Source organism: Streptomyces sp. NPDC026206 (genome assembly GCF_040638465.1).
In the GTDB taxonomy this organism is placed as follows: Bacteria; Actinomycetota; Actinomycetes; order Streptomycetales; family Streptomycetaceae; genus Streptomyces.
Genome location: NZ_JBEZYL010000003.1, coordinates 227,838 through 443,251 on the forward strand (window position 1 = coordinate 227,838; position 215,414 = coordinate 443,251).

Here is a 215,414-nt window from a genome sequence, read left to right on the forward strand (position 1 = left end):
CGATGTCGCCCTGGTTGGTCTTCAGGGTGGCGTAAAGCTGCTCAGCCACGGTCTACCTTCCATAGTGTTCACTGACGGCTACCGATCCTCGCACGACAGGTTCGCGGCGAGTAGCCGACAAAGCCCCGCGCGCGGCGGCGAACCGTGGCATTGTCGACCGAAGCTCCCCTTTGACCCGGATGCCCGCTCGCACATGCCGGACCGCCCATCGGCAGGCATGATTTTCCACTGGGTGGAAAGGCGACAAACCATACGCCACCGAGGAGGAGGTTCTCGTGACCCGCAAGGACAGCGTGCGCGCCGCGACCAGCACCGCCAAGGACAGCGTGCGCCACGCCGCGGAAGTGGTGGCGCCCTATGCCGGCACGGCCAAGGACGCCGCCGTGCACTACGCGCACGAAACCCGGGTACGACTCGCGCCCAAGGTCTCGTCCGCCGCCCGGCAGGCCCGTGCGACCGCCGGTGATCAGTACCACGCCCACCTCGCGCCGCGCCTCGAACACGCCCGCGACGCTCTGCCTCCGAAGGTCGACCAGGCGACCGCCCGCGCCCGTGCGGTCGCCGAACCCGTGCGGGACGAGGCGCTCTCCCGGGGCACGGCCGCTCTCGCCGCACTGCGCGGCCAGGTGTCGGCCGAGGATGTCGAGAAGATCACACGCCGCCGCGGGCGGCGCTGCCGGGCGGGCCGGATGGCCAAGCGGTTCCTGGTGCTGGGCGTGCTCGCGGGCGGCGCGGTCGCCGTCTGGAAGTGGTGGGACAAGCAGGCCAACCCGGACTGGCTCGTCGAGCCCCCGGAGGCCACCGAACCCGGCGACCGCGGGACGCTCAGCTCCGTCGACGGCAGCGGCGCGACGACCGGCCTGGACCCCGACGTCCAGGCCAAGCAGGACCGCGCGGACGCCGACGTGTACGACGAAGGCGACAACGACCGGCCCTGACCGGGACACGCGACATTCCCCTCCGCCCGCGTTCCGGCAGGCGGAGGGGATTTGCGTGGGTGCCGGCGCCGGCACCGGCCCACCGCTCGTCCAACGCGTCCAGGCCCGGCACGCGCGGAGTTCCCCTGCTGCGCCCGCGCCGCCGACCGCACACAGAAAAGACCCCCCTGACCGGGATTCTCCAGGTCAGGGGGGTCTTCGGGATGTGGAGCCTAGGGGAGTCGAACCCCTGACATCTGCCATGCAAAGACAGCGCTCTACCAACTGAGCTAAGGCCCCGTCGGGGACCAGACTACCCGGTACCAGGAGTGTTTCCCTACCGGGTATCGCCGGGACCCACCACTCTCCGTAGGATGCACCGCAAGATTCGCTGCAGCGAAGCGAAGGGGAGAGCGAGATGGACGCAGCACAGCAGGAAGCCACCGCCCGCGCACGGGAGCTGCAGCGGAGCTGGTACGGGGAGCCGTTGGGGGCGCTCTTCCGCCGTCTCATCGACGATCTCGGCCTGAACCAGGCCCGGCTCGCCTCCGTTCTGGGCCTTTCGGCGCCCATGCTCTCGCAGCTGATGAGCGGTCAGCGGGCGAAGATCGGCAACCCCGCGGTGGTGCAGCGGGTCCAGGCGCTGCAGGAACTCTCCAGCCAGGTCGCCGACGGCAGCGTGAGCGCCGCCGAGGCGGCCGAGCGCATGGAGGAGGTCAAGAAGAGCTCGGGGGGTTCCGTCCTCAACTCCACCCAGACGACGGCCAGCAGCGGGGCGCCGACCGTGCGCCGGGTGGTCCGCGAGATCCAGTCGCTGCTGCGGTCGGTGGCGGGCGCCGGGGACATCATCGAGGCGGCCGGAACCCTCGCCCCCAGCCATCCCGAACTGGCCGAGTTCCTGCGCGTGTACGGCGCCGGCAGGACGGCCGAGGCAGTCGCGCACTACGAGGCGCACCAGAGCTGACCGTGCCGGCGAGGCCGGCGGAGCAGGAGGCGGGGGCGACGCGAACGACATGGGTGAGGTCTTCGCTGGGCGGTACGAGCTGGTGGACCCGATCGGGCGCGGTGGGGCGGGGGCGGTCTGGCGGGCCTGGGACCAGCGGCGGCGGCGCTATGTGGCGGCGAAGGTGCTGCAGCAGAGCGACGCCCATACGCTGCTGAGATTCGTCCGCGAACAGGCGCTTCGCATCGATCATCCCCATGTGCTGGCCCCGATGAGCTGGGCGGCGGACGACGACAAGGTGCTGTTCACCATGGAGATGGTGGGCGGCGGATCCCTGGCGCATCTCATCGGCGACTACGGCCCGTTGCCGCCGCATTTCGTCTGCGTCCTGCTGGACCAGCTGCTGTCCGGGCTCGCCGCGGTGCATGCGGAAGGCGTCGTGCACCGGGACATCAAACCGGCCAACCTCCTTTTGGAGGCGACCGGTACGGGGCGGCCGCATTTACGGCTCTCCGATTTCGGGATCGCCATGCGCAAGGGCGAGCCGCGACTGACGGACACCAACTTCGTCATGGGTACGCCCGGTTACTTCGCTCCGGAACAAATGCTGGGCGAGGAGCCAGACTTCCCCGCGGATCTCTTCGCCGTGGGCCTGGTGGCGCTGTATCTGCTCACGGGCCGGAAGCCGGACGCCGAGGCGCTCGTGGAGCGTTTCCGGGAGCAGGGCGTGCCGAACGCCCCGCAGGAGGTGCCCGAGCCGCTCTGGGAGGTGATCGGGAATCTGCTGCACCCTGATCCGTACACCCGCTTCCGTACGGCAACGGGCGCGCGCAAGGCCCTTGCGGCGGCCGTGGAGCTGCTGGGCGAGCCGCCGGAGGACGAGGAGCGGATCGAGGTCTTCGACCAGCTGGGGCCGCTGCCCCCGGGATTCGGCCCGGCGGGCCCCGAACCGGAACCCCGGCCGCAGCCGGCGCCGCTGCCGGAGTCCGGGACCAGCGGCGTACCGCTCGCGCCGCCCAGGCCGAACTATCCGCCCACGCGCCCCTACACCGCCCCGCAGGCCTTCTCCCGGCCCTTGCCGCACCCGCCCGCCCAAGAGCCCTTCCCTGGGGCCTCCCAGGCCTCTCGCGGGCCTTCCGGGCCGCCCGCCAAGATCGTGGTGCCGTTGCTGGTCGTCGCGCTGCTGTGCCTCGCGGTGGGGGTGTGGGCGCTCACCGCCCGCTGAGCGGCGGGGCGGCGGAAGGCCCTCCGGGACATCCCATGCGAAACTTCACTTTCGCAATCATTTTATTTGCAAAGGCAACCAAACGGACAGGGCCCCGACCGCCTCGCGGTCAGGGCCCTGCGTCAGCTCTTTTTGTGGCTTCCTTGTGGACTCACACACCCGAACCTGCGGGCACGGAGTCGGTCGCCTCCGTCCACAGATCCTGCTCGGCGCGATCCGCCTGGATCTGCCGGTACACGAGGAGCCCGCCGATGGCGGCCAGTGCGACCAGGAGCAGCTTCTTCACCGCGCGACCTCGTCTTTCCTTGACGTAAGGGGACCTCTGGGGGCCGATGATACACACCGGCCGATACCGATCGGTGACCTGCGTCCGCTCAGCCGTCAGGTCCGAACTCCCCAAAAGCGATCGGCCCGGACGGAGAATTCCGTCCGGGCCGATCGTGCGGTGGGGCTAACAGGACTTGAACCTGTGGCCTCTTCCTTATCAGGGAAGCGCTCTAACCGTCTGAGCTATAGCCCCGCGCGACACCGAAAGATTAGCGCACTTGGGGCCCAGTCCCAAAATCGCCCGGGCCCCGGACCGGCACGCGCGTTATTCGTCCTCGGCGAGCGTCAGCTCGATGCCGCCCACGAAGCCGGCGGAGAGGTTGTAGACGAAGGCCCCCAGCGTCGCCAGGGCCGTCGCCAGCACCACGTCGATCACCGCGATGACCGAGGTGAACAGCAGGACGTGCGGCAGCGACAGGAACGACTCCAGGTCGAAGCCGCCACCGCTCTCACCCGATGCCGTCGTCGCGTCGCTGATGGTGCCACCGACCGCGGAGAGGACGCCCATGGCGTCCATGACCCCCCACAGCACGACCGCGGCCACGATCGTGCACACGCCCAGCGCGACCGACAGCAGGAAGCTGACCTTCATCACCGACCACGGGTCGGCCCTGGCCACCCGCAGCCTTGCCTTGCGCGTACGAGGCGCCGTACGGGCCGCGGGGCGCGGGGCGCGGTCCCGGTCGTCCGCGGCGGGCCGCTCGGCCGCCGCAGCGGCCTTGGCGGTCCTGACCGGCTTGCTCTCCTCGGCACCCTTGCCGTCCTTGGTGCCGTGCACGGTGCCGGAAGCGGAGCTGCCGGCACCCTCGGTGCCTGCCGCCCCGGAAGCGGAAGCGGAATCGGATGCGGAACGTGCGGCCGGAGGCTCATAGGCCTTCGGCGGGTGGTACGGCTGCGGATCTCGGGTCTCCGTCATGGTCCTCCCCCTGCCTGCGGTCCCGGTGTCATCGACCCGGGAGCCCGCGCCGTCCGCGCTGCCGGAGGCCGGGCCACGGGCGCCCGCCTTATCCGATGCGGGCCGGGCGGGACTCCGCCGCTTGGCACCCGCACCGCCGCCGGCGGTGCCCGTGGCTCGACTCACGACTTACTCCTCGGTGTCCTCGGCCGTGGGCGCCGCGCCCTCGGCCGCCTCGAGCCCGTCGCCCTCGGCTGCGTCGCCCAACTCCTCGACGCTCTCAGCCTCGCGACCGGCCTCGGCGTTCCGGGCGATGCCCACGACGGCATCGCGCTTGCCCAAGTTGATCAGTTGGACGCCCATGGTGTCACGGCCCGTCTCCCTGACTTCGTTGACCCGGGTACGGATGACGCCGCCGCCGAGGGTGATGGCGAGGATCTCGTCCGTCTCCTCGACCACCAGAGCGCCGACCAGCGAGCCCCGGTCCTCGACGATCTTGGCGGCCTTGATGCCGAGGCCGCCGCGACCCTGGACGCGGTATTCGTCGACGTTCGTCCGCTTCGCATAACCACCGTCGGTGGCGGTGAAGACGAACGTACCGGGACGGACGACATTCATCGAGAGCAGCTCGTCACCCTCGCGGAAGCTCATGCCCTTGACACCGGAGGTGGCCCGGCCCATGGGGCGCAGCGCGTCGTCCGTGGCGGTGAACCGGATGGACTGCGCCTTCTTGCTGATCAGCAGCAGGTCGTCAGCGGCGGAGACCAGCTCGGCGCCGATCAGCTCGTCCTCGACGCCACCCTCGGTCTCGCGGAGGTTGATGGCGATGACACCGCCGGAGCGCGGTGAGTCGTAGTCCTTGAGGGAGGTCTTCTTCACCAGGCCCGACTTGGTCGCCAGCACCAGGTAGGGCGCCACGGCGTAGTCGCGGACGGCGAGGATCTGGGCGATCTTCTCGTCCGGCTGGAAGGCCAGCAGGTTGGCCACGTGCTGACCGCGCGCGTCCCGCCCGGCGTCCGGGAGCTCGTACGCCTTGGCGCGGTAGACCCGGCCCTTGTTGGTGAAGAACAGCAGCCAGTGGTGGGTGGTGGAGACGAAGAAGTGGTCGACGATGTCGTCCTGCTTGAGCTTCGTGCCCCGCACGCCCTTGCCGCCGCGCTTCTGCGAGCGGTAGTCCTCGGTCTTGGTGCGCTTGACGTAGCCACCGTTGGTGATGGTGACGACGATGTCCTCTTCGGCGATGAGGTCCTCGATGGACATGTCACCGTCGAAGGGGATGAGCTGGGAGCGCCGGTCGTCGCCGAACTTGTCGACGATCGCCGCGAGCTCCTCGCTGATGATCATTCGCTGCCGCTCGGGCGAGGCGAGGATCGCGTTGTACTCGTTGATCTTCGCCTGGAGCTCGTCGTGCTCCGCGGTGATCTTCCGGTGCTCCAGGGCCGCCAGGCGGCGCAGCTGCATCTCCAGGATCGCGTTGGCCTGGATCTCGTCGATCTGCAGCAGGCCCATCAGGCCCTCGCGGGCGACGTCGACGGTGTCGCTGCGCCGGATCAGCGCGATGACCTCGTCGATGGCGTCGAGCGCCTTGAGCAGACCGCGCAGGATGTGGGCGCGCTCCTCGGCCTTGCGCAGCCGGAAGCGGGTGCGCCGGACGATGACCTCGACCTGGTGGGTCACCCAGTTGCGGATGAAGGCGTCCAGGGAGAGCGTGCGCGGCACGCCGTCCACCAGCGCCAGCATGTTGGCACCGAAGTTGGTCTGCAGGTCGGTGTGCTTGTAGAGGTTGTTGAGGACGACCTTGGCGACCGCGTCCCGCTTGAGGACGACGACCAGGCGCTGGCCGGTGCGGGAGGAGGTCTCGTCGCGGACGTCGGCGATGCCGCCGATCTTGCCGTCCTTCACCAGGTCGGCGATCTTCTGCGCGAGGTTGTCCGGGTTGACCTGGTAGGGCAGCTCGGTGACCACCAGGCACTGGCGGTTCTGGATCTCCTCGACCTCGACCACCGCGCGCATGGTGATCGAGCCACGGCCGGTGCGGTAGGCCTCCTCGATGCCCTTGCGGCCCACGACCAGCGCGCCGGTCGGGAAGTCGGGGCCCTTGATGCGCTCCATGAGCGCGTCGAGGAGCTCCTCGGGCGTCGCCTGGGGGTTGGCCAGGTACCACTGGGCACCCTCGGCCACCTCGCGCAGGTTGTGCGGCGGGATGTTGGTGGCCATGCCGACCGCGATGCCCGCCGAACCGTTGATCAGCAGGTTCGGGAAGCGGGCCGGCAGGACCGTCGGCTCCTGGTTGCGGCCGTCGTAGTTGTCCTGGAAGTCGACGGTCTCCTCGTCGATGTCCCGGAGCATCTCCATGGACAGCGGCATCATCTTGCACTCGGTGTACCGCATGGCGGCGGCCGGGTCGTTGCCCGGCGAACCGAAGTTGCCGTTGGAGTCCACCAGCGGCATGCGCATCGACCAGTGCTGGGCGAGGCGCACCAGCGCGTCGTAGATCGAGGCGTCACCGTGCGGGTGGTACGTACCCATGACGTCGCCGACGACGCGGGCGCACTTGTAGAAGCCCTTCTCCGGGCGGTAGCCCCCGTCGTACATCGCGTAGAGCACGCGGCGGTGCACCGGCTTGAGACCGTCCCGCACATCGGGGAGCGCACGCGAGACGATGACGCTCATCGCGTAGTCGAGATACGAGCGCTGCATCTCGGTCTCAAGCCCGACGGGCTCGACGCGCATCCCCACGCCCTCCAGGGGCGCGGGCGTACCGTCGGGAGTCACTTCGGGGACCGGGGCGGTGGGGGTCTCAGGAGTCTCGTCGGCCATTGCTGTTCAAAGTCCTTTCGCGCTGCGGCTGTATCTCGTGGGCCGACAGGCTCAGATGTCGAGGAAGCGGACGTCCTTGGCGTTGCGCTGGATGAAGGAGCGCCGCGCCTCGACGTCCTCACCCATGAGCACCGAGAACAGGTCGTCCGCCTGGGCCGCGTCGTCCAGGGTGACCTGGCCGAGCACGCGGTGGTCGACGTCCATGGTGGTGATGCGCAGCTCCTCGGCGTTCATCTCGCCGAGACCCTTGAAGCGCTGGACCGAGTCGTCCCGGGTCCGCTTGCCGTTCGCCCGGCCGAGCTGGATGAGCGCGTCGCGCTCACGGTCGGAGTAGGCGTACTCGAAGTCGTCCCGGCCCCACTTGATCTTGTACAGCGGGGGGCGGGAGAGATAGACGTGCCCGGCCTCGACCAGCGGCCGCATGAAGCGGAAGAGGAAGGTGAGCAGCAGGGTGTTGATGTGCTGGCCGTCGACGTCGGCGTCCGCCATCAGGATGATCTTGTGATAGCGGAGCTTCGAGATGTCGAAGTCCTCGTGCACACCGGTGCCGAAGGCCGAGATCAGCGCCTGGACCTCGGTGTTCTGCAGGATCTTGTCGATCCGCGCCTTCTCGACGTTGAGGATCTTGCCTCGGATCGGGAGGATCGCCTGGTACTGCGGGTTACGGCCGGACTTGGCCGAGCCACCGGCGGAGTCACCCTCGACGATGAAGATCTCGCACTTGGCCGGCTCGTTGGACTGGCAGTCGCTGAGCTTGCCCGGCAGCGACGCCGACTCCAGCAGCCCCTTGCGGCGCGTCAGGTCACGGGCCTTGCGTGCCGCCACACGGGCGGTCGCGGCCTGGATCGACTTGCGGATGATGTCCGAGGCCTCGTTGGGGTTGCGGTCCAGCCAGTCCGTGAGGTGCTCGTGGACGACCTTCTGGACGAAGGTCTTGGCCTCGGTGTTGCCGAGCTTGGTCTTCGTCTGACCCTCGAACTGCGGCTCGCCGAGCTTGACGGAGATGATCGCGGTCAGACCCTCGCGGATGTCCTCACCCGTGAGGTTGTCGTCCTTCTCGCGGAGCAGCTTCTTGTCGCGGGCGTAACGGTTGATCAGACCGGTCAGCGCGGCGCGGAAGCCCTCTTCGTGAGTACCGCCCTCATGGGTGTGGATGGTGTTCGCGAAGCTGTAGACGCCCTCGGTGTACTGGCTGTTCCACTGCATCGCGATCTCGACCGAGAGCAGACGCTCCTTGTCCTCGGCCTCGATGTCGATCACGGTCGGGTGGATCAGCTCGCCCTTGCGCGAGTTGAGGTACGTCACGAAGTCGACGATGCCGCCCTCGTAGTGGTACTCCACCGTGAGCGCCTTGCCCTCCTCGTCGACGTGGTCGACGCGGAGGTCCGTCAGCGAGATGCGCAGGCCCTTGTTGAGGAAGGCCATCTCCTGGAAGCGCCGCGAGAGCGTCTCGAAGGAGTACTCGGTGGTCTCGAAGATGTCGCCGTCGGCCCAGAAGGTGACGGAGGTGCCGGACTCGTCGGTCGGCTCGTTCTTCTGCAGCGGGGCGGTGGGGACGCCCAGCTTGTAGTCCTGCGTCCAGCGGTAGCCGTCGGTCCTGACCTCGACGGCGACGCGCGTCGACAGGGCGTTGACGACGGAGACGCCGACGCCGTGCAGACCACCGGAGACCGCGTAGCCGCCGCCGCCGAACTTGCCGCCCGCGTGCAGCACCGTCAGCACGACCTCGACGGCCGGCTTCCCCTCGGAGGGGACGATGCCCACCGGGATGCCGCGGCCGTTGTCCACGACGCGCACACCGCCGTCCGGCAGGATCGTCACGTCAATGGTGTCGGCGTGACCGGCCAGGGCCTCGTCGACCGAGTTGTCGACGACCTCTTGCACCAAGTGGTGCAGACCACGCTCGCCGGTGGAGCCGATGTACATACCGGGCCGCTTGCGGACCGCGTCCAGGCCCTCCAGAACGGTGATCGCACTGGCGTCGTACGACGTCTCACTGGCGGGGGAGCCGGTCGCGGCTTCCTCTGCCTGGGAGGGGGTGGTGTTCTCGTTGGGGTTGCCGGAATCGGCCACGAAGCGCCCTTTCTGGCACAGCACAGGCCTTCCCTGCTGCGGCGGGGGTTTCCGGGGCAGGCAGGATGCGGCTGCGACGTTCAGCGTTTGTCCACGAGTCCCGCGATCCGGCGGGATTACTACCAGTGTACCGGTGGCGCTGACATGAATGGGGGTTTGCCGGTGCCTGAGTCCTCACGTGCCGCCCTGAACCGGCATCAGCCGACTCCCTATATGCGGCCCGGGGCTCCAAGAGGCTCACGGAGGCACTCAGCGCTTCGGGCTGTCAACGGCCCGCAACCGTGAGCGCAGTCTCAGCCGTCGGCAGCCGCCACTCCGGTCACCCGTGGGCGACTTGGGGGGGCAGCCCGGCCGCCGGATCACCCGTAGGTGTCGCCCGGTCCCGTACTCCCGGGGGCGCGCAGCGGCCCGTAGCGGCGCCCGGGACCACCGGGCCCCAGCACCTTGATCATTTTTACGGTGCCCTGGCCGAGGTCGGCGTTCAGCCGGGCCACCAGCTGGGGCGCCAGCAGCCGCAGCTGGGTCGCCCACGCCGTCGAGTCGCACTGCACCGTCAGCACCCGGGCGTCCTCGTCGTACGCCTGCGGCTCGCAGTGCAGCGCCACCTCCGGGCCCACCATCTGCGGCCAGCGGCCCATCACGCCGCCCACCGCCGCGGGCTTCTCCCAGCCGCGCTCGGTGATCAGCCGGTTGATCGCGGCGCCCAGCGGCAGCGGGTCGCGCCCGTCGGCACGCGCGCCGGAGCGCAGTCCCCCACGCCGCGCCTGCTTCTTCTGCTGGGCGGCGTTGCCGCGCGCACGGGCCTGCTCCTTCGCGGCCCGCAGCGCCACGCGCGCCAGATCCACGCCGGACGGCTCGGGCGTCTTCGCCGGCCCGGGGGGCGGCTGCGTCCCGAAGCCCTCGGGCTGCTCGGGGTGGGTACTCATACGCGCTCGACCCTGCCTTCCGCGACCGCGTACCGCACGCCTGCCAGCACCGTCGGCACGTCGTCGTCCACAGCCGCCGTCACCAGCACCTGCTCGCCCGGGGCGACCAGCTCCGCCAGCCGCTCCCGGCGGCGGGCGTCCAGCTCCGCGAAGACGTCGTCCAGCACGAGTACGGGCTCGTTGCCCTCCGAGCGCAGCAGCTCGTACGAGGCCAGGCGCAGCGCCAGGGCGTACGACCAGGACTCGCCGTGGCTGGCGTAACCCTTGGCCGGGAGCTGGCCGAGCTTGAGCAGCAGCTCGTCGCGGTGCGGGCCGATAAGGGTCACCCCGCGCTCGATCTCCTGCTTACGGGCCTCGGCGAGCGCCGCGAGCAGCACTTCGTAGAGCTCCTCGCGCGTGTGGACGCCCTCGATGCCGGCCGGGCCGCGGTAGTCGAAGGAGACCGGGCCGCCGCCCGGGGCCAGCTGCTCGTAGGCCTTGTCGGCCAGCGGCCGCAGTGTGGCTATCAGGTCCAGCCGGCGCGCGAGCAGCTCGGAGCCCGCCCCGGCCAGGTGCTGGTCCCAGATGTCGAGCGTGGACAGGTCCATGCCCCGCCCGCCGTGGCGGCGGGCCATCGCGGCGGACTTCAGGAGGGTGTTGCGCTGCTTGAGGACGCGCTCGTAGTCGGAGCGCACGCCCGCCATGCGGGGGGAACGGGCGGTGATCAGCTCGTCCAGGAAGCGGCGGCGCTCCCCGGGGTCGCCCTTGACCAGCGCCAGGTCCTCGGGGGCGAACAGGACCGTGCGGACGATGCCGAGCACGTCGCGCGGTCTGACCTGGGAGGAACGATTGATCCGGGCGCGGTTGGCCCGGCCGGGGTTGAGCTCCAGCTCGATCAGCTGCTGCCGCTCGCCCTGGACGACGGAGGCGCGGATGACCGCGCGGTCGGCGCCCATGCGGACCAGCGGCGCGTCGGAGGAGACCCGGTGGCTGCCGAGGGTCGCCAGATAGCCGACCGCCTCGACGAGATTGGTCTTGCCCTGGCCGTTGGGGCCCACGAAAGCCGTGACGCCCGGGTCGAGGGAGACCTCGGCCCGGGCGTACGAGCGGAAGTCGGCCAGCGACAGATGCGAGACATGCATGGGTGTGCGCCGACCTCCCCCGGCTACTGCTGTGCTTGTGGGGTTACTTGTTCTCGACCGCGTGGCCACCGAACTGGTTGCGCAGCGCGGCGATCATCTTCATCTGGGGCGAGTCCTCCTGGCGGGAGGAGAAGCGGGCGAACAGGGACGCCGTGATCGCGGGCAGCGGCACGGCGTTGTCGATGGCGGCCTCGACGGTCCAGCGGCCCTCGCCGGAGTCGGCGGCGAAGCCGCGCAGACGGTCCAGGTGCTCGTCCTCGTCGAGGGCGTTGACGGCCAGGTCGAGCAGCCAGGAACGGATGACCGTGCCCTCCTGCCAGCTGCGGAAGACCTCGCGCACGTCGGTGACGGAGTCGACCTTCTCCAGGAGCTCCCAGCCCTCGGCGTAGGCCTGCATCATGGCGTACTCGATGCCGTTGTGGACCATCTTGGCGAAGTGGCCCGCACCGACCTTGCCGGCGTGGACGGAGCCGAAGTCGCCCTCGGGCTTGAGCGCGTCGAAGACCGGCTGGACCTTCGCGACGTTCTCGGCGTCGCCGCCGTACATCAGGGCGTAGCCGTTCTCCAGGCCCCAGACGCCGCCGGAGACACCGCAGTCGACGAAGCCGATGCCCTTGGCCGCGAGCTCCTCGGCGTGCTTCTCGTCATCCGTCCAGCGGGAGTTTCCGCCGTCGACGACGACATCGCCGGGGGACAGCAGCTCACCGAGCTCGTCGATGGTCGACTGGGTCGCCTCGCCCGCCGGGACCATGACCCAGATGACGCGCGGACCCTGCAGGGAATCCACAAGCTCCTTCAGGGTGTGGACATCCGCAAGGTCGCGGTTGCGGTCGTATCCGATGACGGTGTGGCCTGCGCGGCGGATGCGCTCACGCATGTTGCCGCCCATCTTGCCGAGACCGACGAGACCGAGCTCCATCAGTGATCCTTTGCGCCGTAGTCGTGCGATGTGTACCGGAGGTACCTGCTCCGAGCCTACGCCCGAGGGTCTGTGCACACCTGTGGGCCGGGGGCGCTCATCGGGTGAGCTGTCCCCGGACGCCAGAGGTGGCTGTGGACCGGCGTCAGCCCGACAGGCGCACCGGCATGATCAAGTACTTGTAGGCCTCGTCCGCCTCGGCGTCCAGCGCCGGCTTGCCGCTGAGCAGCGCGGGCTTGGTGGACGTGGTGAAGGACAGCTGGGCGACCGGGGAGTCGATCGCGGACAGGCCCTCCAGCAGGAAGCCGGGGTTGAACGCGATCGAGATGTCGTCGCCCTCGAGCCGGGCGTCGACCCTTTCCACAGCCTGTGCGTCGTCGCTGGAACCGGCCTCGAGGATGAGGACGCCCTGCTCGAAGCTGAGGCGGACCGGGGTGTTGCGCTCGGCGACGAGCGCGACGCGCTTGACGGCCTCGACGAACGGGGCGGTCTCGATCACGGCGACGGAGTTGAACTCGGTCGGGAAGAGCGTGCGGTACTTCGGCAGGTCGCCCTCGAGCAGGCGGGTGGTCGTACGACGCCCGGCGCCCTCGAAGCCGATCAGGCCCTCGCCGGCACCGGAGCCGGACAGGGCGATCGAGACGGTGTCGCCGCCGCTGAGCGACTTGGCGGTCTCCAGCAGCGTCTTGGCGGGCACCAGGGCGACGGCGGAGATGTCCGGGGTCTCCGGCTTCCACATGAACTCGCGGACCGCGAAGCGGTAGCGGTCGGTGGAGGCCAGGGTGACGGTGTCGCCCTCGATCTCGATCCGGACACCGGTGAGCACCGGCAGCGTGTCGTCGCGGCCGGCGGCGATGGCGACCTGGGCGGCGGCCGAGGCGAAGACCTCACCCGGGACGGTGCCGGTGGCGGTCGGCATCTGGGGCAGCGCCGGATATTCCTCCACAGGCAGGGTGTGGAGTGTGAATCGCGAGGAGCCGCAGACCACGGTGACGCGGACGCCGTCGGTGGAGATCTCCACAGGCCTGTTGGGAAGTGCGCGGCAGATGTCGGCGAGGAGCCGGCCGGAGACGAGGACGGTGCCGTCCTCCTCCACATCCGCCTCGACCGAGACACGGGCGGAGACCTCGTAGTCGAAGCCGGAGAGGCTCAGGGAGCCCTCCTCCGCCTTCAGGAGCAGGCCCGCGAGGACCGGCACCGGCGGACGGGCCGGGAGGCTGCGGGCCGCCCAGGCCACTGCCTCCGCGAGTACATCGCGCTCCACCCGGATCTTCACCGGAACCGCCTCCTGCTTGTTGCTGGCTCGCCCTGCTGGCTTCTTCGTCGGCTGAGTTGCCGGAGACCAGTCTGACGCACGCCGCTGACAGTCGGTGCGGCTGGCGGTCAAGTCGGGGTCCGGGGCGTGGCGCGGCCCGCGGCCGAGTTGTGCACAGGACCCACTTCGAAACGAGTTCCCCGCTAGATCTCAGTGGTCGTAGTAGTAGGGCCTGTGGAAACGGTGGAAAACTGCCTTTGCCCAGGTCAGGCCAGATTTTTTGTCCACCGGCCCTGTGGGTGGAGGCAGTGGAAAACCGGGGTGTTCTGTGGACCGCGAAAAGTTCTGCACACCCGGTGCACAGGCAGGGCCCACTTCTCCCCAGGCCTGTCCCCAGCTTTACCCACGTTGCCCACAGCCCAACCCGGCACCTTGGTGTGACGCCTTTCACTCGGTGCGGTGACCTTGGGCGTTTCGTTGCCGAACAGTGGACAGGGATGTGGAAAGGCTGTGTATAACACCGGTCCTCCTGTGGGCGGCCGGTGGACAACCTCCGGGGCCGTGGTGGACGGACTGTCTGTCCACAGGCTGTGGAACGCCGTTTGCCACAAATCCACACGCTGCTGACCTCGCCTGATGGCATATCAACAGCCTGGCCTGTGGACATCATCTGGATAACTTCCCGGTCCCCAGGGTGTGGACGGTGCGCAGAGCCCGAATCTGTGGAGAACCGGCAGGTCAGAGCCCCTATTCGAACAGGCTGGGGAGTGCGGGGACCGGCCCGGCGGCCCCCGGGAACGGCGAAGGGCGCCCCGGGAAGCGTCCCGAAGCGCCCTCAGAGGGTCCTCGCCAGGCCCTGTCAGCCGTTCTTGATGCGGTTCGTCAGCTCGGTCACCTGGTTGTAGATGGAGCGCCGCTCGGCCATCAGGGCGCGGATCTTGCGGTCCGCGTGCATCACGGTCGTGTGGTCCCGGCCGCCGAACTGTGCACCGATCTTCGGCAGCGAGAGGTCGGTCAGCTCACGGCACAGGTACATCGCGATCTGCCGGGCGGTCACCAGCACCCGGCTGCGCGAGGCTCCGCACAGGTCCTCGACGGTGTGCCCGAAGTAGTCGGCGGTCGCCGCCATGATGGCGGGCGCGGTGATCTCCGGCGAGGCGTCCTCGCCGCCCGGGATCAGGTCCTTCAGGACGATCTCGGTGAGGCCCAGGTCCACCGGCTGCCGGTTGAGGCTCGCGAAGGCGGTCACCCGGATGAGGGCGCCCTCCAGCTCCCGGATGTTGCGCGAGATGCGGGACGCGATGAACTCCAGCACCTCCGGCGGGGCGTTGAGCTGCTCCTGCACCGCCTTCTTCCGCAGGATCGCGATACGCGTCTCCAGCTCCGGCGGCTGCACGTCTGTGATCAGGCCCCACTCGAAGCGGTTGCGGAGCCGGTCCTCGAGGGTCACCAGCTGCTTGGGCGGCCGGTCCGAGGAGAGCACGATCTGCTTGTTCGCGTTGTGCAGCGTGTTGAAGGTGTGGAAGAACTCCTCCTGCGTCGACTCCTTGCTCGCGAGGAACTGGATGTCGTCGACCAGCAGGATGTCCATGTCGCGGTAGCGCTTGCGGAACGCGTCCGCCTTGCCGTCGCGGATGGAGTTGATGAACTCGTTGGTGAACTCCTCGGAGCTCACATAGCGCACCCGCGTGCCGGGATAGAGGCTGCGCGCGTAGTGCCCGATGGCATGCAGCAGGTGCGTCTTGCCGAGGCCCGACTCCCCGTAGATGAACAGGGGGTTGTACGCCTTGGCCGGCGCCTCGGCCACGGCCACCGCCGCGGCGTGCGCGAAGCGGTTGGACGCGCCGATGACGAAGGTGTCGAAGAGGTACTTCGGGTTCAGCCGCGCCGTCGGCTCGGCCGAGCCCGTCGAGGACGAGGACGATCCGGTGGACCGGCCGGCGGGCGACCCGGACGGGCCACCACCCCGGGAGGGGCCGTCCGGCAGCTCGCGGCGCTGCTCGTACGCCGGCCGCTCGGGCCGGTCCGGGGAGCGGTAGTCCTGCTGCTGCTCGTACTGCGAGGCGTAGGGGTCGCGGTCGCGGTCGGACTCGGCGTAGCCGCCGAGGCGCGGCTGCTGCCAGCCGTAGTCGCCGCGGTCGGACGCGGACGGCCCGGGGGGCGCCGAGTGGCGCGGCCAGGCGCCCGGGTCGGTGCGGGACTGCTGGTAGTCCGGGTAGGCCGGTCGTACGGACGGCAGCTCCTCGGAGCCGGGCCGTCCGCCGTAGTTCTCACGGCCGTCGTAGCCGCCGCCGTGGCCGTCGTAGCCCTCGTAGGTGTCGCGGCCCGGCCCGGGCGCCTGGCGCTGGCCGGGCTGCGGCTGGGGGCGCTCCTGGGGCTGGGGCGGTCCCTGGGAGGCCGGAGGCTCGCCCGCGGATTCGTCGACGGTGATCGCGATCCGGATGGGACGCCCGCACTCGCGGCTGAGGGTCTCGCTGACGATCGGGGCGAGCCGGCCCTCCAGGACGCCCTTGGCGAATTCGTTGGGCACGGCCAGCAGGGCGGTGTCGGCCACGAGAGCGAGGGGCTGGCACCGCTTGATCCAGTGCTCGTCCTTGCTCTCCACACCCTGGCCGCGCCCCTCACCGAGGAGCTGTTCGAGCACGCGCGGCCACACTGCGGCAAGATCGGCGGGCAGGTCAGCCACAGGGCACGCTCTCTCAGTCACGGGTCACGGGGGGCGCCCTGGAGTCCCACGAATGTGTGGTTCTCGGGACGGGCGGGAAGGATTCAGAGTTCAGCCACGGTAGTCAGGCCGAGGTGTACGGTTCAAGTCGTTGTCCACAGGGTGTGTACAAATGTGCCATGCGGCGGCACCTGGTGTCGCTCGCCCCATGTGGAAGCTACGGTGTATGCCTGGTGCCCTGCCGGTTTGACCGGATGGCGTAACCGCGCGTACCGTGACCAGGTCGAGTTGTCGATGGCTGCTGCCGCCTGCCTCCGATGGGCAAAGATTGCGATCGTATCGGATCGTGATCGTGAAGCGGTGCACTCGGGCGTATTGCGAGCTTCTCGTGGGCGCACGGTGACAGCCAGGCGATGTCCCGCCATCAATATTTCTGGAGCCCCCGAGTGAGCAAGCGCACCTTCCAGCCGAACAACCGCCGCCGCGCCAAGACCCACGGCTTCCGCCTGCGCATGCGCACCCGTGCCGGCCGCGCGATCCTCGCGTCCCGCCGTGGCAAGGGTCGCGCCAGCCTGTCGGCCTGACCGGCCTGACGGCAAGGTCCAGGTCGTGCTGCCTTCCGAGTCTCGGCTGAGGCGGCGCGAGGACTTCGCGACCGCGGTTCGCCGAGGACGCAGGGCCGGGCGCCCGCTCCTCGTCGTCCACCTAAGCAGCGGTACAACGGACCCGCACACGCCGGGGGGGCTCGCCCCCTCGGCGCGTGCGGGTTTCGTCGTGAGCAAGGCCGTCGGCGGTGCCGTCGTCCGCAATCTGGTCAAGCGGCGCCTGCGCCACCTCATGCGTGACCGGCTGGATCTGCTGCCCGCCGGTAGCCTGGTGGTGGTGCGAGCCCTGCCCGGCGCGGGCGAGGCGGACCACGAGCAGCTGGCCCGCGACCTCGATACCGCGCTGCAGCGGCTGCTGGGAGGGGCGCCGCGAAGCAATCCCCCGGGGGGTGACCCCCGGAGCCCCGGTCAACCGGGAGGGAGCGCACAGTGAAGTACCCGCTGCTGTGGTTGATCAAGCTCTATCAGTGGACCATCAGCCCTCTGCTGGGCCCGGTCTGCAAGTACTACCCGTCGTGCTCGCACTACGGCTACACAGCCATTGATGTGCATGGCGCGGTCAAAGGAACGGTGCTGACGGCCTGGCGCATCCTGCGCTGCAACCCGTGGTCGCTCGGTGGCGTCGACCACGTCCCTCCCCGGAAGCGTCCGGTCTGGCACCAGCGGCTGAGGAGCCGACTGGGTGGGGGCTCCGCCAGGGGTCCTGCCGCACAGCCCGAGACTCAGCCCAATGCCCAAGGAGCCTGATTCGTGGACACGATCCTGAATCCCCTCTATTACGCCGTTTCCTGGATCATCGTCCAGTTTCACTCGTTCTTCAGTCTGATCTTCAACAAGGACAGTGGCGCGGCGTGGGGTCTGTCCATCGTCTCGCTGGTGGTGCTGATCCGCATCTGCCTGATCCCGCTCTTCGTGAAGCAGATCAAGGCCACGCGGAACATGCAGGCGCTCCAGCCGAAGATGAAGGCGATCCAGGAGCGCTACAAGAGCGACAAGCAGCGCCAGTCCGAAGAGATGATGAAGCTCTACAAGGAGACGGGCACCAACCCGCTCTCGAGCTGCCTCCCGATTCTGGCCCAGTCGCCGTTCTTCATCTCGCTGTACCAGGTACTGAACAAGATCGCCGGCGGTCACACGGTCGGCGTGCTGGACGACCAGGCCCTGGTCGACAGCGCCCGTAAGGCGCACATCTTCGGTGCTCCGATCGCGTCGAAGTTCATGGACAACGCGAGCAAGGTCGAATCGCTCGGCGCCACGCTGACCGACGTCCGCGTCGTCACGGTCATCATGATCGTCCTGATGTCGCTGTCGCAGTTCTACACGCAGCGCCAGCTGATGACGAAGAACGTCGACCTCACGGTGAAGACGCCGTTCATGCAGCAGCAGAAGATGCTGATGTACGTCTTCCCGATCATGTTCGCCGTGTTCGGCATCAACTTCCCGGTCGGTGTCCTCGTCTACTGGCTGACCACCAACGTGTGGACCCTGGGCCAGCAGATGTTCGTCATCCGCCGCAACCCCACCCCGGGCAGCCTTGCCTTCCAGCAGCGCCAGGAGCGCCTGCGCGCCAAGGGCAAGCTGAAGGAGGACCCGGCGGAGGTCGAGGCCCGCAAGGCCGTCGAGGCCGCCCGTGCGGCCCGTCAGCAGCCCAAGCGCCAGACGAAGGCCAAGCGCCAGGTCGCCGGAACCGCGCCCCAGGCCACCACGGGCTCGGAGAAGAAGACCACGCTGGAGAAGCAGCAGGGCGAGCAGCCCGGTGACGCCGGGTCCAAGCAGGCCGGCTCTTCCCGCAGCGCCAAGTCCGGACAGCGCAAGGGCGGCCCGCAGCGGCCCAAGCACCCGTCGAAGAAGTAATGAAGGAGTCCACCGTGACGGAGACGCAGCCCCAGACCGCCGCCGAGGGCACCGACACGCTGTCCCGCCTGGAGCAGGAGGGCGAGATCGCGGCCGACTACCTCGAGGGGCTGCTGGACATCGCCGACCTCGACGGCGACATCGACATGGATGTCGAGGCGGACCGCGCCTCGGTGTCGATCATCAGCGACTCCACCAGCCGTGATCTGCAGAAGCTGGTGGGCCGTGATGGCGAGGTCCTGGAGGCCCTCCAGGAGCTGACCCGGCTGGCGGTGAACCGGGAGACCGGTGACCGCAGCCGTCTGATGCTCGACATCGCGGGCTTCCGCGCGCGCAAGCGTGAGGAGCTGGCCGGCCTGGGTGCCCAGGCCGCCCAGGAGGCCAAGAGCAGCGGTCAGCCCGTCAAGCTGGACCCGATGACCCCCTTCGAGCGCAAGGTCGTCCACGACGCGGTGGCCGCCGCCGGCCTGCGCAGCGAGTCCGAGGGCGAGGAGCCGCAGCGCCGAGTGGTCATCCTCCCGGCCTGACCCTGTCGCATTTCCAGGTGTACACGGCCCCGTCTGCTCGCAGGCGGGGCCGATCCTTGTCAGCCTGATATTCAGACTCCGGCGCTCACAGACGACGCCGGAGATCCATCAACGTTGTACGGAAGGACGGTTCCCCGTGGAAGAGGCAGCGGAGCTCCCCCCGGCGCCCGCGGCGGCGCGGGCGGTATTCGGTGACCGCTTTCCGGAGGCCGTCCGCTACGCGGAACTGCTCGCTGACGCGGGAGTGAAGCGCGGTCTGATCGGTCCCCGTGAGGTTCCCCGGCTGTGGGAGCGCCACCTGCTGAACTGTGCGGTGCTCTCCGAGGCCGTGTCGGACGGCGTCTCGGTGTGCGACGTCGGCTCGGGCGCCGGGCTGCCCGGTATCCCGCTGGCCCTCGTCCGTCCCGACCTGCAGATCACCCTGCTGGAACCGCTGCTGCGCCGCACGACCTTCCTCCAGGAAGTCGTGGAGCTGCTGGGCCTGGACCACGTCACCGTGGTCCGTGGCCGGGCCGAGGAGATGCTGGGCAAGGTCGAGCCTGTGCACGTGGTCACCGCTCGGGCCGTCGCGCCGCTGGACCGGCTGGCCAGTTGGGGCGTGCCGCTGCTGCGTCCCTACGGCGAGATGCTGGCCCTCAAGGGGGACACGGCGGAGGCGGAGCTCCAGGGTGCCCGTGCCGCCCTGAGCAAGCTCGGGGCCGTGCGGACCTCGGTGCTCCAGGTCGGCGAGGGCGTGGTGGACCCGCTGTCCACCGTGGTCCGCGTCGAGGTGGGGGAGAGCCCCGGCGGAGTGCGGTTCGCGGCCAAGCGTGCCAAGGCGGCCAGGACGGGCAGGACGCGGCGTAGGCGCTGACGCCCTTCCGCGCTGATGTGTGGAGCATTACCTCGCGCACTTTTTCTGAGGTCTGCCCTGGAGGTAATGCTCCATACAAGCTGGCAAAACTACCCATAACGGAGTGTCGCGACGCAGTGACGCGGCGCGCCATGCATCGTGTTTCACGTGAAACATCGCTCCCTGCTGCATGGAATCATCGGCCGCAGTCGTGCGGCCGCCGCGCCGCGCGACCGGCAACCGGTCGAGGGTGTGGGTTCATCCACAGGCCCACGGGATTCATCCACAGGAGAACGGGCCTCGCTGGTTCACGACCCCGAAAGCATGGCAGGCTCTGTCCATTGCGAGCCTGATGTCGAGGAGAGTGAATCCTTGCGGTCCGACGCCAACATCGCGGGGCCGATGACCGACCCGGTCCCCGGCCCCCGCCCCGCCGACTCCGAACCAGTGGCTGCTGCTGGCCCCGTCCCCGAGGTCGTGGCTGTTTCACGTGAAACGCCGCCGCCCCCGATGCCGAGGCCGGACCAGACCCGGGTGATGGTGGTCGCCAACCAGAAGGGCGGGGTCGGGAAGACCACGACCACTGTCAACGTGGCGGCTTCCCTGGCGCTGCACGGCAATCGGGTGCTGGTCATCGACCTCGACCCGCAGGGCAACGCCTCGACGGCTCTGGGAATCGATCACCACGCCGACGTGCCGTCGATCTACGACGTCCTCGTGGACAACAAGAAGCTCTCCGATGTCGTGCAGCCGGTGATGGATGTGGAGGGGCTCTTCTGCGCCCCTGCCACGATCGACCTGGCGGGCGCCGAGATCGAGCTGGTCTCGCTCGTGGCCCGGGAGAGCAGGCTCGACCGGGCGATCAAGGCCTATGAGCAGCCGCTGGACTACATCCTCATCGACTGTCCGCCGTCGCTCGGCCTGCTGACGGTCAATGCTCTGGTCGCCGGCGCCGAGGTGCTGATCCCTATCCAGTGCGAGTACTACGCGCTCGAAGGCCTGGGGCAGCTCCTGCGCAATGTCGAGCTGGTGCGGGGGCATCTCAACCCCGAGCTCCATGTGTCGACCATCCTGCTGACGATGTACGACGGCCGGACCCGGCTCGCTTCGCAAGTGGCCGATGAGGTGCGCACTCACTTCGGCCGTGAGGTTCTCCGCACCAGCATCCCGCGGTCGGTCAGGATCTCCGAGGCGCCCAGCTATGGGCAGACAGTTCTTACCTATGACCCGGGTTCCAGCGGCGCTCTGTCCTACCTGGAGGCGGCCCGGGAGATCGCGCTACGGGGGGTCGGCGTGCAGTACGACGGCAGTAGGGCTCACACGGTGGGCCATCAGCAACAGCAAGACCAGCACAGCATGTCGGAGGGGCTTCAGTGAGTGAGCGACGTAGAGGACTGGGCCGGGGGCTCGGTGCGCTGATCCCGCCGGCACCGAAGAGTGCGGAGAAGAGCGGCCCGGCGGTAGGGGCCGGCACGACGTCCCCGACCGCGGTGCCGGTTCTGACGGCAGAGCGGGGGGTATCCGCCGCGACGGTGACCACGCTGCCGGTGGATGGCGTCAGCATTTCTCGTGAATCGCACGCGGGTGGCTCCGCGCCGCACGACTCGGTTTCACGTGAAACGGACGCCGTGCGGCGGGTCGAGGCTGAAACATCGGCCATGGAGGAGGTGGCAGGGGCCCATTTCGCCGAGCTCCCGCTGGACTTCATCACGCCCAACCCGCGGCAGCCGCGTGAGGTATTCGACGAGGATGCCCTCGCCGAACTGGTCACCTCCATTCGCGAGGTCGGCCTGCTCCAGCCCGTCGTGGTGCGTCAGCTGGCGCCGGAGCGCTACGAGCTGATCATGGGCGAGCGTCGCTGGCGCGCCTGCCGCGATGCCGGGCTGGAGAAGATTCCTTCCATCGTCCGGGCGACCGATGACGAGAAGCTTCTGCTGGACGCGCTGCTGGAGAACCTGCACCGGGCCCAGCTGAACCCCCTGGAAGAGGCGGCCGCCTACGACCAGCTGCTTAAGGACTTCAACTGCACCCACGATCAGCTGGCGGACCGCATCGGGCGGTCACGCCCTCAGGTCTCGAACACCCTGCGGCTGCTGAGGCTTTCGCCCGCCGTGCAGCGACGGGTGGCGGCCGGAGTGCTCTCCGCCGGGCATGCCCGAGCCCTGCTCTCCGTCGACGACTCGGAGGAGCAGGACCGGCTCGCCCACCGCATCGTGGCCGAGGGGCTGTCGGTGCGTGCGGTGGAGGAGATCGTGACGCTGATGGGGTCGAGGCCCAAGAGCGCGGGGAAGGGCAAGGGTCCCCGCGCCGGGGCACGGGTCTCCCCCGCGCTCACGGACCTGGCCTCGCGACTGTCGGACCGCTTCGAGACCCGGGTGAAGGTGGATCTCGGGCAGAAGAAGGGGAAGATCGTCGTCGAATTCGCCTCGATGGACGATCTGGAGCGGATCCTGGGCACGCTGGCTCCCGGTGAGGGACGCGTGCTGGAGCAGAAGCTCTCCGGTGACGACGAGGACGGCACGGAGTAGGGCCCGTCAGGACGGTCACTCCGGGCGGGTTGTGTTTCACGTGGAACCTCGTGTGGACACAACTCGCCCTTTGCCTTGTCGAGCTATCCGCTCAATGGACCTCCGGATACGATGCGTTGAGGTATGGCACATCCACGTTGGACATAGTTCACGGAGGGGCGGGGCCATGCGAACGGTGAGCCGGACCGGACTGGTGGCAGCGGGGCTGAGCCTGGGGGCAGTCGGCGGATTCGTCGGCAGCCTTCTCAAGGAGTTCAGCGCGCTGACCGCCGCCCGGAGCGTGGCACGCGACGGAAGTGAGGAACTGGCTGCATGGGGCGTCGGCTCGTACCGCTCACGCTGGACAACCTCCCAGTTCTTCCCCAGCGCTGCCGGGCGTGTGTCTTCTGGGAGCTGGACCCCGTCAGCGGCGAAGCCGCGCTGAGAGCCGGACGTCCGGAGCTGGAGAAGGAGGCGTGGATCTCAGCTGTGCTGCTGGAGTGGGGCTCCTGCGGCCGGGTGGTCTACGTCGACGATGCGCCGGTGGGGTTCGTTCTCTACGCGCCCCCGGCTTATGTGCCACGGTCCACCGCGTTTCCCACCAGCCCGGTCGCGGCCGATGCCGTGCAGCTGATGACTGCCTGGCTGGCGCCCGCCTACCAGGGGCAGGGGCTGGGCCGTGTGATGGTGCAGACCGTCGCCAAGGATGCGCTCCGGCGCGGCTTCAAGGCGGTCGAGGCGTTCGGTGACGCCCGCTGGAAGGAGTCGGCGTGTGTGCTGCCCGCTGACCATCTCCTGGCCGTGGGCTTCAAGACGGTGCGGCCGCATCCGCGCTACCCGCGCCTCCGGCTGGAACTGCGGACGGCCCTGTCCTGGAAAGAAGACGTCGAGCTGGCATTGGACCGGTTGCTCGGCGCCGTGCAGAAGGAACCCGCGCTGCGGCCGCTGTAGGGCCGGGCGCTCGATCTGCTGAAGACGCAACGGGCCCGCCCCTTCCCAGGGGCGGGCCCGTTGGCCGTGCGGCCCGCTGTTTCACGTGAAACAGCGACGACTTACTTGGCGCTGAGGAACGGGTCCAGCTCGCGCTCGAGAGCGACCTTCGGCTTGGCACCGACGATCGTCTGGACGACCTCGCCGCCCTGGTAGACGTTCAGCGTCGGGATCGACATGACGCCGTACTTCGCAGCCGTCGTGGGATTCTGATCGATGTTGAGCTTGACGATCTCGATCTTGTCGCCGTGCTCGGCGGCGATCGCCTCAAGGGACGGGGCGATCTGGCGGCACGGTCCGCACCACTCGGCCCAGAAGTCCACGAGGACGGGCTTGTCGCTCTTGAGGACGTCCTCGTCGAAGGACGCGTCGGTCACGGTCTTGAGAGCCACTGAGGTCTCCTTGAATCTGTTCCGCGGGGGGAGGGGGTGGGGGTGTGGGTCAGGGGGTCTTCTCGGGCTCGCGGACGCTGTCGCTGTCGGAGAGGGCAGCGAGGTAGCGCTCGGCGTCGAGGGCGGCGGAGCAACCCGTGCCGGCGGCGGTGATGGCCTGGCGGTAGGTGTGGTCCACGACGTCACCGGCGGCGAACACGCCGGTGAGGTTGGTACGGGTCGAGGGCGCCTCGACCTTCAGGTAGCCCTCGTCATCCAGTTCCAGCTGGCCCTTGAACAGCTCGGTGCGCGGGTCGTGGCCGATGGCGATGAACAGCCCGGTCACCGGCAGCTGCGAAGACTCGCCGGTCTTGAGGTTGCGCAAGGTCAGACCGGAGAGCTTGTTCTCGCCGTGGATCTCGGCGATCTCGCTGTCCCACACGAAGGAGATCTTCGGGTCCGCGAAGGCACGCTCCTGCATCGCCTTGCTGGCGCGCAGCGTGTCGCGGCGGTGGACCACGGTGACCGACTTGGCGAAGCGCGAGAGGAAGGTGGCCTCCTCCATCGCGGTGTCACCACCACCGATGACGGCGATGTCCTGGTCCTTGAAGAAGAACCCGTCACAGGTGGCACACCAGGAGACGCCACGGCCGGAGAGCTCGTCCTCACGGGGCAGGCCCAGCTTGCGGTGCTGCGAGCCGGTGGTGACGATCACAGCCTTGGCGCGGTGAACGGTGCCGGCGGAGTCCGTGACGGTCTTGATCTCGTCACTCAGGTCGACGGCGACGACGTCGTCCGGGATCAGCTCGGCGCCGAAGCGCTCGGCCTGGGCGCGCATGTTGTCCATCAGGTCGGGGCCCATGATGCCCTCACGGAACCCGGGGAAGTTCTCCACGTCGGTGGTGTTCATCAGTGCACCACCGGCGGTGACGGCGCCCTCGAAGACCAGCGGCTTCAGGGAGGCACGGGCGGTGTAGAGCGCGGCCGTATAGCCCGCGGGCCCGGAGCCGATGATGATCACGTTGCGGACGTCGCTCACGGGTGTCTTCCTTGTCTCTGCCGACAGCTGTCTGGGTCCTTGCTGGGTCTCACCCCACCCAACGGATCCTACGGGGCGAGCATTCCCGAGCGGGACGACAGCGCGTGTCCGAGACCGATCAGTCGCGCGGAAACGTCTCGTTGAGCAGTACTTTCCCCGCCGTCGGAGACGAGGCGGTGTCGCAGGCGGACGAGACCATATAGGCGTCGACGAGTGTGACGTCGGACGGGTGTGGCAGGACGACGAGGAAGGCGTCCTCGCCCTTGTACGTCTCCTGGTGCGTGGCGAGGACCGGCTCCGCGCGGCCGATGCCGTCCCGGACACAGGCGGGGGTGGTGGCCCCGGAATCACGCAGCGTCGTATCCGGTGAGCTCTGGGCGCTCATGCCCCGTGACTCGGCGGTCTTTGATGTCCGCAGGAGATCGTGCACCCGGGCCTTGATGTCGTCATAGGCGAGGACGGAAGGCGCGGACTGGTTCTCGCTCGGTGCCGGGGATCCCGCACGCGGAGCGTCGTCACCGTCGGACTGCAGGAAGAAGCTGCCCACGCCGATGACGGCGGCGGCGCAGGCGGTGCCGAGCAGCACCTTGGGCCAGCGACGGGAGCGACGGGCACGCGGCCCGGAGGCCGTGGAGGTCTTCCTGCCGGGGCCGGTCGCGGTGCGCGGACGGCCGGTGGGGCGATCGGCGGTCTCCCGTGGAGGGGCCGTTTCACGACCGGTGGTTTCACGTGAAACACGCGCGGGAGTGCTTCCGGCCGTGGTCTTCTCCGCTGTCTGCGCCTTCCGCGCCGGGGTGTCCCACGGCACCGTCTCCCGGAGCGCCGTTTCACGTGAAACATCGGTGATCGCTTCGGGCGCGGTCGCGTCGAGCAGAGCCTCGGCTGCCAGCGCGGCGTCGATGCGGCCGGCGACATCCGCAGGCATCCGCAGTGGCCCGGGAAGGGTACCGAGCAAGCCCCGGATCTCGTCCAGCGAGCTCCGTACGTCCTCACACAGCTCACAGTCCGCGAGATGCTCGCGGACGTCAGCGGTCCGTGCAGGGGAGAGAACACCTTCGGTGAGTGCGGAGATCTCCGCGACCTCCGGGTGCCCATCCGTGCCGGTCATCGAAGTCACGCTCGCCCACCTCCGCCCTTCACTGGATCTGCGTCGCTCTGTCCTGCCGGTGATGGGACGGACGTCCCCTGCGACCGGTTCCTTTCCCTGTCAAGAGGGGCGCTACCCCTGCGATCCGGGCGCAGATGGGTGAGCATCGGCAGCAGCCGTGCCCGGCCCCGAGCACATCTGCTCTTCACTGTGCCGGTCGGCACATCGAGAACCTCGGCCGCCTCCGCGACCGGATAGCCCTGCATGTCGACGAGCACCAGGGCGGCTCGCTGGTCCGGCGGCAGCGTCGCCAGGGCGTTGATGAGCTCACGGTGCAGATCGCCGCGTTCGGCGGGGGCATCGGCCGCTTCGTGGGGCTCGAGCAGTTGCTCCAGCCGCTCGGTCTCGGCGAGCGGCGCGGTGCGCCGCGAAGCTGCCTTGCGGGCCCGGTCCAGGCAGGCGTTGACGGTGATGCGGTGCAGCCAAGTGGTGACGGCCGACTGGCCGCGGAAGGTGTGGGCGGCCCGGTACGCGGAGACCAGTGCGTCCTGGACGGCGTCCGCGGCCTCTTCCCGGTCCCCGAGGGTACGCAGCGCCACCGCCCAGAGCCGGTCGCGGTGGCGCCGCACTATCTCGCTGAAGGCGTCGGGGTCGCCCTTGACGTGCAGCACGAGGAGCTCGGCGTCGCTCGCGCCGCCATACGTGATGTCGTCCAACGTCGACCCCTCCCCCTGAGCGACGCGACCTCGCGGCTAGCTGGTCACCTTGATCTCGGAGATCCTGCCGCGGAACTCGCCATTCTCGGTCACCGTCAGCTTTGTCAGCCAGACCAGAACGTACCGTGCCTGGACCGGCTTGTCCGGCTTGAGCGAGACGCCCTTACCCGTACCCTCGGCGACCTTGCTGTAGGAGGCGAGGTCCATGGGCATGGACGAGGCGTCGGCCGGAGCCGTCATGAGCTGGACGGACGCGTCGTTGAGGAAGCTGACCTGCACCTTGCCGACCTGTTGCTTCTTGCCCAGGTCGAGGATGAGTCCGACGCCGCTCTTGAGGCCTCCGAACTTGGCGGTGGTGTAGAAGTTCGTCGACCAGTACGTCGCCGGGTTGCCGTCGTAGGCATAGCGAACGGCGTGAAAGCCGTCCGCTTTCTCCGAGCCGTCACCCGGGGGCGGGTCGAAGTCCTTGACCGTTTCGATCCCGATGGGCTTGCCGCCCACGATCTTCGGTACGTCGTCCCCCGATGACTGGGAGCGCGGCGTGTCCTTCTCGCCGTCCTTGAGCAGCGTGTCCGCGAGCTGCCAGCTGCCCAGGCCCAGCGCCGCGATGAGCAGGGCCGAGACGCTCCACTTGAGAGCCCGTCCGGTACGGCTCTGGAGCGGGAGCGGCGGGGCCACGGGCAAGGGGTGGGCCGGTCCGCCGTTGCGGGGCACCGAAGGGCGCTGGTACGGCGGCGGGGCGGTGTAGTCCGGCTCCGGGGGACGGATGCGCGGCATCGCCGCGACCGCCTTGGCCAGCTCCTCCGGGGTGGTGCAGGGCTTCTCCTGCCGCGAGGCGGTGGCTCCGTCGTTGACGAGGGCGCGCATGGCGAGCTCGGACAGGCCCCGGTGGACTCCGGCACGCACCTGGTCGGGTGCGATAAGGCCGACACCCTTGGGCAGGCCGGAGAGACCGTGGGCGTTGCTCTCGTACGGCCAGCGCTGGGTGAGCGCCGCGTACAGGAGTGCACCGATGGCCTCGGTGTCGGTCTGCTGGGGGTGTTCGGAGGTGATGCCCCGGAGCGCGGCCATGACGGCGAGTCCGCGGATGCGGTACTGGCCGGTCCCGGTGCGCAGAACGGAGCCGGGGTTCAGGCGCAGGTGTGCGAGGCCTTCGCGGTGGGCGGCGGCCATCGCCTGGGACACCTGGTTGACGAGCTGGTAGGCCTCGTGGGGCTCCATCGGGCCGGAGGCGAGGACGGGCGTCAGCTCGGTGGCGTCCGGCAGCCACTCGTGGACGACGTAGACGAGGTCGTTCTCCTCGACGGCGTCGAGGACCTGCACAAAGCGCGGATCGCCGAGAAGCGCGGCGGAACGGGCTGCGGCGAGGACCGGGCGGGCGCGGGGGTGATCGGCGGGAAGCAGGTGGACGCCGACGGCGCGGCGCAGCTTCTCGTCGACGGCGCGCCAGCTGCTGAATCCGTCCAGACGGGTGACGCACTCCTCCAGGCGGTACCTTCTGGCGAGCTTGTGGCCGCTGTGCAACTCCGGCGGTTGTGCGTCGCGCGCGGGGCTCTCGCTCTCCGCGCGCTCGGTGTTCTTGTGCGTGCTGACCTTTTTATCGGCCGCCACCCCGTCGGTCGTGGCCTTTCCCGCCTCGGCGGTCAGTGGCTGCTCGCCGCTGTTGTCGGCCACGTCGACGGCAGCCGTGCTCCGTTCCGCCACCGTCGTTCCTGCCTCCCCATCCGTTGCACGCCGTCCACAGCCAAGACAATTGTGCCCACAGTCCGGTGCTATGCACGACACGCGGCGGCGGGCGATGGTTGTGCTCCGGTCAGCGACCGAGCCGACCGCGCACCATACCGACCATGGCGGTCAGCTCCTCGATCCGCATCCGCTTCGCGGCGATGTAGAAGACGGCGATCAGGATCAGTCCACCACCGGCCAGGGCCGCGAGCGAACCGATGATGCTGTTGCCCAGAACCTGAACGATTCCGTAAGCGGCCACTCCGCTGACGAGGGCGGCGGGGATGCACGCACCGATCAGGCGGGCATAGGTGCGGATGACGTGAGAGCCGTCCAGGTCGCCGCCCAGTCGGGTACGCAGTCGTCGCCAGGCGACGCCGACACCGACGGCGTAGCCCAGGCCGTAGGAGGCGGCCATGCCTGCCACGGCCCAGCGGGCGGGCAGGATGACATAGCTCAGGGCGGCGGCCGCCGCGAAGACGGCTGCGACGATCAGGGTGTTGTAGAACGGAGTACGGGTGTCCTCGTACGCGTAGAAGCCGCGGAGGATGACGTACTGCGCGGAGTACGGGATCAGGCCGAGGCCGAAGGCCATCAGGATGAAACCGATGTTGGTGGCACCGTCCGCGCCCGAACCCTTCGAGAACATCAGTGTGGCCATGGGGACGCCGAGCGCCAGGAAGGCGAAGGCGCAGGGCACGATGGCGACGGCCGAGGTCCGCAGCCCGTGGGAAAGGTCGTCACGGACGGCCGAGACGTCTCCGTCGTGGGCGGCGCGCGAGATCCGGGGCAGGACGGCGGTCATCACGGAGACGGTGATGATGGCCTGCGGCATCTGCCAGAGCTGCAGCGCGTAGTTGTAGGCGGTGATGCCGGTGCCGGTGTGGCCGCCCTTCTCGGCCAGCGCGCCCGCCTTCGTGGCGAGCTGCGTGACCACGACCATGCTGAGCTGGTTGGCGAGCACGAAGAAGAACGTCCACTTGGCCAGTCCCGCGGCCTTGCCGAGGCCCTGGCCGCGCCAGTCGAAACGCGGCCGGATCCGGAATCCCGCGTCGCGCAGGTACGGAAGCATCGCCAGGGCCTGGACGGTGAGGCCCAGCAGCGTGCCGATGCCGAGCAACTGCACGCCCTCGGCCGTGATGCTGGTCGAGCTGACCTTGCTGTCCGTGAAGGGACCGAAGGCCCAGACGAAGGAGCCGAAGGTGGCGATGATGACGATGTTGTTGAGGACCGGGGTCCACATCATCGCGCCGAATTTGCCGCGTGCGTTGAGGATCTGGCCCAGGACCACATGCACGCCCATGAAGAACATCGTGGGCAGGCAGTAGCGGGCGAACGCCACCGCGACATCCATCCTGGCCGGGTCGGCAGCGATGGTCGGTGACATCACCTGGATGAAGAGCGGCGCCCCCAGCACACAGACGGTGGTGACGCCGGCCAGCAGCACGACGACGAGGGTCAGGAGCCGGTTGGCGTAGGCCTCGCCGCCGTCCTCGTCGTTCTTCATCGAGCGGACCAGCTGCGGGATGAAGACGGCGTTCAGAGCGCCGCCGCCGACCAGGATGTAGATCATCGTCGGGAGGACGTTGGCGACCTGGTAGTCGTCGTTGAGCGTGCCGACGCCGATCGCGGCCGCCATCACGAGGTTCCGGCCGAACCCCAGGATGCGGGAGATCATGGTGCCAGCGGCCATGAGCGCGCTCGACTTCAGCAGGCTCGCCGCCCGGCCGCCGCCCTTCGCCGTGGCGGCGGGGGCCACCGGCGGCTCCTGCTCCGGAGTGGGCTCGACCGCCGGCGGCTGCGCGGGCGGCGGGACGAACTGGCCGGGGGTCGGCGGCGGGAACTGCTGACCGGCCGGGCGCTGGGGCTCGTACGGACGCCCGTCGTCGTACGGGCGCTGGGGCTCGTACGGCTGCTGCTGGTCGCGGTACAGGTGCGCGAAGGCGTCCCGCTGGGGGTGCTCGCCCGCCGACGGGGCCGACGGGGTGCCCATGACATCGCTCACACCGAGCATCTGCGTGGCGTCGTCGTCACCGTACGGGCGGCCGAAAGCCTCCGCCTGCGGTGTCTGGGGGTACTGCGGTGCGTGAGGCTGCGGCGCCTGGGGCTGCGCCCACATCCGAGGATCGGACGCGACCGGAGGCGCGGGCGGCTGCTGGTAGCCGGCGGGCGGCGGCTGCGGGACGGTCCGGTCGTACAGCACGTCGCTCACCGCGTCCTGGGCGGACGGGTCGTGCGCCGGGTAGGGGTCCGACGCGTAGGCGTCCCTGAGGTAGGGGTCCCGGGCGTACGGGCCCTGGTGCGCCGGGTCGGGGGCAGGCGGGTTCGACGGGTACTGGCCCCGCTGTTCACCGCCCGTGCCCTGACCGCGGTCACCGTCGTACGGCGCGCTCATCGCTACCCCACCTCATCGTCCGCGGCCTGCCGGCCCCACAACACGTCAACGTTCCACTTTCTCACCTGAGCCGGACGGGTCACCGTCTCGCGCTCCGGATTCCGAGGCCGGATCACCCGGCTGCTCGGGTCGGCCGTCTCCCGGCCCACCGTCGTCGCCCGAATCTCCCCCGTCCTCGTCGTCGGGCCCGCCACCCGCGGCTCTACGGGCTGCTGCCCGCTTGCGCTGGATGTAGATACGGAGACCCGCGAGGACCAGGAGGAGGACACCACCGGCGATGACCAGGAGCACCATAGGGGTGATGGAGGTGACATGCACAGTGAAGGTCATCGGCTCGCCGTAGGGCTGGCCGTCATCGGCGTACAGCCGGGCCGTCACCTGCACGGGTCCGTTGGCGTTGGCACGCGTCTCGAACTTCACGGACTGCTGGCGCCCGCCCGCCACCTCCACCGGCTGTGAGGCATCGATCTTCAGGCGGTTCGGCTGGCTGGAGGTGAGGACGAGCCGCAGGCCCTGCACTCCCTGGAGCAGCCCGTTCTGCACCGTCACGGGGATCGTCGCGCTGCGGCCGGAGAGCGTCGCGTCGGACTTGTTGATCAGGTGCACCTGGCGGGTGAGCTGGTCCAGGTAGGACTGCACGGCGTCCCGGAATTCCGCGGCGCCCTTGGGATTGCCGCGCCACGAGGTCGACATCTCCCGCATGATCGCGCTGCCGAACGGGGTGACGACGCGGTCCTGGGCGGTCAGGATGACCTTGAAGCTGTCGAGAGTGCTCTGGGTCCGCTGGATCGCCTCGAACGCCTCGGTGGACAGCTCCTGCGCGCGCAGTGAGTCCGGGTACGAGCCGCCACCGGGCACCTGCTGATTCGCGGCCGGATCGGGCTGGGCCTTGGCCGCGTCCCCCAGGTCCAGCGGCTGGGTCCAGCGGCCGTCCGACAACCCCTTGAGTGCGGTTGCCATCGCCTGGGCCTGGCTCGAGGTGGGCATCCGCTGCGGAGCGACGACGATGCTGCGCTCGTTCTCCGGGGTCTGCTTGTTCACCATGAGGCTCTGGGCGAGGAACCGCTGGACGGCGAGCGAGGAGTCGTTGCCCCTGATCATCTCGCCCTGGAAGGCGGTGGAGAGGCGGGCGTCCGCCACGACCGCCGTGTTTCCCCCGCCGATCTGCCGGGCGGCGGTGGGGGCGTAGGGGGAGCCGCCGGATTCGCGGAGACTGTCGCTGCGGGCGATGACGTTGTGGGCACCGGCCGAGGTGGCGACATCCACGATCGAGGAGTCGACGGCGCCTTCCGCGGGCCAGGCGAAGTCCGTACGCGGCTTCACCCCGAGGATCGTGTCCACGGTGGTCGAGGCGAGCTCGGTGGCGGACTGGAGGTGGCTGAGGGCGCCGGAGACGTCCTTGCCCTTGTGGGCCAGCGAGGCGAGGTCCGGGTCACCGAAGGGCAGCGCCACCACCTGGCGGTTCGTGACGGCTTCCTGGAGCTGGTTGAGCCACTGCTTGGCGACGGCCTGTCCCCTGCCGGGAGTGTTCTGGTCGTCCGGCCCCGCGATCCGGTAGCTCTTCGTCATCGCCTCGACCGTGGCGAGCAGGTCCGGGTCGATCACCCAGGTGATCGGCAGTCCCTTGCCCAGCGCCACCAGCTGTTGCAGCCGGCCGCCCGGGGCCAGCTCCGCCGCCAGGTCGTCGTTGGGGAAGACCGGTGTCTGCTGCTGGTCGGACTCGGTGCGGGCGGTGAGGTGCGTGGCGGAGATCAGCGGCCACAGGAACGTCAGCTGTGTCTTCTTGCCGTCGGTGCCGGACGGCTGCCACGGGAGCAGCGTCCGCTGGATTCCCAGCACCCGCTCGTACGGCTGGCCGGAGGTCTGCCCGGAGAGCGTGATGCCGAGCTGGTAGACGCCGTCCTTGCCGAGGGCGAGGTCCTTGACCGGGAGGGTCAGGGTGAAGTCCCGGCTGACACCCGGGGCCAGTGCGTCGATCTTCTGGGAGTGGTTGCCGCCCACCTCGGAGCCGTCGGTGCCCGGCGAGAAGGGCGTCCGGTCGGCGAGGTCGTCGATGTCGCTGCGCGTGCTGATCTGCGAGCCCACCCGCAGCCCCACATGGGCGCCGGTGACTGTCGACTTTCCGCTGTTGGTGACCGTTCCCGAGACGGTGAGCGTGTCGTCCTGCTTCGGGGCGACGGGCGTGAGCGTGTCGACGGAGACGTCGACCGTGCGGGTGCCGGGGGAGTCGGCGTGCGCGGCGGGTGCCGCAGGCAGCTGCGTCAGACCCACGAAGAGCAGCACTCCGCTGAGCAGCACCGCGACGTGCCGGAACCACCGGCAGGCAGGAGCGGGCGCTGTCCCCTCGAAGGCCTCCTGGACCTCTGCCGCCTCGGCCACGCGCTCGCCCGTCCCTCGTCGTCGTCAGTGGTCGTCGGATGGTGCGTCCACGAATGGTAACGAGGCCCGCTGTGACGAAGTGCTGCGGACCGCACTACAAGATCGCCGTCAGGGTCCGTTGTCCGGGCTGCGCCTGCTTTGTGAGAGTCGTCGGGAAGCGCCCCATAACAAGGAGGCTCATGCGCGCGCGGGCACGTACCCTCTTCTGTTGTGCCGAACGCCAACAATGACAGCCACGCCCCCTCGTCGACGAACGAGCTCAGCCAGGCGCAGCGCCGGGCTGTGAGCGAGCTCCTGCGGGTCTCCCCCGTAGCCGACGACCTCGCCCGCCGCTTCAAGGAGGCCGGCTTCACGCTTGCCCTGGTCGGTGGGTCGGTGCGGGACGCGCTGCTCGGCCGTCTCGGTAACGATCTCGACTTCACCACGGACGCCCGCCCGGAGGACGTGCTGAAGATCGTGCGTCCGTGGGCGGACGCGGTCTGGGAGGTCGGCATCGCCTTCGGAACCGTGGGGTGCCGCAAATCGGACTTCGATATTGAGGTTACGACATATAGGTCGGAAGCGTACGACCGAACCTCGCGGAAGCCCGAGGTCTCCTACGGCGACTCCATCGAGGAAGACCTGGTCCGTCGTGACTTCACCGTCAACGCGATGGCTGTCGCGCTGCCGGAGAAGGAATTCATCGACCCGCACCACGGCCTGGAGGACCTGGCCGCCCGTGTGCTGCGCACCCCCGGCACCCCAGAGGAGTCCTTCTCCGACGACCCGCTGCGCATGATGCGGGCCGCGCGCTTCGCCGCGCAGCTGGACTTCGAGGTCGCCCCCGAGGTCGTCACCGCCATGACGGAGATGGCCGACCGGCTGGAGATCGTCTCCGCCGAGCGGATCCGCGACGAGCTGAACAAGCTGATCCTCTCCGACCACCCCCGTGAGGGACTCAAGCTCCTCGTCGACACCGGCCTCGCCGCCCTCGTCCTCCCCGAGCTGCCGGCGCTGCGCCTGGAGCGCGATGAGCACCACCGGCACAAGGACGTGTACGAGCACACACTGATCGTCCTGGAGCAGGCCATCGACCTGGAAGAGGACGGCCCCGACCTCGTGCTGCGCCTGGCGGCGCTGCTCCACGACATCGGCAAGCCGAAGACGCGCCGTTTCGAAAAGGACGGCCGGGTCTCCTTCCACCACCACGAGGTCGTGGGCGCGAAGATGACCAAGGCGCGGATGACCAAGCTCAAGTACTCCAACGACCTGATCAAGGACGTCTCGACGCTGGTCGAGCTGCACCTGCGCTTCCACGGCTACGGCACCGGCGAGTGGACCGACTCGGCCGTACGCCGGTACGTACGGGACGCCGGTCCGCTGCTGGACCGGCTGCACAAGCTGACGCGGTCCGACTGCACGACGCGGAACAAGCGGAAGGCCAGTGCGCTCTCCCGCGCCTACGACGGGCTTGAGGAGCGCATCGCACGGCTGCAGGAGCAGGAGGAGCTGGACTCGATCCGGCCCGACCTGGACGGCAACGAGATCATGGAGATCCTGGGCGTCGGTCCGGGGCCGCAGATCGGCAAGGCGTACAAGCACATGCTGGAACTGCGGCTGGAGAACGGGCCGATGGATCGGAACGCCGCCGCCGCCGCGCTGAAGGAGTGGTGGACGGCTCAGCAGGGCTGACGTCCTGGTGGTGATGTTTCACGTGAAACATCACTGACGGAGCGGATGTGGCGAGGGGCGGTGTTTCACGTGAAACACCGCCCCTCGCCACATGTTGTGAGGTGTGCGTGCGGCTACTTGTTCTTCGCCAGGCAGAGCACGAAGGAGTCGCTGCGCTCCTTCCACGTCACTGCGGCCACGGTGCCCTCCACGTTTTCGCACGCCGTGTGGGCGGAGGACGTGCCCTTGACCTTCTTCAGCACCTTGTGGGTGGCATTGGAGGCCGTGCAGTCGCGCTTCTCGATGTTCGGCTTGTAGGAGGAGCCTGTGTTCTCCAGGCACTGGCCGACCGCCAGCGTCTGCGTGTCGTCGCTCTTGCCGAAGATCCATGCGGCTCCCGCGACTATGAGTCCCAGGACCGGCAGCACAACGTTCCGGATGATCTTCTTGACCGAGCGGCGCGGAGCCGGCGGCGGCACCGGGGCGCCCGGGAAACCGCCGGGCTGGCCGTAAGGAGCGGTGGGCCGCTGGCCGTACGGGGCGGTCGGCGGCTGCTGACCGTACGGACCAGGCTGCTGACCGTACGGTGCGGGCGGCTGCTGGCCGTAAGGATTGCCGCCCTGCGGGGCGTACGGGTGCTGGTTGGGCGGCGGAGTGGTCACAGGAAAACCCTTCGGACTGAGCGAGATCCGGTCGGCGAGTGCAGCCCGTAACGTATCCGGTGTCCATGACATTTCTGCAGCTCAAGGCGGTCCTGTGGCCTTGATGTGACACTTATCGACGGCAAAAACCGGCCATAGCTAGAGCAATCGCTGCGTAGATCACGGCAACCGTTACGACCAGAACGGCCGACCGGCCGTCCGGCGGCAGCATCAGGACGGCCACCCCCGCGGCGCCGACGAAGGCGACGTTGAACAGGACGTCGTAGAGCGCGAAGACCCGCCCCCGGAAGGCGTCGTCGACCGACGCCTGGACCACCGTGTCCGTAGCGATTTTGGCGCCCTGGGTGGTGAGCCCCAGGACGAACGCCGCGATCAGCGTGGGGACGGGCTCGAAGGGGAGACCGAGACCGGGCTCGAGGACGGCCGCGGTCGCGGCGCAGGTGGCGATCCAGCCCAGCCGCCCCAGCCGGGCGGCTGCCCAGGGGGTGAGCACGGCCGCCGCGAAGAATCCCGCCCCCGAGACGGCCACGGCGTAGCCGAGCAGGGCCAGCCCGTCCGTTTCGGTGACGGACCAGGCGTACCGGCACAGCGTCAGCAGGGTGATTGTCAGCGCGCCGTAGGAGAAGCGCATCAGCGTCATCGCTGCCAGCGCCCGGGCGGCGATGCGGCGTTCCGCCAGATGACGCAGCCCCTCGGCCAAGCCCCGCAGGGTGATCGCCAGGCCCGTGCCGAGCTCCGGGCGTGGCGCCGAGGAGTCCGGCCCCAGCAGGCCGACGGGCATGCGCAGGGCGTAGAGGCCTGCGCACAGGTAGAGCGCAGCACCGAGGAGTACGACCCAGGCGTCGGAGAAGGTGCTCTCGGCGGAGGCGAGGCGCACGACGAAGGCGAGACCGCCACCCGCGGTCGCCGCGAGGGTACCGGCGGTCGGGGAGAGGGAGTTGGCCATCACCAGGCGCTCGTCCGAGTCGACGACGCGCGGCAGGGACGCGGAGAGCCCGGCGAGGACGAAGCGGTTGACGGCGGTGACCGAGAGCGCGGAGGCGTAGAAGAGCCAGTCGGGCACCTTGCCGACGATGAGCAGCGCGGTGACGGTGGCCAGTGCGGCCCGCAGCAGATTGCCGTGGAACAGCACCTGGCGGCGGTGCCAGCGGTCGAGCAGGACGCCGGCGAAGGGCCCCAGGAGCGAGTACGGCAGCAGCAGCACCGCCATGGCGGCGGCGATGGCCGCAGGCGACGCCTGCTTCTCAGGGGAGAAGACGACGTACGCGGCGAGTGCGACCTGGTAGACACCGTCGGCGGCCTGGGAGAGAAGCCTGACTGCCAGTAGACGGCGGAAATCGCGCAGCGTGAGCAGGACGCGAAGATCACGCACAACGGGCATGCACTACAGCCTCACACAACGCACAGGTCCCCGGGCGGATTACCCGGGGACCTGTGGTCAAGCGATGTCTCGGCCGGCGCTTAGCGCTCGACCTCGCCCGCGATGAACTTCTCGACGTTCTCCCGGGCCTCGTCGTCGAAGTACTGCACCGGCGGCGACTTCATGAAGTACGAGGAAGCGGAGAGGATCGGGCCACCGATGCCACGGTCCTGTGCGATCTTCGCGGCGCGCACGGCGTCGATGATGACACCGGCCGAGTTCGGGGAGTCCCAGACCTCGAGCTTGTACTCCAGGTTCAGCGGGACGTCGCCGAACGCGCGGCCCTCGAGGCGCACGTACGCCCACTTGCGGTCGTCCAGCCAGGCCACGTAGTCCGACGGACCGATGTGGACGTTCTTCTCGCCCATGTCGCGGTCGGGGATCTGGGAGGTGACGGCCTGCGTCTTGGAGATCTTCTTGGACTCCAGGCGCTCGCGCTCGAGCATGTTCTTGAAGTCCATGTTGCCGCCGACGTTCAGCTGCATCGTGCGGTCCAGGATGACGCCCCGGTCCTCGAACAGCTTGGCCATCACGCGGTGCGTGATGGTGGCGCCGACCTGCGACTTGATGTCGTCACCGACGATCGGGACGCCGGCCTCGGTGAACTTGTCCGCCCACTCCTTGGTGCCCGCGATGAAGACCGGGAGAGCGTTGACGAAGGCGACCTTGGCGTCGATGGCGCACTGCGCGTAGAACTTGGCGGCCGCCTCGGAGCCCACCGGCAGGTAGCAGACCAGGACGTCGACCTGCTTGTCCTTGAGGACCTGGACGACGTCGACGGGGGCCTCGGTGGACTCCTCGATGGTCTGGCGGTAGTACTTGCCCAGGCCGTCGAGGGTGTGGCCGCGCTGGACGGTGACGCCGGTCGACGGCACGTCGCAGATCTTGATGGTGTTGTTCTCGCTGGCGCCGATGGCGTCCGCGAGGTCGAGGCCGACCTTCTTCGCGTCAACGTCGAAAGCGGCCACGAACTCCACATCACGCACGTGGTACTCGCCGAACTGCACGTGCATCAGACCCGGCACGCGGCCGCTCGGGTCGGCGTCCTTGTAGTACTCGACGCCCTGCACCAGCGAGGCGGAGCAGTTGCCCACACCGACGATCGCTACGCGAACCGAACCCATTCCGGTTGCTCCCTGTTTGTACTCGACGAAGCCCTGCGGAGTGCAGAGCTCACTGTTCCGGACCGGTGCGCTTGTCACGCCCGGCCCGCTCGCTCTCGATCAGCTCGTTCAGCCAGCGGACCTCGCGCTCCACCGACTCCATGCCATGCCGCTGAAGCTCGAGGGTGTAGTCGTCCAGCCGCTCCCGGGTACGGGCCAAGGAGGCGCGCATCTTCTCGAGACGCTCCTCCAGGCGGCTGCGGCGGCCTTCCAGCACCCGCATCCGCACATCCCGGGACGTCTGCCCGAAGAACGCGAAGCGGGCGGCGAAATGCTCGTCCTCCCACGTGTCCGGGCCGGTGTGGGCGAGCAGCTCCTCGAAGTGCTCCTTGCCCTCCGCCGTCAGGCGGTAGACGATCTTCGCCCGTCGGCCGGCCAGGGACGCCGCACGGGCGTCCTCCGGAGCGCTTCCGGGCTCCTCGATCAGCCAGCCGTTCGTCACCAGGGACTTCAGGCAGGGATAGAGGGTGCCGTAGCTGAACGCACGGAAGACACCGAGCGAGGTGTTCAAGCGTTTCCGCAGCTCGTAGCCGTGCATCGGGGACTCGCGGAGCAGGCCGAGGACGGCGAACTCGAGGATGCCGGAGCGTCTGCTCATACTTCGCCTCCTTGTCCCGCACAGCCTAGTCCTTGTGATCCCTAATCCTTATTGGTCCCTTATGCGGAGCTGATGTGCCGAGCTGATGTATCGACTCGATACATCAAGACGATAGAACGGGCGTCCCGCTGCGACAAGAGGGGGCACGGTGAACGAGGTCACATCACCGATTCGTGGGACACAACAAGCCCGATTTGGAGTGAAGCTCCGCAGTGGGCGGGATTTGGCCGTGCGTAGTCTGTGGGCCATGCAGATCAACGGGAACCGAGTGACGTCCCCAAACGTCCTCGTCCCGTATGCAGTGCGGCCCGTCGCTCGGGGGGACAGCCGGATCGCACATCGGGGGGACCGCAAGCCACCTGCCGCTGTCAGGCGATAGCGCCTGCCCGAGGAGTAGTCGTTCGATGAGCGAGCACCGCCGCAAGCTGCCGCCGCCTCAGGGCGGCGGACGAGCCTCGGCCCGTCGTGCGGCCCAGCAGCCGACGTCCGGCCGACGCGCCGCACCACCAAGCAATCCGGCCGGCCCGGGGCACGGCCGGGGTGAGGAGTCCCCGTACGGAAGCCGCACCGATGCCCGGCGCGCTTCGCAGCGCGGCGTCGGCGCCGGTGGGCGCAGACGGTCCCCCGACGCCGGTCCCGGCGGACCGGGTCGTGGGCGCAGGGACAACGGTCGCCCGGCGGCCAAGCGGTTCATCGACTACCCGCGTGCGGGCAAGTCTGGAGCCCGTCGCTGGATGCCCTCCTGGAAGCTGGTGGCCGGCCTGGTCATCACGCTGGTGGGGTTGGTCGTGGGCATCGTGGGCGTCGCGCTGGCGTTGGTCCAGGTACCGAGCGCCCAGAAGGCCTCGGTGGTCCAGAAGAACGTCTATTACTGGGCCGACGGCAAGCAGATGGTCGTCGCCGGCGGCGGCAGCCTGAACCGGCAGATCGTGCCGATCAGTCAGATCCCCCTGGCCATGCGGAACGCGGTCATCTCCGCCGAGAACGCCAGCTTCGAGAAGGACTGGGGCGTCGACCCGATGGGCATCGCCCGGGCCGTCGTGAAGATGGCACAGGGCGGTGAGACGCAGAGCGGTTCGACCATCACGCAGCAGTTCGTGAAGAACACCTATCTGAGCCAGGAGCAGACGCTCAAGCGCAAGGCCACCGAGCTGCTGATTTCTGTGAAGGTGGGCGCCACCAAGGACAAGGACTTCATCCTTGCCGGGTATCTCAACACCGCCTACTACGGGCGCGGTGCCTATGGCATCCAGGCTGCGGCGCGGGCGTACTTCGACAAGGACTGCGCGGACCTGACGCCGAGCGAGGGCGCGTTCCTGGCGGCCACGCTGAACGGGCCCAACCTGTACGACCCCTACGGCGGTCAGGGACCCGCGGCGACGCCGGAGAAGAACACCAAGCGGGCCACGGAACGCTGGAAGTGGACCCTGGACCGCGAGGTCGAGGTGGGCCGTCTGCAGGCCGCCGAGCGCGACAAGTGGGTCCAGAAGGGCTTCCCGCAGCCGCAGAAGCCCAAGCCGGCGACCAACCGGGCCGGGCAGATCGGCTACCTCACCGACCTCGCCGACAACTACGTCGTCGCCCATTCCAGGATCAGCAAGGCCGAGCTGGACAAGGGCGGCTACCAGATCCACACGACGTTCGACCGGGACAAGGTGAACGAACTGTCGAAGTCGGTGGAGGAGGTACGCAAGGCGAACATCAAGCCGAAGGTGCGCGAGGTCGACCAGTTCGTGCAGTTCGGTGGTGCCTCGGTGGAGCCCAAGACCGGCAAGATCGTCGCCATTTACGGTGGCGAGAACGCACTGGAGCACTTCACCAACAACGCCGACTACACCGGTGTGCAGGTCGGTTCGACCTTCAAGCCGTTCGTTCTGGCCGCCGCGATGACCAACGGCAAGCGCAACCCCGGGCTCGGCCCGCAGCAGAGCCTCAGCCAGCGGACGCTGGTGTCGCCGGAGAGCATCTACAACGGCAACAACAAACTGACGCTGCGGGAGTACAACGGCAAGGTCTGGCACGACCAGGACGGCCAGGAGTGGCACCAGGCGAACGACGCCGACGAGGACAAGGGCCTGGTCACCCTCCGCACGGCCATGCAGTTCTCGGTGAACACCCCGTACATCCAGCTCGGCATGGACGTCGGGACCGACCTGGTGCAGCAGGCCGCGCTCAAGGCGGGCCTGGACAAGGACCAGCTGGCCTCGCTCACCCCCACCTTCTCCCTGGGCACCTCGGCGCCCAGCGCGATCCGGCTGGCGGGCGCGTACGCGACGTTCGCGGCCAGCGGCAAGCAGGTCGACCCGTACTCGGTGCAGAAGGTGGAGAAGGACGGCAGGATCGCCTTCGAGCACGAGGAGAAGAGCGCCCAGGCCTTCGACGCGAACGTCGCCAACAACGTGACCGACGTCCTGAAGACCGTCGTGGAGTCGGGCACGGGCACCGCGGCGCGGCTCGGCGACCGCCCGGCGGCGGGTAAGACGGGTACGACCGACGGCAACCGCTCGGCCTGGTTCGCCGGGTATACCCCGCAGCTGTCCACGGCGATCGGCATGTACCGCGTGGATCCCAACGCCAAGAAGCAGGAGTTTCTCTCGATGCGCGGTGTGGGCGGCAAGCCCACGATCCACGGTGCGTCGTTCCCCGCGGAGATCTGGGCCGACTACATGGGCAAGGCGCTCAAGGGCCAGCCCGTGCTGCAGTTCGACCCGGCGCAGCCGATCGGCGAGAAGGTCTACGGAGACGGCGCCAGCCCCTCGCCCAGCGCCGTGCCGTCCGCTTCGGCGTCCCCCTCGGCGTCGGCGTCGGCATCTCCCTCGCCGTCGAAGTCCCCGTCCAGCTCCCCGTCCCCGAGCGCGACCTGCGGCATCTTCGATCGCAAGTGCAAGCCCGGCGGCAACGGGGGCGGCAGTGGTGGGCCGGGTGGTGCGGGAGGCGATACCGGTGGCTCGCCGTCGCCTGAGCCGAGCCGGCACCAGTCGAGCGGCGGACTGTTCGGCGGGCCTCAAGGCTGATCATCCGATGAATCGGGCGAAGGTCGGCTGAGCAGGTCTTTTCGAGGGCCGTCCCGCGTGAACGCGGGGCGGCCCTCGGGGTTTTCCACAGGCTCCGCCGGGTCCGTGGCGGGGTACGGCAGGATGTGGGCATGAGGAGCGTGCGGGACGACCAGCTTGTACGGCCCACCGTCGAGGACGAGGTGGCCGCCGCCGGCAGCGAGCTCATCGGCGGGCCGGTGGGGCGGCGCGCGTTGCTCGGGACGAGCTGGTGGACGCCGGTGCGGGTGATCGCCCTCGTGGCCATCGGGATGTTCGCGCTCGGGATGGTGCAGAAGCTCCCGTGCTACGACCACGGCTGGTTCTTCGGAGCCACCACGCAGTACACCCACGCCTGCTATTCCGACATCCCCCATCTCTACAGCGGGCGCGGCTTCGACCAGGGCCTCATTCCGTATATCGACCGGATCCCGCAGTCCGTCTCCGGGGGCATGGAGTATCTGGAGTACCCGGTCCTGACGGGGCTGTTCATGGAGATCGCGGCCCTGCTCACGCCGGGTGGGGGGACCATCCAGCACCGCGAGCAGCTGTACTGGCTCATCAACGCCGGCATGCTGCTGGCCTGCACGGCCGTCATCGCGGTGTGCGTGGCCCGCACGCACCGACGCCGGCCCTGGGATGCGCTGCTGGTCGCCCTCGCGCCGGCCTTCGCGCTCACGGCCACCATCAACTGGGACCTGTTCGCGGTCGCCCTCACGGCCGCTGCGATGCTGATGTGGGCACGGGGGCGTGCGCTGGCTTCGGGCGCGCTGATCGGTCTGGCGGCCGCGGCGAAGCTGTATCCGGTGCTGTTGCTGGGGCCGTTGCTCATCCTGTGCTGGCGGGCCGGGCGCCTACGGGCGTTCCTCGGCGCCGCCCTCGCCGCCGCCGGGGCCTGGCTGGTGGTCAACGCGCCGGTCATGTTCACCCACGATGCCGGCGGGTTCCACATCCGCCCGGGCTGGGCGAAGTTCTACACGTTCAGTCAGGACCGGCCGGTCGACTTCGGCTCGGTCTGGCTCTTCATCTCACAGCGCACCGGCGACCCGCTGGACGACGCGAACACCTACGCGTCGCTGCTGATGATCCTGGGCTGTCTGGCCATAGGAGCGCTCGGTCTGTGCGCCCCCAGGCGTCCGCGCTTCGCGCAGTTGGCCTTCCTCGTGGTGGCGCTGTTCATCCTGGTCAACAAGGTCTACTCGCCGCAGTACGTGCTGTGGCTGGTGCCGCTCGCGGCCCTGGCCCGCCCGAAGTGGCGTGACTTCCTGATCTGGCAGGCCTGTGAGGTCCTGTACTACCTCGGCATCTGGTTCTACCTGGCCTACACGGGCAGCGGCGACAAGCACCAGGGCCTGCCGCCGGAGGGCTATCAACTGGCGATCGCCCTGCACCTGCTGGGCACGCTGTATCTGTGTGCGCTCGTCGTGCGGGACATCCTGCTGCCTGAGCGGGACGTCGTACGCCAAGACGGCTCGGACGACCCCTCCGGCGGTGTCCTGGATGGGGCGCCGGACATAGTCGTCCTCGGCTCCGCGCGCCGCCGTGAGCGGCACGCGAAGCTCGCCGACGTCGCACGCGTCCAATGGGGCACCGGGAGCCGCAACCCGTAGTCACGGCTCCCCGCCCCGTACCACGGGGGGTGGAATCAGTGATCGAGAAGACGGTCGAACTGCGTCGTGGTGTGCCGCAGGTGTGCCACCAGCTCGTCGCCGACCTGCGGGGCGGGGGCGTCGCCCGGCACGAAGAGGATCGAGACCTGCATGTGCGGGGGCTCGGCGAACCAGCGCTGCTTGCCCGCCCAGACGAAGGGCGAGAGGTTGCGGTTCATGGTGGCGAGCCCCGCACGGGCCACGCCCTTGGCGCGCGGCATCATGCCGTGCAGTGCCTTCGGTGCCTCCAGCCCGACACCGTGCGACGTGCCGCCGGCCACCACGACCAGGTAGCCGTCGCCGGTGGTCTTCTGCTGCCGGTAGCCGAAGCGGTCGCCCTTGGCGACGGGCGTGACGTCCAGGACGGCGCCCCGGTAGTGGGTGGCGTCATGGTCGCCCAGCCACAGCCGCGTGCCGATGCGGGCGCGGAAGCGGGTCTGCGGGAACTGCTGCTGCAGCTGAGCGAGCTCGTCGGCCTTGAGGTGGCTGACGAACATCGTGTGCAGCGGCAGATGGGCGTTGCGCAGCCGCTCCATCCAGCCCATGACCTCGGCGACCGCGCTGCTGCCGTCACCGCGGTCGAGGGGCAGGTGTATCGCGAAGCCCTCCAGGCGCACGTCCTCGATGGCCGCGTGCAGCTTGGGCAGGTCCTCCTCGCTGATGCCGTGCCGCTTCATGGTGCTCATGACCTCGATGACGACGCGGGCGCCGACCAGGCCGCGCACGCCCTCGACCGAGGAGACGGACCGGATCGCCCGGTCCGGCAGCGGTACGGGCTCCTCACCCAGCCGGAAGGGCGTCAGCACCAGCAGGTCACCGCTGAAGTAGTCCTTGATCCGGGCCGCTTCGTAGGTGGTGCCCACGGCCAGGATGTCCGCGCCCATGCGCGTCACCTCGTCGGCGAGCCGCTCATGGCCGAAGCCGTAGCCATTGCCCTTGCAGACCGGGACGATGCCCGGGAACTGCTGGATGACGGACTGCTGGTGTGCCCGCCAGCGCGCGGTGTCGACGTAGAGCGTGAGCGCCATGGCCGGTCCCGGGTCCTTTCCCTGTGTCTGCTGAGTGACGTGGTGTGCCTGACGGCATTGCTTCGTGGACGGACGGAACGGTCAGCGGCGCGACATGTACATGTCGAGGGCCTTGTGCAGCAGCTTGTTGAGCGGGAAGTCCCACTCGCCCAGGTATTCCGCGGCCTGGCCACCGGTGCCGACCTTGAACTGGATGAGGCCGAAGAGGTGGTCGTTCTCGTCGAGGGAGTCGCCGATGCCGCGCAGGTCGTAGACGCTGGCGCCCAGGGCGTAGGAGTCGCGCAGCATCCGCCACTGCATCGCGTTCGACGGACGCACCTCGCGCTTGTGGTTGGCGGAGGCGCCGTAGGAGTACCAGACGTGACCGCCCACGATCAGCATTGTCGCGGCAGCGACGGCCTCGCCCTCGTGCACCGCGAAGTACAGCCGCATGCGGTTGGGGTCCTCGGAGTTGAGGGCGGTCCACATGCGCTGGAAGTAGCTCAGCGGGCGCGGACGGAACTTGTCGCGCTCGGCGGTGATCTCGTACAGGTGCTGCCAGGTGGCCAGATCCTCGTAGCCGCCCTGGACGACCTCGACGCCGGCCTTCTCGGCCTTCTTGATGTTGCGCCGCCACAGCTGGTTGAAGCCCTTGTGGACGTCCTCCAGGGAACGGTTCTCCAGCGGCACCTGGAAGACGTAGCGCGGCTGGACGTCGCCGAAGCCGGCTCCGCCGTCCTCGCCCTGCTGCCAGCCCATGCGGCGCAGCTGGTCGGCGACCTCGAAGGCGCGCGGCTCGATGTGGGTGGCCTCGATGTCGCGCAGGCGCTTGACGTCGGGGTCGGCGATGCCGGTCTTGATCGCGCCGGAGTCCCAGCGCCGGATGACGACGGGCGGGCCCATCTTCACCGAGAAGGCGCCCTGCTGCTTCAGGTGGGCCAGCATGGGCTGCAGCCAGTCGCTGAGGTTCGGCGAGAACCAGTTGATGACCGGGCCCTCGGGCAGGTAGGCCAGGTAGCGCTTGATCTTGGGCAGCTGGCGGTAGAGCACCAGACCCGCGCCGACCATCTGGCCGGTCTTGTCGAACCAGCCCAGGCTCTCCGAGCGCCACTCGGCCTTGACGTCCGCCCACCCCGGCACCTGCATGTGACTGGCCGCGGGCAGGCTCTGGATATACGCCAGATGCTGCTCTCGGCTGATTGTCCTCAGGGTCAGGCTCATGTTCGGGGCGCTCCTCGGCAGGTGTGTCCCCAGGGTCGGGGCTCCGGCTCTCGCGCCGAAGCCTACTGCGACCGGGGAGCGCCCCGTTTGGGCGTACGGCCCGTTACCCGATCAACCCGCCGAAAAGCCCCCCATGAGCCATGCCCAGGAAGAAGCCGAAAGCGCAGGCGCCCAGCCCGATGATCAGCAAGAAGCGCTCACCGGTCGTGGCGGAGATGAACTGGCCCCAGGCCCCCGTGAGGATTCCGATGAGGCCGCTCCATGAGCTGAGCAGATGCAGGCCGGTCCACAGGGAGGAGACGGCGGCGATCACGCCCAGCAGGATCGTCGCGGCTGCGAGGGTGTTCTCGACGGGATGGGGCTTTCCGTCGCTGTTGAGGACCGCGCCGACCAGCGTGCGAGGTCCACGGGGCTGCCGAACCGCCTCGGTCATGGGGCCACCTCCTGAAGGCAGGCGCAATGTAGCGCCGGTCACACCGATGCATACAGATTGCGGGGCCCGGCGGCTCGATTTCAACCGGACGCCCGAGTGCAGGTACTCTGTACGGTCTGCACCGGTGTCTGCCCGGACCCAGCTTCGGTCCCAGGGGTAATCCCAGGGACTTCCGCTGATTGTCAGTGTCCGCCGATACCGTTGTTCACGCATCACGACCCTCCTGCCACGGATCGACCGTGGCCGCTGAGTCCAAAGGAGGTGGGTTCCACATGCGTCACTACGAGGTGATGGTCATCCTCGACCCCGATCTCGAGGAGCGCGCTGTCTCCCCGCTGATCGAGAACTTCCTCTCCGTTGTCCGTGAGGGCAACGGAAAGGTCGAGAAGGTCGACACCTGGGGCCGTCGTCGTCTGTCGTACGAGATCAAGAAGAAGCCCGAGGGCATCTACTCGGTCATCGACCTGCAGGCCGAGCCTGCGGTCGTCAAGGAGCTCGACCGCCAGATGAACCTGAACGAGTCGGTCCTCCGGACCAAGGTCCTCCGTCCCGAGACCCACTGAACCCCAGCGGTTCAGAGGTAATCGGGCTGCATCGCAACGAGTAGCAAGCAGCCAGCAGCACACCCGCCGAGAGGTTCATCCATGGCAGGCGAGACCGTCATCACGGTCGTCGGCAATCTCGTCGACGACCCCGAGCTGCGCTTCACCCCCTCCGGTGCGGCGGTCGCGAAGTTCCGTGTCGCGTCCACTCCCCGCACCTTCGACCGCCAGACCAACGAGTGGAAGGACGGCGAGAGCCTCTTCCTCACGTGCTCGGTGTGGCGGCAGGCGGCGGAGAACGTCGCCGAGTCGCTTCAGCGAGGCATGCGCGTGATCGTGCAGGGCCGGCTGAAGCAGCGGTCCTACGAGGACCGTGAGGGCGTCAAGCGCACGGTCTACGAGCTCGACGTCGAAGAGGTCGGCGCCAGCCTGAAGAACGCCACGGCGAAGATCACCAAGACCACGGGTCGCGGTGGCCAGGGTGGCTATGGCGGCGGCAGCGGTGGTGGCCAGGGCGGCGGCGGCTGGGGCTCCGGTCCCGGCGGCGGCCAGCAGAGCGGCGGCGGGGCTCCCGCCGACGACCCCTGGGCCACTGGCGCTCCGTCCGGCGGCCAGCAGGGCGGCGGCGGAGGCGGCTGGGGCGGCGGCTCCGGCAATTCCGGCGGCGGCTACTCGGACGAGCCGCCCTTCTAGGCCCTTCGCGGGCCCGGGCCCCACAAGGCCCGAGGGCGAAGCACCAAAAACTTCTTGATCAAACAGGAGAGAGACAATGGCGAAGCCGCCTCCGCGCAAGCCTAAGAAGAAGGTCTGCGCGTTCTGCAAGGACAAGACCGCTTACGTGGACTACAAGGACACGAACATGCTGCGGAAGTTCATTTCCGACCGCGGCAAGATCCGTGCCCGTCGCGTGACCGGCAACTGCACTCAGCACCAGCGTGACGTCGCCACGGCCGTGAAGAACAGCCGTGAGATGGCGCTGCTGCCCTACACCTCGTCCGCGCGATAAGGGAAGGGTGACCAACTAATGAAGATCATCCTCACCCACGAGGTCTCCGGCCTCGGCACCGCCGGTGACGTCGTCGACGTCAAGGACGGTTACGCCCGCAACTACCTGGTCCCGCGTGGTTTCGCGATCCGCTGGACCAAGGGTGGCGAGCAGGACGTGGCGCAGATCCGCCGCGGCCGCAAGATCCGCGAGATCGCCACGATCGAGCAGGCCAACGAGGTCAAGGGCAAGCTCGAGGGCACCAAGGTGCGCCTGAGCACCCGTGCCGGCGACGCCGGCCGCCTCTTCGGCTCCGTCACCCCCGCCGACATCGCTTCCGCGATCGAGGCTTCGGGTGGCCCGAAGGTCGACAAGCGCCGTGTCGAGGTGGGTTCGCCCATCAAGACCCTGGGCTCGCACCAGGTCTCCGTGCGTCTGCACGCCGACGTCGTTGCCAAGCTCGGCATCGAGGTCGTCGCCGCCTGACGGCAGCGACAGGCATAGCCTGACGAAGGGCCGCACCCTGCTGGGGTGCGGCCCTTTCGCCGTGTCCAGGCCGGTTCCCGAAGTGCCGGTGGGCGTGGTCCGGGGGCGCCGGCCCGTGGGGTCAGGCCTGTGGGTCAGGCCCGTACCGCGCCGGTGACGATCCAGCGGCCGGAGCGGGCCCGCATCCACAGGGTCGCCATCCGGACCGTCATCATCAGCGTCATCGCCCACCACAGTGCCGTCAGGCCGCCGCCGAGGCTGGGGACCAGCAGGGCGACGGGTGCGAAGACGGCCAGGACCAGCAGCATCGCCCAGGCGAGGTACGAGCCGTCCCCGGCGCCCATCAGCACGCCGTCCAGGATGAAGACGATCCCCGCGATCGGCTGCCCCACGGCCACCACCAGCAGCGCGGGCAGCAGCGCGTCCCGCACGGCCGGATCCGCGGTGAACAGCGGAATGAACAACGGCCGCGCCGCCACCACCAGTGCCCCCAGGACCACGCCCGAAGCGATGCCCCACTGCACCATGCGCCGGCAGGCGGCCCGCGCCCCCTCCGCGTCACCGGAGCCCAGGTAGCGCCCTATGATCGCCTGTCCGGCGATCGCTATGGCGTCCAGTGCGAAGGCCAGCAGGCTCCACAGGGTGAGCACGATCTGATGCGCGGCGACCTCCGTGTCGCCCAGGCGCGCCGCGACCGCGGTGGCGATCATCAGCACGGCGCGCAGCGAGAGCGTACGGACCAGCAGCGGCACTCCGGCCTGGGCGCAGGCACGTATCCCGGCGGTGTCGGGCCGTAGCGAGGCACCGTGGCGCCGTGCGCCGCGTACGACGACAGCCAGGTAGGCGGCGGCCATGGCGCACTGGGCGAGCACCGTCCCCCACGCGGACCCGGCGATGCCCAGTCCGGCGCCGTAGACGAGGACGAGGTTGAGCCCGGCGTTGGCGGCGAAGCCACCGATGGCGACGTACAGCGGGGTCTTCGTGTCCTGCAGGCCCCGCAGCACCCCGGTGGCGGCGAGTACGACGAGCATCGGCGGGATGCCGAGCGCGCTGATTCTCAGGTAGGTGGTGGCGTAGGGGGCCGCGGTGGGGGAGGCGCCGAAGAGGTCGACGAGGGCGGGGGCGGTGGCCAGTACGGCGATGGTGACCGCCGCGCCGAGTATGAGCGCGAGCCAGATGCCGTCCATGCCCTGGCGGATGGCGGCCGGAAGGTCCCCGGCGCCGACCCGGCGGGAGACGGCCGCGGTGGTGGCGTAAGCGAGGAAGACGAAGACGCTGACGGCGGTGGTGAGCAGGGCGGCGGCCACGCCGAGGCCCGCGAGCTGGGGGGTGCCGAGGTGGCCGACGATGGCGCTGTCCGCCATCAGGAAGAGGGGCTCCGCGACGAGTGCGCCGAAGGCCGGCACGGCCAGGGCGAGGATCTCGCGGTCGTGCCTGCGGGCGCTGTGCGGCTCGCGCGCGGGGGCGTGGGTCACGGTGCCCGTCCAATCTTCCACAGGTAATCTGTGCATCCAGCTTACGCCCCTTACCCGACCGGCTTGTGCGCGATCTTCTCTGCGCCGTTTGTCGCGATCTCGGTCAGAGCGGGAAAGTTTTTCTCCTCAACAGCCGGTGGACGATAAAGCTGCAGGTCAGGCGGGTGCGGCGGTGGGGACTGTGTGTTTGTCCACAGTGCTTTCCCCCGCGCCGTGCACAGGTTGAGGGGGGTTCTCCACAGCCTGCGGCCACTCATCCACATGCCCTGTGGATAACCAGATTGGCTGACGGTGCCCGCGGCCCTACCGTGGACCGGCGCCTGCCGTCTGTTTTCGCCCCGTCCCCGGGTGCCGCGGACCTTACGAGTTCGACACGAACTCGCCGCGAACTCGACGCGTTGTAACCGGAGTCGGGCGTCCTAATTGTCAGAGCCGTGCCGTAAGAAAGAGAAGCACGGCGAGGTCCGCGTCGCGGACGGGAGGAGGTGGCCCGGGTGAGCGTTCCCGAGCCCATGGACGACCCCTGGGGCGAGAGCGGTCCCAGCGACCGGCTCCCCTTCTCCCGTTCCCGCCGTGGCGACGGCAAGGGCCGTGGCGAGCAGCACGACCGTGGCGGCGACGACGGCGGCTCCTGGGACCGCGGCGCCGCCTTCGAGCGCGTACCGCCGCAGGACCTCGACGCCGAGCAGTCCGTCCTCGGCGGCATGCTGCTCTCCAAGGACGCCATCGCCGACGTCGTCGAGGTCCTCAAGGGCAACGACTTCTACCGTCCGGCGCACGAGACGATCTACCAGGCCATCCTCGACCTCTACGCCAAGGGCGAGCCGGCCGACCCCATCACCATCGCCGCCGAGCTCACCAAGCGCGGCGAGATCACCCGCGTCGGCGGCGCGGCGTATCTGCACACCCTGGTCCAGTCCGTCCCGACCGCCGCCAACGCCGAGTACTACGCCGAGATCGTCCACGAGCGCGCGGTGCTGCGCCGCCTGGTCGAGGCCGGTACGCGCATCACGCAGATGGGATACGCGGCCGACGGTGACGTGGACGACATCGTCAACAACGCCCAGGCCGAGATCTACGCCGTCACCGAGCAGCGCACCAGCGAGGACTATCTGCCGCTCGGCGACATCATGGAGGGCGCGCTCGACGAGATCGAGGCCATCGGTTCGCGCAGCGGTCAGATGTCCGGAGTCCCCACCGGCTTCACCGACCTCGACTCGCTGACGAACGGCCTCCACCCCGGCCAGATGATCGTCATCGCCGCCCGTCCCGCCATGGGTAAGTCGACCCTGGCGCTGGACTTCGCGCGCGCCTGCTCGATCAAGGCCGAACTGCCCAGCGTGATCTTCTCCCTCGAGATGGGCCGCAACGAGATCGCGATGCGCCTGCTGTCCGCGGAGGCGCGGGTGGCGTTGCACCACATGCGCTCGGGCTCCATGACCGACGACGACTGGACGCGCCTGGCCCGGCGCATGCCGGATGTGTCCAAGGCGCCGCTCTACATCGACGATTCCCCGAACCTGTCGATGATGGAGATCCGCGCCAAGTGCCGCCGTCTGAAGCAGCGCAGCGACCTCAAGCTCGTCGTGATCGACTACCTCCAGCTGATGCAGTCCGGCGGCGCCCGCCGGCCCGAGAGCCGTCAGCAGGAGGTCTCCGACATGTCCCGTAACCTCAAGCTTCTCGCCAAGGAGCTCGAGGTGCCGGTCATCGCCCTCTCCCAGCTGAACCGAGGCCCCGAGCAGCGCACGGACAAGAAGCCGATGGTCTCCGACCTGCGTGAGTCCGGATCGATCGAGCAGGACGCCGACATGGTCATCCTGCTGCACCGCGAGGACGCCTACGAGAAGGAGTCGCCCCGCGCGGGCGAGGCCGACCTGATCGTGGCCAAGCACCGTAACGGCCCCACGGCCACCATCACGGTCGCCTTCCAGGGCCACTACTCGCGCTTCGTGGACATGGCGCAGACCTGATCCGCGACCTTGTAGCGTCCAAAGAACACCCGGCTCCAGAGCGGGAGCACACAAAGGACGAGCTCAGGCCACCGGCGGAGTGCGCTACCGGCTTCGACAAGCCCTCCCTGCACCCGAGTTCGAAGCCCGCTACGACACGATCCCGCTAGAGGAGATCGCGAAACGCCACGGCGTCAGCAAAGGTGTCGCCGACGCACTCCGCGAGGAATACGGAATCCCCCGTCAAGAGCGCTTCCTGGTGGCGGCAGCTTCCGGACCGGGCCTCCTGCGAGTGGCTGACCGATCAGTACGTCCACCGGCGCCGAACGATCCATGACATCGCCGCCGAGACCGGCGCGAGCAAGACCACCCTCGCCCGGTGGGCGAGGGAGTACGGCATCCCTCTCCGCAGCCGCGGAGGGATGAGCCACGGCAGGGCCCTCAAGAGCATTCTGGACGATCAAGCCATCCCGCCCATCCTCAAGCCGGCTACCGGCACTCCGGGCGCCGGCCTTCGGCTCGCCCGCTTTGCCGCCGCCACCCGCTACCCCTCGATCAGATCAGCAGCACACGGCGTCGGCTTGCACTCGAACAACCTCGTCGAGCAGATCAATCGGCTTGAGCGCGACCTCGGGGCACAGCTCCTCCACCGAGCGCAGAGGAACCGCGCCATGAGGCTGACCGAGATCGGCGAACAGGTCCTCGAAGCAATCCAGGCTCTTGCCGACGTCCTGCCTGAGCTGCAGAGCGCGGAAGGCTAGGTGACGATTCCCCGCCTAGTCAGTGGCAACGAACGCTCCGTTGACGAGGACGGGGACGACATCGCAAGCGTCCAGCTCTGTCGCGATGGCGACATCGTCTGCATATCCGCTGTTGATGAGCTCTTGGCCCGATGCACAGGCCGCGACAGTGACGTCCACGTCTGTCACGCCGTCGAAAACCGCGGCCGCCATTGACGCCTCCGGCGAGAGGTGGCTCCGGCCGGATCGGCGCAATGCGGCGATCACGGCTCCGGCGCCGAGGAGATCTTCGAGCGCGGGCCTGAGGCTGCCGTCGGGCCAGCGCTCACCTGAGGCAATCACCAGTACAGGTTGCTCGGCCGTTCCATAGCCTCGATTTGCCAGCCATCGGGCGACAGCAGTTGCGTTCCTCAGTGCCCCAGCAACCACCGTCGCCTCCCCGGCCACGGCGGCGATGGTGGATCCATTAGGCGACGGGAGTACCAGTCGCGAAGCGAAGGGAGCACGTCGCAGTGCAGCTGGTGACAACGACCACGGTGACGTCTCGGTGGCCATGCTCCGCCCCACGGCCAGCTGAGCCCCCACCTTGTCAGCGAAAGCCTCAGCGGTCTCGTCACGCCAGCGATAAGGGAACACCTGAGTCCCCGCCTCGACCGCAACCGTCACCGACGTCGTGAACGACAACACGTCGACGACGACAAGACAGGCGGTGTCTTGCGCAAGAAGCTCCGCGCCGACTGGTCCCCACTCGAACCGCACCCCATGGTTTGCCTGCATGAACCAATCACTCATGAACGGAGATCATGTCAGAGCCTCCCGAGCGGATTCCCCGAGCGGATTCCCCGAGCGGGGACTGTCTCTATTGACGCTGGGGAACCCCGATGCGGCCACTGAATGGTCAAGCCACTCGGACGTTTTGCCGGTGACATCAACTTGGACGAGAGCCGGAACTTCAGGGCGTGGGATCGGGCGCTGGCGATCATCCTCTGGTACCAGACGTCGTTGTCGACGACGTAGCGCTCGCGGCGGCGTTCGTCCCGTTCCCGGCGGATGAGGCCCTGGCTTTCGAGGAACGTGATCGCTTTGGAGATGGACGCCGGGCTGACCTGGAGGCGCTGGACGAGTTCGGACGCGGTGAGGCTGCTCGCGTCGGTGGTGTAGAGGCAGGTCAGCACCCGGGACATCATCTTGGGCAGGCCCGATTGCATGAGGAGGGTGGTGAACATCTCCTCGTACTCGCGCACGGCCTCGGCGTCGCGTCCGTGGGCCTGCGGGGGCGCCTCCGGCCCTCGGGGCGCGGCCTGCCTGCGCCGGTGGGCGCGGCGTTCGGTGGCGCGGTGGGCCAGGTCGGCACGGTAGGTAGTGGGGCCGCCGTTGCGTATCACCTCACGCGTGATCGTCGAGGTGGGGCGGTCGAGGCGTCTGGCGATCTCCGCGTAGGCGAGACCGTCGGCCAGTCCCAGGCGCGATCTGCTGACGTTCCTGCTGGGTGAGTCTGCCTCCCGGCATCGCGCTCTCCTCTGGAGGTGGACGACGAAGGCACCGGCTGCCCGTGCCCGGGCTGCCAGGTCGCTGGTGTGCTCCAGGAGCCGTGCCGCGTCGGGTACCGCGCCCTCGCCGGAGACGAAGGCGGACTGGACGTCGACGACGAGCAGGGCGTGGACGGGCCGCGGTTCCTTGGTCATGCCCTCATCCTGGCCATGCGGCGAAGGCCCGGTCGATCATGGTGGTTAGGGTGCGGGCATGACTGCCTCGTACGAAGTTCCCGCCGGAGTTCCCGTGGAGGAAGCGGAGTTCGCCGGCCTGCTGCCTGCCACCCGCCGTGCCCTTCTGCACCGTCTCGCCACCGGACAAGCGGAGGGCCGTACGCCGTCTCTTGTCGGAGCGGTGATGCGGGACGGGCAGATGGTGTGGTCGGCCGGGCGGGGAGACGTCGGCGGAGAAGTGCCCGGGGCGGACACTCAGTACCGGATCGGTTCGATCACCAAGACCCTTGTCGCCGTCCTGGTCATGCGGCTGCGCGACGAAGGGCTGCTGGGCCTGGACGACCGGCTCGGTAAGCACCTCGACGCGCCCGAGGGCGGCGACGCGACCATCGCCCAGCTCCTGTCGCACACCTCGGGACTCGCGGCCGAGACGGGCGGACCCTGGTGGGAGCGCACGGACGGCGCGCTGCGCCCCGAGCTCGCCGACATCTTCGGCGAGCGCCCCCAGCGCCATGTGGCGGGGCGCCTGCACCACTACTCCAACCCCGGATTCGCGCTCCTCGGCGCGCTGGTCGAGCGCCTGCGCGGGGAGGGCTGGTACGAGGTGCTGCGGCGGGAGGTGCTGGAGCCGATCGGGATGGAACGCACGACGCTCGCGCCCCGGGCGCCGCACGCCGAGGGATGGGCCGTGCACCCGTGGGCGGACGTACTGCTTCCGGAACCCGCGGTGGACACCGGGCGCATGGCACCGGCCGGACAGCTGTGGTCCACGGCCGCCGACCTGTGCCGCTTCGCGGCGTTCCTGTCGAACGGTGACGACCGGGTGCTCACGGCGGCCACACTGGCGGAGATGCGGGCGCCGGAGACCGAGCCGCAGGGCCCGGACTGGTCCGGTGCCTATGGCCTGGGCCTGCAGCTGACGCGTCGGGACGGCCGGCTCCTCTTCGGTCACACGGGCTCCATGCCCGGCTTTGTGGGGACGCTGTGGGTGAGCCCCGAGGAGGAGGCTGCGGCCGTGGTGCTGAGCAACCTTCAGTCCCTGTTCAACACTCCGGCCATCACCGCGGACCTGCTCCGCACGGTCGCCGAACACGAACCCCGCATTCCGCAGCCGTGGCGCCCGCTCGCCGACGCGGACACGGCCTTGCTGGAGCTGACCGGGCCCTGGTACTGGGGCGCGGCCCCCTTCACGCTGCGGCTGGGCGCGGGCCGGGCGCTGCGGCTCGCGCCGCTCGGCGGGGCGGGTCGTGGGGCGGCCTTTCGTGCGGAGGACGACGGGACCTGGACGGGCCTCGACGGCTACTACGCGGGCGAGACGCTGACGGTCGTACGCGGCGCGGACGGGGCGGTGAGCCACCTGGACATCGGCACGTTCGTCTTCACGCGCGAGCCGTACGAGGCCGGGGGCGCCGTGCCGGGCGGCGTCGACACGAGCGGCTGGCGATAGTCCGATTGTCGGCATTAGCCGGAGGGTGGACGTAGAGTCGACGGAAGATCGGCGGGCGCCGGAACGCCGGCGCGATACCACCTGGAAGGCACCGTGACTGCGAACTCCGCACCGGCCCTGCTCGACCTCGCGCCCCTCGGCGCCTGTCACTTCGCGCGTATCGAGGACAAGGTCGCGGCGCTGATGCGCACCCGCGAGACGGTCGTCGCGATGCAGGGTGAGGCGCTGCTGCCGCTGGAGGCGTGCATCCGCTCGGCCGTACGGCCCGGCAGTACCGCACTCAACATCATCACCGGGCCGTACGGCGAGACGTTCGGCGGCTGGCTGCGTTCCTGCGGGGCCGAGGTGGTCTCGGTGACGGCGCCCTTCAGCGGCGCGGTCACCGCCGCGCAGGTGGCCGAAGCGCTGCGCGCGAACCCCGCCATCGACTTCGTCAGTCTCGTCCACGCCGAGGCCGCCACGGGCAACACGAACCCCGTCGCCGAGATCGGCGCGGTCGTGCGCGAACACGGCGCGCTGCTGATGCTGGACGCCGTCGCCTCCGTGGCCGCCGAGCCGCTGCTCACCGACGAGTGGGGCGTCGACCTGTGCGTCATCGGCGGCCAGAAGGCGATGGCGGGTCCGGCAGGCGTGTCGGCCGTGTCGGTCAGCGCCCGCGCGTGGGAGCGGATCGCCGCCAACGAGCAGGCGCCCCGCCGCTCGTACCTCTCCCTGCTGGACTGGAAGGAGCGCTGGATCGACGGTGGCCGTACGGTGCTGCCGCACGCTCCGGCGCAGCTGGAGATGCTCGCCCTGGAGCAGGCCCTCGACCGTATCGAGGACGACGGCCTGGACAACGTCATCGCCCGGCACCGCGCCGCCGCTGCCGCAACGCGCGCGGGTGTACGGGCGCTGGGCGCCCTCGCGCCCTATGTCGTCCGGGACGAGGACGCCGCTCCCGCCGCCACCACGCTGCGCGCGCCCGACGGTACCGACGCCCGCGACGTCGTGGCGGCCGCCCTGGCGGCCGATGCCTCGATCCCGGTGCAGGCGGCCGGTGGAGCGCTCGCCAAGGAGATGGTCCGCGTCAACCACTACGGTCTGGACGCGGACCGCGAGACCGTTCTGACCACGCTGTCGGCGCTCGCCGAAGGACTCCGGGCGATGGGCGTGCCGGTCGCGGACCGGGGCGAGGCCCTGCAGGCGGCGGGCGAGGCCTGGGACGCGGTGATCGCCGTCTGACGCGAACGGCGGGCTGCGAGCCGCCGTCGGTGCTTCTGGCGCCGACGGCGGCTTTTTTGCTCCCTATATGCGGTTGAGAGTTATTTGAGGCGGTATGGCGGTGCGGGCCCTCTCTCATACACACCAATAGAATCGGAACCCTCAGCCCGTTTCGTCATTCTGCTCCCTGGAGGCTCGCTCACATGGCACGGCGCCGGAGTCCCGCACCGCCGTCACCGGCTTCCTCGCAGCTGCGTGCCGACGCCCGGCGCAACCGGGTGCTCGTCCTGCAGGCCGCCCGATCTGCCTTCGAGGAGGCGGGGTTGGCGGTTCCGCTGGGCGAGATCGCGCGCCGGGCAGGGGTCGGCACGGGTACCGTCTACCGCCATTTCCCCACGAAAGAAGCCCTGTTCAGGGCGACGGTGGTGGACCGCGTGCGGCTCTTCACCGATGCGGCAAGGGAGTTGGCGTATGCGGACGACCCCGGTCCGGTGTTCTTCCGCTACCTGGCGGCGGTGGTGCGGCTGTCCGCGCGGAACAAGGGGCTGTGCGACGCGCTGGAAGGCAGTTTCGAGCCCTCCCCCGGAGTGGAGGACGACTTCCGCGCGGCCCTCTCCGCCCTGCTCGACCGGGCCCGACAGGCCGGCGCGGTAAGGAATGACGTTGCCATCGGCGATGTGATGAGCCTGCTCATGGGCTGTCTGTCGATGGAGCAGCGGCGGGGCCCGGGTACGGCGCCCGGCAGGCTGACCGCCCTGGCGTGCGACAGTCTCCGCCCGGGGCGGCATGTGACGAAACTGCCCCCGAATCCGGCCGTCGGCCGTAACGAAACGGCCTGCGCCGCATGCGGTGGACCGGTGCCGTCCGCTCGTACGGGCCGGCCCGCCCGGTACTGCCGCGCGGCCTGCCGGCAGAAGGCGCACCGGGAACGGGGCCGGGCCCGTACCGGATCAGAGGTGGTACTTGAAGCCGAGGTGTGAGGCCTCGAAGCCCAGCCGCTCATAGAAGCGGTGGGCGTCCACACGCGTGGCGTCGGACGTCAGCTGTACCAGCCGGCAGCCCTCGCGGCGCGAGGCGTCGACGGCCCATTGGATGAGCTGCGTGCCCAGGCCGCTGCCGCACTCGTCGGAGTGGACGCGTACGCCCTCGATCAGGGAACGCGTCGCCCCGCGCCGGGAGAGCCCGGGTATGACGGTGAGCTGCAGGGTGCCCACCGTGCGGCCGGCGCGGACGGCGACGGCCAGGTGCTGGTGGGGGTCGTCGGCGAGGCGGGCGAAGGCCGCCCGGTACGGAGTGAGGTCGTCCGGGCACTCGCGCTGGGCGCCGAGCTCGTCGTCGGCCAGCAGCGCCACGATGGCGGGAAGGTCGTCGGCGGTCGCGCGCCGGATCTCGATGTCGCTCATGTTCGGACCCTATGCGCGGCAGGGCGGTACGCCCAGGGGCCGCCGGTGAACGATCAGGAGACCGGTGCGAGGGACTCCACGGCGGCGACCAGGGGGGCCAGCTCGGCGCGGTTCGACGCTTCCCGGAGCGCTTCGCGCAGGGCGACGTCGTTGGTGGGCCGAGCGTCTGCCAGGAGGGCGCGGCCGGCGTCCGTGACGTCGGTGTAGATGCCCCGGCGGTCGGTGAGGCAGAGGTAGCGGGTGAGCAGTCCGCGGTCCTCCAGGCGGTTGACCAGGCGCGTCGTCGCGCTCTGGCTGAGGACGACCGCGTCCGCGACCTCGTTCATCCGCAGGTGGCCGCCCTGGCCGTCGTGCTGGCGGTTGAGGACGTCGAGTACGGAGAACTCGCGCACGCTCAGCTCGTGGTGGGCCTGCAGCGCGCGCTCTATGTGCACCTCGATCCGGCTGTGCAGGGCGGACAGGGCACACCAGCCCTGCGCCAGGCCGACCGGAGTGGAGTCCGGGGTGCGGGACATGGAGTGATCCCTCCTTCGAAGTCGTACGCGCGTGAGCCTTCGGTGCCGTCCGCAGAGCCGTCCGCAGAGCCGTCCGAAGCACCGTACGAACAGGATAGCTCTCCTCCGCAATAGCCCGCGCTTGCAAGTAGATGCGTCTGCAATTATTGTGGAGGCCGGTAAAGGTCTGCCGCAAAGACTTGCCCCCGACTGTCTTCCCCTGTCTGAAGGACCCCGTCATGCCTCTCGCCCTGCTGGCGCTCGCCATCGGCGCCTTCGGTATCGGCACCACCGAATTCGTCACCTCGGGCCTGCTCCCCGAGGTCGCGGACGAGTTCGGCGTGTCGATCCCCACCGCCGGCTACCTGACCACCGGATACGCCCTCGGCGTCGTCGTCGGGGCCCCGATCCTCGCCATCATCGGCAGCCGCGTCCCGCGCAAGCAGATGCTGATGGCCTTGATGGGCCTGTTCGTCGCGGGCAACGCCCTCTCGGCGGCCGCCCCCGTCTTCGGGGTGATGCTCGCCGGGCGCATCGTCGCCTCGCTCGCGCACGGCGCGTTCTTCGGCATCGGCGCGATCGTCGCCGCGGGGCTCGTCGCCCCGCAGAAGAAGGCCGGGGCGATAGCCATGATGTTCACCGGCCTGACGGTCGCCAACGTCGTGGGCGTGCCCCTGGGTACCCTCATCGGCCAGAACGTGGGCTGGCGCGTCACCTTCTTCATCATCGCCGGTCTCGGAGTGCTGGCCGTGCTCGGCATCGCCGCGCTCGTACCGAAGCAGCCGCGCCCCGAGCGGTCCCGTGTCTCCGGTGAGCTTGCCGCCTTCCGCAACCCCCAGGTCCTGCTGGCCATGGCGATGACGGTCCTCGGCTTCGGCGGCGTGTTCACCATGAGCACCTACATCACGCCGATGATGACCGACGTCGCGGGCTTCGCCCCGTCATCCGTCACCTGGCTGCTCGTTCTCTTCGGCCTCGGACTGGTCGGCGGCAACCTCATCGGCGGCAAGTACGCCGACCGCGCGCTGATGCCCATGCTCTACACGGCCCTCGGCGGCCTGGCGATCATGCTCGCCCTGCTGCCCCTCACCGCGCACGACAAGATCGCGGCCGCTGTGACCATCCCGCTCATCGGCGCCTTCGGCTTCGCGACCGTCCCGCCGCTGCAGAAGCGGGTCCTCGACCAGACGGCCGACGCCCCCACCCTCGCCTCCGCCGTCAACATCGGTGCCTTCAACCTCGGCAACGCCATAGCGGCCTGGCTCGGCGGCCTGGTGATATCGGCCGGCTTCAGCTACACGGCGCCCAACTGGATCGGCGCCCTGATGGCCGCCGCGGCGCTGCTCCTCGCCCTCGTGTCCGCGGCACTGGAGCGGCGCACGGCCCGGGGCGGACGGGTTGCCGTAATGGGCCCGGCGCCCGTGACCACCGGGGCGGAGGCCGTGCCGGCCGGCCGCTGAGACCCGCGCCGGTACCTCCCCCGGCTCCCTGTCCTCCCTTCCCTCTCCGCCCTTCCAGCGGAAACGCACGGAACGGGACCGCGGCCACGCAGCCAGCGACATCCACCGGCCGCGCAACCAGCGACATCCGCCGGGGCGACCAGCGACATCCACCGGGCACGCGATCCCGCAAGAACGCACCACAGCAAGGAGCCACCACCCCATGACCGACCTGACCGCCAACACCCCGGTTCTTCCGCTCACCACGGACGAGGCGGACGCACTCGTCGTCGCCGCCCGTCGCGCCGCCGAGGAGCAGGGCATACGCACCGCCGTCACCGTCCTGGACGCGGGTGGTCATCTGCTGGCCTTCCGCCGCGACGACCGGGCCCTGCTGATCGCGGGCGAGACCAGCACGCGCAAGGCGTTCACCGCGGTGCAGCTGGGAACGCCCACCGTGGACCTGGTGGATGCCGTCCAGCCGGGCGGGCTCTTCCACACCCTGCCGACCGCCCTCGACCGGCCGCTGCTCTTCATCGCCGGAGGTGTCCCGCTGCACCGGGACGGCCGGCTGATCGGAGCGGTCGGCGTCGGTGGCGGGGCGCCCGAGCAGGACCACCGCATCGCGACGGCGGCCATCGAGGAGGTGCTGGGCGGCTGACGACCGCCCGGGGGAGTGACCGCGGGGCGTACTCGTCCCGCGGGTACGCCTAGGCTCGGCGGTCATGAGCAGACTGCACTTGTTCGACCTCGACGGAACGCTGATCCACGGCTCGGCGGCAGCGGTCGAGATATCCCGGCAGCTGGGGCTGGAGCCGGAGATCGGCGAGCTGGAGAGGGCGTTCGCGGCGGGGACGCTGGCGCCACCGCGGTTCGCCGAGCTGGCGGTGGAGCTGTGGGGAGAGCTCACCGAGGCCGAGGTGGCCGCCGCCTTCGAGGGCGCGCCCTGGCTGGCCGGCATCCGGGACGTCTGGGCGGACATCCGGGCGCGGGGCGAGCGGTGCGCCGTGATCTCCCTGTCGCCCGGTTTCTTCGTGGAACGCCTGCTGGACTGGGGAGTCGACGCGGCCCATGGCTCGCTCTGGCCGTCCGTGCCGTTCCGGGATCCGGTGGATCCGACGGGAATCCTCGACGCGGCGGCGAAGGTGCGGATCGCGGACGAGCTCTGTGCCCGCTTCGGGCTGAGCCGTGCCGACTGCGTGGCGTACGGGGACTCGATGTCGGACGCGCTGCTGTTCGCGGCGGTGCCCGTGTCGGTGGCGGTGAACGCGGATCACCATGTGCGGGACATCGCCTCGCACCAGTACACGGGGCTCGACCTACGTGAGGCATACGAACGGATCAGCGGGCCAGCCTAGCCCCAACGAGGGCCGTATCGCACGGACTTCCGGTGAAAGGGTGGGTGGCGGCGCCAGGGGTGGCATGCTGCGCGTACCGGAACACAGCGACTCACAGCAGAGCGGGGAATCGCGGGTATTTCCGTCTCCTTCGGCGGAAGCGCGCGGTCCGACCGAGAGATGTTCGAGGCGAGGCAACCATGAACGCTCCGACCACCCCATCGGCCGACGGAGGTTCGTCCGGCGAGGACGTCGGGCGCCCCGCTGCCAGGCCCGTGGCTCCGGAGCCCCCGGTCTCCCCCGCAGCGCATCGGCCCCCCGAGGCGCAGGGGCCCCGGGCGTTACCGGGGTCGCGTTGGCAGCCCCTGGCCTACCAGGAGCGGGAGCAGCACTACCGCCCCGCCGAGGAACCGCCCGCCCGGCCCGCCCGGCACCGGGCGGAAGCGGACCCCGGCCATGCGGCGCCTGGCCTTGCGGACCCCGGCCAGCCGGGGCCTGGCCTTGCGGCGTCCGGCCATGCGGCGCCCGGCCGGAATCCTGGCCATGTGGCGCCTGGCCCAGGTGACCCCGGCCAAGCGGACCCCGGCCATGCGCTGCCCGGCCGGGTTCCCGCCCACGCGCTCGGTCGGCCGCCCGCGGCGCCTGCCGGCCGCCCCGCGTCGCCCTCCCCCGACGCCGTGCTGGTCCGCCGCACCATGGCCGAGATCGAGCCGGTCGCCGACAAGGCCACGTCGTACTTCTACGCGCTGCTGTTCATCCGCCACCCCGACCTGCGCGCCCTCTTTCCCGCTGCCATGGACGTCCAGCGCGACCGGCTCTTCAGGGCACTGCTGACCGCCGCGGAGTACGCCGACGATGCCACCACGCTCACCGCGTACCTCTCCCAACTCGGCCGCGGCCACCGTAAGTACGGCACGCTGCCCACCCACTACCCCGCCGTCGGGGAGTGCCTGATCGGCGCGCTCTCCCGCTACGCGGCCGAGACCTGGAGCGAAGAGACGGAGGCCGCGTGGGTGCGGGTGTACACCGCGGTCTCGCAGATCATGATCGATGCCGCCGCCGAGGACGAGCGGATGTCTCCCGCCTGGTGGCAGGCGGAGATCGTCGGCCATGAGCCGCGCACGCCGGACATCGCCGTCGTGACCTTACGGCCCGACCAGCCCTATCCCTTTCTCGCCGGCCAGTACACGAGCGTGGAAACGCCCTGGTGGCCACGTGTCTGGCGGAACTACTCCTTCTCCTGCGCCCCGCGCGAGGACGGCCTGCTCTCCTTTCACGTCAAGGCCGTACCGGCCGGCTGGGTGTCCCGCGCACTGGTCCACAAGGCCCGGCCCGGCGATGTGATCCGGCTCGGTCCCCCCACCGGTTCGATGACCGTCGACCACAGCACCGACAACGGAATGCTGTGCCTGGGCGGTGGTACTGGCATCGCCCCCATCAAGGCGCTCGTCGAGGACGTCGCGCGGCACGGCCGCAGCCGTCCCGTCGAGGTCTTCTACGGCGCCCGCCACAACGACGACCTCTACGACATCGACACCATGCTGCGATTACAGAAGACGCACCCCTGGCTGTCCGTCCGTCCGGTCGTCTCCGACGGTCCGACCCTCGGACTGAGCGGACAACTCCCGCAGGTCGTGCGGAAGTACGGCCCATGGAACGCCTACGACGCCTACCTCTCCGGACCCCCCGGAATGATCCGCAGCGGTGTGGACACCCTGGTCGGCATAGGCATACCGTCCCACCGCATACGACACGACTCGCTCGATGAGCTGGCGGCGTCGGCGTCAGCGATGGGCTGAGGTGCCGGACCGAGCCGGCTGACAAACGGCGACAGGCAAGACGACAGGCAGAAGCAACAGGCAGAAGCAACAGGCACCGGCAAAGGCACGCGCACGCGCACACGCACACAGAAGCGACGGTCCGATCCGGACGGGTGGTCTGATGACGGCGGCGACGAACCGAAGAGGTCCGGCAGCGGAGCCGGCGGAACCATCGGAGCCCCTGCCTCCCGGGCACCGTCCCGGCAGCGACGGTGAGCACCTGCTCCAGCAGCGGCTCGGCACGTCCGACCGTGCGGACCGCTTCTACGGCGACCAGGTGCTGCCCCATGTCAACGCCCGCATGCGCGAGTTCGTGGCCCGGCAGGAGATGTTCTTCCTGGCCACGGCCGACCGGCGCGGCGAGTGCGACAGCACCTTCCGGGCCGGCCCGCCCGGGTTCCTGCGGGTACTGGACGACCGGACGCTCGCCTATCCCGAGTACCGGGGCAACGGTGTCCTCGCGAGCCTCGGCAATATCGAGGAGAACCCCCACATCGGCATCCTGATGATCGACTTCTTCCGGGACCGGATCGGCCTCCACATCAACGGCCGTGCCCGCGTCGTCGACGACACCGCTCTGCGCGCGGGCCACCCCGGGCTGCCCGTCGACGACGTACCCGGCCGCCGGGCGGTGGTGTGGGTGGAGGTCACGGTCGAGGAGGCGTACATCCACTGCGCCAAGCACATCCCGCACCTGCGGAAGGTGACCCGCGACCCGGGCCGGGAGGACGACGGCCGCGCCTGGGGAACGGACGACACCAGGCGCAAGGGCGGCGACTTCTTCGGTGCCGCCGCCGGCACTCCCTGAGCGGCGCCGGCACGGTCCGCACGACGGTTGCGCTCAGCCGAGGTCGGGCGCGAGCAGGGCCTTGACGCCCTCGATGTTCTCGCGCAGGTACTCCCGCAGGGAGGGCGGTACGACCTCCACCGAGTCGATTCCGGCGCGGGTGAAGGGGATGCGCACCACTTCGTACGTACCGACCGGCTCGTCCACCTCCGGGCCGTGGCGCAGTGACAGGTCCATCGACGCCAGCCGGCAGACGAAGAAGTGCTGGACCTTCACGCCGTGGGCGGCATGGTGCAGCGAGTGCGAGACGGTGTCCACGAAGGCGGGCACCACGTCGATGACCTTGGCCCCGAGCTCTTCGTCGACCTCGCGGTGGAGGGCGGCGACGACGGTGGTGTCCTCCGGTTCGACGCCGCCGCCGGGGGTGATCCAGTACGGCTCCTCACCGGGCTTGGTGCGCTTGATCAGGAACATCTCGAGCGCATCGGAGCCGGGCTCGCCGTCGAGCAGGATGGCGCGTGCGGTGCGTTTGACCACTGGCCGTTCGGTCATAGGGGACATCTGCCGCGCGAGCCCCCTGGCGAAACCCCTTGTCACCAGGAATCGGCGGCGCGCAACAACCACTCGTGCGCCCGGGCGAGATGCGGATGGGCGAGCGTCCCGGCCCGTACGAGCAGGAAGTAGGTGCGCAGCGGCGGCACCGGCGGATCCAGGAGCGTGACGATCTCGCCGGAATCCAGGGCGTCACCGCACAGATAGCGGGGCAGGACGCCGACCCCGGCGCCCGCCGCCACGGAGGCGAGTACGGCGCGCAGGTCGGGGACGATGACGGAGCCGGCGGCCAGGGGTTTGGAGTCGAAGACGGCGGACCAGTAGCGGGAGACGAAGGGCAGGCTCTCGTGCACCTCGACCACGGGCAGGTGTTCCAGGGCCGCTATGCCCTTGTCGCGGATGACGGCCGCGCCGCCGAGGCGGGCCGCCCAGCGCGGGGCGGCGACCAGGACGTGTTCCTCGTCGCAGAGCGGGGTGGCGGTCAGCAGTCGTCCGCGTGGGCGTGAGGTGGCGATGCCGAGGTCGTGGTGGCCGGCGGCCAGGCCCTCGAAGAGCTCCTCGGCCATGCCGTGGGCCGCGCGCACGGTGAGGCCCTGAGCGATCAGCGGGGTGAGCGCGGGCAGGGCGCGCAGGGCGGTGAACTCGGGTGGGCCGGCCAGGTGCAGGGTGCGGTTGGCCCACTGCTCGTCGAGGTCGGCCTCGGTGATCTCCAGCAGGGCGTCGACGTGCGGGGCGATCTTGTGGGCGAGCTCGTCACCGATGGTGGTGGGGCGCACTCCACGTGCCAGGCGGAGGAAGAGGGGGCGGCCCAGTTGGCGTTCCAGGGTCCTTATCTGGCTGGTGACCGCGGGCTGGGAGAGACCCAGGAGCGTGGCGGCGCGGGTGAAGGAGCCGGCCCGGTGCACTGTGACGAATGTGCGTAAAAGGGCCAGATCCATGCCATCTCCCCGGGTTCGCCGCCACCCATCGTAGGGGGAACTATAAATAAGTCGATAGGGCGGTGCCGCCGGTGTGATTGGACACTGACGCAGAGTCAACTAGCCTTGGTCGCGCGGTGCTTCGCGCGGTTCTTACGCGCGTGGAGCCGTGGCGGCTCGAGCCAAGAGGGGGGAGGCTCGAGCCGTCCTTGTGCCACGCTCCGGTCAGTGCCCGTCGGCCGTGCCCACGTGCCCGTGGCGGCTGGGCCGGGTCAGTCGTTCTCGTCCGGCAGGATCACATGCATCGCCCATGCCACGATCGAGATGATCACGCCGCCCACCAGCGCCGACCAGAAGCCGTCCACATGGAAGGCCAGGTCCGCTCTGTCCGCCAGCCAGGAGGTCAGCAGCAGCATCAGGGCGTTGATCACCAACGTGATCAGGCCGAGCGTGAGAATGAAGAGCGGGAAGGACAGCAGCTTCACGACCGGCTTGACGATGAAGTTGACCGCGCCGAAGACGAGCGCGACGAGGAAAAGCGTGACCACCTTGCGGGCGGTGTTCTCGCCGGACAGTGTGATGCCCTTGAGCAACCAGATGGCTACAGCCAGGGCCGCCGCATTGGCGATCGTCTTGACTACGAAATTCTTCATGGTGAGATCGTTGCAGACGCGCGCGGCCGATGAAGATCGGTGCAATGGGCATCACGGGCACAGTGAGGGGTGAAGGGCGCATGAAGGCGTTCCGGCTGGATGAGCTGGAGGTGGAGCGAGCCGCTAACGACGGCGCGTATCTGCAGTTCCTGCGGGAGCGGAACATGTCCGTCGGCCTCTATGCGCTGAACGCCGGCGAAAGCGATCCGCAGGGACCGCATGCCCAGGACGAGGTGTACGTGGTGATGAGCGGCCGGGCGTCGATCACGGTCGGGCCGGAGACCACGCAGGTGGGCCGGGGCAGCGTGGTGTACGTGCCGGCGGGGGCGACGCACAGGTTCCATCACATCAGCGAGGATCTCCGGGTCCTGGTCGTCTTCTCTCCCCCCGAGAGCTGAGCCGGGCAGCCTCCGGCATCCCGTAGGGGGACGGTCAGGGAAGGACGAGGGCTGCGGAGTCCCCGCCGGCCCACCTGCCCGGCCTAGCATCGAGGGCAGGCCGGGGCATTCCGCCCCGGGCGGCCGGTGACTCATGGTGCTGCATTCGCACGCCGGGTCACGGTGGCCGTGACGTGACAAGGCCGTGTGAAAGCACGCGCGAAGCGGAGAGCAGGGGTCGAGATGGCTGAGAAGGGGATATTCGAAGGACTGCCGTGGTGGGTGAAGTGGATCGCCGTGCCGGTTCTCGCGCTGGTGGTCTTCGGCAGCCTGATCATGAGCGTGCTCGGCTTTGTCATCAGCCTGCTCTTCAAGGCGCTGCTGCTGGTGGCGCTCGTCGGTGGCCTGGTCTTCGTCGTCAAGAAGTTCACGTCGTCCTCGTCGTCGAGGGGCGACTGGTAGGAACCGGCCGACCCGGGCGAAAGGGGGAACGCCCGGGAACGTCCCACCGGCAGGCCGCGTCGCCCACGCCGTCGGCCGGTGTCCGCTCGGTCAACTCAACGAAGCGGAAGGCCGGGAGTTATCTCTCCCGTCAACATCTCTCCACCATCTCGCCGTCAACTTCGACGCCAGGCCCGCTGCCCAAACGGTAATCCGTGTGCCCTCGGCCTACTTTGGCCAGTTCTCGGCCGTTCCGTGCCATCAAATCCCACGTTACGACTCCATGGAGTAGTCGAGTCGCTACGCTCCAGAGTCGGCGAGCTCGTATGCTCACCCTCGGTCTCCATGAGTAACTGGAAAATCACTCCTTGTGATCCACTGGGCGTTCTTGTCAGACTATGGCGTCATTGGGGCCATCAGGCTTCAATCCCTGCCAAACCGACGAAGACGGGGCATTGGGCGATGCGCGACACAGTTCAGGCAGAAGTGGTCATGACCTTCCTCGTGTCCGAGGAGCTGTCCTTCCGGATCCCGGTGGAGCTGGGCTACGACAGCAGCGATCCCTACGCCGTGAAGTTCACCTTTCACCTCCCTGGCGATGCCCCGGTGACCTGGGCCTTCGCGAGGGAGTTGCTGCTCGACGGGCTGAGTCAGCCCTCCGGCGAGGGCGACGTGCACATCGCCCCCGCCTCCGCACAGCACCTGTCGGATGTCTTCATCCGGCTGCAAGTGGGCGGTGAAGGCGCCCTGTTCCGGGCGGGTGCCGCGCCGCTGGTGGCCTTCCTCGACCGGACCGACCGCGTCGCCCCGCTGGGCGAGGAGCGCTCGGTCGCCGACTTCGACTACGACCTCGCCGCGGCGCTCGACAGCATCCTCGCCGGCAACCCCGAGGGTCAGAACGCCGGTTAGCAGGCCGCGGTCAGCGGGCTCCCGGGCCCGGTGCGCCGCCGTCCTCCTCGATCGGTACGCGCTCGGTACGCGGTGCCGCACTCCGCGGCGCGGACGCCGGAGTGCTCACCGCCGGACCGCTGCCGCCCTTCTCGTCAGTGGCTTTGTCGACACTGTCACCCTTCCCGCCCATGCTCGACCGGGCGCCCGGCCCGTCGGCCGTGCCCATGGTCGCGAGCAGCTGCCGCGCGAGTCCCAGACCCGTTCCTCCCATCGTCAGCGCCTTCGCGAACAGGTCGGACATGCCGTCCGCCCCGTTCAGCAGCACCATGTGGTCCACGTTCCCGAACGCCTGAGCCCCGGCCCGTACGATCTCGGGCCACTGCTCGGCGAGTTGCTGGGCGACGACCGCGTCCTGGTTCTCGGCCAGCGCCGCCGCCCGGGCCTTGATGGCCTCGGCCGCGGCGAGGCCGTTCGCCCTGGCCGCCTCGGCGGCAGCCAGGCCCTTGGCCTGCGCCGCCGCGGCCTCGGCCTCCCCCGTGGCGCGGGTCGCCGCCGCCGAGGCGGCGGCGCGGGCCCTGGTGGCCTCCGCCTCGGCTGCGGCTGCCGTCTTCACCCGTGTCGCCTCGGCGGCCGCAGCCAGCTCCGTCTCCTTGGCCTTGGCCTGCGCCGCGGAGATGCGGGCGTCACGCTCGGCCTCGGCCAGCGTCCGCTTCTCGTACGCCGCGGCGTCGGCGGGCTTGCGCACATCGACCTGGAGCTGCTGCTCCCGGCGCTGGGCGGCCAGCTCGGCGACCCGCGTCTCCTGGACCACGACCTCCTGCTGGGCCGCCGCCTCGGCGAGCGGGCCGGCCTGGCGGGCCTTGGCGGCCGCGCTGTCCCGCTCGGCCTGGTAGCCGGCCTGCAGGATCTCGCTGTCACGGGTCGCCTGGGCCATCCGGCCGGCGGCCTGCTGCTCGGCCTCGGTGGCCAGCCGGTCCGCCTCCGCCTGTGCGATCCGGGCGTCCCGCTGGACCGCGGCCGCGTGCGGCGCGGACAGGTTCCGGATGTAGCCCGTGGGGTCCTGGATCTCGTGGATCTGAAGCGAGTCGATGATCAGGCCCAGCTTCTCCATCTCCGTGCCCGAAGCGGCCCGGGTCTCGCCCGTCAGCCGCTCCCGGTCGCGGATCATGTCCTCCACGGTCAACCCGCCCACGATCGAGCGCAGATGGCCGGCAAAGACGTTGTGCACGCGCTCCGGCATGAACTTCTGCTGGTCCAGGAAGCGGCGGGCGGCGTTGGCGATCGAGACGAAGTCGTCGCCGACCTTGAAGATGACCACGCCATGCACCTTGAGTGGAATGCCCTGTTTCGTCACGCAATCCACATTCAAGTCCGCCTCGTTGAGGTCGAGTGACAGCTTTCGCACCACCTGCACCCCCGGCAGCACGAGCGTCCCCCGCCCCGTGACGATCCGGAAGCCCATTCCCTCCTCCAGGCCCTCCGTGCGGTGTTTGGAGCCGGAGATGACCAGGGCTTCGTTGGGCTCGGCGACCCGCCACATGAGCTTGAACAGCCCGATCAGGACGCCGGCCGCGACGAGTACGACCCCCGCCACGATGCCGATGAACATGCGTTGCCCCCCTTTTCGGCTCGCGATGAGCCGTGCGATCAAGAAGCGTGCGCCCGGGCGCACCCGGGTGAAACGCCGGAACCCCCCCTTCTGGATCTTGAACACCCGGTATCGGCACCGGACATCACCTCAGCACGGGATCACATTCCCACCGGACATCACCGGTCCATTGCGGCTCAGCTGTAGGCCGGTGTGACATAGACCGTGCGCGGCGGCAGATATTCCACGACCAGGACGACCGTGCCCCGCTCGATGCGCGCGTCCCCCTCCGCCGCGTAGGCCAGGAACGCCTCGGCGCCGCCCCGCACGCGCACCATCACCTCGCCGACCAGGCCCGGGCCGACCGTCCCCGTCACTCTCCCCAGCTCACCGATCACGCCCGGCCCCCCCCCGGTTTCCTCACTTCGCGCGGCGGCGCCTGCCGCCACGCGCCCTGGCTCTCCCCGTGCTCGCATTGTGCCGGTCGGCACTGACAACGAGCGCTGCCAGCAAGGTCGTCACCGGAACCGAGGCCACCAGCCCGATGCTGCCCACCAGCGTGCGAACGATCTCCTCGGCGACGATCTCGCTCGTCGCCACCGTCCCCACCCCACTGTCCGCGATGGAGAACAGCAACAGCAATGGGAGCGACGCTCCGGCGTAGGCCAGAACCAGCGTATTGACCACCGAAGCGATGTGGTCCCGCCCGATCCGCATGGCCGAGCCGTACAGTTTGCGCCAATTCGCGGCCGGGTCGGCTTCCTTCAGCTCCCACACCGCCGAGGTCTGCGTCACCGTCACGTCGTCGAGCACACCCAGCGAGCCGATGATGATTCCGGCCAGCAGCAGGCCGCGGATCTCGATCTGCGGGTACAGGCCGTGCACCAGGCCGGTCTGGTCGTCCGTATTGCCCGTCAGGTGCGCCCACTCGATGAACAGCGACCCGAGCAGGCCGATGACCAGCAGGGACATCAGGGTGCCCAGAACCGCCACCGACGTCCGGGCCGTGACCCCGTGGCACATGTAGAGCGCGATCAACATGATCGCGCTGCCGCCGACCACGGCGACCAGCAGGGGATTGGAGCCCTGGAGGATCGCCGGCAGGATGAACAGCGTCAGTATCCCGAAGCTGATCACCAGGGCCACCAGCGCGAAGATCCCGCGGAGCCGTCCCACCACCACGACCGCGACCGCGAAGATGCCCGCGAGCAGCATCATCGGCATGGTCCGGTCCACGTCCGTGACCGAATAGCGCAGATTCTCCGGGGCCTTCGGCGCGTACGCCAGGATCACCTTCTGCCCGACGTCGTAGCGACGGGAAGCGTTCGGCTGCACGACCTCCGTGAAGGTTTTCCCCTTGTCCGGGCCCGAGGCGACCTCGATCGTGGCCTTTTCGCACGGTCCCTCCGCCGGGGGCGGCGCCCCGGGCGGTGCCTGCTGTTGCTGGGGTGGCCGGCCGCCCGGCTTGGGGCAGTCGAACTCCTCGATCTTCACCACCCGACCCGACTCCGTCTTCTGGTCGAGGCCCAGCCCGGTGGGCTGGTGCGGTGGCGCGCCACCCGGCCAGAGGACTATCAGGCCGGTCACCACCGCGACGGCGAAGGGGATGAGCACGGCCGCGATCACCTTGCGCAGATGTGCCGAAACGGGCTTCGCAGGGCCGTGGGAATGGCTGTGGGAGTGCCCGTGGCCATGGCCGTGGGAGTGGGGGGCGGGGGGAGTGCGGTCAGTGGGGGTCACCCCCCGATCATCGCAAGCCCCCCTGGCAGGCCCGCAGCGGAAGGCGCTAGCGTGGTGCCACCTTTTGCAATCGCGGGAGCTCGGAGCACCGGGCTGAGAGGGCGCTGACCTCCGTACGGAAGCACGTACGGACGCCGCTGCGTCGACCGCCGAACCTGTTACCGGGTAATGCCGGCGTAGGGAGACTGGTCTCATGACCTCGCAGGATGCACGCACGTCCGAAACCGGCCGGGACATCGGCTGGCACAAGGACTACGTGACCGGCTCGCGGCCGGACCTCAGGGTTCCGGTGCGGCGAGTACACCTCACCAACGGGCAGGACGTACAGCTGTACGACACCTCCGGCCCGTACACCGACCCGGCCGTCGAGACGGACGTCCGGCGCGGCCTCCTCCCGCTCCGGGAGAACTGGATCATCGGCCGGGGCGACACCGAGGAGTACGCCGGGCGGCCCATGCGCCCGGAGGACGACGGCATCAAGCACACGTCGCCGCGCGGTGGCCTGAAGAACCTCGACGCCGTCTTCCCCGGCCGCCCGCGCCAGCCCCGCCGGGGCCGCGGCGGCGCCGCGGTGACCCAGCTCGCGTACGCGCGCCGTGGCGAGATCACCGAGGAGATGGAGTACGTGGCCCTCCGGGAGAACGTTTCTCCCGAGACCGTCCGCGAGGAGATCGCGGCCGGGCGCGCGGTGCTTCCGGCGAACGTGAACCACCCGGAGATCGAGCCGATGATCATCGGCAAGAAGTTCCTGGTGAAGGTCAACGCCAACATCGGCAACTCCGCCGTGACCTCCTCCATCGAGGAGGAGGTGGAGAAGATGACCTGGGCGACCCGCTGGGGCGCCGACACGGTCATGGACCTCTCCACCGGCCGCAACATCCACACCACCCGCGAGTGGGTGCTGCGCAACTCCCCCGTGCCCATCGGCACCGTCCCGCTCTACCAGGCGCTGGAGAAGGTCGACGGCAAGGCCGAGGAACTGTCCTGGGAGATCTACAAGGACACGGTCATCGAGCAGGCCGAGCAGGGCGTCGACTACATGACCGTCCACGCGGGCGTGCTGCTGCGCTACGTGCCGCTGACCGCGCGCCGCAAGACGGGCATCGTCTCGCGCGGCGGCTCGATCATGGCGGCGTGGTGCCTGGCGCACCACAAGGAGTCGTTCCTCTACGAGAACTTCGAGGAGCTCTGCGAGATCCTCGCCGCGTACGACGTCACGTACTCCCTCGGCGACGGGCTGCGCCCCGGTTCGATCGCGGACGCCAACGACGAGGCCCAGTTCGCCGAGCTGAAGACGCTCGGCGAACTCAACACGATCGCCAAGCGGCACAACGTGCAGACGATGATCGAGGGCCCGGGCCACGTCCCGATGCACAAGATCAAGGAGAACATCGACCTCCAGCAGGAGATCTGCGAGGAGGCGCCGTTCTACACGCTCGGCCCCCTGACGACGGACGTCGCACCGGCGTACGACCACATCACCTCGGGGATCGGCGCGGCGATGATCGCCTGGTGGGGCACCGCGATGCTCTGCTACGTCACGCCGAAGGAGCACCTGGGCCTGCCGGACCGCGACGACGTGAAGACCGGCGTCATCACCTACAAGATCGCCGCGCATGCGGCGGATCTGGCCAAGGGGCACCCGGGCGCGCAGGAGTGGGACGACGCCCTCTCCGACGCGCGTTTCGAATTCCGCTGGGAGGACCAGTTCAATCTGGCTCTCGACCCGGACACGGCCCGTGCCTTCCACGACGAGACGCTGCCGGCCGAGCCGGCGAAGACGGCGCACTTCTGCTCGATGTGCGGTCCGAAGTTCTGTTCGATGAAAATCAGCAGAAGCATCACAGAGCAGTTCGCCCCCGACCTGGCGGGTCCGGCCAGTGACGCAGAGATCGAAGCGGGGATGCTGGAGAAGTCCAAGGAGTTCGCTGAGGCGGGCAACCGTGTCTACCTGCCCCTGGCTGATTGACCTGCCAGGGTCCCATCCCCGCGCTGAGGCCCTGGTCGTGCTCGGCGGCCAGGGCTCCGCGTTCCTGTCAGGGGCAGTATCCGCGCAGCTCATTCGCGGCTTGAGACCGGTAGGTCACGCCTGCTGACAGAGATCTTCGAAATTGGCTCTGCCCGCGGTTCCGTGAATGAGCCGGTTGCGGAACGGCGGCAGTTGGGACGCTCGATCCCAACGTGACAGGTTCACCCGGTGACCGCCACGAAATCGCGGTCAGAGTCACATCAGGGATTCCCAACACTGCGGATCTCGATCGTCTTCAGTTGTGCTGGTGACGCAGTGCAGCAGCACGGTGATCAGCTAGTCGTGATCACATCCAGATGGGCACGCGCCGATCGGGAGTTGGACCGATCCGCGATCCGGCCGGTTGGTCCACGGCCGTCGTCGTCGCCCTTCGCCTTCGCCGTCGACTCAGCTGAAGTCGAGGCCAGCTGTGCGGGTGCGCTTGAGCTCGAAGAACTTCGGGTAGCCGGCCAGCAGCCGTGCACCGTCGAAGAGTCGGGCGGCTTCCTCTCCACGAGGGATCGCGGTCAGGACGGGGCCGAAGAACGCGACACCGTCGATGTGCAGGGTAGGGGTGCCGACCTCTTCGCCGACCGGGTCCATGCCCTCGTGGTGGCTCTTGCGCAGGTCCTCGTCGTACTCCGCAGTGTGTGCCGCGTCAGCCAGTGCCTCCGGAAGGCCGGCCTCGGCCAGTGCTTCCCGGATAACGGCGTCGGATGCTTCGCGGTCGGCGACGTGGATGCGTGTGCCGAGGGCGGTGTACAACTCACGCAGCACGTGCTCACCGTGCTCCCGCGCCGCAGCCACGCACACCCGCACCGGTCCCCAGCCCACGTCGAGCAACCGCCGGTACCGCTCGGGCAGATCGGCCCGGCCCTCGTTGAGTACGGACAGGCTCATGACCCGGAAGCGCAGATCGAGGTCACGGTGGCGCTCCACCTCAAGGATCCAGCGCGAGGTGATCCAAGCGAACGGACAAATGGGATCGAAGTAGAAGTCGACTCTATGTGTCATGCCCCTGAGGCTATGGAGCAAGGTGCTCCAGCAGGCAGGTCCATTTCCCCGTGAAGATCACGGGCCAATTGAGCGGGCAGCACTCCGACGCCTGCTCACGGTTGACGGCGCCCACCTCGAACGCCACTGCATCACCAGGGCATGTCCTGTAGGCACGAACGGGACGACCCATCGGACACACCTCAGCCCTGGGCGGCGCCTCGGTGTATCTGCCGATCGCGGACTGAACCCCGCCTGCAGGTCGTGAAGTGAACGGCCCGGAGCGCCCGCCCTATTCGGGCCGGCGCTCCGGGCCGCCGAAGTCGGGGCCGGTGAAATCGGGGCTCGTGAAGCCCGTCCGGGTGGGTGAGGACGGATCGCTGTCGGGGCTGGAGAAACCGGGCCGGGAGTAGCCGAGGTGCGGGGTGCGGCTGGGACCGGAGGGTTGCCTGCGAACGTATGAGGAGCGTGGTGCTCCCGGCCCATTGGCCAGTGCCTCCCGGAGGAAGGGCAGGATGCCGCGGTCCAGCAGCGCCTGCCGCCACGCCTCCCGGGCGCGGTCGGTCTCCTCGGTGAGACGGTCGGCCCCCGGGGCGTCCTCCTCCGGCTGCCGGCCGTTGCGCAGGGCGGTGCGCAGCATGCCGGACATGGCGACCAGCACCCCGGCGGCGGTGAAGGCGCCGAACCACCAGCCGACGTTGATCATCTGACTCGCGACGGAGTCGCCCGACCCGACCGTCCGCATGACGTAGCCGATGAGCAGGAAGAGGAGCGCGGCGATCCCCGCCAGGGCCGGGGCCAGCACGGCGAGGACCGCGCCGGCGCCCGCTCCCTCGTCGCCGGGCACATCGGCGGATGCCTGGGAGGGCGAGGGCGCCGCGCCGGAGCCGGAGCCGGCGCCGTGGGCGAGGGCGCGGGCGACCGGCTGGGGCCGGGCGGCGGCCGACCGGGCGCGCAGTTCCTCGCGGGCGCTGACGAAGTTCTGGTATTCCGCCGTCGCGCAGGCCGCGATGGCGGTCATGGCGCTGAGCGCCATGGTGCGCAGTTGTTCGGTATTGAGCCGCTGTCCTATCGCGGCGGCGAGTGCGCTGATCTCCTGGTCCTGGTCCGCTGAACGCAACGCCTGGTCGAGAACCCGCTCGAATTCCGGGCGGTCCTCGGCCAGCAGGTGCGGAGCGCTGTTCATGTGCATCCCCCGATGCTCCGTAGGGCCTTGATGCCGGCTGGTACCACCGGGCAGTGGGCGGAAACGGAGGAGAGCCTGCTACGGATAAGCCGATGGTAGAGCCGCACCGGCGCGAGGTGACAGTGTGTTTGCCGAATTACCCCGCGGTGGTGGAACTCCTCACCTGCCCGTGGACCGCCCGGCTGAACCCTCAGCCGGCCAGCGGAAGTTGCACGACCAGCAGTTTTCCGGCCATGGTGACCCCGCCGTCCATGGCGAGCGCCAGCCCGTCGGCGTAAAGATGCGGACCGTCCACCATCGGCGTGCCGTCGTCGCCGTCCGCGTCCTCGGTGCCGACCTCGCCCAGGAGGTAGGGGATGGGGCTGTGCCCGTGGACGATTCGGCTGCCGCCGTAGGTGCCCAGCAGCTCCCGTACGGCCAAGGGGCCCGCGTCCTCGTCGCGGAAGGCGAACCGCTTGGTGAATTTGCGGAACAGGTCCCAGCACTCGTCGGGGTCGTTGCGCTGCAGCGCCTCGGTGATCGAGTCGTTGACGGCCTCGATGGAGTCGCCGAACTCCAGGTAGGCGGTGGTGTCGGAGTGCACGAGCAGGTGTCCGTCCTCGCGCGCCATCGCGTCGAGGCGCGACATCCACTGCAGGTGGTGGTCCTCCAGGCGCTCCATGTCGGTGCGCTGGCCGCCGTTGAGGAGCCAGGCGGCCTGGAAGGAGGCGGTCCCGGCGCCGGAGTTGACCGGCGTGTCGGCGAAGCGCTTGGCGCCGATCAGCAGCAGCTCGTGGTTGCCCATGAGCGCCTTGCAGTAGCCGCCGGCGGCCGCGGCCTCGGCCGACAGCCGCATGACCAGGTCGATCACGCCGACGCCGTCCGGGCCGCGGTCGGTGAAGTCGCCGAGGAACCACAGACGGGCGTTGCCCGCGGCCCAGTGGCCCTGGGCGTCGATGAGCCCCTGGGCGGCGAGCGCCTCGTGCAGCTCGTCCAGATAGCCGTGGACGTCGCCGACGACGTACAGCGGACCGGGGCCGGTGAGCATGGGCTCGTGCTGTGGAGCGGGCAGCGGGGTCAGCTCGACGGTGGGCACGTCCTGAGGGGTGCTCCGGCCGATGACCGGCAGATCACGCGCGGTGGGCGTGTACCCCTCCGGGTACTCCGGGTACTCGGGGGCCGCCTGCGGGGGCGGGACGGCCCGGTCGTAGCCGGGCAGCGGAGGAGGAGCGGCGTACCCGGGGAAGGGCGGCATCGCCGCCGCGGTCCGTGCCGCAGGTCCCTGACCGGCCCCCTGAGTCATCGACCCCTCCACCATCGCGCCGCCGTGCACCTTGTGGACCTGGCCTGGTCGACGGCGGTCCGTGGTGTCGTGCGCCCATCATAGGAATGACCGTCGCGGGTTGTGACGCACCAGGGGCTGTGAATCGGGGCGGGAGACCGGGATCGCCGGTCATTTCTCCCCAAATGATCCGTTAGATGAGCCGTTCGCGCCGGTCAGGCGGGCTCCGGGCGGCTCCTGTGAGCGGTGACGCGCCTCCTCGTGCGCCGGACACCGGGTCCACTCCGGGTTGACGCGGGTCGCCCCGCGCCGCCCCGGTCAGCTCGCGGCGGGTCCGCGCGGCGGGCTGACGGTGGTGCGTGGAGGGCGTCGTTCGGAGGAGGTCCGCACGATCAGTTCGGTGGGTATGACCTGCTCCACCGGGCGACCGGTGTCCAGTCCCTCGATCGCGTCGATGAGCAGTTGTACGACCGCGGTGCCGATGCGGCGCGGCTTGAGCGACAGCGTGGTGATGGGCGGCTCGGTGGTGGCGTAGACGGTGGACTCGCTGCAGCAGACGAGCAGCAGGTCGTCCGGTACGCGCAGGCCGTAGCGGCGGGCCGCTGCGAGCAGGTCGGTGCCGTTGGGGTCGAACAGCCCGTACACCGCGTCGGGCCGGTCCGGGCGGGCGAGCAGCCGGTCGGCGGCCACGGCGCCCGCGCACGGGTCGTGGGCGGGGTACTCCTCGTAGACCGGGTCCTGGCCCACGCGCTCGCACCACTGCAGATAGGCGGTGGTGGACAGACGGGTGTACGTGTCCGTGGTCGTGCCGGTGAGCAGGCCGATCCGGCGCGCGCCCGCGGCGGCGAGGTGGTCGAGGATGCCCAGCACCGCGGCCTCGTGGTCGTTGTCGACCCAGGCCGTCACGGGCAGGGAGCCCGCGGGGCGGCCGTCGGAGACCACGGGGATGCCCTGGCGCACCAGATCGGAGACGACGGGGTCGTGGTCGGAGGGGTCCACGACGACGGTGCCGTCGAGGGCGACGTTGGACCACACGTCGTGCCGGGAGGTGGCGGGGAGGATGACGAGGGCGTAGCCGCGCGCCAGGGCGGCGGAGGTGGCCGCTCTGGCCATCTCGGCGAAGTAGGCGAACTCGGTGAAGGTGAAAGGTTCATCCCCGTAGGTGGTCACGGTCAGGCCGATGAGGCCCGACTTTCCCGTACGGAGGGTGCGGGCCGCGGCGGACGGGCGGTAGCCCAGCCGGTCGGCGACCTCGCGGACATGGCGTCGGGTCGCGTCCGGGAGCCGGCCCTTGCCGTTGAGCGCGTCGGAGACGGTCGTGATCGAAACCCCGGCGGCGGCGGCCACGTCCCGGATACCCGCCCGGCCCTGCCGGCTGCCCCTGCGGGATGGTTCCGCCCGGCTCACCTGATGCTTCCCTGCTGCTGTCATGGCAGGCCGATAGTAGGGCTCGGGTGGTCCTTTGGCAGGGCGCCTCATTTGACTGTTGACAGGCACGTTTCTGCTCTGGCGATTCCCGTCAATGACCATGGAAGTGCAGGTGGTTGAGGCGTTACGCCCCTGACCATCGGGACTTGGCATATCCACCCCTGGTGAATGGTTCAGGTCTCGAAGAGGTCTCAACTCACCTTCACGAGGGATGCGCGCCACGGCGCCCGCCACGGCGTGCAACCGCAGGGGGAGCGCTCCTGAAGCCCTGGACGCCGCCCGGGGCAATCCTCATAAGGTGTGCGGTATTCATGTCGGTGGTGGTGGAGGAGGACCTGCGGTGGACGAGAAGACCCCCAAGCTGCGCGCGGCGCTGGACGCTGTGCCGACGTACAAGCCGGGCAGGCCGGCGGCGCCCGGTGGCCCGGTCGCGTACAAGCTGTCCTCCAACGAGAACCCCTATCCGCCGCTGCCCGGAGTGCTGGAGAGCGCCCTCACCGCCGCCGCCTCCCTCAACCGCTACCCCGACATGGCCTGTGCCGGCCTGATGGCCGAGCTGGCGGAGCGCTTCGACGTGCCGCTCTCGCACCTGGCCACCGGCACCGGCTCGGTCGGCGTGGCGCAGCAGCTGGTCCAGGCGACGGCGGGCCCCGGCGATGAGGTGATCTACGCCTGGCGCTCCTTCGAGGCGTACCCGATCATCACCCAGGTCTCGGGGGCCACCCCGGTGCCGGTGCCGCTGGCCGAGGGCGACGTGCACGACCTGGACGCCATGCTCGCCGCGATCACCGACCGGACCCGGCTGATCTTCGTCTGCAACCCCAACAACCCCACGGGCACGGTCGTGCGCCGGGCCGAGCTGGAGTCCTTCCTGGACCGGGTGCCCTCCGACGTGCTGGTCGTCCTTGACGAGGCGTACCTGGAGTTCATCCGCGACGAGACCGTCCCCGACGGCATCGACCTCTACCGCGACCGGCCGAACGTCTGTGTGCTGCGCACCTTCTCCAAGGCGTACGGGCTCGCCGGGCTCCGCATCGGCTTCGCCGTCGCGCATGAGCCGGTCGCGGCGGCGCTGCGCAAGACGGCTGTCCCCTTCGGGGTGAGCCAGGTGGCCCAGGACGCGGCGGTGGCGTCGCTGCGCAGCGAGGCGGCGCTGCGGGAGCGCGTGGACGCGCTGGTGGCGGAGCGCACCCGGGTGAGCGAGGCCCTGGCCGGCCAGGGCTGGACGCTGCCCGAGTCGCAGGCCAACTTCGTCTGGCTGCCGGTGGGGGAGCGCTCCGGAGAGTTCGCGGCCCTGTGCGAGCAGGCGGGTGTGGTCGTACGGCCCTTCCCCGAGGGCGTGCGGGTGACGATCGGTGAGACCGAGGCGAACGACATCTTCCTGCGGGCGGCGGAGGAGTTCCGCAAGAAGATGTGATGGCGGGCGGCGCAGCCGCCCACCCGCGCAACCGGACAGAACGCCGTGCGCCCCCACGAGGGGGCGCACGGCGTTCGGCGTCCGTAGCGCAAGAGCCGAAGGGGGTACCCCGCGTGGTTGTCCGAAAAAGGGGTGCGCCATAATGCTTGTGAATGTGAACGCGTTCACAAGCGCATCCTTTATGGCCCTCTTTATCTGGGTCATACGAGGGCAAAAACACTGGCGGCGGGTGTCGCCGGTGATGCACGAGGCAAGGAGAGACCCCGGTGAATCTGGCCCTGGCTCCCGAGACACTCGCCCGCTGGCAATTCGGCATCACGACCGTCTACCACTTCCTCTTCGTACCGCTCACGATCAGCCTCGCCGCGGTCACGGCCGGTTTCCAGACGGCCTGGGTCCGTACGGGCAAGGAGAAGTACTTCCACGCGACGAAGTTCTGGGGAAAGCTCTTCCTCATCAACATCGCGATGGGTGTGGTCACCGGCATTGTGCAGGAGTTCCAGTTCGGCATGAACTGGTCGGACTACTCGCGCTTCGTTGGTGACGTCTTCGGGGCGCCGCTCGCGATGGAGGCGCTGCTGGCCTTCTTCTTCGAGTCCACCTTCATCGGGCTGTGGATCTTCGGCTGGGACAAGCTGCCCAAGAAGATCCACTGCGCGTGCATCTGGATCGTGGCCGTCGGCACGGTCCTCTCCTCGTACTTCATCCTGGCCGCGAACTCCTGGATGCAGCACCCGGTCGGCTACACCGTCGACAAGGCGACCGGCAAGGCGCAGCTCACCGACATCTGGGCCGTACTGACGCAGAACACGACGCTGGTCGTCGTCTTCCACACACTCACCGCCGCCTTCCTCACCGGCGGCGCCTTCATCGTCGGCATCGCCTCCTTCCACCTGTGGCGCGCCAAGCGCAAGCAGATCCGGGGCGAGGAGCCGGCCGAGAAGCAGCGCAAGCAGATCCCGGCGATGCTGGCCTCGCTGCGGGTGGGCCTGGTCGTCGCGGTGATCGCCGGTCTCGGTACGGCCGTCAGCGGCGACCAGCTCGGCAAGGTGATGTTCGAGCAGCAGCCGATGAAGATGGCCGCCGCCGAGGCGCTGTGGGAGACCCAGTCGCCGGCGCCGTTCTCGCTCTTCGCGGTCGGCGACGTCGGCAAGGGCCACAACAGCGTCGAGATAGAGGTCCCCGGGCTGCTCTCCTTCCTGGCACACAACAACTTCTCCGACGCCGTCCCCGGCATCAAGGACACCGCCGCCCGGGAGGCGGCGGCCTACGGCGGCAAGCCGGAGGACTACATCCCCAGCATCTTCATGACCTTCTGGGGCTTCCGCCTCATGATCGGTTTTGGGATGACCTCCTTCGTCGCCGGGCTCATCGGGCTGTGGACCACGCGCAGGAAGCTCTGGCTGGCCCCGGAGCACCGCACCGCCGAGGGCGGCATCCCGCGCCTGATGCTGACCAGGACGCGTGAGATGAACCCGTTCCTGACCAAGTGGTCCTGGCGCATCGGCATCCTCACCATGGGTTTCCCGCTGATCGCCAACTCCTTCGGCTGGATCTTCACCGAGATGGGCCGTCAGCCCTGGGCCGTCTACGGGCTGATGAAGACCGGCGACGCGGTCTCCCCGGGGGTGAGCCGGGGCGAGGTCATCACGTCCATGACCGTCTTCACCCTGCTGTACGCGGTGCTCGCCGTGGTCGAGGTCAAGCTGCTGGTGAAGTACGCCAAGGCCGGGCCGGACACCGACGAGAAGCCGCCGGCGAAGGACCCCCGGCTGCGGATGCCGTCCGGCGGGACCCCGGGCGCCGGAGCGCCCGAGGACGCCGACAAGCCGATGACCTTCGCGTACTGACCCGGCGCGGAACGGAGAACCGACCATGCACCTCCACGACTTGTGGTTCCTGCTGATAGCCGTCCTGTGGACCGGCTACTTCTTCCTCGAAGGGTTCGACTTCGGCATCGGGGTCCTGACCAAGGCCCTCGCCAGGGACCGCGCCGAACGCCGGGTGTTGATCAACACGATCGGACCGGTCTGGGACGGCAACGAGGTCTGGCTGATCACCGCCGCGGGGGCCACCTTCGCCGCCTTCCCCGACTGGTACGCCACCCTCTTCAGCGCCTTCTACCTGCCGCTGCTGACCGTTCTCGGGTGCCTCATCGTGCGCGGCGTCGCCTTCGAGTACCGGCACAAGCGCACCGGGGAGCGCTGGCAGCGCAACTGGGAACACGCGATCTTCTGGTGCTCGATGCTGCCCGCCTTCCTGTGGGGCGCGGTCTTCGCCGACATCGTGCGCGGCGTGCCGATCGGGCGGGACAAGAACTTCGCCGGGAACGTGCTCGACCTGCTGACCCCGTACGCCCTGCTGGGCGGCGCCTTCACGCTCGTGCTCTTCACCTTCCACGGCGCGGTCTTCGCGACGCTCAAGACGGTCGGCGACATCCGGTACCGGGCACGGTCGTACGCGACCGTCCTCGGCATGACCTCGGCCGTCCTCGCCGTGACCTTCCTCGGCTGGACGCAGATCGAATCCGGCAACGGGCGCAGTCTCGTGGCGCTGATCACCGCCGGGGCCGCCCTGATCGCGGCGCTGGCCGTGAACCACTACCGGCGCGAGGGCTGGACCTTCGTCTTCTCCGGGGTGACGGTCGCGGCCGCCTTCGCGATGATCTTCCTCGCGCTGTTCCCGGACGTCATGCCCTCCTCCCTCGACCCGGCATGGAGCCTCACCGCGGCCAACGCGGCCTCCAGCCCGTACACGTTGAAGATCATCACGTGGGTCGCGGTCCCCATGACGCCCGTGATCATCGGCTACCAGGCCTGGACCTACTGGGTGTTCCGCAAGCGGATCGGCACCCAGCACATCCCGGCAGCGCACTGAGGCGCCGCCGTCATGAAGCCCGTCGACCCCCGCCTGCTGAGGTACGCCTCCGCGACCCGCCTCTTCCTCATGGCCTCCGTCGCCCTCGGACTGGCCGGGGCCGGCCTGGTCATCGCCCAGGCGATGCTGATCGCCGAGGTCGTCACCGGCGCCTTCCAGCACGGGCGTACGGCCGGTGACCTGACCGTCCCACTGGTGCTGCTGGCCGCCGTCGCCCTGGGCCGGGCAGCGGTGTCCTGGCTCACCGAGCTGGCTGCCCACCGCGCGAGCGCGGCGGTCAAGTCCCAGCTGCGGACGCGACTGCTGGAGCGCGCCGCGCGGCTCGGGCCGGCCGGCCGGAACACCGGCGAGCTGACCAACCTCGCCACCCGGGGAATCGACGCGCTGGACGACTACTTCGCCCGCTACCTGCCCCAGCTGGGTCTCGCGGCCGTGGTGCCCGTGGCCGTCCTCGCCCGTATCGTCACCGCCGACTGGCTCTCGGCGCTCGTCATCGTCCTCACGCTGCCCCTCATCCCCCTCTTCATGGCCCTCATCGGCTGGGCCACCCAGTCCCGGATGGACCGCCAGTGGCGGCTGCTGTCCCGGCTGTCCGGGCACTTCCTCGACGTCGTCGCGGGGCTGCCGACACTGAAGGTCTTCGGCCGCGCCAAGGCACAGGCCGAGTCGATCCGCGCCATCACCGACGACTACCGGCGTGCGACTCTGCGGACGCTGCGCCTGGCCTTCCTGTCCTCCTTCGCGCTGGAACTGCTGTCCACGCTGTCCGTGGCCCTGGTCGCCGTCGGCATCGGCATGCGGCTGGTGCACGGCGAACTCGACCTCCGCACCGGCCTGATGGTGCTCGTCCTGGCACCCGAGGCCTACCTGCCCCTGCGCCAGGTGGGGGCGCAGTACCACGCCGCGGCGGAGGGCCTGGCGGCCGCGGACGAGGTCTTCGCGGTGCTGGAGAGCGAGCCCGCCCCGGCCGGCACCCTCCCCGCCCCGGACGCCGGGACGGCCACGCTGACCGTGGACCGGCTCGTGGTGCGGCACGCGGGTCGCACCGAACCCTCGCTGGCCGAGGTCTCGTTCGAGGTGCGGCCCGGGGAGACGGTCGCGGTGACCGGCCCCAGCGGAATCGGCAAGTCGACGCTGCTGAACGCCCTGCTGGGCCTGGAACGGCCCACGAGCGGGCGCGTACTCCTGGGCGGTACGGACCTGGCATCGCTCTCCCCCGAAAGCTGGCGGAACCAGGTGGCCTGGGTTCCGCAACGACCTCACCTCTTCGCCGGGACAGTCGCCGAGAACGTACGACTGGCACGGCCCGATGCCACGGACACGCAGCTGCGGGACGCACTGCGCGCGGCCGGGGCGCTCGAGTTCGTCTCCATGCTGCCGCAGGGCACTGACACTCGCCTCGGCGAGGACGGCGGCGGGCTCTCGGCCGGGCAGCGGCAACGCCTCGCGCTGGCCCGGGCCTTCCTCGCCGACCGGCCGGTGCTGCTGCTCGACGAGCCGACCGCTGCGCTCGACGGCGAGACCGAGGCCGCCGTGGTGGCGGCCGTACGGCGGCTGGCCGAGGGCCGGACCGTGGTGCTGGTCGTGCACCGTCCCGCGTTGCTCGCCGTCGCCGACCGGACGGTCCGCCTCGTGGCCCGGCCCGCGCGGCCGGGGACCGCGGACGGCCCGTCCGTTCACCCGTCCGTTCACCCGGCAACGGACACGGCGCCGAAGGGGGCCGAGGCCCGGCGCGGTGAGGAGCCGGCGGAGAAGCGGCGCGGTGAGGAGCCGGCGGACGAGCGGGCCCTCGCGGGGGCCGCGTCGGCGGGGGCTCACCCCGCTCCCGGCGACGGGCAGGCGGGTGGGAGCAGTGCCGTGCGTGGAGCGGGGGCGCTTGCCCGGGTGCGGGCCGCCGGGCGGCCGTGGACGGGCCGGTTCGCCCTCGCCCTGCTGCTGGCCACCCTGGCGCTCGGCAGTGCCGTCGGCCTCATGGGCGTCTCCGGCCGGCTGATCTCGCGCGCCTCGCAGCAGCCCCCCGTGCTCTACCTGATGGTCGCCGTCACCGCCACGCGCGCCTTCGGCATCGGCCGTTCCGTCTTCCGCTACGCCGAACGCCTCGTCTCGCACGACGCCGTCCTGCGCGTCCTGGCCGGGCTGCGCGTCTCGGTCTACCGGCGCCTGGAGCGGCTTGCTCCGGCCGGGCTGCGCGAGACCCGCCGCGGTGACCTGCTCAGCCGCCTGGTCGCGGACGTCGACGCGCTGCAGGACTACTTCCTGCGCTGGCTGCTGCCCGTCGGCTCCGCAGTGGTCGTCGGTGCGGGCTCCATCGCCTTCACCACGTGGCTGCTGCCGGAAGCGGGCGCGGTGCTCGCCGCCGGGCTGCTGGCCGCCGGGCTGGCCGTACCCGCCCTGTCGGCGGCTGTCGCCCGGCGTGCGGAGCGGCAGTTGGCACCCGCGCGCGGCGAGCTGTCCACCCATGTGGTCGAGCTGCTGACGGGAACGGCCGAGCTGACGGTCGCGGGCGCCCTGCCGGACCGGTTCGAGCGGCTGCGCCGCGCCGACGGCACGCTGACCCGCATCGCACGCCGTGCCTCCGCCGCGGGTGCGCTGGGTGCCGGCCTCTCGGCCCTGGCCTGCGGTCTGACGGTGACGGGCACCGCCTGGGCGGGCGTGCGTGCCGTGCACGACGGCCGCCTGGGCGGAGTGTGGCTGGCGGTGGTCGTGCTGATCCCGCTGGCCGCGTTCGAGGCGGTCACGGCACTGCCGCTCGCCGTGCGCTACCGCCGGCGCGTCCAGCGCTCCGCGGAGCGCGTGTACGAGGTGCTGGACGCGCCTGAACCCGTACGGGACGGCTCGGAGCCGGCCCCCGCGTCGCCGTTCCCCCTGCGGATGGCCGGGCTGACGGCGCGGCATGCGGGGCAGGACGGGCCGGCGCTGGGCGGGTTCGGCCTGGAGCTGACGGCGGGCCGGAGGGTCGCCGTGGTGGGACCTTCGGGGTCAGGCAAGACCACGCTGGCCCAGGTGCTGCTGCGCTTCCTGGACGCGGAGGCGGGCTCGTACACCCTGGGCGGCCGGGACGCGGCCGGGATGGACGGCGACGCGCTGCGGCGGCTGGTGGGGCTGTGCGCGCAGGACGCCCACATCTTCGACAGCTCGGTGCGCGAGAACCTGCTGCTCGCCCGCAAGGACGCGAGTGACGCCGAGCTGTGCGAGGCGCTGCGGTCGGCGCGGCTCCTGGAGTGGGTGGAGGGCCTGCCGCAGGGCCTGGACACGCTGGCCGGCGAGCACGGGGCGCGGCTGTCCGGCGGCCAGCGGCAGCGGCTGGCGCTGGCCCGTGCGCTGCTCGCGGACTTCCCCGTCCTCGTACTGGACGAGCCCGCCGAGCATCTGGACCTGGCGACCGCCGACGCTCTGACGGCGGACCTGCTGACGGCGACGGAGGGCCGCGCGACCGTCCTGATCACGCACCGGCTGGCCGGGCTGGAGGCGGTCGACGAGGTGATCGTGCTGGAGCGGGGGCGCGTGGCGCAGCGGGGGGCGTACGAAGCGCTGGCGGTAGCACCGGGGCCGTTCCGGCGGATGCTGGAGCGGGAGGCACGGGAAGACGCACATGTTCCGCAAGACGCCACGGACACCAGCATCAAGGCGCTTTCCCTGGCAAATGGCACTTATTAGGCTCGGTGCATGGCAGCGACCGCATCGTCCTTCGGCCCCCCGGACCCACAGGACAGCACGGGCTCCCGGGCCCCAGGGGCCTCTCCGGACTCGGTGGACGTCGCCACGGAGGCGGCGCGCAGCCTGCAGGGACTGTCCGTCGAGCTGACCGGGCGCGTGCCGCAACTGCTGGAGGCCATGCGTGCCGTCGGCACCGGACTGGAGCTGCACACCACCCTCGACCGGATCGCCAGGACCGCCGCCGAACTGGCCGACGCGCGGTACGCCGCCATCGGCGTCATCGACGCCGGTGGCGAGGGGCTGTCCGACTTCGTCACCTACGGGGTCAGCGCGGAGCAGTACGAGCACATCGCCGCCTTCCCGGACGGCCAGCACGCCCTGGGCGTACCGATCCGCGTCGGGGGGGAGATCTTCGGCAACCTCTACCTGACGGAGAAGCGCGGCGGCGGCGAGTTCGGCGTCGCGGACCTGCACATGGTGAAGATCCTCGCGACGGAGGCGGGCATCGCGATCGGCAACGCGCGCGTGCACGACGAGGGCCGTCAGCGCATGCGCTGGATCGACGGTTCGGTCGCCGTCACCACGGCCCTGCTGTCGGGCAGCGACGCCGAGGACGCCCTGGCCGTCGTCGCCGAACAGGCCCGCAGGCTCGCCGATTCGGACGCCGGGATCGTGCTGCTGCCGGACGGCGAGGGCGGGCTGGAGATGGTGGCCGTCTCCGCCCAGGACCCCACCGGGCTGCTGGGCACGGTGATGCCGCCGCACAGCCCCGTCGTCTCGCAGCTCCTCGCCGGGGAGCCGGTGTTCATCGACGACTCGGCCACCGACCCACGCCTGATCACCGAGGTCGCGCCCCGCTTCGGGCCGAGCATGCTGCTGCCCCTCAAGAGCGGCGACCGCGTGCTCGGCACCCTGGCCACCCCGCGCAAGCGCGGTGCCCGTAAGTACACGGCCACCGAGCGCACTCTCGCGGCGCAGTTCGCCGCACAGGCCGCTCTCGCGCTCGTACTGGCCGAGGCGCAGCGCGACCGTGAGCGGCTCGCCGTCTTCGAGGACCGCGACCGGATCGCCCGCGATCTGCACGACCTGGTCATCCAGCGGCTGTTCGCCACCGGACTGCTGCTGGAGAGCGCACAGCGCCTCGCCGTCGTGCCCGAGGTCACCACGAAGGTCGGCCAGGCGGTCGACGAGCTGGACGTGACCATCCAGGAGATCCGCACCGCCATCTTCGCCCTGCAGCAGGGGCCCGCGGAGGCGCCCGCCGGGCTGCGCACGCGGGTCCTGCGCGAGCTGGGCACGGCCGCCGTGCCGCTCGGGTTCCAGCCCTCCGCGACCTTCGCCGGCCCGGTCGACGCCAAGGTCGGCGAACTCACCGGCAAGAACCTCATCGCCGCCCTGCGGGAAGCGCTCTCCAACGCCTTCCGGCACGCCCGGGCGTCCCGCATCGAGGTCCTCGTCGACGCCACCGCCACCTTGCCGGACGGCCGGGAGGCGGTCCGGCTGACCGTCGCCGACGACGGCGTCGGCATCCCTGAAGGCGGCAGGCGCAGCGGACTGCGCAACCTCGCCAAACGGGCGGAGTCACTGGGCGGCTCCAGCTCGTACGGGCCGGGGATCGGCGAGGACGGGGGCGGCACGAAGGTGGTGTGGGAAGCGCCCCTGTAGAGGCGCCTCGGTCCTATGCCTCATCAGGCGCCGCGGCCCAGCGCCTTGTCCGGGCGCCTCGGCGCTATGCCTTGTACAAGACGCCTCGTAGAAGACGCCTCGGCCCTATGCCTTGTACAAGAGGCCTCGTACAAGACGCCTCGTACCAAAGGCGCCTCCTGCAAGGCGCGTCTTAGCCCTAAAGGCGTAGGCGTAGCCCTATAGGTGCCCGCATTCCTCCGAACGCTCCTCTGTGGGCGCGGGCGGCCGGGCACCGAGCCAAGATCGCGGACATGCGGTGCTCGAATCGTTCGTATCGTTCGTATCGTTCGTACCGCCGGGTCCTGCGGGCCCTGCGGACCCGCCCTGTGCACCGGCACGGTGGCGCGGTGCTCTGTGCGCTGTGCGTGGCGATGGCCGCACCTCTGCCCTCCTCCGAGCCCTCCGCCGTCCTGCGGGCGCCGGAGCGCCTCGCCCGGGTCAGCTCCGAGGTGCTGCGGCTGGCGCGCGAGGCAGGGTGGGTGCGCCAGCGGTACGAGCGTGGGCTGCGCATGGCGAAGGGCCAGAAGACGCGGGCCGACCAGCTCGCGCGGCAGCTGCGGGGCCAGCGGGTCGTGTCGGCGGTGCTGCACGAGGACGCGGGAGCCGTCGCCCGCGCGCAGTACCGCACCGGTGGCTTCACCGCGCCCGGCAGCCTGGCGGCCGCCGAGGAGCCCTTGGACCTGCTGGAGCTGCAGGGGCACGACAGCGACCGACGGGAGCGGCTGGCCCGCATGGTGATCGAGGCCGACAGCAGGAACCGGACCCTCGCCGCGGACGAGATGTCGACATCGGCCTCCTGGCAGGTCCTCGACGCGGACGTCACCCAGATGCGGACGGAGAGGAAGGCCCTTGAGGAGCGCCTGGCCCAGGCGCGCGGCGACCTGAACAGCATGGCGGCCGCGGCCGTCCGCAACGGGCGCTGCACACCGGTCGACCTCGACGGCCTCCAGAGCGAACTCCAGGACGACAGGAACGGTGGGGACCGCGCGGCCGCGATCTCACCGAGCGGCTGGACGCGCCCGCTGCTCTCCTACGAGCTCACCGCGGGCTTCGGGGGCGTGGGTGCGCACTGGGCGAGCGGGCACTCCGGGCAGGACTTCGCCGTCCCCACCGGAACGCCCGTGCGGTCGGTGGGGCCCGGGACGGTCGTCTCGACCGGGTGCGGCGGCCCCTTCGGCATCAGCCTGGTGGTCCGGCACGAAGGGGGCTGGTACTCGCAGTACGCGCACCTGGCGGGGCCCCTGCTGGCGACGGGTCGGAACGTACGGGCGGGCGAGTGGATCGGGCTGTCCGGAACCACCGGGAACTCCACCGGGCCGCATCTGCACTTCGAGATCCGGAAGTCCGCGGAGTTCGGGTCCGCGGTCGAACCGGTGGGGTGGCTGCGTGCGCGCGGCGTGCTGCTGTAGACCGTACGCCGCCGCCTACGGCATGCCGTGCAGGATCTGCTCGATGACCGCCGCGACGCCGTCCTCGGTGTTCGCGGCGGTGCGGTACGTGGTGGCCGCCAGCACCTCGGGGTGGGCGTTGGCCATGGCGTACGAGGTGCCCGCCCAGCTGAGCATCTCCAGGTCGTTGGGCATGTCACCGAAGGCCACGACCTGCTCCGGCCCGATGCCGCGCTCGGCGCAGTACCGGGCCAGAGTGCTGGCCTTGCTGACACCGGGGCCGCTGATCTCCAGCAGTGCCGTAGGGCTGGAACGGGTGAACGAACCGTGCTCGCCGGCCGCGGTGCGGGCCAGGCCCAGGAACTCGTCCGGGGCCAGCTCGGGGTGGAAGGCGAGGAGCTTGACGATGGGGTTGCCCCGGCCGTCGCCCTCGTGGCCGTGGCCGCCGTCGCTGCCACCGCTGCCGCCCTCGTCGCCGTCGTTGTCGAGGAGCTCCTCGTCGTCGAGGAGTTCCTCGGCGGAGGCGATCCGCGCGCAGGGGTCCAGCTGGAAGGGCGGGTAGTGCGGCTCATAGTGGATGCCCGAGGTCCGCTCCACGGCGAAGGAGGCGCCGGGGGCCGCGGCGCGCACCGCGTGGACGATGGCGAGCGCGGCGGCGGACTCCAGCGGGCGGACGTCGACGAACCGCCCGCCGTCGTGCAGATCGACGACGACGGCGCCGTTGGCGCAGATCGCCAGGCCGTGCCCGTGCACGTGATCTCTGACGACATCCATCCAGCGGACCGGGCGGCCGGTGACGAAGAAGACCTCGATGCCCGCCGCCTCCGCGGCGGCCAGTGCCGCGACGGTGCGGTCGGAGACCGTCTTGTCGTCGCGCAGCAGGGTGCCGTCGAGGTCGGTGGCGATCAACCGGGGAGTGGCTGCTGTCCGGCCGGCTGCCGGTGTCTCGGGCTCGGTAGCTGAAGTCACGCCCTCATTCTCGTCCACCGCCGGGACCCGGGCGTACAAACGTGCGGCCGGGATATGCGCTTCAGCCGGGGAGCGCCGGACGGCTTCCCCCGGGCACCGGCTGTCGGACCCAGCGCCTAGGCTCGGTCCCATGCGACTGAGCACCGTGATTCTTCCCGACCGCCGCTGGTCCGAGGGCGGCCGTGAGTCCTGGCAGCGAGCCGAGGAACTGGGCTTCGACACCGCTTACACCTACGACCACCTGTCCTGGCGCACCTTCCGGGACGGCCCGTGGTTCGGCGCGATACCGACCCTGACGGCGGCGGCCGGCGTGACCTCCCGCCTGCGGCTGGGCACCCTGGTCACCTCCCCGAACTTCCGGCACCCGGTGACGCTCGCCAAGGAGCTGATCTCCCTGGACGACATCTCGGGCGGGCGCGTCACGCTCGGCATCGGCGCCGGGGGCTCCGGCTTCGACGCCACCGCCCTGCGCAGGGCCGACGAGGAGCCGTGGACGCCGCGCGAGCGGGCGGACCGCTTCGCCGAGTTCGTACCGCTCCTGGACCGGCTGCTCACCGAGGACGTCGTCTCGTACGAGGGCGAGCACTACTCCGCCTCCGAGGTGCGCAACATCCCCGGTTGCGTACAGCGCCCCCGGCTGCCCTTCGCGGTGGCCGCCACCGGCCCGCGCGGCATGCGGCTCGCCGCGCGCCACGGCCAGGCCTGGGTGACCACCGGCGACCCCAAGATCTACGAGACGGGCACCCCCGAGCAGTCCCGGGCGGCCGTCGCCGGGCAGATCGAGCGCCTCGGCGAGGTCTGCGGGAAGGCGGGACGCGAGGTGTCGGAGCTGCGCAAGGTGATGCTCACCGGCTTCACCCCGGACCGGCCGCTGGACTCCTTCGACGCCTTTGTCGACTTCGCGGGTTCGCATGCCGAGCTGGGCATCGACGAGATCGTGATCCATTGGCCGATCGCCGATTCCCTGTTCGCGGCCGATGCCGCCGTCTTCGAGAAGATCGCGACGGAGGGGCTGAACCAGCTCTCCTGAGGCCTGTGCGGCTTCTGGGCGCGGGCTGCGGTTCTTACCCGCCGCCGGCGGCGGTGGAGAGGGAGAATCGGGACAGAGGTACCCAGCGAGGGCACGGTCCGCCGGACCTTGGAGGTACGCCGTGCAACACACCCGATTCTCCGCCGACCGGGGGCTGACCACCCGCATGGTCAGCACGATGTTCTTCATCGGGCTGCTCTACGTGGTCTTCGTGGGTGTGCTGGTGGCCCTGTTGCGCGGGGCCTGGCCGATCATCCTGGTCCTGGTGGGCGGCGTGTTCATCGCCCAGTTCTGGTTCAGCGACCGCATCGCGGCGTTCGGCATGGGTGCCCGCGAGGTCACCCCGCAGCAGGCTCCCGAGCTGCACGGCGCCGTCGACCGGCTGTGCGCGCTCGCCGACATGCCCAAGCCCCGGGTGGCGATCGCCGACAGTGACGTCCCGAACGCCTTCGCCACCGGGCGCAACCGGCGCAACGCCCTGGTCTGCGCGACGACGGGCCTGCTGCGCAGGCTGGAGCCGGAGGAGCTCGAAGGCGTGCTGGCCCACGAGCTCTCCCATGTCGCGCACCGTGACGTGGCGGTGATGACCATCGCGTCCTTCCTCGGCGTACTGGCCGGGATCATCACCCGCGTGGGGCTGTGGGGCGGCTTCCGCCGGATCGGCGGCCGCGACAGCAACACAGCCGTGCTGGTGGTGCTCATTCCCCTGGTCAGCGCCGTGGTCTACGCGATCAGCTTCCTGCTCACCCGGATGCTGTCCCGCTACCGCGAGCTGTCCGCCGACCGCGCGGCCGCGCTGCTGACGGGACGGCCCTCCGCGCTGGCGTCCGCGCTGACCAAGGTCACCGGCCAGATGGCGCGGATACCGACCCGCGACCTGCGGCAGGCCGAGCCGTTCAACGCCTTCTACTTCGCGCCCGCCTTCTCCAACGACAGCCTGAGCCGGCTGCTGTCCTACCACCCGACGCTGGAGCAGCGGCTGGAGCAGCTGGGCCGGATCTCCGCCGGCCTCGGCCGCGCCTGACGGCCCGCACGCTGGCCCCCGTGGACCGCACGCCGGCCCCCCCGTGGACCGCACGCCGGCCCCCCTGGACCCGTACGCCGGCCTCCCGGAAAGGACCTTCCGCCCGTGGGCTTCCTGGACGTCATCCTCGGCCGCACCAAGCCGGTCCGGCCCGACCTCGACCAGCTGTTCGCCCTGCCGTCCGCGGCCGTCACACTGCAGGCAGGTGCCGGGTTCCGTCCGACCGGGCTGGGTTCGGTGTGCTTCGCGAGCGTCGAGGGCGGCGCGTTCGACCGGCTGCGGGAGGACGTACGGGCCCTGCTGGACGCCGACACGGGGCGGGGCGGGGTGCCCGTGGAGTTCAGCCGGGACGCCTATGGCTACACCTGGCTGCTGGCCCGGCAGCCCGCGGAGGGCACCGAGGGCGCCGCTGCCCTCGTCAACGACCTGCACGCGGTGAACACCCTGCTCCAGGACGGCGGCTTCGGACCGCAGCTGCTCTGCTCCCTGATGGGCTTCCGCGACGCCCGGCAGCGCTCCCTGGCGCTCGTCTACCTCTACAAGCGCGGCACCTTCTATCCGTTCGCACCGGTGGCGGACGGCGGTGACAAGCGGGACAACGGGCTGGAGCTGCAGGTGAGAGCGCTGCTGGAGAACGACCTGCGGGTCGAGAAGGACCTGAGCCGCTGGTTCCCGGTCTGGGGCGCGCCGGGGCTGTGAGCCGGGGGCGGCTGCCGACGAGGTGGCGGCACCGCCTGCACCGCCTGGTATTCACGGAATGCTTCCATCCGTCCTGGCGGGGAGGCAGAGCTCGTCCATCGTGCGGGCCTGGACTTCGCGCTCGGTGGCGGCGGTAATGAACGCCGCCACGTTCTGCGGCCCGACCAGTGCCCGTACCGCCCCGACGGTCCCGGCGGGCAGCAGCACCTCCTCGGTGCCGGCGCCCACCACCGCCTCCGTATCCGGTTCCGCCCCCGTATCCGTATCCGGTTCCGGTTCCTGTGCCGCCGGTGCGAGGTGCTGCTGGAGGTAGCGGGTGGCCAGGGTGCGCATGGCGCGGGCGAGTTCGGCGTCGACGGTCTGCTGGGCGAGGGGGCGCAGGCGGCGGACGAGGGAGGCGGCCTCGGTGGCCTCTTCGTCGGTGGGGGGATGGCCGAGGTAGGGGTGGAAGACGTGTTCGGTGGTGAAGTCGAGGAAGCGGGCGGCGATGTGCTCGACCTTGGTGCGGAGTTCCCGCAGGTGGCCGGAGATGGCGGCCAGGGGGACCCCGGCGGCGTGGAGCTCGGCGGCGACGGCCAGTTCCTGGGGGCTGGGCACGAGGTACTCGCCGGACGCGGACGGCAGCGGCACGAGGACGCCGAGCCGGACCGCGTCCTCGACGGCCGCGTCGTCCCGCTCGCCGCCGAACCGCTCGTCCAGCTCCGCGCGGGTGATCCGGCCGGGCTCCTCGTCCGTCCACGGCCCGTCGAGCTCGGCGGCCAGGCCCAGCACCCCGCCGAGACCGCGCCCGGCGTCCCAGGCGTCCAGCAGCTCCTTGATGCTGGCGAGGGTGTAGCCCCGGTCGAGGAGGCCGGCGATGCGGCGGAGCCGGGTCAGATGGGTGTCCCCGTAGACGTTGGCCCGGCCGCGCCGCTCGGGCTTCGGCAGCAGCCCGCGGTCCTGGTAGGCGCGGATCGTACGGACCGTGGTGCCGCTGCGGTGGGCCAGGTCCTCGATCCGGTACTCGGCCGGGGGCGGCTGCGGGGACGGCGGGCCGGAAATGGCGTCGGACAAGGGCGTCGCTCCTCAGGAAAGGGCCGCGCGGCCTATCGCGCCCGCCGCGGCCCGAGCCGCGGGCGAGGCCGCCAGGTAGTCGACGGCTCTGCGCAGCGACCCCTCCTGAGAGGGGTGGTACGAGCGCCGGAAGTAGCGGGGAACGGCTGATCCAAGCTCCCGCCAGCTGGGCAGCAGGCCCTTGGCGACGGCGCGGTTGTGCTCGCGCAGCGAGTAGCGCAGGCGGCCGACGAGCTTCGGGTCGTGCCGGATCAGGTAGGCCGCTCCCCATGCCCAGAGGTAGAACAGGACGGGGGCGGTGATGGCCATGCCCAGTACGCGGCGGGCGTAGCGGGCGGGATCCTCGCCGCCGCAGTGCTCGTACATGTCGAAGGCCACCGACCGGTGCTCGACCTCCTCCGCGCCGTGCCAGCGCAGCAGGTCAAGCATCACGGGATCGGGGCCGGCCCGGTCGAGCCCCTCCGCGTCGAGGACCCAGTCGCCCAGCACGGCGGTGAACTGCTCGACCGCCGCTATCACCGAGAGCCGGAAGCGGAGCCACTCCTGCTCGCGGACCGGCATGCCGAACGGGGGTTTCTCGCCGAGCAGGACGTCGAAGAGGAAGTCCACGTGCCGGGTGTAGGGGCCGGTGTCCAGACCCTGGGCAGCGAGGTGGCCGAGCACGTAGGAGTGCTGGACGCTGTGCGTGGCCTCCTGGCCCATGAAGCCCTTGACGTCCTTGAGCAGCGCCTCGTCCCGCACCAGCGGCAGGGCCTCCTTGAAGACCTTGACGAACCACCGTTCCCCGGCGGGCAGCAGGAGGTGCAGGACGTTGATGACGTGGGTGGCGGTCGGTTCGTCCGGTATCCAGTGCAGGGGTGTCTCGCGCCAGTCGAACGACACACGCCGCGGGGCTATCCGGTAGGGCTCTATTACCGGCTTTCTCCCCGGGTTTCTCAGCGGGTTTCTCACTGTGTTTCTCATCGGGTCTCTCATCGGGTCTCTCATGGGACTCCTCTACAGCGGGGGATCGATCCGGGCGACGGCACGTCGCAGCCGTGGGGTGAACCGGGAGATGAAGCGCAGGCCGTGCGCCTCGGGGGTCACCGGCACCACGGCCCGGTCGCGGACCACGGCGCCGAGGATCGCCCTCGCGACCTTCTCCGGTGGGTAGTTGCGCCGCCCGTACAGCCGGCTGACCTTGTCCCGACGGCGTTGCTGCTCCTCCTCCGGGACGCCCGCGAAGATCGCGGTGCCGGTGATCCCGGTGTTGACGATCCCGGGGCAGATCGCGCTGACCCCGATGCCCTTGCCCGCCAGCTCGGCGCGCAGGCACTCGCTCAGCATGAGCACCGCCGCCTTCGACGTGCTGTACGCGGTGAGCGACCTGGACGGCTGGAAGGCGGCCGCGGAGGCGGTGTTGACGATGTGACCGCCCTGGCCGCGCTCGGCCATCTGCCGGCCGAAGGTCCGGCAACCGTGGATGACACCCCACAGATTGACGTCGATGACCTTCCGCCAGTCCTCGGCGGTGGTGTCCAGGAAAGTGCCGCCCAGCCCGATGCCGGCGTTGTTGACCAGTACGTCCACCACCCCGTACTCGGCGGCGACCTTGGCGGCCAGCTTCTCCATCGCCTGTTCATCCGAGACGTCGCAGCACTCGCCCCAGGCCTCCTGCGCCCCGGTCAGCCGTGCCAGCTCCGCCGTACGGGCCGCGCCCTTCGCGTCCCGGTCGACCGCGACGACGCGCGCGCCGGCCTCGGCGAAAGCGAACGCGGTGGCCCGCCCGATGCCACTGGCCGCGCCCGTCACCAGCACCAGCCGTCCCGCGAAGTGCTCCGCGTACGGCCCGGCGCCCACCGGCATCCGGGCGGGCGCTCCGGTCTGCCGCGCGGCCTCCTGCGCGGTGACGAACCCGGTGATCCAGGAAGCCAGCTGGTCGGGGCGCGTCCGCGGCAACCAGTGCTTCGCGGCCAGGGTGCGCCGCACCAGCTGTGGCACCCACCGCCCCAGGTCGTCGTAGAGCCGCTCGGACAGGAAGGCGTCCCCGCTCGGCGTGACCAGCTGGACGGGGACGTGGGCGTAGGCGTCGGTGCGCGGCCGGAGCAGCCTGGCCCGGACGTTGTCCCGGTAGAGCCAGGCGCCGTGCGCGGCGTCGTCGGCCAGGGAGGCGGTGGGGTAACCGTCCGACGGCAGCCGCTCCACCCGCTCCAGCATCTTCGGCCACTGCTTGGCCAGCGGCCCGCGCCAAGCCGCCTCAGGGAGCGCGGGCATGTGCAGCGCGCCCACATACCAGGATCTGGCGCCCTGCCCGAGGAGCTGGCCGACGCGGCGCGGGGTGGGCCGGGACACCCGGTCCTTGATCCAGTGCCCGAAGTGGTCCAGGGACGGCCCCGAGACCGATGTGAAGGAGGCCACGCGGCCCTCGGTGCGTGCGACGGTGACGAACTCCCAGCCCTGCACCGACCCCCAGTCGTGCCCGACCAGGTGCACCGGCGCTCCGGGGCTCACCGCGTCGGCGACCGCGAGGAAGTCGTCCGTGAGCTTCTCCAGCGTGAACCCGCCGCGCAGCGGCTGCGGAGCCGTGGAGCGGCCGTGGCCGCGCACGTCGTAGAGCACGACGTGGAAGCGGTCCCGCAGCCGCAGGGCCACCTCGGACCAGACCTCCTTGCTGTCCGGGTAGCCGTGCAGCAGCACCACCGTGGGGTTCGCGGCGTCGCCCAGCTCCACGACGCACAGCTCGACCCCGCCCGTGGCCACCCGGCGCTCCCGCGCCCCCTCGGTCCCCGCGCCCTGCGTGCTCATGCGGCCGTCCTTTCTTCCTGCCAGCGCCGCACGTGCGGCAGATCGTCGTCCAGCCAGAACGCACTCTCCTGCGGGTCCCGCGAGTCGGTGACCACCAGGAGCTCCTCGAACTTCGCGCCCGTCCCCCGGAAGCCGAGGTGGGGCTCGACCGCCCACAGCCCGGGCCGCGGCGGGTGGTCGGAGAAGCGGTACGGGCTCCACAGCGGCGACCAGCCCTCGCGGTGGCCGTGCAGCGCGTCGGACGCCAGCCCCTTCAGGGACTGCGTACCGAACCCGAACAGGTGGGGTGACCAGCGGCGCTCCCGCACCCGGTGCACCTTGTGCGCTATCACCCCGAAGGGATAGGCGCGGTGCCGGTTGGCGTAGCCCTGGCGGACCATGAGGCGGTCCACGTTCTCGTAGATCTCCCGCAGCGGCCGGCGCTCGCGCACCTCGCGCAGGATCAGGGCGCGGTGGGCCTCGAGGTCGGCCAGCAGCCGGTCGTGCAGCGGATTGGGGCCCAGGCAGCCCGCGTAGCCGACGTCCGCGGTGAAGCCCCGGTGCACCGGGGCCATGTCGAGGATGAACGGCATCCCCGGCTCCAGTCTTCGCCCGGTGGGGAAGAACTGCAGCGGCACCCGGAAGCCCGTGAAGGCCGTGCGGTCACCGAACCAGGCGAAGGGCAGATGGAACCAGTCCCGCACCCCGCGCTCACGCAGCCACTCCCGCTGCATCCGGGCCGCCTCGCGCTCGGTCACCCCCGGCCGGAGCCGGCCGGCGACCGCCTCCGCGCACTCGTACGCGAGGCGCTGCACCGCCCGGAAGCCGTGCAGTTCCCCGTCGAACCGCCCTGCCATGCCGTCCTCCGACCAAGTCCGAAGCCGCACCCGCAAGTTGACATCAACGAATGTGACAATGTCCGGCGGCTGCGTCAAGGGCTCCGGCGCACCTGTGGAAAACCCCGCCGCCCGCTGCCCCACCTCTCACCCGGGGGTCACCCCTACGGGCGCGTCAGACCCGAGGACTACGGACATCCAGCCGTCTGGTCTGACGACTGCTGTGGCCCGCGCCACTACCGTCGGATACGTGACTGTGATCGCTACCGAAGGCCTCAGCAAGCGGTACCCCCGGGTGACCGCTCTCGACCGGCTCTCCGTCGACATCACCCCGGGAGTCACCGGTCTGGTGGGTGCGAACGGAGCCGGCAAGTCGACGCTGATCAAGATCCTCCTCGGGCTCTCCCCGGCCACCGAGGGCCGCGCCGAGGTACTCGGCCTCGACGTCGCCACCCAGGGGGCCGAGGTCCGGGAGCGGGTCGGCTATATGCCCGAGCACGACTGCCTGCCACCCGATGTGTCGGCGACCGAGTTCGTCGTCCACATGGCGCGGATGTCCGGCCTGCCGCCCACGGCCGCCCGTGAGCGGACCGCCGACACGCTGCGGCACGTGGGCCTGTACGAGGAGCGGTACCGCCCCATGGGCGGCTACTCCACCGGCATGAAGCAGCGGGTCAAGCTGGCCCAGGCCCTCGTCCACGACCCCCGGCTGGTGCTGCTGGACGAGCCGACCAACGGCCTCGACCCGGTCGGCCGCGACGAGATGCTGAGCCTCATCCGGCGCGTCCACACCGACTTCGGCATCTCGGTCCTGGTCACCTCACACCTGCTCGGCGAGCTGGAGCGCACGTGCGACCACGTCGTCGTCATCGACGGCGGCACGCTGCTGCGGTCCTCGTCCACGGACGAGTTCACCCAGGCGACGGGCTCCCTCGCCGTGGAGGTCACCGACACCGACGCCTGCCCGGACGGCACGGCCGCGCTGCTCGCGGCCCTCACCGGGGCGGGACTGACGACCGTGCCCGCGGGCCGGTCGGCCGACGGCTCGCCCGCCTCCGGGCGCGTCCTCCTGGTCGACGTGGCCGGCGAAGCGACCTACGACGTCGTCCGCGACGCGGTCGCCGGCCTCGGCCTCGGCCTGGTCCGCATGGAACAGCGCCGGCACCGCATCGCGGAGGTCTTCCGGGACGGCGACGACGAGCCGCGCGGGACGGAAGCCGGCCGGCCCGCCTGGGGTGCCGACTGGCAACGCGGGTCCGGGGACAAGCGCGAGAAGCAGAATGGAGGCACCGCAGATGCCGCCTGAGACCGAAGCCAGGGCGACCGGCCGGCGGCCGGTCACCCAGGACGTCATCCACAACATCGGCTACCGCAACTACTCCGGCCCCCGCCTGGGCCGCGGCTACGCCCGCCGCTCCCTGTTCTCGCAGAGCCTGCGCGGTGCCTACGGCCTCGGCCGTTCGGCGAAGTCGAAGGTGCTGCCGATGACGCTGTTCGCGGTGATGTGCCTGCCCGCCGCGATCGTCGTCGCGGTCGCCGTCACCACCAAGATGAACCGCCTGCCCATGGAGTACACGCGCTACGCGATCTACCTCCAGGCGGTCATCGGCCTCTACCTCGCCGCCCAGGCACCCCAGTCGGTCTCCCGCGACCTGCGGTTCAAGACGGTGCCCCTGTACTTCTCCCGCCCGATCGAACGCGCCGACTATGTGGTGGCCAAGTTCGCGGCGATGGCCTCGGCCCTGTTCATTCTCACCGGCGTGCCCCTGCTGATCCTCTACGCGGGCGCCCTGCTCGCCAAGCTGGACTTCGCCGAACAGACGAAGGGCTTCGGCCAGGGCCTGGTCTCCGTGACCCTGCTGTCGCTGCTGTTCGCGGGCATCGGCCTGGTGGTCGCCGCCCTCACCCCGCGCCGCGGCTTCGGCGTCGCCGCCGTCATCGCCGTACTGACCATCTCCTACGGAGCCGTCAGCACCGTCCAGGCCATCGCGCTCGACAGCGACAACACCACGGCCATCGGCTGGCTCGGCCTCTTCTCGCCGATCACCCTGATCGACGGCGTGCAGACGGCCTTCCTGTCCGCCACCACCGCCTTCCCCGGCGGCAACGGCCCCGGCACCGGCGCCGGAGCGGTCTACCTCCTCGTGCTCCTCGCCATGATCGCCGGCTCGTACGGCCTGCTGATGCGCCGCTACCGAAAGGCCGGCCTGTGACAACCGCCCTCCCGTCGCCCGTCCGCCACCCCTCAAGGAATGGGCTGCGCCCATGAGCAGCATTCGCATCGACAACGTCTCGCGCTGGTTCGGCAACGTGGTCGCCGTCAACGACGTATCCATGTCCGTGGGCCCCGGCGTGACCGGCCTCCTCGGCCCCAACGGCGCCGGGAAGTCCACCCTCATCAACATGATGGGCGGCTTCCTCGCCCCCTCCACCGGCACGGTCACCCTCGACGGCGAGACGATCTGGCGGAACGAGCGGATCTACCGCCACATCGGCATCGTCCCCGAGCGCGAGGCGATGTACGACTTCCTCACCGGCCAGGAGTTCGTACGGGCCAACGCCGAGCTGCACGGCCTGGGCGCCAAGGAGGCTCAACGGGCGCTCGCCACGGTAGAGATGGAGTACGCGCAGGACCGCAAAATCGCCACGTACAGCAAGGGCATGCGGCAGCGCGTCAAGATGGCCTCCGCGCTCGTCCACGAGCCGTCCGTGCTCCTGCTCGACGAACCGTTCAACGGCATGGACCCGCGCCAGCGCATGCAGTTGATGGACCTCCTGCGGGCCATGGGCGCCGAGGGCCGCACGGTGCTGTTCTCCTCCCACATCCTGGAGGAGGTCGAACAACTCGCCGCCCACATCGAGGTCGTCGTCGCCGGACGGCACGCCGCCTCGGGCGACTTCCGCAAGATCCGCCGCCTGATGACGGACCGGCCGCACCGTTACCTCGTACGCTCCAGCGACGACCGCGCCCTCGCCGCCGCGCTCATCGCCGACCCCTCGACCGCGGGCATCGAAGTGGACCTCGCCGAGAAGGCGCTGCGCGTCCAGGCCGTCGACTTCGGCCGCTTCACCGAACTCCTGCCGCGCGTCGCCCGGGCGCACGGCATCCGCCTCCTGACGGTCTCGCCCTCCGACGAGTCCCTGGAATCGGTCTTCTCCTACCTTGTCGCAGCCTGAAAGGAGGCCACCCATGTCGCTCTATCACCCGACCGTCGCCCGGCTCACCTACCGGGGCCTCCTCGGCCGCCGCCGCGCCCTGATCCTCTTCGTGCTGCCGGCCCTGCTGCTGGTCCTCTCGGCCGCCGTCCGCGTCCTGACGGGAGCCGACGACCAGACCGCCACCAACGTCCTGGGCGACTTCGCGCTCGCCACGATGGTCCCCCTGATCGGCGTCATCGCCGGTACGGGCGCGATCGGCCCCGAGATCGACGACGGTTCGGTCGTCTACCTCCTCGCCAAGCCCGTCAAGCGCCCCACCATCATCTTCACCAAGCTCGTCGTGGCGATCGGCGTCACCGTCGCCTTCTCGGCGCTGCCCACGCTCATCGCGGGCTTCCTGCTCAACGGCAACAGCCAGCAGATCGCCGTGGCCTACGCCCTGGCCGCCGCCGTCGCCTCCGTCGCCTACAGCGCGATCTTCCTGTTCCTGGGCACGGTCACCCGGCACGCGGTCGTCGCCGGCCTCGTCTACGCCCTCGTCTGGGAAGCGCTGTTCGGCAGCCTCATTCCGGGGGCCCGCACGCTGAGCGTGCAGCAGTGGGCGCTGGCTCTCGCCGAGAAGACCGGCGGTGCGGGCGCCATCACGGCGGACGTGGGCCTTCCGCTGGGGGTGACGCTGCTGGTCGGCGCCACGGTGGCCGCGACGTGGTGCGCGGGGCGCAGGCTTCGCTCGCTGACGCTCGCGGGGGAGGAGTAGGGGTCCAGCACGCCGCACGCCGCACGCCGCACGCCGCCGGTCCAGGCCTCACCGGGCCACCGTCTCAGATCTTGCGATTGCGCCCGGCGCCCAGCCCGAGGAAGAGCAGCGCCGCACAGGCGACGAGCAGCAGGGCGATGGGCAGCGTCCAGTCGTCCGTCGCCTGGTGCACGGCACCGATGGCGAACGGGCCGACGGAGGCGAGCAGATAGCCCCAGGTCTGCGCCATGCCGGACAGGCGGGCAGCCGTGTGGGCGTCGCGCGTGCGCAGCACCATCAGGGTCAGCGCGAGGCCGAGCAGACCGCCCTGAGCCGCGCCCATCAGCGTCGCCCAGACCCACGCGCCGGCCACCGGTGCGGTCAGCAGTCCCGTGATGCCCGCGGCCATGAGGGCGACGACGACGACCGCCAGTGGCCGCTGGTCGCGCATGCGCCCGGCGAGCATCGGTACGACGAACGAACCGGCCATCTGAACCAGCGTGTAGAACGCGTAGACGATGCCGGCCTGGCTCTTGCTCATGCCGTGATCAGTGAAGATCGTCGGCATCCAGGCGATGCACACATAAGCGATCAGCGACTGCGTGCCCATCATCAGCGTGACCTGCCAGGCGAGCGGCGAGCGCGTCAGGCCCGGCCCGGCGGGGGCCGCCTGCCGGGGCGTCGCGGCCGCGGCGGCGTGCCGGGTGGCGCGGCGCGCGAGAACCGCCTGCGGTACCCACACGACCGCCGCCACGGCCGCGAGGAGCGCCCAGGACGCCAGGGAGCCCTGCCAGCCGCCGAGGGCGTTCTCCAGCGGTACGGACGTGGCGGCCGCGCCGGTGGCGCCGAGGATCAGCGTGGTGGAGTAGAGCGCCGTCATGCTCGCGGCCCGGTCCGGGAAGTCCCGCTTGACCAGGCCGGGCATGAGCACGTTGAGCAGGGCTATCGCGGTTCCGACGAGCGCGCAGCCGACGAAGAGGGCCACGACCGGGGGAGCGACGCGCAGCAGGATGCCGCCGCCGAGCAGGACGAGCGCGCCGCACAGCACGGCCTCGGTGCCCCAGCGACGGGCGAGGCGGGGCGCGACGATCGAGCCCAGGCCCATGAAGACGAGCGGGATCGTGGTCACCAGGCTGCTCGCCGCCGGTGCGAGGTGGAAGTGGTCGCCGATCTCGCCCATCAGGGGCGAGACCCCGGCGAGCGCCGCCCGCATGTTGAGCGAGGCCAGGATGATGCCGAGCATCACGAGCGCGGGGTGAGCGCGTGCGACCCGGGGTGCGGTGGTGGCGCCGGTGGTCGCGGACGTCGCTGGTGCCAGGGCCTCTTCCGCGTCGATCAGTGGTGTCTGCGGCCTCGATCCGGACATGGGGGTGGTGCCTCTCCAGGGGGTGGTGCGGGGTGAATGCGCGCCGGTCGGCACGGTTCGGGCGCCGGGCGCACGGCGTTCGGGCCCGGGGCGCGTCAGCGCTCGGCGAGCAGTGACTCGACCGCCTGCTTGGGGTGCTCCAGCAGCGTCCGGGCGGCGTGTCCGGCCGCTTCGGGGTCACCGGAGGCGATGGCGTTCATGAGGGCGTGGTGGTCGCCGTGGATGATGCGCGGCATGTCGCGGTCGCCGAGCGCGGTGACCAGTGCCTCGCGCACCGAGCTGCTGAACCAGGCATAGGCCGCGGTCAGCGCGGTGTTGTGCGCGGCTTCCACGACGGCCCGGTGGAACTCGACGTCGTGATCGGCGTACAGCTCCAGGTTCACGGAGTCGGGCTGGCCCTCGCCGTCCTCGAACGCCTTCTGGGCGTCCAGCGCGGCCCGCATCCGTTCCAGGTCGGCGGGCTCGTGCCGCAGCGCGGCCAGCCGGGCCGCCTCGGCCTCCAGGGCGATCCGCAGCTCCAGCACGTCGCGCACCCCGGCACGCTGCAGACCGCGCATGATCTCGCCCGGGTCGGCCGTGGAGACCACGAAGGTGCCCTCGCCCTGCCTGGAGCGGAGCATGCCGGCGTGGACGAGCACGCGGACGGCCTCGCGGACCGTGTTGCGTCCCACCTGCAGCTGCTCGGCGAGGGCGTGCTCGGTCGGGATGCGTTCCCCCACCTGCCACTCGCCGACGGTGACCTGGGTGCGCAGCTGTTCCACGACGGTGTCCACGAGGGACCGACGTCCCGCCGCTCGCAGTGCCATTTCTCCTCCGGACAGGTGAGCCGATGCCGATCCAACCGGCCGATTCACCCGGTTGCCCAGTCATCCTACAACTCGGTCCCGGTTTTCCGGCGCCGTTCCCAGGCACCCCGGTCCCCGTCCGCCGTTTCCCGGGCTCCCGCCGCTTCCGCGGGCTACCGTCGAGGGGTGACAGTCGACGGGATCCGTTCCTGGGTCCGCTCCTCGCCCGGCACTCACATATGGCTGCTGATCATCGGGATCACCAGCCTCGTCATCACCGCGGCGAGCGAGGGCCTGGAGAGCTTTCTCCTGCACCGCACCAGCAGCAACATCCACGAACTCCACAAGCACCCGCTGCAATCGGTGCTCATCAGCGGCTTCTGGATCGCGGACCCGTCCTCGTTCCTGCTCTACGTGGTGCTCTTCGAGCTCGTGCACGCCAATGTCGAGCGGTGGACCGGCACCCTGCGCTGGCTGGTCACGGTGGCGGTCGCGCACATCGCGGCGACGCTGATCAGCCAGGAGGTCCTGCTGATGTCGATCCAGAGCCACTCGGCGCCGCGCTCGATGAAGCACGTGGTCGACATAGGCGTCTCGTACGGGCTCGCCGGGGCCGCCGGCATCCTCACCTACCGCGTGCCCCGCCCCTGGCGGTGGCTCTACCTCGCGGGGGCCGTGCTCTTCTTCGCCGTACCGCTGACGGCCGGCGGCACGTACACCGACATCGGCCACGCGATCGCGCTGGGGCTGGGCCTGGCGTGCTGGCCGCTGACGCGCGGACGGCCGACGTGGAACGCGGACGTCGCCCGGATCCCCGTCGCCGTGGCCGTGGCCGTTCCCGACGCCGTCAGGCAGCGGCCGGCGGGAAGAGCCGTTCCAGGACGACCGCGATGCCGTCGTCGTCGTTGGAGGCCGTGAGCTCGTCCGCCACGGCCTTGAGCTCCGTGTGCGCGTTGGCCATCGCGACGCCGTGCGCGGCCCAGCCGAACATCGGCACGTCGTTGGGCATGTCGCCGAAGGCGATCGTCTCTGCCGCCTTGATGCCCAACCGGCGTGCCGCCAGCGAGAGCCCGGTGGCCTTGCTCAGGCCCAGCGGCAGCAGCTCGACTATGCCGGAACCCGCCATGGTCACGCCCACCAGGCCGCCCGCCACCGTGCGCGCGACCTCCGCCAGGGCGTCGTCGTCGAGCTCCGGGTGCTGGAGGTAGAGCTTGTTCAGGGGCGCCGACCAGATCTCGCCCGGGTCCGTGATCGCGACCGCCGGGAGCGGCCCCTCCTGGACGCGGTAGCCGGGGCCGACCAGGACATCGCCGTCCATGCCGTCACGGCTGGCGGCCAGGAACAGCGGGCCGACCTCGGCCTCGATCTTGGCGAGGGCGAGCCCGGCGAGCTGCCGGTCGAGCGTCACGGACGTCAGCAGTCTGTGCTCGCCCGCGTGGTAAACCTGCGCGCCCTGCCCGCAGACCGCCAGGCCCCGGTAGTCCAGCGAGTCCAGGATGTGCTTCGTCCAGGCGACGGTCCGCCCGGTGACGACGATGTGCGCGGCACCCGCCGCCGTGGCCAGCTTGAGAGCGGCGCGCGTGCGCTCCGAGACGGTGTAGTCGGAGCGCAGCAGCGTGCCGTCGAGATCTGTGGCCACAAGCCGGTACGGCAGCGGGCCGGGGGTCACAGCGTCGCTCACTTGTTGACGGGCTCCAGCAGCTCACGACCGCCCAGGTACGGGCGGAGCACCTCGGGGACCCGCACCGAGCCGTCGGCCTGCTGGTGGTTCTCCAGCAGCGCCACGATCGTGCGCGGCACGGCGCACAGCGTGCCGTTGAGCGTCGCCACCGGCTTGACGTGCTTGCCGTCGCGCACCCGGATGGACAGGCGGCGGGACTGGAACTCGTTGCAGTTGGAGGTGGAGGTCAGCTCGCGGTACTTGCCCTGGGTGGGGATCCACGCCTCGCAGTCGAACTTGCGCGAGGCGGAGGAGCCCAGGTCACCCGTGGCGACGTCGATCACCTGGTAGGGCAGCTCAAGGCTGGTCAGCCACTGCTTCTCCCACTCCAGCAGGCGCGCGTGCTCCGCCTCGGCGTCCTCCGGCGCGATGTACGAGAACATCTCGACCTTGTCGAACTGGTGGACGCGGAAGATGCCGCGGGTGTCCTTGCCGTACGTACCGGCCTCGCGGCGGAAGCACGGGGAGAAGCCCGCGTAGCGCAGCGGCAGCTGGTCCGCGTCGATGATCTCGTCCATGTGGTACGCGGCGAGCGGCACCTCGGACGTGCCGACCAGGTAGAGGTCGTCGTTGTCCAGGTGGTAGACGTCCTGCGCGGCCTGGCCGAGGAAGCCGGTGCCCTCCATGGCGCGCGGCTTGACCAGCGCGGGCGTGAGGATCGGGGTGAAGCCGGCGGCGGTGGCCTGGGCGATGGCGGCGTTGACGAGGGCGAGCTCCAGCAGCGCGCCGACACCCGTCAGGTAGTAGAAGCGCGAGCCGGAGACCTTGGCGCCGCGCTCGACGTCGATCGCGCCGAGGGACTGGCCGAGCTCCAGGTGGTCCTTGGGCTCGAAGCCCTCGGCGGCGAAGTCGCGCGGGGTGCCGATGGTGTCCAGGACGACGAAGTCGTCCTCGCCGCCGCGCGGCACGTCCGGGTGGACGATGTTGCCGATCTGCAGCAGCAGGCGCTGGGCCTCGGCCGCGGCCTCGTCCTGCTCGGCGTCGGCGGCCTTGACGGCGGCGGACAGCTCGCCTGCCCGCTTCAGCAGGGCGGCCTTCTCGTCACCAGTGGCCTTGGGGATGAGCTTGCCGAGCGCCTTCTGCTCGGAGCGGAGCTCGTCGAAGCGGACGCTGGACGACCTGCGCCGCTCGTCGGCGGAGAGAAGTGCGTCGACGACGTCGACGTCCTCTCCACGGGCGCGCTGGGACGCGCGCACACGGTCGGGGTCCTCACGGAGCAGGCGAAGGTCAATCACCCCTCCAGGCTACCGTTGCGGACTGCCGTTGCTCGACGCGATATTCCTTTTCATGGTGATTTGCCCTGCTCTGAGGTGGGCGGAAAAGGCGATGCACCGTCAGTGCGGGCGCGCACCGGGATTTCCGGAAAAGGGGCGCAGTGGGGGCAAAGGGGCCGCACAGGCCATCGACGACCCTTGCGGCAGCGGGAGTTGAAGCCGCTCGTTGTCCACAGGAACCAAGCCTTCCGGTTCTTTGTCCACAGGGTGTGCGCGAAATCTGTGGATGTCGGAATCTCAGCTTCCGGCTCTTCTGTCATTCGTCAGAGTTTCTCCCGGCAAACATCATCCGGACACTCTTTGGGGTGGGATCCACTCCCCCTAATGGGTTGTTCGAGGCTTTTCGGTAGACGGAAGGGGCGGGAGGGTGCAGGCGAGGGGCTGTGGATGGCTGGAAGGGCGAGTGGGGGCGATTTGTCGACCTTGACCGTTTCGCCGCACTTCTCGATACCTCGCCGTGTCGACTTATCCCCAGCTCGACGGCTACCTGTGGATAACTCTGTGGGTAAATCCACACCGGTGGTCCGGTCCGTAGCCGGTCCGTAGCCGGTCCGTAGCCAGTCCGTACCCGGCCTGTACCCGGTCCGCCAGGCTTTTCTCCGGGCCCGTTCCTCAGCCCCGGCCGTCCTGGCAGCGGGCCAGCCAGTCCGCCGCCGCCATGAAATCACCGTCCGACGTCCCCGGCCGGAGCGCCTCCGAGGCAGCCGACCGGGCGTCCGGGTCAACACCCGCAAGCGGATACGAACCCAGGAACCGCACCTTCGGGCACGTCCGCTTCAGCCCCATCAGTGCCTCGGCGACCCGGCGGTCCGTGATGTGACCCTCACAGTCCACGGAGAAGCAGTAGCGGCCCATGCCCTCGCCCGTCGGCCGCGACTCGATCCGCATCAGGTTGACCCCCCGCGCGGCGAACTCCTGCAGCAACTCCAGCAGCGCGCCCGGGTGATCATCCCCGAGCCACACCACCAGCGAGGTCCGGTCCGCACCCGTCCGCGCCGCGGGCCGTGCCGGGCGCCCGGCCAGTACGAAGCGGGTCTGCGCGTTCTGCGCGTCGTGGATGTCGGTGACGAGCGGCTCCAGCCCGTACGTGGCAGCCGCGAACTCCCCGGCGAACGCCGCGTCGTAGCGCCCCTCCCGTACCAGCCGCGCACCGTCGGCGTTGGACGCCGACGACTCCCACACCGCGTCCGGCAGGTGCGCCGCAAGCCAGTTGCGCACCTGCGGCTGCGCGACCGGGTGCCCGGTGACCGTCTTGACGTCCTCCAGCCGCGTGCCGGGCCGCACCAGCAGCGCGAAGGCGATCTGCAGCAACACCTCGCGGTAGATCATCAACGGCTCGCCGGTGGCCAGTTCGTCGAGCGTCGCGGTGACGCCGCCCTCCACCGAGTTCTCGATCGGAACGAGCGCGGCGGCGGCTTCGCCGGTGCGCACGGCGTCGAGGGCGGCGGGTACGGAGACCATGGGGACCAGCTCGCGGGTGGCCGCCTCGGGGAGCGTGCGGAGGGCGGCCTCGGTGAACGTGCCCTCGGGGCCGAGGTAGGTGTAACGGCTGGCCGACGACATCACGCGCGTTCCTCCGGATCGATCACCTACGGCTTCGCCGGTCACCCTACCCATGGCGGTGCGGGCCCTGGTGGGGTCTGCGGGTTGTGGCCGGTCGCCGCGGTGGTGGGGGGGTGGGGGAGTGGGCCCCGGTCCCGCCCTTTCACCGTTTCTTGTCCTCAAACGCCGGACGGGCTGGTTGATGTCCTCAAACGCCGGACGGGCTGGTGGGTGTCCTCAGGCGGGGCTGGTGGGTGTCCTCAGGCGCCGGACGGGCTGGTGGGTGTCCTCAAGCGCCGGACGGCTGATGTGCTGCGCGGGTTTGAGGGGTGTCAGCCCTCCAACAGTCGCTGGCCCACGTATTCGCCCTCCGCGGAGCCGCCCGGGACGGCGAACAGGCCGCTCGCCTCGTGGCGCAGGAAGCGCGACAGGCCGTCTCCCCGGTCCAGCTTCCGCTGCACCGGGACGAAGCCGTTCATCGGGTCCGCCTGCCAGGCCACGAACAGCAGCCCCGCGTCCGGGGCGCCGTCGTCCCGGAAGCCGTCGTGGTAGGAGAAGGCGCGCCGCAGCATCGCCGCGCCCCGGTTGTTGATCGGCGATGCCACGCGGACGTGGGCGTCGCCGGCGATCGCCAGCACGCCGTCCGGGCCCATCTTGGTGAAGTCCGCGCGGCTGGTCTCCGTACCCCCGGACAGCGGTGAGCCGTCCGACTTCCGGCGGCCGATCACCTTCTCCTGCTGTTCGAGCGACAGGTTCTCCCAGCTGTCGAGCAGCATCCGGATGCGCCGTACGACCGCGTACGAGCCGCCCGCCATCCAGGCGTCGGCCCCGGCATGGTTGTCGGGGACGAAGACGCGCGCGGAGAAGTTCGCGTCCGAGGGCTTCGGGTTGTTCGTACCGTCGATCTGGCCCATCAGATTGCGGCCGGTCATCGGCTGCTCGGTGACGCCCGGCGTGCGGTTGAAGCCGGTCATCTGCCATCGCAGCCGGGCTGCTTCGCCGGCCTGCCTCTGGAGCAGCCGCAGCGCGTGGAAGGCGACGAGCGCGTCGTCGGCACCGATCTGCACCCACAGGTCGCCGTCGCTGCGCTTGGCGTCGAGCGCGTCGGCGCTGAAGGCGGGCAGCGGCTCCAGCGCGGCGGGCCGTCTGGCCACCAGGCCGGTCCGGTCGAAGAAGCTGTGGCCGAAGCCGAAGGTGATCGTCAGGGACGACGGTCCCGCGTCCAGGGCGATGCCCGAGCCGTCACCCTGCGGCGTCCTGCCCGCCATCATCTCCGCCGCCGTCGCCGACCAGCGGCGCAGCAGTGCCGCCGCCGCTTTGCGGTCGGCCCCGGGCGCGAGGTCGAAGGCGGTCAGATGGCCGTGCGCCTGTGAGGGCTGGACGATGCCCGCCTGGTGCGTGCCGTGGAAGGGCACGGCGGCCGCTCCGACGGAGGAGAGGGGCTCGGGCCTGCCGCGCACGGCTTCGGCCCCGGTCGCGCCGGCGACCCCGCCCACGATGAGCGCGGCCGTGCCGGCGGCTCCGGCGGTGCCCAGCAGCCGCCGCCGGGAGACGGCGGCCGGACAGTTCCCGGAGGCGTCGCCGGAGCCCGTGCCTGATGCGGTGCCGGATGCGGTGCCGGAGCTCTCGCCGGCTCTGGTGTCAGTGGTGTCAGCCATCAGTTGATCTTCACGTTCCCGGTCTCGGTGACCTGGTCGATGTCCGAGGTCCGTACGGTCAGGGACAGCTGCCAGTCGCCGGCCATGGGCAGCCGGAATCCGGTGGCCTGCCAATGCCCGGCGGACTGACGTTCGAGCGCAACCCGCAGGGGACCGATCCGTTTTTCCGTCTCGGTCAAGGACAGTGTCAGCTCCGGTACGTCCACAGGGCTGCCGGAGGCAGCCATGAGAGTGACGGCGACGGTGTTGCCGCCGGAACGCGCCGGGTCGACGGTGACCCGGGCCGTGCCGCGTCCGTTCGTCCCGCCCGTGTCGTAGGCGATGCTCACCTCGGCGGGGCCGGCCGTGGCCGGTGCCGCAGCGCCACCGCTCGCGGCCCGCTTCTGCCCGGCCTCCGCGCGGCCCGGCTGGGTGCCCGTGAGCAGGGTGGTGACGGCGAGCAGGACGACGGCGACGGCCGTCTCGGCGAGGACCGAGCGCCGCAGCCCGCTGCGGTTCCCGTCCGCGTCGCGCTCCCGCCTGCCCGCCGCCTTCTCCAGTGCGGCCTGCTGCCGCGCGAGCTGGGCGGCGCGTACGGGGTCGGCCGGGGCGGCGGCCCTGCCGACGGGCACCCTGCCCTTTTTCACGGCCGCCTTGCACTCGGCGGCGGCGGGCTCGGCGAGCCTGTCCGTCCACCGGCGCGAGAAGAACGCGACGGCCAGCATGACGGCCACCAGCCCCACCTTGAGCAGCAGCCAGCGCCCGTACTCCGTGCCCGTCAGCGTGCTCCACGAGAAGCCGACCTGCCGCCAGGCCTGGTAGAGCCCGGTCGCCACCAGCACGCACACCGAGACGAACGCCATCCGCGAGAAGCGCCGCACGGCCGTGCGCGGGACGGCGTCACCCGACCACAGCGTGGCCAGCAGCGCGGCCAGTCCGCCCAGCCAGACGGCCACGCCCAGCAGATGGGCCACGTCGACCGGCATGGCGAGCCAGGGCTGGATCCCCGCCGACGCGTGCTCGGCCATCGCCCACGTCGCCGCCAGCCCGGCCGCGACGACCGTGCCGCCGATCCCGAGCCCGTAGGCGACGTCACGGCGCCGCCCGGACGCCGCGTCGCCGTCCTCCCGCGCGCAGGAGTCGCCGTCCTCCCGCGCGTACGAACCGAACAGCACCGCCAGGAAGACGGCCGCCGCGCTCAGCAGCAGCAGCCGCGACAGCAGCGCCGCGCCCGGCTTCGTGGCCAGCGCGTCGCCGAGCAGCGTCAGGTCCAGGACGGACCCCATCCCCTTGCCGCTCGTGTACGCGCCCCGCAGCAGCAACAGCACCGCCGTCGAGACGAACAGCGCGACCCAGCCGGCCACCGCGATCCGCTGCACCGGCCGCGACGAGCGGCACACACCGGCGAAGACGCAGCCGCCGACGAGCAGGACGAAGCCCGCGTACGCCGCATAGCGGCCGATGCCGTAGAAGGCGTCGACGACGGGGTCGATCCCGGTGGCCGCCGATGTCACGGCCACCGTCGTCCTCGACGGAGCACCGACCGAGAAGGTGAAGGCCCCGGCCACCGGGTGACTGTCCGCCGAGACCGCCTGCCAGGCCACCGTGTAGGTGCCGTCGGCGATCCGGGCGCGCAGTGCGACGGCGGCCGTGTCGGACCTGCCGCCGACGTGCTCCGGCCTGCCCTCGTCGACGCGCTCGCCGCCCGGGTCCAGGACCCGCACCGAGTCGGCGCCGAGCAGCACGCCCTCGGAGAAGGTGAGCCGGATCTGCCGTGGTGCGGCCGGCACCACCGACCCCTCGGCGGGGTCGGTGGAGGTGAGCGCCGCGTGGGCCGACGCCGTGCCCGCCCCCAGGGTGAGCGTGCACAGCAGCGCGGCGAGCAGCGTCCCGAGGAGCGCCGCCATCCGCCGGGTGGTCCGCAGAGGCCCGGTGGTCCGCAGCGGCCCGGTGATCGGCGGCCCGGTGATCGGGGTCTTCATCGCCCGTCAGTCCTTGGGGCGGTAGGTCGCGCTCTCGACCGGCACCTTGATCTTGATGGGCGCCGAGGTGGCGAAGTGCAGCGTGAACTCGACCTTCTCGCCCGCCTTCGGCTTGTGGGCGAGCTTGCCGAGCATCAGGTGCGTGCCGCCGCGCGCGAGCGACAGCCTCCCCTTCGCGGGCACCTCCAGCTCCGGGGCGTGCTTCATCTGCGAGCCGTCGGTGGTGTGCAGGGTGACGTCCGGCGAGAGCGGACTGGTGACCTTGGTGAGCCGGTCGGCCTTGCCGCCGTCGTTGGTGACGGTGAAGTAGGCGGCCGCCATGTCGGCCATCGCCGGCTGCGGCAGGTACGCGCCGCTGACGGACAGCTCGGGCCTGCCGGGCGAGAGGGCGTTCTTCTCCGACTGGCATCCGGTCACCAGGAGCAGGCCCCCGGCGAGCGCGAGCGGCAGGACGGCGGCGGTGGCGGCGGTGGCCTTGTTCATGTTCTTCGGGCGCATCACGGGTTCTCCCCCTTGACGATCTTCGGGAGATCCTTGGCGTACTGCTCGGACGTGGTGGACGAGGTGTAGATCCAGTGGCCGCCGTCGTCCTTCGGCGAGAAGCCGACGACCTCGGCGCCATGGCTGACGGTGATGGAGCCGTCCTTCTCCTTCTTCGGCTTCTCCACGAGGATGCCGAGCGGCTTGGCCGCCGCCTGGATCGTGTCGAAGTCACCGGTCAGACCGACTATGTCCTGGCCGCCCTGCGCGTCGAGCCACTCGCGCATCCGCTTGGGGGTGTCGCGCTCGGGGTCGGTGGTGACGAAGACGACCTGGAGCCTGTCCTGGTCGGCCTTGGGCAGCTTCTTCTCGGCGGCGGCGATGTCGGCGACGACCGTCGAGCAGACGTCGGGGCAGTAGGTGTAGCCGAAGTAGAGCAGGACCGGACGGCCCTTGGTCTCCTTGACCAGCTCGTACTTCTTCTCCGCCGTGTCGGTCAGGACCAGGTCGGGCTTGGCCTTGGCGGAGTCCAGGGTGATCGCCCCGGTCTTGGGGGACTCGGCCGAGACGTCGGCCACGGGCTTGTCGCCCGAGCCGTCCGAGCCGCCGCAGGCGGTCAGGGTGAGCGCGGCGGCCGTGGCCAGTACCGCGCCAAGGATCTTGGTGCGCATGGAGTGCTTCTCCAGGGAGTGGGTCGGTGCCGCCCCGGCCGGCGGGCGGTGCGAGCGCCGGCCGGGGGGCGGTTTCCGTACGGGCGGAGGGCGTCAGGCCGTGGAACGGCGGCGCCCGGCGAGGACGGCGAAGGCGGTGCCGGCCACACCGACGACGATGCCGGCGACGCCCAGGACCCGGGCCGTGGTGTCCGAGCCGCCGTCCTTGCCGTCCGTGGCGGCGGCCGCCTGGGCCCCGCCGTCCTTGGCGTCCTTCGTGTCCTTCGTGCCCTTGGCGTCCTTGGCGTCCGTCTTGCCGGCCGTGCCGGCGGAGCCCTTCTCGACGAGCTTGAGCACCGGCGCCGGGTGCTCGGCCTCGTGGCCGCCCGGCTTGGAGGCGTCGATCCAGCGGACGACGTCGTCGTCGGAGTACGTCTGCAGGGCCTTGAAGACCAGCTCGTCGGTGTCGGTGGGCAGCTGGCCGACCGACAGCGGGAACTGCTGGAACTGCCCGGGCTCGATCTTGCCGCCGGTCCAGGTGACCTTGCTGACGGCCTCGTCGATCGTCTTGCCGTGCATCTGCAGCGGCTTGTCGAGCTTGGTCTTCTCCACCTTGACCTCCCAGCCCGGGACCGCCTGTGGCATCACCGAGGCCAGCGGGTGCTTGGGGTCGAGGCTGAGCTCGAGCTTCACGGTCGAGGCGTTGTCCTTCTCGTTCGGCACCTTCACCGAGATGGTGCTGTAGCCGCCCTTCTCGGCGGTGCCGGGCTGCACGCTCACGTGCGCGAAGGCGGGGCCGGCGAGCAGCAGCAGGCTGCCGGCGGCGATGCCGCCGACAAGAGAGGTACGAGCGGCACGGATACGCGATGCGGTCATGGGAAAACACTCCACAGGCAGGGGGGGACCGGAAAGGAAGGCGCGCGTGCGGCAGCGGCACGACAGCCCTCCCGTCACCGAGCCCGCCGGACGCCGCAGGGTGCCGTCGCTACGGCGCCGCAGGGGTCGTGCGGTGGAGAAGAGGGAGTACGTCGCGTCGTCAGGCCGCGAGAGCCAGGCGCGGCGGTCCCCGCCTGATCACCAGATGCCGCAGCTCCGGCTCCCGTGCCGGACGCTCGTCCTCCGCATCCGCCGGGCACCCGCATGCCACGAGCGGCTCCGCGACCGGCACACGTACGAGCACCAGCGCGGCCCGCAACGCCCGCACGAGCGCGGCCTGCGCGACACCGCGGGCCGACCGTGCCGACAGCCGCACCGCACGCCACAGCGCGGCCTCACCGCGCCGCAGCAGCCAGCCCACCGCCAGCGCGGCGAGCAGATGGCCGAGCAGCATGGGCAGCGAGGGCAGCAGCGCGTGCGACAGGGATGCGGGAACGGTGTGGCCGCCCGGCCCGGTCATCGCCGAGGGGTGAAGGGCCGGGTGGACGGCCGGGTCGAGGCCGGCGTCGGTGATGACCCGGCGTGCCTCGCCCGCGGACATCGGACGCTGGTTGCAGGTGAGCTGCGCCGCGAAATGGATCAACCCGCCCTCGGCGGCGGCCTGTCGGCCGGCCGACGCGGCGCCCGTGACCTGCTGACCGAGGCCGAAGAGCGTGTGCAGCACGAGCTGCCCGGCGCCCAGGCAAAGGGCGATCCCCGGCAGCGAGCGTTCCCGCCCGGCCAGCGGCGCGGCCACCGCGAAGACGACCGCGAATCCCGCGCCCAGCGACCACAGCGGAACGCTCGCGCAGGACGCCAGCACGTGCCCGCCCGCGGACAGCAGAACACAGACCGCGGTGAACACCGCGGCCCGTATCAGTCGCAGATCCGCGCCGGCGCGCGCGACGGGGTGAGGCATGGCTGCGCCATCATCCCACCGGGCTTACCGATTCCCTACGGCAGGGGGTCCCGGCCGCCCGCCCGGCTTGTCACCTTGTCCCATACACGTCCCGCGCCGCACGGCGCGTCGGCCGAATGAGCGGACTCACACGGCCCGCAGGCTTATGGAGTGCTTCTCGCGGCTATACGTATCGGTATGTCGAGCCGCAGCCAGGAGGCTGAGCATGAGCATTTGGTGGTCACTCCACTTGCGGCGCGAGGCCGCGAGCGTTCCGCTCGCCAGGCGGCTTCTGATCGGTGCCATGGAGACGGCCGGCGTCGACTCCGAGACCTCCTACGACCTGGCGGTCGCGCTCAGCGAGGCGTGCGCCAACGCGGTCGAGCACGGTGGTGACGCCTCCACCGGCTACCGCGTCACCGCGCTCATCGACGGTGACACCTGTCGCATCGAGGTCACCGATTCCGGGCCCGGCTTCGCCGAACGGCCCAGGCGAGCCCGTCGCTTCCCGGCCCGCACGCTGCAAGCCAGGACCCCGGCCCCCGTCCAGGACGAACACGGCCGGGGTCTCTTCTTGATCGAGTCCCTCACCGACCACGTCCGCGTCCGCAACCGGCCGGGCCGGCAGGGCGCGGTGGTCAGCTTCGACAAGATCCTCAAGTGGAGAGAGGGCGCCCCGCCCTCGGCGGCGCTCCTGCGGGCGTCGTGAGGCCGACGGGCGCCGTGAGGCCGACGGGTGTCATGAGCCCGACGGGTGTGGTGAAGCCTGCGGGTGCCCTGAAGCCTGTGGGTGGTGTCCTGAAGCCTGCCCCCGGCCTGACCGGGGTGCGACGGCGCGGCCCGGTCGCGGCGGTGCGCAGACCCGGGGGCCGGGGTGCCGGTCAGGAGATCGACAAGGGCACCTCGTGGACCTCGTCGACCGGGTGGCCGGCCCGTTCGTGGATGCGCTTGACCGCTTCCTTCGAAGGCGCCTCGGACAGGCAGTACACGGTCCCCGACTTCGGGTCCGCCCACGCCTTCTCGAAGTGCACGCCTTCCTCGCGCTCGATGGCCTGATCCGCGCGGTGCGCGGCCGCGAGCTGATCCCCGGTGATGCCCTTCATGCCGTGATGTACGTCCATGAACTTGGTCATGACCCGGTACCTCCCTCGTGCGGAAGCCCCCTACAGCCATCATGCGCCCGCCGCAGGCCCGCTGCGCGGCGCCGCCCGGGACGCGCGCGACCCCGCGGCCGCCGTACGCGGGCCGCGGGGTCGTCGGTGCGGAACGGGCGGGTCAGCCCTTGAGGGCGGCCATCCACGCCTCGATGTCCGCGGACGTGCGGGGCAGACCGGCGGAGAGGTTCCGGTTGCCGTCCTCGGTGACGAGGATGTCGTCCTCGATCCGGACGCCGATGCCGCGGTACTCCTGCGGCACGGTGGTGTCGTCGGCCTGGAAGTACAGGCCGGGCTCGACGGTCAGGACCATGCCGGGCTCCAGGACACCGTCGACGTAGGTCTCGGTGCGGGCGACCGCGCAGTCGTGGACGTCCAGGCCCAGCATGTGGCCGGTGCCGTGCAGGGTCCAGCGGCGCTGCAGGCCGAGCTCCAGGACGCGCTCGACCGGGCCCTCGGCCAGGCCCCACTCGACGAGCCTCTCGGCGAGGACCCGCTGTGCGGCGTCGTGGAAGTCGCGGTACTTGGCGCCGGGCTTCACGGCGGCGATGCCGGCCTCCTGGGCCTCGTACACCGCGTCGTAGATCTTCCGCTGGAGCTCGGTGTACGTGCCGTTGACCGGCAGCGTGCGGGTGATGTCGGCGGTGTAGAGGGTGTGGGTCTCCACGCCGGCGTCGAGCAGCAGCAGCTCGCCGGAGCGGACGGCACCGTCGTTGCGCACCCAGTGCAGGGTGGTGGCGTGCGGGCCGGCGGCGCAGATGGAGCCGTAGCCGATGTCGTTGCCCTCGACGCGGGCGCGCAGGAAGAACGTTCCTTCGATGTAGCGCTCGCTGGTGGCCTCGGCCTTGTCGAGGACCTTCACGACGTCCTCGAAGCCGCGGACGGTGGAGTCGACGGCCTTCTGCAGCTCACCGACCTCGAACGCGTCCTTCACCAGGCGCTGCTCGCTGATGAAGACGCGCAGCTCCTCGTCGCGCTCGGCGGTGACCTTGTCGGTCAGGGCCGCCTCGATGCCGGCGTCGTGGCCGCGGACGCCCCGGACCGGGCCGGTGGCCTCGCGCAGGGCGTCGGCCAGCTCGCGGACGTCCTCGCAGGGCATGCCGAAGAGCTGCTCGGCCTCGGAGAGGCTGTGGCGGCGGCCGACCCACAGCTCGCCCATGCCGTCGAGCCAGAACTCGCCGTTCTCACGGTTCGAGCGCGGCAGCAGGTACAGCTTCGCCTCGTGAGCGCTCTTTCCCTCCGCACCGGTGGGCTCCAGGACCAGGACGCCGTCCTGGGTCTGGTCGCCGGTGAGGTACACGTACTCGGTCGAGGCGCGGAAGCTGTACTCGGTGTCGTTCGAACGGGTCTTCAGGTTGCCTGCCGGGATCACCAGGCGCTCACCGGGGAAGCGCGCGGAGAGCTCGGCGCGCCGGCGGGCGGTCTCCGCGGCCTGGGCTATCGGGCGCAGGTCGTGCAGCTCGGTGTCGGCCCAGCCGGACTTCATGTTCTCCGCGAGCTCGTCGGAGACGGCCGGGTAGAGGCCGTTCTTCCGCTGCTTGATCGGCTCGTCACCTTCGGGGTTCTCGGGCGCGGGCTGGTGCTCGTTCACTGCGTTTCCTCCTCGAACGGGGCCGCTTTCCATCGTATGTGCGGGGGAAAGTGCCCGAGAAGGCTGTGACCGAACAGTCAGCGGCGGACATGCGTTCATACAGAATGACCGCAGGCCGCGAGGGGTGTGCTCAGGGTGCTCAGAAGGTCATTCGAAGTGGGCCACCAGGAGGATCACGTCCTCGCCACCCTCCGGAACGCTTCCATCCGGCAGAACCGTCCGCAGCACGTGGTCCGCGACCGCCTCCGGATCCCGCCGTGCGGCCCTGGGGACGCCCGCCGCCGCCGCGTGCAACCGGGCGTAGGCCCGGTCCATCGAGTCACCGGTACGGTGCAGCAGGCCGTCGCTGTAGAAGAGGAGCGTTTCTCCGGGAGCCGGTTCGATCTCCACGCTGGGCGCCTCCCAGCACGCCAGCATGCCCAGCGGCGCCGAGAGCGAGGTCTCCACGTACTCCACCCGGTCCGAGCCGATGATCAGCGGTGAGCAGTGCCCGGCTCCGGCGACGACCACCTTCCGCTCCGCGGGTTCGCAGTACGCGAAGAGGGCGGTCGCGGCACGGGCGGGCTCGGTGACCCGCAGCAGCAGTTCGAGGTCGGAGAGGACGGCGACCGGATCCTCGCCCTCCATGACGGCGTACGCGCGCAGGGAGGCCCGCAGACGCCCCATCGCGGCGATCGCCCCGGGACCGGAGCCGGTGATTCCGCCGATGGCGAGGCCGAGCGCGCCCTCGGGCAGCGGCAGCGCGTCGTACCAGTCGCCGCCGCCCTGCGGGCCCGTGCGGTGACGGACCGCGAGGCGGACGCCGGGGACGCGGGGCAGGCGGCTGGGGAGCAGCTCCTCGCGCAGGGTGGCGACGGCCTCGCGGGCGTGGGTCAGCTCGACGAGCCGGGCGAGGTGCTCGGTGGCGTAGCCGCAGTAGAGCCCGGCCAGATGACGCTGCCGCTCGGTGGGCTCGGCGGGCTCGTCGTACAGCCACACGGCCGCGCCGATCCGCCCGGCGGCGGGCGGAGCACCGGAGTCCGCACGGGGGGAGACGGGGGATTCCAGCGGAACGGCGTAACTGGCGGCGTAGCCCAGACGCGCCGCGACCTCCCGGTGGCGGGGGTCGAGGCCGCCCTCGCCCGGGATGTCGGGGTGGGCCGTGCCGGACCGGTCGCCGACGGGCGGAAGGTCGTCGAGCAGCCGCACGTACGGGCTGTGGGGCGCGCGGTCGCGCTCGTGCGGGATCGTCTCGATGTGGCCCAGGTCGGCGAGGCCCAGGCCCAGGCCGACGGTGACGGGGTGCCCGGCCCCGTCGGCGTCGGCGGAGTGGAGGGTGACGAGGCCGCGGCCGGCGCCGACGAGCGAGGCGCCGGCCCGCAGCACCTCGTGCAGGGCGTCGTCCAGGCGGGCCGTCCTGGCCAGCCGTTCGGTCAGCTCCTGGAGCGTGGTGAGGTCCGAGACCCAGCCCGCCAGACGGTCCTGCACCAGGGCGCACGGCGCGGGGGCCGGCGGCTCGGGCACGGTGGGGGGAGAGGGAACCGCAGGGGCGGAAGTGTGCGCGGGAGCGGGGACCGGTGAGCTGATTCCGGCCACTTTCGGCAGGTGGGGCGCGGTCATGGCCTGCTGCCCGGGCCCGGCCGCGTGGAACCGCTCTCGTGGCGCGTCGGGGGCACGGCCCGCGGCGTTCGGCCGCAACCGCTCGACCAGCTGATCGGCCTGGGCTTCCTGCGCAATAGCATCGCAAACCCCCTGTCGTGTTGCGCGCTATCAGTGCTCCACATGTACACGCCCGGGCAAGGGAATGTCCAGCATTGGACCAGTGGGATTGGTGGTGTCTGGTGAGGTTCCGTACCGCCTTGAAGTTTGGCCGGAAAATAGTGCCGTAGCCCTCGTTTTGCGGTCGACTGACGTCGCTCCAACAACGCGTCACATCCACCACGGTGGGTACGTACTCGGAGAAGGGCAGCGGCAGTTGGGGCCGCCCCGCAACCCGGAGGCGGGCCCGAGCGTCTTATCGGTCGACGGCCACGCCCATCCCCGAGTGGCGTGGGGCAACCCATGCCGCGGGCGAGGGCGCACCGGTTCAGCACCAAGCGCCATACGCGCGCCACCCCCCGCCAGGTTTCACGCTCGGCCTGTGGCGTGATGCGCTGCGTTGTACGCGTAGCGACCCGTGATCCACCTGGATCCACCTGGTGTGCCGGTCCGAGGGGCAGCGGCGCGTTGAGTACCGCGCCGAGCAGTCCCGTAGTGCCATGTAGTCCCCGCAACCTCAGGGGCTATGCGTAGTCCATGCGGTTCCTGCAGTCCCTGCGCTCGATGCAGTTTCTGCAGTCCATGCGGTCCGTGCGGTTCCTGCAGTCCATGCAGTTCCTGCCAACGTGTCATGTATGTGCAAGACGGTCCCTGTCCGAAGGCAGGGACCCACCTTCGGCGTTCACGGAAAGGAACGAGCGCTCATGCGCGAGATCCTCGGAAGGCGACGGAAGCTCTCCCTCCGGCGGGCCGGCAGGTCCGCGGTGCTCACCGCGGCCCTGACCTACGCCACCGAGTGGCAGTGGCCCGTACTCCCCGGTGTGGGCCTGCGGCCCGGCATCGGCCGCGTACGTGAATGCGGCTGTCCCGACCCCGACTGCGTGGTCCCCGGCGCCCACCCGTTCGACCCCGGGCTGCTGGCGGCGACCACCGACGCCCGGATGGTCCGCTGGTGGTGGACCAACCGGCCCGAGGCGCCCGTCGTGCTCGCCACCGGTGGCCGGGCGCCCTGTGCCGTGAGCCTGCCGGCGGTCGCCGCGGCCCGCGCGCTGGCCGCGTTCGACCACGCGGGCGTGCGGCTCGGCCCGGTGGTGGCCACCCCCACCCGCTGGTCCCTCCTGGTGGCCCCCTACTCGCTCGAGGTCCTGGGCGAGCTGCTCAACAGCCAGGACTGGGTGCCCGGCTCCCTGCGGTTCCACGGCGAGGGCGGCTACGCGGTCCTGCCGCCGTCGCCCACGGGTGCCGGACGGGTCCGCTGGGAACGCGCGCCGAGGCCGGCGGCCGCGGCGGCCGGCCGGGGCGGAAAGACGGCCTCCGACCGCCGGGCGGACGGCCTGGCCCGGCCCTGGCTGCCTGATGTCGCCTCGGTGGTCGACGTTCTCGTCGAGCAGAGCGTGCGGAGCACGGGCACGCCAGGCGGCGGCAGCAGCAGGCTGGCGTACTGACGCCGGGCGCAAGCCGATCGGCACGGCGGTCCGCGGTGGCGGGGCGGGGTGATCGGTCCCGGTGGTCGGGCGGGGTGGTCGGGCGGGGTGGTCATTCCCGGTGGTCCGGGCGGGGTGGTCATTCCCGGTGGCCGGCGAAGTGGCCGGACGCGGTGACGGCGGTGCTCCTTACGGGTTATGAGGGCGCGTACGGACGGGAGACGCACGCGCTCTCACTCGTAAGGGTGTAAGCCGCCGAAAGAACCGCAGGAAACGGCCGTGCGAGGACCGAAGAACAAGGCGGTGCCCCTATGTTCGGCACTAGGGCTGTGGCGGGCGCCGGTACATAGGGCGCCGCCGGCCCGGCGGGCGTGCGTCCGAATCCGTCCCCGCGATCAATTCCGGTCCGTCCCCGCGATCGAGCGAGTCAGCTTCCGCGGCGAAATTGCAGGTGGTCCCATGGTGCGTGCGTCCAGTGTGCCCGGCGCGTTCTCACGGCGTGCGGCGAATTCCCGGATGATCGCGCTGGCCGGCGCGGTGGCCGTCGCCGTTGTGCTGCCGCTGGCGGCCGCCACGGCGGGCCCGGCGAGCCTGAGCGGCCGCGAAAAGCCCCGGCAGAAGGTGAATCCGGCCAAGGAGCGGGCCAAGGGGCAGGAGCTGATCCGGCCGGCCGGCTTCCGCGGCCCGGGGGCCGCGGGCGCTCCCCTCCGCCCGGACGACGACCGTTCCGGCCCGGCGGGCCTCTTGGGACTCGGCGGTTCCCGCGACTCCTACGGCCCCTATGGCGCCGGGACGGACGACCCGGACCGCGGATCGGCCCGGTGCGGCCCTGAACTGGCCTCTCCCGAGGGCGTCGAGGCCCAGACGTGCGTCCTGGAGCGCGCGGGGGACACCTGGGCCCGTACGTACTACCGGAACGCCACGGGCACCCCGCTGGCGGGTGTCCTCACGCTCATGGCGCCCGCCGGCCGGACCGTGCAGGTGCACTGCCGGCTGGCCGCGACCGATGATCCGGACCTGTGCGAGACGCCGCACGAGCCGACCCTGCGGGGACATGGCTCGTATGCGGCGGTCGCGGAGATCGCCTCGACGGAGGGGAAGCTGATGCTCCGCTCCGGGAGCAACTCACCGGCGGCTGACGAGGATTGAGAGCGCGCGCAGGAACGCGCTCCGGGGCGTGCTCACGAACGTGCTCCCGGAGGTGCTCTCCGGACGTGCTCCCGGACGTGCTCCCGGACGTGCTCACGAACGCGCCCGCGAGTGCGAGTGCGCCCGCGAGTGCGCCCGCGAGTGCGCCCGTGAACGCGCTCACGAACGCGTTCACGAGTACGCCCGCGGGAAGCTCCTGAAGGGGGCGCCCGGAGCGTTCCATGCGCCGCCCACGGCTCGGCTGTGCGGCTTCCGCGCGGGTGGCGGTGGGGCGGTGGGGTCGGCGCGGTGGGGTTGGCGCCATGGCGGGACTCTGCGGGCTTCCTATGGACTTCTGGGGGCCCCTGCCGGTCCGTAGCGGGTTTGAGCAGGGCTCTGTTGGCCGGTGCTGGGCCTGAGCGTGGCTTCTGCCGGTCTGCGCCGGGCCTGAGGACTCCGCCGGCTTGTCGCGAGTTTCGGGCGGTCCCGGGGGCTCTCCGCCGACGTCGGCGGGCTCGGGTGGTACCCGTCTCCCCGGCCCTCGTGGGCGCTTTCGTGAGAGCTTTGCGAGATGCCTTCGCGGGCGGGCCCGTACTTCCCGTCCGGCTGCCGCGCCCTGCCGTGTTGCGCCGTGTCCTGCCGTGCCCTGTCGTGTCCGGGCATGGAAACGCCCGGTCGCTGGCGACGGGGGATGCACCAGCGACCGGGCTTCCAGAACCGTAACAAGAGATCCGCGGTTCGCAAATTCGATCGCGGATTTCCGGACGCGGATTTCCGGCCTTGGAGCGGGAGTTGTGACAGGAGTCACGCGGCTTGACCCGCCATTTACCGGGGTTTACCGGCGGTGAACCCCGGAATCATTCCCTCCACCGGGTTCGGCGGCGCGGCTGATTCCTAGTGGTTCTCCGAACGGATATCCGATCAGTTCAGGGTGACCTGACGACTGGTGAGACCACCGCGGGCGCGGCGCTCCTCCGCCGTCAGCGGGCTGTCGTCCGCGAGCGCGGCGGCGAGCCGCTCGGCGAAGGCCACGGCCGGCTTCTCCACGTCCTCCGCGCGGACGTCGCTCGGCAGGTCCCACACCGGAACGATCAGACCGTGCGCGCGGAACGACCCGACGAGGCGGGTGCCCTCGCCGAGCGAGGTCCCGCCCGTGACGTGCAGCCGCGCGAGAGCGTCCAGAAGCTGCTCCTCCGGGTGGGTCATGACCCAGCGCAGGTGGTTCTTGTCCGGGGTCTCGCACCAATACGCGGCCTCGACGCCCGACAGCCGCACGGTCGGGATCGCGGCGGCGTTCGCCCGCTCCAGCGAGGCGGCGACCTCACCGGTGGCGTTCTCGGCGTTCTCGATCCAGAACTCGAAGCCCGTGTGGACGACCGGCTCGAACGGGCCGGCCGGGTCCAGCAGGTCCTGCAGCCGCGGCCCTTCGGCGCCGATGCGCTCCGCGGTGACCGGGGTGCCGGGCGCGGCGGCCAGGGCTCGCTGCAGGGTGTCGGCGAGGTCGCGGCTGAGGTCGCCGGTCGGGGTGTCGTTCTGCAGGCCCAGCAGCACGGCGCCACTGTCGCGGCGCAGCGCGGGCCAGGCCATCGGCAGGACGGTCGCCAGGGTCACGGAGGGCACGCCTTCGGGCAGCCCGTCCTTGAGCTTGAGCTGCACGGTCGCGGCGGGCACCAGCTCGCGCAGGGCGACCCAGTCGGCCTCGCCGGGCAGCCCCTCGAAGGGGCGCTGCACGAGCTCGGCCACCGCGTGCGAGGCGGCTCGCCCGTGGCAGGCCTTGTAGCGCCTGCCCGAGCCGCAGGGGCAGGGCTCGCGGGCGCCGACGACGGGGATCGGCACGTCGCCGGCCTGCGGCGTGGCGGCCTTGGTCTGGGGGCGGCGCTTCTTGGCCATGGTGTGCGTGTCTCCCGATCGTTGCGCCCGGCGGGCTGCGCCCCACGGCGTTTCTCGTGCGGTCGCTCGTGTGCCGAACGGCATTACTGCGTTGACGGGCGCGAGCCTAGCGCCCGGTGTGTCGGCACAGCCGGGCACGCGCGGGAAGGGGCGCGCAGGGCACGCGGACGGCAGGCGGGCGGCGTAGCCGCAGGAGGGTCCGTACACCTGGGTGGCGGCGGGCGCGGGCCCCGGGTGATTCGTGGCTCGTCACATGAGCGTGGGTGTGGGCGCGGGCACGGACGTGAGCGCGGGTGTGGGCGCGGACGCGAGCATGGACGTGGACGTGGACGTGGACGTGGACGTGGGTGCGGCCGTGTCTGTGGCCGTGGCCGTGCTCGTGGCCGAGGGCATGGCCGCGCTGAATGGCGGGCGCGGGTCCGTCGGTGCGGGGGCGCGCAAGGCGGCATCTCCGGGAGACGCGGAACCTGCGGGATCTACGCGCGTCATCACATCAGCTCGTCGAGGTCGGCGAAGGTCAGGACGGGGTCGGGACCGACGCGCGTAGCGAAACCGGCGCGTACGGAGAGCGCTGCCCATACGGTCACCTCGCCGATGGAGTCGCGTACGCCCCAGTCCTGCGAGAGCGCGCTGATGATGTTCAGTCCCCGGCCGCCGCGCGCGGTGACCGAAGGAGTGGCCGGAAAGGGACGGGTCGGTCCGCCTCCGTCGGTGACCTCGACGGTGAGGCTGCCGCGTTCGTCGACCCGCCAGGCGGCCAGGATGCCGCCGTGCCCCTCGCGGGCTCTCCTGCCGTTCTCCCGGCTCAGCGGGCGACCGTGGCGGTACGCGTTGCTGAGCAGCTCCGAAAGGATCAGTACCGCGTCGTCGATGACCGATTCCGGTACCCCACTGGTGCGCAAGTCCTTGCGCATCCGGTGTCTCGCTTCACCCACACCGGCTGGACCATGGGGTACGGCCATGATCGACGATGTGGGCACCTCCTGTGCCACCACCAACGCCACCCCCGAGACCTCCTTTGCCCCACGTCAGGGGATGGATGCCCCAATGGACTGGACCGGAAACCGGCCAACCTCGACGCTGTGGGGCACTCGCGACGCTCGAATACGCACCGAACGCGCCGGTGCACTCCTTGTAATGGCCGCTAGCGGCGGCCGAGCTGGGTAAGCACTGCCTTGGGGCGGTTTGTGATGATCGCGTCCACGCCGAGGCGGGCACACAGTTCGACGTCCTCGGGCTCGTTCACGGTCCATACGTGCACCTGGTTGCCGGCGTGGTGCAGGCGGGCCACGTAGTCCGGGTTGTTCCTGATGATCCGGATGCTCGGCCCCGCGACGGGCACCCCGACGGGCAGCCGGCCGTCGCGGTAGCGGGGTGAGAGGAACTGCATCAGATAGACGGTCGGCAGGGCGGGCGCGGCCGCCTGTACCCGGTGCAGGGAGCGCGCGGAGAAGCTCATCACCCGTACGGGCGAGGGCTCGCCCGGCGGCGGCTGGGCGAGGCCGAAGCGGTCGAGCAGGGCCAGCAGCTTGTCCTCGACCTGGCCGGCCCAGCGCGTGGGGTGCTTGGTCTCGATGGCCAGCTCGACGCGGCGGCCGGAGTCGGCGACGAGTTCGAGGAGGCGTTCCAGGGTGAGGACGGAGGTGCGGTCGGTGGCCCCGGCGTCGGCCCAGGTGGAACCGGCGGTGGCGGTCCGGTCGAGGTTCCGGTCGGGGGCCTCCGCGTCGGCGGCCTGTCCCATCCAGGACCCGAAGTCGAGGGCCGCGAGGTCGGCCAGTTCGAGGGTGGACACAGCGCCGCGACCGTTGGACGTGCGGTTGACCCGGCGGTCGTGGACGCAGACGAGATGCCCGTCGGCGGTCAGCCGCACATCGCACTCCAGCGCGTCCGCGCCGTCCTCGATCGCCTTCCGGTACGCGGCCAGCGTGTGTTCCGGAGCGTCCTCGGAGGCTCCACGGTGGGCGACGACGTCGAGGGGGTGGCGCTCTGGGCGGATGTCCCTGGCCGGGTGCGCGTTGGTCACCGCGTTATGGTGCCACCGGCCGGCGCGATCGCGCATGGGGTGTGATTTGTCCTGTAGTAAGGACTGGCGGCCGAGGTCACAGGCTCCGCTTACGGTGGTCTGACGTGTCATGGGAAAAGCTGATGCGAGACACATACGAGCGTGGCCGGATATCGCGACAACTGACGTGTACCTGATTGAGGAGACAACTGTGAGCACCGAGAACGAGGGCGCCGCCGTTCCGTCCGCGGCAGGGCCGCGCACGACGTCTCCGGCAACGACGGCGACGTCGGCGACGTCGGCATCCGAATCCGCGCCTGCGCCCGCTCCTGCCTCCGGCGAGGCGGATCGCTCCGTCCCGCCCGTCCCGGCGGGGCCGCCGACCGCGGCGGACGCGGTGGCGTTGACGAAGGCCGACGACGACCGGGCCCAGGACCGTACGGACGACCGTACGGACGACCGGACCGACGACCGGACCGACGACCGGACCGCGCAGCTCCCGTCCGTACCGTCCGCACCTCCCGCGCAGCCGGAGCCCGAGGAGATGACGCAGCAGCCGTCCGCGCTTGCCGACGCGAACGCCCCGGCGACCGCGCCCCCGGCGGATCAGTCCGCGATGACCGCGCACATGGCGCACATCGCGCAGACCGCCCAGACCGCCCAGCTTCCGGCGACGGCAGCCGTCGACCACACCGCGCAGATGCCGCACGCCGCACCCATGCCCGGCGATCACGCCGCTGCCCAGCAGGCCGCTTTCGCGGCCGCCGGGGGCCCGGCCGGTGGTGGCGGTTGGTACGGCGGGGCCGACGCGCCCCCGCCGTACGGGGGCGCCCCCGTGGGGATGTGGGGCGCGCCGCCCCCGCCGCCGCGCAAGCGGGCCGGTGGCCTGGTGGCGGCGGTCCTGGCCGCGGCGCTCGTCGCGGGCGGCGTCGGCGGAGGCGTCGGTTACTGGGTGGCCGACAGAAACGGTAGCGACACCTCCACCACTCTCTCGTCCTCCGGCGACCCGAAGACCGAGAGCCGTTCCCCGGGCTCGGTCGCGGACATCGCGAGCAAGGCGCTGCCGAGCGTCGTGACCATCGAGGCGCGGAGCGGCAACGGCGAGGGCGGCACCGGCACCGGCTTCGTCTACGACACCCAGGGCCACATCCTCACCAACAACCACGTCGTCGCCTCGGCGGCCGAGAGCGGCAAGCTCTCGGTGACCTTCTCGGACGGCAAGCAGTACGACGCGGAGGTCGTCGGCCGCGCGCAGGGTTACGACGTCGCGGTCATCAAGCTCAAGGACCCCTCCGGGGTCAAGCTCAACCCGCTGCCGCTCGGCAACTCCGACAAGGCGGCGGTGGGCGATGCGACCGTCGCGATCGGCGCGCCCTTCGGCCTGTCCGGAACGGTCACCACGGGCATCGTCAGCGCCAAGAAGCGCCCGGTGGCCTCCAGCGACGGCGGTGGCAGCGGCCAGTCCTCCTACATGAGCGCCCTCCAGACGGACGCCTCGATCAACCCGGGCAACTCCGGTGGCCCGCTGCTCAACGCCCAGGGCGCCGTCATCGGCATCAACTCCGCCATCCAGTCCGCGGGCGGTGGCGGCGGCTTCGGCGGCGGCCAGGGCCAGTCGGGCAGCATCGGCCTCGGCTTCGCGATCCCGATCAACCAGGCGAAGAACGTAGCCGAGCAGCTGATCAAGAACCGCACGCCGATCTACCCGGTCATCTCGGCCACGGTGAACATGAAGGAGGGCGGCAGCGGCGCCAAGATCGCCTCCGGCGGCGCCAACGGCTCCCCCGCCGTCACCCCCGGCGGCCCGGCCGACAAGGCCGGCCTCAAGCCGGGCGATGTCATCACCAAGCTGGGCGACACCCAGATCGACAGCGGCCCCACCCTGATCAGCGAGATCTGGACCCACAAGCCGGGCGACAAGGTCGCCCTGACCTACACCCGCGACGGCAAGCAGACCACGGTCGACATCATCCTGGGCGAGCGCAGGGGCGACAGCTGACCCCGCCCCAGGGCTCCGCCTCACACCCCCGTACCCGGTAGTCTGTTCCCGCGTCGCAGCAGCAGTTGCGACGCGGGGAGGCTTGCCCGAGCGGCCTAAGGGAACGGTCTTGAAAACCGTCGTGGCAGCGATGTCACCGAGGGTTCAAATCCCTCAGCCTCCGCCAGTCCTGCATTAGGGCAGGTCACAAGGGGTGTCCCGGGTTGGGGCACCCCTTTCGTATGGGGTCTGTCTCACCTTGGATCACCGGTATCCCGGCGTTGATCAGCGCGTGTGGCCCATCTGTGGCCCGGGCCAGAGCGGCTCAGACCGGGCTTTCGCCGTGACGGAACGTGAAAAGGAGTGCGGTCCGCAACTCTTCGTGAGCTACGGACCGCACTCCTCTTGGGGACGCGAAAGTTATTCGGCTGGCGCTTCGGCGGCCTTCGTCAGGGCTCGCTCGATCTTCTCGTTGGCTTCCTGCTGAAGGCCGTGGAGGACCTTGGCATAGAAGCGGAAGAGGACGGCGACGCTGTGGCCAGCCCGGCGTGCGACCTCGGCCGGGGAGACACCGGACTGCAACCAGAGGGAGACGCCGGCATGACGCAGGCAGTACGGCACTTCGGCCAGGGGCGAGGCTGCTTCGGCTTCCGTCAGCACCGCTTCGCGAGCGGCCTTCCAAACCTCGCCGTACTCCTTCGACAGAAGGTGACCGCCCTGGACGGCATGGAACAGACGTCCGTCTTCCGCCGTGCCGAATTCCGCGATGTGCTCGCGCACCATGCGGACCAGGACGGGCGGGATGGGCACCGGCCGGGTGGTCTTCCTTGCGCGCTTCTTGAGGCCGCGCGTGTCGAAGGACTCGCCAGTGTCGGTCCATCCGGAGCCGACGCGGGGTGTGCTGGTGGACAGCAGTACTTCTCCCCACCCTTCCTCGGGCAGCGTGAAGTCCGATTTCCGAAGGCTGCTCGCTTCGCCGGGACGGTTGGCCGCGTAATAGAGGCAGCCGAAGAACGCCTTCAGGTGTCGGCCGCGCGTTCTCTGGGCCCCCGCAGCTGTGATGAGAGCGTTTGCGAGCTTGGGGCCGGGCACGAACCGAAAGTCGATCTCATCGTCAGTCTCGGGGGGAGTCCAATCCACCTTGTTCAGGGGCAACGTCGTCAGCAACTCGCGTTCCACGGCGTACCGCAGACAGTTGCTGAACACGGTGTGTTTCCGTTTCACGGTGTTCTCGGCGGCGGCTGTGCCATCCTGTCGCACCTTCAGTGCGTCGAGCGCGGTTCGCACCACGGAGGCGGTGTTCAGGTCAGTGATATCTACCGATTTGCGGCGAATCCAGGCCAGCGCTGCGGCGATGTCGGTGGGCGGCTCTTGTACCTCGTAGCGGTGGCGGAGTGTGCCATCGCCGCCCAGTACAAGGCGAAACGACCACGAGTAGAGGGCACTTCGGAGGGTGGTCCGCGAGGGGGCGCCATGGTTGTCCCTCACCAAGTGAGGTGTCACCGTTGCCAGGGCGTCAGCAATGCTCGCGCGGTGCTTGGCCGAGGCATTGGGCCACTTCATCGCCGCGTAGTCCTGCGTATGGTCGAACCACGTAGGAGTGGGGGATGCATTGAGCGCTTGCAGCTCCGACTCAGGAAGTCCGGTTTCCGCATCGAACGGTTCGCGGGCGCGCAGGGCCGCGAGCAGTTCGGACCGACGGCCGTCGGCTTGGGCGCTGAGCTTGAAGCTCTTGCCGAAAGTGTTGGGCCCCACGCGCCAGCGCACCTGGTACGGCTTGGCTCGGTCGGGACGCTTCCGAATGCTCCAGACGTCAACGTCGTAGGTCAGCACGAGGCCACCTCGCAGTTGTTGAACCAGGCGTCGAGGTCTGCGCGGCGAATTCGGATCTGGCCATTGGGGAGCTTGAGGCACCTGGGCGCCTTGCCGCGTGCCCGCATGCGGTAGAAGGCGGCTCGGGACATCCGTATCTCGGTCAGCACCTCAGGCAGGGTGAGGGTGTCATGTCGGGTGCGGCTCACTGCCAGGGCTCCCCTTCGGTCTTGACGCGGTGATTTTGAATGCGGGCTTCGGCAATGTCGTGGCGCACTTGGGCGGCGATGGATTCCTCGCCGGGGCGGTAGCCGGAGGTGAGGTAGGCCCAGTGGGAGACGACGAGGGTCGTGTTCTCTTCCGGGGCCGGGAGGCCGGCACGGGCGCGGGCCTGCTCAACACGCCAGGTGCGGCGTACGTCGCGGAGAGCGCCGAGGGTGGTGGAGTAGCGGCGGGATTTGGTGGAGAAGTGGCCCCGGAATCCGAGCATGTGGGCCCATTTCCAGAGCTTGAGTTCGGCGAACTCCGGCAGGTGGCCGAGGGCCCAGGCGGTGCGGATCATCTGCCGGACGTGCCGGGCCACCTTGAGGTCCGCGATGGGTTCGGACTGGCCGGTGCCGTCGCAGTCGCCGCACAGGTCGCGGAAGCTGTCCGGGCCGCGTACGTAGCCGCGTCCGCCGCAGGGGCGGCAGATCAAGGAGCGGTCCACGGTGCCGGTGCCTTCGGCGCTCTTGGTGGCGTATTTGGCGACGTAGGCGGCAACCTTCTGGTCAGTGAGTTCGCCGTCGCCGAGGGCGGCGATCTCGCGGACGTCGATGCGGTCGCCCCAGGTGAGTTCACGTTCGCCGGTCGCGTTGGAGGCCACCGTGAGCCGTGCCCGCTGGGCCGCTTCGTGAATGGCGTGGGTGAGGGCGCCAGTAGTGGCCCAGGCCGGGGGCGGGGTGGCGTGTCCTTCGGGGCCGTCGAAGCGGATGACGGCGTGGAAGTGGACCAGGCCGCGCTTTTGGTACTCGGCGACCTTGGCGAAGGAGACGCGCAAGGCGGCTTTGAGGGCCTTCTGCGTCATGCCGAGGTGGGCGGCGAGTTCGCGGCGGAGGTAGATGGTGAAGCGCTGCCAGAGGGCTCCGGCGTGGGCGTTCCAGAGCACGGCGCCGGTGTAGTCGTAGGCCTTCGGGTCCAGGGGCGTCCCCAACGCCGCGTCATTGTCAGCGTGTTGGGTGCCACAGCGGCATTTCAGGACCTTGCCCGCTGGGGTAGTGCGGCGGTTGTGCACGGGGCCGAAGGAGGGTGCGGTGAGGGTGGCGAAGACGCGGGGGTGGGTGCGGACGGTTTCCGGGACGTTCTTGCCGCCGGAGAGTCCGGCCTTGATCAGGTGGTAGGTGTCGGCGGCGTAGACGCGGGAGCAGGACGGGCAGCGCGAGGAGCGGCGGTTGCCGCAGGTGGTCAGGAGGCGGCCCGTGGGTTCGTCAGCGGTGGAGTAGGCGCGCAGCACCGTGTTCGTGGCAGCGTCGAGGGTGGCCGTGTGGCCGATGAGGTTGACCGGGCGGGAGCAGCCGCGCACGTTGCGGATCTGCTCGACCACGCGGTCGAAGTCTTCGAGGTTGGCCAGCTCCACCAGGTCCCGCAGAGCGGGGCTCACCACGTGGCGCAGGTCGAGCATGCGCGTCATGGAGGGTGTCCTTTCTGCTGAGGGGTGGGGCCCGGGCAGCACCGCGAGAGGGGTGGGGTGCTGCCCGGGCGCATGGCAGACCGAGCCCAGTCGTGGACAGGGCGGGGAAGGTGCCGGAGGACCGGCGGGGATCAGGCCGTGATGGCCGTGTGGAGGGCGGTGGCCATGGGGAGGCCGACGCCGAGTCGCCGTTTGAGCTGGGCGACAGTGATGGGTTCGCCGTGTTCGGTGCGGTGGGCGTCGGCGATCGAGCGTGCTTCGTTCAGCAGCGGCTCAGGCACCTTCACGGCCGGGGCGGGGTTCACCACGGATTCCGGTGCGGCCGGAGGAGCAGGCGCCGGCATGGGAACCAGGGGCGGAGCGGGCGCCGGGGTCAGGACCGGGGCGGGCGCCGTTACGGGCGCGGGTGCCTGTTCCGCTTCGATGGCGGGCGGAGCGGCCGGGGCGGTGTCGCCGTCCAGGGTCGGTTCGGGTTCGTCATCGGGGCCCGGCGCGGGCTCGTCGGCGGGGACCGGGCCGGAGGCGTCGGCCTGGGCGCTACCCGGGGCGGGCATGTCGGCGGCAACCGCGTGGAAGGCGCGGAGGAGCTGGGGGCCGACCGCTCCCCAGCCGAGGAGGAGCAGGGGGGCCACGGCGTCCACGGCGGCGCGGCCGTAGTGTCCGGCGGCGATGGGTTCGGCGATGTTGAGGGCCAGGGTCAGCAGGCCGGAGATGTGCATCAGGCGGGTTGCGGACTTCATCTGTGCGGCGGGGACGCCGCGCAGGGAGAGGTAGCGCAGGGCGACCAGGAGCCCGACCACCGACAGGTCCACCATGGGGGCGATCAACGGGGCGATGGGGGCGGGGACGCCGAGGCGGAGCGCGAGGGCCCAGACGTTGCCGAAGGAGAAGACGAACGCCAGGGCGGCAATGATGCCCATGACCACAGTCACGGTCCGCTGAGTGATCCGCTCCTCAGACATAAGAGTTCACCTCCTCTCGGTTCCATGTGATGCGGGGAGTGTTCAGCCCCTGGGGGCCCGCCAGTTGGTGCCGCAGTCGCGGCATTCGTAGCCGGTGGGGGTCTTGCCGCCGTCGTAGCTGTACTCGGTGGTGTCGCTGCTTCCGCAGTCTGAGCAGGTCATGAGTTCTCCAAGTGTCCGGACTGCTCGGGTCGTTGGGTCATGCGGCGAGGGGTTCGCCGTCCTCGTCGTGATCGGTCTTGTCGAGGGACACCCCGAGAGGGAGCTGTGCGGCGAGCAGTTCGGCGGGGTCGGCGGTCAGGTGGGCGGTCTCGGCCGCGATGCGGGCAGCGTCAGCCTCGGCGACGTACGGCGTGCGCAGGCGGGTGAAACCCGTCTTCCCGCTGAGCTTCATCACGGCGACGCCGACATAGGCCGGGTCCTGCAACTGGACGGGGTTGGCGTCCGGCCAGTCGCGGATGTCCTCACCGAGGGCAGCAACGGCCGCATCAGCGGTCTTCTGCGCGAAGGACAACCCGACCGGGCACACGTCCCGGATGAACGTGGGGATCGCATCCCCCGTGCTCTTCTGCGTGGCGAGGAAGACCAGGATGCCGACGCTGCGGCCCTTCTTCACCAGGTCCTCCACCAGGCGGGCGTTCTCCGCCGCCAGGGCAGCGAGCCGCTTGCTTTCCTTGTCCGAGCCCTTGTGATCGCGGAAGTAGGTGTGCGCCTCATCGATGATCAGCACGACCCACGGCCAGGACCGGGACGGCCCGCCGTGCCACATGTCCCGTCGCCCCAGAACCGACTTGATGGAGGACGAGCGAGCACGGCGCAGATCGACGATGCGGCGGAACAGCTTGTTCGCCTCGTCCAGATCGTCACCCACGGCGGCGAAGGCCCGGGCGAGCAAGTCGGCGTAGTCACCCTCGGCCGGGTTGGAAACCTTGCCGTCCGCGAAAGCGAACTGCACCGCAGGCGAGGGCGCGCAGTCGCAGATGAAGCCGTTGATGTTCGAGGTCTTGCCGAAGCCGGGAAGGCCGGCCACGGTCACGCCGGGCACCTCCGCCAGGTCCACGCTCACCGGCTGGGCGTACTCGTCCAACCCCAGGTTCCACCGGGCCAGTTCCTCGGGCGCCTTCCCAGTGGGAACGCGCGCGGTCCGCGTCAGCAGCGGGTCCACGCGCACACCACGGATGACGACGTGGCCGGGCTTTTCCTGGGTCACGGACACCCGGGTACAGCCCCAGGCGTCGGCCAGATACGGGGCAGCCTTCTGGAACTCCTCCAGACCGACCTTCGGCAGGCAGTTCGCCCGCCCGACGACCCCGTACCGGTCCGGCTTTACCTTCAGCTTCGGGGCGAGGACCCGGGGCTTGGGGGTCTTACTGGCGTCCGTGGTCGCCAACTGCTGTGTCAGGGTGGGCATCTTGTCCGTGACCGACAGGCCGCACAACTGGGCCAGACGCTTCCAGCCCCGGCGGATACGGACCGCCTGCCGGATACTGACGCGGGTCTCGGCGTCGGCCCGCACGTAGCGGACGATCCAGATTACGGCCCACAGGGCTATCAGGGCCAGGGCGGCCCCGGCCGCAGCCGGGGCGTAGCCCATCAGTTCAATCGGGGTCAACGGTGTCCTTCACATCGTCGCGGTAGAGAAAGCGGATCAAGGCCGCTTCCAGGGCCGCCCAGTCGTAGACGTTCTCGACGGGCGGGAAGCCGTGACCGGCCAGAACGCCGGTCACCGACTTGATCAAGCTCTCCGAGAACCGGTCATCCGATCCCCGGTGAGCCACCGGGTAGACCCGGCAGTGACGGCAGAGCGAGGGAGCGAGGCAGAAGCGGGGTTCCTCGCCGCTCACGCCGCCAGGTCTCCCGGCTCGTCGGCGACCGGCGCGGCGGAGGCGAGCAGTTCGAGGGCAGCGGCGCGGTAGGCAATGCCGTCCTGAAGCTGACCGTTGAAGACCCGCGCCCACGGAGTGGCGAACAGGTCCACCGGCCGGACGAACGAGCCAACGTTCAGGCCGTTGGGCAGACCGTCCTTCGGGACGGTGATCTTCATCGCCTCCGCCCGCTCGTCCTCCATCACGAAGAGGGTCACGGTGTAGAGCGGCTGACCGGTCTCCCGGTCGGTGGCCAGGGTCGTCTTCTCCTGGTCTGTGTACTTCGGGACCGGCAGCGAGCCGATCATGCGCCGGGTGGAGGGCAGGTCGCCAACGCGGATGCGCGCCATGGGGGAACTCCTTCTCGGATCGAGGCCGCTCGGTGCGGCGTGATCACCACAGTGCACTACGCTCACCACCTCCGTCAAGCGCGCTAGCTCACTATGTCCATAGCGCGGCGTTCGGGCATGGCTAGGTTCTGAGCAGTGCAAGCGGTTTAGTGCGATGGGTGCGCCAGGCGGGCTACCCTCGGTGCATGAGCTTGCCGAGGGATTCCCACACTCCGCCGTACCGGCTGGTCGCCGACGAGATCCGCAAGCAGATCCGTTCCGGGCGCATCAAGCCGGGCGAGCGCGTCCCGTCCTCGCGCGACCTCGAAGCCGAATACGAGATCGCGAACATGACCGCGCGCTCTGCCCTGCGCCTCCTGCGCGACGAGGGGCTGATCTACTCCACACCCGGGCGGGGCAACTTCGTCTGCGATCCCCTACCGCCCGAGCCCAGCACAACGGCCGGCACGAGCAAGCAGGAGCCCGCAGAGCACATGCCCACGCCCGAATACGTGGAGCTGTCCCAACGCCTTGACGCCGTAAACGCCAGGCTGGACAACCTCTTGGACGTCTTCCAGCAGCTTGCCGGGATCACCGAGAAGCCGAAGAAGAAGTAGCCGCCCCCCTCTCGCATATGCGGCGCGCCAGCTCCTCCAACTGGCCCAGCTTCTTGTCAATCTCGGCCATCCGCGCCGTGATCTCCGCCGCCTCGTTCGCGTGCATGCCCGCCCCGTTCATGTCGTGCCGTTCTGTCGCGCCGTACTCACCCCAGCCCCGGTAGGGCCGATCACGGGGTTGCCCGCGATGGGCCCATTGCAGCCGGGGAAGCGGACACCCCACCGGGCAAGCCGTCAGCGCACTTCCGCCGCCCCTTCCGGACGAGGTCGCCCGCCCCGCCCAGTCGGCCGTTACGCCACCGCTCACGTCTCACACCTCCTCACTCATTCCGTCCCGGACCGTGCTTCCAGGGTCCGGAGAAACACCGGTTTCCCTAACCGGCGCTTGCGTGCTAAGCAGGACCACCCCCGCCATCAGTGGGCATTCGAGGGGATCACCTATAGAGGTGTGACCGAGCGTCCCCGTATGACCTAACATCGACGTGATGTCCGTCACTTGACCGCCTTCCTTTCATCCAGCGCCGGGCCCTCCGACGCGAGCGACAGGTGATCACCGAAAGCGGACACCCCCGCTGCGGCTAGCGCACTCCCGCCGTCGATTGCTCTAGGTGTCGAAAACCGCCGCTTCATGACACTTAGTGACACACATCACCCCTGTGGATAAAAGTTGTCCGCAGCCAACTGTCATCGGGCAGCACGAACCAGGGCCCAATCCCCCAGCGACCTGGGGAAACCCCGACCCACGTACCCTCATGCCGGAGTCGTGCGGACAACTCGAACCTGATGAACAGAAGCCTGCCGGAGGGGCCCTGTGGACAGATTTACGCGATCCCGGGAACGAACCAGCGCAAACTAGGCAAGCACGGGCAAGTAGGGGAGCAAAGCACCTTAAAACGGAAGCAAGTTCGGAGAAAGATTCGGCCGAAGCGGCCAAGAAAGAGAAGCAGCAGGGCTGTTACGAGTTTCTTTACTGGATCAAGGGCGGCCCGCTCGCGCGGCCCGCCGCGCGCTGGCAGCCCGTGGCCGCCGCCGCTCCTTGTCTAGCGCCACCGCTCCGGCGGCCCCCGTCCGCTCAGCGCGCAGTGACCAACCGAGCGCGACGACCAGGTCCAGGAAGTACCTCGGAGGGCCCAGCGGGGGCACCACCAGGCCGACAGCGCCGAAGCCCACCATCCAGCCGCCGCATCCGACGCAGGCACCCCCGTAGCCAGATCCCGCCGCATTCGCGCCGCCCCTCTCCGATGGCACCAGCCCAAGGGACGGGCCGGGCAAGCACGCAGCGCAACGGCCGGCAGAGGCACCGGACGTGACGGGAATGGATAGCGTGGCTGGTGCCGGTGGGTGGTTGCTGGAGCCACACGTGGCGGGCGATCGTCACAGTGCGGGCGCGTCGCGGCTGACTTTCTGTGGCCCCGTTGTCGGGGGCTTCGCTGGCCGACGAAGTGAGCCATGGGCACCGCCGGCGCGTCCCCGCAGCGGATTTGGAGGAGTGTGGGGAGGCTCCCTTGGGTGCCGCGTGATCACGGCACCCGATTGCCCCAGCTGTGTGGCCGCCTCCCTGGCTTGCGGTAAGGCTAGGGCTGGTACCGCAAGGAGGAGCATGCCGTATGGACGATGAAGTGCTCAGGTCTGTGTACGAGACTGAACGGCATGACGAACAAAACACGGCAGGCCTAATCATCGCGGTTACCACAGGAACGCTAGCCTATTTTGCGGCAGCCGCCGCTTACTTGGCTGATCAGCAAAGGCAGTCAAAAATTCAGCCAGAATTTTTGCTGGCCGCTCCCTTCCCGTTGTTGATCCTCACTGGTTATGTGACGTTTCAGTATGCCGCGTCTCGTGTTAGGCAGAGCTACCTGATGCATCTTGAGGCGCAACTGTCAGCTAAGTCGTGGAACTGGCATGCGAATTTTCCGGGGTTTATGACACTGCATCAAGGGCTATTCTCGGGCTGGACAACGAATCTGTGGCCATTTGCGGCGTTGACCATTCTCACGTTTGTGTCCCATGTGGTGATCGTCATTGGGTTTACAGCATATGCTTGTTACATTGCTTACAGGTCGCAGGCGGAAGCAATTATTTTTTGGGCCGTCTCTTCCCTCTATGGCCTCTTGATTTCTGTAAACATCCTTGCCGTCTTTGAGATGATCAGATTCTCTATCAATCCAAGAGGCGCTCACTTGAAGACGCTTAGAAGCGTTGCATGCAAGACTGCTGCATCAGAGCGAGTGCGGTGGCAGGACAGCCGTTACTGAAAAGAATCCTGTCTAGCTGCTACGGCAGATCAGCAGGCCGCCGAGGCATGTGATCTCGAACCGGCCCCGCTTTTCGATCTGTTGGGAGACGATTTGCCCTGCGCGCTGGATCGTTTCTTCGAAGGGCACTTCGTGCTGGTCGGCCCATGCCCGGTATGACGCCATGTGCGCGATGACTGGCGCGGGATCGGTCACGGCGATGGTTCCGGGCAGTTCGATTACGTGCACCGTGCCGAAGGCGGTGCCGAGCAATGAGGGGGCCTTTTCGAGTGAGAACCGGGCGCTGAGCGAGATGCGTGACGGTCCTCGGTCACGGCCGAGGACGTCTCCGGATGCGCGCTGCCACAGGTCGTCGAGCTCCGCCTTGTCGTGGTCACTGTTGGTCGATGCGACGACGGTTCCGCCCTCGATCAGGACCCGGCCGAATTCGCTGATCGTCCCGGGGATGTCTTCCACGTGGTAGAGCATGTGCAGGGCCAGTACGGCGTTCGCGCTGGCGTCGCGCAGGGGCAGCCGCGCGGCATCGGCCACGGCCACAGGCCCGGGCACTTCGCCCAGGATTCCGGCCGAGATGTCGAGGCCGAGCAGTCGGAGATCGGGCCGGTCTTGCCGGAGGCGGTTGATGAACTTGCCGTTCCCGCATCCCACGTCCACGACCGTCCCGCGGATTTCCCGCAGGTGCTCCGTTACGAGGTCCGGCAGGTCGTAGCGCGGTGACTGCCACTGGTACAGGGACTGCCGGGCCGACAGGTCCCGCCCGCTCTTGTAGGCACTGCCGGACAGGAGCGAGCGGTCGGTGACGGCGGCGTCGTGCCGTGCGGGCGTGTCGGTCACGTCATCGGCTCCGGAGGGTCGTTGGCGGGCAATGCGGTGGATGCGGCCGTGCTCTTGATGCGTTCGCGTAGATGTGCGACGCGTAGCGAACCACGGTACTGGGCTGCCCCGAGATCGTTGCCGAGACCGCTCAGTCGACGACGGATGCTCGCCGAGAGGAGTGCGGGCGGGCTGTCGAGTACGAAGATCAGCCTGGACTCGGCCGCGTCGATGTCTCCAGCAAACATGTAGCCACGGGCAAGGTCCAGGTGAGCGGCGAGCAGGTCTCCGGTCGAACGATCGTCGGCGTCTGCACCGCGGTAGAGGTCGACAGCGGCAGCGGCGCAGTCGATCGCCTGGCGTACGTTGCTGCTGTCGCCTAGCGAGAGGTGCGTGGTTCCGGCGTAGGTCAGCTGTTTGGCGCGTGGGAAGCTGAAGATGCCAGGCATCTCGTCACCGTCCCGCAGGATGTCCCGTGCGTGCTCGGCTCGACGTAATGCGGCCGTTGCTCCGTCGCGGTCTCCGGCCGTGCTGAGGGCCCTGGCTTCCAGGCTGGCTAGTCGGACTCCGGCGGTCCCGGCCGCCGGGACGGCTTGGCCGGCGCGGGCGAAGTCAACGGCGGTCCTTGGGTCACCGTCCCAAAAGCTGATCAGTGATTGCACCGCCCGTACCCATGCGCGGAGCCCATGGTGGTCCGCCTCTTCGGCACAGGCCCAGGCCGTACGAGCGTGGGTCATGGCGGACGCGTAGTCCCCCAGGTCGAGGCACACATGGGCTGACAGCCCACACAGACGCCCCGCTGTCACGAAGAGGTCAGAAGTCTGCCGTGGCCGCTGCCGTCCCCTCAGCAGGTCGAACGTCTCGTCTCTCAGGCCACGGATTCCGGCGTACAGCTCAGAGACCGGATGGCTGACGTACTGGCGGGCCAGGGAGAAGACCTCGGCGTCGAGCTGCTCGACCGCGCAGGCGTCGGTGTTCCGGGAGGCGATGAAGCGCGAAAACCTCGCTGAGGCGAAGGCGTCAGCCGCCAGCACGCGGCGTGAGGGCGCGGCAAGAAGGTATTCCCGGGGCGTCGGCAAGTTGAGACTTCGGCCCTGCGCCTTGCGTCTCTTCGTGATGCCCGCCGCGCGGTCGAGCGTCGGCGGATCGACCCCGAAGACGGCTGCAAGGAAGTTGCGTGTCCGGGAAGTCGGCACACGGGATTCGCGCTCGTACCGGCCGATCTCCTTGCCGGTCATGGCCGAGCGGCCTTCGGCCTTGTTGTACTCGTCGGCGACGCGCTGCTGTGACCACCCGAGGCCATCGCGTAACTGAGCGAGCAGTGCCCCGATGCCCGTCTCGGTCATCCGTTGCCCTCCCCGGCAATCCGCTGCTGGCCCCCATACTGGCCCCCCAACTGGCCCCCGCCCAGGCTCCCGACTCAAACGGGTGATGGGGGTTGGCTGGAGTCATGCCGCCAGGAAGAACGGTCAGGGACCGTAGAACGCGCTACTTCGCCTTGATGCGGGCCGATCGCATCCGGGAAGGCGACGCTGTGTTCGACGAGGGCGTGTTCCGCACCGTGAGCACGCCACCTGTGGGAGAACAGTCACCCGGTGGTGGTCAGGTCATCAGTATCGCGCTGGAGAACCGCGAGACGCCCCTTTGCACCCGGCCGCCCGCTCGTTTCGTGGTTCGTCGCCTCGTCGTTCTGTCGGCCATGCGGGAGGAGGGCACACGATGAATGGCACACTCACGAAGCAGCCGAGCCGGGCAACCGGCGTCACGCCTGGCCTTCTGTGCTCGGTGGTGGTGTCCACGTGGGCCGAAGTCACCGCTGCCGGGCCCGTCGCCTTCCTGCTGATCGGACACCCGCCTGCGCGTCGCCAAGGGGAGACAGCCGAGAGCATCGAACAGCAGATGCTCGGCCTGTCCGCCGCGCTGGACCTCACGGAACCGTCCGAAACCCTGCGCCACGTGGGGAACCGCGTGATACTGCTGGGCACCTCAGGTGCTCTGCTCACCATCGCGGGCGCCCCGTACTCGTTGCGTCTGCCGCCGGTCGGCGCTGAATGGTCGCGCATGGTCAGTGAGGGCGCCCCGGTGTGCATCCTGCTGGGACTCGATCCCATTCCGCCGCACACCGACGAGAAGGCCACGCAGGAATATCTCGGCCGCGGGTTGCTGTCCGGCCGTGTCCGTATGGGAGCGACCGCCGTCATGGACCCTCGTGAGTCGGTGGGAACGGCACCATGACCAGGCCCCCGCCACCTGGACACCCGGTCACCGCGTCTGTGCTCATTACGGACCCCCAAGGCCGACTACTGGTCGTCCGTCCCGCGAAGCCGGATGCTCCATGGGCACTGCCCGGTGGGGCCGTCGAACTCGGGGAATCTCCGCTCGACGCGGCCCGGCGGGAAGTCCGCGAAGAGCTTGGTCTGATCCTCGACGTGCAGACGCACGACCTGTTCGCCGTTGAGTGGCTGCAAGCCACCAGGCCCGACCGGCGCGACCGCCTCGCCTTCATCTTCGCGGGCCCGCAGCTGATTCCCGCTGACCACGACCGCATCACCTTGCAGTACGAGGAGATCGACGCGTGGCGTTGGGAGCCGCCGACCAGCGCCCTGCAAATCCTGCATCCGCGAATCGCCGCACGCATCGTGGGGCCGCTCCAGTACCCACGCCCGACTACCTACCTTGAGACCAGGACCCAGGAGAGGACACTATGACCGACTTTCCCGACCGTCCCCTGCGTATTGGCACCCGCAGTTCTCCCATGGCGCTCGCCCAGGTCGAGCAGGTCTCTGCTCTTCTCCGCAAGCATGAGCCCGACGTGAACATCGAAGTCGTGCCCGTCACCACCGAGGCGGACAAGTGGCAGGGAGACTTGGCCCAGCTTGGGGGCAAGGGCCTGTACGTCAAGGAAATCGATCAGCTGCTGCAACGCGGTGCGGTCGATATGGCGGTGCACTGCGTCAAAGACGTACCGGGTGACCGGCCGCTGCCGCAGGGGCTGATCTTCGCCGCATACCTACCCCGTGACGACGTGCGTGACGTCCTGCTCTTCCCGGAAGGCTCCGAGCGGCAGACTCTTGACGATCTGCCGCCGGGCGCAGCCATCGGTTCCTCGGCCGTCCGCCGCAAAGCCCAGATCAACCGCGTGCGTCCCGACCTCAGCGTCGTGCGGGTCCGTGGGGCCGTCGGCTCCCGCGTCGAGAAGCTTGACGGGACCAGGAAGATCGATACCAAGCTCGACGCCATGGTGCTCGCCACTTCCGGGCTCGAACGTCTCGGCCTGGCCCATCGCGGTCGCCAGGTGTTCACGGTGGGCGAGATGCTGCCCGCCGTCGGCGCCGGCACGCTCGGCCTGGAGTGTCGCCAGGACGACGGAGCCGTTGCCGGTCTGCTGTCCCAGCTCAACGACGAGCGGACCATGTCCGAGATCACGGCGGAGCGGGTCATGCTGCACGGCCTGCGCGGGCACTGCAACAGCCCCATCGCCGGGCACTGCGTATCGGAGCCCGATGGGCAGCTTTCGTTGCGCGGTATGGTCTTCTCGCGGGACGGTTCCAAGTTCGTCCACGCCCACTACTGGGGCGAGAGCAGCAACGACCCCGCGACTCTCGGTACCCGCGTCTGTGCCGAGCTGCTGCGGCAGGGGGCGCGCGACATCATCGAGGGCATCCCGCACTGACCCCCTTGCAGGAATCTGTGGCCCATGTGTGGCCCGCCGTCCCGTCCGGGGCCTACGCTAGAGACCGTTTATGCAGGTCAGAGGGCTAGCAGACCCCGAACCCACAGCCCTCTTGAAAACCGTCGTGGCAGCGATGTCACCGAGGGTTCAAATCCCTCAGCCTCCGCCAGTCCTGCGTCGACGCAGGTGAGAAGGGGTGCCCCTGGTTGGGGGCGCCCCTTTCCTGTGGGGGCCTGTCTCACCTTGATCCTCCCCTGTCACGCCGTTGACCAGGGTGCGTGGGCCAGGCGTGGGCCAGATTGGGCCCTGACTCTGGGGGCCCGCCTCCAAAGTGATCTTGCCCGGAGCGGGCAGGACGTGAGCCGTATCGCCGTTTCACAGAAGGCGGCGACCTTGGTGGTGTTGCATGGCGATGCCCGGCGGTGCTGGAGCGCGTTGAAGCGCTGCACGTGAGTGTTGCGCCGACGGCGGACCTGTGGTTGAAGCCTGAGCCGAGCCGTCCCGCAGCTTCCGTGCCGGAGATGGCAGCGGATCGGCCAGCCCGGTTCGGGGAGCTACGCGTGAACCGGAACGAGCGCCGTGAGAGGCGAGGTCCGACGATCACTGCCTGAAGATCAAGTTCGCGGCCGGACTCTTCGTTCCCGGCGTCTACAGCAACGGCTGCAACTGACAAGTCCCGGTGCCGCCATGCCACCATGGCGGAGGGCGGTAACGAAAGGGACATCCTGTGAACTGGTGGCTGTGGACATCCGTTGCAGCGTTCTGCATGGCGACCCTGGGCACGGAGGTGTACCTCACCCGTCGCGGCGTGCGTAGCCGATCCGCGCGACTTGGAGCGTACTCGGATACACCCGCGCTCTTCGCCGGCGTCTTGACGGTAGTACTCGTTCAGTTGGCCGCCAGCCGTTCGGCATCCACGGCGGTCTGGGCATGGACCTCAGCCGTATTCTGGGGACTGAGTGCTGCCGAGATCGTGCACCTGGTGCGGCTCGGTCGACGACCGGCAACGCATTCGTCCGACCAGTGACGGAAGTCGCGTAGTTGACACTGGCCAGGGGCCTGATCCTTGAGGATCAGGCCCCTGGCTCACTTGCGTGGGCACTAGCCGTCCGTGCCTTCGGCATGGCTCATCAAGGCGCCCCTTTCGCGCTCATCCTGTGTCACCACAAGCCCTGGACATCCCGGCGTTTGACCAGCGTTTGCGGCCAACCTGTCGCCTGGTCCGTCAACACCACCTCACGCTGTCGCAGCGGGTTCCAGCAGTGCTCGGATGCCTCGCGCTATCTCCTCCACCTCGCGCATCTCACCCGTCGTCACGGCAAGCACCAGGAGTTCCGCGGCGTCGATGTCCGGGCGCAGGTGGACGCCGTGCATCGCGAGAAAGGTGACGCACGAGAGCCAGGCGGTGCGCTTGTTGCCGTCGATCAGCGGGTGATTGATCGCCACAGCCTGGAGCAGTGCGGCTCCTTTGCCGATCAGGTCCGGGTACACCTCGTGCCCGTACATCTCGGCGGACGGCCGGTACACGGCGGACTCCAGTTGTCCCGCGTCGCGGAGGGTGACGGGCGTGTCGTCGGCGCAGGCGTAACCGGCGACGGTCAGGGCGTCCTCGGAGGTCAGGTAGTCGGGGGTCACTTGAGCCGGTCCATGAGCTCGCGCCACTTGGCCGCCTGCTCCCGGGCCGTCTGCCCCACCACCATGCGGTGGGCCGTGCCCAGGTACTCGTCGACAGCGCGCAGAACGATGTCGTGCACGCCGGCTCCTTCCCGCTCCGCGCAGCGGTGGAGCGCGGCCATCTGATCGTCGCGGAAGCTCAGGTACATGCCCATGCCGGAACCGTACGGAGGTGCGTGCTGCTCCGGTACTGGATATTCCGGGCGAGACATGGCGGAGCGTGAGGCGCCATAACAGCCGCAAGCTCTTCGAGGTTGCCTGAGTCAGGGCGCCGAGAGGTGCGGCGGCGTGGATGAAGCTGTCCCTTATCCGTGCTCGCGCCCCGTCCGCTCCCGTGACGCCATTGCCGGGGCGTCGAGCGCGGAGCCCGGTTCCTGTTGGCCGCGCCGCAACGGCACGTCTGATTGTGCGGACCGGGTCAGACGATCGGTGGGCGGCCCAGTGTGGTCATTTGCCATACCGTGGCCCATCTGATCGGGCGACGGCGGCCGCACGGCGTTCGGACGCCCTCCAGGAAGCCGCCCGCCCATGCCATGAGCCCGGCGGGGGAGCGGGTGCGGGCGAGCGTCAGCAGGGTCCACACGCCGAGGTAGACGGGTGCCAGGACGGCGGGCAGGTGGCGCTTGGCCAGCCAGACGCGGTTGCGGGCGACCATGCGGTGGTAGACCGCGTGGCGGGTGGGCAGGGTGCGGGGGTGCTGGAGGACGAGCGCGGGTTCGTAGAGGACCTTCCATCCGGCGTCCAGGGCACGCCATGCGAGGTCGGTTTCCTCGTGGGCGTAGAAGAACTCCTCCGGCCAGCCGCCGATCTGCCTCAGCATCGGCATCGACAACGCGTGCCCGCCGCCGAGGAACGAGGTCACCAGGCCCCGGCGCATCGGGTCGGAGGCCCGCAGACGTGGTACGTGCCGACGTTGGGTGTGCCCGGTCTCGTCGGCGATACGGAAGCTGACGACGCCCAGTTGGGCGTCCTGCTCGTACAGCGTCTGAATGCGGGCGAAGACATCCGGGCTGATCAGGCACCCGTCGTCGTCCAGGTCCACGACGACATCCACGCCCCCGGCCTCTTGCAGGGCTCGGAGGGCCACGTTCCGTCCGCCGGAGATGCCCACGTTCTCGGGTAGTTCGATGCCGGCCACGCCGTCCGGGAGCGGTGGCAGGGGAGATCCGTTGCCGACCACCACTACGCGCGTGGGGGCGGCGTCCTGCTTGGCGACCGATTCCAACAGCGTTTGCAGCTCTTGCGGCCGATTGCCCATCGTCAAGATGGCGACGCCTACGCGTGGGTGACGCACGGGTGAACGCTCCCTCCTCCGCCGGATGGTTCCGCGATGTTAGCGGCTCACAGACCCGCAGCCGGGCGTGCGTCGAGGAGTAGTGGGGGTCCCAATCGGTGGCAGTTGTCCGTCGTCGCCCGTTCGGGTGAATCAGGAGCAAGTGCCTATATTGCGGTACAGGAGGGCAATGCTCTCTTTGGAGGACATCTCGCTGGCCACCCCTGGAGGTGAGCCTTGTCCGTCACCAACGCCAACGCCGTCACCAACGCCAACGCCGTCGCCAACGCCGACGCCGTCACTGCGGAGCTCGGTCCAGATGTGGCCAGGCTTCTCGATCGTCACCTACGCACAGCCTCCGAGTGGTTTCCTCACCAGTACGTGCCCTGGGGGCGGGGGCAGGACTTCGACGGACCGCTGGGTGGCGAGGCCTGGGCGTGCTCGCAGAGCGAGCTCCCCGCGGCGGTACGAGGAGCCCTCCTCGTCAATCTCCTCACTGAGGACAATCTGCCCAGCTACCACCACGAGCTCCTCACCACCTACGGAAGAGAAGAGGCGTGGCGTGTCTGGATCCACCGCTGGACCGCCGAGGAGGACCGGCACGCGACCGTACTGCGTGCCTATCTGCACACGACGCGCGGGGTGGACCCGGTGGCCCTGGAGCGCGCCCGCATCGCACACCTGAGCACAGGGTTCGCTGTGGGATACGCCGATGAACCGCTCGCGGCGCTCGCCTACGTCCTGCTGCAGGAGCGTGCCACCCGGCTGACGCATCGCAATACGGGCCGGGCGAGCGCTGATCCCGTGTGTGAACAGATGCTGAGGCGGATCGCCGTTGACGAGAACCTGCACATGCTGTTCTACCGTGACTTGGCCACGGCCGCACTGAGCGCCTTCCCCGACGAGATGATGCGTGGTCTCGCCCGGGCCGTCACCGAATTCCGCATGCCGGGACACGCCCTCCGGGGGTTCAACGGTGTGGCCGTGAAGATGGCCTTCGCCGGGATCTACGATCTGTGTCTGCACCGCGACCAGGTTGTCATGCCCATCCTGCGCCATCTGGGGGTCTTCGACCGCACCGGCCTGGGACCGGTGGGGGAAGCAGCCCGGGAGCGTCTGGCCCGCGATGTGGAGGAGCTGTCGCAGAAGGCCGATGCGTTCGCCGAGCGCCGCGCCGCACTGCTCGAATCCAGTGGCCGTCGTTTGCTCGTCGACGGTGTCACGCACAGCACGGTGCTCAGTCCCGAGTGAGGTGGTACGGGTGCAGCCGGTGAGACCAGCGTGCTGCGAGAGGCGAGGGCCGGTCCGGCCGTCGGCGCGGCTCTACCGCAAGCCATGGCACCCAGGGCACCCATGGCACCCAGGGCACCCATGGCACCCATGGCACCCAGGGCTCTCAGGGCACGGGACGATCTTGTCCAGGCAGTGCGTGTCGCTCGAGTTCCTGGCGCTGTTCAGGGGTGAGCAGGCGCGGTTTTCCCTTGCGGGGTCCCAGCAGACGGACAGCACACGGGCCCTGGCGTAGATACGTTCCCGGTCCGCGACCTCGGCGAGGACCTCCACGGCGGCTGGGCGGATGCGCAGCACGGACAGGTGGACTTCCACTGGCTCGGCCCGCCAGCGCAACGGGTGGAGGTAGTCGATGCGCTGGCGAACCGTCAGGTAGACATGGGTGCCGGCTCCTACGGGCTCGTCGGTGTCCGGGCCGAGGGCCGCCAAGCGGCGGCACCACGCGCCCCTCGCTTCCTCGACGTAGCCGGCCAGCTCGGCGTCGCCCACCATGCCAAAGGCGTTGAGATCCGCCCAGCGTACGAAGCACCTGTGTACGAAGCACCTCTGCACGAAAGCGCCCATCGTTCGCCTCCTCCGGCCTGCCGCGGACGCGCCACCCCTCACCCTGTTCCCCCAGCACTACCCGTGCCGGCTCCGGCTGATCCGCTGATCGCGGCGCCCGGGTCCCGCCATGCCGGCCCGAGCCCTTGGACAAGCGGGTGGTGGCGCCATGCGTGAGTTCGTGCCGGACCGGGCCCAGGCGGTGGTGGAGGAAGTGGCGGCCTTCTTCTGCACCGGCAGTGCCGAATTCCGCGCCAACCCCTGCCGTTTCGCCGCCCAATTACTGGACGCAGGGCCGGTCCACCGGCTTCCGGGGGGAACGGTTGTCGTCCTGGGGCACCGGGAAGCCGATCGGGTGCTGCGCGACCCGCGGTTCGGCCACGGTGCCGCGAAACTCTACGAGACCACGTTGCTGGGACTGCGGGCTCGTTCGTTCATGCAACTGGACGCCCCGGTTCATGCCTGGATGCGCGGCCGGGTCTCCCCCTACTTCGCCGCCCATCGGGTCAGCGCCCTTCGTGAGGTGGTCGGGCAGCACGCCCGGGCGCTCGTCGACGAGTGCGCCGGCCGGGAGGCCGAATTCGTCACGGACTTCGCCGAACCCCTGGCCATGTCGGTGATCGCCGATCTGCTGGGTGTCCCCCCGCAGGACCGTGAGCGCTTCCATCACGACTCCCGTCTCGTGGTGCGCGGGCTGGACGATGCGGCGCACAGCACGCCCGCCCCCGACGTCGCACGGGCACGCTACCGGTTCGTCCGCTACTTCCACCGCCTGGCGGAGCTGCGCGGACGGGAGCCCGGTGACGACGTGGTGAGCGCCATGCGGCAGCCGTACCGGGAGCACGGTGGTGCAAGTACCGCAGAGTTGGTGACCACGTGCGGTCTGTTGCTGAGTGCCGGCTTCGAGACCACGGTGGACCTTCTCGGGAGTGCGGTGCTCCAGCTCGCGCGGCTCCCGGAAGAGGCCGGATGGAGGCTCGCGGAACGGCCCGGGACCCTGGCCGCCGTGGTGGAGGAGACACTGCGTCTGCACCCACCGGTGCAACTCACCTTCCGCGGCGCACTGACGGACGCGGAGATCGACGGGATACCCGTCCGCGCAGGCACGCTCGTGGGCGTCATCCTCGCGGCGGCCAACCGCGACCCCGCCGTCCACGACGATCCCCACGCCTTCCGCCCCGAACGCCATCTCATGCCACCACGGCGGGAACGAGGCCGTCCGTCCGTCCGGCACCTGGCCTTCGGCGCGGGCCCGCACTTCTGCCTGGGGGCGGCGCTCGGACGCCTGGAGGCGCGCACCGCACTCGCTGCCCTCGCGCCCCGCCGTCCACGGCTGACCAATGCGCCTTGGGCATACAAGGACACCCTGACGGTCAGGGGACTGGACAGGTTGCCCGTCCACTGGCGGACCGCGCACGCTCCTACACTCCCCGGAGCTCAGACATGACACTGCCACTTTTCCCCTACGTGCTCGAGGAGCTGGTGAGCGCCTTCTCGGTCGACCGCCCAGCTGTCACCCCCGACGCGACCCTGGAGGAGCTGGGACTCGACTCCCTGGCCCTGATGGAATTGACCGTCCGGTTCGAGGACCTGACCGGCGTGGAGCTCCCGGAGGACACCGATACGGAGCTGGGGGCGCGGTCGACGGTCGAGGAGATCTGCACGGCGCTGGAGAAGGCCCTGCCGAGCGGCTTCGTTCTTCCCGGCAAGGAGACGCGGTGATCACCGGCCCGGTGGCCGTCACGGGGCTCGGCCTGATCACCCCTGCGGGCGTCGGCAGGGAGGCTACCTGGGACGTCCTGTGCCGGGGCGCGTCGACCGCCCGCTTCGACCCGGTCCTGGAGGGGCTGCCGGTCGACTTCTCCTGCTGGGTACCGGACTTCGCCACCGACGACGGCACCTCCCCCGCGGAACGCAATCAGTGGCGCACCAGCCGCTTCACCCGGCTGGCGGTGGCCTCGGCGCGGATGGCCGTCGAGGACGCGGGGCTGTCGCCCGCCGACTGGGACGGCAGCCGTGTCGGTGTCGTGATCGGAGTGGGCGCCTCCAGCATGGAGCACTGGATGGAGGCATACGGCAAGCTCGCCGAGGGCAGGCCACGGGCGGTCTCCCCGCTGGTCCTGCCGCGGTCCATTCCCAACATGGCGGCGGGCGAGATCGCCATCGACCTCGGAGCCCGGGGCCCCAACATGGTCGTCTCCACGGCGTGCGCGTCCGGCGCCACCGCACTCGGCGTCGCCAAGGACCTGCTGAACGCAGGACGATGCGACATCGTGCTGGCCGGAGGCTCCGAGTCGCCCAGGGCGGCGATGATGACCGCCGTGTGCTTCTTCCAGATGTCCACGCTCTCCCGGCGCCGGGACGATCCCGCCCGCGCCTCCCGGCCCTTCGACGCGGACCGCGACGGCTTCGTGCTGGGGGAGGGCGCTGCCGTGCTCGTCCTTGAGAGGCCGGACCACGCCGAGGCACGCGGCGTCAGGCCGCTGGCCGCCCTCGCCGGCTTCGGCGCTTCGGCCGACGCCCACCACCCCACGTCACCGGCGCCGGACGGGGCAGGGGTGCTGCTGGCCGCGCGGGCCGCCCTGGACGACGCGGGGCTGGGCGTCACGGACGTCGACCATGTCAACGCACACGGCTCCTCCACCCGTTTCAACGACCTCGCCGAGGCCCGGGCGCTGCGGAGCCTCTTCCCCGACCCTCCTCCCGTCACCGCCAACAAGGGCTCCCTCGGTCATGCCATCGGCGGTGCCGGGGCGATCGAGGCAGCCTGCAGTGTCCTGACCCTGACCGAACAACTGATTCCGCCCACGGCCAACCTGTGCCGGCTCGATCCCCGCATCGACCTCGATGTCGTGGCCGGAGCCCCCCGAAAGCACGGCATGGACGTCGTCCTGAGCAATTCCTTCGGCTTCGGCGGCCAGAACGCGTGCCTGGTCTTCACGAGAGCGTGAGGTGAGAGCCCGGCCGCCAAGAGCCGGGCACGCCGTGTCGACCGGCTGTACACCGCGACCATGGCATGCCGGGGCCGGGTGGGTGTCGGTTTTGGTGTGCGACGTAGCATGCCGGAAGTTTTATAACTTTATTAAGCGAAGTGAGTGTGTGTATGAAGTTGGCCCGCATTTCGGCCATCGTCGCGGCTGTCGCCATCGCGCCGGCCGTGCTGCTCTCCTCCCCGGCCGTCGCCGCTGACGCCGCTGCCGCCCAGCCGGTGCCCGCCGCCGCCTCGGTGACCGACAAGGCCGCAGGCACGAAGGTGACCGAGGACCCGAAGGGGGCGGCCGCCTCGGACCAGGAGAACCGGGCCGCCATCGCCAGGATGCTCGCCGACAAGAACACGGGCTGGGGCGTCCGCGAGGCGGCGAAGAAGGCGCTCAGCGGCACGCCCGAGGACCGGGTGCGGTTCCTCAAGGTCGAGCAGTACGAGCAGCGCCTGGACGACGACCAGGTGCGGGTCAGCCAGATCATCGGCACCAGTGGTCCCACGGTGCGGAGATACGGCAAGGCCGCCCTGAAGGAGGACACGGCGGAGGCCATCAAGCGGTTCCTGGAAGAAGAGTTGCCCCTCGCCCGCAGGAGCGATGACCGGATCCGGACCACCCAGATCATGAGTGCCGGTGGTCCCGCGGTGAAGGCGGCGGCCCAGGCGGCTCTGCGCGACAACAGCGACGAGGCCATCAAGCGCTTCCTTGAGGTGGGCCAGCACGAGGCCCGCGCCAAGGACAAGGCCGCCGAGGAAGCCGCCAAGGGCAAGCCCAGCCCCAGCACGGGTGCGAGCGCGGGTACGGGTACGGGCCCTGGCGCCACCGGTGGCGGCCAGGACGGCAAGCCCGCCACCGGTGACCAGCACAAGCCGGGCGACGGCAGCGGTGCCGCCACTGCCAAGCCCTCGGCCACACCGTCGCAGGGCGCGGCCGCCACGGCCAAGGGCGGCGACACCTCTCTCGCCTCCACCGGTGCGTCCGCCACCCCGTGGGTGATCGGCGGCACCGTCGTCGCCCTCGGCGCCGGTGCGGGCCTGGTCCTGGCGGCCCGCCGCCGCGCCTCCGCGCAGAGCTGACGGTAGCCGGACCCCAAGGGGCGCCCCTGCTGCGTACTCCGGCTGCCTCTACGGGCGTTCCGCCGTCTGCAGTGCGGTGACGAATGCGGCCCAGGCTCTGGCGGGGATCGCCAGGGCTGGGCCGTGAGGGTTCTTCGAGTCCCGGACGGGGACCACCGTGCCGGGTATGTTGTCGGCGATTTCTACACAGTCGTCGCCTGCGTCGGTGCTGTAGCTGCTCTTTCGCCACGTGACGGTGGTCAGTTCGTATCGGACGACGTGCATGGGTAGTGCTCCTCCATCACCTTTCGGATAAGGCTTGCAGTTGCCGTCGGCGAGAGCGCGTTGGCCTGCATGCGGTCATAGGCGAACGCATACTTTGCGACCTCTTCCGGCTCTTCGTGAATGCCGCCGGAGCGGATTCCCTCCAGGTACACCACATCGTCCCGCTTGGGCATCGACAGGATGGTCAGCGAGCCGCCCATGGCGATCGGTTCCGGGCTCTCGTACGGGAGGATCTGGAGGTGGACGTGAGGTCGTTCGGCCAGGGCCAGAAGGTGGGCCAGTTGCCTTCGCATGACTCCGCGCCCGCCCACGACCCTATAGACGACTGCTTGATCCAAAATGATCCACAACCATGGAGGGGTAGGCCCGTCAAGCAGAGCTTGTCGGCCGAGGCGAACTGAGACCTTGTCCTCCACGTCAAGCACGCCGTAGACCTCCCCTGCCTGGAACAGCGCCCGCCTGAACTCCTCTGTCTGAGTCAGACCCGGAATCAGCTGCGAGAACTTGTACATCCTCGTCGCCTTGGCCTCGTACTCGAAGTACCTTCGGAACCAGTTCGGGTAGGGCGGCGTGTAGCCGAGGTGCTTCCACAGGTCGGACAGGTCACCGTCCGCTCCCAGCACCTCGTCCAGCAAATCCGAAAGCTGCCTCGGGAGCGACTCCACGCCCGTCTCGATCTTCGCGATCCGGCTGTGCGTCACGTGCACCTTCTCGCCCAGCTCGCGCTGGGTCCATCCGGCGCGGAGGCGCAGCTTCCGGACCTTGTTCCCGTACAGCGCGGTGAGTGACGTAGATGGATCAAGTTCTTTGGGTGCGGGCACTGTTGCTCCACATTTGAGTTGCGGCGCTTCCCAAACCGTTACCCCTGGTGAGCGTAGCGCTACGGGCCGATGCTCGGAACAGGAAATGAGCAGGCCGTACGGAGGGCACGACGTGATGACGTACCGGGAAGGTGCGTACGTAGTGGATACGCGCAGTGGGACGTTCGCGCAGGTGATGGGCAGGGTGGGGCCGCAGGTGCAGGTGCGGTTGCCTGGGGGTGAGCGGGAGTGGGAGGTGCCGCCGGGGGCGTTGCGGCTGGCCACGGGCGAGGAGCGGCGGGCCGCCACCGGGGCGCGGCGGTGCGGGGAGTGCGACGCCATCCGGGCCGGGCGGCGGGCGGCCGAAGCCCGGGGTGACCGGTCGGCCATGAGCGACGCCGCCGTTCTCATGGGACGGCACCTGCGCGAGGCGCACCCGTGATGCGCGCGGTGGGGCGGCTCGTCGCCGCCTGCGCGCACCTGTCGGGGTGGTCGCGCACCGTCGACAGGGCGACCTGCGCCCGCTGCGGCGTGGAGCGCTATTCGTCATACCGGCTGCTCAGAATGCCGCTGCCGGAGGCCGGGCCGCCAATGCGCCTCCGAGCCCGCCGCTGACCTCCTGGCGGCAGTCCCGGCACATCGTCTCGTCCGCGACCGGGCGGAACACCCGGTCGCACGTCCCGGCGCATCCGCGCAGGGGCTGTGGTCCGGGGGTGGGGGCGGCGGGGCCACCGAAAGGCGGGATCGGTGGCATTTTGCGGGTGAGGCGGTTACGGACCAGCGCGACGGCGGAGTGGACGGGTTCGGGGAGGCCGTCCGTCAGCGCCTCGCGCAGCTCCTTCACCGTCGCTCCGCGCAGCAGCCATTCGGCTGCCAGCGGGGCGAGTTGCTGTACGTCCCGGCCTGTGAGCCGTAGCCGCCTGTCCCTGTGCGAGATTGAGGCGACGACCAGGCCGCCGCGTTCGACCAGGGCAGGCGGCAGCGCGGAGGCCGCGGAGGGCTGGGAGGGCTGGGAGGGCTGGGAGGGAGGGTTGTATGTGTTCTCTTCAGTGTTTTCTGGGTGACGGCCGACGGGCCGACCGTCCGGTTCACCGACGGCCGGTTCCGCGACCGTCGGCCTGGCGGCGCGGTCCCGTAAGGCCTTGGCCTCCTCGGCCTTCAGGGCGGTGTTGGAGACGAGTTGGGTCGTCGTCCAGCGGCCGGACGGGCCCTGGCGGCGCCACTCGTGTACGTACCCCTCGGCGATCAGCTCCCGCTTCGCGCGGATGAACGCCGTCTTCTTGATCCCCGCCTCTTTCGCCGTCTCCGACAGCGGCTGGTTGACGACCTCCGGAAGCGAAAGTTGCCAGGTGAGCAGGCGTACGGCTGCTGCCGACAGACGTGGGTGGCGGATGATCTCGTTCGGTACTTGGGAGAAGAATCGCGCAGGGGCGATAACATGCCTGAGCATTCCGGGGTCACCTTGCTAAAACCTCGTGGGTGTAGGCCCTCGACCGGTGTTGCTGCACCGGCGGGGGCCGCTTCGTTTTCGTGACGAAGCAACCAGATGCGGGCACCGTACCGCACACTCGGCGCCGCGATCCCGCGTTCGTGCCGGTTCGCCCCGCTGAGTTGACGACTGGGTGGCGGCTCTCAAGTGGGCGCCTGACAACGGGAATTATGACCGCGAGGGAGCGTTGTGTGGCCGGTGGCGTTTTCGTGTCGGACGAACAGGCCTGGTACGAACGTCAGTTAGCGGTTCTGTCGCTTTTGCGAGTGGTTTCGCGACCCGTGCAACGACCATCTGTCCTAAGGTTTTTCACCCCTTGTGAGGATGGGAGCTCGCTCCTCCATGACGGGCAGGCGTGGAGGACAAGGCCCTTTCCGGACTCGTGGTTCCGGCATTCACTCGGGAGATGCCTTGCAACCATCCGCTCCACTCCGCCGCGCCGCCACTCTGGCCGCCACGACCCTCGCCGTCCTGGCCGCCACGGCCCTCACCTACGACCGCGCCACGGAGAGACTCGTCGTCAACGTCACCACCCCGGCAGCGGCCGGCAAGGTCCGCAGCGCCGGTGCCGAGCCCGGGGTCGTTCGCTTTTCGGACCCCCAGCTGGACGCCACGATGGCGGCACTGGACTCCAGCGAGCTGGTTCCCGGCACCGCGTGGGTGTCGGACCCCAGGACCAACCGGGTCGTCGTCACCGCCGATCCCTCGGTGACGGGCGCGAAGCTGGCGAGTCTGAACAAGGTCCTCAAGCCCCTCGGCCAGGCCGTGGAGTTGAAGAGAGCCACCACAGAGCTCAAGGCTTTCCTCGCGGGCGGTGACGCGATCTACGGTCGTGACTTCTCCGCACGCTGTTCGCTCGGCTTCAACGTCAAGAGGGAAGGCAAGCCCGACGCCTTTCTCACGGCCGGGCACTGCGGCAACCCGGTCAAGAGCTGGGCCGAGACTAAAGGCGGCGCAGAGATCGCGCATGTCCCCGCCGGTGGGTCGAGCTTCCCCGGCAACGACTACGCCATCGCCGAGTACACCGACGCCACCATCGACCACCCGAGCGAGGTGGACCTCTACGACGGCAGTTTCCAGGCCATCACCGGCGCCCGTGACGTGGTCCTCGGCGAAGCGGTCCAGCGCAGCGGTTCCACCACCGGCCCGCGCCTCGGCCACGTCTCCGAGGGTACGGTCACCGGACTCAACGCCACGGTGACCTATAAGGAGGGCCGGGTGACGGGGCTGATCAAGACCAACGTCTGCGCCGAGCCCGGCGACAGCGGTGGCGCCCTCTTCTCCGGCTCCGACGCGCTGGGGATCACCTCGGGCGGCGACGGCAACTGCACCGACGGCGGCACCACCTACTTCCAGCCGGTGACGGAGGCGTTGGCGGCGTTCGGGGCTACCGTCGGTTGAACCGGCAGCGGGCGCGCCGGTGACACGAACCGGCCCCCGGGCGGTGGCGTCGAGGCCATCACCCGGGGGCCGGATGCCGTCGTGCCCGGGGACGTACCCCGAGCCTGGACGGCACCTAGCTCCTGGCGTACCGGCAGGCGGTGTCGGCCGCGGCGCCCGGAACCTGGCTGAAGTTGGTCAGCTCGAACTTGCACATCGCGTTGGCCAGGGGGAGGCCGGTGCCACCCGCCGCACACCCGGCGTTGGTGTCGCTGGTGCTGCGCAGGTGGGGGGCGTGGGCCAGGTAGGTCGCGCACTCGGGGCCGCCGGCGTGCGCGGCCGGGGCCGCGATGACAGCGCCGCCGAGGGCGAGGGCTGCGGTACCCACAACGGCCGCGAGGCGGGCGCGGAGCTTTCGGTTCATGAGGAGTCCTCACAGGATCGGGGGGAGGGGTGAAGCAGCAGACCGGAGCGTCGGCTTCCAGCCGCTCGATCCTGTAACCACACAATCGGACAGTCGGTTACGCCTCTGCAGGGTGATGCCCCGCGCGTTGCGTACACTCCCCGGGCTTTTGCCCGGGGAGCCCGCCCTGAAGGTCGACGGCTGTGCGGTGGCGCCCGAGTCGGCTCGCGGCCGGTGGTGAGTGTGCGACGGATGAGCGTTCCTGAGTCGAACGCCAGTCTTGAACTCTGTCGGCCTTACGAGTGCATTAGTCGACTTGTGGCGTCCGCCCGGTATGGGTTTTTTGCAGGTCTTGTGAGGATTGGCGTACCCCTTCCCGTGCCGCCCAGGCGCGGAGGATCACCCTCCGGACTTGTGGTTCCGGCATTCACCCGGGAGACGCCTTGCAACGACCCGTCCGACTCCGACGCGCCGCCACCCTGGCGGCCGCGGCCTTCGCCCTGCTGGCATCCGTGACCCTCACCCCGCACACCGCCGACGCCTCGGCCGAGGGAGCCCCGCGGGCCGTACGGTCCCCCGATCCCAGGCTGACGGCCGCCCAGGCGACGCTGGACAAAAGCGAGGCGATCCCCGGTACGGCCTGGGTGGCCGACCCCGGAGTCAACCGGATCGTCGTCACTGCCGACCGGACGGTCACGGGTGCGCAGCTGGGCAAGCTCAACGCGATCCTCAAGCCCCTGGGTGAACTGGTGGAGCTGAAGCGGATCTCCACGGAGATCAGGCCGCTCATCGCGGGAGGTGACGCGATCTGGGACGTCGGCGGGACCGCCCGCTGTTCGCTCGGCTTCAACGTCAAGCGGGCGGGCAAGCCCGACGCCTTCCTCACCGCCGGGCACTGCGGCAACATCGTCGCGAGCTGGGCCGAGACCCAGGGCGGAGCGCAGATCGCGAAGACGTCCGCGTCGACGTTCCCGGGGAAGGACTACTCCATCGCGGAGTACACGAGCGCTGCCGCCCACGCCAGCGCTGTCACCCACCCCAGCGCGGTGAATCTCTACGACGGCACCCTGCGGCCTGTCACCGGGCCGGGTGACGCGTCCGTCGGCGAAGCGGTCCAGCGCAGCGGCTCCACCACCCAGCTGCACGGCGGTCAGGTCACGGGCCTGAATGCCACGGTGACGTACAAGGAGGGCCGGATCACCGGGCTGATCAAGACCAACGTGTGTGCGGAGCCCGGTGACAGCGGCGGCCCCCTCTTCGACGGCGGGCTCGCGCTGGGGCTCCTCTCGGGCGGCAGCGGCGACTGTGCCCTGGGCGGGGAGACGTACTACCAGCCGGTCAAGGAGGTCCTGACCGCGTACGGCGCGACGCTCGGGTAGCGCCCGTAGTTCGGGTAGCTCCGGTAGCTCCGGTAGCTCCGGTAGCTCCGGTAGCTCCGGTAGCTCCGGTAGCTCCGGCAGATGGTGCGCGCTTCTGGCGCCGCCGACGGCCCGGTGTCGGGCTCGGCCCGGCTGCCGCTGCCGTCGGCGGGTGCAGTCAGCGGCTTCCGGGCAGCAGCTCCGCGAGCAGGCCCCGGATACGTTCCTCGATCGCGTCGCGGATCGGGCGGACCGCGGCCACGCCCTGGCCCGCCGGGTCCTCCAGCTTCCAGTCCAGGTACTGCTTGCCGGGGAAGACGGGGCAGGCGTCGCCGCAGCCCATGGTGATCACGACGTCGGAGGCCTGGACCGCTCCGGTGGTCAGAACCTTCGGCTTCTGCGCGGAGATGTCGATTCCGGCTTCGTGCATCGCCTCCACCACGGCGGGGTTGACCGTCCCCGCCGGGGCCGAGCCCGCTGAACGGACCTCGACGCGGTCCCCGGCGAGGTGACGCAGGAAGGCGGCGGCCATCTGGGAGCGTCCGGCGTTGTGGACGCACACGAAGAGCACGGACGGCTTGGTCTCAGACACGGGCTGAACCTTTCGGAGCGGCGGCGGCAGCAGCGGCGGCGGCAGTCATCGGCGGCTGGGGGAAGAAGCGGCGGGCGGCCAGGGCGACGTGGACCAGGCCGATCAGGACGGGGACCTCGATCAGCGGGCCGACGACCCCGGCGAGGGCCTGGCCGGAGGAGGCGCCGAAGGTGGCGATGGCGACGGCGATAGCAAGTTCGAAGTTGTTGCCGGAGGCGGTGAACGCCAGCGTCGTGGCGCGCGGGTAGTCCAGGCCGACCGCGCGGCCCAGGGCCATGGATCCCGCCCACATCACGGCGAAATAGACCAGCAGCGGCAGCGCGATGCGGGCCACGTCCCAGGGCCGGGAGGTGATCGCGTGACCCTGGAGGGCGAAGAGGACGACGATCGTGAACAGCAGGCCGTAGAGGGCGAACGGGCCGATGCGGGGGATGAGCTTCGACTCGTACCACGCCCGGCCCCTGGCCTTCTCGCCCAGCCGCCGCGTGAGGAACCCCGCCGCGAGCGGGATACCGAGGAAGACGAGAACGGACCGGGCGATCTCCCACACGCTCACGTCCAGGCCCGTGGTCTCCAGGCCGAGCCATCCGGGGAGTACGGAGAGGTAGAACCAGCCCAGGGCGGAGAACGCGATCACCTGGAACACCGAGTTCAGCGCGACGAGCACGGCGGCGGCCTCACGGTCGCCGCAGGCGAGGTCGTTCCAGATGACGACCATGGCGATGCAGCGGGCCAGGCCGACGATGATCAGGCCGGTCCGGTACTCCGGCAGGTCCGGGAGGAAGGCCCAGGCGAGGGCGAACATCGCCGCTGGGCCCAGGACCCAGTTCAGTACGAGCGAGGGGACGAGGAGGCGGCGGTCGCGGGTGACGGTGTCGAGGCGGTCGTAACGGACCTTGGCCAGCACCGGGTACATCATCACCAGGAGGCCGAGGGCGATCGGCAGCGAGACCCCGGTGACGGTCACCTCCGCCAGCGCGTCGCCCAGCCCCGGCACCAGGCGGCCGAGGCCCAGGCCGGCGACCATGGAGACCAGGATCCACACGGCCAGGAACCGGTCCAGGAAGGACAGGCGCCGCGACACGGGTCCCGCCGCGACCGCCACGGGCGCGGCCGTCATGCCACAGTCCCGGCGGGCTGACGCAGCGGCGCCCCGGCCGGGCGGGTGAGGAGGGCGGCCAGCCTGTCGGTGGTCTCGGGCAGCAGCCAGTAGTAGACCCACGTGCCACGGCGTTCGCAGTCGATGAGCCCGGCCTGCCGCAGCAGCTTGAGGTGGTGGGAGATCGTCGGCTGCGACAGCTCGAAGGCCGGCGTCAGCTCGCACACGCACACCTCGCCGCCCTCGCGCGAGGCGATCATCGACAGCAGCCTCAGCCGTACCGGGTCGCCCAGGGCCTTGAAGACCTTGGCCGGCTCGACGGCCTGCTCGTCCCCCAGCGGGGCGGTGAGCAGGCCGGTGCAGCAGGCGTCGGCGTCGGCCGGGCTGATGATCTCAAGGTCCTGTTTCGACATGCGTCTATCTTGACGTTGTTCGAAACAAGGCGCAACCTTGCATCGAAGAACGTCAATGCAAGCGCCCAAGCGAGAGGTTCGATCATGAGCGAGCACCCCACTGACCTGCGGGAGACCGTCCGTGCGCGCTATGCGGCCGCCGCCGTTCACGTCACCGAGGGCGGCGTCGCCGCCTGTTGCGGCGGCCCGGCGCCCGTCGAGGCCGACGAGAACTTCGGCTCCGCCCTCTACGCCGCCGACCAGCGCGACGAGCTGCCCGCCGACGCAGTCGCCGCCTCGCTCGGCTGCGGCAACCCCCTGGCCGTCGCCGACCTCCGCGAGGGCGAGCGCGTCCTCGACCTCGGCTCCGGCGGCGGCATCGACGTCCTGCTCTCCGCCCGCCGCGTCGGCCCCACCGGCAAGGCCTACGGGCTCGACATGACCGAGGAGATGCTCGCCCTCGCCCGCTCCAACGCGGAGAAGGCGGGCACCGACAACGTCGAATTCCTCAAGGGCACCATCGAGGCCATCCCGCTGCCCGCCCGGACCATCGACGTCGTGATCTCCAACTGCGTCGTCAACCTGTCCACCGACAAGCCCGCCGTCTTCGCCGAGACCTTCCGCGTGCTCGTCCCCGGCGGCCGGATCGGGATCTCCGACGTCGTCGCCGACGACGAGCTGACCACCGAGCAGCGCGGCGAGCGCGGCGACTACGTCGGCTGCATCGCCGGGGCCCTGTCCTTCGCCGAGTACCGCGCGGGGCTGGAGGCCGCCGGGTTCGCGGACGTGGAGATCACGCCGACCCACGAGGTCGCCGACGGCATGCACTCCGCCATCGTCCGGGCCGTCAAGCCGGTAGCGGCGGTCAAGCCGGTGGTGGACGTCACCGGTGTGGAGGCGGCGGACGCCTGCTGTGGCGTCACCGCCTGCTGCACGCCTGCGGAGAAGGCCGACGACCCGGCGACGACGGCCGGTGAGGCCAAGGCGGCGGCAGGCTGCGGCTGCCAGGGCTGAGTGCGGCCTTCCGATGCCGCCCCGCCGCGCCCGCCGCCCCCGCCGCCCCCGTCTGCGTCACCGAGGCCGCCGACGGCTGCCCGTCAGGGGCGCGGGCCGAGCCACAGGGTGTACGCCACCGCGTCGGCCATGGCGCGCTCACCGGCGGCGTTGGGGTGGAAGGGCAGGGCGGGGCGTACCCAGGGGCGGGTGAAGAGGCCCTCGACGTAGCGCTTCTCGAAGGGCTGGCAGGCGTCGTGGCCGGTGGTCGTGGCGTTGGTGTTGACGTAGACGTCGCCCAGCGCCGTGGCCTGTACGCGCAGCATGGCGTTGAGGCGCCGTACGGTGCCGCGCAGGTAGGGAATGTCGCCGTCCGCGACCAGCATGGACTTGCGGCAGCCCTCGATGTCGTCGCCCAGGATGGCCGGGTAGCCGACGACGGCCACGCGCGCGTGCGGGGACCGTTTGTGAACTTCCTTGAGAACGGCGGCGACCTTGGGGGCGGTGTCGTTGATGCGCTGGTCGAGCTCGTCGGTGCCGTTCCGGTTGAAGTAGCGCTGGCAGGGGTTGTCCCTGGGCACCTCGCCGACGGGGTTGATGCAGCGGCCGATGATGTCGTCGAAGCCGATGTCATTGCCGCCGATGCTGACCGTGACCAGGGCGGTGTCCGTGCCGAGGGCGTCGAGCTGCGCCGCGTTGCCGGTCGAGCCCTGCCGGTCCCACATGTCGTCGGTCTTCGCCCCGCCGCAGCTGACGTCGGTGAAGCCGGTGTATGCCAGCTCCTGGCGGACGAGGGAGGGGTAGTTGGCGTTGGAGCGACTGCACCGGGTGTGGACCTGGCGGGGGATGGCGGGGCCGGAGGCGAAGGAGTCGCCCAGGGCGACGTAGCGCTCTGCCCGTGGCTTCGGCTCCGCCGCCGAGGTCGCCGAGGTCGCCGAGGTCGCCGAGGCCGCTGTGGCCGCCGAGGGGCTGACCACGCCTGCGGTCAGAGCGGTGATCACGCCCAGTGCTGAGAGGGCTGAGCGAGCTCTGGTCCGACCGGTGCGGGGCATACGTGCCTCCTGGTGTTCGAGGGAACGGTGAGTTGGCTTCTCAGTCCTGTGGGCTGGCGGGCTGACGGGCTGACGGGCCTTGTGGAGTGCGCCTCATGTGGCCGTTGAGCCGTGAGCCCCCGGCAGCCTCCGCCCGGGCATGACTGACCGTCAATCGAAAGCCGTGAACGTCCCCCACACGTGACCGGATACCGGACCCCGGAGTCCGGTGGGCCGGGCTTGACGGGGGAGGGGCCGAGTCCGTACGCCTCGGCCCCCGCGCCCGCACCGTTATCTGCGCCCGCGGCTGTTACCTGCGACCGCGCCCGCACCCGCACCCACACCCCCCGAAATGTCCTGCTCCCGTCACAGGCATCACCGTGCCGACCTGATCGGGCATCAGGGGCATGCTCGGCGGGCCGCGGCTGTTCGGGGACAGCCGTGACGCGACGGACTACGACGCACTACGACGCCTTCCGCCGCACCGGTGCCAGCAGGGTCAGGTGGGTGCTCTGCCGCGCGGTGCGGCGGCCGGGAGCGGTGCGGCGGTCATGGACGGCTCCGGCGGGCCGCCAGTGGTCGCCGCACCGCTTCGCCGCGTACATGGCCTCGTCCGCGCCGCGCAGCAGGTCCGAGAGCCCGGCGCCGGGGCGGTAGCTGGTGCGGCACAGGCCGATCGAGGCCCGGGGGGCCAAGGTCACCCGGCCCGTGTCGAGAGGTGCCGAGAGCCGGGCCGAGAGGTACGTCATCTCGGCGTCGGCGTCCGCGTCCGGGGCGAGGCGGACCAGGGCGGTGAACTCGTCGCCGCCCAGCCGTGCGGCGAATCCGCCGCGCTCCCGGCACCAGTCCGCGAGGCGCCGGCCGACGGCCGCGATGACCTGGTCGCCCACGGCGTGACCGTGCGTGTCGTTGATCTGCTTGAAGCCGTTGAGGTCCAGCAGCAGGACGGCGGTGTGCGGGTGCCGGACGGCCCGCAGCCCACGGGCGGTGAACTCCTCCCGGCGCATCAGGCCCGTGAGGCGGTCCGTACGGGCGGTACGGAGCCGGCGGGCCAGGAAGAAGGCGTGGGTGGCCCAGCCGACGGTCGGGGCGGCGACGGGCAGGGCCTGGAGTATGAGGTTCATCGGGCACCTTCCTGTGATTCGTGGCAACTCCTGTTGCGCACGCGAGGAATGGGCCGCGTGAGGCGACCCGGCCGAGCGGCGGCCCGATCGCGCCGTCGTGGCCCCGGCGGTGAGTGGCCGGGCGGGACCGGGCGGGGGATCGGGCCGTCATGCAGGACGTCCCCGTTTCCGGTCGGAGGGAGTGAGGGCGTCGCGCCGAAGTCGCGAAAGTCGCGAAAAATCGCTGATATCGCGTGTGGGCCGGGGGCGGTGGCCACATTTCTGCTGAAACAGTTCGGCGCGTGTGGCGTATGGGGCATAAGGGTGCCGAGTGAGGGTCGATACACGGCTTTTCGGAGTGATGAGGGTTTAAGCCCGGGACATCATGCTTGCGAGGGAATGGGGACAGGCCGGCACCAACCGAGCGGCGGCACTCCGGTGCCGCCGCTCGGCGTTTGTTCGTGGGGGCAACGCCGCCGGACGCGCGCAGGGGGCGGCGTTCTCGGGCGTCCCTCAGGGGGTGGAGCTCTTGACAGCCTTCCTGGAATTGACGGACAGTCAGCTCTTGGGTCCGGTGAGCGGTCCCCCCCCCGTCCGTCCCCTGGTCTTGCCCGTATGAGGAGTCCCGGTGAGCGACCTGTACGAGCGGCTCAAGGCGTACGAAGGCGCACCGGCCGTCTCCGGGCGGGGCAGGGACCCCGTCAACGTCGCCATGATCAGACACTGGTGCGAGGCCATGGGCGACACGAGCCCGGCCTACGCGGGCGAGGACCCGGTCGCCCCGGCCACCATGCTCCAGGCCTGGACCCTGGGCGGCCTGACCGGCGGTGCGGGCGACCGCTCGGCCGCGTACGCCGAGCTGCTCGCGTTGCTGGACGGAGCCGGGTGTACCGGCGTCGTCGCGACCGACTGCGAGCAGGAGTACGTACGGCCCCTCCGGCCCGGGGACGTCATCACCTTCGACGCGGTGATCGAATCGGTCTCGCCCCGCAAGGCGACCGGGCTCGGGACCGGCCACTTCGTCACCACACGGACCGAGATACGCGCAGGTGGCGAGCTCGTGGGCAGCCACCGCTTCCGCGTCCTGAAGTACGCGCCGGAGCCGCCGCCCGCGCGGGAGGAGCGCCCACTGCGCCCCCGGCCCGTGGTCAACCGCGACAACGCGGGCTTCTGGGACGGCGTGGCCGCGCACAGGCTGCTGATCCAGCGCTGCGAGGCCTGCGGGACGCTGCGTTTTCCCTGGTTGCCGGGGTGCGGGTGCTGCGGCTGCGCGCGGTGGACGGCGGTCGAGGCGAGCGGAGCGGGGACGGTCCACTCGTACGTCGTCATGCACCACCCGCCGGTCCCGGCCTTCGACCCGCCGTACGCGGTCGGGCTGATCGAACTCGCCGAGGGGGTACGGATGATCAGCAACATCACCGGGGCGGAACCTGGGCGGATACGCATCGGGATGCCGGTGTCCGTGGAGTTCGTCCGCGTGGACGAGGGCCTGGAGCTGCCCCTCTTCCGTGTGCGCGAGGGGTGCGAGGCGGCCGGGTCGTGAAGGCGGAACCCGGCGACGAGTTGCCCGCCCTGACCGTTCCCGTCACCCGCACGCTCATCATCGCGGGCGCTCTCGCCTCCCGCGACTACAAGGACGTGCACCACGACGCCGAGGCGGCGCGGGCCAAGGGCGCCCCGGACATCTTCATGAACATCCTCACCACCAACGGCCTCGTCGGCCGCTACATCACCGACTACTTCGGCCCGGACGCCGTCCTGCGCAAGGTCGCCATCCGGCTGGGGGTCCCCAACTACCCCGGCGACGTGCTCGTTTTGACCGGAACCATTAACTCCGTATGTGTGGACGAACGCATCGCCGAGGAGGGCATCGCCGAGGTGGGTATCGCCGAGGTAGGTATCACCGGCACCAACAGCCTCGGCCGTCACGTCACGGGGGTGGTCACCGTGGCCTTCCCCCGCAATGCGGACGTCCTCCCCCGCGATGCGGGCGCCTTCCCCGGAGAGGCGGGCGCATGAGTGCGCGGCGCCCCGACGCCCTCGGCGGCAGGGCCGCCGTCGTCGGCATCGGCGCCACCGCTTTCTCCAAGGACTCCGGCCGCAGCGAACTGGCCCTGGCAGCCGAGGCCGTACGGGCGGCCCTCGCGGACGCCGGGCTCGGTCCTGGCGACGTCGACGGCCTGGTCACGTTCACCATGGACACCAGCCCCGAGATCACGCTCGCCCAGGCGGCAGGCATCGGGGAGCTGTCCTTCTTCTCCCGCGTCCACTACGGCGGCGGTGCCGCCTGCGCCACCGTCCAGCAGGCTGCCCTCGCCGTAGCGGCGGGGGTCGCCGAGGTCGTCGTCTGCTACCGCGCGTTCAACGAGCGCTCGGGCCGCCGCTTCGGTGCCGGAGTGCGGCACCGCGAGCCCTCCGCCGAGGGCGCCGCCCTCGGCTGGGTCCTGCCCTTCGGCCTGCTCACCCCCGCCTCGTGGGTGGCGATGGCCGCCCGCCGCTACCTCCACACGTACGGCCTGACGCCCGAGGTGTTCGGCCACGTCGCGGTCACCGACCGCCGCCACGCGGCCCGCAACCCGGCCGCGTACTTCCACGGCAGGCCCATCACCCTGGCCGACCACGCGGCCTCCCGCTGGATCGCCGAACCGCTGCGGCTGCTCGACTGCTGCCAGGAGACCGACGGCGGCCAGGCGCTCGTCGTCACCTCCCTCGACCGCGCCCGCACGCTCCCGCACCCGCCCGCCGTGATCACCGCCGCCGCGCAGGGCGCCGGCCGCGGCCAGGAGCAGATGACCGGCTTCTACCGCGGCGAGCCGGCCCGTCCCGGGGAGGCGGGCGTCGTGGCCCGGCAGCTGTGGGCGAGCAGCGGCCTGCGGCCGGCCGACATCGACGCGGCGATCCTCTACGACCACTTCACGCCGTATGTCCTGATGCAGCTGGAGGAGTTCGGCTTCTGTGCGCCCGGCGAGGGCGGTGCCTTCGTCGCCGCCGGAGCGCTGCCCCTCAACACGCACGGCGGGCAGCTGGGCGAGGGATACCTGCACGGCATGAACGGCATCGCGGAGGCGGTCAGGCTGCTGCGCGGCACCTCGGTGAACCAGGTGCCGGGCGCGGCGCACGTCCTCGTCACCGCGGGGACCGGGGTTCCCACCTCGGGGCTCATTCTCGGCGCAGAAGGATGAAACCAGGGCGTGTCACCGCAGAACGGCGGTGCCCAGGCCCCTTGACTCGGCCGTATGCACCGACGGAGAAAGATCATCGGATATCTCGTCGCTCTGATGGCGGCGCTGGCCCAGGTGGTCACCCAGGCCGTTCCCGTTACGGCCGCCCCGGCCGCCGGGCCCAGCATCTACCGGGGCCGCGGCTTCGACACCTGCCAGGCCCCGCCGCTGACCACCCTCAGCGCGTGGGGGTCCGGCTCCGGCTACGGAGCCGTCGGCGTCTACTACGGCGGCCGGGCCCGGGCCTGCCCGAACCAGAAGTACCTCAGCAAGAGGTGGCTGACCGGCGCCCGCGACCTGGGCTGGCGCGTCCTGCCGGTGTTCGTCGGTTCCCAGTCGCCCTGCGTCCGCGCCTCCTCCAAGGCGGGCTTCCCCATCGGTGACTACCCCGAGGACCAGGGCACCGACGAGGGCCTGGACGCCACGCGCAGCGCCTCCGCGCTCGGCATCGCACCCGGCAGCCCGCTCTACCTCGACATGGAGGCGTACGACTACACCGACTACGACTGCGCCGACATCACCCTCGCCTTCATCCGCTCCTGGAGCTCCACGGTCAGCCGCCGCGGCTACATCCCGGGCTTCTACAGCAGCTCCGAGTCGGGCGTACGGCACATGGAGCTCGCCCGGCGGGACGGCACGAGCCGTCTTCCGGAGATCCTGTGGTTCGCCCGCTGGCGGGTGCCGGCCTCCACGGACAGCGAGCGCGTGCTGCCGGCCTCGGCCTGGCACCCGCACCGCCGCATCCACCAGTACGCGGGCAACGTGACCGAGACGTACGGCGGCCGCAAACTCACCATCGACCGCAACCTCATCGACGCCCCCGTGGCCGTCATCGAGTGACCTGGCTCTCCTCCGTCCGAATGCCCCGGTGATCTTCCGGCCGAGTGACCCCGCTCTCCTCCGGCCGCCCTCGCGCGGCGGCGGCTCCCGCGTGCGCTCTCGGCCCAGCCCTCGCCGGTCTCCCCCTCCAGGAGGTGGGGCTGCCCCCCGGGGTACGACCTGAGGCGGACCGCTCTTCGGCACCTCCGGCCGATCCGCCGGACAGGGGCCCGCTTCTAGCGTTGAGGCATGACAGCTACTACGACGCCTGTGTGCACCAGCGCATCCAACGCCGCCGTGTACGCGTCGTTCTCTTCGTACATACGGGCCCGGGGCTCGGTGCTGCAGCGCACCGCCCGCTCGCTGACCTCGAACCCGTGCGATGCCGAGGACCTGCTGCAGACGGCGCTCACCAAGACGTACCTGGCCTGGGACCGCATCGAGGACCACCGGGCCCTCGACGGCTACGTGCGCCGGGCCCTGGTCAACACGCGCACCTCGCAGTGGCGCAAGCGCCGGGTCGACGAGTTCCCCTGCGAGGAGCTCCCCGAGCGCGAGGGGAGCCCCGCCGCCGACCCCGCCGAGCAGCAGGCACTCCGCGATGCGATGTGGCGGGCGGTGCACAAGCTGCCGGCGCGGCAGCGGGCCATGGTCGTCCTCAGGTATTACGAGGACATGACCGAGGTCCAGACCGCCGAGCTGCTCGGGGTCTCCGTCGGCACGGTCAAGAGCGCGGTCTCCCGCGCGCTGGGCAAGCTTCGGGAGGACCCGGAGCTGCTCGCGGCGGCGTAGCGGGCGGGCGGCGTGGCGAGCGGGCGGCGTGGCGGGCGGGGCCGGGGTGCGGGGGCCGGCTCGCGGGGCGCGGGGGCCGGGGGGCCCAGGCTCGGGCCCCCGGGTGGCGTCCGTTCAGCGGTGCCGTTCTGGTGGGGCGTCCGTTCGCGGTCGGGGGCGCGGGCCCCGGGTGGGGCGCGCGCTCAGCCGAGCGTCGTGACGACCAGCTCGCCGTCCGCGTACTGCCTGCGCAGCACCTTCTTGTCGAACTTGCCGACCGACGTCTTCGGCACCGCCGGAACCAGCGCCCAGCGCTCCGGCAGCTGCCAGCGGGCGATGCGCTCGCCGAGGAAGGCGCGCAGGCCCTCGTAACCTATGGCCGAGCCGTCCTTGAGGACGATCACGGCCAGCGGCCGCTCGCCCCACTTCTCGTCCGGTACGGCCACGACCGCGGCTTCCGCCACCTCGGGGTGGGCCATCAGGTGGTTCTCCAGCTCGACCGAGGAGATCCACTCGCCGCCCGACTTGATGACGTCCTTCGCGCGGTCGGTCAGCGTCAGGAAGCCGTCAGGGGAGATCGTGCCGACGTCGCCGGTGCGCAGCCAGCCGTCCTCGCTGAACTTGTCGGCCGGCCGGTGCGGCTGTCCGTCGGCGCCGCCGTGGTACGCGCCCGCGATCCACGGGCCCCGCACCTCCAGCTCACCGGCGGACTGCCCGTCCCACGGCAGGACGTCCCCGCCGGGCCCGACCAGCCGCGCCTCCACCGAGGCGGGCATGCGGCCCTGCGTGATCCTGTACGGCCACGCCTCCTCGGCGCTCAGGCCGGCCGGTGGGTACGCCACGGACCCCAGCGGCGAGGTCTCCGTCATGCCCCACGCCTGGACGAGGGTGAGGCCGTGCCGCTCCTCGAACGCCTTCATCAGTGAGGGCGGGCACGCCGAACCACCACTGATCACGGTCTGCAGTGAGGACATGTCACGCGGCCGGGCGTCGAGTTCGGCCAGCAGCCCCTGCCAGATCGTCGGCACGCCGGCCGTCACGGTCGGGCGCTCGGACTCGATCATGTCGGCGAGCGGCGCGGGCTGCAGGAAACGGTCCGGCATCAGCAGCGACGTCCCCGCCATGAACGCGGCGTGCGGCAGGCCCCAGGCGTTGACGTGGAACATCGGCACGACGGGGAGACAGAACTCCGCGGGCGTCAGACCGAACGACGCCGCCGCGTTGACCTCCATCGCGTGCAGATATATCGAACGGTGGCTGTACACCACGCCCTTGGGATCCCCGGTCGTCCCCGAGGTGTAGCACAGGGCCGCCGCCTGCCGCTCGTCCAGCTCCGGCCAGGGGAAGTGGTCCGCGGAGCGGCCCGCGATCAGGTCCTCGTACTCGTGCACCCGCGGGGGCGCACCGGCCAGCACGGACCTGTCGCCGGGACCCGACACGACGACGTGCTCGACGCAGTCCAGGTGCGGCAGCAGCGGTGCGAGCAGCGGCAGCAGCGAACCGCTGACGATGACGACGCGGTCGGCGGCGTGCCTGACGATCCAGGCGAGCTGCTCGGGGGGCAGCCGGAGGTTGAGGGTATGCAGTACGGCGCCCATGGAGGGGACCGCGAGATACGCCTCCAGGTGGTCGCCGTTGTTCCACATGAGCGTCCCGACGGGCTCCCCCTCGGCCACGCCCAGGGCCCGCAGCGCGTGGGCCAGCCGCGTGGCCCGGCCGCCGATCTCGGCGAAGCTGCGCCGCTGCGGCTCACCGTCGCCTGTCCAGGTCGTGACCTGGGCGCTGCCGTGGACCCTCGACCCGTGGGCCAGGATTCGCGAGACGGTCAGCGGTACGTCCTGCATTGTGCTCTGCACCGGGGGCCTCCCCATTCTGCGCGTCGTTACGCGAGGGTAGTTCCCGGCGATTCTCCTTACGTTCCCGGCGGTAAGTCACTACCCGGAGGAAACATGTCCGACACACTTGCGAACGCTTCCGGATACGCGGGCATACTTTCGCGGCGCGTGCGCCTGGGGGCGCGTGCCGTTGGGTGTGGTGCGCGGCGGAACTCCGGGCGCCGTCACAGGGCGTTGTGGCGTGCGCCGGTGACTACTTACCGTTATCAGCGTGCGGCGCGGTTCGCTGGTGCTGCCCGGAGCGGAAGGAACGACGCGCATGGAGCCACAGACCGGCAGAGGCACGGGAACCGGCCATGGCACCGCCGGTTGTGAACCACCGCGACCGAGGGCCGCCGGCGGTTTTGCTGGGCGGGTGCCGGCGGCTGGCGGTGGTCTCGCTGGGCGGGTGCCGGCGGCTAGCGGTGGTCTGGCCGGGTCGGTGCCCGCGGCCGTTGGTGGTCTCGCCGGGTCGGTCCCGGCCGTTGGTGGTGGTCTGGCCGGGTCGGTGCCCGCGGCCGCTGGTGGTTTCGCCGGGCGGGTCCCCAGGCCCGTCGGTGGTGTGGCCGGCTCGGTCCCCGCGGCTGGCGGTGGTCTCGCCTGGTCGGTCCCCGCGGCCGCCGGCCCCCCGGCCGCCGGCCCCCCGGCCGCCGGCTTCGCGGCCGCCGGCTGGCGCGCTGCTGCCCGGGCGTTCGTCGCCACGGGCGTCTGAGAGCCGCTGCCCATGTCTGCGTCTGCCGACGTGTCGTTCGTCGTCGTGCCCGACAGCGAGGCGGGCCGCGCCGCGCTGGCCTCGGTGCCCGCCCCCGGGCCACGGGTGATCCGTCACGCCTCGGGCCGCCCGTGGCTCGTGGGCCACTGGCCCGACCAGGCGGTGACCGTGGCCGCGGCCGGGCGGACGCGCGTCGCGGTGGCCGGGTTCTGCCCGGTGAGCCGCGGGAAGCTGAAGGCCGCCGCGGCGCGGTCGGCGGACATTTCCGCCCTCGACGGCCTCGCCCGCGAACTGCGGGGGAGCGCGCACCTCCTCGCGTCCGCCGGAGGGCGGGTGCGCGTGCAGGGCGGCGTCGCGGGCGTACGGTCCGTCTACCGGGCGCGAGTGGCCGGAGTGACGATTGCCGCCGACCGTCCCGAAACGCTGGCCGGCATGACGGGCGCGCACGTCGACGAACGGCTGCTCGCACTGCGCCTGATGAGACCGGGCGTCCCGCACCCCCTGCGCGAGCGCGTGCTGTGGCGCGGCGTGGACGCGGTGGCCCCCGGCAGTTACCTGGTCGTCGAGCCCGACGGAACGGCGCGGACCGTCCGCTGGTGGGAACCGCCCGAGCCCGAACTGCCGCTTGAACAGGGGGCGGCGGCGGTGCGCGCAGCCCTCACGGGGGCGGTACGGGCCCGGATCCGCGCCACGGACGGCGCGATCAGCGCCGACCTCGCGGGCGGCATCGACTCCGGAACGCTGGCCCACCTCGCCGCCACCCCTGACCGCCCGCTGATCACCCTGCGCGGCCCGCAGCTGGACCCCGGCGGTGACGACGCGCTGTGGGCCCGGCGCACCGCCGGGCGGCTGCCGCGTGCGGAGCACGTGGTGCTCGCCTACGACCGCTCACCGGTCCTGTACGAGGACCTGGACCGGGGAACGGGCACCCTTCCCTCCGAGCCCCCGCACTGGACCCGCTCCGGGGCCCGGTACGAGCACACCGCGCGACAGCTGGCGGCCAAGGGCTCGCGGCTGCACTTCTGCGGCCACGGCGGGGACGAGCTGTTCTCGCCCCCGGCCTCGTACCTGCACACCCTCCTGCGCTCGCGGCCCCTGACGGCGCTCCGGCACATCCGGGGACACCGCGCCCTCACGCCCTGGCCGCTCTACCCGACCTGGCGTGCCGTCACGGACGGCAAGGACTTCCCGGCCTGGCTCACCCACAATGCCGCGCGCCTGACCGAGCCGCCGCCGGGACCGTGCCACCCGCAACTGGGATGGACCCCCGAGCTCCGCATGCCCGCCTGGGTCACCGCCGATGCCACGTACGCCACGTGCGAACTGCTCACGGACGCCTCCTACGAACCGCTCGCGCCGGACCGCGCCACCCACAGAACCCTTGAGGGCGTCCGGCGGGCCGGTGCCGCGATCGCCTACGCCACGCGCCTCATGGCCGCCCACGACGTGCGGCTCGCCGCTCCCTACCTGGACGACCGGGTCATCGAGGCCGCCCTCGCGGTGCGCCCCCACGAGCGCGGTACGCCGCACCGCCGCAAACCCCTCCTCGCCGACGCCATGCGGGGCCTCGTCCCGGACGACGTGCTGGCCCGCGCCACCCGGGGCCACTACGGCGACGACGCCATGGACGGCTTCCGCCGCCACCGCCGGATTCTGCTCGGCCTCTTCGACGGCTCCGAACTCTCCCGGCTGGGCCTCGTGGACGACACCGCCGTACGCGCCGCCCTCCGCGCCCCGAACCCCACCCCCACCACGCTGCGCACCCTCGAACCCACCCTGGCCTGCGAATCCTGGCTCCGCACCCTCCCCGCCCGCACCCGTGAACCGGTAGCCGTGGCGAGAGAGGGGACGCCGTGAGGCAACCGGCCTTGTGCCGACCGGGGCCGCCGCGTGCTTACTTGCGGGGTGTGCGGGAGCTCAGGGCGCCGCCGAGCCAGCCGAGGGTTACTGCTGCCGTGGCGAGGACGCAGACGCCGGTCCAGCCCCAGTGGGTGAAGACCGGGCCGGCCGGGGCGGAGGTGCCGGCGCCGCCGATGAAGGCGGAGACGACGTAGGCGGTGTTGGCGACGGCGGGCCTGGGGGTGGCGGCCAGTGCGCGGGTCTGGTTGGCGACCTGCCCGGCCATGAGGCCCGCGTGGATCAGGACGGCGCCGGCGCACAGGGCCCACAGGGCGTGGCCGCCGACCCAGAAGAAGGGAATGGAGACGGCTGCCAGGGCGTAGGCGCCGGTGATGACGCGACCGGCGCCGAAGCGGTCGATGAGGGTGCCGGAGACCGGGGCGACGACGGTGGAGACCAGGCCGAAGAGGCCGAACAGGCCGGCCGTTCCGGGGGAGAGGTGGTAGGGGCCGGACGTCGTCAGGAGCAGGGTGAGGGTCGTCCACAGCGCGCTCCAGGCGCCGAAGAGGCCGGCCTGGCGGAAGCAGGCGGCACGCAGGTCCGCGGAGGAGGAGAGGAGGCCCGGCAGGCCGGCGATGACCTTGAGCGGGTTGGCGGTGCCGCGCGGCCGGGTCTCGGCCGGGAGCATGACCGCGGTCAGCAGGCCGACGGCGACCGTCAGTGCCGCCGCACCGAAGAAGACGGCGCGCCAGCCGAAGGCCTGGCCCGCCAGCCCGCCGACCACGCGCGCCGCGACGATGCCCGTGAACAGGCCGGCCACCACGGCCGCCACGTGCCGGGCCCGCCGCTCGACGGGCGCGCGCTCGGCGACGAGCGGTACGAGCAGCTGCGGTACGACCGTGGCGGCGCAGGCCACCAGCACGGCCGCCGCCAGGGCGGGCAGCCCGGGGGCGAATGCGGCGGCGACCAGAGCCGCGGCGGCGACCGCACACAGGATGCCGACGAGGCGCCGGCGGTCGGCGGTGTCACCGAGCGGAGCGAAGACCAGCAGACCCAGGGCGTAGCCGAGCTGGGCGACGGAGGCGATCCAGCCCGCGGCCGAGGGGGAGACGCCGAAGTCCTCGGCGATGAGGCCGAGGAGCGGGGCGGCCAGGTAGATGTTCGCGGCCGTGACCGCCGTGCACAGGGCGATGACGGCGAGCAGGACGCCGGACCGCGGTGCCTGTCGCGGCGTTCGAGGTGCGGTGGCGGTGGCGGTGGCGGTGGCGGTGGCGGTATGCGGTGCGGCGGGCGGCTGGCCGGCGTCCATGGAGTCGGTACTGGTGGCGGTCATCGGTGTTCGGAATCCCCCTGCATCATGCAACCAACTGGTTGGTTGCAAATCTCGCAAAGGCTGTCACTGCTGTCAACCAAATAGTTGGTTACTCTGTGTGGCATGGCATCAGTCAGGGATCCCGAAGCCACCAAGGCCCGCATCTTCGAGGCGGCCACCGCCGAATTCGCCGCTCACGGCATCGCCGGCGCCCGCATCGACCGCATCGCCCGCGAGGCCAGGGCGAACAAGCAGCTGATCTACGCCTACTTCGGCAACAAGGCCGAGCTGTTCTCCCAAGTGCTGGAGAAGCGCCTCATGGAGCTCGCCGTCGCCAATCCCGTCGACGCCGAGGACCTCGACGGCTGGATCGACCGCCTCATGGACTACCACTCCGCCAACCCCGAGCTGATCAGGCTGGTCTTCTGGGAGGGGCTGGAGTACGGGCACGGCGGCATCCCGCACGAGGAGGAGCGCAGGCGCCACTACGCCCGCAAGGCCGCCGCCTTCGCCGAGGCCCAGGAGAAGGGCGTCATCGACGCGGCGATCCCCGCGCCGGACCTGCTCTTCATGCTCACCGCGCTCGTCTCGTGGCCCACCGTGCAACCGCACATGCAGCGGATTCTCATCGGTGACACGGACGAGGACACGGCGCGGCTGTACGCCTCCGTCCGCACGGCCGCGCGCCGCCTCACCGGCCGGGACACGGCTCCGGGCCGGGAGACGGGTCCCGGCCGGGGTGACGCTCCCGGCCGGGGCGGCGTTTCCGGGCGCAGCGACGGCTAGTTGGTGCCGATCTTCGCCAGCAGGTCCACGATGCGGCCCTGCACCTCCGCGCTCGTCGAGCGCTCCGCGAGGAAGAGGACTGTCTCGCCCGAGGCCAGGCGCGACAGCTGCGACGGGTCGAGGTCGGCGGAGGTGTAGACGACCAACGGCGTACGGTTCAGCGCGCCGTTGCCCCGCAGCCAGTCGACGATGCCGGCGCGGCGGCGGCGCACCTGCATCAGGTCCATGACGACCAGGTTCGGGCGCGTCTGCGCGGCGAGCGTCACCGCCTCCGCGTCCGTCGCCCCGCACACGACGTGCATGCCGCGCCGCTCCAGCGTGGCGGTCAGCGCGTTCGCGACCGGCTCGTGCTCCTCGATCAACAGCACGCGGGGCGGGTGCATCTCGCTGTCGCGCGGCGCGAGCGCCTTCAGCAGTACGGCCGGGTCGGCGCCGTACGCCGCCTCCCGCGTCGCGTGCCCGAGGCCCGCCGTCACCAGGACCGGCACCTCGGCCGCGACCGCCGCCTCGCGCAGCGACTGCAGCGCGGTCCGGGTGATCGGGCCGGTCAGCGGGTCGACGAACAGCGCGGCCGGGTACGCGGCGATCTGCGCGTTCACCTCTTCGCGCGAGTGCACGATCACGGGGCGGTAGCCGCGCTCGGTCAGCGCCTGCTCGGTGGACGCGTCGGGGGCCGGCCATACGAGCAGCCGGCGCGGGTTGTCCAGCGGCTCCGGCGGCAACTCGTCGTCCATCGGCGGACGGACGGCCTCCACGACCTCGACCGCACCGTTCGGGCCGTCGAGCGGCTCGGGCCCCTCCGCACCCTCGTCCGGTGCTCCTATGGCGAAGGCCCGGCCCTCGGGAGCCCCGAGCGTGTGCGGGCGCAGACCGTTACCCGGGACGGCCGGTGCCGACGGGACGGCCGGTGCCGACGGGGCGGCCGGTGCCGACGGGGTGGGTGCCGGGGGCGTGGTGGCGGTCGGCGGACTACCGGGCCGGGCCTGCGCCCGGGCCTGGCTCTGGGCCTGGACCTGAGCCTGCGCCTGTGCCTGGGCCTCGCGCTCGTCGTCGGTCGGGTTCGCCAGCTTCCGGCGCCGGCCGGACCCGGCGGAGGGAGTTCCGCCCGCGGGGGTGTCACCCGCGCCCGGCCCCTGACCCAGCATCCGCACGCTGATCGGCCGTGCGGCCGGTGCCGCATCGGCAGCGTCCTGCTGCCCCGCCGCTCCCGGCTCCTCCGCGAGCGCCCGCCGCGCCCGGCGCCGGCCGGTCGGGGCAGGAGCGTCGGGAGCGGGGGCCTGCGGCTGAGGTTGGCCTTGGACCTGGTCCTGCGGCTGCGGCGGGGCCTGGGTCCGGGGTTCGGCCTCTGCTGCCGGGGTGGGCACCGCCGCGGTCTGCGGCGGGGCGGCCGGGCCCTCACCGCCAGCCGCCGGAGCCGGGGCGGCCACCTGCGGTACCGGGCCCGCGGCGGGGTACGCCGCCGGAACGCCCGTACCGGTTCCAGTGACGGCCGCCGGCTCGTCGGCACGAACGGGAGCCTCGGGGGTGACGACGTTCGGGCCCCGGCTCTGCCCCGGGTGGCTGCCGGGGGAGGGAGCGGGTGCGGCGGGAGCGTTCGGTCCGCGCACCACGGGGGTGCCGGGGTTGGCGGCGCCGCTCCGGCCGGGGTGAGCAACGGGCGTGCCGTCAGGGCCGTACGGGCCCTGGCCGACGGGTCCGGCCTGTTCGGCGCGGATACCGGGCGCACCGTCCGCGCCGTACGGAGCCGAAGTGTTCGGGGCCTGGCCCGCGGGGCCACCGGCGTCGGCAGGGCTGCCTTGCGCGGGGTGGTGCATGCCCACGCCGTCGGTGGCGTACGGGCCGGGGGCGTTCGGACCCTGGCCTGCGGGACCACTGGTGTCGGCAGCGCCGACAACGCCTGTGCCGTTCGTGCCGTGCGTGCCGTTCACGCCGTACGGGCCGGGGGCGTTCGGGGCCGGGACCGCCGGGCCGGCCACCGGGCCAGGGATATTGGCAGTGCCGGGCACGCCTGCGCCGTCCGTGGCGTACGAACCCGCAGCACTGGGAGCCGCATTCGGAGCCGCATTCGGAGCCGCATTCGGAGCCGTATGAGGAGCCGCGTTCGGAGTCCGGCCCGCCGGGTCAACCGGGCTCGCGGGGGCGCCCTGTTCAGGCCGGGGCCTGGGCGTAACGTCGGGGCCGTGGGGCACCGGGGTGCCGGTGTTGTCGTGGGCGCCGGCCGGCTGCGCGGGTGCCGGGACGTCCGTGCGGGGGCGGGTGTCGCGGTCGTCGGGGCCGAAGGAAGCGGGGCCGCCCTGGGCCGGTACGGAGTGGCCGTGGGCGGAGGCGAACGCCTCCGCACCGGCGGCCGGTTCGGGCTTGCGGTCCTCCTCCGCCGGCGGCAGCGCGAACACCGCCCGGGGAACGGACGGTTCGGAGGTCGACTGGCCCGGGATGTGGCCCTCCGGCATCGCTTCCGCCACCCCGCGCCGCGCGCGGCGGCCCGTCGGGGCCGATGCCTGGCCGACAGCCGCGGACAGCCCCGGCTCGGCCGGCCTGTCCCTCTCCGCCGGCGGCAGCGCGAACACGGCACGCGGTGCCTCGTCCGCCCCGTCCGCCGGTCCGGCAGGGGCTCCGCGGCGCGCCCGGCGGCCGGTCGGCGCGCCGGTGGCCTGCGACGGCACCAGCCCCGGCGCCGGCCGGTCGCCCCGGCTCTCCGCGGCGTCCTCGGCGCGGGCCGGGCCCCGGCGCCGCCCGGTCGGCTGCTGCGCCACGCCCGTGACGGTGCCCGTGTCCGTACTCGTACCGGTACTCGTGCTCGTGTCCGCGCCGTCGCCCGGCACCTCCGCACGGCGGGCCCGCCGACCGCTGCCCTGGCCGTGGTGGTCCTGGCCCGGGCCCTGGTTCTGGCCCTGCGTGACCGGGGACGGCGCCTGGGGTGCCTCAGGGGCGCCGGACGCCTGAGCCGCGTCCCCCGGCGTCGCGGCCGTACCGGCCGCGTCCGGGTTCATGCCCCGGCCCCGCTGGGTCGGCATCGGCATGACGGTCGTCAGATTCTCGGTATCCGGCCCACGCTGCTGCGCGGGCGCCGACACCGCTCCGGCCGAGACCGGCACCTCCAGGACGTACGCCTTGCCGCCCGACGAACCGGGCAGATCGTGCGTCTGCAACACGCCGCCGTGCCGCCGGACGATGCCCCGCACCAGGGGCCCGTGCACAGGGTCGCCGCCCGGATAGGGGCCGCGCACCTCGACGCGTACGACCTCACCGCGCTGCGCCGCCGCCACGACGATCGTCGAATCACCGGAAGCGGAAACCGAACCGGAAGCAGAAGGGGAACCCGTCGCGTCGACGCCCGCGACATCCGCGATCAGATGTGCCAGAGCCTGGGCGAACCGCCCGGCGTCCACCTCGGCCTCGATCGCCGGGGCATGTACGGCGAACTGCGCCCGCCCGGGGCCGATCAGCTCGACCGCGCCCTCGACGCCCGCCGCGACGACCTCGTCGAGCGGAACCCTCTCCCGGACGAGCTTGTCCTGCCCGGCGTCCAGCCGCTGATAGGCGAGCACATTGTCGACAAGCGTCGTCATCCGCGCATAACCGGCGGCCAGGTGGTGAAGAATCTGGTTGGCCTCGGGCCACAGCTGCCCGGCGGGGTCGTCGGCCAGGGTGCCCAGCTCGGCACGGAGTTGGTCCAGGGGGCCGCGCAGCGAGCTGTCCAGGGTGGCCAGCAGCTGGGCGTGGCGCGCGGCGAGGGCGTCGTACGGACGCCGGTCGGTGAAGGTCATCACCGCGCCGACGAGCTGGTCGCCGTCGCGCACGGGCGCGGTCGTCAGGTCGACCGCCACCGGGCGGCCGTCCTTCGCCCACAGCACCTGCCCGCGCACCCGGTGCTTGCGGCCGGAGCGCAGGGTGTCGGCGATGGGCGACTCCTCGTACGGGAACGGCGTGCCGTCCGCGCGGGAGTGATGGATAAGAGGGTGCAGCTCACGGCCGCCGAGGTCGCTCGCGCGGTAGCCGAGGATCTGCGCCGCCGACGGGTTGACGAGGACGACCTTGCCGGCGGTGTCGACGCCGACCACGCCCTCCGCCGCCGCCCGCAGGATCATCTCGGTCTGGCGCTGCGAACGGGCGAGCTCCGCCTCGGTGTCGAGCGTGCCGGTCAGATCGCGGACGACGAGCATGAGCAGCTCGTCGTCATAGGAGGCGTGCGGCTCGGCGTACGGGGTGCGGCCGTCGAGGTTGGCGCTCGTCACCTCGACGGGGAACTGGGTGCCGTCCGTGCGCCGGGCGATCATCCGCGTGGGCTTGGTGCGCCCGCCGTCCGCATCGTCCCGGGGCGGCCGCAGCCCGCCGGGAATGCGCCGGGAGTCGAACTCCGGCAGCAGATCGAGCAACCCGCGCCCGACGAGACCGGTGCCGGGCACCTCGAACGTCTCCAGCGCGATGTGGTTGGCGTTGACGACCGTGCCGTTGCAGTTGACGAGCAACAGGGCATCGGGCAGGGCGTCGAGTATGGCTGCGAGGCGAGCAGCGCCTCGGGATGGCCTGCTGCTCACGACGACGCTTCCTCCCTGTTTACCGCACCTTGCCGACCGCTCCGGGCGGGTTTGTGCCGCCCCGGGGCCTGTCATTGAAGGGAAGTCTACGGGCTGCCGTTACGGGCGCTACTGCGGATGACGGGTGTGCCGGGACCCGTCACCGGGCCTCTCCAGGGCGTCTCGGGCAGGCCGGACATGCCCCTCGTGTCCGCCTTCGTGGTGACCTTCGGGTCAGCCCTGTCCGGTTTCCACCATCGTTTTCTTCGGCGAGCCCTTCGACTCCCCGAACACAGTGGAGAACTTGTTCCACCGAGCTGTTTCGCACCCGTTCGTCCTGTTGAAGTCGGCGTTCACCGGCCGGCCCGCCCATGTGCCGGAGATGTGCGCCCGCTCCGGACCGCCGTAGATCATCGTGCACAGCTGGCCCTCCGGCACCGGCGCGAAGGTGTCCGTGCCCCACCGCGTCTGGCCGTCGAGCTGGTCGCAGGCCTCCTGGGTGTGCGGATGGGTGCCACCTGCCGGGTGGCAGTGCAGTTCGTACGTGCCGTCGTGGGCGCCGGTGTCGGAGATGGTGATCGTGAGGTGGTCGCCGCTGCGGTCCAGTCCCTCGGATCCGTCCAACGGGAGCGGGGCCGCGGTGGCGGACGCGGCGAGGAGCGGGGTGGCCAGGGCGACGGCGAGGGCGAGACGGCGGAGTGACATGCGGATACTCCTGGGGTGCGAGCGGTAGGGGGCCGGGCGGCCGGACTGTCCGGCCAGACCCCTCGTCCGAACTAACGCGCCGGGACGCCCCGCGTTGCGCGCCGGTAACGCCTTTGCCCATGGCACCTGTCGCCCGGTACCGTAGGGTGCGATTGGTGGCGAGCCGCAAGGCTGTGTCATCATCTGCACGCGACACCCGCGCCTGCGCGGTTGTAGCTGGAGGCGTCGCCTAGTCCGGTCTATGGCGCCGCACTGCTAATGCGGTTTGGGCCTTAAAGCCCATCGAGGGTTCAAATCCCTCCGCCTCCGCAGTCGCCGGAAGCCCCGGTCGTCCCCGTGACGGCCGGGGCTTTTGCGATCCTGCCTTTGTGATCCCGTCTCGGCGGGGCCCGGGGCGGGGTGTGCCGTGGATCTTCTGCCGGGGCCCTTCTGGCATGTTTGCGCAGGTCAGACTGGGTGCACCTAATGGATTTCGTCTGGCGGCGAGGTTCATGTAATGTTGTCCACGCAACGCCGACCGGTGAGAAAAACCGCCGGAAAGCCGAGCGCTCGTAGCTTAACGGATAGAGCACTTGACTACGGATCAAGAGGTTGCAGGTTCGAATCCTGCCGAGCGCACAGCCGAACAACCGGTACCGATTGTGGGACCGGGCGTTCGACCGTCGCGGGGTGGAGCAGCTCGGTAGCTCGCTGGGCTCATAACCCAGAGGTCGCAGGTTCAAATCCTGTCCCCGCTACTAAGACCGCAGGCCCGGTACGAAAGTACCGGGCCTGCGGCGTTTTCCGTTTCCTGTCCGCAGTGCCGGAGGGCGAAGCCCCGATTAGAGGGGAAGTGCCTGGGCCAGTTCGCGCCATTGCGCGCGGGGGAGGTCGTAGAGGCGCTCGCGGGCGCCGGGCGTGACGATCTGGACGGCGAGGTGGTCGGCGCCTGCCGCGAGGTATTCGTCGACGCGGGCGCGGACCGTCTCCGCGTCACCCAGGGCGAAGAGGGCGTCGACGAGCCGGTCGCTGCCGTCTCCCGCGAAGTCCTCCTCCGTGAAGCCGAGCCGGAGCAGGTTGTCGGTGTAGTTCGGCAGGGGCAGGTAGAAGCCGAGCAACTCGCGGGCGGTCCGGCGTGCGCGGGCCCGGTCGGTGTCGAGGACGATCTTCAGCTCCGGCGCGAGGAAGGCATCGGGGCCCAGCTGCTCACGGGCCTGCGCGGTGTACCCGGCCGTGACGAGGTACGGGATCGCCCCGGCCGCGCGGTCGTGGGAGAGCCGGAGCATCTTCGGGCCGAGCGCGGCCAGCACGCGCTGCCCGGCGGGCACGGGGACCGGGGCCTCGTCCAGCGCCGTCAGGTACTCCTGCATCGCGGAGTACGGGCGGGCGTACTGCTGGGCCAGCGCCGTGTGGCTGACACCCAGGCCGAGGAGGAAGCGCTCGCGCCGACTGGGGGCGAGTGCGGCGTACTGGGCCGCGACGTCGGCCGCCTCGTGCTGCCAGATGCTGAGGATGCTGGTGCCCACGACGACCCGGTCCGTCGCCTCCAGGACGTGTGCCGCCTGGGCGACGTTCGGGCTGCCGCCGATCCACAGGGCCGAGAAGCCCAGCTCCTCCAACTCCGCCGCCGCGTCCGCGATTTCCCCGAGCCGTGCCGGGTCGTCGGAGCGGAGGCCCGCGCTCCAGAGGCCGATCGTGCCGAGGTGTGTGGTGAGTGCCATGACGCCGTCAACCGGAGGCGTCATCCGGATATTCCGGCCGTCCGTCCGCGTTCCGAGCGGATTCTCAGACGATTCACAGGGTCGCGCAAGACCCCTCTCACCCTGCGCTCCCACCATCGTCGCCATGACGACCACAGCCTCGCCCCAAGGGCGCCCCCAGCTGCTGCACGACGACGGAAGCCCCGTACGCGTCCTGGTCGTCGACGACGAGGCGCCGCTCGCCGACCTGCTCGCCCTCGCCCTGCGCTACGAGGGCTGGGAGGTGCGGTCCGCCGCCGACGGCGCGGAAGCGGTGCGGCGGGCGCGGGAGTTCCGGCCGGACGCCGTCGTCCTGGACGTGAAGCTCCCCGACATGGACGGCCTGGCCGTGCTGGGCCGGCTGCGGCACGCGCAACCCGACGTGCCGGTGCTCTTCCTCACGGCCAAGGACGCCGCCGGGGACCGCATCGCCGGGCTCACCGCGGGCGGCGACGACTACGTCACCAAGCCGTTCGGCATGGAGGAGGTCGTCGCCCGGCTGTGCGGGCTGCTGCGCAGGTCCCGGACCGCGGCGCCGCGCGCCCGGTCCGTACTGACCGTGGGGGACCTGGTCCTGGACGAGGACAGCCGCGAGGTCTCCCGGGGCGGCACGGAAATCCGCCTGACCGCCACCGAGTTCGAGCTGCTGCGCTTCCTGATGCGCAATCCGCGCCGGGTGCTCAGCAAGCCGCAGATCCTCGACCGCGTGTGGTCGTACGACTTCGGCGGGCAGGCCAACGTCGTCGAGCTGTACATCTCCTACCTGCGCCGGAAGATCGACGCCGGGCGCGAGCCCATGATCCACACCCGGCGGGGCGTCGGCTACCTCATCAAGCCCGCCGTCGGGTCCCCGGCCTCCCGTCCGCTCGAAGGGGCGTCGCCGAAAAAGACTTGTACGGCGTAGAGCCATGCTTGTACGGTGTACAACGCATATCGTTGTACACCGTACAAGGGGGTTCTGAGCATGACGGCGACCACCGCCGGCACATCGTCCGACGCCACCGGACAGCAACAACCGCACCGCAATCCCACGCGGTGGGCGGTACTCGGCGTCATCTGTCTCGCCCAGCTCACCGTGTTGCTCGACAACACCGTCCTGACGGTGGCGATCCCCTCCCTCACCGAGGAGATGGGCGCCGCCACCGCCGACATCCAGTGGATGATCAACGCCTACTCGCTGGTCCAGGCCGGTCTCCTGCTCACCGCCGGCAGCGCCGCCGACCGGTACGGGCGCAAGAAGCTCCTCGCGCTCGGCCTCGCCCTCTTCGGCATCGGCTCCCTCGCCGCGGCGGTCTCGCAGACCACCGGGCAGCTGATCGCCGCCCGTGCCGGCATGGGCGTCGGCGGTGCGCTCCTGATGACCACCACCCTGGCCGTCGTCGTGCAGATCTTCGACGCGGACGAGCTCCCCAAGGCCATCGGTCTCTGGGGAGCGGTCGGCTCGCTCGGCTTCGCCGCCGGGCCGCTCATCGGAGGCGCCCTGCTCAGCCACTTCTGGTGGGGCTCGATCTTCCTCATCAACCTGCCCGTCGCGCTGATCGGGCTGCTGGCCGTGCTCAAGTGGGTGCCCGAGTCGAAGAACCCGTCGGGCGACCGGCCCGACCTGCTCGGTGCGCTGCTCTCCACGATCGGCATGACCGGGCTCGTCTTCGCGATCATCTCCGGCCCCGGCCACGGGTGGACCTCCGGGCGGGTGCTGCTCTCCGGTGCCGTGGGCGTGGTGACCCTGGCCGCCTTCGCGCTGTGGGAGCGGCGGTGCCCGTACCCGATGCTGGACATGCACTTCTTCCGCAACAGCCGGTTCGTCGGCGCGGTCGCGGGCGGCATCCTCGTCGCCTTCGGCATGGGCGGCTCGTTCTTCCTGCTCGCCCAGCACCTGCAGCTGGTGCTGCACTACGACCCGCTGGAGACCGGGCTGCGGATGACGCCGCTCGCCCTGGTCATCGTCGTCCTCAACCTCACCGGGGTCGGGGCGCGGCTGCTGCCCAAGGTCGGGGCGCCCGCCGCCATCGCCGGCGGCATGGGGCTGCTGGCCTGCGGGCTCGCGGCGATAGCCGTGCTCGGTGCGCACGGGTACGGGGGGATGCTGCTCGGGCTCGTCCTGATGGGAATCGGCATCGCCCTCTCGATGCCGGCCATGGCCAACGCGATCATGTCCGCGATTCCGCCGGAGAAGGCGGGCGTCGGTGCGGGCGTCAACGGCACGCTGCAGGAGTGCGGCAACGGGCTCGGTGTCGCGGTGCTGGGTGCCGTCCTGAACTCGCGCTTCGCGGCACTGCTTCCCGGGGTGGCGGCCGGGGCCGGGTCACTGCCGGCGGCTCTCTCCCGTGCGCACACGGATGGGGAGCGGTCCGCGATCTCGGATGCGTTCGCGTCGGGGGTGCAGGCCAGTCAGCTGGTCGGGGCGGGGGCGGTGCTGGCGGGTGGTGTGCTGGCGGGGGTGCTGTTGCGTCGGGCCGAGGCCGGTGCCGCTGCTCAAGGCTGAGGGCGGGGGGCGGGTGCGGATGCGGTGCGGTGCGCTGCCGCGTGGTGGGGGCGGGGGAGAGCTGCCCACCGGCGGGAGGGGGTGGTTGATCGGCCGTAGCATTTCTGCAGGTACAGCGGATCACCGAGAGGGACGCAGATGGCGGGCGGGAATCACGTGGGCAGCCCGCGGGCCAGTTTCTGGCTGGCAGGCAAGGCGGATGGTCCGAAGCGCAAGGCGGAGCCCGGTGGCGAGGGCGCACTGGACCGGGACCGGATCGTGGCCGTCACGGTCCGGCTGCTGGACGCCGAGGGGCTGGCGAAGTTCTCGATGCGCCGCCTGGCGGCGGAGCTCGGCGTGACGGCCATGTCGGTCTACTGGTACGTCGACAACAAGGACGACCTCCTCGAACTGGCCCTCGACGCGGTGACCGGCGAGATGGTCATCCCCGCGGCGGGCGAGGAGCCCGCCGACTGGCGCGACCATCTGCGGCACCTGGCCCGGGAGTACCGCAGCGTGCTCAGCACCCACCCGTGGGTGCCCCAGCTGGTGGGCCGGTACCTCAACATCGGCCCTCGGTCGATGGCGTTCTCCGATGCCGTGATGGCCGTGATGCGGCGCAGCGGCATGCGCGCCGACGGGCTGGTCGGGGCGCTCAACGCGGTCTTCCAGTTCGTCTACGGGTTCGCGACGGTCGAGGGGCTCTACAAAGAGCGCTGCCGGTCGGCTGGCATGAGCGAGGACGAGTACTTCACGCAGGTCATGGACATGGTCGTGAGCCGACCGGAGTTCACCGACACCTACAAGGAGGCGGCCGAGATCATTCAGGAGCGGAATGCCGGCTCCATCGCTGAGATGCGGGAGCGTGACTTCGCCTTCGCCCTGGACACGGTGATCGCCGGCATCGAGGTCATGCGGGACCGGCAGGATGTTCCGACAGGGACCTGAGAGCCGATGGACGCCGGCCCGCAGTCGCCCACCCCGCCCCGGCCCCGCCCCACCACGCGGCAGCGCACCGCACCTGCCCAGTCATAGAAACGGCAAAGGCCCCGGCAGCGGTGCGCCGGCCGTCCCCTGCCGTTTGTGCGCACCCGCCACCGGGGCCATGGTCCGGAACCGTCCATGCCGTTCAGGTCCCGGGCCTCCGGCCGGGGAGCGCGGCTCCGCTCGTAGCGCGCTCCCCGGCCGGGGTCTGTCAGCCGGCCTGCCGGGCCGGCTCGGCGGCGTCGCCCGACGCCGGGTTCGCGGCGGTCGCCGGAACGCTGTTGCTCTTCAGGGCGACCTCCTTGATGAAGAGGGTCACGATGAAGGCGATCAGCGCGCAGGGCGCCGCGTAGAGGAAGACGTCGCCCACTCCGTGGCCGTACGCGCTCTCGACGACCGTGCGGAGCGGCGCCGGCATCGCGTCGAGGTCCGGGATGCCGCCCCCGCCGGTGCCGCCGTGGCTCATCGCGGCCGCGGCCTTGGGGCCGAGGGCGGTGATGCCGTCCTTGACGTACTCGGGCACCCGGTTGGCGAGGACCGCACCGAGCGCGGAGACGCCCACCGCACCACCGAGGGAGCGGAAGAAGGTCACGACGGAGCTGGCGGCGCCCAGGTCCTTCGGATCGACCTGGTTCTGCGCGGCGAGCACGAGGTTCTGCATCATCATGCCGATGCCGAGACCGGTCAGCGCCATGTAGACGGCCAGGTGCCAGTACGGGGTGTCGTAGCGCATCGTGCCGAGCAGGCCGAGGCCCGCGGTGAGCAGCACGCCGCCGGCCAGCAGCCAGGCCTTCCAGCGGCCGGTCTTGGTGATGACCTGACCGGAGACGGTGGACGAGACGAACAGCCCCGCGATCATCGGGATGGTCAGCACGCCGGACATCGTCGGCGACTCGTTGCGGGCGAGCTGGAAGTACTGGGAGAAGAAGACCGTGCCGGCGAACATCGCGACGCCGACGAAGAGGCTCGCGAGCGAGGACAGGGCGATCGTCTTGTTGCGGAACAGCCGCAGCGGGATGATCGGTTCGGACGCCTTCGACTCCGTGAGGAGGAAGAGCGCGGCGAGGACGAGCGAGCCGCCGACCATGGCGTACGTCTGCCAGGAGATCCAGTCGTAGTCCTTGCCCTTGCCGGCCCGGGTGACCCAGATCAGCAGCAGGGTGACGGAGGCGGTGATGAAGAACGCGCCCAGCCAGTCGACCTTGACCTTGCGCTTGACGACCGGCAGCTTCAGCGTCTTCTGCAGCACGATCAGCGCGATGATCGCGAACGGCACGCCGACGTAGAAGCACCAGCGCCAGCCGAGCCAGTCGGTGTCGGTGATGACGCCGCCGAGCAGCGGGCCGCCGACGGTGGCGACGGCGAAGGTCGCGCCGAGGTAGCCGCTGTAACGGCCGCGCTCACGCGGGGAGATCATCGCGGCCATGATGATCTGGGCGAGGGCGGAGAGGCCGCCGACGCCGATGCCCTGGAACACCCGGCAGGCGATCAGCATGCCGGTGTTCTGCGAGAGACCGGCCACGACCGAGCCGGCGACGTAGATCACCAGCGCCAGCTGGACCAGCAGCTTCTTGCTGAAGAGGTCGGAGAGTTTGCCCCACAGCGGCGTGGATGCCGTCATCGCGAGGAGCGAGGCCGTGACGACCCAGGTGTAGGACGACTGGCTGCCGTGCAGATCGTGGATGATCTCCGGCAGCGCGTTGGAGACGATCGTCGAGGACAGGATCGCCACGAACATGCCGAGGAGCAGGCCCGAGAGGGCCTCCATTATCTGGCGGTGCGTCATGGGTGCGGCTGCGCTGTCGGGGGAGGCGTCCCGCACACCTGCCGGTGTGGTGTTGGCCATGGACTTCCTTTTCTCGCTGGGGGGTTCTCAGGCGTGGGTGCGGGTGGTGATGTCGGCAGGGTGGTGCTGCGGCGTCATGCGCGGGCGGCACTCGCCGAAGCTCTCGCGCAGCCGCGTCATCAGGCCGATGAGGTGGCCGACGTCGTCGTCGGACCAGTCCCGCAGGCAGGTCGCGAGCGCCTCGGTGTAGCGCGCGGAGACCTCGTGCAGCAGCGCCTCGCCGCTGGGGGTGAGGCTCAGCTGCCGCGACCGCTTGTCGAGCGGGTCGGGCTGCCGGTCGAGCCAGCCGCGCTCGGCGGCGTACGCGACGTGCCGGCTGGTCACCGAGGCATCGATGCCCAGCAGCTCGCCGAGACGGCTCATCCGCATGTCGCCGTGCTGCTTGAGCAGGGCCAGCAGCATGGCCGTGGCGGGGGAGCAGTCCTGGGGGAGCGACCGGCTCAGGCCGCGCTTGACGGCGCCGAGGGCGCTGAGCTGCCGCGCCAGCTCTTCGTACTGCTCCTGTGCGGCCATCGACTCGGCTCCTCGGCTCCCAAAGGGTTTAGGTTGCTTGGGGCAACCATAGAGAAGTTTGGTTGCTGAAGGCAAATGAAAATTGCGCAAAGCGGGTAAAGGAAGGACCAAGCCTTTTCCGGAGGGCCGTAAAGCGGTGGCCCTGTGCGTGGCGGGCAAGGTCGTTTCGCTAGGGTCCTGGCCCATGGCCAACCACCATCAGCAGAGCCCCGAGGGCAACTACGACCCTGCGGGCAGCACTCAGATGTTCCGTGCGTTCGTCGACGAGAGAGCGCCGGGGGGTGGGCAGCCGGCCGCCGCGCCTGCGGGCAGTCGGCGGCGTGGCGGTCCCGGGTCTTCGCGGGCCGGGCTGATCGCCGGCGTGATCGTTGCGATCGTGGTGGTGGCGGGGGCGGTCTGGCTCGCGCTGGGCTGATCTCTCCCCTGACCCGCCCCTTACGTCCAGTCCACCGCCACGTCGCGCGTTTCCATGTGCATGCCGGGAAGTACGCGCCACGGGTCGACGCACACCGTCCATGTGCCCTCCACGGCCTGCCCCGGCGGGACCGGTGCCGGGAGGGGGTAGGCCGAGGTGACCGTCGCCCAGTCGGTGCCGAAGGCGCCGATGATGTGCGAGCCGAGGGTGACGGTGCCTGCGGTGACGGGGCTGCCGCCGGTGTTGGTGAAGGTGAGGGTGACCCGCTCGCACCAGCGGTCCTCGGCGGGCGAGCGGTGCGGCTCGCTCACGGCGAGCGCGGCGGGCGCCGGGGCCGGAGCCTGGGTGCCGGGGCCGGTGGGAGTGGGTGACGAGGAGTGCGAGGGGCGCGGCGGGCGGATGGGTGTGGTGCCGCCGCTGCCGCTCGAAGGGCCCGTGACCCCGCTTGTGGCAGGGGCCGGCCGGGAGCCGTGCGCGGTGTTCGTGCTGCGGTGGGCGGGAGCGGTGCTCCCGCTCGGTGCGGGTGCGGGCGAGCTTCGCCCGGTGGGTCCGGGTGAGGGCCCTGGTGAACGCGCCGGCGACGGGCCGGGCCCGCGCGACGGTGTCGTCGGGCTGTCCAGCGGTACGAGCACCACGCCGCCCCCGGGCGGCACGGCCCCGCCCGCCGGCCGGGAGGCGCCGGGTCCGGCGGCCCCCGTGGCGACGTAGCCGTCGCGACCGCTGCCGCCGCAGCCGCTGAGCGCTGCCCCCAGGCAGAGGCAGAGCGCGGTGGCCGAAGCGCAGACGAGCGTCTTCCGTCGCATCGGCCCAGTGTGGCTGACGGTCCGTCAGCTGTACACATGCCCGGGCCGGTGTGCGGTGTGGTCCACGACGGGCGTCAGTCGGCGATGAGGCCCTCGCGCAGCTGTGCCAGGGTCCGCGTCAGCAGCCGGGAGACGTGCATCTGCGAGATGCCGACCTCCTCGCCGATCTGGGACTGCGTCATGTTGGCGAAAAAGCGCAGCATGATGATCTGGCGCTCGCGAGGCGGCAGCTTGGCGAGCAGCGGCTTGAGCGACTCGCGGTATTCGACGCCCTCCAGTGCCGTGTCCTCGTAGCCGAGCCGGTCGGCCAGGGAGCCCTCGCCGCCGTCGTCCTCGGGGGACGGGGAGTCCAGTGAGCTGGCCGTGTAGGCGTTGCCGACGGCGAGGCCGTCGACGACGTCCTCCTCGGACACGCCCAGGCAGACGGCGAGTTCGGGCACGGTCGGGGAGCGGTCGAGCTTCTGCGCGAGCTCGTCGCTCGCCTTGGTGAGGGCGAGCCGCAACTCCTGGAGGCGGCGCGGCACGCGCACCGACCAGCTGGTATCCCGGAAGAAGCGTTTGATCTCACCGACGACGGTCGGCATTGCGAACGTCGGGAATTCGACCCCGCGTTCGCAGTCGAAGCGGTCGATCGCCTTGATCAGCCCGATCGTGCCGACCTGGACGATGTCCTCCATCGGTTCGTTGCGGCTGCGGAAGCGCGCGGCCGCGTAGCGCACGAGCGGGAGGTTGAGTTCGATGAGGGTGTCGCGGACGTACGTACGCTCGGCACTGTCCCGCTCGAGTGTGGCGAGCCGCAGGAAGAGGGAGCGGGAGAGGGTGCGGGTGTCGATGGCTTCGCAGTCGTCGAGCACGGCGTGCGGTGCGTCGTTGGCGAGCACCTTCGCGCTGCCCAGGTCTACGGACATGCCACCCCCTTGAGGTCGCGGACGGGTCACAGCAACTCCCTCGGGTGAGGGGGTTCAGCCTCCACCTGAATACCGGAGGCTGCGCTGTGGCAAACGCAGTTCCTGCAGAATGTCACATGTCGGCAACACGCTGTAGCGTCAAGTCGACTTATCTTCCCCATGACATCGGGGCAGGGGTCACCCGGGAGGGTTAGGCATCGATTCGATTTGCGGACCGCAGCCGGGCGAAGCTCCGTGAGAGTAGCCGGGACACATGCATCTGCGACACCCCCAGCTCGGCGCTGATCTGGGACTGCGTCAAGTTGCTGTAGTAGCGCAGTAGAAGGATGCGCTGTTCGCGCTCCGGCAGTTGTACGAGCAGGTGGCGCACGAGATCGCGGTGCTCGACCCCGGCCAGCGCCGGGTCCTCGTAACCGAGCCGGTCGAGCAGGCCGGGCAGGCCGTCACCCTCCTGCGCGGCCTCCAGGGAGGTGGCGTGGTACGAGCGACCCGCTTCGATGCAGGCCAGTACCTCGTCCTCGGCGATCTTCAGCCGGTCGGCGATCTCGGCGGTGGTCGGAGAGCGGCCGTGCAGCACCGTCAGGTCCTCGGTGGCGCCGTTGACCTGCACCCACAGCTCGTGGAGGCGGCGCGGGACGTGCACGGTGCGGACGTTGTCGCGGAAGTAGCGCTTGATCTCTCCGACGACGGTCGGCATGGCGAAGGTGGGGAACTGCACCCCGCGGTCGGGGTCGAAGCGGTCGATGGCGTTGATGAGTCCGATGGTGCCTACCTGGACCACGTCCTCCATCGGCTCATTGCGACTGCGAAAACGCGCCGCTGCGTACCGCACGAGGGGGAGGTTGGCTTCGATCAGGGCGGCGCGCACGCGGGCGTGCTCGGGCGTGCCGGGCTCCAGGGTGGCGAACTCCTTGAAGAGCACCTGGGTCAGGGCCCGGGCGTCGGCGCCCCGGCTCTCGCGGGACCGGGGGCCCTGCACGGTGCCGGTCTCGAAGATGCCGGTCTCGACGGTGACGGTTTCGACAGGGCCGGTTTCGACGGTGCCGGTGTCGGCAGGGCCGGTGTCGGCAGGGCCGGTTTCGACGGTGACGGTTTCGACAGGGCTGGTTTCGACGGTGACGGTGTCGACGGTGCCGGTCTGAGTGGGGCCGGTCTGGGTGGGGCCGGTGGGGCCGGGCTCCGCGATGTCGTCGCTCCGGTCCGGTTCGTCGGTGGGCTTGTCGCGCCGGAGGGGGGCTTCGGGCGCTGTACGGGCCGGCACGGACACCACCCCTTTGTGGTCATTTTCGATCAACTCATCCGGCAAAAGCGGTCATAGCATCACAAGACATGTGCACCGTGTGCAAGTACCGGATAACTCCGTGTTGACGACAAAAACTCCCCCCGCCGGGGAGGCGAGGGGAGGAGATCCGTGCGGCGGACCGGCCGGGGGCGCGGAACCGGGCGGGGTCAGAAGGGATAGTCGGCGATCACCCAGGTCGCGAATTCGCGCCACTGGCCGACGCCTGCCTGGTGGGCCGGGTGCTCCAGGTACCGCTGGAGCGCGTCGGTGTCCTCGACGGAGGAGTTGATGGCGTAGTCGTAGGCGATCGGCCGTTCCGAGATGTTCCAGGCGCACTCCCAGGAGCGAAGCTCGGGGACGAGCGCCCCCAGCTCCTCGAACGCCTGCACGCCGGCGACGACGCGGGGGTCGTCGCGCTCGACGCCCTCGTTGAGCTTGAACAGGACGAGGTGACGGATCACTGGATGCCTTCTTCGCTCTTCGGCTCTTCTTCGCCGGCCGGTGCTGCCCGTCCGGGACCGGTCAGCTGATCAGCTGGGTCATGAACTCGCCGATGCTCTTGGCGGCGTCCGAGATCCCTTCGAACCCTATCTGGACGAGCTCGGCCGACCGCGCGGGGGAGTGGATGATCGTGTACGCCACGAAGATGCCGAGGGCCCAGAACACGACCTTCTTCGTCTGCACCATTGAGGCACTGCCTCCCCTGCCGTCCCGTGTGTGGTTGCGAGAGTCTAACCGCGCGTACGTACGAACGGGCGGATCCGTCGGCGGCGGCACGCGGGGCCGGGTGCGGAGGTACTCACATCGTTGCCGGAAGCCCCGGCTCCGGCCGTTCGCGCACAGCTCCGGAGCCAGGGCTTCCGTGCGTGGTGACCGGCTCGGACTCCGGCTGCACCGCCCGGCGGAGACACGTCGGCGGCGGAGGTGAGAACGACCCGTTGCCGGGGCACCAAAAAGGCACACGATGTGCCCGATGTGGGAGGGCGGTGAGGTTCGCCATGGGCGTGCACGAGCTCGCCTTCACCATGCGGGAGCGCGTGGCCGGGGGAGCGGTCGTCCTGGAACTGCTGGGAGAGATCGACATCCTGGCGGAGCAGGTGCTGGGTCCGCGCGTCGAGGCGCTGGCGGGGCGGTGCCGGGGCGATCTCGTCGTCGACCTGCGCGGAGTGACGTTTCTGGACGCGAGCGGGGTGCGGTTGCTGCTGCGGGCCAGGGGCCGGGCGCTGCGCGGCGGCGCGCGGCTGCACGTCGTCCGGGGCGGGGCGATGGTGTCGAAGGTGATACGGATCGCCGGCGTCGAGCCGGCGTTCGCCTGGCTGGACGAGTTCCCGCCGTCGGCCATGGGCAGCGTCCCGGCCTGACGTACCGCCACCGCCCGCTTCAGCCCGCGGGATCGCGGTGGTGGGGGAACTCGTCGTCCAGCACCCGTTCCACCTCCGCCGCCTCGGCGGCGCCCCGGCGCCGCAGGACGTCACGGGCCTCCCGCAGGGAGCCCAGCGCGAGCCGGGGTTCGCCGAGCGCCAGCTGGGCGCGGCCGCGGGCGGCCAGGGCCAGGCCCCGGCAGTACGCGTCGCCCAGGCCGGCCTCGATCGTCAGGGCCCGGTCGGCCGCCGTGACGGCCTCGCGGTGCTGCCGCCGCACCACCCGGCACTGGGCCAGGCGTGCCCAGAGCAGCGCCTCCCGGCGTGGCTCGGTGCCCCGGGCGCTCAAGGCCTCGCGCAGCCGTTCGGTGGCGGTCGCCGCGCGGTGGGCCTGGAGGTGGGTGCAGCCCGCTTCGTACAGGACGAGGGTCAGCGTCGGGCCGTGGCCCAGTTGCCGGGCGCGTACGGTCGCGTCGTCGACGGCGGTGACGGCCTCGTCCGTACGGCGCAGGGCGACGAGGGCGCGTGCCGTGTGGGCCCGCGCCGCCAGGGCGCTGCTCGCCGCGCCCTCGGAGCGGAAGCCCTCCTCGGCCCGTACGAGCAGCGGAAGGGCTTCGTCCGGGCGGCCCCGGGCAAGGAGGACGAGGCCCAGTTCGTGGGAGGCCGTGGTCACCGCGAAGGCGTCGCCGGCCGGCCCGGCCAGGTCCAGGCTCGTGCGCAGGTCGCTTTCGGCGCGTTCGTAGGTGTCGGGCCCGTAGCGGGGCGTGGCGAGGAGCCGCAGCGCGCGGGCGGCGCTCGCGTCGTCGGCGTCCTGCCGGGCCCGCTCCAGGGCCCGCCGTGCCGGTTCGTCGAGGTCCTGATGGCGGGTGGTGTCCGCCGTCAGCCCGCCCAGGACGGTCAGCAGGTCCACGGCGGGGCGCAGGGCGCCGGGGACGTCCAGGGAGAGGACCTGCCGCACGGTGGCGAGCAGATGGGGGTGTGCCTCCCGCAGCCAGGCGTGGGCGGTGCCGGCGTCGGCGAGGGGGCGGCCGGTGGTGGCCAGGCGGTGGTACAGGTGGCGGGGGACGAGGCTGTCGGGACGGATGCGGAGCAGCGCGGTGACGGCTGTGGCCAGGTGGTGGTCGAGCAGGCGCAGCAGGGCCGCGTCCCGTACGGGCGGGCTGTCGGCGCGCTCGCTCTGCCGCCGGGCGAACTCCTTGAGCAGGTCGTGACAGCGGTAGCGGCCCGCGCCGAGGGGCTCCAGCAGGCCGGCGGCGGCCAGTTGGGCGGTGAGTTCGGCGGCGCGGGCGCCGGCCGCGGGGGATTCGGGGAGGTCGAGGACGGCCGCGGCGGACCCGGCGTCGATGCCGGTCGCGTCGGGGAGGGCCAGGAGCCGGAAGGCGCGGGCGTGTTCGGGGTCGAGGGCGTCGTAGCCGACGCGGAAGGCGGACTCGGCGTCGAGGTCGCGGGCGTGGAGCCCGCCCAGCCGCTGCCGTTCGTCGTGCAGCCGGGCGGCGAGGTCGGCCGGCGTCCAGGAGGAGGCGGTCAGCCGCGCCCCGGCGATGCGGAGCGCGAGCGGCAGCCGCCCGCAGGCGGTCACGACGGAACGGGCCGAATCGCCGAAGGGGCCCGCGCCGCTCGCCCCCGTCACGGCCTCCAGCATGGCCAGGGCCTCCTTCTCCTCCATCGCCGCCACATCGACCCGCCGGGCGCCCGGCAGGTCGAACGTGTCCGACCGGCTGGTGACCAGCGCCGCGCAACCGGGGGCGCCCGGCAGCAGGGGGAGCACCTGCCCGGCGTCCCGCGCGTTGTCGAGCAGGACGAGCACGGGGCGCCCGGCGACCAGGGAGCGGTAGAGCGCGGCCCGCCGCTCGGCGCCCTCGGGCAGGGCGCTGTCCGCGACGCCGAGCGCGCCCAGGAGCCGGCCCAGGGCCGCCTCGCCGTCCACGGGTACGGGGTCGGTGCCGCGCAGGTCGAGGTGGAAGCGGCCGCCGGGGTAGGCGGCCCGCAGGGTGTGGGCGGCGTGGACGGCCAGGGCGGTCTTGCCGGCGCCGGGGGGCCCGGTCAGGACGGCCACGGCCCGCCCGTCCCCGGCGGTGAGCGCCTCGCGCACCGCGGCGGTGAGGTCCTCGCGGCCGGTGAAGCCGGCGGGAGCGGGCGGCAGTCGGCCGGGCCCGGTCGCGGAGGTGGTGACGGTGGTGGTGACCACCGGGGCGGCCGCCGGGGCCAGCAGGGCGGGGTCTCCGGCCAGGACCTGTTCGTACAGCCGGGTGAGGGCGGGCCCGGGCCCGGTGCCGTGCTCCGCGGCGAGCAGGCGCCGGGCGTCCGCGAACGCCGCCAGCGCCTCGGCCTGCCGCCCGGCGCGGTGCAGGGCCAGCATCAGCAGGCCCCGCGCCCGTTCGCGCAGCGGGTGTTCGGAGACCAGAGCCCGCAGATCGGCCACCGCTTCGGCATGCCGGCCCAGGGCCAGGGCGCAGTCGAGGAGTTCCTCCCGCGCGGCGGCGCCCACATCGGTGAGCCGTGCGCGCTCGCGTGCGGCGTACGGGCCGGGCAGCGCGGCCAGGGGGGTGCCCTCCCACAGGGCGAGCCCGGCGCTCAGCCGTTGGTACGCCCCGGCGAAGTCGCCCCTGGCGCGTGCGGAGAAGGCGGCCGCCAGGTGTTCGTCGAACACGGCGGCGTCGAGCGTCCCGGCGGGCGCGTGCACGGCGTGGCCGTCGTCGGTGGAGACCAGAAGTGCGGTGTGTTCCCCGGGCGGGCGCCCCTGTTCGAGCGCGGCGCGCAGCCGCGAGAGGTACGCGTCGACGGTGGCCGCCGCCTGCTCGGGCGGGGCGTCGCCCCACAGGGCCTCGATGAGCTCGGGCGTCGTGAGGGGCCGGCCGCCGTGCAGGAGCAGGGCCGCGAGGGCCGCCCGTTCGTGCGGGGAGCCGAGCGGCAGCGGCCTTCCGTCCCGCTCGGCCCGCACGGGGCCGAGCACATGGAACCGCAGACGCCGGTTCCCCTCGTCACCGGACACGGGTGGGGTGCTGCTCATGGAGCGTACCGTTCATTTCGACCCACTTCGGTCTATTTCGGATCTCATACGAACAGTACTCGCGCGGGCCCGGGCCGCACCTGAAGCACGGCGGTGCGGCCCGGGCCCGGTTCACGGGCGTGCGGTGCGGGCTCCGGCTTCAGGCCGCCGGCTGCTCCCGCAGCCGCACCAGGGACGCCACCAGCCGGTCCACCTCCTCCGCCGTGTTGTAGAGGGCGAACGAGGCCCGCGCCGCGCTCTCCACGCCGTAGTGCCGCAGCGAGGGCTGGGCGCAGTGGTGCCCGGCACGGACGGCGATGCCGTCCTGGTCGAGCCACTGGGCGATCTCCGCCGGGTCGTGACCCGCCAGGGTGAAGGTCAGCACCGCGATCTTCCCGGGCGCCGACCCCAGGATCTCCAGCCCCGGCACCGCTGCCATGGCCTGCTCGGCGTAGGCCAGCAGGCCCTTCTCGTAGGCGGCGACGGCGTCGCGGTCGAAGCCGGCCAGCCAGTCGACCGCCGCCAGGAGCCCGGCGACCCCGGAGATGTGCCCGGTGCCGGCCTCGAAGCGGTGGGGCACGGGCGCGTACGTACTGCCCGCGAAATCGACCTGGTCGATCATGTTGCCGCCGCCCTGCCACGGTGGCATCCCCGCCAGCACGCCGGGCTTCCCGTAGAGCGCGCCGATGCCCGTGGGAGCGAACAGCTTGTGCCCGGAGAACACATAGAAGTCCGCGCCCAACTCCGCCACGTCCACGGGGAAGTGCGCCACCGCCTGCGCCCCGTCGACCAGGACCTTGGCCCCGTACCGGTGCGCCAGAGCCGTCATCTCCCGCACGGGCGGGACGGTGCCCAGCACGTTCGAGGCATGGCTGACCGCCACGAGCTGGGTGCGGAAGGACAGCAGGTCCGCGAAGGCGTCCTGGTCGATGCTGCCGTCCGCGAGGAGCGGGACCGGTAAGAGCCGGGCGTGCTTCTCCTTGGCCAGCATCTGCCAGGGGACGATGTTCGAGTGGTGTTCCAGCACCGGCACCAGGATCTCGTCGCCCGGGCCGATGTTGGCGCGCCCCCAGCTCTGGGCGACGAGGTTGACGGCCTCGGTGGTGCCGCGGGTGAAGACGATGCTGTCCGGGGAGGCGGCGCCCAGGAGCCCGGCGACCGCCGCCCGCCCCGCCTCGTACGTCTCGGTGGCCTCGCGGGCCATCGTGTGGGCCCCGCGGTGGATGTTGGAGTTGGCGGTGCCGTAGTAGGCGCCGAGCGCCTCGATGACCTGGCGCGGCTTCTGCGTGGTGGCACCGTTGTCCAGCCAGGCCAGCGGATGGCCGTTGACGGTGCGGTGCAGGACGGGGATGTCGCGCCGGGCGGTCTCGGGGTCGAAGCCGCCACCACCGCGCGGCGGGGTGGCCCGGGGCGCCCCGGAGGCCGGTTCGGGTGCCCGGTGTGCGTACGGCCGCGGCTCCGGGACCACGTGTTCGTACGCCCTGACGTCAGGAGTAGTCATGGTACTTGGACACCTCGACGTTCTGGAGGACGGCGACGGCGTCCTCCACGAGCACGGCGGCGTTGAAGTACGCCGTCAGCAGGTACGAGGTGATGGCCTTGCGGTCCGTGCCCATGTTCCGCATCGACAGGCCCGGCTCCACCTCGTCCGGCACGGCCGCCGGGCGCAGCCCGATCACGCCCTGCTCGGCCTCGCCCACCCGCATCAGCAGGATCTCGGTGACCCCCGCGCCGGCCGAGCCGGTGAACCGCACCTTGTCGGAGGGCAGCAACGGCACCCCGCGCCAGGTCAGCAGCGGGCTTCCGAACCGGGTGTCCACCACCGGCGGCACTCCCCGGCGCGTGCACTCGCGGCCGAACGCGGCGATGGCCTTGGGGTGCGCCAGGAAGAAGCCGGGCTGCTTCCACACCCGGGACAGCAGCTCGTCGAGGTCGTCCGGCGTCGGGGCGCCCGTGCGGGCCTGGACGCGCTGGCCGGGGGCGACGTTGTTGAACAGCCCGAAGCCGGGGTGGTTGAGGAGCAAGGACTCCTGGCGCTCGCGCAGTGCCTGGACGGTCAGGTCGGCCTGGACCCGGGTCTGGTCCATGGGGGCGTTGTACAGGTCGGACACCCGGGTGTGGACGCGCAGGACGGTCTGCGCGAGGCTCATGTGGTACTCGCGCGGCGTGTCCTCGTACTCGACGTACGTCCCCGGCAGGTCGGGTTCGCCGACGTGCCCTCCGGCGAGGCCCACCGGCACCTCGGCGCCGGGGGTGGGCCCGTCGCCGGCGATGTGGGCGTCGAGCGCGGCCCGCAGGTTCTCGTCGCGCCCGGCCAGCGCGTCCAGCGTCTCGCGGCCGACGGTCAGGGCGATACCGGAGGTGAGCGCCTTGACCCGGAACGGCAAGGGCTGACATCGGGTCCATGAGTCGAGACAGAAGAACTGGCCGTCCCCGAGCACCTCCAGCAGCGCGTCCTCCCCGTACCGCCCGGTCACCCGCTTCTCGGCCCGCCCGACGACGATCACCCACAGCCTGTCGCAGGCGGCGCCCTCGTCGGCGATGAGCTGCCCCGCCTCGAAGGGCACCTCCGTGAAGGCGCCCGCGAGTTCGGCGAGCAGCCCGTCGTCCGCCTCGCGCAGGAACGGCAGTTCGCGCAGGTCCTCCGGTACGACGTGGTGGGCGCCGCCCTCGTCGTAGCAGCTGATCCGGTCGTCCCCGAGGATGAACGTCCGGCGGCGGTTGACGCGGTAGACGCCCGACTCGACGTCCACCCACGGCAGCGCCCGCAGGACGTAGCGCGGGGTGATGCCGCGCATCTGCGGTGCGGTTTTGGTGGTGGTGGCCAACTGCCGTGCGGCATCAGGGCTGAGACTGAGGCGATCGTTCACGCGGTCCTCCTCGGAGAGTCCCCATGAGCCGGTCCATGGGAGTGAGGGACCGATCGTCCGGTCGGTGGCCGTCGGGCGACAAGACGGCCGATTCTGTCCGGGGTCCTGAAATGATCGAATTATTGAACGTATGGCCGGGCCCGGTGACCGGCGACCGCCTCACGTATGCCCCTGACATGTGTGTCAGCCGGTACGTGCCGGTCCGGGCTCGCGGCGGCGCAGACGGGTGCGGGGCTGGTCCGTACCGCGACTCGGCCGGATCCGGCCCGTGGCGTGGGGCGTGTGTGCTCGGCTGGTGGCCGTGGTTATTCGTGTTGCTGGAGTGCGCAAGGGTGACGCAGGCAGTCACTACCCGGGCAGTACCGTGGCCACACGCAGAACACCCCTCCGTCCGTGCTTCCACGGTCGGAGGGGTGTCGCCGGCGGTAGCGGTGGGATTTGAACCCACGGTGGAGTTGCCCCCACACACGCTTTCGAGGCGTGCTCCTTAGGCCGCTCGGACACGCTACCGAGAGAGAGCTTAGCGGACGGTGGGCCTTGCTCTGAAATCGGTTCCGGGGGTGAGCGGTGTGACGCTGGTCATCGGGTGCGGAAGAAGCGGGTGAGCAGGTCGGCGCACTCGTCGGCGAGGACGCCGGGGACGACCTCGGGGCGGTGGTTGAGGCGGCGGTCGCGGACGACGTCCCACAGGGAGCCGGCCGCGCCGGCCTTCTCGTCGGCCGCGCCGTAGACGACCCGGTCCAGGCGGGAGAGGACGATCGCCCCCGCGCACATCGTGCACGGCTCCAGCGTGACGACGAGCGTGCAGCCCGTCAGGCGCCACTCGCCGACGGCCCGGGCGGCCTCGCGGATGGCGAGGACCTCCGCGTGCCCGGTGGGGTCGCCCGTGGCCTCGCGCTCGTTGCGGCCCCGGCCGATGACGGAGCCGTCCGCGGCCAGCACGACGGCACCCACCGGCACGTCGCCGGTGCCGGGCGCCTGTACGGCCTCCTCCAGCGCGGCCCGCATGGGGGCGCGCCAGGGATCACGTACGGGGTCGTGCTCCCCCACGGCCCGAGCGGCGTGGGAGGTACCTCCGTGGTCGGGGACGGCTTCGTTCATGGCACCAGTGTGAGCGCACCGGTCCGGGCGGACGTCAGCGGACGGCCTCCAGGACCTCTGTGCAGCCCAGCGCGTCGGCGATCGCGCTGAGCGCGTCACCGTCGAGTGCCAGGAGATCCTTCTCGCCCACCCCGAGGTCGTCGAGGAGCCGCGGGTCGCCCAGCGGCCCGGCCGGCGTCGGCCCGGAGGCCCCGGCGGCGCCGGTCCCGGCCTCCTCCTCGTCCTCCTGCTCCGGCTCGCCGTCCTCCGTGCCGTCGAGGTCGAGGCTGTCGAGCTCGTCGCCGGACTCCTCGTCACGGCCGGTGAGCTCGTCGACGAGCATCGCGCCGTACGAGCTCCGGTACGCGGCGAAGGCGTTCGAGACATAGACGCGGGGATCGTCCTCGCCGTCCACCCGGACAATGGCGAACCAGCTGTCCTCCTGCTCGATGAGGGCCAGGACCGTGTCGTCGTCCACCGAGTTCTCCCGGGCCAGGTCGGCGAGATCGGTCAGCGTTTCCACGTTGTCGAGTTCTGTGTCGCTCGCTTCCCACCCGTCTTCGGTGCGCGCGAGCAATGCGGCGAAGTACACCGTGACTCTCCCACTGGTCATAGGCGGTGCCGGGTCGGACGGGGACCACCCCGCCCACTCGGAATCGTGGCAGAAACCTGGGCGTTGCGAGAGGTCTTCCGCGCTGCGTCGTGCAGCAGTCCGAAGAGATGTCCCTCACGCGGGGCCCGTACGGGCGTCCGCACGGACGCCGCCGGGCCGTACGCGGCACCGGCAGGTCAGGCGGCGCCTCACCAACGGAAGGTCCGCATTCTCATCTGCTGGCGCATCCGGGCCGCCCGGGCCCGGCGCGGCTGGACGCGCTCGCGCAGCTCCTTGGCCTCGTTCAGCTCACGGAGGAACTGGGCCCGCCTGCGCCGGCGGTCCTCCGTGCTCTCGGAGTCCCCTTCGGCTTCCCTCGGCTCTCTCGGCTGCCCCGGTTCCCGCAGCTGCCGGGGCCGCCGCGGGTCCTGCCGCTGTGCGGGCTCGGCCCGTCTCCTGCGTTCTCCGGGCTCCGCCGGTTTCCGCGCGTCCGCGCCCTCGCGGGGCGTCCGGGCAGCCGGTCCGGATGCCCGCCTGTCCTGTCCGGCCATGGGCAGCACCACCTCGTGCCGAGGTCCTCGCCCGGCGACAGGCCGGGCGTACGTGCCCACTTTCCCCCTTGGTGGTGGTTTGATGCCAGGGCGGCGACAGACTGCTTCCGGACCGCCGGAGGACCCGGGCGGGCGCTGGAGCGTTAAAGCTCGGTTAATGTCGATGTCATGCGAATCCACGTCGTCGATCACCCGCTGGTGGCGCACAAACTCACCACGCTGCGCGACAAGCGCACCGACTCCCCCACCTTCCGGCGCCTGTGCGACGAGCTGGTCACCCTGCTCGCCTACGAGGCGACGCGCGAGGTGCGCACCGAGCAGGTGGCCATCGAGTCCCCGGTCACGGCGACCACCGGCGTCAAGCTGTCCCACCCGCGCCCCCTGGTCGTGCCGATCCTGCGCGCCGGACTGGGCATGCTCGACGGCATGGTGCGACTGCTGCCCACGGCCGAGGTCGGCTTCCTGGGCATGATCCGCAACGAGGAGACCCTCAAGGCGGAGACGTACGCGACGCGCATGCCCGAAGACCTCTCCGGCCGCCAGGTCTACGTCCTGGACCCGATGCTCGCCACGGGCGGCACGCTCGTCGCCGCGATCAACGAGCTGATCGCGCGCGGCGCGGACGACGTCACCGCGATCTGCCTGCTGGCCGCCCCGGAGGGCGTCGAGGTCATGCAGCGTGAGCTCGAGGGCACGCCGGTCACCGTCGTGACCGCCTCCGTCGACGAGCGGCTCAACGAGCACGGCTACATCGTCCCGGGCCTGGGCGACGCGGGCGACCGCATGTACGGCACCGCGGGCTAGAGCCGCGCCACGGGCCGGCCGGCGTCGGCCGGCCCGCGGGGCCGCGGGATCAGCGCCCGCTCAGCACTTCGTGGCGGACGGCACGGGCCGCGGCTGTTCCACGAGCCCGGCCAGGGCCCGCTCGGCCTCCTCCTTCGGCGTCAGCGTCCTGTACGCCGAGCCGAGGACGAGGTCGACGTCCTGCTCGCCCCGGTTGTCGCTGCGGGCCTCGGTGCCCGCCAGCTGGGTGCCCAGCACCTTCAGCGCCCCGTCGACGGCATCGCGGGAGCCCAGCAGGAGCCCCGCGCCCTCGACCTTCTTGTCGTAGTCGGCCTGGGCGTTGCCCACCTTGCCGATCCTGAAGCCACGCCGCGCCAGTTCGTCCGCGGTGATCTTGGCGAGGCCGCCGCGCGGCGTGGCGTTGTAGACGTTGACCGTGATGTCGCCGGGCTTGGGCAGTGGCTTCGGCGTTCCCGGCCCCTCGCGCCCGGCCGCACCGCCGCTGCCGGCGTCGCTCTTGCAGTCGCCGTCCTGCTTCTTCTCCGGTTGTCGCTGTGCCGCCGCCCGGGACTCGCTGCCGCCGCCGGAGAAGACGTCGACGAGCTGGAGCGTCCCCCACCCGGCCAGCCCGAGCACAGCGGCCGTGCCGACGGCGGCGAGCACGATCCTGCGGCGGTTCGGAGGGCGGCGCATGTGCGGGAACCGATTGCCCGTGATGCGGTACTTACCACCCATGCCGGGAGGGGTGAGCATGCTCATGGGCGCAGCGTAGTGCCGGGCAGGGCCGCTGCCTACTAGATGATCAATGGGTTGCGCAGACCCCTACCCGAAAGGGCCAATGACCGCACGTGTGCCGGGGCCGCCGCCCGGGCTCAGTCCATTTCGAGGACGCGCGCGTGCAGCACCTGGCGCTGCTGGAGCGCCGCGCGCACCGCGCGGTGCAGGCCGTCCTCCAGGTAGAGGTCGCCCCGCCACTTCACGACGTGGGCGAAGAGGTCGCCGTAGAACGTCGAGTCCTCCGCGAGCAGCGTCTCCAGGTCGAGCTGCTGCTTGGTGGTCACCAACTGGTCGAGGCGCACCGGGCGAGGGGCGACGTCCGCCCACTGCCGGGTGCTCTCCCGGCCGTGGTCGGGGTACGGCCGCCCGTTTCCGATGCGCTTGAAGATCACACGGAAAGCCTACCGGGCCCGCGGCTCCGAGCGCAGCCATGGCGCGTAGTGCGAAGGCGACATTCAGCCGCATACCGGGAGTGATGCATGGGGCCGAACTCTTCGGCGTCCACGACGCGCCGGCGGCGCCGGTCGCTATTCGGCGATCTCGGTGCGCTCCCACCACTCGTAGACGGGCAGCCGGCCCTCCGGGGTGTCCTGGTGCCGTGGAGTGACCTTGAAGTGCTCGTACCCGCCCCGGAACGGAATCTTCAGCTCGACTCCGGGAGGGGTGATCGCCACGATGCGCTGGGGCAGATCGTCCGGGCCGCCTTCAAGGACTGCTTTGGCGCTGCTGCTCATGGCGACAGTCTCGTGGCGGGTGCGCGCCGACCGGCCGACGACGCGCCGGTTTCACGCTTTCCGGTCGGGTCCGGCGGCCTTGGCGGCCTTGGCGGCTCGTTTCGCCTCCTGCTTATATGCCCGAACCTTCCCGAGCGATTCGGGCCCGGTGATGTCGGCCACCGACCGGTGGGACCCAGCCTCCCCGTACGGGCCGGCCGCCTCCCGCCAGCCCTCCGGCCGGACACCGAACTGTTTGCCCAGCAGGGCGAGGAAGATCTGGGCCTTCTGCTTGCCGAAGCCGGGCAGTGCGTTGAGCCGTTCCAGCAGGTCCCGGCCGTCGGAGACGTCGCGCCAGACCGCGCTCGCGTCGCCGTCGTAGTGCTCGACGAGGTACTGGCACAACTGCTGCACGCGCCCCGCCATGGAGCCCGGGTACCGGTGCACGGCGGGCTTCTCCGAGAACAGCGCCACGAACGCCTCGGGGTCGTACTCCGCGATCTCGTGCGCGTCCAGGTCGTCGCGGCCGAGGCGCCGGGCGACGGTGTACGGGCCGGTGAAGGCCCACTCCATGGGGATCTGCTGGTCCAGCAGCATTCCGGTCAGGGCGGCCAGGGGGCTGCGGGAGAGCAGTGCGTCGGCCTCGGCCTGCTGGGCGAGCCGGAGAGGATGGTCCATACGCCGATGATCTCCCCGGCCGGCCCCGGCCGCACGCCTTGGGCGACGGACCGGCCGCGCCGCTCAGGGCGAGCGGCGGGCACGGTGCGGCGCTCAGGCCGTCAGGCCGTCAGGGCCTGGTGCCGATGACCACGGTGGCGTCCAGCTCGTCGCAGGAGACCACTCGCGTGATCAGGCCGCTGCGGGCGAAGGCCTCCACGGTCGAGGGCGCCTGACGCTCGCTCGTCTCGATCAGCAGGTGGCCGCCGGGCGCCAGCCACCGGGGCGCGGCCTCGGTCACGCGCCGCTGCACGGCGAGCCCGTCCGCGCCGCCGTCGAGCGCCACCTGCGGCTCGTGGTCGCGGGCCTCGGGCGGCAGCAGCCCGATCGCCTCGGTGGGCACGTAGGGGGCGTTGGCGACCAGGACGTCGACGCGGCCCCGCAGCGAGGCGGGCAGCGGGTCGTACAGGTCGCCCTCGTGGACCAGGCCGCCGGCGCCGGCGATGTTGCGGCGGGCGCAGCGCACCGCGGCGGGGTCGATGTCGGCGGCGTGCAGCTCGACCCGGCCGAGGGCGGCGGCGAGCGCGGCGCCCACGGCGCCCGAGCCGCAGCACAGGTCGACGACGACGGCCGGCGGGCCGTCGGGGTCCCGGCGGGCGAGGCCGGTGGCCTGACGGGTCAGGAACTCGGTGCGGCGGCGGGGTACGAAGACCCCGGGGTCGACGGCTATGCGCAGGTCGCAGAACTCGGCCCAGCCGACGACGTGTTCCAGGGGCAGGCCGGCCACGCGCCGGTTCACCATGGCGGCGAGGTCGGCGGGCGTACGTGCGGCGGAGATGAGCATCCGGGCCTCGTCCTCGGCGAAAACGCAGCCGACGGCACGCAGGCGGGTGACGAGGGAGGACCGGAGGGTGGAAGAAGAGAAAACAGGCACGGTAAAACCTTTCGGGAAGCCAAGGGGGCTCTCCCTCCGGTCACCTGTGCCGGATCGACCACGTGGTCGTACGAGGGGAGCACCGAACTGCTACAGCGGTAATGGGTCCCACCTCCTTGAGTACGTCCACTGCTGGGAGCGGTCACATTACCTGATCGCGAATGGTTCGCGATCTTCGCCAGTCCACGAAGCGGCACCTCGCCCGCAAGGGGGACGCAAGCGAGGAGTACGGCCGGGCGCAGGGCCGGGCCAGCGGATCGTCAGACGGTCCGCAAGGGGGCGGCCATACGTTCTGGGCGAGCCGATCACATCCCCCCAATGGAGTTCCCATGCCCGCAGCGGTCCCCTCGTTCGGCGTGATATCCGGCGCCCAGGTGCAGGAAGTCCTCACCGGACAGGAAAGGAAGATCGTCGAGCTGGTCGAGTCCGCCTACCGGCTGCACGGCAGTGGCGACACGGTCAATCCGCCGTCGTACTTCCTGCGCTTTCCCGACCGCCCGACCTCCCGCATCATCGCGCTGCCCGCCTCTCTCGGCGGCGAGTCCGCGGTGGACGGCCTGAAGTGGATCTCCAGCTTCCCGGACAATGTGAAAGCGGGGATCCCGCGCGCCTCGGCCGTGCTGATCCTCAACGACCACGAGACCGGATATCCCCTGGCGTGCCTGGAGAGTTCCGTCATCAGCGCGGCCCGTACGGCGGCGTCGGCGGCACTCGCCGCCGACCTGCTCAGCCGTGACCGGGGCCGTCCCCAGCGGATCGGTTTCATCGGCAGCGGCCTGATCGCGCGCTACATCCACACCTATCTGGCCGGCACGGGCTGGTCCTTCGACGAACTCGGCGTGTACGACCTGTCCGCCGATTCGGCCGAGGGTTTCCGCGGCTACCTCCAGACGTCCGCCGGTGACGGCAGGATCACCCTCCACCGCAACGCGGAGAGCCTGATCCGTTCCTCGGACCTGGTGGTCTTCGCGACGGTCGCCGGGACGCCGCACGTCACCGACCCGTCCTGGTTCACGCACAACCCGCTGGTCCTGCACGTGTCCCTGCGCGACCTTTCCCCGGAGATCGTGCTGAACTCCGTCAACATCCTCGACGACGTCGAGCACTGCATGAAGGCGGACACCTCGCCGCACCTGGCCGAACAGCAGGCGGGAAACCGTGACTTCGTCACGGGAACCCTCTACGACGTCATGAACAGGGCCGTGGAGATTCCCGCGGACAAGCCCGTGGTGTTCTCGCCCTTCGGCCTCGGCGTGCTCGACCTCGCGGTCGGCAGACACGTCTACGACGAGACCCTGCGCGCCGGCCGGCTGAACGTCATCGACGACTTCTTCTCGGAGCTGCGTCGGCACGGATAGCCGCCATTCGAAACCCACCAGCCGTTTCGAATGGAGGTTTTCCGTGCCGATCGTCTCCCGTCCCGACGAGTTCAACGTCGAGGACCTCTACGTGGACCTGCGGACCGCGTTCGCGTCCCCGCTGTACCTCAAGTGCGAAGGGTTCAATTTCGCCGGGTCCGTCAAGCTGAAGGCCGCGACCGAGATCGTGGACGCGGCCGAGCGGGACGGCCTGCTGTCGCCCGACTCCGTCATCGTGGAGTCCTCCTCGGGCAATCTCGGCGTGGCGCTCAGCATGATCGCGGCCAGCCGGGGCTACCGGTTCCTGTGCGTGACCGACACCCGCTGCAACCTGGCGACGCGGCAGCTGATGGAGGCGCTCGGGGCCCGCGTGCACACCGTCACCGAACCCGACCCCGAGGGCGGGTTCCTCGGCGCCCGGCTCGCCTACGTACGCGCGTTGTGCGACGCCGACAGCCGCTACGTGTGGATGAACCAGTACGCCAACCCCAGCAACTGGAAGGCGCACTACCGGCGGACGGGCCCGGCCGTCGCCCAGCGGTTCCCCGACCTGGACGTGCTGTTCGTGGGGGCCGGGACCACCGGCACGCTGATGGGTTGCGCCCGCTACTTCCGCGAGACGCGGCCCGAGGTCACGCTCGTGGCCGTCGACTCGGTCGGCTCGGTGTCCTTCGGCGGCCCGCCGGGGCCGCGGATGATCCCCGGGCTGGGCGCGGGCGTCCGCCCGCTGATGCTCGACGAGTCCTACGTGGACGACGTGGTGCTCGTGCCGGAGGTCGACACCGTCCGCACCTGCCACCGGCTGGCCGCGCACGGCTATCTGTTCGGCGGTTCCACCGGGACCGTGGTCAGCGGCGCCGTGCGCTGGCTCGCCGAGCACCGGCCGGGCGGCCGGACCACGGCCGTCGCCATCTCGCCGGACCTCGGCGAGCGCTACCTCGACTCGGTCTACCAGCCCAGCTGGGTGCGGGAGATCTACGGGCCCGGCGCCCTGGAGGACCGACCGCGCACCGAGCGGGTCGCCGCGGCCCGTGCGGCCGGGTGACGACCGTTCCATGACCCACGAACCAGAAAGCCGAGTGTCCGCCATGTCCGATGCGCTGATCCCCGATGCGCTCACGAGCCCGCCGTGGCCCCGGCGCGGGCTCCACGAGCTGGTCGCCGAACAGGCGGACCGCACCCCCGACCGGGTGGCGGTGCGCTGCGGAGACCGTTCGCTGACCTACCGGGAGCTGGTCACGGCCGGCGGCCGGGCGGCGGCCCGGCTGGCGGCCCGCGGGGTGGGGCCGGGGCAGACGGTCGCGGTGATGACCGATCGTTCCGTGGAACTGCCGGTCGCCCTGCTGGCGGTGCTCGCCTCGGGCGCCGCGTTCGTTCCCGTCGACCCCGCCTACCCGCGGGAGCGGCAGGCGCACATGCTGACCGACTCCGGCGCCACGACCACGCTCACCGTCGGCCGGCTCGCCGCCCGGGCCGGCACGGCGGACGTCCTGGTGCTGGACGCGGCGCAGGAGGCAGGCACCCCGCCCCCCGGGAGCCTGCCCGTGCCGCAGGCGCTGCCCGCCGTGGCGCCGGACGCCCTCGCCTACATCATGTACACCTCCGGCTCCACCGGCCGGCCCAAGGGCGTGGCGGTGGACCACCGTTGTCTGGTCAAGGGCGTTCTGGCGATGGGCGCCGCGGTGCGGCCCGAGCCGGGCGACATCTGGCTGTCGGTGACCTCGGCCTCGTTCGACCCCGTGCTCGTCGAGCTGTTCCTGCCACTGGTCCACGGCTCCACCGTCGTCATCGCCACCGAGCAGCAGGTGCTCGACGGCGAGGCGCTGCACGAGGTGCTGGCCGCGAGCGGTGCGACCGTGCTCCAGGCCACCCCGCTGACCTGGCGCATGCTGCTCGACGCCGGCTGGACCGGCGGCCTGCGGGTGGGACTGTGCGGCGGTGAGACGCTCGCGCCCTCGCTCGCGGCGCGGCTGGCCGCGCGGTGCCGGCAGGTGTGGAACATCTACGGCCCCACCGAGACGACCGTCTGGTCCACCGCCCACCTCGTCACCGGGACCGAGCGGGACATCGTTCCGGTCGGGCGGCCGCTGCCCGACACAGCCGTCCACGTCCTGGACGAGGAGCGGCGTGCCGTCGCGGCGGGCGTGCGCGGGGAGGTGTGGATCGGCGGCGGCGGTGTGACGCGCGGCTACCACGGCAGGCCCGGGCTCACCGAGCAGTGCTTCGTCACCGACCCCTCCGGGCCGCCCGGCGGCAGGCTGTACCGCACCGGCGACCTGGGCCGCCTGCGCGAGGACGGCGCGCTCGAACTGCTGGGCAGGGCCGACCGCCAGGTCAAAATACGTGGCCATCGCGTCGAACTCGGCGAGATCGAGAACTGGTTGCAGGAACACCCCGCCGTGGCCGGCGCGGCGGTGGTGCCGCAGCCGGACGGCGAGGAGCAGCGCCTCGTCGGGTACGTGCGACCGGACCGGGACGGCCTCTTCGACGAGGCGGAACTGCGGGCCCACGCCGCGGCCCGGCTGCCGCGCCACATGGTGCCCGCCGTCTTCGTGCCGGTCGACGCCTGGCCGCGTACCCCCAGCGGCAAGATCGACCGGCGGGCGCTGCCCGTCCCTGCCCGGGGCGAGGACGAGGCCACCGCGCCCGGGGCGGTGGTCTGGGACGACGAGCTGACGGCTGCGGTGGCCGGCGTCTGGCAGGACGTGCTGGGCACGCCGCCGGACGGACCGGACGCCAACTTCTTCGGCATGGGCGGCCATTCGCTCCAGGTCATGCAGATGGTCAAGCGCATCCGGGCACGCTTCGGAGTCCGCATGAACGCGGCGCGGCTGATGCAGGCCCCCACCCTGGCCGAACAGGCCGCACTGCTGCGGTCCGCTCTCACGACCGCCGCGGCAGCGGCACCGGGCGCTGTACCGGCGTCGGGCGCTGTACCGGCACCCGGCGTCGTATCGGCCGCCGTATCGGCGCCGGCCGCCGTCAATGCCGCCGCAGTACCGGCACGGGCCGCCGTACCGGTCGCCGCAGCGGCACCGGTCACGGCCCCCGCACCGGCCACGGCCCCCGCACCGGCCGCCGAGCGGTAACGACCGCCCGCCCCCCCACGCACGTACGACCGCCGCATCGGCATCGGCACCGGCCCCCGCACCGGCCGCCGAGCGGTAACGACTGCCCGTCCCCCCCACACACGTACGACCGCCGCACCGCGACGGCACCGTCCCGAGCGGCAGCCCGGGCGGCCGGCACGCGTTGCCGCCCGCCCGCGCACCCCCGAGAGGTGATTGACCATGGAAACGGACCAGGCGCTGTCCCCGCTGCCCGCCATCCAGCGCCCGATGTGGCTCGCCTGCGCGATGGCACCGGACGTACCCGTCTACAACGAGGCCGAGTCCTTCCGGCTGAACGGGCCGCTGGACCGGGCCGCACTGGTGGCCGCGCTGGACGAGCTGCACCGGCGCCACCCGGCACTGCGCACGGTCGTAGTCGACGGCGGAGACGACCTGCCCCGTGTGGCGACGCTGCCCGAAGGGCCGTTCCCGCTGGAGGAGACCGACCTGCGCGGCCACCCGCTCGCCGAGGCCAGGCGGCTCGGCGAGCAGGCGGCACAGGAGGCGGTGTCCCGCACGTTCGACCTCGCCGCCGGGCCGCCGGCACGGGCGAGCCTGGTGCGCTGCGCCGACGAGGAGTGGATCCTCGTCCTCGCCCTGCACCACCTGGTCTGCGACGGCGACAGCTTCCGGGTGCTGCTGGAGGAGCTGGGCGAGCTCTACGCGGGCACCGCCCTGCCCGCCCCCGAAGGGGACCCGGTCCTCGCCCAGCGCTCCCTGGAGGTCCCGCCCGGCGACCCCCTGGCGCAGGAGGACCTCCAGTACTGGCGCGAGCAGCTCGCCGGGCTTCCCGACCGGCTGGCGATCCCGGCCGACCGGCCGCTGTCCGCGTTTCCCGACGACCTCGGGCAGCGCCACCACCTGCCCCTGGACGAGGGCTGGTTCGAGCGGGTGCGGGCCACCGCAGCGGCGCTGCACGCCTCGCCGTTCGCCGTGATGGCCGCCGCCGTCTCGGCCGTGCTGGCCCGGCTGGCCCGGACCGATGACGTGGTGATCGGCAGCACCGTCAACATGCGCTCCGAGGCCGAGGCGGAGGAACTGGTCGGCTACTTCATGAAGACCGTCCCGCTGCGGCTGCGCGTCGAGGACGACACCCCGGCGGCCGAGCTGGTCCGGCAGGCGCAGGCCACCGTGCTGGACGCCATGACGCACACCTCGGTCGAGTTCGACGACATCGTCTCGGCGCTCGGCCGCCCCGGCGCCGGACACTCCCAGCTGTTCCAGGTGGCCCTCGAACTGCACTACGAGGCCGGCGAGCCCCGACTGCCCGGCATCACCGCCACCCGGCTGCCGCTCCACCCGGGAACATCCAAGTCCGACTTCACCTTCCACTTCAACGCCGCGGACGGCGTGCCGAGTTTCGTCGAGTACCGCACCGAGCTGTACGACGCGACGACCGCCCGCAGCCTCGCCGACGCCGTCGCCGTACTGCTGGAGCAGCTGTGCGCCGGGCCGGCGGACCGTACCGTGGGCGAACTGCCCATCGGCGAGGGCCCGGACCCGCGGCTCCTGCGACAGTGGGAGAGGGGACCCGCCCTCACCGAGGGCGGCCTCGTCCCGCTGCCCGACGCGGTACGCGACCGGGCCACGCTGCACCCCGCCCGGCCGGCCGTGGTGCACGGCGACGACGTGCTGAGCTACGAGCGGCTGGTCCGCCACGCGGACCTGGTCGGCGCCGCCCTCGCGGCCGCCGGGGTGATGCCCGGCGAGGTCGTCGGCGTGGCCATGCGCCGGTCGGCCGCGCAGACCGCCGCGCTGTTCGGCACCTGGTCGGCCGGCGCGGTGTGCGCGGCGCTCGACCCGGACCTGCCGGAGGACCGGCTGCGCCGCATGATGGGCACCGCCGGCATCCGCACGGTCCTCGTCGACGCGGACACCGACGGCCTGCCCGCCCTCGCCGGTACGAACCGGGTGGCCGCGTCCCTCGACGCCCTCCCGTCCGGCGCGTACGAGGCGGCCGCACCCGTGGCGAAGGTGACCCCCGAGGACATCGCGTACCTCATCTTCACCTCCGGAACCAGTGGCGCCCCCAAGCCCGTCGCGGTACGGCACCTGAGCCTGGCCGCGTTCGGGCAGGCCATGGACCGGCTGGTGTTCGCCGACCTGCCCGAGCACGCCCAGGTCGCCGTCAACGCGCCGTTCTCGTTCGACGCCTCATGGCAGGGCACCATGCTGCTGCGCGCCGGCCACACCGTCCACCCGGTGCCCGATGCGGTACGCGCCGACCCCGAGGCCATGGTCCGGTTCCTGCGGGACCACGCCGTCGACGCCCTCGACGGCACCCCGACCCACATGGCCGCCCTGGTGGACGCCGGCCTGCTCGACGCGGGCGAGCACCTGCCCCGGGTGCTGGTCGTGGGCGGCGAGGCGGTCCCGCCCGGCCTGTGGCGCCGGCTCGCCGAGGCCGACGTGCGCGCCGTCAACGTCTACGGGCCGACCGAGTTCACCGTCAACGCCACCGGCTGCCTCATCGAGGACCCCGGCGCGCAGCCGGCCATCGGCCGGCCGCTGGCGGGAGTGACCGCACAGGTCCTCGACCTCCGGCTGCGCCCCGTACCGGCCGGCTTCCCCGGCGAGCTGTACCTGTCCGGCCCCCAGCTCGCGGTCGGCTACGCCGGCCAGCCCGAGCGCACGGCCGAGAAGTTCCCCGAAGCACCCGACGGCACGCGCCGGTACGCCACGGGCGACGTGGTGCGCCGCCGTGGCGACGGCACGCTGGAGTTCCTCGGCCGCCGCGACGGCCAGGTCAAGCTGCGCGGCTACCGCATCGAGCCGGCCGAGATCGCCGGCGTACTGCGCTCCGCGCCCGGCGTGGCGGACGCCGCCGTGGTCGTCATCGGCCAGGGCACACCCTCGGCGGTGCTGCACGCCGCCCTCGTCCCGGCGGACCCGCCGCCCACCGCCGCCGAGGTCCGCGCCCACGCCGCCGGGCGGCTGCCCGCCTACATGGTGCCCGCCTCCTTCTCCGTCCTGCCCCAACTGCCGCGCAACGCCAGCGGAAAGCTCGACGTGGCCCGCATCACGGCCCAGGCGGCCGCCGCGGCACGCACCGGCGGCCTGCCGGGGGAGCAGCGGGAGACCGTGCCCCCGTCGACGCCCGGGCGGCGCCGCATGGCGGAGATCTGGTCCCGGCTGCTGGGGCGTGCGGACATCGGCGAGGACGACGACTTCTTCGCACTCGGCGGCAACTCGCTGCTGGCCAGCCGGCTCGTACGGCAGGCCGAGACGGAGTTCGGCACCCGGCTGCCGCTGCAGACGGTCTTCGGCCGCCGCACGCTGGCGGCGATGGCCGACGCGCTCGCCACCGACGCGGCCCCCGGCAGCGGGCAGGACACCACCGGCAGCGGCCTCGTGGTGCCGCTGTCGGAAGCGGCCGGCGAGCCCGGCGGCACGGGAGGCAGGGGCGGCACCGACGAGCCCGGCGGCACTGGCGGCACGGGCGGCACCAGCGGCACTGGCGGTACCGGCGGCACTGGCGGTACCGGCGGCACTGGCGGTACCGGCGGCACTGGCGGTACCGGCGGCTCGGGTAGTACGGGCGGCACGGGCGGTACCGGCGGCTCGGGTGGCACCGGCGGGCGGACGCCGCTGGTCGTCCTGCATCCGCTGGGCGGCCAGCTCTTCCCCTACGAGCCCCTGCTGCGGCTGCTCCCGCCGGAACTGCCGGTCTGGGGCGTCCGCTCGCCCGCCGTGGCGGGCGCCGGCCAGGAGCCGGCCGACGTGGCGGCCCTGGCCGTGCGGTACGCCGACGAGCTGACCGGGCGGCTGCCCGTGGCACGGCTCGCGCTGTTCGGCTGGTCGCTCGGCGGCCTCATCGCCCTGGCCGTGGCCGCGGAGCTGGAGGCCCGCGGCGTCGAGCTCGACTTCGTCGAGCTGTGGGACATCGGCGTGGGCACCGAAGAACCCCCCGGCGACCGAGAGTCGGTGCTGATGGCGCTGCGCGCCACCTACGGGCCCGGCACCGAACGGGACCACGCGGAGGCGCACGCCGGCGTCCTGGAGCTCGTGCCGGAGGGCACGCGGGTGGACGACGACCTGCTGACGGCCGTCACGGACCGGGCACGGCCGATGGGCACGGCGTCGGACTCGGCCGCGTTCCCGGCGAACTTCCGCCTGATCCGGCACCAGAGCGAGATGTTCCGCGACTGGACGCCCACCCCGATCCACGCGCCGCTGCACGCCGTCTACGCCGAACCCAGCCTGCTGGACGGCAGCGTCACCCGCACCGACTGGCGGCGCTTCACCTCAGCGCCGTGCAGCGAGGCCACGGTGCGGGCCGGACACTACGCCATGATGCGCGCCCCCGCCGTCACCGAACCGGCGCGCGGGCTCCTCGCCCGCGTCGCCACACCGGCGGCACTGGCTGCACTGGCGGCACCGGCAGGCCTGGCGGCACCGATAGCACCGACCGGTCAGGAGGCACCGGTGGCACCGGCTGCACCGCCCGCCCCGCCCGCACCGACTGCACCGGACGCGGCCCCCTGACCAAGCCTGACGCCGCCCCTACGCCCCGACCGGCGCCCGCCGGAACCCCCACCGACAGTGAGTGAGGACCCCATGCAGCACGCCACGCCACTCATGACCCCGAACGCACCCGCCCCGGCACAACCCGCTGCCAGGCGGCATCTGTTGTCCCTGACCGACCTGAGTGACGACGAGCTGTACGCCCTCGTACGCCGCTCCCGCGACTTCTCGTGCGGCGCCGCCCCGCTCACCGGGCAGCTCGCCGGACGCGTGGTCGGCACGTACTTCCGCACCACCTCCACCCGGACCCGTACCGCCTTCTCCGTTGCCGCGCTGCGACTGGGTGCGCAGGTCGTGGCATACGGCCCGGGCGATCTGCAGGAGAACACCGGCGAGACCGCGGACGACACCGGCCGCGTGCTCGGCCTGATGCTGGACGGCCTGGTCGCCCGCACTTCGGCGAGCGCCGGCGAGCTGCGCGCGATCGCCGCCTGGGACACCCTGTCCGTGGTCAACGCGATGACCGAGGACGAGCACCCCACCCAGGGCATCACCGACCTGTCGGCCATGCTCGCCACCCTCGGCAAGCTGGAGGGCCTGCGCGTCCTGTACGTCGGCGAGGGCAACAACACCGCCGCCGCCCTGGCCCTGGCCCTCACCCGCTACGCGGGCGCCGAACTGCACCTGCGGACGCCTCCCGGCTACGGCCTGCCCGAGGCCACGATGCGCCGGGCGCGGGAGTACGCCGCGGCACACGGCGCCCTCATCGAGGAGCGGCACGACATGGACGGCCTGCCGCAGGCGGACGTCGTCTACACCGCCCGCTGGCAGACCACGGGAACCTCCAAGGCCGACCCCGAGTGGCGCACCGTCTTCGCCCCGTTCCAGGTGAACTCCGCGCTCATGGACCGCTGTCCGTCGGCGGCCTTCATGCACGACCTGCCCGCGCACCGGGGCGAGGAGGTGACCGCGGACGTCCTCGACGGCGACCGCAGCATCGCCTTCCAGCAGGCCGCTCACAAGCTGTACGGCGCGATGGCGGTACTGGAGTGGTGCCTGGCCTGACCCCTGATTCCGGACCCCCCCACCCCACCCCACCCCCGTATCCGACTGACCCGACATCACCACAAGGAGTAACCCGATGTACCTGACCATGCTCAAGTCCAAGATCCACCGCGCCACCGTGACGCAGGCCGACCTGCACTACGTCGGCTCGCTCACCCTCGACGGCGACCTGATGGCCGCCGCCGGACTGCTGCCGGGCGAGAAGGTCGACATCGTCGACATCAACAACGGCAACCGGCTGTCGACCTACATCATCGAGGGCCCGAAGGGCTCCGGCGTCGTCGGCATCAACGGCGCCGCGGCCCGGCTGATCAACGTCGGCGACCTCGTCATCATCATCGCCTACCGGATGTCCCCGGAGGGCGAGGCGGGCAAGGCCGTGCCGCGCGTGGTCTTCGTCGACGAGGACAACCGGATCACGTCCCTGGGTGCCGATCCCGCCGCGACCGGCGAGGTCGCGGGCGTGCTGCGCGGCGACGAGGTGCGGGCCGGCGTGTAGGGCGCCCGGCCCGCACGCCCGTGAGGCGGCCGGCGGCGGATTTCCGCCGTCACGGCCGCCGCCACGGTCGCCGTCATGGCCGCAACATCCGTGACAGGAATAGCGATCCGCCACCACTGGTGACGTTTTTACCCTTTCTGTGGTAGACGGTTGAACCATTCCGGCGTCCGTTATAGGTCATATACAGGGAGCGAATCCCGGGGTGACCGAGCGGAACGTGGATGAGGTGCCGAATGGGCAGCTTGGCGGAAATTTCGTGCCGGCAACAGACAAGGCCCCTGCGCGGGGGCGGGCACGGAACGGGCCCGGAGCAGACCGACGACACTATGGAGTTCCGCGTGCTGGGAGGCGTCTCGGCCCTGTTCGGCCGGCAGTCGCTGGACGTGGGCGCGCCACGGCAACGCGCCGTGCTGGCCCTGCTGCTGATGAACCCGCGGCGCGTGGTCTCCCTGGACGACATCGTGCACCGGGTCTGGGGGTCCTCCCCGCCGGACCGGGCCACGGCCACGCTGCAGTCGTACGTCTCACGCCTGCGCAAGAAACTGGCGGCGGCACGGGGCGTCAGCGACGGCGACAGCATCCTGCGCTACCGGTCACCCGGATACATGCTCGCCGTCGACGACCAGCAGGTCGACGCCTGCCGGTTCACCGCGGCCGTACGCGAGGGCCAACGGCTTCTCTCCAAGGGCGACTTCGAGGCGGCGCGGCAGCGCTTCGGCGTAGCACTTGCCATGTGGCGGGGCGCGCCTTATGCGGACCTGGCCGACTACGACTTCGCCCGCGACGAGTCCGCCCGGCTGGTGCAGCTGCAGATGGCCGCCGTGGAGGGCCGCGCCGAGGCCGGCCTGGCCCTGGGGCTGCACGGGACCGTGGTGCAGGAGCTCGATCACGAGGTGCGCACCAACCCCCTGCGCGAGCGCCTCATCGGCCAGTTCATGCGCGCGCTGTACTGGTCCGGGCGCCAGGCCGACGCGCTGGCCATGTACGAGCGGACCCGCTCCCGCCTGGCGGAGGACCTCGGCGTCGGGGTCAGCAGGGAGCTGCAGGACCTGCACCGCGACATCCTGCGCCAGGAACTGACCCCCACGGTCCCCACGGTCCCCGCTGCCACTACTGTCCCTGCCGCGTCCCCCGATCCCGCCGAGCCTGCCGGGCCCGCCATGCCCGCCATGCCCGCCGCGCCCGGTGCGCTTTCTGCCGGCGCGGCCGCGGTGCGGGGGCCCGGCCGGAACGCGGACACGGGGAGCCCCGCCGGCGCCGCGCTCCGCGGCGCGGCCGGTGAGCGCAGGGCGGGCGACCTGATCCTCATGCGCTGTGCCGAGCCCGGACGACCGGCGGGCCGTGCTCCCTTCGCCGGGCGGGCCGAGGAACTGACCCGGCTGGCCGGCGCGGCGCGCGCCGCCCGGCAGGGACAGGGGCAGATCACGCTCGTGCTCGGCGAGCCCGGCATCGGCAAGACACGTTTACTCACCGAGTTCGGCAGAACGGTCGCACCGGACTGCGACGTCCTGTGGGCGAGCTGCTTCGAGGGCGACGAGACACCGCCGTACTGGCCGTGGACCCAGCTCCTGCGCCGGCTGGCCACGGTCCGGCCGGAGGCCTTCGCCCGCTCGGCCGCACGGTTCGACTCCCTCATCGGCCCCCTGATGCCCGGCTGCCCGGCGCGTCCCCGGGCCGGGGCCGGTAACACGCCGGAGGAGGAGCCCGGCGCACCGTTCCGTACGTACGACGCGGTGTGCCAGATCGTGCTGGAGATGGCGGCCGAGCGCCCGCTGGTGATCTTCCTGGAGGACCTGCACTGGGCCGACGCGCCCTCCCTGTCCCTGCTGCGGCTGCTGGCCAGCGGGCTGCACGGCGCACCCGTGCTGGTGGTCGCCACCTGCCGCGAGTCCGACTCCGAGCTGAACGACGAACTCCGCCGCACCCTGGGCCTGCTGCTGCGCGAACCCCTCGTCCACACGATCGAACTGGGCGGCCTCCAGCCGGCCGCGGTGATCGAGCTGATGCGGGCGACCGAGGCCGGCCACCGCCTGCCCGGAAGCGCCGCCGAACTCCGCGCCCGGACCGGCGGAAACCCCTTCCTCCTCACCCAGTTGCTGCGGAACGCCACCGCCGAGCAGCAGAGGCCGGCTGTCCCGCTGGCCGTCCGCGAGGTCGTACGGCAGCGGCTGGACTCGCTGGGCGAGGGCGCCGCGGACGTCCTGCGGGTCTGCGCCGTCGCCGGCGAAGCCGTCACCGCCGGCCTGCTCGCCGCGGTCCTGCCGGCCGGCACGCCGGTGGGCAGGCACCTGGAGGCGGCCCTCGGCTCGGGCCTGCTCAGAGAGGTCCCCCGAGCCTCCGGCACCTACGAATGCGCCCCGCCGCTGGTACGTGAGGCCCTCTGCGACGGTCTGGGAGCCATGGAACGCGCCCGCGTCCACGGCCGCGTCGCACACGCCCTGCAAGTGCAGGCGCAGGCGCACGCACAGGCGCAGGCGCGAAGGGCGGCGCGGGAGGTGAGCTGAGCTGAGCGGGGTGGAGCGCGAGCCCTGGATGCGGGTGTGTGCTGGGTGCCGTTGTGCGCGCCGTGGCCGGGGCGCCGTCCGGGCTCGTCGCCTCAGATCTCGTCGGACTGTGCGCGGTTGCCGCTCGCCGACGTGCTGGCCGCCAGCCAGGAACGCGCGGGTTCGGCGGCGTGTGCGGTGTCCACGCTGAGGTGGAGACGCGTTCCGCCTTCGGGACCGGCGGGGTAACTGCGCTGCTCGGTGGAGGAGAAGCACCGCCGCAGGACTTCCGCGATCTGGCGCGCCGTCTCGGGCGACGCGGCGACGATGCGGACGTCGGCGAGTCCCGCCGGGGGAATGCGTTCCCGTTTTTCCATGCTGGCCTCGTCTTCGGAGTCCGGTTTTTCACTGTACTCCGGTGAGCACTTCGGTGAGCGGGCCGTCGTCCGGGCACGACCAGGCGTCTTAGACGTCGTTTCATTTGGTGAGGCGGCGGTAGCAGATGAGGGCCCCGGCTATGCCTACGAAGGCGAGGAAGTGTTCGGCCTTGCGTTCGTAGCGGCGGTGCAGGCGTCGGCAGCCGGCCAGCCATGACACGGTCCTCTCGACCACCCAGCGATGACGGCCGAGCCGCTGTGAGGACTCGATGCCCTTGCGGGC

194 protein-coding genes, 7 tRNA genes, 3 pseudogenes and 1 riboswitch (1 of these 205 only partly in view) are annotated in these 215,414 nt (G+C 70.8%); of the genes and pseudogenes, 91 read left to right on the forward strand and 113 right to left on the reverse strand.

Annotated features, from left to right (window positions below; genetic code table 11):
* Window positions 1-49, reverse strand: partial view of a peptidylprolyl isomerase gene (locus AB0F13_RS07390; RefSeq protein ID WP_362076631.1) — the start only. 479 nt of this gene lie to the left of the window's left edge; the window shows 49 of its 528 coding nt (coding positions 1-49); its start codon is at window positions 47-49; the stop codon falls past the left edge of the window.
* Between the two features lie 226 nt (window positions 50-275).
* Between AB0F13_RS07390 and AB0F13_RS07395 the strand changes: the two genes are divergently transcribed.
* Window positions 276-938: a DUF5324 family protein gene (locus tag AB0F13_RS07395; protein ID WP_362076634.1), complete on the forward strand. Its 663-nt coding sequence runs from the start codon at window positions 276-278 to the stop codon at window positions 936-938.
* A gap of 206 nt (window positions 939-1,144) precedes the next feature.
* On the opposite strand, the gene AB0F13_RS07400 is transcribed toward AB0F13_RS07395, so the two are convergent.
* A tRNA-Ala gene (locus AB0F13_RS07400) sits at window positions 1,145-1,217 on the reverse strand.
* Between the two features lie 118 nt (window positions 1,218-1,335).
* On the opposite strand from AB0F13_RS07400, the gene AB0F13_RS07405 reads away from it, so the two are divergent.
* Complete coding sequence (locus AB0F13_RS07405; RefSeq protein ID WP_362076637.1) at window positions 1,336-1,881, forward strand: DNA-binding protein; 546 nt, start codon at window positions 1,336-1,338, stop codon at window positions 1,879-1,881.
* Between the two features lie 49 nt (window positions 1,882-1,930).
* Window positions 1,931-3,085, forward strand: coding sequence for a protein kinase (locus AB0F13_RS07410; protein WP_362076640.1), 1,155 nt, complete (start codon window positions 1,931-1,933; stop codon window positions 3,083-3,085).
* 151 nt (window positions 3,086-3,236) lie between these two features.
* Here AB0F13_RS07410 and AB0F13_RS07415 read toward each other — a convergent pair whose 3' ends face one another.
* From AB0F13_RS07415 to dnaA, 10 genes are all read right to left on the reverse strand, one after another.
* Window positions 3,237-3,371, reverse strand: a complete 135-nt coding sequence (locus tag AB0F13_RS07415) for a DLW-39 family protein (RefSeq protein ID WP_003958712.1) — start codon at window positions 3,369-3,371, stop codon at window positions 3,237-3,239.
* 160 nt (window positions 3,372-3,531) lie between these two features.
* A tRNA-Ile gene (locus AB0F13_RS07420) sits at window positions 3,532-3,605 on the reverse strand.
* A 72-nt stretch (window positions 3,606-3,677) separates the two neighbouring features.
* Complete coding sequence (locus tag AB0F13_RS07425) at window positions 3,678-4,328, reverse strand: DUF3566 domain-containing protein (protein ID WP_362076643.1); 651 nt, start codon at window positions 4,326-4,328, stop codon at window positions 3,678-3,680.
* A 168-nt stretch (window positions 4,329-4,496) separates the two neighbouring features.
* On the reverse strand, window positions 4,497-7,127 hold the full coding sequence (gene gyrA, locus AB0F13_RS07430) for a DNA gyrase subunit A (protein ID WP_362076646.1): 2,631 nt from the start codon (window positions 7,125-7,127) through the stop codon (window positions 4,497-4,499).
* A gap of 51 nt (window positions 7,128-7,178) precedes the next feature.
* Complete coding sequence (gene gyrB, locus AB0F13_RS07435; RefSeq protein WP_362076649.1) at window positions 7,179-9,224, reverse strand: DNA topoisomerase (ATP-hydrolyzing) subunit B; 2,046 nt, start codon at window positions 9,222-9,224, stop codon at window positions 7,179-7,181.
* Between the two features lie 335 nt (window positions 9,225-9,559).
* Complete coding sequence (locus AB0F13_RS07440; protein ID WP_362076652.1) at window positions 9,560-10,126, reverse strand: DciA family protein; 567 nt, start codon at window positions 10,124-10,126, stop codon at window positions 9,560-9,562.
* Window positions 10,123-11,247, reverse strand: a complete 1,125-nt coding sequence (recF, locus tag AB0F13_RS07445; protein ID WP_362076655.1) for a DNA replication/repair protein RecF — start codon at window positions 11,245-11,247, stop codon at window positions 10,123-10,125. The genes AB0F13_RS07440 and recF overlap by 4 nt, the downstream gene beginning before the upstream one ends.
* A 43-nt stretch (window positions 11,248-11,290) precedes the next feature.
* Window positions 11,291-12,166, reverse strand: a complete 876-nt coding sequence (gene gnd, locus AB0F13_RS07450) for a phosphogluconate dehydrogenase (NAD(+)-dependent, decarboxylating) (protein WP_362076658.1) — start codon at window positions 12,164-12,166, stop codon at window positions 11,291-11,293.
* A 145-nt stretch (window positions 12,167-12,311) separates the two neighbouring features.
* A complete protein-coding gene (gene dnaN, locus AB0F13_RS07455; RefSeq protein ID WP_362076661.1) occupies window positions 12,312-13,442 on the reverse strand; it encodes a DNA polymerase III subunit beta in 1,131 nt (376 codons plus the stop codon).
* 838 nt (window positions 13,443-14,280) lie between these two features.
* A complete protein-coding gene (gene dnaA / locus AB0F13_RS07460; protein ID WP_362076664.1) occupies window positions 14,281-16,107 on the reverse strand; it encodes a chromosomal replication initiator protein DnaA in 1,827 nt (608 codons plus the stop codon).
* A gap of 425 nt (window positions 16,108-16,532) precedes the next feature.
* Here dnaA and rpmH point away from each other — a divergent pair, with 425 nt between their 5' ends.
* The 9 genes from rpmH (at window position 16,533) to AB0F13_RS07505 (ending at window position 23,362) form a co-directional block, all read left to right on the forward strand.
* The gene (gene rpmH / locus AB0F13_RS07465; protein WP_010985740.1) at window positions 16,533-16,670 is read left to right on the forward strand and encodes a 50S ribosomal protein L34; all 138 of its coding nucleotides are present in this window, start codon (window positions 16,533-16,535) and stop codon (window positions 16,668-16,670) included.
* 25 nt (window positions 16,671-16,695) lie between these two features.
* A complete protein-coding gene (gene rnpA, locus AB0F13_RS07470) occupies window positions 16,696-17,124 on the forward strand; it encodes a ribonuclease P protein component (protein ID WP_362076667.1) in 429 nt (142 codons plus the stop codon).
* The gene (gene yidD / locus AB0F13_RS07475; protein WP_362076670.1) at window positions 17,121-17,438 is read left to right on the forward strand and encodes a membrane protein insertion efficiency factor YidD; all 318 of its coding nucleotides are present in this window, start codon (window positions 17,121-17,123) and stop codon (window positions 17,436-17,438) included. The genes rnpA and yidD overlap by 4 nt, the downstream gene beginning before the upstream one ends.
* A gap of 3 nt (window positions 17,439-17,441) precedes the next feature.
* Window positions 17,442-18,545 (forward strand): membrane protein insertase YidC, encoded by a 1,104-nt coding sequence (gene yidC, locus AB0F13_RS07480; RefSeq protein WP_362076673.1) that lies wholly within the window; start codon window positions 17,442-17,444, stop codon window positions 18,543-18,545.
* Window positions 18,545-19,072, forward strand: a complete 528-nt coding sequence (locus AB0F13_RS07485; protein WP_362076676.1) for a R3H domain-containing nucleic acid-binding protein — start codon at window positions 18,545-18,547, stop codon at window positions 19,070-19,072. Before yidC ends, AB0F13_RS07485 begins: the two co-directional genes overlap by 1 nt.
* A gap of 136 nt (window positions 19,073-19,208) precedes the next feature.
* Complete coding sequence (gene rsmG / locus AB0F13_RS07490) at window positions 19,209-19,925, forward strand: 16S rRNA (guanine(527)-N(7))-methyltransferase RsmG (RefSeq protein ID WP_362076679.1); 717 nt, start codon at window positions 19,209-19,211, stop codon at window positions 19,923-19,925.
* A gap of 303 nt (window positions 19,926-20,228) precedes the next feature.
* Window positions 20,229-21,281, forward strand: a complete 1,053-nt coding sequence (locus tag AB0F13_RS07495; protein WP_362077194.1) for a ParA family protein — start codon at window positions 20,229-20,231, stop codon at window positions 21,279-21,281.
* Window positions 21,278-22,432, forward strand: coding sequence for a ParB/RepB/Spo0J family partition protein (locus AB0F13_RS07500; RefSeq protein WP_362076682.1), 1,155 nt, complete (start codon window positions 21,278-21,280; stop codon window positions 22,430-22,432). The genes AB0F13_RS07495 and AB0F13_RS07500 overlap by 4 nt, the downstream gene beginning before the upstream one ends.
* Before the next feature lie 312 nt (window positions 22,433-22,744).
* Window positions 22,745-23,362, forward strand: a complete 618-nt coding sequence (locus AB0F13_RS07505) for a GNAT family N-acetyltransferase (RefSeq protein WP_362076685.1) — start codon at window positions 22,745-22,747, stop codon at window positions 23,360-23,362.
* A gap of 101 nt (window positions 23,363-23,463) precedes the next feature.
* Here AB0F13_RS07505 and trxA read toward each other — a convergent pair whose 3' ends face one another.
* The 7 genes from trxA to AB0F13_RS07540 form a co-directional block, all read right to left on the reverse strand.
* Complete coding sequence (trxA, locus tag AB0F13_RS07510) at window positions 23,464-23,793, reverse strand: thioredoxin (protein WP_362076688.1); 330 nt, start codon at window positions 23,791-23,793, stop codon at window positions 23,464-23,466.
* Window positions 23,794-23,842: 49 nt separating this feature from the next.
* Entirely contained in the window at window positions 23,843-24,811 is a 969-nt protein-coding gene (trxB, locus tag AB0F13_RS07515; RefSeq protein WP_362076691.1) for a thioredoxin-disulfide reductase, read from the reverse strand.
* A 118-nt stretch (window positions 24,812-24,929) separates the two neighbouring features.
* On the reverse strand, window positions 24,930-25,919 hold the full coding sequence (locus tag AB0F13_RS07520; protein WP_362077197.1) for a zf-HC2 domain-containing protein: 990 nt from the start codon (window positions 25,917-25,919) through the stop codon (window positions 24,930-24,932).
* A gap of 5 nt (window positions 25,920-25,924) precedes the next feature.
* A complete protein-coding gene (gene sigM, locus AB0F13_RS07525) occupies window positions 25,925-26,614 on the reverse strand; it encodes an RNA polymerase sigma factor SigM (protein WP_362076694.1) in 690 nt (229 codons plus the stop codon).
* 36 nt (window positions 26,615-26,650) lie between these two features.
* Complete coding sequence (locus AB0F13_RS07530) at window positions 26,651-28,318, reverse strand: protein kinase family protein (RefSeq protein ID WP_362076696.1); 1,668 nt, start codon at window positions 28,316-28,318, stop codon at window positions 26,651-26,653.
* Window positions 28,319-28,427: 109 nt separating this feature from the next.
* Window positions 28,428-30,734 (reverse strand): murein biosynthesis integral membrane protein MurJ, encoded by a 2,307-nt coding sequence (gene murJ, locus AB0F13_RS07535; protein WP_362076699.1) that lies wholly within the window; start codon window positions 30,732-30,734, stop codon window positions 28,428-28,430.
* 45 nt (window positions 30,735-30,779) lie between these two features.
* Entirely contained in the window at window positions 30,780-33,113 is a 2,334-nt protein-coding gene (locus tag AB0F13_RS07540; protein WP_362076702.1) for a DUF6049 family protein, read from the reverse strand.
* A gap of 210 nt (window positions 33,114-33,323) precedes the next feature.
* Between AB0F13_RS07540 and AB0F13_RS07545 the strand changes: the two genes are divergently transcribed.
* Window positions 33,324-34,784 carry a CCA tRNA nucleotidyltransferase gene (locus AB0F13_RS07545; RefSeq protein WP_362076705.1) on the forward strand — a complete coding sequence of 487 codons (1,461 nt, stop codon included), beginning with the start codon at window positions 33,324-33,326 and terminating at the stop codon, window positions 34,782-34,784.
* Between the two features lie 113 nt (window positions 34,785-34,897).
* On the opposite strand, the gene AB0F13_RS07550 is transcribed toward AB0F13_RS07545, so the two are convergent.
* From AB0F13_RS07550 to AB0F13_RS07565, 4 genes are all read right to left on the reverse strand, one after another.
* Complete coding sequence (locus AB0F13_RS07550; protein WP_362076708.1) at window positions 34,898-35,425, reverse strand: DUF3824 domain-containing protein; 528 nt, start codon at window positions 35,423-35,425, stop codon at window positions 34,898-34,900.
* 112 nt (window positions 35,426-35,537) lie between these two features.
* Window positions 35,538-36,806, reverse strand: coding sequence for an MFS transporter (locus AB0F13_RS07555; RefSeq protein ID WP_362076711.1), 1,269 nt, complete (start codon window positions 36,804-36,806; stop codon window positions 35,538-35,540).
* Between the two features lie 80 nt (window positions 36,807-36,886).
* A complete protein-coding gene (locus AB0F13_RS07560) occupies window positions 36,887-37,969 on the reverse strand; it encodes an inositol-3-phosphate synthase (RefSeq protein ID WP_362076714.1) in 1,083 nt (360 codons plus the stop codon).
* Between the two features lie 49 nt (window positions 37,970-38,018).
* A complete protein-coding gene (locus tag AB0F13_RS07565; protein ID WP_362076717.1) occupies window positions 38,019-38,606 on the reverse strand; it encodes a helix-turn-helix transcriptional regulator in 588 nt (195 codons plus the stop codon).
* Window positions 38,607-39,010: 404 nt separating this feature from the next.
* On the opposite strand from AB0F13_RS07565, the gene AB0F13_RS07570 reads away from it, so the two are divergent.
* Both AB0F13_RS07570 and AB0F13_RS07575 read left to right on the forward strand, forming a co-directional pair.
* Window positions 39,011-41,620 (forward strand): transglycosylase domain-containing protein, encoded by a 2,610-nt coding sequence (locus tag AB0F13_RS07570; RefSeq protein WP_362076720.1) that lies wholly within the window; start codon window positions 39,011-39,013, stop codon window positions 41,618-41,620.
* Between the two features lie 131 nt (window positions 41,621-41,751).
* Window positions 41,752-43,248, forward strand: a complete 1,497-nt coding sequence (locus tag AB0F13_RS07575; RefSeq protein ID WP_362076723.1) for a glycosyltransferase 87 family protein — start codon at window positions 41,752-41,754, stop codon at window positions 43,246-43,248.
* A gap of 35 nt (window positions 43,249-43,283) precedes the next feature.
* Here AB0F13_RS07575 and AB0F13_RS07580 read toward each other — a convergent pair whose 3' ends face one another.
* From AB0F13_RS07580 to AB0F13_RS07590, 3 genes are all read right to left on the reverse strand, one after another.
* On the reverse strand, window positions 43,284-44,315 hold the full coding sequence (locus tag AB0F13_RS07580) for an alanine racemase (protein ID WP_362076726.1): 1,032 nt from the start codon (window positions 44,313-44,315) through the stop codon (window positions 43,284-43,286).
* 81 nt (window positions 44,316-44,396) lie between these two features.
* Window positions 44,397-45,515: a peptidoglycan bridge formation glycyltransferase FemA/FemB family protein gene (locus tag AB0F13_RS07585; protein WP_362076729.1), complete on the reverse strand. Its 1,119-nt coding sequence runs from the start codon at window positions 45,513-45,515 to the stop codon at window positions 44,397-44,399.
* A 103-nt stretch (window positions 45,516-45,618) separates the two neighbouring features.
* A complete protein-coding gene (locus tag AB0F13_RS07590; RefSeq protein ID WP_362076732.1) occupies window positions 45,619-45,948 on the reverse strand; it encodes a hypothetical protein in 330 nt (109 codons plus the stop codon).
* 272 nt (window positions 45,949-46,220) lie between these two features.
* Here AB0F13_RS07590 and rpsF point away from each other — a divergent pair, with 272 nt between their 5' ends.
* The 4 genes from rpsF (at window position 46,221) to rplI (ending at window position 47,961) form a co-directional block, all read left to right on the forward strand.
* Window positions 46,221-46,511, forward strand: coding sequence for a 30S ribosomal protein S6 (gene rpsF / locus AB0F13_RS07595; RefSeq protein WP_006604399.1), 291 nt, complete (start codon window positions 46,221-46,223; stop codon window positions 46,509-46,511).
* An 81-nt stretch (window positions 46,512-46,592) separates the two neighbouring features.
* A complete protein-coding gene (locus AB0F13_RS07600; protein WP_362076735.1) occupies window positions 46,593-47,183 on the forward strand; it encodes a single-stranded DNA-binding protein in 591 nt (196 codons plus the stop codon).
* Between the two features lie 76 nt (window positions 47,184-47,259).
* Window positions 47,260-47,496 (forward strand): 30S ribosomal protein S18, encoded by a 237-nt coding sequence (rpsR, locus tag AB0F13_RS07605; protein WP_004950692.1) that lies wholly within the window; start codon window positions 47,260-47,262, stop codon window positions 47,494-47,496.
* Window positions 47,497-47,514: 18 nt separating this feature from the next.
* Window positions 47,515-47,961, forward strand: a complete 447-nt coding sequence (gene rplI / locus AB0F13_RS07610) for a 50S ribosomal protein L9 (RefSeq protein WP_362076738.1) — start codon at window positions 47,515-47,517, stop codon at window positions 47,959-47,961.
* Window positions 47,962-48,095: 134 nt separating this feature from the next.
* On the opposite strand, the gene AB0F13_RS07615 is transcribed toward rplI, so the two are convergent.
* Window positions 48,096-49,436 (reverse strand): MATE family efflux transporter, encoded by a 1,341-nt coding sequence (locus AB0F13_RS07615; RefSeq protein WP_362077200.1) that lies wholly within the window; start codon window positions 49,434-49,436, stop codon window positions 48,096-48,098.
* 494 nt (window positions 49,437-49,930) lie between these two features.
* On the opposite strand from AB0F13_RS07615, the gene dnaB reads away from it, so the two are divergent.
* Window positions 49,931-51,409, forward strand: coding sequence for a replicative DNA helicase (gene dnaB / locus AB0F13_RS07620; RefSeq protein ID WP_362076741.1), 1,479 nt, complete (start codon window positions 49,931-49,933; stop codon window positions 51,407-51,409).
* 182 nt (window positions 51,410-51,591) lie between these two features.
* A complete protein-coding gene (locus tag AB0F13_RS07625) occupies window positions 51,592-52,149 on the forward strand; it encodes a LysR family transcriptional regulator (RefSeq protein ID WP_362076744.1) in 558 nt (185 codons plus the stop codon).
* Window positions 52,150-52,164: 15 nt separating this feature from the next.
* Here the strand turns inward: AB0F13_RS07625 and AB0F13_RS07630 are convergent, their stop codons facing one another.
* The 4 genes and pseudogenes from AB0F13_RS07630 to AB0F13_RS07645 all read right to left on the reverse strand — a co-directional run.
* A complete protein-coding gene (locus AB0F13_RS07630) occupies window positions 52,165-52,920 on the reverse strand; it encodes a 2-phosphosulfolactate phosphatase (protein ID WP_362076747.1) in 756 nt (251 codons plus the stop codon).
* A 14-nt stretch (window positions 52,921-52,934) separates the two neighbouring features.
* A complete protein-coding gene (locus AB0F13_RS07635) occupies window positions 52,935-53,354 on the reverse strand; it encodes a MarR family transcriptional regulator (RefSeq protein WP_362077203.1) in 420 nt (139 codons plus the stop codon).
* A gap of 84 nt (window positions 53,355-53,438) precedes the next feature.
* Window positions 53,439-53,558, reverse strand: a pseudogene (locus AB0F13_RS07640) (MarR family transcriptional regulator); the annotation flags it as partial.
* Between the two features lie 129 nt (window positions 53,559-53,687).
* A pseudogene (locus AB0F13_RS07645) lies at window positions 53,688-53,813 on the reverse strand (cysteine hydrolase); the annotation flags it as partial.
* A 58-nt stretch (window positions 53,814-53,871) separates the two neighbouring features.
* Here AB0F13_RS07645 and AB0F13_RS07650 point away from each other — a divergent pair.
* The 3 genes from AB0F13_RS07650 to AB0F13_RS07660 all read left to right on the forward strand — a co-directional run bounded on the left by AB0F13_RS07650 (window position 53,872) and on the right by AB0F13_RS07660 (window position 57,461).
* Window positions 53,872-55,281 carry a serine hydrolase domain-containing protein gene (locus AB0F13_RS07650; RefSeq protein WP_362076750.1) on the forward strand — a complete coding sequence of 470 codons (1,410 nt, stop codon included), beginning with the start codon at window positions 53,872-53,874 and terminating at the stop codon, window positions 55,279-55,281.
* Between the two features lie 93 nt (window positions 55,282-55,374).
* Entirely contained in the window at window positions 55,375-56,502 is a 1,128-nt protein-coding gene (locus tag AB0F13_RS07655; RefSeq protein ID WP_362076753.1) for an aminotransferase class V-fold PLP-dependent enzyme, read from the forward strand.
* Window positions 56,503-56,684: 182 nt separating this feature from the next.
* The gene (locus tag AB0F13_RS07660) at window positions 56,685-57,461 is read left to right on the forward strand and encodes a helix-turn-helix domain-containing protein (RefSeq protein WP_362076756.1); all 777 of its coding nucleotides are present in this window, start codon (window positions 56,685-56,687) and stop codon (window positions 57,459-57,461) included.
* Here AB0F13_RS07660 and AB0F13_RS07665 read toward each other — a convergent pair.
* Window positions 57,432-57,884 carry a GNAT family N-acetyltransferase gene (locus tag AB0F13_RS07665; protein WP_362076759.1) on the reverse strand — a complete coding sequence of 151 codons (453 nt, stop codon included), beginning with the start codon at window positions 57,882-57,884 and terminating at the stop codon, window positions 57,432-57,434. The two genes, AB0F13_RS07660 and AB0F13_RS07665, sit on opposite strands and share 30 nt — an antisense overlap.
* A gap of 53 nt (window positions 57,885-57,937) precedes the next feature.
* The gene (locus AB0F13_RS07670) at window positions 57,938-58,399 is read right to left on the reverse strand and encodes a MarR family transcriptional regulator (RefSeq protein WP_362076762.1); all 462 of its coding nucleotides are present in this window, start codon (window positions 58,397-58,399) and stop codon (window positions 57,938-57,940) included.
* 218 nt (window positions 58,400-58,617) lie between these two features.
* Here AB0F13_RS07670 and AB0F13_RS07675 point away from each other — a divergent pair, with 218 nt between their 5' ends.
* The 5 genes from AB0F13_RS07675 to AB0F13_RS07695 all read left to right on the forward strand — a co-directional run bounded on the left by AB0F13_RS07675 (window position 58,618) and on the right by AB0F13_RS07695 (window position 63,782).
* Window positions 58,618-59,838: an MFS transporter gene (locus AB0F13_RS07675; RefSeq protein ID WP_362076765.1), complete on the forward strand. Its 1,221-nt coding sequence runs from the start codon at window positions 58,618-58,620 to the stop codon at window positions 59,836-59,838.
* A 202-nt stretch (window positions 59,839-60,040) separates the two neighbouring features.
* A complete protein-coding gene (locus AB0F13_RS07680) occupies window positions 60,041-60,478 on the forward strand; it encodes a heme-binding protein (RefSeq protein WP_362076768.1) in 438 nt (145 codons plus the stop codon).
* Window positions 60,479-60,542: 64 nt separating this feature from the next.
* A complete protein-coding gene (locus AB0F13_RS07685; RefSeq protein WP_362076771.1) occupies window positions 60,543-61,175 on the forward strand; it encodes an HAD-IB family phosphatase in 633 nt (210 codons plus the stop codon).
* A gap of 524 nt (window positions 61,176-61,699) precedes the next feature.
* A complete protein-coding gene (locus AB0F13_RS07690; protein WP_362076774.1) occupies window positions 61,700-62,953 on the forward strand; it encodes a globin domain-containing protein in 1,254 nt (417 codons plus the stop codon).
* A gap of 142 nt (window positions 62,954-63,095) precedes the next feature.
* A complete protein-coding gene (locus AB0F13_RS07695) occupies window positions 63,096-63,782 on the forward strand; it encodes a pyridoxamine 5'-phosphate oxidase family protein (RefSeq protein ID WP_362076777.1) in 687 nt (228 codons plus the stop codon).
* A 33-nt stretch (window positions 63,783-63,815) separates the two neighbouring features.
* Here the strand turns inward: AB0F13_RS07695 and AB0F13_RS07700 are convergent, their stop codons facing one another.
* From AB0F13_RS07700 to AB0F13_RS07710, 3 genes are all read right to left on the reverse strand, one after another.
* On the reverse strand, window positions 63,816-64,313 hold the full coding sequence (locus AB0F13_RS07700) for an NUDIX domain-containing protein (RefSeq protein ID WP_362076780.1): 498 nt from the start codon (window positions 64,311-64,313) through the stop codon (window positions 63,816-63,818).
* 41 nt (window positions 64,314-64,354) lie between these two features.
* The gene (locus AB0F13_RS07705) at window positions 64,355-65,251 is read right to left on the reverse strand and encodes a LysR family transcriptional regulator (protein WP_362076783.1); all 897 of its coding nucleotides are present in this window, start codon (window positions 65,249-65,251) and stop codon (window positions 64,355-64,357) included.
* A 251-nt stretch (window positions 65,252-65,502) separates the two neighbouring features.
* Window positions 65,503-65,883, reverse strand: a complete 381-nt coding sequence (locus AB0F13_RS07710; protein WP_362076786.1) for a phage holin family protein — start codon at window positions 65,881-65,883, stop codon at window positions 65,503-65,505.
* An 80-nt stretch (window positions 65,884-65,963) separates the two neighbouring features.
* On the opposite strand from AB0F13_RS07710, the gene AB0F13_RS07715 reads away from it, so the two are divergent.
* From AB0F13_RS07715 to AB0F13_RS07725, 3 genes are all read left to right on the forward strand, one after another.
* Window positions 65,964-66,281: a cupin domain-containing protein gene (locus AB0F13_RS07715; protein WP_362077206.1), complete on the forward strand. Its 318-nt coding sequence runs from the start codon at window positions 65,964-65,966 to the stop codon at window positions 66,279-66,281.
* A 222-nt stretch (window positions 66,282-66,503) separates the two neighbouring features.
* Window positions 66,504-66,722, forward strand: a complete 219-nt coding sequence (locus AB0F13_RS07720) for a DUF5326 family protein (protein WP_362076789.1) — start codon at window positions 66,504-66,506, stop codon at window positions 66,720-66,722.
* A 441-nt stretch (window positions 66,723-67,163) separates the two neighbouring features.
* Window positions 67,164-67,610 (forward strand): SsgA family sporulation/cell division regulator, encoded by a 447-nt coding sequence (locus AB0F13_RS07725; protein ID WP_362076792.1) that lies wholly within the window; start codon window positions 67,164-67,166, stop codon window positions 67,608-67,610.
* Between the two features lie 10 nt (window positions 67,611-67,620).
* Here the strand turns inward: AB0F13_RS07725 and AB0F13_RS07730 are convergent, their stop codons facing one another.
* The 3 genes from AB0F13_RS07730 to AB0F13_RS07740 form a co-directional block, all read right to left on the reverse strand.
* Entirely contained in the window at window positions 67,621-69,201 is a 1,581-nt protein-coding gene (locus AB0F13_RS07730) for an SPFH domain-containing protein (protein ID WP_362076795.1), read from the reverse strand.
* Window positions 69,202-69,377: 176 nt separating this feature from the next.
* The gene (locus AB0F13_RS07735; RefSeq protein WP_362076798.1) at window positions 69,378-69,578 is read right to left on the reverse strand and encodes a hypothetical protein; all 201 of its coding nucleotides are present in this window, start codon (window positions 69,576-69,578) and stop codon (window positions 69,378-69,380) included.
* A gap of 22 nt (window positions 69,579-69,600) precedes the next feature.
* A complete protein-coding gene (locus tag AB0F13_RS07740) occupies window positions 69,601-70,920 on the reverse strand; it encodes a YibE/F family protein (RefSeq protein ID WP_362076801.1) in 1,320 nt (439 codons plus the stop codon).
* A gap of 62 nt (window positions 70,921-70,982) precedes the next feature.
* Window positions 70,983-71,120, forward strand: a riboswitch (TPP riboswitch).
* Between AB0F13_RS07740 and thiC the strand changes: the two genes are divergently transcribed.
* The gene (gene thiC, locus AB0F13_RS07745) at window positions 71,114-72,889 is read left to right on the forward strand and encodes a phosphomethylpyrimidine synthase ThiC (RefSeq protein WP_362076804.1); all 1,776 of its coding nucleotides are present in this window, start codon (window positions 71,114-71,116) and stop codon (window positions 72,887-72,889) included. (Overlaps the previous riboswitch by 7 nt.)
* 447 nt (window positions 72,890-73,336) lie before the next feature.
* On the opposite strand, the gene AB0F13_RS07750 is transcribed toward thiC, so the two are convergent.
* The 4 genes from AB0F13_RS07750 to AB0F13_RS07765 form a co-directional block, all read right to left on the reverse strand.
* Window positions 73,337-73,942, reverse strand: coding sequence for a disulfide bond formation protein DsbA (locus tag AB0F13_RS07750; RefSeq protein WP_362076807.1), 606 nt, complete (start codon window positions 73,940-73,942; stop codon window positions 73,337-73,339).
* Between the two features lie 271 nt (window positions 73,943-74,213).
* Window positions 74,214-75,107, reverse strand: coding sequence for a hypothetical protein (locus AB0F13_RS07755; protein WP_362076810.1), 894 nt, complete (start codon window positions 75,105-75,107; stop codon window positions 74,214-74,216).
* A gap of 190 nt (window positions 75,108-75,297) precedes the next feature.
* Complete coding sequence (locus AB0F13_RS07760) at window positions 75,298-76,389, reverse strand: metallophosphoesterase (protein ID WP_362076813.1); 1,092 nt, start codon at window positions 76,387-76,389, stop codon at window positions 75,298-75,300.
* A 297-nt stretch (window positions 76,390-76,686) separates the two neighbouring features.
* A complete protein-coding gene (locus AB0F13_RS07765) occupies window positions 76,687-77,799 on the reverse strand; it encodes a LacI family DNA-binding transcriptional regulator (protein WP_362076816.1) in 1,113 nt (370 codons plus the stop codon).
* 337 nt (window positions 77,800-78,136) lie between these two features.
* On the opposite strand from AB0F13_RS07765, the gene hisC reads away from it, so the two are divergent.
* The 6 genes from hisC to AB0F13_RS07795 all read left to right on the forward strand — a co-directional run bounded on the left by hisC (window position 78,137) and on the right by AB0F13_RS07795 (window position 88,842).
* Entirely contained in the window at window positions 78,137-79,213 is a 1,077-nt protein-coding gene (hisC, locus tag AB0F13_RS07770; RefSeq protein ID WP_362076819.1) for a histidinol-phosphate transaminase, read from the forward strand.
* Between the two features lie 266 nt (window positions 79,214-79,479).
* Window positions 79,480-81,063, forward strand: a complete 1,584-nt coding sequence (locus tag AB0F13_RS07775) for a cytochrome ubiquinol oxidase subunit I (RefSeq protein ID WP_362076822.1) — start codon at window positions 79,480-79,482, stop codon at window positions 81,061-81,063.
* Between the two features lie 25 nt (window positions 81,064-81,088).
* On the forward strand, window positions 81,089-82,090 hold the full coding sequence (gene cydB / locus AB0F13_RS07780; RefSeq protein ID WP_362076825.1) for a cytochrome d ubiquinol oxidase subunit II: 1,002 nt from the start codon (window positions 81,089-81,091) through the stop codon (window positions 82,088-82,090).
* 12 nt (window positions 82,091-82,102) lie between these two features.
* Entirely contained in the window at window positions 82,103-85,747 is a 3,645-nt protein-coding gene (gene cydD, locus AB0F13_RS07785; RefSeq protein WP_362076828.1) for a thiol reductant ABC exporter subunit CydD, read from the forward strand.
* 93 nt (window positions 85,748-85,840) lie between these two features.
* Complete coding sequence (locus tag AB0F13_RS07790; RefSeq protein ID WP_362077209.1) at window positions 85,841-87,412, forward strand: GAF domain-containing protein; 1,572 nt, start codon at window positions 85,841-85,843, stop codon at window positions 87,410-87,412.
* Between the two features lie 368 nt (window positions 87,413-87,780).
* On the forward strand, window positions 87,781-88,842 hold the full coding sequence (locus tag AB0F13_RS07795; RefSeq protein WP_362076831.1) for a M23 family metallopeptidase: 1,062 nt from the start codon (window positions 87,781-87,783) through the stop codon (window positions 88,840-88,842).
* A gap of 15 nt (window positions 88,843-88,857) precedes the next feature.
* Here AB0F13_RS07795 and AB0F13_RS07800 read toward each other — a convergent pair whose 3' ends face one another.
* Entirely contained in the window at window positions 88,858-89,790 is a 933-nt protein-coding gene (locus AB0F13_RS07800) for an HAD hydrolase family protein (RefSeq protein WP_362076834.1), read from the reverse strand.
* 130 nt (window positions 89,791-89,920) lie between these two features.
* Here AB0F13_RS07800 and AB0F13_RS07805 point away from each other — a divergent pair, with 130 nt between their 5' ends.
* The 3 genes from AB0F13_RS07805 (at window position 89,921) to AB0F13_RS07815 (ending at window position 92,543) form a co-directional block, all read left to right on the forward strand.
* Window positions 89,921-90,820 (forward strand): LLM class flavin-dependent oxidoreductase, encoded by a 900-nt coding sequence (locus tag AB0F13_RS07805; protein WP_362076837.1) that lies wholly within the window; start codon window positions 89,921-89,923, stop codon window positions 90,818-90,820.
* 121 nt (window positions 90,821-90,941) lie between these two features.
* Window positions 90,942-91,844, forward strand: coding sequence for a zinc metalloprotease HtpX (gene htpX / locus AB0F13_RS07810; protein WP_362076840.1), 903 nt, complete (start codon window positions 90,942-90,944; stop codon window positions 91,842-91,844).
* A 105-nt stretch (window positions 91,845-91,949) separates the two neighbouring features.
* On the forward strand, window positions 91,950-92,543 hold the full coding sequence (locus AB0F13_RS07815; RefSeq protein ID WP_362076843.1) for a hypothetical protein: 594 nt from the start codon (window positions 91,950-91,952) through the stop codon (window positions 92,541-92,543).
* A 51-nt stretch (window positions 92,544-92,594) separates the two neighbouring features.
* Here AB0F13_RS07815 and AB0F13_RS07820 read toward each other — a convergent pair whose 3' ends face one another.
* The 4 genes from AB0F13_RS07820 to AB0F13_RS07835 form a co-directional block, all read right to left on the reverse strand.
* Entirely contained in the window at window positions 92,595-93,596 is a 1,002-nt protein-coding gene (locus AB0F13_RS07820) for a MerR family transcriptional regulator (protein ID WP_362076846.1), read from the reverse strand.
* 12 nt (window positions 93,597-93,608) lie between these two features.
* Window positions 93,609-94,478 carry a metal-dependent hydrolase gene (locus tag AB0F13_RS07825; RefSeq protein WP_362076849.1) on the reverse strand — a complete coding sequence of 290 codons (870 nt, stop codon included), beginning with the start codon at window positions 94,476-94,478 and terminating at the stop codon, window positions 93,609-93,611.
* A gap of 114 nt (window positions 94,479-94,592) precedes the next feature.
* On the reverse strand, window positions 94,593-96,380 hold the full coding sequence (locus AB0F13_RS07830; protein ID WP_362076851.1) for an SDR family oxidoreductase: 1,788 nt from the start codon (window positions 96,378-96,380) through the stop codon (window positions 94,593-94,595).
* Window positions 96,377-97,216, reverse strand: a complete 840-nt coding sequence (locus AB0F13_RS07835; protein ID WP_362076854.1) for a M24 family metallopeptidase — start codon at window positions 97,214-97,216, stop codon at window positions 96,377-96,379. Before AB0F13_RS07835 ends, AB0F13_RS07830 begins: the two co-directional genes overlap by 4 nt.
* Window positions 97,217-97,418: 202 nt before the next feature.
* Here AB0F13_RS07835 and AB0F13_RS07840 point away from each other — a divergent pair, with 202 nt between their 5' ends.
* Genes AB0F13_RS07840 through AB0F13_RS07855 form a run of 4 tightly spaced genes read left to right on the forward strand, consistent with a single transcriptional unit; the run spans window position 97,419 to window position 101,111 of the window.
* Window positions 97,419-98,501: an ABC transporter ATP-binding protein gene (locus AB0F13_RS07840; RefSeq protein WP_362076857.1), complete on the forward strand. Its 1,083-nt coding sequence runs from the start codon at window positions 97,419-97,421 to the stop codon at window positions 98,499-98,501.
* Window positions 98,491-99,408 (forward strand): ABC transporter permease subunit, encoded by a 918-nt coding sequence (locus AB0F13_RS07845; RefSeq protein WP_362076860.1) that lies wholly within the window; start codon window positions 98,491-98,493, stop codon window positions 99,406-99,408. The genes AB0F13_RS07840 and AB0F13_RS07845 overlap by 11 nt, the downstream gene beginning before the upstream one ends.
* Before the next feature lie 52 nt (window positions 99,409-99,460).
* Entirely contained in the window at window positions 99,461-100,372 is a 912-nt protein-coding gene (locus AB0F13_RS07850; RefSeq protein WP_362076863.1) for an ABC transporter ATP-binding protein, read from the forward strand.
* 13 nt (window positions 100,373-100,385) lie between these two features.
* On the forward strand, window positions 100,386-101,111 hold the full coding sequence (locus tag AB0F13_RS07855) for an ABC transporter permease subunit (protein WP_362076866.1): 726 nt from the start codon (window positions 100,386-100,388) through the stop codon (window positions 101,109-101,111).
* Window positions 101,112-101,175: 64 nt separating this feature from the next.
* On the opposite strand, the gene AB0F13_RS07860 is transcribed toward AB0F13_RS07855, so the two are convergent.
* Window positions 101,176-102,456, reverse strand: coding sequence for an MFS transporter (locus AB0F13_RS07860; RefSeq protein WP_362076868.1), 1,281 nt, complete (start codon window positions 102,454-102,456; stop codon window positions 101,176-101,178).
* Window positions 102,457-102,551: 95 nt separating this feature from the next.
* A complete protein-coding gene (locus tag AB0F13_RS07865; protein WP_362076870.1) occupies window positions 102,552-103,262 on the reverse strand; it encodes a FadR/GntR family transcriptional regulator in 711 nt (236 codons plus the stop codon).
* 165 nt (window positions 103,263-103,427) lie between these two features.
* Between AB0F13_RS07865 and AB0F13_RS07870 the strand changes: the two genes are divergently transcribed.
* Window positions 103,428-104,159, forward strand: coding sequence for a rhomboid-like protein (locus AB0F13_RS07870; RefSeq protein WP_362076872.1), 732 nt, complete (start codon window positions 103,428-103,430; stop codon window positions 104,157-104,159).
* Here the strand turns inward: AB0F13_RS07870 and AB0F13_RS07875 are convergent.
* From AB0F13_RS07875 to AB0F13_RS07915, 9 genes are all read right to left on the reverse strand, one after another.
* Window positions 104,089-104,922, reverse strand: coding sequence for a Cof-type HAD-IIB family hydrolase (locus tag AB0F13_RS07875; protein ID WP_362076875.1), 834 nt, complete (start codon window positions 104,920-104,922; stop codon window positions 104,089-104,091). The two genes, AB0F13_RS07870 and AB0F13_RS07875, sit on opposite strands and share 71 nt — an antisense overlap.
* Complete coding sequence (gene serS / locus AB0F13_RS07880) at window positions 104,919-106,196, reverse strand: serine--tRNA ligase (RefSeq protein ID WP_362076878.1); 1,278 nt, start codon at window positions 106,194-106,196, stop codon at window positions 104,919-104,921. Before serS ends, AB0F13_RS07875 begins: the two co-directional genes overlap by 4 nt.
* A gap of 651 nt (window positions 106,197-106,847) precedes the next feature.
* Entirely contained in the window at window positions 106,848-107,798 is a 951-nt protein-coding gene (gene pheA, locus AB0F13_RS07885) for a prephenate dehydratase (protein ID WP_362076881.1), read from the reverse strand.
* A 311-nt stretch (window positions 107,799-108,109) separates the two neighbouring features.
* Window positions 108,110-109,435, reverse strand: a complete 1,326-nt coding sequence (gene efeB / locus AB0F13_RS07890; RefSeq protein ID WP_362076884.1) for an iron uptake transporter deferrochelatase/peroxidase subunit — start codon at window positions 109,433-109,435, stop codon at window positions 108,110-108,112.
* Window positions 109,435-111,321, reverse strand: coding sequence for a FixH family protein (locus AB0F13_RS07895; RefSeq protein WP_362077212.1), 1,887 nt, complete (start codon window positions 111,319-111,321; stop codon window positions 109,435-109,437). The genes efeB and AB0F13_RS07895 overlap by 1 nt, the downstream gene beginning before the upstream one ends.
* An 81-nt stretch (window positions 111,322-111,402) precedes the next feature.
* A complete protein-coding gene (locus tag AB0F13_RS07900; protein WP_362076887.1) occupies window positions 111,403-111,894 on the reverse strand; it encodes a copper chaperone PCu(A)C in 492 nt (163 codons plus the stop codon).
* Window positions 111,894-112,547, reverse strand: a complete 654-nt coding sequence (locus AB0F13_RS07905; protein ID WP_362076890.1) for an SCO family protein — start codon at window positions 112,545-112,547, stop codon at window positions 111,894-111,896. The genes AB0F13_RS07900 and AB0F13_RS07905 overlap by 1 nt, the downstream gene beginning before the upstream one ends.
* A gap of 93 nt (window positions 112,548-112,640) precedes the next feature.
* Entirely contained in the window at window positions 112,641-113,402 is a 762-nt protein-coding gene (locus AB0F13_RS07910; RefSeq protein ID WP_362076893.1) for a YcnI family protein, read from the reverse strand.
* A gap of 160 nt (window positions 113,403-113,562) precedes the next feature.
* Window positions 113,563-114,360 carry a hypothetical protein gene (locus tag AB0F13_RS07915; RefSeq protein WP_362076896.1) on the reverse strand — a complete coding sequence of 266 codons (798 nt, stop codon included), beginning with the start codon at window positions 114,358-114,360 and terminating at the stop codon, window positions 113,563-113,565.
* 205 nt (window positions 114,361-114,565) lie between these two features.
* Here AB0F13_RS07915 and AB0F13_RS07920 point away from each other — a divergent pair, with 205 nt between their 5' ends.
* Entirely contained in the window at window positions 114,566-115,048 is a 483-nt protein-coding gene (locus AB0F13_RS07920) for an ATP-binding protein (RefSeq protein WP_362076899.1), read from the forward strand.
* Window positions 115,049-115,220: 172 nt separating this feature from the next.
* Here the strand turns inward: AB0F13_RS07920 and AB0F13_RS07925 are convergent, their stop codons facing one another.
* The 3 genes from AB0F13_RS07925 to AB0F13_RS07935 form a co-directional block, all read right to left on the reverse strand.
* Window positions 115,221-115,472 (reverse strand): SCO4226 family nickel-binding protein, encoded by a 252-nt coding sequence (locus AB0F13_RS07925; RefSeq protein ID WP_362076902.1) that lies wholly within the window; start codon window positions 115,470-115,472, stop codon window positions 115,221-115,223.
* Between the two features lie 142 nt (window positions 115,473-115,614).
* A complete protein-coding gene (locus AB0F13_RS07930; RefSeq protein ID WP_362076905.1) occupies window positions 115,615-117,084 on the reverse strand; it encodes an aminopeptidase P family protein in 1,470 nt (489 codons plus the stop codon).
* A gap of 147 nt (window positions 117,085-117,231) precedes the next feature.
* Window positions 117,232-118,683 (reverse strand): PP2C family protein-serine/threonine phosphatase, encoded by a 1,452-nt coding sequence (locus tag AB0F13_RS07935; RefSeq protein ID WP_362076908.1) that lies wholly within the window; start codon window positions 118,681-118,683, stop codon window positions 117,232-117,234.
* A gap of 842 nt (window positions 118,684-119,525) precedes the next feature.
* Here AB0F13_RS07935 and AB0F13_RS07940 point away from each other — a divergent pair.
* Window positions 119,526-120,266, forward strand: a complete 741-nt coding sequence (locus AB0F13_RS07940; protein ID WP_362076911.1) for a bifunctional DNA primase/polymerase — start codon at window positions 119,526-119,528, stop codon at window positions 120,264-120,266.
* A 438-nt stretch (window positions 120,267-120,704) separates the two neighbouring features.
* Window positions 120,705-121,394 (forward strand): hypothetical protein, encoded by a 690-nt coding sequence (locus tag AB0F13_RS07945; RefSeq protein WP_362076914.1) that lies wholly within the window; start codon window positions 120,705-120,707, stop codon window positions 121,392-121,394.
* A gap of 900 nt (window positions 121,395-122,294) precedes the next feature.
* Here AB0F13_RS07945 and AB0F13_RS07950 read toward each other — a convergent pair.
* From AB0F13_RS07950 to AB0F13_RS07960, 3 genes and pseudogenes are all read right to left on the reverse strand, one after another.
* Window positions 122,295-123,263, reverse strand: a complete 969-nt coding sequence (locus AB0F13_RS07950) for a DUF5926 family protein (RefSeq protein ID WP_362076916.1) — start codon at window positions 123,261-123,263, stop codon at window positions 122,295-122,297.
* A 488-nt stretch (window positions 123,264-123,751) separates the two neighbouring features.
* Window positions 123,752-124,354: pseudogene (locus AB0F13_RS07955) on the reverse strand (ATP-binding protein).
* Window positions 124,355-124,407: 53 nt separating this feature from the next.
* Window positions 124,408-125,286 (reverse strand): glycerophosphodiester phosphodiesterase, encoded by an 879-nt coding sequence (locus tag AB0F13_RS07960; RefSeq protein WP_362076919.1) that lies wholly within the window; start codon window positions 125,284-125,286, stop codon window positions 124,408-124,410.
* A gap of 190 nt (window positions 125,287-125,476) precedes the next feature.
* Here AB0F13_RS07960 and AB0F13_RS07965 point away from each other — a divergent pair, with 190 nt between their 5' ends.
* Entirely contained in the window at window positions 125,477-127,264 is a 1,788-nt protein-coding gene (locus AB0F13_RS07965) for a trypsin-like peptidase domain-containing protein (RefSeq protein ID WP_362076922.1), read from the forward strand.
* A 76-nt stretch (window positions 127,265-127,340) separates the two neighbouring features.
* Window positions 127,341-127,430: transfer RNA gene (locus AB0F13_RS07970), tRNA-Ser, on the forward strand.
* A 233-nt stretch (window positions 127,431-127,663) separates the two neighbouring features.
* Here the strand turns inward: AB0F13_RS07970 and AB0F13_RS07975 are convergent.
* From AB0F13_RS07975 to AB0F13_RS08005, 7 genes are all read right to left on the reverse strand, one after another.
* On the reverse strand, window positions 127,664-129,076 hold the full coding sequence (locus tag AB0F13_RS07975) for a site-specific integrase (RefSeq protein ID WP_362076925.1): 1,413 nt from the start codon (window positions 129,074-129,076) through the stop codon (window positions 127,664-127,666).
* Entirely contained in the window at window positions 129,070-129,264 is a 195-nt protein-coding gene (locus AB0F13_RS07980; protein ID WP_362076928.1) for a helix-turn-helix domain-containing protein, read from the reverse strand. The genes AB0F13_RS07975 and AB0F13_RS07980 overlap by 7 nt, the downstream gene beginning before the upstream one ends.
* Window positions 129,261-130,724 (reverse strand): replication initiator, encoded by a 1,464-nt coding sequence (locus AB0F13_RS07985; protein ID WP_362076931.1) that lies wholly within the window; start codon window positions 130,722-130,724, stop codon window positions 129,261-129,263. The genes AB0F13_RS07980 and AB0F13_RS07985 overlap by 4 nt, the downstream gene beginning before the upstream one ends.
* A 131-nt stretch (window positions 130,725-130,855) precedes the next feature.
* Entirely contained in the window at window positions 130,856-131,686 is an 831-nt protein-coding gene (locus AB0F13_RS07990) for a DUF2637 domain-containing protein (RefSeq protein ID WP_362076934.1), read from the reverse strand.
* Between the two features lie 199 nt (window positions 131,687-131,885).
* Window positions 131,886-133,298 (reverse strand): cell division protein FtsK, encoded by a 1,413-nt coding sequence (locus tag AB0F13_RS07995; RefSeq protein WP_362076937.1) that lies wholly within the window; start codon window positions 133,296-133,298, stop codon window positions 131,886-131,888.
* Window positions 133,285-133,530, reverse strand: coding sequence for a hypothetical protein (locus AB0F13_RS08000; RefSeq protein ID WP_362076940.1), 246 nt, complete (start codon window positions 133,528-133,530; stop codon window positions 133,285-133,287). Before AB0F13_RS08000 ends, AB0F13_RS07995 begins: the two co-directional genes overlap by 14 nt.
* A complete protein-coding gene (locus tag AB0F13_RS08005) occupies window positions 133,527-133,901 on the reverse strand; it encodes a hypothetical protein (RefSeq protein ID WP_362076943.1) in 375 nt (124 codons plus the stop codon). The genes AB0F13_RS08000 and AB0F13_RS08005 overlap by 4 nt, the downstream gene beginning before the upstream one ends.
* Window positions 133,902-134,086: 185 nt before the next feature.
* On the opposite strand from AB0F13_RS08005, the gene AB0F13_RS08010 reads away from it, so the two are divergent.
* Together AB0F13_RS08010 and AB0F13_RS08015 are read left to right on the forward strand one after the other, a co-directional pair.
* Complete coding sequence (locus AB0F13_RS08010; RefSeq protein ID WP_362076946.1) at window positions 134,087-134,497, forward strand: winged helix-turn-helix domain-containing protein; 411 nt, start codon at window positions 134,087-134,089, stop codon at window positions 134,495-134,497.
* 1,607 nt (window positions 134,498-136,104) lie between these two features.
* On the forward strand, window positions 136,105-136,752 hold the full coding sequence (locus AB0F13_RS08015; RefSeq protein ID WP_362076949.1) for a hypothetical protein: 648 nt from the start codon (window positions 136,105-136,107) through the stop codon (window positions 136,750-136,752).
* A 12-nt stretch (window positions 136,753-136,764) separates the two neighbouring features.
* On the opposite strand, the gene AB0F13_RS08020 is transcribed toward AB0F13_RS08015, so the two are convergent.
* Window positions 136,765-137,586, reverse strand: a complete 822-nt coding sequence (locus AB0F13_RS08020; protein ID WP_362076952.1) for a methyltransferase domain-containing protein — start codon at window positions 137,584-137,586, stop codon at window positions 136,765-136,767.
* Window positions 137,583-138,911, reverse strand: a complete 1,329-nt coding sequence (locus AB0F13_RS08025) for an XRE family transcriptional regulator (protein WP_362076955.1) — start codon at window positions 138,909-138,911, stop codon at window positions 137,583-137,585. Before AB0F13_RS08025 ends, AB0F13_RS08020 begins: the two co-directional genes overlap by 4 nt.
* Before the next feature lie 373 nt (window positions 138,912-139,284).
* On the opposite strand from AB0F13_RS08025, the gene AB0F13_RS08030 reads away from it, so the two are divergent.
* Genes AB0F13_RS08030 through hemC form a run of 3 tightly spaced genes read left to right on the forward strand, consistent with a single transcriptional unit; the run spans window position 139,285 to window position 141,238 of the window.
* Window positions 139,285-139,800 (forward strand): hypothetical protein, encoded by a 516-nt coding sequence (locus AB0F13_RS08030; protein ID WP_362076958.1) that lies wholly within the window; start codon window positions 139,285-139,287, stop codon window positions 139,798-139,800.
* The gene (locus AB0F13_RS08035; RefSeq protein WP_362076961.1) at window positions 139,797-140,273 is read left to right on the forward strand and encodes an NUDIX hydrolase; all 477 of its coding nucleotides are present in this window, start codon (window positions 139,797-139,799) and stop codon (window positions 140,271-140,273) included. Before AB0F13_RS08030 ends, AB0F13_RS08035 begins: the two co-directional genes overlap by 4 nt.
* Window positions 140,270-141,238: a hydroxymethylbilane synthase gene (hemC, locus tag AB0F13_RS08040; protein ID WP_362076964.1), complete on the forward strand. Its 969-nt coding sequence runs from the start codon at window positions 140,270-140,272 to the stop codon at window positions 141,236-141,238. Before AB0F13_RS08035 ends, hemC begins: the two co-directional genes overlap by 4 nt.
* 1,236 nt (window positions 141,239-142,474) lie before the next feature.
* Here the strand turns inward: hemC and AB0F13_RS08045 are convergent.
* The 3 genes from AB0F13_RS08045 to AB0F13_RS08055 form a co-directional block, all read right to left on the reverse strand.
* On the reverse strand, window positions 142,475-142,873 hold the full coding sequence (locus tag AB0F13_RS08045) for a type II toxin-antitoxin system death-on-curing family toxin (RefSeq protein ID WP_362076967.1): 399 nt from the start codon (window positions 142,871-142,873) through the stop codon (window positions 142,475-142,477).
* Window positions 142,870-143,067: a CopG family transcriptional regulator gene (locus tag AB0F13_RS08050; RefSeq protein WP_362076970.1), complete on the reverse strand. Its 198-nt coding sequence runs from the start codon at window positions 143,065-143,067 to the stop codon at window positions 142,870-142,872. The genes AB0F13_RS08045 and AB0F13_RS08050 overlap by 4 nt, the downstream gene beginning before the upstream one ends.
* Before the next feature lie 263 nt (window positions 143,068-143,330).
* A complete protein-coding gene (locus AB0F13_RS08055; protein WP_362076973.1) occupies window positions 143,331-144,206 on the reverse strand; it encodes a glycosyltransferase in 876 nt (291 codons plus the stop codon).
* A 216-nt stretch (window positions 144,207-144,422) separates the two neighbouring features.
* On the opposite strand from AB0F13_RS08055, the gene AB0F13_RS08060 reads away from it, so the two are divergent.
* Window positions 144,423-145,436 carry an acyl-ACP desaturase gene (locus tag AB0F13_RS08060; RefSeq protein ID WP_362076976.1) on the forward strand — a complete coding sequence of 338 codons (1,014 nt, stop codon included), beginning with the start codon at window positions 144,423-144,425 and terminating at the stop codon, window positions 145,434-145,436.
* Window positions 145,437-145,508: 72 nt separating this feature from the next.
* On the opposite strand, the gene AB0F13_RS08065 is transcribed toward AB0F13_RS08060, so the two are convergent.
* The gene (locus AB0F13_RS08065) at window positions 145,509-146,039 is read right to left on the reverse strand and encodes a thioesterase family protein (RefSeq protein ID WP_362076978.1); all 531 of its coding nucleotides are present in this window, start codon (window positions 146,037-146,039) and stop codon (window positions 145,509-145,511) included.
* 148 nt (window positions 146,040-146,187) lie between these two features.
* Between AB0F13_RS08065 and AB0F13_RS08070 the strand changes: the two genes are divergently transcribed.
* The 4 genes from AB0F13_RS08070 to AB0F13_RS08085 all read left to right on the forward strand — a co-directional run bounded on the left by AB0F13_RS08070 (window position 146,188) and on the right by AB0F13_RS08085 (window position 150,075).
* A complete protein-coding gene (locus AB0F13_RS08070; protein WP_362076981.1) occupies window positions 146,188-147,465 on the forward strand; it encodes a cytochrome P450 in 1,278 nt (425 codons plus the stop codon).
* Window positions 147,462-147,740, forward strand: a complete 279-nt coding sequence (locus AB0F13_RS08075; RefSeq protein WP_362076984.1) for an acyl carrier protein — start codon at window positions 147,462-147,464, stop codon at window positions 147,738-147,740. Before AB0F13_RS08070 ends, AB0F13_RS08075 begins: the two co-directional genes overlap by 4 nt.
* Entirely contained in the window at window positions 147,740-148,969 is a 1,230-nt protein-coding gene (locus AB0F13_RS08080) for a beta-ketoacyl-[acyl-carrier-protein] synthase family protein (RefSeq protein WP_362077215.1), read from the forward strand. Before AB0F13_RS08075 ends, AB0F13_RS08080 begins: the two co-directional genes overlap by 1 nt.
* A 152-nt stretch (window positions 148,970-149,121) precedes the next feature.
* Window positions 149,122-150,075 carry an ALF repeat-containing protein gene (locus AB0F13_RS08085; RefSeq protein ID WP_362076987.1) on the forward strand — a complete coding sequence of 318 codons (954 nt, stop codon included), beginning with the start codon at window positions 149,122-149,124 and terminating at the stop codon, window positions 150,073-150,075.
* A gap of 48 nt (window positions 150,076-150,123) precedes the next feature.
* Here the strand turns inward: AB0F13_RS08085 and AB0F13_RS08090 are convergent, their stop codons facing one another.
* Both AB0F13_RS08090 and AB0F13_RS08095 read right to left on the reverse strand, forming a co-directional pair.
* Complete coding sequence (locus tag AB0F13_RS08090; protein ID WP_362076990.1) at window positions 150,124-150,339, reverse strand: DUF397 domain-containing protein; 216 nt, start codon at window positions 150,337-150,339, stop codon at window positions 150,124-150,126.
* Window positions 150,315-151,160, reverse strand: coding sequence for a helix-turn-helix transcriptional regulator (locus AB0F13_RS08095; protein WP_362076993.1), 846 nt, complete (start codon window positions 151,158-151,160; stop codon window positions 150,315-150,317). Before AB0F13_RS08095 ends, AB0F13_RS08090 begins: the two co-directional genes overlap by 25 nt.
* Before the next feature lie 142 nt (window positions 151,161-151,302).
* Between AB0F13_RS08095 and AB0F13_RS08100 the strand changes: the two genes are divergently transcribed.
* Together AB0F13_RS08100 and AB0F13_RS08105 are read left to right on the forward strand one after the other, a co-directional pair.
* Window positions 151,303-151,581, forward strand: coding sequence for a hypothetical protein (locus AB0F13_RS08100; protein ID WP_362076996.1), 279 nt, complete (start codon window positions 151,303-151,305; stop codon window positions 151,579-151,581).
* Complete coding sequence (locus AB0F13_RS08105; RefSeq protein WP_362077218.1) at window positions 151,581-151,754, forward strand: DUF6255 family natural product biosynthesis protein; 174 nt, start codon at window positions 151,581-151,583, stop codon at window positions 151,752-151,754. The genes AB0F13_RS08100 and AB0F13_RS08105 overlap by 1 nt, the downstream gene beginning before the upstream one ends.
* Here AB0F13_RS08105 and AB0F13_RS08110 read toward each other — a convergent pair.
* Entirely contained in the window at window positions 151,699-152,589 is an 891-nt protein-coding gene (locus tag AB0F13_RS08110; protein WP_362076999.1) for a hypothetical protein, read from the reverse strand. The two genes, AB0F13_RS08105 and AB0F13_RS08110, sit on opposite strands and share 56 nt — an antisense overlap.
* 450 nt (window positions 152,590-153,039) lie before the next feature.
* Between AB0F13_RS08110 and AB0F13_RS08115 the strand changes: the two genes are divergently transcribed.
* Entirely contained in the window at window positions 153,040-154,029 is a 990-nt protein-coding gene (locus tag AB0F13_RS08115; RefSeq protein ID WP_362077002.1) for a S1 family peptidase, read from the forward strand.
* A gap of 115 nt (window positions 154,030-154,144) precedes the next feature.
* Here the strand turns inward: AB0F13_RS08115 and AB0F13_RS08120 are convergent, their stop codons facing one another.
* Window positions 154,145-154,432: a hypothetical protein gene (locus AB0F13_RS08120; protein WP_362077005.1), complete on the reverse strand. Its 288-nt coding sequence runs from the start codon at window positions 154,430-154,432 to the stop codon at window positions 154,145-154,147.
* 422 nt (window positions 154,433-154,854) lie between these two features.
* Between AB0F13_RS08120 and AB0F13_RS08125 the strand changes: the two genes are divergently transcribed.
* Window positions 154,855-155,790 carry a S1 family peptidase gene (locus AB0F13_RS08125; RefSeq protein WP_362077008.1) on the forward strand — a complete coding sequence of 312 codons (936 nt, stop codon included), beginning with the start codon at window positions 154,855-154,857 and terminating at the stop codon, window positions 155,788-155,790.
* Between the two features lie 157 nt (window positions 155,791-155,947).
* Here the strand turns inward: AB0F13_RS08125 and AB0F13_RS08130 are convergent, their stop codons facing one another.
* From AB0F13_RS08130 to AB0F13_RS08140, 3 genes are read right to left on the reverse strand one after another with little or no spacing between them, the layout of a single operon-like run.
* Window positions 155,948-156,361 (reverse strand): arsenate reductase ArsC, encoded by a 414-nt coding sequence (locus tag AB0F13_RS08130; RefSeq protein ID WP_362077011.1) that lies wholly within the window; start codon window positions 156,359-156,361, stop codon window positions 155,948-155,950.
* Window positions 156,354-157,481, reverse strand: a complete 1,128-nt coding sequence (gene arsB, locus AB0F13_RS08135) for an ACR3 family arsenite efflux transporter (RefSeq protein ID WP_362077014.1) — start codon at window positions 157,479-157,481, stop codon at window positions 156,354-156,356. Before arsB ends, AB0F13_RS08130 begins: the two co-directional genes overlap by 8 nt.
* Entirely contained in the window at window positions 157,478-157,873 is a 396-nt protein-coding gene (locus AB0F13_RS08140) for a metalloregulator ArsR/SmtB family transcription factor (protein ID WP_362077017.1), read from the reverse strand. Before AB0F13_RS08140 ends, arsB begins: the two co-directional genes overlap by 4 nt.
* Before the next feature lie 84 nt (window positions 157,874-157,957).
* Between AB0F13_RS08140 and arsM the strand changes: the two genes are divergently transcribed.
* Window positions 157,958-158,866, forward strand: a complete 909-nt coding sequence (gene arsM, locus AB0F13_RS08145) for an arsenite methyltransferase (protein ID WP_362077020.1) — start codon at window positions 157,958-157,960, stop codon at window positions 158,864-158,866.
* An 83-nt stretch (window positions 158,867-158,949) separates the two neighbouring features.
* Here arsM and AB0F13_RS08150 read toward each other — a convergent pair whose 3' ends face one another.
* Window positions 158,950-159,846 (reverse strand): SGNH/GDSL hydrolase family protein, encoded by an 897-nt coding sequence (locus AB0F13_RS08150; protein WP_362077023.1) that lies wholly within the window; start codon window positions 159,844-159,846, stop codon window positions 158,950-158,952.
* Between the two features lie 494 nt (window positions 159,847-160,340).
* Window positions 160,341-161,000, reverse strand: coding sequence for a GGDEF domain-containing protein (locus AB0F13_RS08155; RefSeq protein WP_362077026.1), 660 nt, complete (start codon window positions 160,998-161,000; stop codon window positions 160,341-160,343).
* 607 nt (window positions 161,001-161,607) lie between these two features.
* Between AB0F13_RS08155 and AB0F13_RS08160 the strand changes: the two genes are divergently transcribed.
* The 5 genes from AB0F13_RS08160 (at window position 161,608) to AB0F13_RS08180 (ending at window position 165,811) form a co-directional block, all read left to right on the forward strand.
* Window positions 161,608-162,522: an OB-fold domain-containing protein gene (locus AB0F13_RS08160; protein ID WP_362077029.1), complete on the forward strand. Its 915-nt coding sequence runs from the start codon at window positions 161,608-161,610 to the stop codon at window positions 162,520-162,522.
* Window positions 162,519-162,998: an acyl dehydratase gene (locus tag AB0F13_RS08165; protein WP_362077032.1), complete on the forward strand. Its 480-nt coding sequence runs from the start codon at window positions 162,519-162,521 to the stop codon at window positions 162,996-162,998. Before AB0F13_RS08160 ends, AB0F13_RS08165 begins: the two co-directional genes overlap by 4 nt.
* Complete coding sequence (locus AB0F13_RS08170; protein WP_362077034.1) at window positions 162,995-164,161, forward strand: lipid-transfer protein; 1,167 nt, start codon at window positions 162,995-162,997, stop codon at window positions 164,159-164,161. Before AB0F13_RS08165 ends, AB0F13_RS08170 begins: the two co-directional genes overlap by 4 nt.
* Before the next feature lie 54 nt (window positions 164,162-164,215).
* Window positions 164,216-165,040, forward strand: a complete 825-nt coding sequence (locus AB0F13_RS08175) for a DUF1906 domain-containing protein (protein ID WP_362077037.1) — start codon at window positions 164,216-164,218, stop codon at window positions 165,038-165,040.
* A 228-nt stretch (window positions 165,041-165,268) separates the two neighbouring features.
* Window positions 165,269-165,811: a SigE family RNA polymerase sigma factor gene (locus AB0F13_RS08180; RefSeq protein ID WP_362077040.1), complete on the forward strand. Its 543-nt coding sequence runs from the start codon at window positions 165,269-165,271 to the stop codon at window positions 165,809-165,811.
* 182 nt (window positions 165,812-165,993) lie between these two features.
* On the opposite strand, the gene AB0F13_RS08185 is transcribed toward AB0F13_RS08180, so the two are convergent.
* Window positions 165,994-167,646 (reverse strand): long-chain fatty acid--CoA ligase, encoded by a 1,653-nt coding sequence (locus AB0F13_RS08185; protein WP_362077043.1) that lies wholly within the window; start codon window positions 167,644-167,646, stop codon window positions 165,994-165,996.
* A 427-nt stretch (window positions 167,647-168,073) separates the two neighbouring features.
* On the opposite strand from AB0F13_RS08185, the gene AB0F13_RS08190 reads away from it, so the two are divergent.
* Entirely contained in the window at window positions 168,074-168,376 is a 303-nt protein-coding gene (locus tag AB0F13_RS08190; protein WP_362077046.1) for a hypothetical protein, read from the forward strand.
* Window positions 168,377-168,388: 12 nt separating this feature from the next.
* Complete coding sequence (locus tag AB0F13_RS08195) at window positions 168,389-170,233, forward strand: asparagine synthase-related protein (protein WP_362077048.1); 1,845 nt, start codon at window positions 168,389-168,391, stop codon at window positions 170,231-170,233.
* 37 nt (window positions 170,234-170,270) lie between these two features.
* On the opposite strand, the gene AB0F13_RS08200 is transcribed toward AB0F13_RS08195, so the two are convergent.
* Window positions 170,271-171,548, reverse strand: a complete 1,278-nt coding sequence (locus tag AB0F13_RS08200; RefSeq protein ID WP_362077051.1) for an MFS transporter — start codon at window positions 171,546-171,548, stop codon at window positions 170,271-170,273.
* A gap of 102 nt (window positions 171,549-171,650) precedes the next feature.
* Between AB0F13_RS08200 and AB0F13_RS08205 the strand changes: the two genes are divergently transcribed.
* Window positions 171,651-172,313, forward strand: a complete 663-nt coding sequence (locus AB0F13_RS08205; protein ID WP_362077054.1) for a TetR family transcriptional regulator — start codon at window positions 171,651-171,653, stop codon at window positions 172,311-172,313.
* On the opposite strand, the gene AB0F13_RS08210 is transcribed toward AB0F13_RS08205, so the two are convergent.
* Together AB0F13_RS08210 and AB0F13_RS08215 are read right to left on the reverse strand one after the other, a co-directional pair.
* Entirely contained in the window at window positions 172,310-176,851 is a 4,542-nt protein-coding gene (locus tag AB0F13_RS08210) for a PAS domain-containing protein (protein ID WP_362077057.1), read from the reverse strand. The genes AB0F13_RS08205 and AB0F13_RS08210 overlap by 4 nt on opposite strands.
* Window positions 176,852-177,064: 213 nt before the next feature.
* A complete protein-coding gene (locus AB0F13_RS08215; protein WP_362077060.1) occupies window positions 177,065-177,535 on the reverse strand; it encodes an SSI family serine proteinase inhibitor in 471 nt (156 codons plus the stop codon).
* Window positions 177,536-177,753: 218 nt separating this feature from the next.
* On the opposite strand from AB0F13_RS08215, the gene AB0F13_RS08220 reads away from it, so the two are divergent.
* From AB0F13_RS08220 to AB0F13_RS08230, 3 genes are all read left to right on the forward strand, one after another.
* A tRNA-Ser gene (locus AB0F13_RS08220) sits at window positions 177,754-177,844 on the forward strand.
* Window positions 177,845-178,080: 236 nt separating this feature from the next.
* Window positions 178,081-178,153 (forward strand) — tRNA-Arg (locus AB0F13_RS08225).
* Between the two features lie 45 nt (window positions 178,154-178,198).
* A tRNA-Met gene (locus tag AB0F13_RS08230) sits at window positions 178,199-178,272 on the forward strand.
* Window positions 178,273-178,356: 84 nt separating this feature from the next.
* Here AB0F13_RS08230 and AB0F13_RS08235 read toward each other — a convergent pair.
* Entirely contained in the window at window positions 178,357-179,235 is an 879-nt protein-coding gene (locus AB0F13_RS08235) for a TIGR03620 family F420-dependent LLM class oxidoreductase (protein ID WP_362077063.1), read from the reverse strand.
* Window positions 179,236-179,359: 124 nt separating this feature from the next.
* On the opposite strand from AB0F13_RS08235, the gene AB0F13_RS08240 reads away from it, so the two are divergent.
* From AB0F13_RS08240 to AB0F13_RS08250, 3 genes are all read left to right on the forward strand, one after another.
* Entirely contained in the window at window positions 179,360-180,157 is a 798-nt protein-coding gene (locus AB0F13_RS08240; protein WP_362077066.1) for a response regulator transcription factor, read from the forward strand.
* Window positions 180,158-180,217: 60 nt separating this feature from the next.
* Window positions 180,218-181,738 carry an MFS transporter gene (locus AB0F13_RS08245; protein ID WP_362077069.1) on the forward strand — a complete coding sequence of 507 codons (1,521 nt, stop codon included), beginning with the start codon at window positions 180,218-180,220 and terminating at the stop codon, window positions 181,736-181,738.
* A 138-nt stretch (window positions 181,739-181,876) separates the two neighbouring features.
* Window positions 181,877-182,665: a TetR/AcrR family transcriptional regulator gene (locus tag AB0F13_RS08250; protein WP_362077072.1), complete on the forward strand. Its 789-nt coding sequence runs from the start codon at window positions 181,877-181,879 to the stop codon at window positions 182,663-182,665.
* Window positions 182,666-182,912: 247 nt separating this feature from the next.
* On the opposite strand, the gene AB0F13_RS08255 is transcribed toward AB0F13_RS08250, so the two are convergent.
* Complete coding sequence (locus tag AB0F13_RS08255; protein ID WP_362077075.1) at window positions 182,913-184,547, reverse strand: MDR family MFS transporter; 1,635 nt, start codon at window positions 184,545-184,547, stop codon at window positions 182,913-182,915.
* Window positions 184,548-184,574: 27 nt separating this feature from the next.
* A complete protein-coding gene (locus AB0F13_RS08260; RefSeq protein ID WP_362077078.1) occupies window positions 184,575-185,060 on the reverse strand; it encodes a MarR family transcriptional regulator in 486 nt (161 codons plus the stop codon).
* A 184-nt stretch (window positions 185,061-185,244) separates the two neighbouring features.
* Between AB0F13_RS08260 and AB0F13_RS08265 the strand changes: the two genes are divergently transcribed.
* Window positions 185,245-185,475, forward strand: coding sequence for a hypothetical protein (locus tag AB0F13_RS08265; protein WP_362077081.1), 231 nt, complete (start codon window positions 185,245-185,247; stop codon window positions 185,473-185,475).
* A 20-nt stretch (window positions 185,476-185,495) separates the two neighbouring features.
* On the opposite strand, the gene AB0F13_RS08270 is transcribed toward AB0F13_RS08265, so the two are convergent.
* The 5 genes from AB0F13_RS08270 to AB0F13_RS08290 all read right to left on the reverse strand — a co-directional run bounded on the left by AB0F13_RS08270 (window position 185,496) and on the right by AB0F13_RS08290 (window position 189,155).
* Complete coding sequence (locus AB0F13_RS08270) at window positions 185,496-186,278, reverse strand: hypothetical protein (RefSeq protein WP_362077084.1); 783 nt, start codon at window positions 186,276-186,278, stop codon at window positions 185,496-185,498.
* A 74-nt stretch (window positions 186,279-186,352) separates the two neighbouring features.
* Window positions 186,353-187,186 carry an RNA polymerase sigma factor SigF gene (locus tag AB0F13_RS08275; protein ID WP_362077087.1) on the reverse strand — a complete coding sequence of 278 codons (834 nt, stop codon included), beginning with the start codon at window positions 187,184-187,186 and terminating at the stop codon, window positions 186,353-186,355.
* Between the two features lie 190 nt (window positions 187,187-187,376).
* Window positions 187,377-188,183: an RNA polymerase sigma factor SigF gene (locus tag AB0F13_RS08280; protein WP_362077221.1), complete on the reverse strand. Its 807-nt coding sequence runs from the start codon at window positions 188,181-188,183 to the stop codon at window positions 187,377-187,379.
* Window positions 188,184-188,635: 452 nt separating this feature from the next.
* On the reverse strand, window positions 188,636-188,929 hold the full coding sequence (locus tag AB0F13_RS08285) for a Dabb family protein (protein WP_362077089.1): 294 nt from the start codon (window positions 188,927-188,929) through the stop codon (window positions 188,636-188,638).
* Window positions 188,930-188,990: 61 nt separating this feature from the next.
* Window positions 188,991-189,155: a hypothetical protein gene (locus AB0F13_RS08290; RefSeq protein ID WP_362077092.1), complete on the reverse strand. Its 165-nt coding sequence runs from the start codon at window positions 189,153-189,155 to the stop codon at window positions 188,991-188,993.
* A 299-nt stretch (window positions 189,156-189,454) separates the two neighbouring features.
* Between AB0F13_RS08290 and AB0F13_RS08295 the strand changes: the two genes are divergently transcribed.
* Window positions 189,455-189,829, forward strand: coding sequence for an STAS domain-containing protein (locus AB0F13_RS08295; RefSeq protein ID WP_362077095.1), 375 nt, complete (start codon window positions 189,455-189,457; stop codon window positions 189,827-189,829).
* A 19-nt stretch (window positions 189,830-189,848) separates the two neighbouring features.
* Here AB0F13_RS08295 and AB0F13_RS08300 read toward each other — a convergent pair whose 3' ends face one another.
* The 7 genes from AB0F13_RS08300 to AB0F13_RS08330 all read right to left on the reverse strand — a co-directional run bounded on the left by AB0F13_RS08300 (window position 189,849) and on the right by AB0F13_RS08330 (window position 197,767).
* A complete protein-coding gene (locus AB0F13_RS08300) occupies window positions 189,849-192,839 on the reverse strand; it encodes a BTAD domain-containing putative transcriptional regulator (RefSeq protein WP_362077098.1) in 2,991 nt (996 codons plus the stop codon).
* A 139-nt stretch (window positions 192,840-192,978) separates the two neighbouring features.
* Window positions 192,979-194,319, reverse strand: coding sequence for a cysteine desulfurase (locus AB0F13_RS08305; protein WP_362077101.1), 1,341 nt, complete (start codon window positions 194,317-194,319; stop codon window positions 192,979-192,981).
* The gene (locus AB0F13_RS08310) at window positions 194,306-195,688 is read right to left on the reverse strand and encodes a family 2B encapsulin nanocompartment shell protein (RefSeq protein ID WP_362077104.1); all 1,383 of its coding nucleotides are present in this window, start codon (window positions 195,686-195,688) and stop codon (window positions 194,306-194,308) included. The genes AB0F13_RS08305 and AB0F13_RS08310 overlap by 14 nt, the downstream gene beginning before the upstream one ends.
* A gap of 423 nt (window positions 195,689-196,111) precedes the next feature.
* Window positions 196,112-196,198: transfer RNA gene (locus tag AB0F13_RS08315), tRNA-Ser, on the reverse strand.
* 69 nt (window positions 196,199-196,267) lie between these two features.
* On the reverse strand, window positions 196,268-196,696 hold the full coding sequence (tadA, locus tag AB0F13_RS08320; RefSeq protein ID WP_362077223.1) for a tRNA adenosine(34) deaminase TadA: 429 nt from the start codon (window positions 196,694-196,696) through the stop codon (window positions 196,268-196,270).
* Window positions 196,697-196,823: 127 nt separating this feature from the next.
* Complete coding sequence (locus AB0F13_RS08325) at window positions 196,824-197,360, reverse strand: hypothetical protein (protein ID WP_362077226.1); 537 nt, start codon at window positions 197,358-197,360, stop codon at window positions 196,824-196,826.
* 209 nt (window positions 197,361-197,569) lie between these two features.
* Window positions 197,570-197,767, reverse strand: coding sequence for a hypothetical protein (locus AB0F13_RS08330; protein ID WP_362077229.1), 198 nt, complete (start codon window positions 197,765-197,767; stop codon window positions 197,570-197,572).
* Window positions 197,768-198,079: 312 nt separating this feature from the next.
* Between AB0F13_RS08330 and upp the strand changes: the two genes are divergently transcribed.
* The gene (upp, locus tag AB0F13_RS08335) at window positions 198,080-198,715 is read left to right on the forward strand and encodes a uracil phosphoribosyltransferase (RefSeq protein WP_362077107.1); all 636 of its coding nucleotides are present in this window, start codon (window positions 198,080-198,082) and stop codon (window positions 198,713-198,715) included.
* 60 nt (window positions 198,716-198,775) lie between these two features.
* Here upp and AB0F13_RS08340 read toward each other — a convergent pair whose 3' ends face one another.
* From AB0F13_RS08340 to AB0F13_RS08360, 5 genes are all read right to left on the reverse strand, one after another.
* Window positions 198,776-199,453, reverse strand: coding sequence for a LytR C-terminal domain-containing protein (locus AB0F13_RS08340; RefSeq protein WP_362077110.1), 678 nt, complete (start codon window positions 199,451-199,453; stop codon window positions 198,776-198,778).
* A gap of 113 nt (window positions 199,454-199,566) precedes the next feature.
* Complete coding sequence (locus AB0F13_RS08345) at window positions 199,567-199,863, reverse strand: type II toxin-antitoxin system VapB family antitoxin (RefSeq protein ID WP_362077113.1); 297 nt, start codon at window positions 199,861-199,863, stop codon at window positions 199,567-199,569.
* Window positions 199,864-199,998: 135 nt separating this feature from the next.
* Complete coding sequence (locus AB0F13_RS08350; protein WP_362077116.1) at window positions 199,999-200,205, reverse strand: DUF5988 family protein; 207 nt, start codon at window positions 200,203-200,205, stop codon at window positions 199,999-200,001.
* Window positions 200,206-200,256: 51 nt separating this feature from the next.
* Window positions 200,257-200,862 (reverse strand): HhH-GPD-type base excision DNA repair protein, encoded by a 606-nt coding sequence (locus AB0F13_RS08355; RefSeq protein WP_362077119.1) that lies wholly within the window; start codon window positions 200,860-200,862, stop codon window positions 200,257-200,259.
* A gap of 109 nt (window positions 200,863-200,971) precedes the next feature.
* Complete coding sequence (locus AB0F13_RS08360; protein ID WP_362077121.1) at window positions 200,972-201,775, reverse strand: putative protein N(5)-glutamine methyltransferase; 804 nt, start codon at window positions 201,773-201,775, stop codon at window positions 200,972-200,974.
* A 329-nt stretch (window positions 201,776-202,104) separates the two neighbouring features.
* Between AB0F13_RS08360 and sbnB the strand changes: the two genes are divergently transcribed.
* From sbnB to AB0F13_RS08395, 7 genes are all read left to right on the forward strand, one after another.
* On the forward strand, window positions 202,105-203,133 hold the full coding sequence (sbnB, locus tag AB0F13_RS08365) for a 2,3-diaminopropionate biosynthesis protein SbnB (protein WP_362077124.1): 1,029 nt from the start codon (window positions 202,105-202,107) through the stop codon (window positions 203,131-203,133).
* 43 nt (window positions 203,134-203,176) lie between these two features.
* Complete coding sequence (gene sbnA, locus AB0F13_RS08370) at window positions 203,177-204,178, forward strand: 2,3-diaminopropionate biosynthesis protein SbnA (RefSeq protein WP_362077127.1); 1,002 nt, start codon at window positions 203,177-203,179, stop codon at window positions 204,176-204,178.
* Between the two features lie 43 nt (window positions 204,179-204,221).
* A complete protein-coding gene (locus tag AB0F13_RS08375; protein WP_362077130.1) occupies window positions 204,222-206,222 on the forward strand; it encodes a non-ribosomal peptide synthetase in 2,001 nt (666 codons plus the stop codon).
* A 201-nt stretch (window positions 206,223-206,423) separates the two neighbouring features.
* Window positions 206,424-210,728: an amino acid adenylation domain-containing protein gene (locus tag AB0F13_RS08380; RefSeq protein ID WP_362077133.1), complete on the forward strand. Its 4,305-nt coding sequence runs from the start codon at window positions 206,424-206,426 to the stop codon at window positions 210,726-210,728.
* Between the two features lie 93 nt (window positions 210,729-210,821).
* Window positions 210,822-211,772, forward strand: a complete 951-nt coding sequence (locus AB0F13_RS08385; protein ID WP_362077136.1) for an ornithine carbamoyltransferase — start codon at window positions 210,822-210,824, stop codon at window positions 211,770-211,772.
* A gap of 76 nt (window positions 211,773-211,848) precedes the next feature.
* The gene (panD, locus tag AB0F13_RS08390; protein WP_362077139.1) at window positions 211,849-212,271 is read left to right on the forward strand and encodes an aspartate 1-decarboxylase; all 423 of its coding nucleotides are present in this window, start codon (window positions 211,849-211,851) and stop codon (window positions 212,269-212,271) included.
* A gap of 338 nt (window positions 212,272-212,609) precedes the next feature.
* Window positions 212,610-214,775: a BTAD domain-containing putative transcriptional regulator gene (locus AB0F13_RS08395; protein WP_362077141.1), complete on the forward strand. Its 2,166-nt coding sequence runs from the start codon at window positions 212,610-212,612 to the stop codon at window positions 214,773-214,775.
* A gap of 92 nt (window positions 214,776-214,867) precedes the next feature.
* On the opposite strand, the gene AB0F13_RS08400 is transcribed toward AB0F13_RS08395, so the two are convergent.
* The gene (locus AB0F13_RS08400; protein ID WP_362077144.1) at window positions 214,868-215,131 is read right to left on the reverse strand and encodes a hypothetical protein; all 264 of its coding nucleotides are present in this window, start codon (window positions 215,129-215,131) and stop codon (window positions 214,868-214,870) included.
* 100 nt (window positions 215,132-215,231) lie between these two features.
* The coding region (locus AB0F13_RS08405) for a transposase (protein ID WP_362077147.1) at window positions 215,232-215,414 on the reverse strand (183 nt) is incomplete at its 5' end.

Excerpts from the sequence above, each read along its gene's own strand:
- AB0F13_RS07405 (WP_362076637.1), top strand. The coding sequence starts at position 1,336 with ATGGACGCAGCACAGCAGGAAGCCACCGCCCGCGCACGGGAGCTGCAG.
- AB0F13_RS07410 (WP_362076640.1), top strand. The coding sequence starts at position 1,931 with ATGGGTGAGGTCTTCGCTGGGCGGTACGAGCTGGTGGACCCGATCGGG.
- AB0F13_RS07425 (WP_362076643.1), bottom strand. The coding sequence starts at position 4,328 with ATGACGGAGACCCGAGATCCGCAGCCGTACCACCCGCCGAAGGCCTAT.
- gyrA (WP_362076646.1), bottom strand. The coding sequence starts at position 7,127 with ATGGCCGACGAGACTCCTGAGACCCCCACCGCCCCGGTCCCCGAAGTG.
- AB0F13_RS07440 (WP_362076652.1), bottom strand. The coding sequence starts at position 10,126 with ATGAGTACCCACCCCGAGCAGCCCGAGGGCTTCGGGACGCAGCCGCCC.
- recF (WP_362076655.1), bottom strand. The coding sequence starts at position 11,247 with ATGCATGTCTCGCATCTGTCGCTGGCCGACTTCCGCTCGTACGCCCGG.
- gnd (WP_362076658.1), bottom strand. The coding sequence starts at position 12,166 with ATGGAGCTCGGTCTCGTCGGTCTCGGCAAGATGGGCGGCAACATGCGT.
- AB0F13_RS07485 (WP_362076676.1), top strand. The coding sequence starts at position 18,545 with ATGAAGGAGTCCACCGTGACGGAGACGCAGCCCCAGACCGCCGCCGAG.
- AB0F13_RS07495 (WP_362077194.1), top strand. The coding sequence starts at position 20,229 with ATGGCAGGCTCTGTCCATTGCGAGCCTGATGTCGAGGAGAGTGAATCC.
- AB0F13_RS07505 (WP_362076685.1), top strand. The coding sequence starts at position 22,745 with ATGGGGCGTCGGCTCGTACCGCTCACGCTGGACAACCTCCCAGTTCTT.
- AB0F13_RS07520 (WP_362077197.1), bottom strand. The coding sequence starts at position 25,919 with ATGACCGGCACGGATGGGCACCCGGAGGTCGCGGAGATCTCCGCACTC.
- murJ (WP_362076699.1), bottom strand. The coding sequence starts at position 30,734 with ATGAGCGCGCCGTACGACGGTGACCGCGGTCAGGGCACGGGCGGTGAA.
- AB0F13_RS07555 (WP_362076711.1), bottom strand. The coding sequence starts at position 36,806 with ATGCCCGTTGTGCGTGATCTTCGCGTCCTGCTCACGCTGCGCGATTTC.
- AB0F13_RS07560 (WP_362076714.1), bottom strand. The coding sequence starts at position 37,969 with ATGGGTTCGGTTCGCGTAGCGATCGTCGGTGTGGGCAACTGCTCCGCC.
- AB0F13_RS07565 (WP_362076717.1), bottom strand. The coding sequence starts at position 38,606 with ATGAGCAGACGCTCCGGCATCCTCGAGTTCGCCGTCCTCGGCCTGCTC.
- AB0F13_RS07570 (WP_362076720.1), top strand. The coding sequence starts at position 39,011 with ATGAGCGAGCACCGCCGCAAGCTGCCGCCGCCTCAGGGCGGCGGACGA.
- AB0F13_RS07575 (WP_362076723.1), top strand. The coding sequence starts at position 41,752 with ATGAGGAGCGTGCGGGACGACCAGCTTGTACGGCCCACCGTCGAGGAC.
- AB0F13_RS07580 (WP_362076726.1), bottom strand. The coding sequence starts at position 44,315 with ATGGCGCTCACGCTCTACGTCGACACCGCGCGCTGGCGGGCACACCAG.
- AB0F13_RS07585 (WP_362076729.1), bottom strand. The coding sequence starts at position 45,515 with ATGAGCCTGACCCTGAGGACAATCAGCCGAGAGCAGCATCTGGCGTAT.
- AB0F13_RS07590 (WP_362076732.1), bottom strand. The coding sequence starts at position 45,948 with ATGACCGAGGCGGTTCGGCAGCCCCGTGGACCTCGCACGCTGGTCGGC.
- rpsF (WP_006604399.1), top strand. The coding sequence starts at position 46,221 with ATGCGTCACTACGAGGTGATGGTCATCCTCGACCCCGATCTCGAGGAG.
- AB0F13_RS07600 (WP_362076735.1), top strand. The coding sequence starts at position 46,593 with ATGGCAGGCGAGACCGTCATCACGGTCGTCGGCAATCTCGTCGACGAC.
- rpsR (WP_004950692.1), top strand. The coding sequence starts at position 47,260 with ATGGCGAAGCCGCCTCCGCGCAAGCCTAAGAAGAAGGTCTGCGCGTTC.
- rplI (WP_362076738.1), top strand. The coding sequence starts at position 47,515 with ATGAAGATCATCCTCACCCACGAGGTCTCCGGCCTCGGCACCGCCGGT.
- AB0F13_RS07630 (WP_362076747.1), bottom strand. The coding sequence starts at position 52,920 with ATGAGTGATTGGTTCATGCAGGCAAACCATGGGGTGCGGTTCGAGTGG.
- AB0F13_RS07635 (WP_362077203.1), bottom strand. The coding sequence starts at position 53,354 with ATGTTCACCACCCTCCTCATGCAATCGGGCCTGCCCAAGATGATGTCC.
- AB0F13_RS07650 (WP_362076750.1), top strand. The coding sequence starts at position 53,872 with ATGACTGCCTCGTACGAAGTTCCCGCCGGAGTTCCCGTGGAGGAAGCG.
- AB0F13_RS07660 (WP_362076756.1), top strand. The coding sequence starts at position 56,685 with ATGGCACGGCGCCGGAGTCCCGCACCGCCGTCACCGGCTTCCTCGCAG.
- AB0F13_RS07665 (WP_362076759.1), bottom strand. The coding sequence starts at position 57,884 with ATGAGCGACATCGAGATCCGGCGCGCGACCGCCGACGACCTTCCCGCC.
- AB0F13_RS07670 (WP_362076762.1), bottom strand. The coding sequence starts at position 58,399 with ATGTCCCGCACCCCGGACTCCACTCCGGTCGGCCTGGCGCAGGGCTGG.
- AB0F13_RS07675 (WP_362076765.1), top strand. The coding sequence starts at position 58,618 with ATGCCTCTCGCCCTGCTGGCGCTCGCCATCGGCGCCTTCGGTATCGGC.
- AB0F13_RS07680 (WP_362076768.1), top strand. The coding sequence starts at position 60,041 with ATGACCGACCTGACCGCCAACACCCCGGTTCTTCCGCTCACCACGGAC.
- AB0F13_RS07685 (WP_362076771.1), top strand. The coding sequence starts at position 60,543 with ATGAGCAGACTGCACTTGTTCGACCTCGACGGAACGCTGATCCACGGC.
- AB0F13_RS07695 (WP_362076777.1), top strand. The coding sequence starts at position 63,096 with ATGACGGCGGCGACGAACCGAAGAGGTCCGGCAGCGGAGCCGGCGGAA.
- AB0F13_RS07700 (WP_362076780.1), bottom strand. The coding sequence starts at position 64,313 with ATGACCGAACGGCCAGTGGTCAAACGCACCGCACGCGCCATCCTGCTC.
- AB0F13_RS07705 (WP_362076783.1), bottom strand. The coding sequence starts at position 65,251 with ATGGATCTGGCCCTTTTACGCACATTCGTCACAGTGCACCGGGCCGGC.
- AB0F13_RS07710 (WP_362076786.1), bottom strand. The coding sequence starts at position 65,883 with ATGAAGAATTTCGTAGTCAAGACGATCGCCAATGCGGCGGCCCTGGCT.
- AB0F13_RS07715 (WP_362077206.1), top strand. The coding sequence starts at position 65,964 with ATGAAGGCGTTCCGGCTGGATGAGCTGGAGGTGGAGCGAGCCGCTAAC.
- AB0F13_RS07720 (WP_362076789.1), top strand. The coding sequence starts at position 66,504 with ATGGCTGAGAAGGGGATATTCGAAGGACTGCCGTGGTGGGTGAAGTGG.
- AB0F13_RS07725 (WP_362076792.1), top strand. The coding sequence starts at position 67,164 with ATGCGCGACACAGTTCAGGCAGAAGTGGTCATGACCTTCCTCGTGTCC.
- AB0F13_RS07730 (WP_362076795.1), bottom strand. The coding sequence starts at position 69,201 with ATGTTCATCGGCATCGTGGCGGGGGTCGTACTCGTCGCGGCCGGCGTC.
- thiC (WP_362076804.1), top strand. The coding sequence starts at position 71,114 with ATGACCTCGCAGGATGCACGCACGTCCGAAACCGGCCGGGACATCGGC.
- AB0F13_RS07750 (WP_362076807.1), bottom strand. The coding sequence starts at position 73,942 with ATGACACATAGAGTCGACTTCTACTTCGATCCCATTTGTCCGTTCGCT.
- AB0F13_RS07755 (WP_362076810.1), bottom strand. The coding sequence starts at position 75,107 with ATGAACAGCGCTCCGCACCTGCTGGCCGAGGACCGCCCGGAATTCGAG.
- AB0F13_RS07760 (WP_362076813.1), bottom strand. The coding sequence starts at position 76,389 with ATGACTCAGGGGGCCGGTCAGGGACCTGCGGCACGGACCGCGGCGGCG.
- AB0F13_RS07765 (WP_362076816.1), bottom strand. The coding sequence starts at position 77,799 with ATGACAGCAGCAGGGAAGCATCAGGTGAGCCGGGCGGAACCATCCCGC.
- cydB (WP_362076825.1), top strand. The coding sequence starts at position 81,089 with ATGCACCTCCACGACTTGTGGTTCCTGCTGATAGCCGTCCTGTGGACC.
- cydD (WP_362076828.1), top strand. The coding sequence starts at position 82,103 with ATGAAGCCCGTCGACCCCCGCCTGCTGAGGTACGCCTCCGCGACCCGC.
- AB0F13_RS07805 (WP_362076837.1), top strand. The coding sequence starts at position 89,921 with ATGCGACTGAGCACCGTGATTCTTCCCGACCGCCGCTGGTCCGAGGGC.
- AB0F13_RS07830 (WP_362076851.1), bottom strand. The coding sequence starts at position 96,380 with ATGAGCACGCAGGGCGCGGGGACCGAGGGGGCGCGGGAGCGCCGGGTG.
- AB0F13_RS07835 (WP_362076854.1), bottom strand. The coding sequence starts at position 97,216 with ATGGCAGGGCGGTTCGACGGGGAACTGCACGGCTTCCGGGCGGTGCAG.
- AB0F13_RS07845 (WP_362076860.1), top strand. The coding sequence starts at position 98,491 with ATGCCGCCTGAGACCGAAGCCAGGGCGACCGGCCGGCGGCCGGTCACC.
- AB0F13_RS07850 (WP_362076863.1), top strand. The coding sequence starts at position 99,461 with ATGAGCAGCATTCGCATCGACAACGTCTCGCGCTGGTTCGGCAACGTG.
- AB0F13_RS07855 (WP_362076866.1), top strand. The coding sequence starts at position 100,386 with ATGTCGCTCTATCACCCGACCGTCGCCCGGCTCACCTACCGGGGCCTC.
- AB0F13_RS07860 (WP_362076868.1), bottom strand. The coding sequence starts at position 102,456 with ATGTCCGGATCGAGGCCGCAGACACCACTGATCGACGCGGAAGAGGCC.
- AB0F13_RS07865 (WP_362076870.1), bottom strand. The coding sequence starts at position 103,262 with ATGGCACTGCGAGCGGCGGGACGTCGGTCCCTCGTGGACACCGTCGTG.
- pheA (WP_362076881.1), bottom strand. The coding sequence starts at position 107,798 with ATGTCGTCGGCCAGCCGTTACACCTACCTCGGCCCCGAGGGCACGTTC.
- efeB (WP_362076884.1), bottom strand. The coding sequence starts at position 109,435 with ATGGCTGACACCACTGACACCAGAGCCGGCGAGAGCTCCGGCACCGCA.
- AB0F13_RS07895 (WP_362077212.1), bottom strand. The coding sequence starts at position 111,321 with ATGGCGGCGCTCCTCGGGACGCTGCTCGCCGCGCTGCTGTGCACGCTC.
- AB0F13_RS07900 (WP_362076887.1), bottom strand. The coding sequence starts at position 111,894 with ATGCGCCCGAAGAACATGAACAAGGCCACCGCCGCCACCGCCGCCGTC.
- AB0F13_RS07905 (WP_362076890.1), bottom strand. The coding sequence starts at position 112,547 with ATGCGCACCAAGATCCTTGGCGCGGTACTGGCCACGGCCGCCGCGCTC.
- AB0F13_RS07910 (WP_362076893.1), bottom strand. The coding sequence starts at position 113,402 with ATGACCGCATCGCGTATCCGTGCCGCTCGTACCTCTCTTGTCGGCGGC.
- AB0F13_RS07915 (WP_362076896.1), bottom strand. The coding sequence starts at position 114,360 with ATGCCTCACCCCGTCGCGCGCGCCGGCGCGGATCTGCGACTGATACGG.
- AB0F13_RS07920 (WP_362076899.1), top strand. The coding sequence starts at position 114,566 with ATGAGCATTTGGTGGTCACTCCACTTGCGGCGCGAGGCCGCGAGCGTT.
- AB0F13_RS07925 (WP_362076902.1), bottom strand. The coding sequence starts at position 115,472 with ATGACCAAGTTCATGGACGTACATCACGGCATGAAGGGCATCACCGGG.
- AB0F13_RS07935 (WP_362076908.1), bottom strand. The coding sequence starts at position 118,683 with ATGACCGCGCCCCACCTGCCGAAAGTGGCCGGAATCAGCTCACCGGTC.
- AB0F13_RS07940 (WP_362076911.1), top strand. The coding sequence starts at position 119,526 with ATGCGCGAGATCCTCGGAAGGCGACGGAAGCTCTCCCTCCGGCGGGCC.
- AB0F13_RS07945 (WP_362076914.1), top strand. The coding sequence starts at position 120,705 with ATGGTGCGTGCGTCCAGTGTGCCCGGCGCGTTCTCACGGCGTGCGGCG.
- AB0F13_RS07950 (WP_362076916.1), bottom strand. The coding sequence starts at position 123,263 with ATGGCCAAGAAGCGCCGCCCCCAGACCAAGGCCGCCACGCCGCAGGCC.
- AB0F13_RS07985 (WP_362076931.1), bottom strand. The coding sequence starts at position 130,724 with ATGACGCGCATGCTCGACCTGCGCCACGTGGTGAGCCCCGCTCTGCGG.
- AB0F13_RS07990 (WP_362076934.1), bottom strand. The coding sequence starts at position 131,686 with ATGTCTGAGGAGCGGATCACTCAGCGGACCGTGACTGTGGTCATGGGC.
- AB0F13_RS08005 (WP_362076943.1), bottom strand. The coding sequence starts at position 133,901 with ATGGCGCGCATCCGCGTTGGCGACCTGCCCTCCACCCGGCGCATGATC.
- AB0F13_RS08010 (WP_362076946.1), top strand. The coding sequence starts at position 134,087 with ATGAGCTTGCCGAGGGATTCCCACACTCCGCCGTACCGGCTGGTCGCC.
- AB0F13_RS08015 (WP_362076949.1), top strand. The coding sequence starts at position 136,105 with ATGGACGATGAAGTGCTCAGGTCTGTGTACGAGACTGAACGGCATGAC.
- AB0F13_RS08025 (WP_362076955.1), bottom strand. The coding sequence starts at position 138,911 with ATGACCGAGACGGGCATCGGGGCACTGCTCGCTCAGTTACGCGATGGC.
- AB0F13_RS08030 (WP_362076958.1), top strand. The coding sequence starts at position 139,285 with ATGAATGGCACACTCACGAAGCAGCCGAGCCGGGCAACCGGCGTCACG.
- AB0F13_RS08035 (WP_362076961.1), top strand. The coding sequence starts at position 139,797 with ATGACCAGGCCCCCGCCACCTGGACACCCGGTCACCGCGTCTGTGCTC.
- hemC (WP_362076964.1), top strand. The coding sequence starts at position 140,270 with ATGACCGACTTTCCCGACCGTCCCCTGCGTATTGGCACCCGCAGTTCT.
- AB0F13_RS08050 (WP_362076970.1), bottom strand. The coding sequence starts at position 143,067 with ATGGGCATGTACCTGAGCTTCCGCGACGATCAGATGGCCGCGCTCCAC.
- AB0F13_RS08065 (WP_362076978.1), bottom strand. The coding sequence starts at position 146,039 with ATGGGCGCTTTCGTGCAGAGGTGCTTCGTACACAGGTGCTTCGTACGC.
- AB0F13_RS08070 (WP_362076981.1), top strand. The coding sequence starts at position 146,188 with ATGCGTGAGTTCGTGCCGGACCGGGCCCAGGCGGTGGTGGAGGAAGTG.
- AB0F13_RS08075 (WP_362076984.1), top strand. The coding sequence starts at position 147,462 with ATGACACTGCCACTTTTCCCCTACGTGCTCGAGGAGCTGGTGAGCGCC.
- AB0F13_RS08085 (WP_362076987.1), top strand. The coding sequence starts at position 149,122 with ATGAAGTTGGCCCGCATTTCGGCCATCGTCGCGGCTGTCGCCATCGCG.
- AB0F13_RS08090 (WP_362076990.1), bottom strand. The coding sequence starts at position 150,339 with ATGCACGTCGTCCGATACGAACTGACCACCGTCACGTGGCGAAAGAGC.
- AB0F13_RS08105 (WP_362077218.1), top strand. The coding sequence starts at position 151,581 with ATGCGCGCGGTGGGGCGGCTCGTCGCCGCCTGCGCGCACCTGTCGGGG.
- AB0F13_RS08110 (WP_362076999.1), bottom strand. The coding sequence starts at position 152,589 with ATGCTCAGGCATGTTATCGCCCCTGCGCGATTCTTCTCCCAAGTACCG.
- AB0F13_RS08120 (WP_362077005.1), bottom strand. The coding sequence starts at position 154,432 with ATGAACCGAAAGCTCCGCGCCCGCCTCGCGGCCGTTGTGGGTACCGCA.
- arsB (WP_362077014.1), bottom strand. The coding sequence starts at position 157,481 with ATGACGGCCGCGCCCGTGGCGGTCGCGGCGGGACCCGTGTCGCGGCGC.
- AB0F13_RS08140 (WP_362077017.1), bottom strand. The coding sequence starts at position 157,873 with ATGTCGAAACAGGACCTTGAGATCATCAGCCCGGCCGACGCCGACGCC.
- arsM (WP_362077020.1), top strand. The coding sequence starts at position 157,958 with ATGAGCGAGCACCCCACTGACCTGCGGGAGACCGTCCGTGCGCGCTAT.
- AB0F13_RS08155 (WP_362077026.1), bottom strand. The coding sequence starts at position 161,000 with ATGAACCTCATACTCCAGGCCCTGCCCGTCGCCGCCCCGACCGTCGGC.
- AB0F13_RS08170 (WP_362077034.1), top strand. The coding sequence starts at position 162,995 with ATGAGTGCGCGGCGCCCCGACGCCCTCGGCGGCAGGGCCGCCGTCGTC.
- AB0F13_RS08175 (WP_362077037.1), top strand. The coding sequence starts at position 164,216 with ATGCACCGACGGAGAAAGATCATCGGATATCTCGTCGCTCTGATGGCG.
- AB0F13_RS08180 (WP_362077040.1), top strand. The coding sequence starts at position 165,269 with ATGACAGCTACTACGACGCCTGTGTGCACCAGCGCATCCAACGCCGCC.
- AB0F13_RS08195 (WP_362077048.1), top strand. The coding sequence starts at position 168,389 with ATGTCTGCGTCTGCCGACGTGTCGTTCGTCGTCGTGCCCGACAGCGAG.
- AB0F13_RS08200 (WP_362077051.1), bottom strand. The coding sequence starts at position 171,548 with ATGACCGCCACCAGTACCGACTCCATGGACGCCGGCCAGCCGCCCGCC.
- AB0F13_RS08205 (WP_362077054.1), top strand. The coding sequence starts at position 171,651 with ATGGCATCAGTCAGGGATCCCGAAGCCACCAAGGCCCGCATCTTCGAG.
- AB0F13_RS08215 (WP_362077060.1), bottom strand. The coding sequence starts at position 177,535 with ATGTCACTCCGCCGTCTCGCCCTCGCCGTCGCCCTGGCCACCCCGCTC.
- AB0F13_RS08235 (WP_362077063.1), bottom strand. The coding sequence starts at position 179,235 with ATGGCACTCACCACACACCTCGGCACGATCGGCCTCTGGAGCGCGGGC.
- AB0F13_RS08240 (WP_362077066.1), top strand. The coding sequence starts at position 179,360 with ATGACGACCACAGCCTCGCCCCAAGGGCGCCCCCAGCTGCTGCACGAC.
- AB0F13_RS08245 (WP_362077069.1), top strand. The coding sequence starts at position 180,218 with ATGACGGCGACCACCGCCGGCACATCGTCCGACGCCACCGGACAGCAA.
- AB0F13_RS08250 (WP_362077072.1), top strand. The coding sequence starts at position 181,877 with ATGGCGGGCGGGAATCACGTGGGCAGCCCGCGGGCCAGTTTCTGGCTG.
- AB0F13_RS08255 (WP_362077075.1), bottom strand. The coding sequence starts at position 184,547 with ATGGCCAACACCACACCGGCAGGTGTGCGGGACGCCTCCCCCGACAGC.
- AB0F13_RS08260 (WP_362077078.1), bottom strand. The coding sequence starts at position 185,060 with ATGGCCGCACAGGAGCAGTACGAAGAGCTGGCGCGGCAGCTCAGCGCC.
- AB0F13_RS08265 (WP_362077081.1), top strand. The coding sequence starts at position 185,245 with ATGGCCAACCACCATCAGCAGAGCCCCGAGGGCAACTACGACCCTGCG.
- AB0F13_RS08270 (WP_362077084.1), bottom strand. The coding sequence starts at position 186,278 with ATGCGACGGAAGACGCTCGTCTGCGCTTCGGCCACCGCGCTCTGCCTC.
- AB0F13_RS08275 (WP_362077087.1), bottom strand. The coding sequence starts at position 187,186 with ATGTCCGTAGACCTGGGCAGCGCGAAGGTGCTCGCCAACGACGCACCG.
- AB0F13_RS08290 (WP_362077092.1), bottom strand. The coding sequence starts at position 189,155 with ATGGTGCAGACGAAGAAGGTCGTGTTCTGGGCCCTCGGCATCTTCGTG.
- AB0F13_RS08300 (WP_362077098.1), bottom strand. The coding sequence starts at position 192,839 with ATGAGCAGCACCCCACCCGTGTCCGGTGACGAGGGGAACCGGCGTCTG.
- AB0F13_RS08305 (WP_362077101.1), bottom strand. The coding sequence starts at position 194,319 with ATGACTACTCCTGACGTCAGGGCGTACGAACACGTGGTCCCGGAGCCG.
- tadA (WP_362077223.1), bottom strand. The coding sequence starts at position 196,696 with ATGCGGGCCGCGCTGGAGGAGGCCGTACAGGCGCCCGGCACCGGCGAC.
- upp (WP_362077107.1), top strand. The coding sequence starts at position 198,080 with ATGCGAATCCACGTCGTCGATCACCCGCTGGTGGCGCACAAACTCACC.
- AB0F13_RS08340 (WP_362077110.1), bottom strand. The coding sequence starts at position 199,453 with ATGAGCATGCTCACCCCTCCCGGCATGGGTGGTAAGTACCGCATCACG.
- AB0F13_RS08350 (WP_362077116.1), bottom strand. The coding sequence starts at position 200,205 with ATGAGCAGCAGCGCCAAAGCAGTCCTTGAAGGCGGCCCGGACGATCTG.
- AB0F13_RS08355 (WP_362077119.1), bottom strand. The coding sequence starts at position 200,862 with ATGGACCATCCTCTCCGGCTCGCCCAGCAGGCCGAGGCCGACGCACTG.
- sbnB (WP_362077124.1), top strand. The coding sequence starts at position 202,105 with ATGCCCGCAGCGGTCCCCTCGTTCGGCGTGATATCCGGCGCCCAGGTG.
- AB0F13_RS08375 (WP_362077130.1), top strand. The coding sequence starts at position 204,222 with ATGTCCGATGCGCTGATCCCCGATGCGCTCACGAGCCCGCCGTGGCCC.
- AB0F13_RS08380 (WP_362077133.1), top strand. The coding sequence starts at position 206,424 with ATGGAAACGGACCAGGCGCTGTCCCCGCTGCCCGCCATCCAGCGCCCG.
- AB0F13_RS08385 (WP_362077136.1), top strand. The coding sequence starts at position 210,822 with ATGACCCCGAACGCACCCGCCCCGGCACAACCCGCTGCCAGGCGGCAT.
- panD (WP_362077139.1), top strand. The coding sequence starts at position 211,849 with ATGTACCTGACCATGCTCAAGTCCAAGATCCACCGCGCCACCGTGACG.
- AB0F13_RS08400 (WP_362077144.1), bottom strand. The coding sequence starts at position 215,131 with ATGGAAAAACGGGAACGCATTCCCCCGGCGGGACTCGCCGACGTCCGC.